Raw genomic sequence first — 222188 nt, 5'->3', positions numbered from 1 at the left:
CGTCGGTGCCCATGACATAAAGCGAGAACTGCGCCGCCGCCGGCTGGCCGGTGGCGGCCACGCCGCGCACGGCGGCGATAGCGGCTTCCTTGCGCGGGCCGAGCGGCCCGGCAGGTCCGCCAAACGCGTCGGAGCGGCAGATCAGATCGTCCGGCTCGCCCGGGCAGCCGCGCGAGATGGCGGCCGAAAGCACGCAATGCTTGCCGCTGCGCGCTGCCGCCACGAACAGGTCGCGCATGGCAGGAAACAGCACCTCGGGCGGTCCGACCAGCAAGGTCGAGATATCGTCGGTCTCGATCCGCAGTCGATCACGATAAGGGTCCAGTGCCCCGAGCGCGCCAAGGATGACGCCGACAAAATCGCTGGACATGGGATATAGGGAAATCTGTGCGCCTGAAAACATCGCCCGCCTCGCTCCGCTGGTATTACCCAGATCAGCTTCTAGGGTCTGTGGGCTTGCCGCCCCCGTCTCAGCCCCGACCGTACGGAGCACCCCTGTGGATGGACGCGTTAAAGCACCAATCGGGCGGCTATGAAAGCTGTTTTTTCAGGACCATCGCCGGAAATGCATTGCGCCAGGCCTGATTTATGGGCGGTTCCGTCGGGCCCGGTCTTGAGGGAAATTTGTCCGGAACCTTAGCCACGACGAGTGGTTGTCCCTATAGTCGCAAACGCGACGAACTTCGTGGAAACGAGCGAAGACTTCACAGAAATGGAGACAAACCATGCTCATGAAAATCCTCGCAGCTTCGGCTCTTACCATTGGTCTCGCGACTTCGGCGATGGCGCAAAGTGCTGGCGGAAACGGCGCCAATAATGGGCCCGGCAGCGGCCAGTCGGTCACGGTCGACCCGAACACGCCGGCATCGCCGAACACGGTGGATCCTGGCACGACCGGCAGCACGACCGTCATGCCCGACGGCATGAATTCGAACGCGGACCGGAACTGTCCGGCCAGCCCACAAGGTGCTCAGCCGGATGCCAGCCACACCGCTCCGGGCACCGCTTCGCCGACCGTCAATGACAAGCATTGCGGCAAGTAGCCATTCGCCGAAACTGCTGGAGAACGCCACGGGGCGTCTGTTCCGTGGCGTTTCCGTCTCTTTATGTTTCACCCTCGCCGAACAGGCAGGCGCCTGAGACGTAAACCGCCATCGGCCTTCGTCTCGGTTCGGGCGCCGTCTACGATACAGCCTTTTCGCGAACCGGCAGCTTCCAGCCCGGCCTGACGAAATGACAGGTGTAGCCGTTCGGGTATTTCTGCAGATAGTCCTGATGCTCGGGTTCGGCTTCCCAGAACGCGCCGGCCGGAGCCACCTCGGTGACCACCTTGCCGGGCCACAGGCCCGAGGCGTCGACGTCGGCGATGGTGTCTTCGGCGACGCGCTTCTGCTCATCGCTGGTGTAGTAGATCGCCGAACGGTAGCTCATCCCCACATCGTTGCCCTGGCGGTTGCGTGTCGTCGGATCATGAATCTGGAAGAAGAACTCCAGCAGCGTACGGTAGCTCACCCTGGCGGGATCGAAATTGATCTCGATGGCTTCGGCATGGGTGCCGTGGTTTCGGTAGGTGGCATCAGGCACGTCGCCGCCGCTGTAGCCGACGCGCGTGGACAGGACGCCCGGGATGCGTCGGATCAGATCCTGCATGCCCCAGAAACAGCCGCCGGCAAGCACCGCGCGTTCGCTTGAAGTCGCCATATCAAATCTCCCCAAAGCAACTCCGGGGAAAGGTTGTAGCCGTTTCCGTCCGGAATTGCGCACGATAAAACTGGAGGCCCGGCGCTATGACAGCCGCTCCAGGATTTCCCATAGATGGGCATTGTCGTCGGCTTCGTCCAGTCGACGGGCGCGTCCTGCTGCCGATCACCACGGACGCGCGGCGTCACTCCCCAGGCCTGAACCTGCGCACCACGACCTCGAATACGATATCCGATATCCACATCGCGCAGACGCCGATGAGGAATGCGGCCGCCAGGGTCGTGGTGTCGTCATTGGCCATCGGCAGGCCCATGGCGCGGGAATACTGGACCACGGGCAGCGTCAGATAGGCGGCGGCTAGCGCGCCGCAGATCGGCGAGGCCACCATCTCGCGCGGTTTGTAGCGGTGGCGCGACAGCGCGCGCAATATGCCGCCGGAAAGGCCGGCGACCACCACCGGCACCTTGATACCGAGCAGGTCGAAAAGATCATGCATCATTTCATTGTCTCGCGATCAGGAAACAGAACGACCGATCCGGCACCGAAGATGAGCGGTCCCCGAGCGGCAGGGCCCGAATCGAGCGGCAACACGATCGTCATGGCTTCCACCCGCACAGTTTCTCGCCCTTGCGGTTGTGCGCCAGCAGCGTCCGGACTTCCGCATCCGACAGTGCTGCGACGGCGGATGCGGACAAGCGCAGCGGGCTCGAGACCGCGCAAAATCCGCCGGTGACGGTGGTGCAGCCGGCTACCGCGACAAGTGCTGCGGCCGCTGCGACAATCAATCCCTTGCCCATGACCTGAGCTCCTTTCGGGCAGTGGCGGCGGGTAGCGCGCCGATGTCGTTGTCAACCTGGTCGGCGACGTCGCGCGCCGCCGCCTCGGCCGCGGCCTGCCGGCTACGTTCGGCGCGCTCGCCGGCAAGCCGCTGGCGAACACCCCAGCCAAACGCAGCGACGATGGCTGCGCCGATGCCGAGAACGGTCGAATTGCTGAGCAGGAAGGAGAGGAGCGCGCTCATTGGTTTGGCGCGTCCTTGACGAGATAGCCGACGGCAAAGACGGCTAGCGGCAGCAGCGTGGCCCATGTCTCGGCATCGTACCAGGATGGCCAGACATTGCGCACGAAGACGCCGGAAATCGAAACGGCGGCGGCGGCGATGGTCGCGGCCGTCAGTTTGTTGGTCGGGCGGATGGTCGGCTGGGTTGTGGTGGCCATGATCAGAACATTCCTTGCAAGGCGGCGGCGATGTGGTGCCAGGCGGCGTAGGCGACGAGCAGGCACGCGACAATGATCCCGCCCGCCTTGGTGGCAGCTGGGATGTTGGCGCCGGCAGGCGCCGCCGCGACCGGTTCGACGGCATCTACGGCAGCAGCGCCGCCCGGCGCCGCCGCAGCAGCGGCCGGTGCAGGATCTGGCCGCGTGGCCGATGCCTCGCCTGCCCCGACAGCCGTCAGCAGCAGCGCCTGTGCGCGGACGGATCCGACCCGCCTCGACCAGCCTTTGCCGAAAGTCGGCCAGGTCGGAAGCCGCTTCAGGAAAGCCAGGCGGGCATCGCAGAGATTGTCGATGACGACGGCGGCCGGTCTGGAACCGACGGCAGCGAGCGTCTCGGGCCCGATGCGGCCGTCCTGGGCGGTGCCGACCACTGCTTGAAGATATTTCGCCGCCCTGCTTGGCCCACTGTTCACGGCATAGTCGAACACCGCGTAATCCACGCCGTCGGGCAACTCGGCGCCAGCCACCGCATCCCAGTAGAAGCGGCGGTACACCGTGGCGAGTTGGGCATCGCTGATCTTCCTGAGATCCGCCTTGGCGGCATCCGCCTTCACGTAGCGGCGGAAATTGGCGAGCGTGACGCCCTTCATGGTGGCGCCGCCCGGATCGGCCGGATTGTCCGACCAGCCGCCTTCGGATTTGAGGACGAGCGCAAGCGCCCGCGTAAAATTGCGGTCCATGATATCCCTTTCGATTTCTTGGTGGATGAGGTGAGTGGGTGATCGCCGGCAGCACAGGGGTGCGGATAGTCGCCGTTGCGCGCGCCTCGGTGCCTACTTGCAGTGCGTCAAAACCGGAGGTCGCCTTGCGCGCCGGCCGGCGCATGGTTAGAAAAAATACAATTTTGGGACGAACAGGTCTGGGATGAGAGACTTTGTTGGCGCCGCGCGGCGCCTGGCCTTCAACAGGCTGTCGGCCGCCATCGATCGCCGCTGGAACGTCGACCCGCTGGGCTCGGCGCCGCGTGCCTCGAAAGAGGAATATCTGAGGCTGTTCGAAGCCACCCGGCGCGTCTCATTCGCTGAGATCGACAGGCTCGAGGCCGAAACCGGCTTTGCCGTCGATCGCGACTGGCTCGACGAACTGGCCCTCCACACCCAGATCACCATCAAGACCAGCGCGCTCGCCTACCCGCACGGGCGGGTGCTCTACAGTCTTCTTCGCCGCCAGCTGGCCGACAGCCCAAGGCCGTTCACCACCGTCGTCGAGACCGGCACCGCGCGTGGTTTCTCCGCGATCTGCATGGCCAAGGCACTCGCCGATGCCGGCGCCTGCGGGCATGTCGTCACGCTCGACGTCCTGCCGCACCATCATCGCTTCTACTGGAATTGCATCGACGACCATGACGGCAGGAAGTCGCGCGCCGAACTGCTTCGGCCTTGGCAGCCGCTGGCCGACCGGATCATTTTCCTGCAAGGCGATTCACTCCTTCAATTGCCCAGGGTCGGCGTGAACCGGATCCACTTCGCCTTCATCGACGCGCAGCACACCAGGAAGAACGTGCTGGCCGAGCATCGCTGCGTTTCGGGCGTTCAGCGCGAGGGCGACATGGTCGTATTCGACGACGTCACGCCAGGGTCCTTCGATGGCGTGGTCGAAGCGGTCGCCGAGATCGAGCGGCAGGGCCGGTACGAGGTGCGCCGTCTGAACGCGTCCAAGCAAAGAACCTATGCCTGGGGCATCAGGCGGTGACGAGACGACAGCCCGGATAAACCATCGGAGGCGAGACCTTGCTCAGAAATATCGCCCGCAGGCTTTATCTCGGCATGCGCCGGAACATCGACACCCCGCCCCATGGCGGCCGATGACTACCTGAAGGTGCAGTACTTCCCGATGGCGACGAAGCATTGCTGATCCTGCGCAAGAAACCGACCTAGCGCGCCACCCAGCGATTGAGCCTGACCGCGCGGCCATGGGTTTCAATCGCCGGCTCGGCTTGGTTTAGGTTGGAAAGCTACCGCTCTGTCCACCAGCGATAATTGTCGATGTGTGTCAAACTTAAGATCGCCTTGCGCGCCTGACCGCACATGGTTAGAAAATTGCAACTCAAGACGAACACTTTGAGAGAAGACTATGCTGGCGCGTCGGGCATGAAATGTGGGTGAACCAATCGTATGCCTCCCAGACTCGTCAGACTATGGGGAAGCTACAAAGACTGACAAAGCCCACGATCGGCGTAGCGGTTGCCCTGTGCATATGGATGGTGAACTGGGTGATGGTCAGAGGAACGCCATTTCCCGATCTGCAGAACTACATCCAGAATTTCGACAAAAGGGCATACTATGTTTCTCCTGATACCGCTTCACTGATCGATTGGTATGCCCAAGAATACCTTTGGCGGAAGGGTATCTACGCTCTCAAAGAGAGCTTCGAACTAGCCAGCATCTTTTCTACCCTGACCTTAATCTCCTTGGTAGTCATCAGCGTCTACGTGGCAGTCAAAGCCTCGTCCCCAGCCTACATCCTTTTGCTAATCCACCCTCAGTTAATCGATCTCGTATTCTCTCAAGTACGGTCGGCTGTCGCCATGGCCGCAATCTATCTGGCCCTCCTATTGCCATGGCGCCTGGTCAAATATGCATTGGTGGGAATTGCACCCTTTATTCATTCTGCGGTTCTGGTCTTTGCCGGCGCGTTCGCAGTGGGCCAAATTATCACGGGCTCCGATATTTGCGGGCGCCGACATGTGCTAATTTCGACATGCTATATAGCGGCCATAGTTGTCGCCGTGACCATCCTCAAAAGCTATCTTCTGGGCTCGATCGGCGACAGGCGAGCGACGATAGAAATTACTACGAGCGGATTCCTGCTGACGATGATGGTAACGGCGTATGCTGTCCCTTTCCTCTTCTTTGATCACCTGTTCAGCAGGAAGTTTGCCGCGTTTGTTGTAGTTCTCGCTTCATCACTCTGCTTCGGGATGTACCTCTACAATCAGAATGGCATCCGGTTCGTCGCTCTTGCGATTCCAGCGCTTGCGGTTGCAATCTCCAGCATTCCCGATCTTCACTGGCGCCGCCTTATACTAATTGCGGCTCTCGCGTCACAGGTTGTTTTCTTCGGCTATTGGGCCAAAGGTATTCTCTAATGAAAACCTTGCGATGGATGGCCCACCAGTATCTTGCCGAAGGAGATCGTTGGCGGATTGCATGTGTCGAGGTGTTCGGCTTAGTCTGGAGGAACGCGTTTTTCCAAGCCTTCTTCTGGTTGATGGTCGCCGGCAACCTCCTGGCTATGTTCTTTGGTGATTCGTTGATCCGTTGATTAGCCTCCGAACTGCCATTTGCGGACCACAACAGTCATCACGCCGCTGCCAGGGTCCTTCGTTACCCCTGTATCGTTTGCAATGATTATGTCGACAATGTCAGCGGTGACGACCCCGGCGTACTTAATCGTGCAGCCCAGCAGGTCGGCGCTAAATCCAATGCCCGTTACCAAGTCACCACGAACGGCACCTGGTACGGCAACCTGCACAGTCAGACTTGTCCCCGTCGGGATGCCTGGCGTCGGATTGAGGAATACCTGTCCAATGGTGCGGAGCTCGCTTTCAGATATGCCGTTGAAGGGCGTGGTGATCGTGCCCAGGCTAAGGTTCATCGCATTGCCCGCGAGCCAGTTCTTGCCGCCATCGGTGACGTTGGCAAAGCGGATGCCGTTGGTGAACGTCACTCCGTTTGTGGCATCGAAGACGTTGTTAGCAATACGACACCCGATAAGCTTGGCATTCTCCACAAGAATGCCGTTGTCGACGGTGAGGCCGGAGCTCGGTGGGAGGAAGCCGCCAAAGACGTTCCCCTCCACAATCAAGCCGCTGAACAGGCGATTGCCTGAAGGTGCCCCGATGCGAATGAAGGACGAGATACCCATGCCTGGGGAGAACGTAAACTGGTTGCCGCGCACCGATCCGCTCACCGGGTCGTTGGCCTGATCGTTGGTGATCTGAATGCCCTGGTTTTTCTGACTAGCCACATAGGTAGACTGAGACATCGCGAACGTATTGTTGTCGCAAGAGAAGCCAGTCGTCCTATGGATGATGATGCCGTTGTGCGGCACATCGTTGAGCATGTAGACTTGGAGCCAGTTTTTATCGACCTTGATGCCAGCCCCGTGGACGACATAAATCTGGCAGTTGCCACCGGCCCCCTTCGTCTTCACCCCTTCGATGATCGTCCCATTGCCAAAGAAAGAGATAATGTTGGCGCAGGGCATCGTCTCTGGAACGGTCAGATTTGTGCCGTCGCCACAGCAGTCCTGCACGTCGCCGTTCTGAATACGAAGTGATGCCGCACGGTAATCGAGAATGCCGAAACGGTCGATCTGGGAGAAGAGCGGGCTGTCGATGAGGCAATTTTGGGTGTAGCCCATGTACATGCCGCCGCCACACCGAAGTATCTCGATGTCACGGAACGTGCAGCCGAGGCCGCCCTTGTTGTTGACACCACAAGCCGCGATGGTGCCCAAGCTGTCGAGCGCCCCCCCCTCTGGCCCAGTGCCACGGAAGCCGTCGATGCAGATGCGCTCCATGACGACGCCCTGCGGCAGTGCAGAGCCGCTTTGAAAACCATCCGTATCCCATAGCGCGAAGGCATGGCCGTTGCCGGCGGTCCCGGTCAATTGATTGCCAAGCGCTTTAAAATCGCGAAATCCGAGCCGCAATGTGTGGCCGACCAGACGGAACAGCGGCGCGCCATTGATCATTGCGCTTGTGATGGTCGAAACGTCGCGGCCGAAGCCTTCAACATCGAATAGTCCGAGAGCGATGTCGATCGTTTGGTTGATCGTGATATTCGTTGGTGGCAGGCGGATTGTGCCGCGATCCTTGCCGTCGACGATCTGGACCGCCGCAATCAGCGCCGCGGTGTCGGCCGCTGCGTTGCCGAACCCACTGCCCAGTTGACGTAAGTCAACGACGCTTTCATTCAACACCCAAAAGCCGCCATTGACCGCATCGGTCGTGCCGTCCGGCATGAAACGGTCGGCGGAGCGGAAATAGGCCAGCGCCGGGTAGCCGCCGGCGGTGATCGCCGCGCGCGACATGCGGGCATAGTTGGCGCCGCCCACCAGGGTTGCCGGGGTCGTGAAGACCGGGGCGTAGAATTGGGTCCTGATGCTCTTGACGCCGGCAGCGATCGTCGAGCCCGATGCTGTCGCCACGGATGCGTAGATCGGCACGTTGACGCCCGAAACCTGCGCGGCGTCGGCGGCATATTGCTGGGCCAGGTCGCGCGCGAGTTCCGCGATGTGGATGACTGCCGCCAGCGCTCCGCCGATATCCCCGAGCGGATCATCCGACAGATAGTAGGAGATCACGATGTCGCTCGTGCCGATCACCGGGTTGAGGGTCTGGAAAGCGTAGACCAAGCCACCCGAAACAACCCCCTCCTGCACGTGAACGGTCGTTCCCTTCTGCATCGTGCGCGCGGTGCGGGCGTCGGCCGCGCGGTACCAGTAGCCCTCGCTCGCCGTATAGATGCCGTTCAGCCGGGCGTCCGACTGGTTCTTGACCAATACCCGGTCGCCGACGGCGGTCAAAACCCCGTCGATCGTCTTCAGGCCCAGGATCCAGGCAACGCCGTCGACGATGACCGTCTCCAGGTTTGCCGTCGTCGCCAGGCGCACGGGTTCGCGCTCGCCAGTCAGAAGACGAACGGCGGCAGTTGCGGGTCGGGCCATGAGGCTTGCTCCATAAAAAAAGCCTCGCGAAAGCAAGGCTTGGAATTCGGGTTAGGTTGGCGGCGTGGCGACGGGTTCGGAGGGGATAAGCGCTGGCCCGTGCGGCCACGGCGCCACGGTCATTCAGGTTCTTCCTTGAGCAGTTTGGTCACGATCGCTCGGCCAGGCGAGAGACAATTCAGCGGTCGGTTTTCTGTCCTTGGGCACGCACTTCCTGAACAAGCAGCAATGCCGGCTTGCTCCCGGACTGGCTGCCGTGTTAACACCCGCGCACTGCGGTGGCTTGCGCTATGGGAGCGTCAATGTCGCAGCGCTTCCACAAGGTGTGATTTCCGATGAAAAAATCCGCGATTGTCGTCGCTGCAAACGACAACCGCACGGCAGAAGAAAGGCCGTTCGCTTCCCGGTACAAATCCGTTGGAGCGGTGGCGGCGCCGGCGGATTCACAGGCAGCAGGCGAAGAGCCGACCGAGGCCCGCACCCTGACGGCATTGCAGATGTTCTGTCGCGTAGCGGGCGTCTAGATCGCCTTTGAGGCTTCATCCAGACGGCAAGGACAGGCTCTAAAGTCCCGACCCGCTGTATCTGGTAGCCTCCTTCCACAATGCGAGCGCAAGGGCGGGTGTCCGCCCCTTCACCGCATAGTCGCGGTCCCGGTAGCTTCCGGCCGCAATCCACACCGTTTTCGAGCGTTGATAGATCGTAATGCCCCGCGCGCTCGCCCGTGCGAACAGTTCTGTGTCATTTCGATACATCGGTTCCAACCCCTGTGGCCCCCTCAAGGGGTAAGGTGCAACGAACATGCCAAAGTTTACGCCTAGCAAATATTATACATCGCAGAGCTGCCAGCTGCGCCATCGAAGTGCACTGGCAGCCCTAATGCCAAGGTGTTCCGTGGGTGTTTCCGCTGTATTGCACCTGAACTGCCCCCAGGTAACAGAATAGACCAATCCGGAAACATTTGCTTAAAATTGTCTTCTTCGGCCATCGGGCGCCGACTGGCCAGAAATTCACCCCACCAGGAATTTGGATGACGGAACTAGCTCTCCTTCAGTTCCGGAAATTCGTCGGGCATTTTGCTCCGCCTCCATGGTGAGGTCTTTGTATCGCGCCGAGCATGCCAACCCACTGGCAAATCTGCCAATTGTGCAACCGTATTATCAAGCTCTACCACTTCGGCCAAACCCACCAAATTAGGTCGCCTTGATCAACTTCAGCTTCATCTCCGTAGAATTGCCACGACTCATCATCGGCATCATGTGAGGCGTAGGCAACCCAGCCGCCACCACCAAATATTTTTCGGGTCGATATGACGGCCAAATTTTCTGGACCTTCGAACTTCCATTTATCCCTATCTTAGGCTCTTCTGCTTGCCGAGACATCATTCTTGAAGCAGCGGCAGAATCTTTTCGTCGAGGAATTTAAGCCGTCCACTCAACATCTCGGCGTTGGCGGGATTCGCCGGGACATTAACGGGAATGAGCTTCGCCACGGACTTCCCTTGCCGCGCAGCTTCAACCCACTCATCCATTGCACCGATATATCCGTCCAGCGCCTCGTACGGGGTCTCCAAATCGTCACCGGGCATGTACGCTGGGGGTACATCACCGACGAGCACCCATATCCATCGTGGCACATCTGGTTTCCCGGGTGAAATCTCGAAGAGAAAAATGTATATTATCCCTTCGGCACCATATCCGAAATACTCGCCTTCGATTCTCCTTACCCAGTCGTATGATTTGATATATTCACGAGCTTCCAGAAGGGCGCTGTCAAGGTCATCATCTGCACCTGGGTCGTCTGCTGGTAGAGGAAGACGGCTTACTTTACCGAGATCCGGGGTAATTTTGCTCACAGTTTCTCTCCACTACTTATCTTAGTCCGCAGCCATCGTCTCCTAGCCCAGCGCTGAAAATCGCCGGCTTCCATGTGGAGCCTTATGTGCTCTTCCCTGGTACGAGGCTTAATATTTGATACGTGATCTAGCCCACCATTGGCGACGATAAGATCTTTTCGTCGAGCCCGGCTGACATTAAACCGAAGGCAGATGTGTGACGCTGCTCAAAATTGGATTTGGCATTGATCGTCATGATTAACTCGACACTTATCCGAGGCGCTTTAACGTTCGTCGGCAACGACGCGGGCGACCCCACTACTTATTGCCGACGTCGAACCGTTGGATGGATGCGGAAGGAAGTCCCAGTTCATCAAGCACATCGAAGGCGCGCTCCGATATCACGAGGTTCAGTTTCTGATTGACGCCGAAGTCGTCGTGACCTGCTCTACCGTCCACCTTGAGCCAAACAAACGGAGGGAGCTCGACATCGGGCTGCAGCTCCAGAAAATTTTCGGATTTGGTCACTTCGGCAGGAGCGAATGTAGCGCCGGAGATGCCAATATCGAGCAATCCGCGCTTGGCTTCTTCCGTCACCAGGAAACAAGGAAAAGTGGTGACAAGCGCGTCGCCGAACCATCCCTCAACCTGATAGTGGAGCTTGCTCACGGCAGGCGGATGGACGCTGGTGTCCATAACAGTGTTCTCACCCAGCCCACCAGCCACGTCAGGCCTAACTTCATAATATCGCATTATTCACCTATCGGTGGGTCGAACAGATGCCCATATTTCTTGTCTAACTCAGTTGCGTAGTCAAGCACTTGCTGCCGGGTTGCCGTGATGTGCGTCTTATAGAATTCATCCCACTCGGCTCGAATCACTTTTAAATGCAAATTTACGTCGAATTCCTTTCGGACACCACGGAGATTTTCGAGTGAATGTATCTCTTCACTTGCAAAAAGCCCTGGGTATCTATCAAGAACGTTTTGCTCGACACTATGATGAACAACATAATCTCCCTCGTTGAGTGCGGGATTCGCTTTAAAGAACGTTTTTCGGTAGTTTTTTGATTTCGTCCACCCAACCTTTGCACCGGCATATTTAATCATGGAGGCGTCCCTAGAAAGCAGAGAAGCCAGCATTGCAGCTTCAAAAGCACTTTCGGATATCTCACCGGATCGCGTTCTACGGCGTCGAGACTGCCGAGAGACCGACCGAGCAATGGCTTGTTGGGATCGAAGGGTTTCGGCGTCGACGCCACGAACAAGTATCTCGCCGCCTTTGGCAAGTTCAGCCGATCGCTTCGAAAATACGGAAGAGCTCTCGACCCAGGGCTTGGCAATACTTTTGGCGCCCTGGAAAACCTCACCCACCAACTTTTCGCCGGGAAAGGTACCTAAGGCGTCGAGCACTGCATCGCTGTAGTTTCCATCCAGGGCGGCATTCAGGGCTTCGTCGAGCGCCAACGAAGCTCCCACGACAGGTGTGAAGTCGGCTACCGAAATACCGTCATTGCCGAGGCCCTCAGAGCCTACAAGCTTTTGCGCGGCGAACCGCCACAGACTTCCCGGTTCACTATCGCCAGCTATTAGGTTCCCTAACCGCTCTCGAGCCGTCAGGTACCGGTTGGTTGCGTACCCAGTTGGTACCGACCATCCCGACTGGACGGTGTTCTGCAAATCGAGCACGCCCATCGGGTCGACGCCTGCTGCCCGAAGCGAGCTGTTCGCGGCATCGTTGTCTGCTTGCGACGCACTGGCCTGCAAAAGATGGCCAAGCACCGCTTCAAGCGCCTCTTGATTCGGCAGAGCGGCAAGCACATTGCGCAGCTCTGTCTGCTGAGATTTGGGCGGGTGAGCTTCGTCTTTAAATTTCCCTACAACGCCTTTTGCCACAGAATTCGGCAACGGCTGGACGGGGTTGAGGCCCAACTGCTGTTGGGCGGCAATCGAGCCAACGATCGCGGTCTGATAGTCCTCCGGCTTCGAAAGATTATTCCAAGCTGCGTCGAGGGCCGCGAATGTCTTGCGTACATAACCGCCCGGATCGCCTCGCCTCGCTTGAAATGTCAGGTCCGCCGCGGCGGCTATTGCATCATAACGCGCCCGATCCTCTTCTGGCGTCGCACTATCGGCCTTGGGCGCAGACTCTTTGACCATGGCCTGCACGGCGTCATTGGACATTGTGCGCATGCCGTGGAACTGGCGACTGACATCAAGCGCTTGATGGAGAGCCTGAAAACGCCTGAACCCTTCCGTCGCCCCATAGAGCCCCACGAACTGTTCTGGCGTGAAGGTCGGGCCCGAATAGCTGCCAGTGTCCCTGATCGCCCTAGGTGCGTTCTGTTCGGCGAGGCCAATACGGGTGCGCATCTCAACTTGCTGAGAAGCGTGAGCCGCCTGCGCCTGTTGGAGCAGCGCCGACCGGTCGTCTTGTGGAATGTCTTCCCCAAATGCTTGTGCCACAATTTCATCCGGCGCGAGCTTGCCAACACGATTGCCTTTCGCTGCCGCCGTATCTGAACTGCCGGCAAGACGGATCCAGCTAACGTCGGAGGCATCGCTGCTGGAAGAGTCTGCCGGCGCCCCGCCCAACATCTCGGCGGCCCGCTTCGGATCCTGGGCGATCATCGCCTGAACCAGTGCCTTGGCCGTGTTGCTGCGCCAGGCCACTTCCGCCGCTTGCCTGATAACCGGGTTTCCGATCTTGGCGATCAGATCGGACCCGTTCTGCCGGATCGCCTCGAAAGCTCCGATGTCGTTCGGGTCGCCTTTTGCGATGGAGCTGGTGGACATGGTGTCGACCTTCGCCCACTCCGCCAGCTCATATTCATCGCGCTGCTCCTGCTGCCGCTGCGCCATGCGCGGCGAGCCGGCCGCGCGCATCGGCTCCTTCTGCCTAGCGAAAGCGGCCCGCCGGCTCTCGGGTATCTCAGGCAGAGTCTCGTCGAACAGCGTGTCGAACAGGCCGCGCTTGACGACCTGCCCGGTGCGCGGATCGACCTCGCCATACATCGCATCGTGCAGGCCGCTGCCGTCGGCCGGCGCATTCGCCGCCACCTCGTCTTCCGCCTGCGCGATGCGGCCGGCGAACCGGCGGCGCGCCAGCTCCGCGTCGAACGCTTCCTGCCGCTCCTTCATCTGCCGGTAGCGCTCGGCGACGGCCGAGAGCTCGTCGCCAAGATCCTGCATCGCCCTGCCGGCCGGCGACCCCTCGGGATAGGAAACGCCATTGCCGGCCTCGAGCCGGCGCTGGGCAAGCTGGAGTGGAATCGTCGCCATCAGTAGAGCCCTCCCGTGAAGGCGCCGCCCGGCGCCGGCGGGAAGGCGCCCTTGCCGAAGGTCACGGCCTTGGTCGGGTCGTAGAGACGGGAGAGACCGGACACGAGGCTGCCGCCGGCCTTGAAGATCGACGCCGCCGCGGCCTGCCTGCCGGAGTAGCGCGCGAGCGCCGCCTGGCTGTCGAGAGTGTTGCGGCGCAGCGCCGAGCCGTACTGGATCGCCTTCAGGTCGAGCTGGCCCTGCCTGGCATTGGCCGCCAGCACCTCGGCCGGCGAGCCCGATAGGCCGACGCCGGAGGCGCCCGCCCGGGCCCGCGCCTGCGAAAGCAGCAGATCCTGCCTGTGGCGCTCCTGGCTCTGTTCGAAGGCGGCACTTTGCGCATCGGCCTGCGCCTGCTGCCCGTAGGCCTTGGCCTGGTAACCGGCCGCCTGGTTTTGCTGCCGGCCTTCGATCAATGCGCCACCCACCGAGATGGCCGTGCCGAGAAGGGCTAATGTGCACATGGTCAGCCTCGCTGGGATGCGGCAATGGGGGTTTTCCTGGCCGGGCGCGCACCGAGCGCCGGTCGCGGGTCGAGCGCGCCGCCGGGGTTGGTGAACGACAGAAGCAGCCTGTCGGCCTGGATCGCCGGGCGGCTGAGGCGCGCCGGCGCCGCCGCGCGCGGCCCGGCCATGGCGGCGCGGCGGGCAACGGCCAGGTTCACCTTCAGGTCAGGCATGCCGGCGGCGTCGAAGAGGCCGTTGGCGGTGGCGAGCGCGCGGGCGAGCGCATCGGCCTCGAACAGTTCCTGGCGCAACAGCTCGACCAGGCGGCGCACCGCGCGCCAGCGCTCGGTCAGCACCTCCGCCTTGGCTTTCGCTTGCCCGCCCAGCGCCTCGACGGCGGCGCGCGCCTCTGCCGCGGCGGCCGCGGCACGGCATTTGTCCGCTGCCGCGATGATCTTCTCCAGCAGCGCGACGACGTCGTTGCAGTCGTCCAGCGCGATGCGCGCGGCGGAGAGATCGCCGTCGCCGAAAACGGCGCGGTCCTCGGCCTGTTCGCAGCCGCGCCGGCGGGCGATCGCATCGTTGAGGTCGGCATCGAGCAAGGCGATGACGGCAGCATATTCGGCAGCCGTCCGCGCCCTGCCGAGCTGTTCGGCATGGGGGGATGTGGTCACGGGATGGGTTCCTTGTGGTGGGCTGGAGGCGGTGGAGCGCCGATCTCCCCCCTTGTGGAGGAGATTGGCAGGACAGAGGGAGGCGCGAAGGATCGCGGCGTTGATTCAGCCTGGGTTCTTCGCCCCACCAAGTGGGGCGAGGTGGCTCGGCGAAGCCGAGACGGAGAGGGGATGGCGCCGACCTGTGCCGGACTCTCCGGCAGAAGCGCCTGCGCCTTACGAAGGCCCCCTCTCCGACCGCTTCGCGCCACCTCTCCCCCGCCTCGCGGGGGCGAGGAACGCCAGCTCGCCCTAAGGCTCGGCGTCGAACACCGGCGTGAACGCCCGTATCGTGCAGGGCGTCGGGTTGACGTGGCGGATCCGCACCCGGCCCTGCCCTTCCCAGCTGTCGTCGATGGGCACCTCGACATTGCCGGTGAACAGGCTCGCCTTGCCGTCGGGCGCGACGAGGGAGGGCATGCGCACGCTTTCCCAGCGGCCGCGGATCAGCGACTGCACCTGAAGCCCTGTCGTGTCGGTCTCGAGCAGGGACAGGATGACACCCGCCACCTTCTTGCGTCGCCCGAGGATCGAGCCGTCCCGGCCGGCGCCGTCGAGCTCCAGCGTGTCGGCCTGCGACTGGAACGCAAGCCCGGCCTGCCATCTGGCCGCGACGGCGCCGCCGGGCAGCGTCACCTGGCCGGAGGCGACCGGCAGCCCGCGATAGACCTTGCCGCCGGCCAGCACGTCGACCTTTTCGCCGTTGAGATGGGCAAGCCCGGACACGGTGTTGACGGCGGCGCCCGAATAGGTCAGGCCGCAATCGACCTGGAAGGCGTCCTCCAGCGCCCCATATTCGAACGGCGCCGTCATGATCTCGATATAGCGCCTGGTCACGCCGCCGATGGTGCGCCTGACGATCAGCCAGATGTCGTCGACGCCATCCTGGCCGGGCGTCACCACAGCGCTTTCGACAGCCGCCCAGCCGGAACCGGCGACGGTACCGCCGAAGCGGTGGCGGTGCATGCCGCGCACCTCCTGCGAGGGCTGGTGGGTGTAGCCGCCGAGCTCGCCATTATCGAGCGGAAACCAGAGCATCGGGTCGGGGTCGGTCTGGAACGCCAGCTCGACCACGCCACGCTTGGCGATATGTTCGGAGATCTGGCCGATATCGTCGGAGGTGAAGCGGCCGGTCGAAGCCTGCGTCAGCTCGGCGATCGAGCGGCGCGAGCGCGTGACATAGAGGAACGACTGGCCGGCATCGACGGGGCGGATGCGGGCACAGCCCGACGTGCGCGAGCGCCGGTTCTTGAACGAGGAGGGCGTCAATGCCTCGTCGATGCCGGAGCCGGAGAGTGCGCGGATGCCGCCGAGCGTCCCGATCAGCAGCGCGCCGTCCGATTCCGCGATCCACGTGATGTCGTTCGCCTGGCCGCCGCCGGCCTGGAGGAATTCCAGCGCGTCGTCATCCTTCTCGCCCAATGCGAAATTGTTGAAATCCCCCGTCGCCGAGGCGTAGACCGAAAACTTGCGGCTGAAGGCCAGGCGCTCCTCGTAGAGCGATCCGCTTTCGACATATTTCCCCGGCACGAGCGTGCCCAGGCGCCAGCGGGATATCGGGCTGAGGTCCGGCAGGGCAAATCCATGCAGTTGGACTTTCACCGCCGTGGCGCTGGTGCGGCTGGTGATCTTGGCCCAGCGCCAGCGGCCATCGGACGCTAGCAGGCGAATGGCCCGGCCGACGTCAGAAGCCTGGAAGCCGGCGCCGCCATTGATGCCGGCGGTCGATGACGCCGTGAGGTCGAACGGGGTCTGGCTGGCCGCCGCCCGGTTGAGGTTCAGTTCGGAAAACGCGCTGTCCGAAGCGCCGTTGATCGCCTTCCACGTAAAGCGGTGATACTCGAACGCCAGCTTGTTCAGGAATTCATAGTAGCGGGTTTCGCCGCCCGACCAGCCGGTCTCGCCGGTGCGGCTGTCGAGCGTCACCCATGTCGCGCCGTCATTCGATCCTTCAAGCACCCAGATTGTCGGCGTGCGGTCGACCGTTCCGCCGGTGCGTGCGGTCAGATAGTAGTTTTCGACGATGGCCTGCGCGCCACCGGCAAGCTGGTAGGTGACCGAGCCGTTGGTGGCACCGGCGATGCCGCTGTCCGTCTCTGTCGCCTTGTCGAAAAGCTGGAAGGCGTCCCCTGCCCCGCCCATGCCTGAGACCGTGCCGGAAGGCGCGGTGTTCGACGTCATCTTCGGCGTCAGCGCCCCATAGTCCGCGGGCGTCAGCGTGGTCGGCGTATCGTTGATGTCGTCATAGGGCCCGTCGTCGATCGCGTAGTCGTCGAGCGCCCATGCCGTATGGGCGGTGCGCGTCAGCACCTTGAGCGGATAATCCCTGTGGGAAATCCACATCTGGTCCGCGGACTGCACATAGTCGAGATCGAACAGGTCGGCTTCAAGATAGGGCGAGGCCACCTCGACCGTGCCGACACGCGCGCCATAGGCGTAGACGCGGATGTAAAGATTGCCGAACTCCAGCATGTAGGCCTGGTCGGCCGAGAAGATGAACGGGATCGCCCGCGTCGCCTTGGCGGACGTCTTGACTTCGCCGACGAAACAGGTGCCGCCGCGCTTGCGGATGCCGCCATGCGGCAGGGTGACGAAGTTTTCGCATTTCGACAGCGCCGCGCGGTAGAGATCAAGCGAGGCGCGCGCATGCAGGCGTGGCGAGATCTCGCCACGGGTGAAGACGTCCTGGACCGGATAGAGCGTCGCCATCAGCGCATGGCCCCCGCATAAAACCGGCTGTCGCCGCGCTGCCGCGCCCAACTCGATGTCGAAAGCCGTCCGCCGCGCTGGATGGCCTGCGCGGTGAAGGCGGCGTCCAGCGCGCGGTCGTAGGCCGAACGGGCAATGTCGATCATGCCGGCCTTGTGCGTCAGCGGATGCGCGATCTTGACGGCGAGTGCCGCCACCAGCACTTCGGTGAACGGCGCGTCCCAGTCGTTGGGGTCGGTGAGGTTCGCGACATAGCGGATGGTGAGCGGTCCCGCCCGGTCGCTGTAGACCAGCCCCGCCTCCTGCCGCCACGAGATCGCGATGCCGTCCGGCTCGCCATTGTGGGTCAGCGGCAGCGGGCGAAGGCAATCGACGGGGAGTTCATAGACCCAGTTCAGCGTGCAATCGCCGGAACCGGTATCGCTGCCGGCCAGGGATGCCGAAAGGATGGCGAACACCCAGGCGTATTTCGTCAACTCGGCCTCGCGGGTCAGGTCGAAATGCATGTTGAGCAAGCGCGCGGCCTTGATGTCCTCGTCAAGGCTGTCGATCGGCGCCTCGTCAAGGACGGCCAGCGCCATATTGGCGATGTCGGTCGGGGTTATGGCCATGGGTAAGGCCTCCGTGGGTTGTGATTGGGGGAAGTGCGTCTTTCTCCCCGTTCACGGGGAGAAATGCCCGGCAGGGCAATGAGGGGCAGCGCCGGCATCGACGGTTGGCGTCAATGTTCAAGCGCCGGCGCTCGCAGGAAGGAGGTGGGCCTGGCCCACCTCCCGGGAGACGAAACCCTATGCCTCGGTCGTCTTCAGAGCGATGAACGTCATGGTCTTGACGCTCGACGCGGTGCGGTCCCAGTTCGCCGCCAGCGCCAGCTCCGCGTCGGTGGCGAATTCGCCGGCGGTGGAGGCGTCGAGGAAGCGGGTGCCGGGAACGTGCGGCACGAAATGCCGGCGGCCGACCATTTCCGTCACCCCGCCGCCATGGCCCTGGCGGGGCTTGCGGTCGAACTCCAGCGGCCCGCCTTCGGTGTTGACGGGCAGCTCGTTCCACAAGATCGCCTTGTCCTTGAACATGAACGCGGTGTAGACGCCCGCCGCCTGCGGGATGTCGTCGTCGACCACGCAGCGCAGCCCCATGTAATAGGGGATGAGCGGCCCGCCCTGCTGCGAGGACGGCACATAGTCGATGAGGTCGGCGAGCTTCAGCGCTTTCATCTGCTTGGAATGAATCCAGAGGGTGCGGAACTTGTCGGCACGGTCGCCCATCAGGTAGGCCGCCTCGATGATGTCGGTGTCGACGATGGAGGCGCCGGTGGCGCGCACCAGGTCGCCGCCGTCATTGGCCAGATTGTCGGCGACGACACCCTTGAGCATGCCGATGAGGGTCAGCTTGTTGGCGCGCTGCCAGTACTCGGTCTGCCGCTTGACGATCAGCTTCTGCGGATCGTCGCCCGCCAGGATGGAGGTCAGGTCGGGAACGCCCCACGCCTGGGCGCGGACATTGCGGGCGGCGACCTCGCGGCGCGAGCCGATCTTCTTCATCTCGATGGAATCGGCCGGGTCGTCATTGACCGGCTCGGACGGATCGTTGCCGAGGTCCTTCCAGCCGGGCATGTCGACGGAACGGCCGCCCATCGACAGTTTCGAGGAGATGGCCGGATCGGAAAACAGGATGCCGGCCTGGTAGATTTCGAGCGACTGGACGTGCTCCTCGAAAGCGTATTGGGCATAAACGGACGGAACGATCGCGTCCGCGATACGGGTATAGGCGTCTGCCATTTTGTCTTTCCTTTGAGAGATTGATCGGCGGCTGATGCGTCGGGATCAGAGCGGGTTGTTCGGCATCCAGAGATCCGGGTTTTCGCCCGCTTCCCTGGCCAGCCGCCGGGCGCGTTGAGGGTCGCTTTTGACAAGGGCTGAAATGGCCGAAACGTTGCGCTCGCCGGCGGCGTTGCGCCGGAAGGGGTTTTGCCCCCGCGGCGCCGCGTCGGCGTCGATCGTGTCTTCGCGGAACATCGCCTCGCCGATCGCCTGGAAGGCCCTGGCGATCTGCGGATCGGTCAGGGCGCCGTCGGGCAGAAGGATGCCCTTCTGCTTGTAGGCATCGACCAGGCCGAGCTTCTTCATCGCCCGGTTGGCCACCTCCAGCTTCTGGCGAAAGCCATCGCTGTCGGCCGGGCCCCAATCCTTGACGAGGTCGTCATGGGTGGCTTCGACCGAGCGGGCGAGCGCTGCCTGCTGGGCCGCCGCCTGCTCGGCCATGTAGCCGACGAACCTGTCATGATAGGCCTGGGCGATCTTCGGCGTGGCGCCGGCTTCGACCGCCCAGGCCTTGGACGCCTGGGCGAGTTCGTCCGAATAGGCGAAGGTTTCCGGCAGGCCGTCGGGCCGCCGGTATTCGACCTTTTCGGGCGATGTCAGCGGACGCATCGCCTCGGGCAGCCGGGCATGGAATTTGTCCCAGTCTTCCTTCGGCGCGTCCCTGGCTGGAACGCGCAGGCTTTCGCCCTGCCGCCGCTCCAGCTCCGCATAGGATGTGAAAACCCGATCGAGGCTTTCAGGCTTGGTCCAGCCCTTGGCTTCAGCAAGCTTGCGGTTGCCTTCGGAAAGACCGTCAAACCAACTTTTGCCGGCAAGCACGGCGGACCCGTTATCCGCGCCTGCCGGTGGCCGTTCCGGGTTGCCCGCCGGCTGCGACGAGGCAACCACGGACCCGGCATCTGCCAGATCTGTCATGTGATGTTCCTTTTGAGGGTTAGGTTGAAAGTGAGCTTGGTGGCGCCGCCAATCGTCCTTGTGTGAGGGTGAGGAGCGGTCTACGCGGCAGGAAGGGCGGCCAGACACGGCCGGGACCGCTCAGGCTGAATCATTTTGACAGGCATCGGCGCTAGCGCCTTGTTCGAAAGAGGTGTTTCGCCTCCCGGTTCATCAACGCCCGAGAAACCATGTCTTATATCGTGACAGCCTGTGCCGCCGTTCCGCCGCAATGCGGCCGCACGGGACGATCGATAGGGATTTCAAATCTTTAAGGGAGACGTCACATGAACCTTCACAAAACAACTGCCGCCGTTTTGATGATCGCCGCGCTGGCGGGCTGCGCGCAGACGGAAGGCCAGCAGCGGGCCGGAACCGGTGCGCTGATCGGCGGCGCCGGCGGCGCCCTCGTCGGCCAGGCCATCGGCGGCAACACCAAGAGCACGGTCATCGGCGCGGCCAGCGGCGCCTTGCTCGGCGCCGTCGTCGGCTCGGCCACCACCCCGCAGCGCCGCGGCGACCAGCTCTGCCGCTACCAGGACCGCTACGGCCGCATCTACACCGCGCCTTGCGACGACCGGTACTACAACGGCAATTATTGAATCACCGGCGGCCAGACCGCCGATCTCCCCCCTTGTGGGGGAGATGTCCGGCAGGACAGAGGGGGGCGCCGTAGAGCGCCGACCTCGGTCGCTGCCGAACTTTGAACATGGCCATATGTTTGTCGTCTAGGGCCCGGCTTGAGCGACCGCTCGTGATTTGATCGCCGTGCGATGAACACGGCAAGGCCGGCGGGACAGCGCCCCCCTCTGCCCTGCCGGGCATCCCCCCGCAAGGGGGGAGATCGGCGCTTCAGCGCCTCACCTCTCCTCCTCCCGTGCCGCCTTTTCCAGCGCCACGAGCTGCGCCTCGTCCAGCGTCAGGAACCCCATAATGTGCTGCACCACTTCGGCGCGCGCGTTGCTGAGCGCGCTGTGCAGCTCGAAGCCATTGGGGGTTCTGGTCCGCGCCATCCACTCGCCGTATGACGGGCGCCTGAAATAGCCGACCGTCGCCGCGAGATCGGCCAGCACCATTTCGCCGTCCTCGCCGGAAAACACGCGCATATACGCCTTGGCCAGCGCCTCGCGCGCTTTGGCGGGGCCGCCGCTTTGCGACGCGTGGGCGAAGCGTTTGCGGCTCATGCGCGCTGTCCGGCCGGCATCGCGCCCTGGGCGCCGGCATCAGGTGCCGGCCCATCGGCGGTGCCGCCCTGCAGCATGCCTTGCAGGCCTTCGAGCAGGCCGCTGTCGCGCGCCTGCACGGCCGCCGGCACGGCATCCTTGGCCACCTTGCCGGCGGTGGCGATCGCCGCCATGCCGGCCTGCGCCTGGCTGGCCTTGGCCCTCGCGTCGCGCAGGCCCGCCACCTCATCCTTGCGGCGGAAGATGCGCTGCGGGCTGCGGCCGGCGCTCTGCACGATCTTGAGCGCCTCGTCGCTGTCGATATTGTCCATCACATCAGGGTCGAACTGCGCCATCTGCATGGCCGTGGTCACCAGCTGGATGGTGTCGCGCGCTTCCGCCGAGCGGCGCAAGACATCCAGCGGACCGGTGAAGGTCGGCCGCACCGCCTTGCCCGCCAGGCTCGCCGGCGGCAGGAATCGGCTGTCCTCGTCATAGAGGCCCTTGTCCTCCAATATGCCGAGCTCGCGGTCGAGATTGGTGGCAAAGCCCGCCTGGATGATCGAGCCCGACGGCCCCAGCAGCGCGCCCTTCTCCTCCTGGCGGATCAGCGCCTCGGTGGCGGTCATCTGCGGGTTCTGCACCAGGGTCTGGAACAGGTTGACGAACATCATGTCGCGGATCTCCTCCGCCCGGCTCGCCGCATAGTCGAAGGCGTAGCTCGGGTTCTGCCCGGTGGTGATCGGCGCGATCAGCGGCCTTCCATTGTCGTCGATGAGGCCAGGATAATTCTCGCCCGGATCGAGCACCGGCACATAGTCGAGCCTGGCCTTCGACGCCGTCGGCGGATCGGTGATCTGTTGCAGCGCGCGCAGGCCCGAGCGGCGGACCGCGTTTTCCTCGCGCACGGTCGTCAAGGCTTCGATGGTCGGCGAGATGCCATAGGCGTCGCCCTCGTAGCGGCGCCAGTTGAAGGCCGACACCGGGAAGGTGCGAAAACCGCTCTCGCGCACGATCTCCTCCTCGTCCTCGATGACATGGTAGGAGGCGAAGGCGGCGTCGAGATAGCGGTAGCTTCCGCCCGATCGGTACATGCGGCGCTCGTCACGCGGCTGGATGCACTGGATGAGCGCGATCTTCTCCTCGCATTTGGCGGGGTCGTCGACCAGCGTCCTGATGCGCGCCGGCAGTTTTTCATAGCCGAGCAGCTGCGCCGCCTGGCGCGCGGTGCGTTCGTAGCGGCGGTGGAAGATGTCGACCTGGCCCCAGCGGTTGCGCGAGAGATAGCCTTCCACCACCGGGATCGAGGCGTAGCGGATCAGCGTCGAACCGAACCCTTCCTCGGCATAGAGATAGGCCGGACCGTAGCGCACGACATTGCGCAGGCAGGCTTGCGTCGCCGGCACGAAATTGGAATTGGCGGAGTAGCGCAGCGAAAACAGGAAGTCGCGCAGGTTTTCCGCCCATTCCTTTTCCTCGTCGGTCTCCTCGTCGTCCATCTCGGCGGTGGTCAGCCCGTGCCATTTCTCCGACTGCGGGATGATCAGGCTTTCCAGCCCGGCGGCCAGCCGGTTGGCGGCCGAGTTGATGGTGTTGGCATAGACGCGGGCGCCGCGCCGCTCCTGCCGCTCGGCCTGGCTGTCGCCGCGGCGGGCACCGCGCCCGGAGCGGATATCGGGCGCATCGGGATCGCAGAACTCCGCCACCGCCTCCCATACGGGCTCGTAGGCGGCGCGCTCGCTCTCGAGTTCGGACTGGCGGGAAAGAATATCGCGGGCGCGGGAATCGGTCATGGCGGTGCTCGCTGGCTGAGGAAGAATTATGAAGGGAGATCGGGGCGCTGAAACTGCCAATCTCCCCACTTGAGGGGGAGATGGCCGGCAGGCCAGAGGGGGGCGCCGTAGAGCGCCAACTTTTGCCTTAAGCTGCTTTCCAGGAATGAAATTGGTGGCTGCGCGATCGTTCGAAGGCCTGCGGGACAGCGACCCCCTCTGTCGCCTCCGGCGACATCTCCCCCTCAAGGGGGGAGATCGGCAGCTTCAGCCGACGATGTCATTCTTTTGCGCGGTTCTTGGTCTAGGAACGTCTCGCGGCGGGGTTTTGCAGGAGGTCGATGTGACGACGACAAGCCTTGCCGCCCTGAAGAACCAGAGCAAACGTACCGTTAAACGGCTCATCGGCTACGATTCCCGCAATTGGCTGCGCATCCGCCAGATCGAGGCCTTCACCACCTTCCTGACGGCCGCCAACCGCAAATCGCGCGACGTGATCGAGATCTCGCCCGGCTGGAATCGCTACTGGAAGGCGATGTGCCCCAACTATCGCTCGGTCGACTTCCCCGATTTCGACATCTGCAAGGATCGCACCGACGAGCAATATTCCATCGTCATCGCCGATCAGGTGCTGGAGCATGTACAGCGGCCGCAGGCGGCGGCGCGGAACATCCACGCCATGACCCGCGAGGGCGGCTGGGCGATGGTGGCGACGCCCTTCCTGTTTCGCGTCCACGCCAGGCCGCACGACTACAACAGGTGGACGCCGGCCGGCCTGAAGCAGTTGATGGTCGATGGCGGCTTCGCCGAGGACAACGTCCAGGCGTTCGGCTGGGGCAACAAGGCCTGCGCCCGCGCCCACATAGGCGGCCCGGTCCGCGCCTACGGCCTGTGGCGGGACCTCAGCAACGACGAGGAATACCCGATGATGGTCTGGGCATTCGCGAAGAAGGGGTGAGCGGTGGAAGCTGCCAATCTCCCCCCTCGTGGGGGAGATTGGCAGCGTTCACCCGCCACGCCGCTTCACCAACCTTGCATGCCGCCTCCAGTACCACCAGTCCAGCACGCGCCGGCGAAAACTGCGCTTCATCGCGGTCATGGTCACATCCCCAAAAGCACGCGGCGCTGGCCGGCGAGGCTGCCGGGCGCCAGATCGGTCTTGATGGTGCTGGCCGTGCCCTGGCGTTGTTCGAGCTCAGCCCGAAGTGCTGCTTCGCGCGCCTGCACGTCCTTATCCCCGGCCGTCGGCACTGCCGGCAGCGGCTTCAGTTCCGGTGGTTTTTGAAACAGACACATGGTTCCAGCCTTCTCTTGTCCAGTCGTAGAGGAAAAAATCTTCGCCGTTCCGGCCATATCCGGGCAGCAGGCAGCGCTGCGTGGCGCCCAGCCGCGCAAGCCAGCGCAGCGCCAGTTCATTGCCGGCCAGCGCCCGCGCCTCGACCCGCCAGGCGCCGCGGGCGGAAACTTGCGGCCCGAGCGCCGCGTGGAAAAATCCGGTGATCCCAGGCACGCAGCGCCTCATGCGGCGCGTGCCCCAGCTCCAGGCGATCCAAAGCCCGCTCCGCTGCTCGGCCGCACCGAACCCCGCCTCCGGATTGCCGTCGAGCTCTGCCACATAGGCAAACCCTTGCAGCGCCATCAGCGCCAGCAGCGCCGGCGACCAGTGGTCGAGCTGGCAGTCGATCTCGGCGCGATCCTCGGGGCGCAAATTGGCGGCGATATAGGAGAGATCGCGCAGGGTCGCGGGGATGATGCGGAGGGTCATGCGGATGCCAGAGCCCGGGGGATAAGGTTCATCTGTGTGAGTGCCGCGTGAAAAATTCACGCCCTTGACCGGTCTCCTCTCCGGTGACCTACTTCGACCATCGAATGCGGGAGCAAAACATCGGTCATCCAATTGAAGGGAGACGGGCGAATGGACATTCGATCGGCGCTGACGCAGATATCTGAGGCCTTCAACGCGCACGATCTCGATCGCATCATGGCGTTCTTTTCCGACGACTGCATCCTGGAGATGCCGAGGGGAGGCAATCCTTGGGGCTCTCGTTTCGAGGGCAAGGAAAACGTACGGCAAGCACTGGCGACACGCTTTGAAGGCTTGCCCGATGTCCACTACGGCAACGCCGAGCATTTTGTGGATTCGACCGCCAATACCGGCATCTCGAAATGGATCCTCACAGGTACCACCCGCGAGGGGGAGAAAAAGGAGGTCAGGGGTTGCGACTTCTACACGTTTCGCGACGGCAAGGTGATCCGCAAGGATTCATATTGGAAAATCGTGGAGTAGGCCCCGCAGGGACATCGCAGTGCGGGCCATCGGGCCAGCGCCGGAGCGCCCGTTCACTTCAGCGAGAATTGCGCCGCCGCGACGCTCCGAAGTCACGGTATGGGATCGTTGCTCGAGGATGACGAAGTGAGGGCACTTCGCCCTACCGAAACGCCCCCAGCGGATCGCTCTGCCCCTTCGCCCGTCTCGCAGTCCTGAACTCCGCCGGATCGACCACCGCTTCCCTGAGCATCATCACGCCATAACGCGTCGCCGCCATCAAATCGTCGCGAAGTTTGACCACCTGGCCGTCCTTGCGATGATAGAGCCGGAACTCCTCGAACCAGGGGACAAGCGTCGAAAATACCTTGAAGCGGCCGGATTGCATGCGGTCGAGCATCTCCATCAGCCCGGCCTCGACCGAGACAGAACCGTCCGCAAATTGCGCGTGGCGCGACAGCATGTTCAGCCCGTGCGCGGCATATTGCTTGGCGAGCGCGGTGCCCGCCCCTTCCAGCGTTTCGCGGCGGCCGTCGCGCGGCCACGCCCAGGGCAGCCATTCGCCCCAGGGTTTCAGGGTCAGCGCCTGCATGGCGGGCGTCTGCTGCGAGGCCCGCACTGCCTTGGCGACATAGACGACGTCGGCCTCTGTATCCCAGGCGAGCTCGACCGCGGCGGAAGGGTGGTCCCAGCCGAAATCGAGCGCCCCGATGCGCGGCCAGTAGCGCGGCAGCCGGAACGGCGCGCAGGCAATCAGCTCCTCCGCCACCGGGAAGATGCGGCCGGAGCCCAGCACCGGAATGCCCCGGGCGCGCGCCTCGCGCTCATGCGCGGGATAGGCGGCAACGATCGCCGCGCGCTCGTCGGCCGAATAATGCTCGGCGTCGTCGATGGTCATGAAGGTGACGTGACGGGACATGGGGGGATCCTGAATCACTTTCGAGATAATCGATGTAGCGTCTTGTGAAGGCTAGGTTTTTCGGACCAACGTCGCGCCGCCCCTCACCTGCCTGCCGGCATCCTCTCCCCGTATAGTGATGGGGAGAGAGGTGCTGTTGTCGACGGTTTCGCCAATCGCGAACGTTCAAGAATCGGCGCCGAGATTGCGGCCAGCTCCCTTCTCCCCGTCATTACGGGGAGAAGGTGGCGGCAGCCGGATGAGGGGCAGCGCCGACGAAGGCGAGCAAGCGCCAAGTGCGATGCTGCTCGTCCCCAATCAGTTTCTTCTCCATCACCCCTTCCCCATCCCCTCCACCTCCGCCGCCGACAAAAACAGCAGCACCACATCGGACATGCCGAGCAGCGGCGTGAAGGTGACGATGGTGATGCCGCCGGTGGCGTTGGTGCGGGTGAGGCCCTCGGAATAGATGTCGAGCGGCGGTTCCTCGTCGAACCAGACGCCGTGCAGCGTTTCGCCCTGCCATTTCTCGCGGCCTTTCTCGAAACTCTTGAACGACAGCACGCTCTCGCCGGCCTGAACATCGCCGCCGCCGCCATGGCGCACCACGACGCTGTCGAGCGCGCCCGGCGCGCCGCGGCCCATCATGGTGTCGACGATGGCATCGGCCGGGATCATGCCGGTGCCCCATTGCGCCTGCTGCTGCGGCGGGCCGACCAGCACGCGCTGCGGATTGTCGCGCGTGCCCTCGCCGGTAACGCCGGCGGCCCACAGCCGCACCGGCGCATCGAAAATCTTGCCTTGCCACCACGCGGGATAGCGGCCCGTCAGGTGCATGGCCCATTCGGCGCCGCCGGCGCGGGTCTTGCCGAGCTGGTTGCCGGCCATGAACAGCCGCTCGCGGTTGGCGGCGCCTGCCGCGTGAAACGCCGCCTGCCTGGCATAGGGCCGGTAGGCGGCAAGCTGGTTGGTACGACGCCTGCGGTCAAGCTCCGCCAGCAGCGCCAGATATTCCGTCCTCGCCGCCACCGGCGATGTCTTCGAGGAACGGTTTGACCGCGGCTTCGAGCGCGCGGATGCGGCTGCGGATCTCTTCATCGCTCAGGGCATCCAGATGGTTGACGGCGACATCGAAATCCTTGGGCAGCACCGAAAGCACGATCTTCAGATACTGGTCAGGCTTGTCGGCCCGCACTTCGGCGATGACGCCGGCGCCATGGGCGCGGAAATCGGCGCGCACGGCGGCGAGAAAGTCGTCGCCCAGCGTTTTCTTCGGGCGTTTGCGGCGGGTCTCCGGCGCGGCCTCCGGGCTTGCGCTCCGGCTGGCGGCCGGCTTGCGCCCTTTGCCGCGCGCCGGCACTGCGGCGGTTTCGTCAGCCATGGCCCGTCACCGCCTCGGCATCGCCGGCCTTGGCCTTCGACGGCACGGACTTGACCGACCGGACCCGCTTCTTCTTCGAGCGGGCGGATTTCTTCCTGGCATTCGTGCCGCCCTTCGGCCGCCCGGCAAGCTTTGCGGCGCCCGGCAGGCCCTTCAGGCCCGCCATTGCGAGGCCGATGGCGCCGCTATGAATCGCTGGCTGCGGGAAAGCGAAGCCGCCGGCCGGGTCCCGCACCATGCCGATCAGCACGCCGGGCGCGACCTGCTCGATCCGGCCGAGCCGCGTCTGCGGCGCCGCACCCTCGAATTCGCCAATGGCGCTGACGACCTCAAGGCCGTCATCCCCGGCGATGATGGTGGCATAGCGTGGCATGGCGGGTTCTCTGGTAAGCAGCGTGGCCGCAAGGAGAGTGCATGTGATGTCGCGTCCCTTCGCGCCCCCCTCTGTCCTGCCGGACATCTCCCCCACGAGGGGGGAGATTTCAGCTTCGGCGCCTCGCTTTTTCTCCAACGTTGGCGATTGGCGAAAGCCGGGACACAGCCGATCTCCCCACCCGTGGGGGAGATGGCCGGCAGGCCAGAGGGGGGCGCCGTAGAGCGCCATCGTTCGAAGAGGAAAGCAAAACCAGAAACACAAAACCCGCCTCGGCGGCGGGTCGTCGGCGCAACTCAGCACCATAGATAAAAACATAGCATAGTTGCCTTCACCCCGTCAACAGCTTTTAGGAAAAAATTCCTCAAAAACTTTCAGCACTGCCCTGCGCAGCGAACGCCGCCGTCACGGCAATGGGCAGACAGGATCAGCCGAACTTACGAACCGGAGCCTCGCTGTGGAAATCGCGAAGCGCCTTGGCAGAGAATTGATCAGAAGACAGGCCTGGAGCACAGCACCCGCCAGAATCAAAAACCCGCCTCGGGGGCGGGTCATCGGCGCAACTCAGCACCATAGGTAAAAACATAGCATAGTTGCCTTCACCCCGTCAACAGCTTTTAAGAAAAAAATCCTATCTCGCCCGTCCCAGCCTGGTTCTCCCCGGGCCTGCCGGCCTTATCAGTTGGGTGCTGGAGCATTGACCGCGAATTGCGCGGCGAACGCCCTGGCATAGGCGGGCCGAGCTTCGCCGCGGGCCACATAGGCAGCAAGGTTTTGATATTCGTCCAGAATGCCCGACATTCTGAGCCGCAGCAGCACAGATACCATCAACAGATCGCCCGCGCTGAACGCACCGTCGAGCCAGTCGGCGGCGCCCAGATGGGCCGAGAGCCTGTCCAGCCGGGCGCGAACGCGGTCCTTCACCAATGGCAGGCGCTCCTCGCTCCAGGGCTTGTCGGCCTCGAATATTTTTGCCGTCGTCAGTTCGAGGATCGGCAGCTCGATGGTGTTGAGCGCGGCAAACATCCAGGTGATGGCGCGGGCGCGGGCATCGCGATCCTCCGGCAGCAGCCCCGGATACCGCTCGGCAAGGTGGAAGACGATCGAGCCGGTCTCGAACAGGCAGAGCGAACCGTCCTCGTAGGTGGGGATCTGGCCGAAGGGCTGGATGGCCAGATGGTCGGGCGCCTTCATCTCGGCATGGGAAACAAGACGAACCTCATAGGGCTGGCCCACTTCCTCGAGCGCCCAGCGAACGCGCGTGTCGCGCGCCAGTCCCTTCCCGCCGTCGGGCGACCGTTTGAATGCCGTAATGGTGATTGTCATTGCATCCGCTTCCTTGCCTGTTTCCGGGCTTCCTGGCGATGACGAACAAGCCTGCGCGGCAGCCCGACATCGGTCTTGAACTATTTTCCTTGCCGGGCGCGGATCGCGAATGGATGTCCGCGCGTTCTGAACGCCTATGCACGCCGCCTCAAAGTGACCTCGGTTTTGGGCGACATGCGTAGGCCGATACCTGCAAGTGCGTCGCACGGGCCCTGTTCAGCGTGACGCGCCTCACCGATGGGAGCAACCGCCATGAACGTCGCCAACCTGCAACTCGAGGGCCTGCTGATGGCCGTCGCATCGATCAACCACGTCCTGGTCAGGAAGGGCGTGCTGACATCAGAGGAGATCGACATCGCCCTGCGCAAGGCCGAAGCCGGCGAAACCAGCGAGGAGCGGTCCGAGGGCATGTCGGCGTCGAGCCGCGACGCCGTCAATTTCCCGATCCGGCTGCTGGAGCTCGCCAACCAGTGCCAGCCCGAAGCTGACATGCCGTCCTTTTCGAAACTGGCGCGCATGGTCGGCCAGATGAAGGAACCCTACAACGACCAGATGTAGCTACGCCCTGCCCGACCATCCCGGATTGAGCGAAAGCACGCGGCCCGGCCCGTGCACGGCAGCGAACAGCAGCCCGGCCAGGAAGGAAAAATGGTCGACGAAGAAGCCGAATTCCGCCTGGTTGCCGGCCCAGTGGCTCGGTCCGTGGAAGGCGAAGCCGAGGAACAGCACGTAAACCGCCGCAACCAGGGCGGCCGGCGTGAAGAAGGCTCCGGTGAGGAAAGCGATCACCAGCAGCACCTCCAGTATCGCCGCGCACCAGGCCAGGAACAGCGGAAACGGAAAGCCGGCGGCCGCGATATAGCCGGCGGTGGCACCCATGCCCATGAACTTGAACGTCACCGCCATCAGGAAGACGGCCGCGAAGATCAGGCGGGCGATGAGCAAGGCGGCGGTCTGCCACGGCGATTGGACGGTTGGCGACGGCATGGTTGTTCTCCCGTTTCGTTTGCTTGTCTTACCCAATTCCGGATGGAAACCGAACTTTCCTGGAATTGCTCCTAGGACGCGCCACGCACCGCGCATCCGACATATCCGCCGAAGTTTTTTCCGGATGTCGCGATCGGCGCAACATGATCGGGCCGCTGTCGCAAAAACCGGAGTCCGCTTTGCCGGATCCTTGATCCTTGATAAAGTGGGCCACATCGGCCCTGACGTATCTCTCCGCCATACGCCTGGAGCCGGCCTGAGGCAGCGGACCCGATATTCCGGTCCGTGATCGCCAAAGCGCGCAAAAGCCGCTATGGAACCAGCGGCGTCAAATGCTGTTATGTATGACCGCAGGGTCGCGCCGCGACGGCGGCGCGCCGGGGGTGGAAAGTGAGGCTCGGCATGGCGGACGACAAATCGAAGATCAAGCAGGATCGCAAGCTGGTTTCGAGCGAGGAAACCTATGAGGTTGCCGCTTTCGCCCGCAAATACGGCATCCCGCAGAGCGAGGCCCAGACCATCATCAAGCGCTACGGGCCCTCGAGGAAGAAGCTCGACAACCACATGGCCGCGCGCGGATAGCTCGGCGCGACCGGCTTTGGAAGCGTTGCCCGGGGCAGGACCCGGGCGCATTGCGGCACCGAATGGTTGGAGGCCACGGCCATGCCCGACACCGCGCGCAGAACCGGCAGTTGCCTTTGCGGCGGCGTGCAGTTCACCGTCAGCGGTCCGCCCCTGCGGGTGGGTCTCTGCCATTGCAAGGATTGCCGCAAGACCAGCGGCTCCGCCTTTGCCGCCTTCGCCATCTGGCCGCGCCAGGCGTTCGAGACATCGGGCATTCTCGGCACCTATGCCGGCCGCGGCTTCTGCCCGACCTGCGGCAGCCGTGTCGCCTCGCTCAGCGACGACGAAGCCGAGGTGATGATCGGCAGCCTGGACGTGGCGCCGACCGATCTCATGCCGGAGTACGAATTGTGGATCGGCCGGCGCGAATCCTGGCTGCATGCCTTGCCCGATACGCGGCAGTTCGAGCACGACCGGCCCGCCGCGCAGGCTCCCGGCCCGCCGCCGCCGAGGCCGCTGTCGGACGCAGCTCCCGGCGGCTGAAAATTAGTCGAAAAGTTTAGCGGCTGCGACGGAACCCCGGAACGGCGGCCGGCGTTATCGGGCGCCTCAGTTTCAATGGAGATCGCCGTGAACGACAAGTTCTTTCCCCGTCCGGTCAGGCTGAAGGTCGGACCGGCCCGCGAGCGCGTGGTGCGCAGCGCCTGGGAAGGCCTGGAATGCCTGCGCGACTGGCCCGGCAAGCACGGCCGGCGCTACCGCGCCGCATGGCGCAGCTGCCGCGATGCCCTCGATGGCTGGACCCCGGCCGAGAAGGCGATGCGGGCCATGATCGATGCCGGGCGCGAGGCGGAATTTCTGCCCGGCAACGGCAAATCCTGAAAGCCTGCCGCCTCAAGGGGCGGTTCGGAACCCGATAGCTGCATCGCGGCAAGCCGCCGGCTACTGTTTCGGCGGCTGCGGCGGCACTTCACCCGGTTTGATCACCGGCGTCTTGCCTTCGTTGGGCGCCGGCGCGGCCATGCCCTGGTCGCCTGTCGGCGGCGGCTTCAGCACGCCGCCGCAATCGTTCAGCGTCTCGGTCAGCGTGTTGTCGGTCGGCTGCTGGTTGCCGTCGGGCTTGGCCCGGCATTTTTCGCTGGGCGCCTGCTTGTCGGGGTTCTGCTGCTCGGCCTGTGCCAGCGCCGCGGCGGGCGCGGCGAGCATCAGGCTGACGGACATGATGGCGAGAAGTCTCATCTCGGCCTCCTTTCCGGGTTGGGCCGCCCTCACCGGCCGCCCAATAGTCGATGGCGTGCCTTCGATGGCTTGCCTCAATAACCGCCGACGATCGGCAGGATTTCGCCGGTGATGTAGCTGGAGCATTGCGGCGAAGCCAGGAACACATAGGCCGGCGCGATTTCCTCCGGCTGGGCGGGCCGCTTCATCGGCGTCTTGGCGCCGAACTGCGACACGTCCTGCGCCTCCTTCTCCGACGGATTGAGCGGCGTCCACACCGGCCCCGGCGCCACCGCGTTGACACGGATGCCCTTGCCGACGAGGTTGCCCGACAGCGCCCGGGTGAAGGCATGGATGCCGCCCTTGGTCATGGAGTAGTCGACCAGGTCCTTCGATCCCTCGATGCCGGTGACCGAACCGGTGTTGATGATGGCCGAACCCGGCTTCATGTGCGCCACCGCCTCCTGCGCCATATGGAAGTAGCCGTAGAGGTTGGTCTTCAGCGTGGTGTCGAAATGCTCTTCGGTCAGGTCGGCGAAATCGGTGGAATGGATCTGGAAGGCGGCGTTGTTGACCAGCACGTCGAGCCGCCCCAGTTCCTTGACGACCCTTGCCACGGCCTTGGCGCAGAAAGCGCGATTGCCGACATCGCCGCGCAAGGCGAGGCAGCGGCGGCCCTCCGCTTCGACCGCTTGCTTGGTCGCCTCCGCGTCACGGTCCTCGCTGAGATAGACGATGGCGATATCGGCACCCTCGCGCGCGAACAGCACGGCCACCGCACGGCCGATCCCAGAATCGCCGCCGGTGATCAACGCCGCCTTGCCTTCCAGCTTTCCCGAACCGCGCCAGAACGGCGCGTCATAGAGCGGCGCCGGCTCGATGGCCCATTCCTCGCCGGGTTTGGGATGATGCTGGGCGGGAAAAGGCGGCGCGGGATATTTTCGCGCGCCGGCCTGCATGGCGCCGTCGCCCTTGGGCTTGGCCTTGGCGCGGTCCTTGGCGTCGACCTTGCGCTGGATGCTGCGCTGCTTGCTGGTTGCTTTCGAACTGTCGCTCTGGGTGTTGGTCGGCATGGTCATCTCCTCTGTGTTTGGACCGGAGACATCCCGAACCTCCTCGCGCAACGCGCGGAACTGTTCGCGATGTCTTCGGTCCAAACGCTCTGCTCGCAGGGACAACGCATGTCGGCGGAAAAAGTTGGCGGCTTTCGCAGGCGCGCATTGCAACCGCTCGCGTCCTGCCGCCGTTTCGCCTGCCGGAGGCAATCATGTTCGAAGGTTTTCAGACCCTCGAGGTCGACTGCGGCGACGCCCGCATCTTCGCCCGGCGCGCCGGCGACGGGCCCGCCGTCCTTCTGCTGCACGGCTTTCCGCAGACGCATCTGATGTGGCGCGACGTGGCGCCACGCCTGGCGGACCGGTTCACCGTCATATGCGCCGACCTGCGCGGCTATGGCGCCAGCTCATGCCCGGCGTCGAGCGCCGATCACGCCCCTTACGCCAAGCGCGCCATGGCCCGCGACATGGTGGCGCTGATGGCCGAGCTCGGCTTTTCCAGCTTCATGGTCGCCGGCCATGATCGCGGCGGGCGTGTCGCCTACCGCCTCGCGCTCGACCATCCCGACCGCGTCGAAAGGCTTGCCGTGCTCGACATCGTGCCCACCGCCGACGCCTGGGACCGGGCCGACGCCAGGCTGGCGCTCGGCTATTGGCCGTGGTCGTTGCTGGCGCAGCCGGAGCCGCTGCCGGAAAAGCTCCTGGCCAGTGCGGCCGACGCGATCGTCGATGATGCCCTGGGCGGCTGGGGCTCGTCGCCAGAGACATTTTCCGCCGGCGTGCGCCAGGCCTATGTGGAGGCCCTGCGCGATCCCGCCCATGCCCATGCGATCTGCGAGGAGTACCGGGCGGCCGCGATGCTCGACCGCGAGCACGACCATGCCGATCGCGCCGGCGGCCGGCGCATAGCCTGCGCGGTGCTGGCGCTGTGGAGCGGGCAAGGCGCGCTCGCCGAATGGTATGCCGGCGAAGGCGGACCGCTGGCTTTGTGGCGCGGCTGGGCCGGCGATCTGCGCGGCCATGCGGTCCAAGACGGGCATTTCTTTCCCGAAGAAGCACCCGCGCAAACGGCCGCCGAATTGAGCGCTTTCTTCGCCGGCCCCGAGACCGCAGCCCGTCCGGCGAATGCCCAGAAGAGTACGTAGGGCTTTCCCGGGAAAGGGACGTGGCGCTTTCCCTGGGGAATCGCGTCGAACTCACGCCTGGAGCGGTTCAGCGGGAACCTTCGCAGCCGGCCGCGACCAGGGGAATTGGAACCACATCCTTGGCTGCGCAGTTGCAGGGGCATCGAATGAACCCGGGAGCAGATCCATGCCACGCGGAGAAAAATCGAAATACACCGACAAGCAGGAGCGCAAGGCAGACCACATCGCCGAGGGCTACGAGCATCGCGGCGTGTCCGAGAAGGAAGCCGAGCGCCGCGCCTGGGCCACCGTCAACAAGGATGATGGCGGCGGCAAGAAGGAGGGCGGCTCCGGCCGCGGCAAGCACACCGGCCATCCCGCCGCGCACAAGGGCGGCGAAAAAGGCGGCAAGGCTTCCGCCTCGCGTTCGGCGGGGAGCCGGTCGGCATCAGCCAGGAAGGCAGCCGCGACCCGCAAGCGCAACGAAGCGCACGCCCATTGATGCGCGGGGCGACCGGATCGCGAAATTCTTATGCGCCTTGCCTGCCCTCGCCCGGGCCGCTCTTGATCAGATCGTCGCCCGGCGGATCATCGAAGTTCGGCTCGGCCGGATTGTCGGACGGCGGTCTTTGCGGACAGTCCTCGTAGCCGTGGTCGCGGCCGCCGCAGAACGAACAGCACATGGCTTCGCGATCCCTGTTCCCGGGCGGCCATCGCGGGGTCTGGTAAGGCTTCCTGCCGAGCATGCCCAGCAATGCGCGAGGCGCGATTTGGTTGCGCGCCCGCGCCGTCCCTCGCAAGCGAACACGCCGGCTGTTGCGCAACCGCCAGACAAAGTGCGAATCTCCCCGGCATGCCGCAACCAAGCTTAATCGCCCGGCGTTGCGGATCATGCCTTGGAGAGACCGCCATGTCCGTTCGAATACTGTTGCCGACCGTGGCTGCCATGCTTGCCGCCACCGGCCTGGCCGAAGCCCGGCCCGACAGCCGCGCCATGCGCTGCGCGCAGATCCGCGCCATGATCCAGAGCCACCGCGCCGTCGTGCTGACCACCGGCCCCAATACCTATGACCGCTATGTCAGGCAGTTCGGCAATGAATGCGATTGGCCCGAAGTGCCGATGTCGGCCTATATCCCGGCCCGCGACGGGCACTGTCCGGTCTACCGCTGCGAGGAGCCGGTCAACAATTTCCCGAATTGACCGGTCGGCCAGGCGCCGGCATCGACGTTCGGGGATTGCCGCATCCCTGCCTGAAACCATTCCGAGGGGGCCGCGTTGACGCGTGGGGTGGCCGCCACAGGAGATGCCCATGACCGTCAACTGCCGCGTATCCATCGACAACCGGCCTCAATCGATCGAGGCCGTTTTCCAGGCCGTGCCCCGGATCGGCGAGAGCGTTTCGCTGTCCGTCGACGGAAACGCCCAGGACCTGCGCGTTTCGCGTGTCGTGCATGTGCCCGACGGCTCGCTCGAAGGAGCTGCGATCATCGTCGAGGTGACGGCCAACATCCTCTAGCCCCCTGAATCCGCAAATGCGGCGCGCCTTGGCCACGGCGGCGGCTTTCAGATGCCTAAGCCGATCGTCTGGCCGGCGTCTTCCATAGGGTGCTGCGGCACGATGATCGACGCCAGCGGCGCGTTCAGCGTCCATCTGAAATAGCCGGGCGAGCGCTCGATCACGGCGGACCCGCCGAGCGACTGCGGCGCCACCCTTTGCAGGACAACGGTGCCGAACCCCTTGCGCGTGGTGTCGTCGCGCTCGTCGCCGCCGCTATAGGGGGGCGACCGCTCCTCCCAGACAAGTTGGAATTCGCGTTCGGCCAGAGCGTCGTCGCTCATGCTCCAGGTCACCTCGACCCGGCCGGAATCGCTGGCGAGCGCTCCATACTTGGACGAATTGGTGCCGAGCTCGTGGAAAGCCATGCCGAGATTCTGCACCGCATTCGACTGCAAGGTCAGCAGCGGTCCCGAAAGCAGTATCTGCTCCTCGCGGCCGAACGGTTTGAGATGTTCCTGGACCAGGTCGAACAGGCTGGCTCCCGCCCAGTTCGAGGTGACCAGCAGATCGTGCGAGCGTGACAGCGCCATGATGCGGGCGCGGATCATCTCCTCGAACTCGCGCGGGTCCTGCGAGCGCTTGCTGGTTTCCCTGACCATCGACAGGATCACCGCAAACTGGTTCTTGACGCGATGGTTGACCTCGCGCATCAGCATCTTGATCCGGCGCTCGTTCTCCCTGCTGGCGCTGATGTCGCGGGCGATCTTCGAGGCGCCGACGATCTCGCCGCTGGCGTTCCTGATCGGCGACACCGTCAGCGAAACGGCAATGAAGGTGCCGTCCTTGCGCTTTCGCGTCGTCTCGTAGCTCGCGAGGCGTTCGCCGCGGCGGACCTTGGCGATGATCTCGGTTTCCTCGTTCTTGAGGTGGTCGGGGATGAGCATCAGGATCGACTGCCCCAACGCTTCCTCCGCGCTGTAGCCGAACATGCGTTCGGCCGCCTGGTTCCAGCTTTTGATGATGCTGTTCAGGTCCTTGCTGATGATGGCGTCGAAGGAGGAATCGACGATCGCCGCCAGCTGCGCATCGGCCGTTGCGTCCTGTTTTTCACCGCTTGCTATGTCAGCCATTGCCCCGCCAGGTGTCAGCCTATAGCCACTAGATAACGCGTGCGCCGGACAAGGCAATCACCTTGAAGCGGCCTGCTGCTTCAACTTCATCGAAATCGCCTCGCCGGCTGGAGTGATCGAGGGGAAGGTCGTTCCGCAGATCAGGGCGGCCGGCATCGGAGACGCCAGCGACCATACAAAATGGTTTTCGAGCACCAGGACAGAGCGGACATTCAAGTCCATGGGCACCGGAAGCGCGGAACCCGTCCTTGCGGGCCGGCATCACCTGAATGTCACCGCGCCTCAGTCAGAATGGCCGTCGCCCACATTGCCGTTGCCGCCCGGGGTGGACAGCAGTCCGAAGTCCTGGGACTTGACGCCCTGCTCCGCCGCCAGGAATCCGTCCGAGGCGAGGCCACGCCGCAAGAGCTCCCTGACCGCGGCCGAGCGGCTCGGCATGCGCTTGTCGAAGCGCCAGTTCTCCAGTGCCGCCAGTTCGTCGGCGGTCAGCATGACCTGCAAGCGTTCAGGACGTTCCAGTTCAGTCACGGCACTTCCTCGCACAACCGAATACGCGAATGAGTATCTGTCTCATTCCACTAATAATTAGGATAGCAATCCTAACACGTCAAGGTCGGCAAATACGCGACCTCCCCATCCTGCTCATGATGACTATAAAGCGTCGGGTGCGCCTTTGCGTAACCATGCTAACTAACTGATATACATCGAGTATTTTCAGATTTCCGCTTGCCACACACCGATGCGAGGCGCATGCTACAAAGGCAAAACCAGTCCAGGAGGTTTCCATGCGGTATGACTACTCGACGCGGTTGCGCGATGACGTTCAATCCGCGGTCACCACGGCTTTCAGGACGTACGGCATCGTCAACATCACCGCGGTGGCCGAACGGATCAGGCTCAGGAACCTCGACGAAAACGTTGCTCTCGAGGACGTCGAGCACCTGGTCCTGGCGGCCGCCCAACTGCTTGGCGCCGCCATCGAATTCGAGGGCCTGACCATGATCGACCGCTTGCCGGACGCTCATGTCAACGGCCGCCCCGGCGGACCGGCCCCTGCCCTGAAGCGCCTCGTCTGAACAGATTTGAGGCGACGCGCTAAGTCATTTCGGGAGACCTGCATCAGGGCTCCGGTGGCCGGGCGAGCCCGCTGGACGCGGCCTACCTGTGGAAATTGAGCGCGCGCGCTATATGGTGTTGAATTCCCCTCCGGAGAACACGCCATGACGCTCGACACACGCAAGCTCGGCAGCCAGGGGCTGCGGGTTTCTGCCATCGGCCTCGGCTGCATGGGCATGAGCCAGTCCTACGGCCCGGCCGACGAAGCCGAATCCATCGCCACGCTGCACCGCGCGATCGAACTCGGCTGCACCTTCCTCGACACCGCCGAGGTGTATGGCCCTTACGCCAATGAGGCGCTGCTCGGCCGCGCCTTGAAGGGCAAGCGCGACCAGGTGACCATCGCCACCAAATTCGGCTTTCGCATCGAAAATGGCCGGCAGGTCGGCACCGAACGCGACAGCAGGCCGCAAACCATCAGGGCGGCGGTTGAAGGGTCGTTGAAGCGGCTCGCCACCGACCATATCGACCTTCTCTACCAGCACCGTGTCGACCCAGCCGTGCCGGCCGAGGATGTCGCCGGCACGGTCGGCGAACTGGTCAAACAGGGCAAGGTCCGCTTCTTCGGCCTGTCGGAGGCGGGAGCCGCGAACATCCAGCGGGCGCACGCCGTGTTTCCGGTCTCGGCGCTGCAGAGCGAGTACTCGCTGTGGGAGCGCAATCTCGAGCCGGAAATCATTCCCCTGCTGCGGCAAACCGGCATCGGCCTGGTGCCGTTCTCACCGCTCGGCCGCGGCTTCCTGACCGGCGGCGCCAAGCGCGCCGAGGACTATCCGGAAGGTGATTACCGCCGCGGCGACCCGCGCTACCAGGGTGCGAACTATGACGCCAATGTCGAGGCCGCCGCAAAGGTCCGCGACATCGCCGCCGCCAAAGGCGTCAAGCCAGGGCAGATCGCGCTGGCCTGGCTCCTGGAGAAGGGCAACGTCTTCGGTGTCGACATCGTGCCGATCCCCGGCACCAAGCGGATCAAATATCTGGAAGAAAATGTCGCCGCTGCGTCGCTGAAACTGGAGGCCGCCGAGATGGCGGCGCTCGACGACGCGCTGGCCCCGGGGAAGGTCTCCGGCCCGCGCTACGGCGACCGCACCATGATGATGATCGACCGATAGGTTCGCACGTCGCCGGTGAATCGGGCCTATTCCACCGGTGCGGGCTTTTGCCGAGGATCGGGCCGCAACCGCTGGTGAAGTTCCCTGCCGGCGTGCAGGGTCCGGTCCGCCAGCGCGGCGAGTGTTCCGCGCAAGGTCCTTGTTCCCAGCACCGAATCCAGCGTCACCGACTGGGTCGCGAAGCGCCGCTTGAAGTCCTCGCCGCCGCACAGGAAGTCGACCATCGTCAGCCCTCTGTCGATCGACCACTGGATGTAGTCCATCATCAGCACCATGCCGGGAGACGCCCGTTCGACATCCGGATCGTAGGTCGTGACGAAGGCCATCATCGTGTTGTGCTGGACGAAATTGATCGAGACCGCCACCACCATCCCGGCGCATTCCAGCACGAAGACATGCAGGAGTCCTTCCCTGGCCAGCACCGCGACCAGCGCGGCCAGGGCCGGCGACCCCTCATCGAACAGGTTGGATTCGTGTCCGCGCGCGGCGAGCCATTTGCGCTTGAACTCGGCGAGCCTGTCGAGGACGGGCTGCATCGGCTCGTCCGGCGACATGAGGCGGAACCGCACTTCGCCGCCTTCCTCGAGGAATTTGCGGCCACGGCGATAATTCTGGCGCATCTTCTTCGTTTGTTCCCCGAACCAGTCCGCGCCCGTACGCCATGGCCCGGCGACCCGGAAGCTGGTTTCGCTGCGGCGGTTCGGGCGCAGCGCCATCTTGGGCGCCGAAGCGGGAGCAAGCAGCGTGCGCATCGCGGCGTCCGGCAGCAGGCGGTTCAGATAGACGAGATCGAAGCCGCCCGCGGCCGAAATTTCCTGCCATAGCGCCGCGACCGCCGCCGGATCGCAGTCCGGCGCGACCAGCACGTCGCCATAGTCGCTGTGGTCCTTGGCAGCCCATTCCAGGACGTTGACGCCCTTGCGCCGCACCGTCGCCAGCGGGATGACGGCGTCGATCCGGTCACCGTTCCAGACGAGGCCGATCCTGAGACCACGCAGCTCCCGGTCCGGGGCCGTCTGCCACCACGCCGTGACCCAGGCGTGGCTTTGAAAGATCAGCCCCTCCGCCCGGCGCCACAGCTCCGTCCAGGCCGGCCCGACCGACGCGAGGCGCTCCTCGGAGGTGACGATCTCCAAAGCGCCGGCCTTCGGGCCCTCGATCGCGGCGTGAGCGTTCATGGCTGCGGGCTCCGTGTCGGCTCGGACGAAGCGCGGCGGCGAAACCGCCGGGCGATGTGCCCCCACATCTTCTTGAGCGGCAGCACGTAAAGCCCCGACAGGGATTGATAGTCGCGCGCGCCGCGTTCCATCAATCCGAACCTGAAATCCTCATCGGGCTTGGGCACGCACAACGTTCCGAATAGCCGGTCCCAGAACGAGAACAGCAAGCCGAAATTCTTGTCGTAGTGCCTTGGATCGACGCTGTGGTGCAGTTGGTGCCAATGCGGGCACAGCACGATGTTGTTGAGCGGCCCGAACGATATCTTGAAATGGGTGTGCCTGACGAAATCCATCATCAGGATATTGCGCATGACGTAGACGTTGACGCCGAAGATCGTCACTTCGACGAGGTTAAGCGACAAAAGGGTCCAGATGCCGAAGCAGATCCCGGGTATGACGCCGTCCCAGGCGCGGTTCATGAGCTCGTCGAGCGGATGAACCCTATCCTTGGTGATCCCGACCATCACCTCCGCCGAGTGATGCACCTTGTGCAGTTCCCACAGGAACGGGAAGCGGTGCTGGGCCACATGGTAGAGGTAATAGGATATGTCGTAGGCGATCAGCATCGTCACCGTGAAGACGACGATCGTCACCGCTCCCGGCGGTCCCGGCAGCAGCGGCGGCTCGATTTGCAGGAGTGCCGCCAGCGTCCGATTCGTCGCGTAACCGACGGCGACGACGAAGGTCACGCCCGCCGGCAGCATCAGGAAGGGCATAATCGCCTTGCGGGTGATCCAGAAAAGCAGGTCCGCCCGCGCCGAGGGATGCGTGACGATCTCGTTGGGAAAGACGAAATCGAAGAATTCCCTGAAGCTCTTGCGCTCCGCCGTCCGCCAATAGGCGATCAGGGCGCTGCCCAGCGCGGTCAGCAGCAAGAGGCCGGCCGCAAGCAGGCTGGAGCCGGACAACTTGTCCAGGATCCTTTCGATGATGCCGGCAATCGACATGGGCCCACTCATTTATGCAACCGAAGCTTGACTTGCAGGAGGCGATTGACCTGACTGGCCGGGCAAGCCGCCACGCCGTCAGGGCTCTCGATCATTTCGCCGTCACCCTAGTCGAGAATCCATAGCGAAAGCTTAAGCTAATTAAAAACAATGAATCCGCTAAAAAGCCCGCTATATATTGCCGAATTCTGAATAAAACTCCTAAAATTGACAGCAAATGACCGGCAGCGCTTGGCGTGGAGATCGCAACTTCGGGGAATCGCCGGGTGATCATGCCGGTCCCGAGCTCGCCGGCCCGCGGCCAGGCTGCCAAACCCCTCCCAGGCTTATTTCCCGGCGCCCGGCTGCTTGTTGAAGATCGTGAGCAGGTCCATCGGCAGCGGAAACACCACCGTCGACGAGCGCTCGCCGGCGATGTCGTGCAGCGCCTCGAAATAGCGCAGTTGCATGGCCTGTGGCTCCTGCGCCAGCATCTTGCCGGCCTCGACCAGCTTTGCCGCCGCCTGCTGCTCGCCATCGGCGTTGATCACCTTCGCGCGCCGCAGCCTTTCAGCCTCGGCCTGCTTGGCGATGGCGCGGACCATGTTCTCGTTGAGGTCGACATGCTTGATCTCGACATTGGACACCTTGATGCCCCATGCATCGGTCCGCTGGTCCAGGATCTCCTGGATGTCGCTGTTCAACTTGTCGCGCTCGGCCAGCATCTCGTCGAGTTCGTGCTTGCCGAGAACCGAGCGCAACGTGGTCTGCGCGAGCTGGTTTGTCGCGGCCATGAAGTCCTCGACCTGGATGACGGCCCGCTCGGCGTCGACGATGCGGAAATACAGCACCGCGTTCACCTTCACCGAGACGTTGTCGCGCGAGATCACGTCCTGCGGCGGCACGTCCTGGACCACCACGCGCAGGTCGACCCGCACCATCTGCTGGACGAAGGGGACGAGGAGGATGAGGCCGGGGCCCTTCACCCCGGTGAAGCGGCCGAGCGTGAAGACCACGCCGCGCTCATATTCCCGCAGGATGCGAATGGCGGCGGACAGGAAGATCAGCACGATGAGGGCGAGCACCAGATAGGCGACGTAACCGATGATCATTGCCTTGCTCCATTGTTCCTGCGCCGGACGGTCAGCACGAGATCCCTGACGTCGGCCACCTCGACGCTGTCGCCGGGGGCGAGCGGTTCATCGGCTTTCGCCCGCCAGCGCTCGCCCTGCGCGAGCACATGGCCTTCGCTACCCGACCAGTCGAGAATCCTGGCCGGCAGCCCGTGCATGGCCTGCGCGCCGACACGCGGCAGGCTCCTGCGCGCCCTCCACAGATAGCTGCCGGCCAGCAGCGCCAGGCCAAGCGTCAGCGCCGCGGCGGTGCCGATGAGCGCCCACGACATCTCGAAGCCCGGGCCCTCGACCTTGAGCAGCATGGCGGCGCCGAGCAGGAAGGCTGCCACGCCTCCAAGCCCGAGCACCACGGTCGGGTTGAAGGCCTCGATGACGAGGAAGGCGATGCCAAGCAGCATCAGGGCGAGGCCGGTATAGCTGATCGGCAGTAGATTGAGGGCATAGAGCCCGAGCAGCAGGCAGGTGGTCCCGATCACGCCGGGCGCCACGGCGCCTGGGCTGGTGAACTCGAAGACGAGGCCGTAGACGCCGGCCAGCATCAGGACGACGGCGATGTTGGGATCGGTGATGACGGCGAGAAGCAGGATCAGCCAGCCGGGATCGAGCGTCTCGACCGCCACGCCCTTGGTCGCCAGCACCTGTTGCTTGCCGGCCACCTCGACCGTGCGGCCGTCGGCAAGCTGGAGCAGTTCGGCGGTGTCGCGGGCGACGAGGTCGACTACATGTGCCTGAAGTGCCGCATTGGCGGAAAGGCTGGCTGCCTCGCGCACCGCCTTTTCGCCCCAGTCGGCATTGCGGCCGCGCAGTTCGGCGAGCGAACGGATCAAGGCGACCGCGTCGTTCGTCACCTTTGTCATCATCGGGTCGCCGGCCGGAGGCCCGGTGGCATTCTTCTGGTCGCCCTTGTCCTTCTCGTCGCCACCGGGAAGGGGCGGCAACCCGCCAAGCTCGACCGGCGTGGCGGCGCCCAGATTGGTGCCGGGCGCCATCGCCGCGACATGGGTGGCATAAAGGATATAGGTTCCGGCACTTGCCGCATGCGCGCCGGCGGGCGCGACATAGCCGATGACGGGAACCGGCGAGGCAAGGATATCGGCGATCATTTCGCGCATCGAGGTGACCAGCCCGCCCGGCGTGTCGATCTCGAGGACAACGGCTTCGGCGTGCCGCTCGGCGGCTTTGGCCAGCGCTTCGTTGAGCTGCCTGGCGCTCGCCGGGCCGATGGCGCCGTCGATCACGACGCGCAACGCGACCTTCTCCGTAGCCTCCGCGGTCACGGAAGAGTGACTGGCGGCCGCGGCGGCCATGAAGGCCGCTGCCAGAACCGCCATCCGCGCGAGGGTCACGCTCAAAACTCCCTGGATTACGCGGGATATGCTGTGCAGGATATGGCGTTCGGTCCGTCGAAATCCATGGCCTGGCCTCAGATTGCAAGCCGGCGACCCTGCCCTTCACAGCCGGCGGCAAACGCAATGGGCAGACGTTCAAAGCCGGAAGGGGCCCCGCTCGCGCGCCGGCCCCGTCCTTGGTCAGCGGTCACGCATGTGCGTGCGGGTGACGGACGTCCCAGACGGCCCAACCCGATACGGCAACCACCAGCACGCCGAGAATGACGTGGGTGGCCATCGCATTCGTGTTCGCCATGAATTTGAGCAGCCAGGGCGACACGATCAGCCAGAGCCCGAGAACGACACCTACCCATTCCTCCCACTCGGCGAAGGCGGCAAGCGCCGCCACGGCCACCGCGCCCAGCACGACGCCGACAATCCAGGCGTTCCATGCGGGAGCGGTTTCAGCAGCGAAGCCGATTATCCAGGGTGAGATGAACAGGCAGACGGCAAGGACCAGATTGAGCCAGTCCTGGCCTTTCTTTCCTTCCATGAGTGTATTTGCCATGACAACCTCCATAGATGAAGCTTGGCCAAAGCGTTGTATTCGCGTGCAAACGCACGCTTAATGGTTGATGTAACTATGCCTCACATGGCCTTCAAGGCCTGCCCCACGGACGGGTCGCCTCCGCGTGGATCGAGCTCCCTCCACCCGATCGGGATCAACGAGACCGGCCACATCAAGGCAAAACCACCCGCCTCTTGTCGGCGCATTCTAGAACGTGATTTTCACCGAGGCGGCACTGCGGTTGGCCGCCCCGTGATGCACCGCTTCGATGTTGTTGCCGTCCGGGTCGAGAAGGAAAGCGGCGTAGTAGCCGGGGTGGTACCGGCGTTCACCCGGCCCGCCATTGTCCCTGCCGCCGCCGTCCAGCCCGGCCTTGTAGAACGCATCGACCATGGCGCGGTCCTTCGCCTGGAATGCCAGGTGATGGCGACCGGTCAACTCTCCCCGAGCCGCGCGGCTGTCGGCGGTTGAAATGAAAAGCTCATCGGCCCAGAAATAATCGGCGGCGCTGCCGCCGATCGGAATATCGAGCACTCGAAATACTGCTTCGTAAAAGCGGCGGCTGGCGGCGATGTCCCTGACCACCAGTTGGATATGATCGATGAGCCGGCCGCGATGCAGTTCTTCCATGCAAGCTCTCCTCTCGCCAAGGGCTCGAATCTAACTAGCTTCGCATGATCCGCCGTCAATGCCGCGCCGCGCGTCAGGACTTTCGCGCCGCATGCCGCGCCAGTGCGTGCTCGATCAGCACGTCGATGACCTTGCCGTAGCCGATGCCGATCGCCGCCAGCGCCTTGGCGTACATCGAAATGTCGGTGAAGCCGGGCAGCGTGTTGACCTCGTTGACCAGCAGCGAGCCGTCGGCGCGCAGGAAGAAGTCGACGCGCGCCATCGCCTCGCAACCGAGCGCCTGGAAAGCCCGCGCGGCCATCTCCCTTGCCTTGTCGGCGACGGCGGCCGGAACATCGGCGGGCACGTTCACCACCGCCCCGTCGGCGTCGAGATATTTGGCCTCATAGGTGTAGAAGCCATGCTTGCCGGCCGGAATGATCTCTCCGGGCAGCGATACGGTCAGCGCTCCGTCGGCTCGCTCCAGCACCGAGCATTCGATCTCGCGGCCGTCGACGAACTCCTCGATCAGGACCTTGCCGTCGTAGCGGAAAGCCGTCTCGACGGCCCGTTCGAAGCCGTCCCGGTCGTTCACCTTGCTGACGCCGAAGGACGAGCCCTGGCGCGCCGGCTTGGCGAAGAAAGGCAGGCCGAGCGCGCCGGCGATCTCCTGGAACGGCCCGACATCGTTTCGATGCACGGTGACGGAACGGGCAACCGGCAGCCCGGCCTCGCGCAGCAGCCGCTTGGCGACATCCTTGTCCATGGCGGCGGCCGAGGCGAGAATGCCGCAGCCGACATAGGCGACGTCGGCGACCTCGGCATAGCCCTGCACCGAGCCGTCCTCGCCGAAAGGACCGTGCAGCACGGGAAAGACGACGTCGACCGGCGGCAGGTCGGGCTGTGCTCCGCCGCCCGGTGCGTCCACCAGCCTGCCTCTGCCACCGGGCAACAATGCGACCTCCACGCCGTCCTCAGACATCGGCGCCCCTGCTCCGTCGTCGCCGGCTTCGGATGAAGATTGCAGCAGCCATCTTCCATCCCTGGAAATGGCGATCGGGACCACCTCGTAGCGCGTCCGGTCGATGGCCTTCAGCACATTGGCGGCCGAAAGGCGCGATACGTCATGCTCGGCCGAACGTCCGCCATAGAGGACGGCGACCCTAATCTTGTTCTTCATTGAAAAGCCTTGTCCTTCATCGAAATCCCACAAGATCAAATGCTGACGGCAATGCCGCGATTGGCAAAGAAGCGATCGAAATCGGCGGCCGACAACACTGCGTTCGCCTGTGTGGCGCCGGTATGGCCGGACGGATTGTGAAAGCGAAAACCTTCATCCGATGCCGACATGACCAGCACCAGATGGCCGCCCTTGGACGGCGGCTCGCGCTCGGGCCAGCGGATCGAACTGCTGACCGAGGCGATGAAGAAGCGCGACTGCCCGAGGATCGCCGGAATATCCGATGTAGCGACACTGGTCATCACCTTCGCTTCCAGGCCGAATTCCGCCTTCACGAAGCTGACAAAGGGGGCGTAGATCAGGCCCTTGATCGATCCCTCGGTGACGACATAGCCGCCATAGCCAGTGCAGCGCCTGGCCAGTTCGATCGTCGGCACGATCTGGCCGCGCGCCGCCAGGATCATCTTGAGGCACGCCATGCCGCAGACATTGGCGGCCCACAGCGCGTATTCGTCGAGTGTGCGCGCGCCCGAGTTCTCCCACAGCGGATCGTGCCGCAGCGCCACCTCGGCGCCCGATATGACTTCGGCCGTCCTTGCCGATGGCGTCTCCCACTGGCTGAAAAACGGCACGGTCCCAGGCGGTGGGCTCATCAATTCCTCAAAACAGATCATTTCAATTTCGTATACAGGGATACGGGAGCGGAGAACAGTGCTTCAAACCTGATCAGGCGATGGTCCGCGCTCGGGTTTTGCCCGCCGGGCGAAGCTTGCCAATGCCCGCCGATCGGCGCACTCTCAGCCCTACGAAGCCGGTCGCCGGGTGTCGGTTCCTCCCCTCGCCCATCGTGTTAGGATTGCGCAATGACCCGCGACCAGATGCTCGCCCACCTCCGCGCCGCCGACGCCGTCGCTCGCGAGGCGGCAGTGCACGGCCATCATCCGTTCGGCTGCGTGCTGGTCGGGCCGGACGATCGCGTGCTTATGCGCCAGGGAAATCTCGACACGGTGCGCCATGCCGAGACGGAGCTCGCCCGGCGCGCCGCGGCTGCCTACGAGCCGGATTTCCTCTGGTCCTGCACGCTGGTCTCGACCGGCGAACCCTGTGCGATGTGCGCCGGAACGCTCTACTGGGCCAATATCGGCCGCCTGGTCTACGGCTTCGAGGAGACGAAGCTCCTGGCGCTCACCGGCGATCACGCCGAGAATCCGACGATGAGCCTGCCCTCGCGCACAGTCCTCGCCTCGGGCCAGAAGAAGATCGAGGTCTTTGGCCCCTTCCCAGAGATCGAGGACGAGCTGATCGCGCCGCATCGCGATTTCTGGACGCGCTGACGCGCCGGTCGAGGCCGCGCGCAAAGCCGCCAGATGGCCACCGGAACGGAATTCAAACGATCTCTTGGAACGTGTTTGCCAACAGCGTCGTCAATGCGCTGGTGGCCCGGGCGACTGCCTGAACCGGTCATGCTTACCGCCCATAGGTGTACGTCACGCTGGTCTCGCCGAGCGCCTGGCTCTTCGCGGCCACTGCCACCATTTCCGGAGAGGGATTCTCCGGCGCGCGCAGCTTCGGCGCGCCGAGCGCATAGAGCGTGAAGACATAGTGATGCGTGCCGCTGCCGGGCGGCGGGCATGGCCCGAAATAGCCTGCGCGGCCGATGCCACCCTTGCCGAGCACCGTACCCTTGGGCAAGCCTTTGCCGCGCTTCGAGCCCGCCCCTTCGGCCAGGCCCTTCGCGCTTGCCGGGATGTTCCAGGCCAGCCAGTGCCAGAAACCCTTGCCGCCGCCGGCGTCGGGGTCGAACATGGTGAGCGCGTAGCTCTTGGTGCCTGCCGGCGGGTCCTTCCATCTCAAGGCGATCGATACGCTTTGCCCGCTGCAGCCGCCGGCCTTGTCGCCGAGATATTTTTCGGCCCATTTGCCGTTGGAAACCGACGGGCTTGAAATCTCGAAAGCCGCCGCCTGATTGGCGAGGCCGAACAGCACCAGCACGGCGAAACCGAGGCGCAAGCTCATGGCTTCCTCCACTTCCAGCCAAGATGCCGACGAGTTTAGCCGAAAAGCGGCCCGAAATTAGGCAATTTGGCGCGAAAATGCTGGTGAGGGCTGCTGGAACCGTCGATCCTCCCGACATGGGCTGCCGACGGCGCTATTCCGCCGCGCTGCATTCTTCGGTCGGCTCAGCCGGACCGATCGCCGAGATCCAGAGCCGGTCGATGTCGGCTAGCTGCGCGCGGTCGATTTCGTCGAGATGGTTCCAGTACATGCCATCCTCGTAGAAATAGCCGAGCTCGCGCTCGATTTGCTCGGCCACTTCGACCCTATGCTGATGGATGCCCGCACGCGCATCCATCTTCATGCCGGCGAGGCGCTCGGGGGACAGTAACCGCAATTCCTCGAAGGACAGCCTTGGGAAGACCAGGCGGCTTTGCGGCAGGTCCGACAGGTTGATGCAGAGCGTGCCGCGTCGCAGCGCATGGATGAGCAGGCGGGCGGATTTGGCCTCGAGGCTCTGCAGCGTGACATCGTCGCGCAGCGGGTCGGCGCGGCCGATGCCGTAGAAATGGGTGTCGCCGGCCGTGGCGTAGATCATGTCGCAGCCGAGGAAGGCGAGCACGTCCGGCCTCTGGCTGTGGATGGCCCAATAGGCCGCTGTCAGCGACATGGTGGCGCCGGCATAGACGAAGCCGCCGAAAGTATTCTGGGCCGGCACGTAATGCGCGGCGCTGAAGATCTCGGCCTGCCGCAGCGGTTCCAGAGGCGGCATCCGGTCGGACGGGAAATCGCCGGCATGCACCAGCACATCCCAGTCGGGGCGCACGCGCCAGGCATTGTTGATGGCAACGATGCTGGCGAAGGTCTCCTTCGGCCAGGCGGCGCAGCGCACGACATCGGGCGCGCTGCCGAGAAGCAGCGTCACTCTGGGCGTTGCGGAGACCATGACATCCTCATTCGACCGGCAAAGGCACGCCCGCATTTACCGCACGCCTTGCCAGGCGCACAAGGTGCAGCCGACAAGCCGGCCTGACGCCCCGGGGCCAGGAATCCGGTCGGTGCTAGTTCCTCAGCAGCTTGGCCAATCTGGGAATGCCCTCGGTCACCGCGCGGCGGTCGGCCAAGGTGAAGGACAGCCGCAGCGTGTTGCGCCCGGTGCCATCCGCGGAGAAGGCGCTGCCGGGCACGAAGGGGGGCGCGCGCTTCCTTTACCGAGCGCGCCAGGAGAGGTTCGTGTTTCAAAGCTGGGCTTCGATGGCGGCCTTGTCGATGATGGACCACACGAGCCGGATCTTCGGGCCGCGAAACTCATAGAAGACGTTCTCGGCGAAGGACACTTTCCTGCCGTCTACGGCAAGCCCGAGGAAATTCCCCCTGGGCGTGCAGTCGAACATCAGCCGGCTCGCGACATGAGGCGGATCGCAGACCAGCAGCCGGATATCGAAACGAAGATCCGGAATGTCGTCGAAATCCTTCTCCAGCATCGCACGGTAGCCGGAGAGACCGATCCGCCTGCCATTGTGGGACACGTCATCGTCGACGAACTGCCCGAGGTTCGGCCAGTCCTGCCGGTTGAGGCAGGCAATGTAGTCGCGGTAGATACCGGAAAGGTCGGTCATGGCGCATGAACCCGCGTTCGTGGACACAAGGCTATTTTGCACCCGCAACAAGTCAGGGCAACCCGGGTTTGTTCGCCGCTGGGGCGATGCACCGTCGTCTGGCCGGCGCCTTAAGCCTTGAGCAGCGCCGCCAGCCGCGAGATACCCTCGCTGACCGCGCGCTGGTCGGCGAGCGTGAAGGACAGCCGCAGCGTGTTGCGCCCGGTGCCGTCCGCATAAAAGGCATTGCCGGGCACGAAGGCGACACGTGCTTCCTTCACCGAGCGCGCCAGGAGCGCGGTGGCGTCGGCGCCTTCCGGCAGCGTCACCCAGACGAACATGCCGCCTTCCGGGCGGCTCCAGGTCACGCCTTCCGGCATGTTGGCCTCGAGGGCGCCGAGCAAGCCGTCGCGGCGTTCGCGATAGGCGCCGATCAGTTTTTCGACCTGGGCCTCGAACACCGCTTCGGCCGCCCGGTGCATCACCATCTGGTTGATCGACGGGCTGTGCAGGTCGGAAGCCTGCTTCATCAGCACCAGCTTGTCCACGACATGGCGCGGCGCGCAGACCCAGCCGACGCGCATGCCCGGCGACAGGATCTTCGAGAACGAGCCGCAATAGAGCGTGCGCGCCTTGTCGATGCCGCCGGAGCGCGCGCAGTCGAGCGCCAGGATCGGCGGCACGCTTTCGCCATCATAGCGCAGCGCCCGGTAGGCGGCGTCCTCGACGATGGCGATGTCGAGCTCGCCGGCAAGGTCGAGCACCGCCGCGCGCTGCTGCCTGTCCAGCGTGTTGCCGGTCGGGTTGGCGAAATCCGGCACCAGATAGGCGAACTTGACCCGGCCGCCATTCGCCGCCGCCGCCGCGCGATAGGCATCCGGCGTCATGTTGCCGCCTTCCGGCCGCAGCCGGTCGTAGCGCGGTTCATAGGCGTTGAAGGCCTGCAGCGCGCCGAGATAGGTCGGCCACGTCACCAGTGCGGTGTCGCCGGGCGACAGCAGCAGCTTGCCGATATAGTCGAGCGCCTGCTGCGAGCCCGAAGTGATGAAGATGTTGGCTTCCTCGCAGGCGACGCCGAGCTTGCCCATCTGCCCGGCGATCCATCGCCGCAGCGGCAGATAGCCCTCGCTCACCTGGTACTGAAGCGCGGCCCCCGCCTCGCCGCCGCCGAGCACGTCGGCATAGGCGTCGCGGATCGCCTCGGCCGGAAACAGCGCCGGATCGGGAATGCCGCCGGCGAAGGAGATGATGTCCGGCTGGTCGAGCAGCTTCAGCAGCTCGCGGATTTCCGAGGCCTTCATGCGCGACGAGCGCGACGCCAACAGGTTCATAAGGGTCAAGCACGCCTCCCCGGACGCATCGAATATAGGTCAACTTAGCTGACCTATATCTGGTCTCGCCGCAAATTGAATAGGGCCTGCTAGCCTTCCCGCATGCGCCAGCCGCCCGCCTTAGCGGAAAGCGACGGCCCCGCCTGCGCTACAAGGTCTTCTTGTAGCCGAGATGGGTGCCGGTGAAGCCGAGGCTTTCATAGAAGCGGTGCGCGTCCGCTCTGGTCTTGTCGGTGGTGAGCTGGACGAGGCCGCAACCGCGCGCCCGGCATTGATCAACAGCCCATTCGATCATCAGCCTGCCTATGCCTTCGGAACGGCGGTGCCCGGCGACCCGCACCGCCTCGATCTGACCGCGCCAGGCGCCCTTCCGCGACAGCCCGGCAAGGAAGCTGATCTGCAAGGTGCCGACCACGTCGGCGCCATCGACCGCCACCGCCAGCAACTGGTTGGGGTCGGCATCGATGGCGTTGAAGGCATCGACATAGCCCTGCGCCAGCGGCAGCGAGGCATCCTCTCTGGCCGCGCCAAGCGGATCGTCCGCCAGCATGGCGACGAGGGCAGGCAGGTCGGAGGCCAGGGCCTTGCGGAAGGTGATCATGAGCACGACTTACGGCGACACGCCGGCGCCGGCAAGGCCCTTGGTTCGGAAGCCCCACCCTATCTTCGTCATCCTAGGGCGAAGCAGGAGCGAAGCTCCGTCGCGGAGACCCTAGGATCCATGCCGTGACATGGGAGCGCCGCTACCGTGCGGAATTTCGATCACCGAGCCCCGCGACATGCCCCGAGTCAACCCGAGGACGAAGTGGCCAATGGCTACCATCCTGTTCCACGAAATAGCTCGAACCATTCAGGATTGGCCTTTTCGATCAGTTCGACCTTCCATTGCCGCCGCCAGCGCTTGAGCGATTTCTCGCGCTGGATGGCGTCTGTGATATCGAAATACTCCTCGTACCAGACCAGTCGCTGCACGCCATATTGGCTGGTGAAGCGCGAACCCTGGCCCGACTTGTGTTCTGGCATACGACGACCGAGATCGTTTGTGACGCCGATGTAAATGGTGCCGCCCTTCTGGCTGGCGGTCATGTAGACATAGCCGGTCATGTGTCGGGGCTATCGGGCCATGCGTTGGGAGAACATCCTGATTCGCTGCATTCTTCGGCAGGTGTCACGGCATGGATCCTAGGGTCTGCGCCGCGTCGCTTCGCTCCTTGCTCCGCCCTAGGATGACGAACCGAGGGAACTTCTTCAACCCCATACCCATCCTGGTCTTACCGCACGGCGCCAGCGCCTCCCCCCAACACATTTGCAGCACCCGCCGGCAGCATATAGGAAAAGCCACAAGATGGCATTGGCGTCGGCGCCGGTCCTGGTTTCGCGGAGAGCGGTGTTGAGAGCGTGTGTTCGTCTGTGCCTGTCGCTGGTCGCGGTGCTCGCCTTGCCGCTTGTCGCCCATGCCCAATGGAAGCCGGTCGAGACGATCGAGCCCTACGCCATCTCGGGCCGGACCGGACAGGAGCTCTACCGGTCGATCGGCGAGAACGGACCGCTGATCCGCGGCGCCAAAACGCGCACCATCGCCTACACCAATTTCAAGCTGACCTGGACCAGGGACTACCAGAACAAGGGCGGCGATTGCGTGCTGGCATCGGCCAGGCCGAAGCTGATCATCACCTATGCCTTGCCGAAGCCGTCAGGCTCCCTGCCGCCGGTCGTGCAGAAGAGCTGGGAGAGCTTCATCGCCGGCGTCGCCGCCCATGAGAAGGTGCATGGCGCCGATATCATCGCCATGGTGCGCAAGATCGAGGCGGCGACCGTCGGCCTCAGGGTTGCCGACGATCCCAAATGCGCCAAGATCCGGACCGAGATGACCAGGCGCCTCTCCGAATTGTCGCGGGCGCAGCGGCAGGCAAGCCGCGATTTCGACCGCGTCGAATTCGGCAATGGCGGCAATTTGCAAAAACTGGTTTTTGGCCTCGTGACCGGTCCCTGAGAGGAAGGCGCCACCCTTACCGCGTCTGCGCGCTCGCCGCGAGCTCCGCCCGCTTCTCGTCCGACACCACGGCCAGATCCAGCACCTTCTGCAGTTCGGCGGCGTGGCGGAAGGACGGTTCGGCCTGCACGCCGGTCCGCACCGCGTCGGCGAAACGCTGGTAGTTGGTGGCCACCGTGCCGGCGTCGAGCTCTTCCCATATCCCGTCGTCGACATTTTCGCCGAGGCAGGCCTTGAGCGACGAGCCGTCGAGATTGTGCACCACTTCGAGACCGCCTCTGTCGCCATAGATGCGCAGGCGCAATTCGTTGAGATGGCCGGTCGCCCAGCGGCTGGCATGCACCACGCCGAAGGCGCCGTTGGAGAAATCCAGCGTCATGGCGAAGCTGTCATTGGCGTCGAGCCCGTAGTCGCCGATGCGGTTGCCGGGCGCCTTGTCGAAGGAACGCAGCCGGCAGAACACATGACCGATGCCGAGGGCCGCGCCATAGCTGGCGAAATCGAGGATGTGGATGCCGACATCGCCAAGCACGCCGTTGGAGCCGTGGCCGCGCGACAGCCGCCAGAGCCATTTCGGGTCGCTGCGCCAGTCGCCCCAGAATTTCGACACTAGCCAGCTCTGCAGATAGGACGCCTCGACATGCCGGACCGTGCCGATCTCACCGGCCTGCACCATCCGGCGGGCCTTCTGCAACGCCGCCACATTGCGGTAGGTGAGGTTCACCATGTTGACGATGCCGGCTTTCTCGGCGGCCTCGGCCATCTCGATCGCCTTGCCGAAATTCTCGGCCAGCGGCTTCTCGCACAGCACCGGCTTGCCGGCGGCGATCAGCTTCATGGTGGTCGGGTGGTGGATGCGGTCCGGCGTGACATTGGCCACGGCGTCGAAAGCGCCCCATTTGAGCGCCTCGTCCAGCGCGGTGAAGCGGTTGGGGATGTTGAAGCCGTCGGCGAACTCGCCGACGCGCGCCGGATCGAGGTCGACGGCCCCGACAATGTCGACGCCATCGATGGCGCTGAATTGCCGTGCATGTTCCTGCGCCATCCAGCCGGTGCCAAGTATCAGAAGCCGCATTTTTCCTCCTTGGTGCGAGATGTCGTCGCGTCAGGCGGGATGCCGGATCGCCTCCGCGACGCCGGTCGGACAGGCCTTCCCTCCCGGACCCGCCTCAAATAGCGCGAATGATCCCGCCGTCGACGCGGATGTTCTGGCCGGTGATGTAGCCGGCGCCGTCCGAAGCCAGGAAGGCGATGGTCGCGGCGATCTCTTCCGACGTGCCGTAGCGCTGCATGGGCACGGAGTCGCGGCGTTCTTCCGTCGCCGGCAGGCTGTCGATCCAGCCTGGCAGCACATTGTTCATGCGCACATTGTCCGCTGCATAAGTGTTGGCGAATATCTTGGTATAGGCGGCAAGGCCGGCGCGGAACACGGCCGAGGTCGGGAACATCGGGCCCGGCTCCACCACCCAGGCGGTCGAGATGTTGATGATGGCGCCGGCCTTCTGCTTGACCATCTGCGGCGCCACGATGCGCACCGGCCGGATGACGTTGAGCAGGTAGACGTCCATGCCGGCGTGCCACTGTTCGTCCGTGATCTCCAGGATCGGCGCGCGCGGCCCGTGGCCGCCGCTGTTGACCAGAACGTCGATGCGGCCATAGTGCTCCAGCGTCAGGTCCGCGAGGCGCCGCAGATCCTCGTTCGACTGGTTGGAACCGGTGACACCGATGCCGCCCAGTTCCTTGGCCAGCGCCTCGCCCTTGCCGGACGAAGACAGGATGGCGACCTTGAACCCGTCCGCCGCCAGCCGCTTGGCCGCTGCCGCCCCCATGCCGCTGCCGCCCGCCACGATGACAGCCACTTTTTCTGAACTCATTGGGTTTTCCTCTCAAGGGGGTTGGCGGGAGTTGCGGTCTCAGCGGTCATATAGGCGGTTTCGTCGGCCGCTTCGAACCAGAAAGGCTGAACCGACCTGCAGAAAAATGCGACGCGCCAACCGCCCTAGCCTTCCACCGTCTCCAGCACGCTGAGCAGCGTGCCTTCCATGTCGGGCTCGTCGCCGGAGCAGACGCACAGCATTTCGGCGTCGCCCTCGCCCACCGAGAGGTAGGCGTGGCCCATGGTGGAATCGATATAGACGCTCTCGCCCTGTTTCAGCCGCACCGGCGCGTACTGGTCGGTGTGCAGTTCGATCTCGCCCTTGAGCACGATCAAAAATTCCTCGCCGGCATGTTTCGTCAGCGGGCCGAACTCTTCGGGCGTGCGGGCGCGCGCATAGGCGTGGATCGGCACCATGCGCTTGCGCACCAGGTCGGTGGCCAGGTACCGGTAGTCGTAATTGCGGGTCAGCTGGCGCAGTGTGTTGGACGGTGAGGTAACGGAGCGGCGGGTGCGCGCCGCCGGCTGCTTGCGGTCACCGCTGAGCAGTTCCGTTACATGGATGCCGAGCCCTTCGCAGATCTGCAGCAGCTTGTCGTAGCTCAGGGACATCTGGTCGTTCTCGACCTTGGACAGCGTCGACACCGCGACCCCGGTGAGCCTGCTCACCTCCTGCAAGGTCCAGCCATGCGTCTTCCTCAAGCCGCGCAGGCAATCACCCAGCTTCGGTTGCTCCGACATATCAGCTCCATGCCGCGGGATCGCGCCGCTCCATCCTACGTAATTGAACTTCCCGCCGTCATCAACAACGCCAACAATTTTCTTATACGCTAAATATTGACTGGATAAGAAATTATTTTTACGACTGAACGATGCAGTCGAATTCACTCCCGAAAATCGTCGTCATCGGCGGCGGCATTGCCGGCCTCTCGCTTGCCGCCGAGGTGGCGGACTGGGCCGACGTCACCCTGATCGAGCGCGAGAGCCAGCCGGGCTATCATGCCAGCGGCCGCTCGGCCGCCCTGTTCACCGAGACTTATGGCAACCGCCTGGTGCGCGCGCTGACGCTGGCGAGCCGCCGGGCGATCTTCGACGGCGGCTTCGTCGCGCATCAACGTGGCGCGCTGCATGTCGGCCGCGCCGATGACGGCGCGGCCGTCGACCGGCTGGCCGGCGAATTGCAGGCCATGGTACCGAGCGTACGCCGCCTCTCCGCCGCTGAGCTGCATGCGCTGGTTCCCGTCATCGATCCGCAAACCACATGCGGCGGTGTCTATGAACCGGGTGCGGTGGACGTCGATACCGGCAAGATGCTTGCGGCCTGCGCTTCGGCACTGAAGGCCAGGGGCGGCATCATGCGCACGGGCGAAGAGGTGCGCGAGGTCGCGCCCGCCGGCAATGGCTTGCGCGTCGCCACCAGTGCCGGCGCCTATCCCGCCGACATCGTCGTCAACGCCGCCGGCGCCTGGGTCGATGTCGTGGCCGGCCTGGCGGGGCTCACCGGCCTCGGCTTCCAGCCCAAGCGGCGCACCGCCTTCCTGTTCGACCCGCCCGCGGGCACCGACATTGCCGGCTGGCCGCTGGTGGTCGATCTGCACGAACAATTCTACTTCAAGCCAGACGCCGGCAGGCTGATCGGCTCGCTGGCCGACGAAACCGATTCCGAGCCTTGCGACGCCTGGCCGGAAGACATCGACGTCGCCATTGCCGTCGACCGCATCGAGCAGGCAACGTCCATGCGCATAGGCCGCCCGTCGACGCCCTGGGCCGGCCTGCGCACCTTCGCGCCCGACCGCACGCCGGTCGCCGGCTTCGACCCGCGCCTGCCCGGCTTCTTCTGGCTCGGCGGCCAGGGCGGCTATGGTTTCCAGGTATCGCTGACATTGGCGCGGCTCGGCTCGGCGCTGATGCGCGGCCAACCCTTGCCCGACGATGTCACCGCGCTTGGCGTCACCGCCGCGGGGCTGGCGCCCGACCGCTTCCTGGCCCCGGCGGCGACGCCATGAATTTCATGCCCTTCCCTCAACCAGAAAAAATGTCATCAGGAGCGTTTGCGATGAAATCCACCGTTCTGCGCACAGTGCTTGGCTCGACCCTTCTGGCCTCGTCCGTCCTTCTCGGCGGGCAGGCTCATGCCAAGACGCTCGTCTATTGCTCGGAGGCCAATCCCGAGACGTTCAACCCGGCGATCGGCATCGCCGACTCCACCATGGACGCCGCCGCCAAGACGATCTTCAACCGGCTGGTCGAGTTCAAGCCGGGCACGACCGAAGTCGGACCGGCGCTGGCCGAGAGCTGGGATGTCTCGCCGGACGGCAAGACCTACACATTCCACCTGCGCCATGGCGTGAAATTCCAGTCGAACGAGCATTTCACGCCGACGCGCGAGTTCAACGCGGACGACGTCCTTTACACGTTCAACCGCCAGCGCGACGCCAACAATCCCTACCACAAGCTCGGCGGCGGCTCTTACGAATACTTCAACGCGCTGGGCATGGGCACGCTGATCGACAAAATAGACAAGGTCGACGATTACACCGTGCGCTTCACGCTAACGGCCCCCAACGTCACCTTCCTGGCCGGGCTGGCGCTCGACTACCTCTCGATCTTGTCGCTGGAGCAGACCGAAAAGATGGTGGCCGCCGGCACGCCGGAGCTGATCGACAGCCAGCCGGTCGGGACCGGCCCGTTCATGCTCGAGGCCTATGTGCCCGACAGCCAGGTGCGCTACGCCGCCAACAAGGATTACTGGCGCGGCGCGCCGAAGATCGACACGCTGGTCTTCGCCGTCACGCCCGAGCCGACCACCCGCGTCGAGCGCCTCAAGGCCAATGAATGCCAGGTGGCGGCCCCGCCTCCGCCCAGTGCCGTCGCCGAATTGCGCGCCGATCCAGACATCACGGTCCTCGACCTCAAGGGCCAGAATATCGGCATCCTCGGCTTCAACGTCGAACATCAGCCGCTGGGCGATGTCCGCGTGCGCACCGCGCTTGCCAAGGCCGTCGACCGCAAGGCAATCGTCGATGCCGTCTATGCCGGCGCCGGCACCGTTGCCGGCAGCGTCGTGCCGCCGGCGCAGCTCGGCGCCGTTACCGATGCCGGCATCGACTACGATCCCGACGGCGCGAAGAAACTGCTGAAGGAAGCAGGCCACGAAAGCGGCCTCAAGATCAGCCTGTGGGCGATGCCGGTGTCGCGCCCCTACAACCCCAATGCCAAGCGCATGGCTGAGATGATCCAGGCCGACTGGGCGAAGGTCGGCGTGCAGTCCGAGATCGTCAGCTTCGAATGGGGCGAATATCTCAAGCGCACCGCCGCGGGCGAGCAGGACGCTTTCCTGCTCGGCGGCAGCAGCGACAATGGCGATCCCGACAACATGCTGAGCTATCTCCTGTCCTGCGACGGCGTGAAGGGTGGCTCCAACCGCTCGCGCTGGTGCGACAAGGATTTCGAGAAGCTGCTGGATGAAGGCCGCGTCGCCGCCGACCCGAAAGAACGCGCCGCGATCTACGGCCGGGCGCAGGCAATCCTGAAGGCCGAGGTGCCGGTGGCGCCGATCGCCCATTCGCTGGTGGCGATCCCGATCCGCAAGAGCGTGCTCAACTACATCCTCGACCCCTTCGGCCGGCAGAATTTCGCCGCGGTCGATGTGGCTGAGTGAGGGCAGGCGCTCCCTGTCCTTCCCCCATATGGGGGAAGGTGGATCGGCGCGCAGCGCCGAGACGGATGAGGGGTGTTCCAGCGGAATGAGACGTTGGTGTTCCCTGGAGCACCCCTCATCCGACCTCGCTTCGCGAGGCCACCTTCTCCCACAGGGGAGAAGGAAAAAAGAAAGAGATATCAATGCCGGAAGACCTGACCTCCCTCCTCAACAGCTACCTCGCCGACGGCGCGGTGGGTGCCTCGCTGGCCTATTCGACAGGCGCCGCGCCAATCGCCCTCACCGCGGGCCTAGCCGATCGCGCACATGGCACATCAGTCACACCGGACCAGTTGTTCAAGATCGGCAGCTGCACCAAGACCTTCGTCGCCGCCGCCCTGGTCGAGCTCGCCGAGACCGGCAAGCTCGAGCTCGGCGCGCCGATCTCCTCCTGGTTCCCGGATCTGCCGGGCGCAGGGAATATTTCGGTGCGCCAGCTGATCAACCATCGCAGCGGCCTGCCGGAATTCGAATATTACATACCGATGGATCCGGGCCGGCAATGGACGCCGCAGCAGCTGGTCGACATCGCCTTCGCCTCCGACAAACAGAAGGCACCGGGCGGACCCGCTGTCTACAACAACACCGGCTATGTGTTGGCCGGCATGGTGATCGAGGCCCTCACCGGCCAGTCGCTCGGCGCCTATGTCAGAAACGCGGTCCTGCGGCCGCTCGCCCTGGAAAACACCTGGTCGCCAGCCACCGAAGCATTCCCGGAAAGGTCGATGGTGCGCGGCTACTACCACCGGCCGCCGCTGGCGCCGGGCGCACCGACAGACATCGCTTCCGGCGGCGAGATGTGGCGCATGGACGGCGTGCTGCCCTACTCCGACGAATTGCAGGATTCTTCCGATTCCTTCCCATTCGGCGCCGCCTATGGCTGCGGCGACATGGTGTCGACGCCGTCCGACATGGTGAGCTTCATGCGCAGCCTGTTCTCCGGCAAGCTCTTGTCGCCGCCTTTCTTCGCCGAGATGTTCGAACGCCGCGTACCGGCGAGCTTCCCGGGCACCCGCATGCGCGAGACCGGCGCCGGCATGTTCCAGAGCGCCTATGCCGACCGCGCCTTCTACGGCCACCAGGGCAGCATTCCGGGCTATGTCGCGGTCATGCTGCATGATCCGGCGACCGGCCTTACCATCGCCATGACCAGCAATGTCGGCTCCGGCAACCGCCTGTCCTTCCAGGCCAGCGGCCTGCATCCCGTGGTGGATCAGGCGATCCGGATCATTCTGGAGCAGCCAAGCCGGGCAGCATCTGGCTGAGCACGCGATCCCGCAGAAGAACGTGGTGGAAGACGGCCGCCGCGGCGTGCAGGCCGGCCAGCCACATGAGGATGTCGCCAAGCGTGCCGTGGATTTCCGCCAGCGAAGCGCCGACGTCCCATGGGGCGAAAAGCGGACCGATCGGACCGAAGCCGTACACCGTGACCGGATGGCCGCCAAACCATGCGCCGAGCATGGCGGTCACCGGCACAGCGAACATCAACGCGTAGAGCGCCCAATGTACCGCCTTCGACCCGACATACATCCAGGCGGGCATGGACGGAGCATCGGGAATGCGATCGAACAGCCGCCAGGCCAGGCGGATCACCAGCAGCCAGAAAACCGCGAAGCCGAGCGATTCATGAAGCAGCAGCATCGAGGCCCTGGGCGCTGAATAAACGCGCGTAGGAGGGCCGCCTGCCGAGACCAGGAAGGCGATGAGCACGAGCAGTGCCGTCAACCAGTGGAATGCCTGGGCAAGGCTTCCGTAGCGAGTTGTGGTACCGGACAGTGACATGCAGGAACTCCGCGGCAGTTGCACAAGGCTCCCCGCGCCAGGCCGAATTTGCCTTTATTTAGCTGCGCCTCGAGTGAGAACGATTTATGGCGGAGCAGGTCGGGTCGGCTTGTCGCACCGGCTGCACAGCCAAGGCGCTTGAGACCCTTCAGGTTTTCGACCAAAACACCGCCGCCGTCGCCGCGACGATCTCCGCATTGTCCAGCGCCACCTTTCCATCGGGAAGCGTCCTGCCGTCTTCCAGTCCGACCCGCGTCGACCAGCGCCTTCGACGCGCGAGCTCCACGAACGGCCAGACCGTGGCATCGGCGCCGTGCAGCAGGATCGGCCGCCGCACCCCGGCGCGGTCCAGCGCGGCGGCGATGCCGTGCGCCTCGGCGAGTGCGGCGGGCAATTCCTGTATGTCGATCTCGATCAGGATGCGCAGCACCCGGCCGTGATCGGCAAGACTGACGAACCGCTGGGCATCTTCCGTTGTGGCAAGGCCGGCCTCGATGCCGACGCCGCGCTGGCGCAAAAGCTCCATCACGGCGGGCGCGTCGGCCTCCGAAAGATTGACCGAAGCATAATCGGGCAGTTCGCGCCAGCCGGCGATCGCGGCGCGGGTGCGCTCGACGTCATTCTCGATCCAGGCGCCTGTCGACACGCCGATCAGCGTGCCGGGACAGGCCCGGCGCACCGCCAGCACGGTCGTGTCCACGGCGGCCAGGCTCTCGCGCCCGTCCACGCCGCGCGGATGGATGTGCAGTTCGGCCGCGCCCGCGGCGATGCAGGCGGCCGCATCGCTCGCCATCGCCTGCGCCGTCAGCGGCAATTTCGGATGAAAATCGCGCGGTCGTGCGCCATTGATGCAGGCCTGGACGATCATGGTTGCCATCCTCGGACAAGGGAGCCAGCACTCTAGCTGCGTGGCAAGGCATGGCAAAGAGTTGGGCGTTGTCTCTCCTGACAACGGCCGGTGAGACTGCCGATCTCCCCCTTGTGGAGGAGATCGGCAGTTCCACTGCCTCGCTCTTCCTTATCGGAATCCCGGCATTTGAATAAAATCCGCCTGTGGATATTTACCCTGTGTTCCGCCAGACCGGCCAAGATATATTAGGGCGAGGTAATGGAGGGATCATTGACCAGCGATTTTTCAGCCGCCCGGGTGCATCTCGAACGCGCCTATCACTATTTGCGCGGCGATGACGAGACAAGCCGCTCGGCATGCGAAGCCCTCGACCTGCTGATCGAAGCGGTCGCGGAGGCGCAGCACAGGCGATCGGAGGCAGAGGTGTTGGAGTTTCCGCGATCGGCACGGTTCGCCGACCGCCAGTGATCGTTCCGCCACGCCCGGCCGACCGCCCGGAGCCGTTCCAGGGGCCGTGCTTAACAGCTCTTCGGGATTGCCTAATACAGCTCTTCGGGATTGCCTAATGGAGTGTTGGAGTGGCTCGGCGATTCTGGCGGGCGGCTTGCCCGCTTCAGGCGCGCCGCCTGTCGGGCGTTCCGGCCGTCGCGCGCGAAACGATCGCCTCCAGCGGCTCGGGACGATGCAGAAAGAAGCCCTGACCGTAGGCGACCCCCATGTCCTGGAGCATGGCCAGCGTATCGTGCCGTTCGATCTTTTCGCCCACCACGGCGAAGTCGAGGCTCCTGGCAATGCCGGTCATCGCCAGCACGATCTCGCGGTCGAAGCGGCTGTCGGTGATATGTTCGATGAACGAGCCGTCGATCTTGATCGCATCGACGGGAAAGCGCCTGAGATACTCGAACGAGCTCATGCCGGCGCCGAAATCGTCGAGGCTGACCCGGCAGCGTCGCTCACGCGCCTTGCGCACGAAGTCCTCCGCGGCATCGAAATTGGTGACGGCCGCGGTTTCGGTGATCTCGAATCCGATGCCGGAATGCGGCGCACCGGTTTCCTCGATGGTGTTGTCGACGAAATCCCACAGCCCCGGATCGCTCAATGTCTGAGCCGACAGGTTGAAGCCCAGCGTCAGCGCCCCGGCACGCAGCGCCGGTCCGTGCCGCAACAGCGCCGTGCGAATGATCCAGCGGTCGAGTTTCGAGGCGATGCCGAAACGCTCGGCCACCGGGATGAATTCGCTCGGCGGCACCAGCCGCCCGTTGCGCGCGGCGAGCCTCGCCAGCACTTCGACGTGCCGGCACTCTTGCCATGGCTTTCCCAGGAGATGGATTTCCTGGCCGAACAGTTTCAGCCGCCCGTCGTCCATGGCATCGACGGTGTCGGCTGCGATGCGCGCCGCATTGAGGCCGGCGGCCCCAGATCGCGCCGCGGCCGAAAACACCGCGAAGCGGTTGCGCCCCGCCGCCTTGGCCGCGTAGCAGGCGTCGTCGGCGCAAGCCAGCGCATCGGCCACGGTGGTCGTGGCATCATCGATGAAGGCGATGCCGATCGAGGCCGCCAGTCGGCGCGATGACGCGGCCGCGCCGAGATCGGCCTCGCGCACTGCCCCAAGCACGGCGCCGGCGATCCGCTCGGCCTGCACCGCGTCGCAATGCGGCACCAGCAGCGCGAACTCGTCGCCGCCCAGGCGCGCCGCATGCGCCGACGGCGGCAGGCAGCCGCGCATGCCCCCCGCGACGCTCTTCAGCGCCAGGTCGCCGGCGGCATGCCCGGCGAAGTCGTTGAGCGCCTTGAAGTAATCGAGATCGACATAGAACACCGCCAGCGGCGCCCCCACCGCGATATGCTCGCCAAGCAGCCTGTCGAAGGCGGCGCGGTTCCACAGGCCGGTCAGCGCGTCGTGGCGGGCGGCATGGGCCAGTTCCTGTTCGCGCAGCTTGTCTTCGGTGATGTCGCGCACCGTGCCGAGGATCTGGCCGGCGGCACCGGCGGCGGCGACGAAACGCACCAGCGATTCGACATGACGGATCTCGCCGTCGCGCCTGATGATGCGGTATTGCGCGGCAATGACGCCGTCGGTTTCCAGCGGCGCCCTGTGGGCGCGTTCGGCCGCCTGCTTGTCGTCGGGATGCAGGTAGCTGTGCCACAGGTCTGCCGTCACCTCGTCGGTAACGGCGACAAGGCCGAATATTTCCCTGGTGCGGGAATCCCAATAGCTTTTGTTGCTGACGATGTCGTAGTGCCAGATGCCGGTGCCGCTGGCCGCGAGCGCCAGGCGGAAGCGGATGTTGACCTGTTCCAGCGCGGCCTCTGCCGCCTTCTGTTTCGAAATATCGGTCTGCACGCCCATCAGCCGGATCGGTTGGCCGTCGCGGTCGCGTTCGACGATGCCGCCGCGGTCGAGCACCCAGACCCAGTGGCCTTGCTTGTGCCGGAGCCTGAGCTCGGTCTCGATGGTGTCGGTCAGGCCGGCGATGTGACGGTCGCCGCTGGCCAGCGCCTGCTCGCGATCGTCGGGATGGGTAAGCCGCAGCCAGAGGTCGCTGCTGTTGGCAAGCTCGCTTTCGTCATAGCCCAGCATCCGCGCCCAGGTGGCGGAATAGAAACACTCGCCTGTCCGAAGGTCCCAGTCCCAGACGCCAAGTTGGGCGCGCTCCAGGGCCTTCTCCCAGAACGTTCCATTACGGCTTTTCTTGTCCTGACCCGCCATCTTCCGTTTCGTCCAACCCCGCCGGGGGCAATCTGCGGCAAAACCAGAGAAGAAAGCGTTACCATGCCGGTGGCTCCGCCGCGTTCCTCGCTTGCGGTCCCGACTTTCGATTGGCGGGCAAGAAGCGGAGTTTGCCCGCCCGCCGATCCTCCTAGTGTTTGCGCGGGGTCGCCGCCCGCCCTGGCGATCTCGTGCAAACACAAGAGGACTTTTCCCATGACCAAACAGGAAGAGAACAAGGCCGTCGTCGTTAGATGGTTCACTGATTTCTGGGGTGAAACCTGCGATCTTTCCGTCGTCGACGCCATCGCCGCGCCCGAAATGCTGCTCAAATATTCGCTGCATGAACCGCGCCGCGGCCGCGAGGACATCAAGGCCTTCATGACCGATTTCCGCGCTGCCTTCCCGGACCTCAACTTCTGGGCCACCGCCGACCTCATCGCCGAAGGCGACTATGTCGTCGGCCAGTGGGAAGGCGGCGGCACCCATGCCGGTCCGGCCTTCAGCGATTTCCTCGTCGGTTCGCTGCCCGCCGCCACCGGCCGCACCATGCGCTTCACCGGCACCACGGTGCTGAAGGTGATCGAGGGCAGGATCGTCGAGGAGATCGGCCTCGACGACGGCGTCGCGGCGTTGACCCAGCTCGGCCTGATCAAGGCGGCTTGAATGAGAGGGACCATCGCCGTCCAGGCAGTGGTCCCTCTCGATTGCACGTGCGTCACGAAAGGCCTCTTGGCAGCAACCCAACACAGGGCCAGCACCGCCATCGACCTCAGCCCGTATTTGAATACAATACTACACTATTGAGTATTATATTGGAAACCAGACACCATTACGGGTGCAACAAGATATTAATACGTTGCCGCCAGAACAATCATAACAAGTTCGAAAGCTGGCGGGACCTCCCTGATGAGTGGGCACACCGGAACACAGGGCGGCGATCTCCGATCGGTTTGCACTGTTGATCTTGGCGTGGCGACAACCAGAAGCAGCTGGCTGCTGACGGGCCTGTGCCTGGTCTGCGTCGCGACGGCGCTTTGCCTGCGGCCTGAGCGATATCTTCTGCTGTCCATAAAGTACTTCGGGACATTCCTCGGCTTGCTGCCGGTGCTGCTGGTGGTTGGCCTCGGGTTAACGGCATTGGTGTATGGCGGGCCCAGGCCGACAAGATTCATGGTGCACATACTCAAGGAACGCGGGCCGGCGGCCGCGCGGGTCGTCTTGCTATTCTTTCTCGGCATCATCGCTTTCACGACATTCAGGATCACCATACCGGAGATCGTGCCTTACTATGCCGATCCCATGCTGGCCGACCTCGATCGTTGGCTGCACGGCGTCGATCCTTGGGTATGGACGCACGGCATCGTTTCAGAGCCCGCCTCCATGCTGGTTTTCAAGGCCTATATGTCCTGGTGGTTCATGCAATGGCTTGGCGTCGTGCTCTTCGTCGCCTTCTGGAACAGTCCCGCCCGGCGCATCCGCTATCTCTGGGCGTTCGCGCTCACCATGATGTTGTGTGGCACCGTTCTTCCAATCATGCTGTCATCCAGTGGGCCGATATTCTACGACCGGTTCTATGGCGGCAGCCGATTTGCCGGGGTGCTCGCAGCGCTGATGGCAGACCCGTATGCCTTCCCGGTGCGGTTCGCCGCCAGCTATCTGCTCGATGCACACGACAGCGGTAGCTCCGCGCTGGGCAGCGGCATCACGGCGATGCCGAGCATGCATGTCGCCATCGTCACGCTCAATGCCTTCTTCCTCACCGGCTTTGGTCGCCGCTGGGCCGTTGCCGGCTGGTCGTTCGCCGCACTCATCCTGTTCGGCTCGGTCTATACCGGCTGGCACTATGCCGTGGACGGCTACCTGTCGATCCTCGTGGTCTCTCTGCTCTGGTACCTGACCGGACGCTTCGTTCTACCGGCATCCGGGCGGCAGGCTTCCGACGTGGCCCAACAGACTTCCGATACGGGATTGGCGGCCCCTAATCCCGCGCCGCGATAACGGCCGGAGCGGACAGCGTCGAGCCAGGCGGCCTGCACCGCCTGGCTTCATTGCTTACTGGCTGGGTGCCGCCGCGTGTTCGCACGACACTTTCGGGTTCATGTCGGCGAAGGTGCCGGTCGGGTTGCCCTTCCAGGCCCAGACATGCAGCTCGTAGAATTCGCCCAGGCCGTAACGGTTGGGCGCACTGTTGAAGTTGAACAATTGGCCGTCCAGCGACGCCGGCCCCTTGGCGGTGATGTATTCGACCGCCACCAGCTTCAGTGTGCCGTCGGCCATCGGCTCGTACATCACGGCCTCGGGACGGGCGATGTCGATCTTGTCGTCCTTCAGGTATTGCCCGTTGACATAGTGAATGCCCATCGCGCCGCCGGTGATGCCGCTGGCGCAGGGAATGGGCGCATAGCCTTCGTCCGTGGCGACCTTGACGTCGAGGAACCGGCCGTTCGCCGCCCGCACCTTACCGGCCAGTGGATTCGCGCCGGATGTAAATGCGACCTCGTCCTGATGGGCCTGGGCGAAAGTGGCGCAGACGGCCAGCATGGCCCCCGCCATGAGAAGCCCGTCGTGGAATTTGCGTATCATGTTCATTCCATTCTTCTTGAAAAGGCCCAGCGCGCCGGCCGCCGGAAATACGGAGGCGCGGCAGGCAAGCGCCGTTATTGTCGTTGCTCGGAGCACCCGCAAGCGATGCGACGGATGGAGGAAAGCTTCATCCCTTCGGCAGATACGGGATCGTCCCCGCCAGGTCGGTGTTGTCGATCATCTGGAAGCGGCTGTCGCTGCCATCCTGGCGGGCCGAGACGAAGGGCGCGTAGGCCGGATCGTTGGCGAAGGCGCGCGCCGCCGCTTCCGACGGGAATGCCATCAGCGCGATCAGAGTGGTGTCGAGCGGCTTGCCTTCAAGCGTCTTCACATTGCCGCTGCGCGACAGATACTTGCCGCCATGCTTGTGGACGAGGTCGTGCACCGATGCGGCGTAGGCCGGCATCCACTGCGGGTTCTTCACCTTGATGTCTGCGATCACGTATGTGGTCATGGTCTTCTCCCTGTTACGGCGCACAGGGGAGATCCCCGCGGCCGGTCAAAGGGCTCGCATGGCAGGGCCGGCGCCGGCCAGTCCGCGATCTGTACCGGGCCGGTACAGTTTCCGTACTGGCCGCTTCCTTCATGAAGGCCTAATGTTCAGCCCAGTTTCGAGGGAGGACGTCGGATCATGGCCCAGCACGGATACAAGCAGTTCTGCCCGCTATCGATGGCCGCCGAGGTGCTGTGCACCCGCTGGACGATGGTGCTGATGCGCGAATTGGTGGCGGGTTCGACCCGTTTCAACGACCTGCGTCGCGGCGTCCCCAAAATGTCGCCCAGCCTTCTGTCGCAACGGCTGAAGGAGCTCGAGCTCGCCGGGATCGTCGAGCGCAAGGAGGTGCCGGGCGAGAAGGGCATCTCCGAATACCGGCTGACGGAGGCCGGCCGGGATTTGCGCCCCGTCGTCGAGGCGATGGGCTTTTGGGGACAGAAATGGGTCGAGTCCCGGCTGTCCCTCAAGAACCTCGATCCGTCGCTGCTGATGTGGGACATGCGGCGCAATCTGAACCCCTCGCCGCTGCCCGACGGGCGCACTGTGATACAATTCCTGTACCAGGAGCTGCCGGCGTCCAAACGGTCGTGGTGGCTGATCGTCGAAAAGCATGGCGAGGTCGATCTGTGCTGGTACGATCCGGGCTTCGATATCGACCTCTACGTCTCGACCGACCTGCACACGATGACGGCGATCTGGATGGGATTGATCACCGTCGAGAAGGCCGGCGCGAAGGTCGCCTTGACCGGAGATCAGCACATCGCAAGGAAGATGCAGACCTGGCTCGGCCTCAGCCCGTTCGCGGTCGAGCCCAAACGGGCGGCGTAGAAACGAGGGCTCGGGGAACAGCGATCGGGCACCGGGAGCGGCGGCTTTCGCCTTTCGCGACAGGTTGAATGTGTGAGTGAATAACCTTCAACGGGATGTGGGTGCTTCGATAGGGTAGTGCTTATCCTCATAAGCGTCGATCAAGGTCGCGAGAACATCAAACCGGTAATCGCCAAGAGAGCCGATTTCCGGCTCGTTCTCGAAATATTGGATGATTTCGGCAATCGCCCGATCGTAATCGGCCTCGGTCTTAAGGGGTCGAATGTTTTCCATCACACCTTCTCCGGATCAATCTTGTCATATCCTTTGTGTGTCCCGACGAATACGCTCGCGTCCACCTCTCAATTGGCAGGAAACGGGTGGCGACGCGGGTCGTCTGCGGCTTCAATGCCGGCCATGTTCATCACCCTTGCCAAGGATCTCAAACCCGCGCCGCTGCCGGTCGCCGACGATCCGCGCTGGACGCAAGTCGTGGCGCGCGACAAATCGGCCGATGGCAGCTTCTGGTATTCGGTGGCGACGACCAGCGTCTATTGCCGGCCCTCCTGCCCGTCGCGGCGCGCCAACCCGAAGAACGTGCAACTCCACGACACGCTGGACGAGGCCAGGGCGACCGGCTTTCGCGCCTGCCGGCGCTGCAATCCCGACGGACCTTCGCTCGAGGCCGGCAACGCCGCGATGGTGGCCGAGGCCTGCCGCAGGATCGAACAGAGCGAGGAGGAACCGTCGCTCGGTGAACTGGCCGCCGCCGCCGGCCGCAGCGCCGGCTATTTCCACCGCACCTTCAAGGCCGTCACCGGCCTGACGCCAAAGGACTACGCGGCCGCCCGGCGCGCCGAAAGGGTGCGCCGGCGCCTGGAAGACGGCGCCAGCGTGACAGCGGCGATCTACGATGCCGGCTTCAATTCGAGCGGACGCTTCTATGAGAAGTCGGCCGGCATGCTCGGCATGACGCCGACGCGCTACCGCGCCGGCGGCGCCAGCGAGGAGATCCGCTTCGCCGTCGGCGAATGCTCGCTCGGCGCCATCCTTGTCGCGTCGAGCAGGAAGGGCGTCGCCGCGATCCTGCTCGGCGACGACCCGGACGCGCTGGTGCGCGACCTGCAGGACCGTTTCCCCAAGGCGCGCCTGATCGGCGCCGACCGCGATTATGAGGCGCTCGTCGCCCGCGTCGTCGGTTTCGTCGAGGCTCCAAGGCTTGGTCTCGACCTGCCGCTCGACCTGCGCGGCACCGCGTTCCGGCAGCGCGTCTGGCAGGCCCTGCGGGACATCCCGGCCGGCCGCACCGTCTCCTATGCCGAGATAGCAGGGCGCATCGGCGCGCCGAAGGCGACCCGCGCCGTTGCCGGCGCCTGCGCCGCCAACGCGCTCGCGGTCGCCATTCCCTGCCACCGCGTGATCCGCAAGGACGGCGCCCTGTCCGGCTACGCCTGGGGCGCGGAGCGCAAGCGCGCGCTGCTCGGCCGCGAGGCCTGAGGAGGAGCGGCAATGGGCGCGATGGCAAGGTCTTCCACCACCGATGCGGACATTGGGATCCCCCATCGCGGCGCCGTCAGACGCGCCAAAGATGCGCGGTCGCTGGTGATGGCTGCGCTCGGGGAGCTTGTCGAGAGCGGCAAGGCCGAGTGGAGCCGTGGCGCGACCGGCGAGATCGAACTGCGGCTGTTATCAGGCGAGGTTTTTTTGCTTGGCGAGGTTGCTGTCATTCGTATCGCATAAATCAGCGCTCTACGGCGCCCCCCTCTGTCCTGCCGGACATCTCCCCCACTTTGGGAGGAGATTGGCTGTCACAACCGCCTTCGCCAATCTACGACGTTGCAGGAATGAGTGGGGCGCCGAAATTGCCAATCTCCCCCCTCGTGGGGGAGATGTCCGGCAGGACAGAGGGGGGGCGCCGTAGGGTACTTACCTCCGCACCGTTCCGGAAATTGAATTTGAAAGCAACCATCGGAGTGAGGAACGGAAGGCACGCAGCTAGGGTTCAGGCACACAGAAGGAGTGAAGCAATGAACCTCATGCAAACCCACACGCCGGCGACAGCCTCCGGCGCCGACACCATCACCTACGCCATCGCCCAATCCGCGATCGGCAAAATCCTCGCCGCGCGCGGTTCCCTCGGCGTCTGCGCCATCCTGATCGGCGACGACGCAGAGGCGCTGGCGCAGGACCTCGCCAGCCGCTTTCCCGGCAAGATGCTGGTCGAGAACGAGACCGCCTTGCATGACGATCTCGCGGCGATAGCATGTTTCATCGAAACGCCCGCCGCCGGCCTGGACCTGCCGCTCGACATCAGCCACGGCACGCCGTTCCAGCAAAAAGTTTGGGGCGAGCTTCGCAGCATCCGCCGCGGCGCAACCATCACCTACGCCGCCCTTGCCCAGCGTCTCGGCCAATCGAACGGCGCCCGCGCCGTGGCGACGGCCTGCGCCGCCAACGCGATCGCGCTCGGCATTCCCTGCCACCGCGTCGTCCGCGCCGACGGCACGCCCTCCGGCTACCGCTGGGGCACTGAGCGCAAGCACGCTTTGCTCGACAAAGAGGCCGCGATATGAACGCCCATGCCAAGGTTGCGGCATCGGTGGTGAAAGCCGCCGAGGAACGGGTTGCCGCTTACGACTGGCCGGCCCTCGCCGCCGAACTCGACGGCTTCGGTTGTGCCGTGATGGAAAAGCTGCTCACGCCGCAGGAGTGTCGGCAACTCGCCGGGCTCTATCCGCATGAAGAACATTTCCGCAGCCATATCCACATGGCCAGGCACGGCTTCGGCAAGGGCGAATACCGCTATTTCCGCTACCCCTTGCCGGACCTGATCGGCGGGCTGCGCACGGCGCTCTATCCCAGGCTCGCCGAGGTCGCCAACCGCTGGAACGAGCGCATGGGCATCGCCACGCGCCATCCCGAAACGCATGCCGCCTTTCTCAAGCAGTGCCACGCCGCCGGCCAGGTCAGGCCGACGCCACTTCTGCTGCAATATGTGCCCGGCGACTTCAACTGCCTGCACCAGGACCTCTATGGCGACCTCGCTTTTCCGGTGCAGGTGGCGGTTCTGCTTTCAGAACCCGGCGAGGATTTCACCGGCGGCGAGTTCGCCCTGACCGAACAGCGGCCGCGCATGCAGAGCCGGGTGGAAGTGGTGCCCTTGCGCCAGGGCGATGCCGTCTCCTTCGCCGTCCACAATCGGCCGGTGCAGGGCACCAAGGGCAATTACCGCGTCAATCTGCGCCACGGCGTCAGCCGCCTGCGCTCGGGCATGCGGCACACGGTGGGCATCATTTTTCATGATGCGAAGTGAATTGGTGAGGCCAAGGTGTTGACCAAGAGTACATCGAGGCGCGTGTTCCCTTCGCCCCTGGGGGCTAAGGCACAACCGCGCTTGGTGCTGCATCGCCGACTGCCATGCCCAAGCTCAACGGCAGGCATGATATCAGTGCAATGCCTTTCGATTAGCCGGCCGGCGCGTAGCGACTCACCACCATGCCGCTCGCATAGGATTTCGAGCCGAGCAGCCGCAGCCTGCCGAACCCGCCTTGGTCGAAGATGCGGCGGCCGGCGCCCAGCACGGCCGGGTTGATGAACAGCTGGAACTCGTCGACCAGCCTGGCCGCGATCAGCGCCGAGGCGAAGCCGGCGCCGCCGAACACCGCGATGTCGCCGCCCTCACCCCTCTTCAGCAAGTCGACCTCCCGCGGCAGGTCGCCGCTGACCACTGTCGTGCCCTCCCATCGCGAGGCCTTGAGCCTGTCGCTCGGCACCACCTTCCTCGCCTCGACGATGCGCTGGGCGAAAGCATAGAACGGGTCGCGCGGATATCTCTTCGCCGCATTGCCCCAATGGGTGAGGTAGCCTTCCTCGGCCATCTTGCGGCTCAAGAGGATGGTATCGATGCCGGCGAAGACGGCGTTGAAGTCCCGCTTCAGCTCCTCGTCCCAGGCGCTGTCGTCGCCCCATTCCCAGAGCTGCCAGCGATGATCCCCGGCGGCGCCGACAAAACCGTCGACCGACATCTGCATCTGGAGGATCAGCTTTTTCATTATGGTTCTCCCAGTCAAGGGCCGAGCGGCTCGTTTTACCCGTCCGGCCGGCACGGTTGCCGATGGTTTACATTTGGAACTATTGACCTGAGATGAAAACGATGTCAATAGTAAAGCGATTTAAAAATGGAACCATACACATGTCGACACAGGACCGGTCTGGCTGCCCCATCAACCTGTCGCTCGAACTGCTCGGCGACCGCTGGACGCTGCTCATCATCCGCGACCTGGTCTTCGCCGGAAAAAAGCACTTTCGCGAATTCCTGCAATCCGATGAGGGCATTTCCTCGCGTACGCTGGCCGAGCGCCTCCAGACATTGCAGGACGAAGGCATCCTCACCCGCAGCGGTGATCCCACACATGGCCTGAAGGCGATCTATCGCCTGACCGAGGCCGGCGTCGACCTTGTGCCCGTGCTGGCCACGCTCGGCGCCTGGGGCAGCAAGCACCGCAAGGCCGACGATGATCTGGCAAGGATCGCCGATAAGCTCGCTGCCGACGGCGAGCCGGCGCTGGAGCGCCTCAGGCAGGCGCTGCGGGCGGAGCATCTCGGTTGATGGATGTCGCCAAGGCGGCCTCGCGGACAACGACCCGCACAGGCAACGCGCCTCAGAAAGCGCGTCACGGCCCTCTGTTCGGAATAGCGCAAAAACAAGCGATTGGAGCGGTTGCGTGATGCATTGCAGCACGCCGGCGGCGAGCTATGGCGTGCGCAATATGTCGGCGCCCGCCTGCTCATCGAACAGCACGGCGCAGCCGCACTGCAGCGCGACTTCACTCAGCGCATTCGCGACCGTTTCGTCGGCCGAGACGAAATCGCCGGTCAGCACCCGCAATTCCTCCACGGCCTTGGCCATCGAAACCAGCCGCCCCGCGGCGCGGTCGGTCGAGCAGGCGTTGACGACGCAAACCAGATCGATCATTTCAAAGTTGCCCATGCCAGCCTCCGCACGCGGCGCCCTTCGGCCGTCAACGCGATTGTGAGCGACAATGTTCCGGCGGATCGCGACCTCGCTTGACAGCGAGCAATGTTTGTTCTCTTTATGTTCCATACTCTACAACGTCGCGAGGAACCGGGGATGGAGCCCACCATCCTGCATGCCGATCTCGACGCTTTCTACGCCTCGGTCGAGCAGCTTCTCGACCCGTCGCTGCGCGGCAAGCCGATCGCGGTCGGCGGCGGCGTCGTGCTCGCCGCCTCCTACGAAGCCCGCGCCTTCGGCGTGCGCGGCGGCATGCCGGGGCGCAAGGCGCGCGAGCTCTGCCCACAGTTGATTTTCGTCGGCGGAAATTTCCGCGACTACCAGCGGCTCGGCGACGCCGCGATGAAGGTGCTCGACGATTTCACGCCGCTGGTCGAGCGCATCTCCATCGACGAGGCCTTCGCCGATGTCGCCGGTTGCACGCATCTGTTCGGCCAGCCGCGGGAGATCGCCTCGACCATTCGCCGCCGCGTGCGAAGCGAACTCGGCCTGCCGATCTCGATCGGCGTGGCGCGCACCAAGCACCTGGCCAAGATCGCCTCGCAGGTGGCCAAGCCCGATGGGCTGGTGGTGGTCGAGCCCGGCACGGAGATCGCCTTCCTGCATGACCTGCCGGTCTCCCTGATGTGGGGCGTCGGCCCGGCGACCAGCGCGCGGCTGGCCGAGATCGGCGTCCAGACAATCGGCGAACTGGCCAGGACGCACAGCGGCGCGCTGGCGCGGCTGCTCGGCCCTGCCGCCGGCGAAAAGCTTGCCGCCTTGTCGTGGAACCGCGATCCGCGCAAATTGGAAACACGTCGCCGCGCCCATTCGGCCGGTGCCCAGTCGGCGCTTGGCCGCAAGCCGGCACTGGAATGCGTCTACATCCCTGTCCTGCTGCATCTGGCCGACCGGGTCGCCAGCCGGCTGCGCGCCAAGGCGCGCCCCGGCCGCACGGTGACGGTGCGCGTGCGCTTCGCCGACCTCAGCGCCGTCACCCGCTCGATCACGCTCGACCAGCCGATCTCGGCGACGGTGATGCTGGCCGAGATCGCGACAGACCTGGTGCGGGGCGTGCTTGCCGATCATCCGCATGACAGGACGATTTCGCTGCTGGCGATCTCGGTCTCGCATCTGGAGGAAAGTGCCGAATTGCAGCTCGAACTGCCGCTCGGCCTCGCCGACGAAAAGCGCCGCCCCGGCACCAGGAAGGGCCTCGCACGCTTCGGCGCCGACCGCGCCATCGACAAGATCCGCGAGCGCTTCGGCAAACAGGCCGTCGACTACGGCACCGTGGCGCTGGAGGCGGCCCGCTCCGTGCCCGACGAGTTCAGGGAATTGGCGCAGAAGGAATTGTAAGCGGGAATGGCTGTCTGCGCTCCTCGAATGGCGCACACCAGTTGGCTTCAGAGCCGCATCGTGCCGAAGACCCGATCCCAGAACAGCGACGTCACGCCGAAATTGACATTTTCGTCGACATGATGATGCAGCGCGTGGCGGCGCTTCAGCGTGTAGAGATAGCTCGGATGAGTGGGATGCCAGTGATGGATCACATGGTGGATGCTGACGTACCATAGGTAGCCCAGCATCAGCCCGCAGCTCGCCGCGCTGGCGACCGCGAAATCCGAGACCATCCATACGGGAAAGAACGCGACAAGCGCATGCACGCCGAGGCTGAGCCAGGTCGGCGTGCCTACCGGACTGCGCTCCTCGACATGATGGCGGGCGTGCAGATCCCTGATCCAGGGAATGTGGTGAAGGACGAAGCGGTGCATGACGTATTCGATCAGCGTCCACAGACACAGGCACGCCAGCGCCGTCGCCAGCCAGCCTGGCGCGCTCTCTTCGCCGGCCTCGATAAGCCCGGCCACAGCCAGCAGGGCGATCGCCAGGGGGTAAACCACGAAGTCGCTGTAGTATCCAATGAGACCGAGTTCCATCGGAGCAAGCCTTCAACGCCGAAGAAGCGACAGATTGCCGAATGCGCGGGCGGGGAGCAACGCGGATGCGCCTGACATAGCGTCGCAATCACCTCGCGCAAGGTCGGCGGCAACGATTTGGAAGCCAGTCAACCGGCTGTTGCCTTCGAAACCAGCCTCGCAACGGGCTTGAAAAATGGCGGAACACAGCGCGGTCCCGAATGGACGGCCAACTCTTGATCGCCGTCAACCGCGCGGTACCGTCGGGCGTGGCCGCGATGTCACATTGGATGGCACACCCTCACCCGAACCTTGCCGCCGTCCACGCCCCGTCAGCCGCGTTCGACTCCACCGCCGCGGCGACGAACTTCACGCCGCGCGCGCCGTCGACCACATCGGGCACCTGCGCCGCCCGGGCCGCATCGACGGCGGCGCCCGAACGATGCGCGCGGATGATGTCGGCGGCGTCGCGGTAGAAATTGGCGAAGGCCTCGATATAGCCTTCGGGATGAGCGGCCGGCATGCGCGACACGCGCCGGCTTTCCTGCGTCGAGCCATGGCCGCCGCGCACGAGCGTGCGGCTTTCCTCGCCATATCTGGAGAAGCGCAGTTCCTCGGGCCGCGTGCCCGACCATTCAAGCCCCGCCTTGTCGCCATAGATGCGCACGGAGAGATCATTATAGTGGCCGGGCGACGTCTGGCTGGCCAGGATCGTGCCGCGTGCCCCGCCCGCCCAGCGCACCAGCACATGCGCGTTATCATCGAGCCGCCGTCCCGGCACGGCGGTGAACAGGTCGGCCGACACCGTCTCGGCCTCGCGGCCGCTGATGAAACTCGCCAGATTGAAGGCATGCACGCCAATATCGGCCACCACCGCCGACTGGCCGGCGCGCGCCGGGTCGGTGCGCCATTCCGCCTGTTTCTGGCCGTCGGCATCGATCGGCCTGGTCAGCCAGTCCTGGATATAGGCCCCGTGCACGGAGACGATGCGGCCGAGTTCGCCCGCCGCCACCATCTCGCGCGCCTGGCGCACCATGGCGTAGCCGGTGTTGTTGAGGGTCACGACGAAGCGGCGATTTTTCTCCCGCGTCAGCGCCACCAGGGCTTGCGCCTCGCCCAGCGTCGTCGACAGCGGCTTGTCGCAGATCACATCGATGCCGGCTTCCAGAAAGGCTGTCGCGACCGGCGCGTGCAGGTGGTTGGGCGTGACGATGACGACCGCCTCGATGCCGTCCGGGCGCGCCGCCTCCGCCTTTGCCATCATGCGGTAATCGGCATAGCTGCGCTCCGGCGCGATGCCGATCTCGGCGGCCGAGGCGGCGGCGTTCCCGGGGTCGGACGACAGCGCTCCGGCCACCAGCGCGATCTGGTCGTCGAGCCGCATGGCGAGGCGATGCGCAGCGCCGATGAAGGCGCCCTGCCCGCCTCCCACCATGCCGACGCGCAAACGCTTGCCCGCCGATCCGTCCGATGTCGCATAGACCATGTTTGTCTCCTCCGATTTAAGGATGTTAAGCCAGCACCCACCGTCGAGTTCTGTAGCGCCCCCCTCTGTCCTGCCGGACATCTCCCCCACAGGTGGGGAGATTGGCAGCGTCGACCGCGACGCCTTTCATGCAACGCTGGCAATTTGGCGAAAGCCGGCGTGACATCCGATCTCCCCCCTTGTGGGGGAGATGTCCGGCAGGACAGAGGGGGGCGCCATAGGGTGCTATGTTGAATGCATCGAACTTCTTCGCTGCAGAACAGCTACCACCCTCGAACAGGATTTCCAATTTTCATATTGTAAAACGATCGTATCGCGCTAGCCTGAAATCATGAGCGGGGCGCGCAAATCATCCGGACCCTCCAGCGCCGACGAGGCGACGACCCGCAAGCGCGGGCGCTCGCTGGCGGCGCTCGGCTATATCAAGCCGCAGACTTACGAGGAGCTGCGCGCGGTGCTGTCGTCGGGCACGGTCCATTTTCCCAAGCGGCTGCGCCAGGTCGCGATCTTCCTGTGGCAGCATCCGAGCGACGTCGCGCTCGGCACCATCGCACAGGTCGCCGCGCAGGCAGGGGTGCAGCCTTCGACGCTGGTGCGCTTCGCCCAGATCTTCGGCTATGCCGGCTTTTCCGATTTCCAGGGCCTGTTCAAGGACCATGTCAAGGCGTCCTGGCCGGAAGGGCGCGGCCAGGAACGCACGCCGCGCGTATCCAATGCCGACCTGCATTTCCTGCGCGGCATGGTCGGCGCCTCGCAGGCCTCGCTCAGCCGCATCGAAACCGGCTTCGATATCGAGAGCTTCGAGAAAATGGTGGCGTTGCTTTCGGCCGCCGAGCTGATCTACGTCATCGGCTCCAAGCGCGCCTTTCCCGTCACCAGCTATCTCTCGCTGACCTTGTCGCAGCAAGGCGTGCGCAATGTGCTGGTCGACAATGTCGGCTCCACCGCGCTCGACCAGGTCGGCTGCATCGGCAGACGCGACGCGGTGCTGGCGGTCTCCTTCAGTCCCTACAATTCGATCACGCCCGACCTCGTCGCGGTCGCCCACGAGCGGCGCGCGCGGATCGTCACCATCACCGACAGCACTTTTTCTCCGCTGGTCAAGTTCTCGGACACCTGGCTGGAAGTTGTGGAACAGGACTTCGCAGGCTTCCGCTCGCTGGCGGCGTCGCTCGCCGTCGGCATGGCTTTGGTCCATGGTGTCGTGGCCCAACGGGCAGAATGATTGCGCGGTTGACTAACGGGAACTGACATTCCATATCTTCAGAAATAGAAACTTTGTTCCGGGAGGAGGAATGGAGCTTCAGCTCGACGGCAAGATGGTGCTGGTCACCGGCGCGACGCAAGGCATCGGCCGGGCAGTCGCCGAAACCTTGGCGCGTGCCGGCGCCGGCGGCCTGCTGGTCACCGGCCGCGACGGGACGCGCGGCGAGGCCGTTGCTGCGGAGCTCTCGCAAGCGGGCACGCCGGCACACTTCATCGCCGCCGAGCTTTCCGACCCGGCAGCCCCTGCCCTCCTTGCGCAAGCCTGCATCGACCGCTTCGGCCGTATCGACGGTCTCGTCAATGCCGCCGGCCTGACCGACCGGGCCTCCTTCCTCGATGCGACCCCCGACGACTGGGCCTCGCTGTTCGCCGTTAATGCCCGCGCCCCTTTCTTCCTCATGCAGGCGGCGATTGCCGACATGCGGAAGCGGGGCCAGGGCGGCGCGATCGTCAACATCCTGTCGATCAATGCCCATTGCGGTTCGCCCGAGCTCGCCGTCTATTCCGCCACCAAGGGCGCGCTGGCGACGCTGACCAGGAACGCAGCCAACGCCCACCGCTTCGACCGCATCCGCGTCAACGGCATCAATGTCGGCTGGACCGATACGCCCGCCGAGCGCGTCATGCAGGCCGAGACGCTCGGCCACGGCGCCGGCTGGCTCGATGCCGCCAACGCCGCGCAGCCCTTCGGCCGGCTGTTCTCGGCGGAGGACGTGGCCAGGCTCGCCGTCTTCCTTCTCTCCGACGCCGCGGGACCGATGACCGGCTCGCTGATCGACCAGGAACAGTGGGTGATCGGAGCCAACCGGTGAGCACAGCCGCGCCCGAGACGCTCGGTCCGGCCTTGCTCGGCCGCCTGCCGGCGACGGTGCAAAGGCCCGGCTATGACCGTGCCTTGCTCCAGGCAGGCATGGCGCACCTCGGCGTCGGTGCCTTCCACCGCTGCCACCAAGCCGAATACACCGACGACCTCCTGGCGCGGAGCTTCGGCCGCTGGGGCGTGGTCGGCATCAACATCCGTCCGCCGGCGCTCGCCGATACGCTCGGCCCTCAGGACGGGCTCTACACCAGGCTCATCCGCCAGGATTCCCATGTCGAGGCCCGCGTCATCGGCAGCATCGTGCGCGTTGTCGATAGCCAGGCGAGCGCTATGCCCGCGCTCGAAGTGCTCTCCTCCCCGGACATCGAATTCGTGACGCTGACCGTTACCGAAAAGGGCTATTGCCATATTCCGGCCAGCGGCGCGCTCGACCTCGACCATCTCGACATCGTCCACGATCTCGCAAACCCGCTGACGCCGCGCAGCGTGCCCGGCATTCTGGCGCGGGCGCTGGAGCAACGCATGGCCACGCACGGCCGGCCGCTGACGCTGCTCTCGTGCGACAACATCCCGGCGAACGGCACCATCCTGGAAAATGTCGTGCGGACTTTTGCCGAACGGCGCGGCAACGGCCTTGCCGGCTGGATCGCGGCCAATGCCGCCTTCCCCAGCGCCATGGTCGACCGCATCGTGCCGGCGAGCACGCAGGCCGATCTCGACGGTGTGGAGCAGCTTTTCGGCTACCGCGATGGAGCCGTCGTTGCCGGCGAGCCGTTCCGGCAATGGGTGATCGAGCAGAAATTCGCCGGCCGCGTGCCGCGCTGGGACCTGGTGGGGGCAACCTTCGTCGACGACGTCACGCCGTTCGAGCATCTCAAGATGCGTGTGCTGAACGGCGCTCAGACGACACTCAGTTATCTCGGCGTGCTGGCCGGCCTCGAACACACTTTCGATGCGATGGCGGACCCGCTGCTGTCGGCCTTCGTGCGCCGCATGCTCGTCGAGGAGACTCTGCCAACGTTGAAGCCGGTGCCCGGCATGGACCCATCAGCCTATGTCGAGCAGAGCCTTGGCCGTCTGCAGAATACCGCGATCCGCCACCGCAACCACCAGATCGCCACCGACGGCTCGCAAAAGATCGTGCAGCGCCTACTCAACCCGATCCGCGATCGGCTGGGCGAGGAAAAAAGCATTGCGCTGCTGTCGGTATCCGTCGCCGGCTGGATGGCCTATCTGATCCAGGCTTCATCCCGGTTCGGCCGGCGCTGGCCGGTGTCGGACCCCTATGCCGTCAAGATCGCTGGCATAGCGGAGGCAAGCGGACGCGACGTCCCGGCACTGGCTGCGGGCATCCTGGCGATCGACGCCATCTTCGATCCCGCCCTCGCCGCCAACGACATGTTCCGCAAGGCCGTCACATCGGCGCTCGACGGGCTGTTGTCGGACGATCCGATGGCATCCGTCAGGCATGCATGCGCGCAACCGGCAGATGAGCGGTTGAAGCAACCGGCACGATCTGCATAGTAGGAATCGGTCGTGAATTCACGACCGGGGGAGGCATTATGAGGCTTGGACTGCTCACCGCACCGTTCGCGGAGACGCCGCTCGACGCGGTCGCCGACTGGGCAAGCTCGGCCGGCTTCGAGGCGCTGGAAATCGCCTGCTGGCCGAAAGCCTCGGGCGCCAGCCGCCGCTATGCCGGCACCAGCCACATCGACGCCGCCGCGACCTCGCCGGCGCAGGCCAGGGATATCGCGGCAAACCTTGCCGGCAAGGGGCTGACCATTTCCGGTCTCGGCTATTATCCCAACCCGCTGCATCCCGATGCCGCCCACCGCAAGACGGTGATCGACCATCTGAAGCAGGTGATCGTGCTGGCCGCGAATATGGGCGTGCCCCTGGTCAACACCTTCTGCGGCGGCGATGCCTCGAAGACCGTCGACGTCAACTGGCAGCACGCGCTCGAAATCTGGCCCGATATCGTCGCCCATGCGCGCGATCACGGCGTCAAGCTCGCTTTCGAGAACTGCCCGATGATCTTCAGCTATGACGAATGGCCGGGCGGCCACAACATCGCCTATTCGCCGCTGGTCTGGCGCCGCATCCTCGAAACCTGGGGCGGCGATGTCGGGATGAATTTCGATCCTTCGCACCTGGTCTGGCAGATGATCGATCAGGCCCGCTTCATCAGGGAATTCGGCCCCTACATGCTGCATGTCCATGCCAAGGACCTGATGATTGATCATGATGGTTTGTACGAGCGCGGAATCCTTTCGTCTGGCATAGGCTGGCAGGTGCCGCGCATGCCGGGGCTGGGCGATGTCGGCTGGAACGGCTTCTTCTCCGGCCTCTATCGTGCCGGCTACGACGGCCCGATCATCATCGAGCACGAGGACCGGTGGTTCGAGGGCAGCGACGATAAGGTCAAGCGCGGTTTCCTGCTTGCCCGCGACGTGCTGCGTCCCTTCGTCAAATGAAGGCGCAAAAACAACATCGAGGCGCCGCCTGAATCTCTTTCTGCGCGGCCCGGTGTAACGACTTGGAATCGAAACGAAAATCAAAGTGGAGGAAATCTGAAATGAAGAAATACCTGACCATGGTGCCGCTCCTTGCCGGCGCTGCCTTGCTGGCCTCGATGGGCGCCTCGTCCGCCGAGGGCAAATACACGATCGGCATCTCCAACACCGTGCAGGGCAATGGCTGGCGCGAGGAGATGGTCTGCGCCATGAAGGCGCAGGCGCTGGCCTCCGGCGAAGTGACCAAGCTCAACATCGCCCACCGCAACACCGACGCCGCCGGGCAGCTCGAGGACATCCGCAACCTGATCAGCGCCAAGGTCGACGCCATCGTCGTCAATCCGGCTGATCCCGCCGGCATCAAGGCGGGGCTGGAGGAAGCCACCAAGGCCGGCATCGTTGTCGTCGCCGTCGACCAGGCGGTCACCGAACCCTCGGCCTACATCATCTCCAACAACCAGGAACAATATGCCTATCTCGGCGCCAAATGGCTGTTCCAGCAGATGGGCGGCAAGGGTGAGGTGTTCTACATGCGCGGCGCCGCCGGCGCCTCGGCCGACTCGGATCGGGACAAGGGCTTCAAGAAGGCGCTGGCCGAATTTCCCGACGTGAAAGTCGCGCAGGAAGTGTTCACCGGCTGGCAGCAGGACCAGGCCAAGCAGCAGATGCTGTCCTTCCTCGCCACCGGCACGCCGTTCAACGGCGTGTGGACCTCGGGCATCGACAACGTCATCGTCGACGCGCTGGTGGAATCGCAGGCGCCGATGGTGCCCGTGGTCGGCGCCGACAATGCCGGTTTCGTCGGCCAGCTGAATTCGGTCAAGGACCTGGTCGGGGCCGCCGTGACCAATCCCGGCTCGATCGGCGGCGCCGGCGTGACGCTCGCGCTCCAGATCCTCGACGGCAAGAAGCCGGCGCAGCAGACCGTTCTGGTCGAGCCGCAGCTCTGGGAAAACGCCACCGAGGAAGGCAAGGCCAAGCTGAAGGCCGCCGCCGATCCGTCGCTCAGCCCGGAATGGCCGGTCTCGATCTCGATCCCGGACTGGACGACCTACACCAAGGACCAGATCGTAGCGTGCAAGGGGCCGGGGGAGTAAGGGCTATTTTGATTGGCTAGCGAGGATGGCGTTTGCCGTCCCCGCCAACCAAAGGTTTGATAGGTTAGCGCTCTACGGCGCCCCCTCTGTCCTGCCGGACATCTCCCCCACTTGGGGGAGATTGGCAGTTTCGGCGCCGGCTCTCGTCTTGCCACGTTGAAAATTGGCGAAAGCCGAAGTTACGGCCGATCTCCCCCCTTGTGGGGGAGATGTCCGGCAGGACAGAGGGGGGCGCCGTAGAGCGCCAGCAATTGAGTTTCTGGTACGGACAGCAATTTGACCACCAAACCCCTCCTTGACGCCTCCGGCGTCGCCAAGAATTACGGCGCGGTTGCCGCGCTGCGCGACGCGTCGCTGTCTGTCCTGCCGGGTGAGGTGCATGCCCTGATGGGCGCCAATGGCGCCGGCAAGTCGACGCTGGTGAAGATCCTGACCGGCGCGGTTCCTGCCTCGGCCGGGCGCGTGCTGATCCGTGGCGAGGCGCGTGACATACGCTCGCCCGCCGCCGCGCGCCGCGCTGGCCTTCTGCCCGTCTACCAGGAACCGTCGCTGATCCCCGATCTCGACATACTGTCCAATCTGCGGCTGACCGGCACGCCCGTCGAGCCGTTCCGCGCCTGGGTGCGCGAACTTGGCATTCCCGACCTCGACCTGCGCGACACCGCGCGCGACATTCCGCTGGCGGTGCTGCGCGTGCTCGACCTGGCGCGGGCGCTCGCCGTCGAGCCCGACGTGCTGCTGCTCGACGAGATGACCGCGGCGCTCCCCGCAAATCTTGCCGAAAAGGTGCTGGAAGTCGTGCGTCGCCAGGGCGACAGCGGCCGCGCCGTGATCTTCATCTCGCACCGCTTCGTCGAGATCTCGGCGCTCTGCGACCGCGCCACCGTGCTGCGCGACGGCGCGACCGTCGGCGTTCTCGACATCGAGCCCGGCGTGGAGGAAAAGATCGTCGAGCTGATGCTCGGCGCCCGCATCGAGAAGACCAAGGTGACCGCCCGCGCCGCCGGCCAGGCCGCCACATCGGCCCCTGCCCGCCCGCGTCTCGCCGTGCGCAATCTGCGCGTCGGCACCAAGCTCAACGACGTCTCCTTCGAGCTCGCCGACGGCGAGGTCGCCGGCGTCGTCGCGCTCGAAGGCCAGGGCCAGGATGAATTGTTCGCCGCCCTTGCCGGCTCGATCAAACCGTCCGGCGGCACGATCGAGGTCGACGCCCAGCCGGCGAAATTCACCCATCCGATCGACGCCATCCGCGCCGGCATCGCCTATGTGCCGGGCGACCGTTCCGAAGCCCTCGCCATGCAGCGCTCGGTGCGCGAGAACATCGCGCTGCCCTTCAGCGCCGCCTTGCGCAACTGGGGGCCGATCGCCATGCGCAAGGAGCGCGCCACGGTGGCGAGCGCCATCGCGCGCCTCCAGATCGACACCCGCGCGCAAGGCGAGGTGCAGCGCCTGTCCGGCGGCAACCAGCAGAAGGTGACCATCGCACGCTGGATCGCGGCGGACGCCCGCACCATCCTGTGCTTCGACCCGACGCGCGGCATCGATGTCGGCACCAAGCAGGAGATCTATAAATTGCTGCGCGAGCTCGCCGGCCACGGCAAGTCGGTGCTGTTCTACACCTCGGAACTCGAAGAGGTGCAGCGCGTCTGCGATCGCGTCATCGTCATCTTCGGCGGCCGCGTCGTCGATATCTTCCCGGTCGAGGAAGCGGACGAGCCGGCACTGATGCGCGCCGCCTACGGCCTGCCGCGCGGCGTCAAGGCCGATATCGGCATTTTGGCGGACCCGACAGCAAATGCCCCGGATGCGCCGGAGGCGACGCCATGAGCCATCTCCTGCGCCGCCAGGGCTGGGTCGCCGGCCTGTTCGCCCTCCTCATCGTGCTGTTCGTCGTCACCAAGCTGATCCAGCCCGGCTACGGCAGCGGCGATTTCGGCTCGCTGGCGCGGGCCGTCTTGCCCTACGCCTTTGCCGTGGCCGCGCAGACCGTCGTCGTCATCGCCGGCGGCATCGATCTGTCGGTCGCCGCCATGATGGCGCTGACCAGCGTCACCGCCGCCTCGATGATGGCCGGCGCCTCGGAAGAATACGCGCTGTTCGTGGTGCCTTTCGTACTGGCCATGGGGTTTGTGCTCGGCGCGCTCAACGGCCTGCTCATTGTCGCCACCCGTGTCCCCGACATCGTGGTGACGCTCGCCATGCTGTTCGTGTTGCAAGGGGCGGCTCTTCTGGTGCTCGGCGCGCCGGGCGGCGCCGCCGCCGAATGGCTGAAGGCGATGATTTCAGGCACGGTCCCGATACCCGGCCTGCCGCAGAACATCGACGCCTGGCTGCCGAAGGCTCTGCTGGTGCTGATCATCTGCCTCTGCATCGTCTGGATACCGCTGCGGCGCTCGCGCCTCGGCCTGTCCATCTACGCCATCGGCTCGAGCGAGCTGGCGGCGTTCCGCAGCGGCGTGCCGGTCAAGCGCACCCGCATCATCGCCTATGCGCTGTCGGGCCTGTTCGCGGCCATGGGCGGCCTGGCGCTGACCATGAGCACCGGCATCGGCGCTCCTATTCCCGGCCCCTATCTGCTCGCCAGCGTCGCGGCCGTGGTGCTGGGCGGCGTGGCGCTGGGCGGCGGCAAGGGCGGCCTGCTCGGCCCCATCGTCGCCGTCTTCGTGCTGCGCCTGGTGCGCACCGATCTCACCCTGCTCGCCATTGATCCCAACGTCACCGCCATCATCGAGGGCCTCATCATGGTCGCCGTGGTGATGTTCGGGGCTTTCATTACGATGCGGGGTCGGCAATGATGAGGGAGAATGAATTGGCGCATAGCGCTCTACGGCGCCCCCCTCTGTCCTGCCGGACATCTCCCCCTCAAGGGGGGAGATTGGGAGCTTCGGCGGCTCGCTCATTCTTGCAACGCCGACAATTTGCGAAAGCCGTCACCCCGTCCGATCTCCCCCCTAGAGGGGGAGATGTCCGGCAGGACAGAGGGGGCCGCCGTAGGGCGCTACATTTGCAGACAAGAGCCACCCCATGAGCACCACCGCAATCACGCCCCAACCCGTCCCCTTCGGCCGCCGTGTCAAACGCTTCATGGCCGACCGGCCGCTGATTCCGCTGGTCATCCTGCTGGTCATCCTGGTTGTGATTTTGCAGATCCTGCGCCCCGGCATCGTCAACGAGCGCTGGATCGCCAACACCATCAAATTCGCCATTCCCTTGGCGATCCTTGCCGGCTGCCAGACCATGACCATGCTGACCGGCGGCATCGATCTCTCTGTCGGCACGGTGGCGACGATGAGCGCCTTCATCATGGCTACGCAAGCCGTCAACCAGGACCCGGCCGTGGCCTTCCTCCTGGCGATGATGCCGGCGGTAATGATCGGCCTCGTCAACGGCATCGGCGTCGGCGTCTTCCGCGTCCATCCGCTGATCATGACGCTGGGCACCAGCCTGATCGGCACCGGCTTCCTGCAGGTCTATCAACGCACGGTGATCGCCTCGGGCGCCAAGATCCCCGATTTCCTCGCCTGGCTCGGCACCGGCGTGACCGCAGGGTTTCCCAACGCGCTGCTTCTGTTCGTCCCCGTCGCGGTGCTGATCGTCTTCGGCCTCAACCGCACCGGTTTCGGCCGCCTGCTCTACGCCGTCGGCGACAATGAGCGCGCGACCCGCCTTTCCGGCGTGCGCTACTGGCAGGTCATCACCGCGCTCTACGTCCTCTCCAGCCTGCTCGCCGGCATCACCGGCTTGCTCTATATCGGCTTGATCAAGGCCCCTTCCCTGTCCCTCGCCGAACCGCTGGTGCTGCCCTCCGTGGCCGCCGCCGTCATCGGCGGCACCTCCATCTTCGGCGGCCGCGGCGGCTATACCGGCACCATCATCGGTGCCTTGATCCTGACCGTGCTGACGACGCTGCTGACGATTTTGCAGATGCCGGAGGGGGCAAGAAGGATCCTGTTCGGCCTGATCGTGCTGTTCGTGACGGCGGCCTATCTGCGGATCGTGGAGGAGCGGTAGGGAGGGGCCGCCGGCTCATCCCTGGAAACACCGACGCAGTGATCGCCCTCACTTCACCGTGATGCTCATGCCGCTGAGATCGGCGTTGACTTGCAGCCCTACCTGCCTGCCCGTGAGCTCGAGCTGGGCGCCCTTGTCGTTGGTCATGACGATCACCTGGGCGCCCTTGCCGAGCGCGCCGCCGCCGCCCGCCGCGCCGTACACACCCGTCACGTCCCGGGCGCGCTTGATATGGCGCACGGTGCCCCGGAAATAGGTCTTGGAGGCACCGAAGGCGAGGCCGCCCGAAATGCCGCCGACCGAGATCGGATACCGGCGGCCATGGAAGGTCAGCGTGCCCTCGCCTCCGGCGCCGCCGATGAAGAAGGCCGCCTTGTAGATGGAGAAGCGGATCGTTCCGGTGTCGGCGTGCGCGACACTGGCAAAGCCAACGCCCGCGGCAGTGATGACGGCGATGGCGACTGAACGAAATCTGGACGAAATCTTCATGACAAGGGGCTCCTCAAGGTCGCTGCTCACCCGACCGGGCCGGGACGTCGGCGTCGCATCGAAGTTCATGGCTAAACAGTCTCGCCCATCATTGGTTCCAAGCACACGGTCTCGTTCCGGCTGCGAGGAGACCGTCGCTAAACGGGCCCGCCGGCTGGCGAATTGTCCAGCGGCGGCTGGCGGCATCGCGGGTCGAGCAGGGGAGCACGGGGAGACCCATGGCGCCGTCTGGAGCGGGCCTGGTGAAACTTTTTGATTTTTAGGCCGTTGTCGCCGTTACATCCGAGGCTGAACTCATGCCGAAAACGGTCGACGGCGCCAGGCGGCGCAAGGCAGAGAAGTCGCACCAGGAGAAGGCCTCGACAGTCGAAGTTGCGTCCGAGGTCGTGGGCGAGGCTGCGCCGCCGCCCGGGGCCATCGAACCCGGTCCGGAGCTGACGCCGCAGGAGGCCGAGCAGGCGCGCAAGCGATACCTGCTGAGGCGCTTCTGGATCAGCGCGCGCGGCTACTGGAGCACGCGCGGCGACAAGCTGGCCTGGCCGTTCACGATCGGGCTGTTGATGCTGATATGCATCAATGTCGGCTTCCAGTATGGGATCAACATCTGGAACCGCTCGATCTTCGACGCCATCGAGCAGCGCAACGCCCACACCGTCTATGTGCTCAGCGCCGTGTTCCCGCCGCTCGTGGTTGGAAGCGCAAGCCTTGTCGTCGCGCAAGTCTACCTTCGCATGACGATCCAGCGCCGCTGGCGTTCCTGGTCGACCACCGCCATCATCGCGCGCTGGCTCGCAAGCGGCCGCTACTATCAGCTGAACCTCGTGGGCGGCGACCACACGAACCCCGAGGCACGCATCGCGGAGGATTTGCGGATCGCCACGGAATCGCCCGTCGATTTCATCTCCGGCGTGATCAACGCGTTTTTGTCGGCCTCCACTTTCATCGTGGTGCTGTGGACGATCGGCGGGGCGCTGACTTTGCCGATCGGAAGCTGGAGCGTCACCATTCCCGGCTTCCTGGTCGTGACCGCGGTGATCTACGCCGCCATCACCTCCACTTCGATGGTGGTCATCGGCCGCCATTTCGTGCGGCTCTCCGAGCAGAAGAACCAAGCGGAAGCCGATTTCCGCTACACGCTGACGCGCGTGCGCGAAAACGGCGAGAGCATCGCCTTGCTCGGCGGCGAGGAGGAGGAGCGCAGCGGCATCGACAAGACGTTCGGCACGGTGCTCCGGCAATGGGCGCTGCTGACAGGCCAGCACATGCGCACAGCGCTGGTGTCGCAGGGGTCGAGCCTGTTTGCGCCGGTCGTGCCGATCTTGCTTTGCGCGCCAAAATTTCTCGAAGGCAGCATGACCCTTGGACAGATCATGCAGGCTGCCTCAGCCTTCGCCATCGTGCAGGCCGCGTTCGGATGGCTGGTCGACAACTATCCCCGCCTCGCCGACTGGAACGCCTCGGCACGGCGTATTGCCTCGCTGATGATGTCGCTTGACGGGCTGGAGCGCGCCGAACGCAGCGACGCGCTGGGCCGCATCAGGCACGGCGAAACCGAAGACGGTGCGATGCTCAGCCTGGACAATCTCTCGGTATCGCTCGACGACGGCACCGGCGTGGTCAAGGAAACCGAGGTCGAGATCGAGCCTGGCGAGCGGGTGCTGGTGGCCGGCGAATCCGGTTCGGGCAAGAGCACGCTGGTGCGGGCCGTCGCGGGCCTTTGGCCGTGGGGTGGCGGCAGCGTCGACTTCCACCCCGGCAGGCGGCTGTTCATGCTGCCGCAACGTCCCTACATCCCCTCCGGGACGCTGCGCCGCGCGGTCGCCTATCCGGCCGCCGCCGAGAACTGGACGCTGGAGAAGATCAACGCCGCCCTCGACAAGGTGGGGCTCGATTATCTCAAGGACCGGATCGAGGAAGACGCGCCCTGGGACCAGACCCTGTCGGGTGGCGAAAAGCAGCGGCTCGCCTTCGCGCGCCTCCTGCTGCACCATCCCGATATCGTCGTTCTGGACGAAGCGACCTCGGCGCTCGATGAGAAGAGCCAGGACAAGATGATGGAGACGGTCATCCATGAATTGCCGAAGGTGACCATCATAAGTGTGGCGCATCGCGCCGAGCTGGAAGCCTTCCACAGCCGTAAGATCACATTGGAGCGGCGCGAGGGCGGCGCAAAGCTTGTCAGCGATATTAATCTTGTCCCGCGCAAGGGCGGACGGAACCTGCTCAGGCGCGCCTTGTGGGGCTCCGGCGCTGCGGCCCAAAGGCCGCGCGAGCTGGAGTAGGCGGCCTGAAAGAAGACCTACATCCAATTGCCGACTTACTACCACCTTTTGCCTTTTGATAAGATCCGCTTATGGAGGCACAGCCATGCGTGTTGCAACGCTGCTTTTGGTCGGCATCGCACTCTCGACGGTCAATTCTCACGCCGAGGATTACGAGACAGCTTCTGCGGCTTGCGATCGACTCGCCGCTCACCCAGACGAACCTGGATATGAGGGCAAAGGCGTCGAATTTGATAAGATTGATATCGCTGAAGCGAAAAAGCACTGCCAAGCCGCGATGGTCCAGGATAAGGTAAAGAGTAGCGACATCTATCATCTCGCCAGAGTCTATCAGGCGGAGGGCAACAAAGAGGCTGCTAGTGTTGGGCTGAACCTTGCAATCCAAAAAGGCTACGTCTTCGCGGAATATATGTATGCGGCCGCACTCGCGGATGAAAAAGACTACACGTCCGCGCGAGCTTGGTTGAAGGAAGCACAGTCACTGCCTGCGGCAATGGCCGAGCTGGGCTACCTGGAATGGAACGGCTTGGGAGGTCCTGTGGATCAAGCGGCGGCCATCGAACATTCGAGGCAAGCCGCTGAACTCGGTAACAAGATCGGCGCCAGTAATCTAGAAACGTATCTTGAAGAGCTTGCCAACGCGCAGGAGCCAGTCGATGCCAATGGGCAAACTCGTGACGAGGCTGTGATGGAGATCCAGCGCGAAGAGGAAGAAAGACGGCAAGACGTCGAACGGCAGAACTGCCAATACAATCGCTCTTTCGGAGATGCCGCAGCGGCGTGGTCTGGCTGCAACTAATCGCCCCAGCTAAAGCTTCGTCCCGCCTCAGCGCCCGCTCAGCGCCGCGACGCGGTCGAGGGCGGCGCCGAGGCCTTTCAGGGAGACGGGGAAGTTGAGCTTGGTCTCGGCGTCGGTGACGACGTTGAGCGTCAATACGCCGCCCGCCTTCAGCTTCTGCGCCAGCGCCCGGTCGATCGGAAACTGCGCCACGCATCCGTTCGGCAGGCAGGTGCGGAACCGCAACTGGCCGAGGGGCGGCTGGTCGTCGACCTGGATCGTCACGCCTGGGTCGAACAGGATGCCGAAAGGCAGAAGCAGGGTTCCGGTCAATCCACCCTTCGGCCCCGCGCGCAACTCCACGGCCAGCAGCCTCTGGCCGTTCTTCTGCGTCTGGTCCTGCGAAACCGAGCAGGCGCGTGCATTGTCCTGGATGGTGCAGGCCAGGCTCCAGTCCTGATAGGTCTCCTGGAGCGACGACGCGCCGTTTGGAAGCGTGGCCGCCTGCTGTTGTTGCGCACAGGCACTCGATGCAGCCAGGGCCACCGCGCAGATTGCGGCCGCCTTCAGAAGAACAAATCTGTCAAACAACGATGGCGACTTTCTCTTTCGGGGTTCACGCGCATGGCCCCGAAAACCGGATGGGATTTTCGGGGCCGTGGGCATGGTCATCTGCCTCACGCAGGGTGCAAAAGCAATTCCAAAGCGCGTCGCGTGAGCGCGGTGCGCTTCAGGTACAGACCCACTCGCGGATCTTGCATTCGGTTCCCGCCGCCTCGCAGGCTTGCAGAGCGAGGTCTTCCGCGTCCTTGCGGGTCTCGGCCGAGTTCGCCCCCCAGGGCGTCAGCCGGTCGCTCTGCTTCTCCCTGGCCACGGCCAGGGCGCCGCAGTGCTTATAGGGAAAGCCCGTCTCGTCGTCGTCTGTCCAATGGCGGTGATTGCGGAACACGGTGACAACAGTGCAGCCCTTGCCGCCGGCGTTCTCGCAATATTTCATCGCGGCGTCCTTCGCCTCCTGGCGCTTGTCGGCGCCCCAGAAGAAGCCGTGCTTGGTATCGATGTTGGAATAGGCGATCGCCCCCCAGATGCCTTTTTCCTCCTTCGGCTCCGGCTCCGGCGGCGCCACAAGGTCGGCCGAGACAACCTGCCCGCTCCACAGCAGGGCCATGCACAAAACTGCCAGACGTCGCGATTTCATGGTCTGCAATCCTTTCCAGGAGCCCTCGCCCATTCGCCTATCCCGTTGTATCACTTCGACGCCGACGCGATGGAAATCACCACGCAGCTATTGCCGGTCGGCAGCAGAAGCGCTTCGCCCGAATTGCCGCCCAGCTCGTACACTTCGACCTGGCCGAGATGATCGGTGATCTTGCTGCCTTGCGGAAGAACGGACGGGATCTCCGAACACGGGCTGGCGAACGGTGCCACCCGCACCATCGCGCCTTCGCAGCCGGAAGCGGTGGGCGATGCGAAAACCACTCCGGCGGCCGGTCCGCTGTATTTTTCCGTTGAATAGTCCATGCCGACGAGGGCCTGCACGGCGTGCTTGTCGGCGGCCTGGTCGTTCCACAAGGATTTGACGCTGTATTTCGAGCCCGTCGTCAGAACCTGTCCGAGCACGGGAAAGATCGTCGAGCAGGCCTGCACGCCGGCCTGTTTGACATGTTCGAGGAAAGGCGAGTCCGGCAATGCGGGCGGCGCCGTCCGGGCCTGCGCCGCCGTCGGGGTGCCGACGAGACCGGCGATCGCGGCATAGTTGGCGGCAGCGAAGCCGATGCCGATCATGGCCAGCCCCAGCAGCGAGAAGGCTAGGACGCGCGGCCACCGCCGCTGCGGCTCGGCGCCCCTCTTGCGATCGGGCTCGACGATCCTCTTGCGGTCCGGCTCCACGCTCGGGCCGCGCGCTGGGGAGATGAACGGGTCTTGCTGGCTCACGGTGCTGCCTCGGTTATTTGATTGGCGCAAGGGCCTCGGACAGCCCCTTGAGCGTTGCGGTCACGGTAATCGTCTGGCCGTCGACGGTCGGGTAGGAGATGGCCGGCGTCGCTTTCTGCACTATCTGCTGGCGGATGACGGGCCCCACCGGCAGCATGCCGACGCAGACCACTTCGTTGCAGCCGTTCAAGTGGACGTCGATCGGGTCGCGCCCGTCGAACTTCAGCGACACCAGGCCGTCGCTTTTGGCGTTCGGCGCGGTGCGCAGGATCATGTAGGGCTTGCCGTCCTGCGTGGCCGCGAGCGACCAGCTGAAGGCCATCCTGCCGGCCCCGTCCTCGATCACCTGCGAGACATTGCAGACCTTCTTGCGCGCCTTGAGGTTCTCGTCGCAGATCAGCGTCCAGTTCTCGAAGGGCCGGATGGTGCGCTGGTATTGGCCCAGCTTCACATCCGGCGGCACCGCCACGTCGGATGGCTTGATCCTGTAGGGCGCGGTCGCTTGCGCGGCGGCTGGCCCGGCGGCCAAGGACAGGCCGCCGGCAAGCGCCAGGCAGGTCAGGAGGAAAAGCCGGGCATGACGGCTGGTTGCCCCGTTCATTCCCGCCTCAGTTTAACGTGAAGCTCAGGCCGGCGCCGACACCGACATTTCCGCCCGCCGCCGTGCCCGAGACATTGCCGCGGATGCGGCCGTCCTCGCTGGTGTAGCCCGCGCCGAAGGCAAAGGCGCTGGCATCCCGCCAGAAGCCGCCGCCCGCCGCGACGCTCAGCTTTCCGGGACGGTCGTCGTAGCGCAGCGAGGCGGCGGCGAGGCCGATTGCCGCCGCTTGCCGGGCTTCGTCGCGGATGCCGCTGATGTCCGAATTCAGCTGGCCGAGTTTCTGGTCGGTATAGTCGTTGGCCTGTTGCAGGGTCGTGGCCGCCACCTTGTCGGTATAGCTGTTGGATGTGCTGATGGCGGTGTCCAGGCCCTTGGTCAGCTGGTTGACATTGACCGCGTCGGTGCCGGCGACGCCAGGTCCGACGTTGGAGATGACGACCGGCGCGTTGACGTCTCCGCCTTGCAGCGTGATGGTGTTCGTCTTGGCGCCGCCCTGCGTGTCATAGGTCACCGCATTCTGGTTGAGATTTCCGACGCCGGTTTGCAGGGCCTCGATCGCCTGGTTGGAGGCGAAGAGCTGTGAACCATTGATCGCGTCGGTGCTGTCGGCGGCGATCCGTCCGGCTGCGACATTGGTGATCGTCCTCTCCGCACCGGCATCGCCGACGCTGACTGTTCCGGTCGGCGTCGTGCCGGCAAAGGCGTAGGTCTTGCCGTTGATGACGGTGCTGGAGGTGCCGACGGCGGTCTGCGTCACCGAGCCGGAGCCGAGCGCCACATCGTTGGCGTTGTTGGCCTGCGCGCCCTGGCCGAGCGCGACGGCGCCCGCCCCGGTAGCCGTCGAGCCATGGCCGGCGGCCAGGCTGTCGTTGCCGCTCGCCACGCTTTCGGGTCCGATCGCCACGGCCTCGGTGCCGCCGGCGATACTGTCGGCCAGCGACGAATTGGCGTGGAAGTACTTGATGCCGCCGCCATTGCTGATGGTGGTCAAGGCATTGTCGACCGCCGTGAGCCCGTCATAGACGGTCGTGTAGGTGTTGCCCTGGACGGTGTAGGTCGGCCCGGTGATCGAACCGTCGGGGTTGAGCGTGGTGTTGCCGCCGAACAGGTTGGTCACGTTTTGCGACACGCCGCGCAGCTGCGAGACGTTGACGCCGTCGGTGTCGGCCGAGCCCGCCGCGACATTGGTGAGCTTGCGTTCAGCTCCGGCGTCGCCGATCGACACCTCGCCCACCGAGGTCTGCGGGGCGGTCAGGGCAAAGGCCGCGTAGCCGGCCTGCGCGCCGACCGAGGTGATGGACTGCGCGCCCAGCGCCACGCTGTTGATGAAGGTGCTTTGCGCGCCGGCGCCGAGCGCCACCGACTGGATGCCGGAGGCGAGCGAATTGGTGCCGAAGGCCAGGCCGTCCGCCAGCATCACATGGGCGTTCTGGCCGATGGCGGTTCCGCCGGGCGCCGTCTGGTCGACGATGGCGCCGTTACCGATGCCGATGCCGTTATCGCCGTTGACGACCGTGGTCGGACCGACCGCGACCGATTCCGCGCCGACCGCCAGCGAGTCGGCCGCCACCGAATTGGCATGGAAATACTTGGTCGAGGTGGCCGACACGGCGGCGATGGCGCCCGCGAGCTGGCGCACCGTCACCGCGTCCTGGTCCTGCGTGCCGTCGGCGACATTGGTGATCTGCCGGTAGGAGGTGGCGTTGCCGACCGAAACGGCGCCGAGCAGCGCCTTGTCGGTGGTGTTGTACTGGATGAAGTTGGATGGGCCGGCGGGCAGTTGCCCGGTAGCCGGAGCGATCGGGCGATCGGAGAGCGAACCCGAGCCGAGGGCCACGCCGCCGTCGATGCTGGCATTGCTGTCGCGGCCGAGCGCCAGCGCGCTGACGCCGGTGGCGGTCGCATTGTAGCCGACCGCTGTGGAGCCGACGCCCTGGGCGAAGGAATCGGTCTGCGCCAGCCCGAACTCATTGGTGCGGGCATAGCGGATGCCTTCGCCATTGGCGTCGGTGAAGACGGTCGACGTGTCGCCGGTGATGTTGTTGATCGTGTTGCCGAGATTGGTCACGCCTGCGCCGATATTGGAAATGGCGGTGGTGTTGGCCGTCACCTGCTGATTGGTGGCGAAGAGCTGCGAGCCGTTGACCGCGTCGGTCGAACCGCCGTTCAACTGTCCGGCGGCGACGTTCTGGATCTGGCGCTCGGCGCCGGCCGAGCCGACCGAGAAGGCGCCCGCCGGCGTGCCGCCGGCGAAGGTATAGTTGACGCCGCCGATCGTCGTGCCGCCGACATTGGTCGTGGCGCCCGACGTCGAATTCAGGCCGATCGCGACATCGCCGGCATTGTTGGCGACCGCATTCGGGCCGACAGCGACGGAATCGGCTCCCAGCGCCTGCGAATCCGCCAGCGTCGAGTTGGCATGGAAATACTTGATGCCGCCGCCAACATTGATGTTGTTGACGACGGCGCCGATGGCATCGACCGCCTGGTTGGTGGCGAAGAGCTGCGAGCCGTTGATGGCGTCGGTCGAGAGCGCGCTGATCCGCCCAGCCGCCAGGTTGGTGATGGTGCGTTCCGCGCCGGCCGCGCCGATGCTGACCGTCGAGGTCGGGTTGGTGCCCTGGAAGGCGTAGGTGGTGCCGTTGACCACCCCGCTGGCCGTGCCGACCGCCGTGGTGGTCACCGAGCCCGAACCGAGCGCCACGTCGCCGGAGCTTGCCGCCGCCGTCGCGCCATCGCCAATCGCGACATTGCCCGCAAGACCGGCGGCGCCCGCCGTCGAGCCGTTGCCCAGCGCCACGGAACCTTGCCCGATCGCCTTGTTGCTGTTGCCGATCGCGACGGCGCCGTTGGCCATGTTGGCCGCGGTGGCGGTCGCCGTGCCGTCGCTGTTGGCGATGTTGTTGGCGCCGCCGGTGAAGGCGCCGGTGCCGCTGGCATAGCTCGGGTCGCCGATCGAGACCGCGCCGTCGCCAAAGGCGGTGTTGCCGGAGCCGATGGAGACGGCCTTGCCGCCGGTCGCTACCGCATTGGTGCCCATGGCGACCGCTTCGGCGGAATCCGCCTTGGCGCTGGCGCCCAAGGCGATGGTGTTAGCCGCCGTCGCGTTGGTCGAGGGGCCGATGGCGATGGAATTGGCTCCGCTCGCGGTACTGGTGGCGCCTACCACAATGGAGTAGGCACCGGACGCAGTGGAGCCTGCGCTGCCCACCACGGTGGCGCCGGCGCCAGTGGCGTTGACGGAAACGCCAAGCGCCACGGCCTGCGTGGCTGTCGCGTTGGTAGAGGAGCCCATGGCGATGGCACCGTCCTCCGTGGCATTGGCCAGCGTGCCGAGCGCCATCGCGTTGTTCTTATTCGCAAGCGCGCTGGTGCCGATGGCGATGCTGTTGGGCACGGCCGTGTCGGCCTGCACGCCTGCCTGCGCGCCCACACCGAATGCAATGGACTGGTTGCCCCAGGCGCTGGCGTTCTTACCCATCGCCGTGGCGCCCGTTCCCGTTGCCTTGCTTTGGCGTCCGATTGCGGTGGTGTCGACCTGAGACGCCGTCACGTCCGTACCGATAGCAATGGCGCTCTGGGCCAAGGCTCCCGTCCCGGCAGCGGTGCGCGAGCCGAGATAGACGGCGTTTATCGCGGTTGCGGTCGACTGGAAGCCGACGGCGACGGCATTTTGGCTGTTCGCAACGGTGCTGGTGCCTTGTGCAACAGCGTCCAGCCCGGACGCCCCTGCGAACTGCCCAATCGCAGTGCTGCGCAGCCCGCTGGCTACGGATCCGTAGCCAGCGGCGAACGCATAGTTGTTGCTGGCCGTGGCGCTGACACCGACTGCGGTGGAGTTCCCTCCCGAAGCTTGGGCGTTGGTGCCCAGCGCGCTGGCCCCGGCCCCAGTGGCACCCGCGGCGACGCCGATCGCTACCGTGTTGATATTGTTTGAAATCGTACCGGAGCCGATCGCCACTGCGCCGCCGGTGCCCGTGGCCGACGCGGTGCGACCAATGGCGACGCCGTATTGCGCCGTCGATTGGGCCTGGAAACCGAGCGCTATGGCCCAGTTAAGGCTGGCGTTTGAGCCGTTTCCGACCGCGATGGCCTCGGGAGCGGTCGCCGACCCGCCGCCGGCCTGATATTGCGCCTGAGCCGGCGTCGCGGCCATGCCGATCGCGAAGGCGCCCAGCGTCACGGCGGTCCCGAGCGCCCCGCCGACGCCCAGCGTTCCCAGCCCCAAGCGCTTGCGCCCCATGCCCAGCGCACGATGCGCCATGCGCAGGACCGCCATCAAGCGGCGCCGGGCCGAGCGGGACCGAGGATCGCCATTCGCGATCCAGTGACTGGCGAAATGCGCCGCACGGCGCTGAACAAGGAGCGAGCCGCCCGAAATATGGCCGCCCGAAATATGATTGTCGGTCATGGTTCCCTCTCCGCTGGCCGGCACGAAATGTCTGACACTTCCACTCCACAGCAGGAAGACATGATTCCCCTTCGCGGTATTTCACGAAATTGCTGTCTTGTGAGAAAAGATACGAGCATATACGCGGAGGTTAACGGCTCGTTACCTTAGCAACTGCTTTAAAATCAAGTAATCAAATAGTGACGAGAGCGCGGCTTCATCTAATCTTTGCGTTAAACTTGGCCGCCCGTGCCTGCATCGGCGTCATCTGCCGGTATTTCTTCATCATGGTGGTGAAGTGGCTCTGGCTCGAAAACCCGCTCAGATGGGCGATGTCGGCGATGGTCATGCGGCTGTCGGCAAGAAGTCTTTCCGCGAAGTCCAGCCTGAGATCGAGAACATATTGATGCGGCGGCATGCCGAACGTCCTGGAGAAGGCGCGCACGAAGTGGTACGATGAAAATCCGCAGACGGCGGCCATTTCGGCAAGCGCCAGCTTGCGCGAGAAGTTCTCGTTCAGGAACTCCTGCACCTTGCGCGCACTGCGGACGGAAAGCCCGCCCTTCACGTTGAGCAGCGGCTGCCGGGCCGGATTGGCTCCGGAAACCGATCCGGGGGGACCATCAGCGCCCGGCATTTTTCGGCCTCCCGATATTTCCAAGATGAACTTCAACCCGAGGCCTCCCTCCCCGTTCCCCCGAAAAACAATTCGTGATTGATCGAAGCGGGCCCGCATCGCCAACCCCGCTCATGTGATCGACCCGGCCGGATGGCAAGCAATGCGCGAACTGAATGGCATTCCAAATGACTCCAGCAAAGCTTGGGGCACAGGTGGTGACGGACGTATTTTGAAAAACTCCGGAAGCCTTGTAGGAAATTCCGGTCTTGGATCGCTGGCCGGCAGCTGTTGCTACTTTGCCATGGCCGGGCTTTCAATTCCTGCGGAAAGCGTCACCAGCCCGCCTGGCGTCCTTCCCCTGTATCTCTTCATGGTCGCGGCCAGGTGGCTCTGATCCGAAAATCCGGCAAGGTAGGCGACTTCGGCAATCGGCAACTCTCCGCCGGCCAGCAGCTTTTCCGCGAGATCGAGGCGCAGGTTGATCAGATACCGATGCGGCGGCATGCCGAATGTCCCGGCGAACCTTGCTATGAAATGATTTGGTGACACCCCCGCGACCGACGCGAGCTCGGCGACCATGACTTTCCGCACGAAGTTCTGGTCGAGATACTCTCGCACGCGTCGGGCGCCAACGGCGGAGAGCCCGCCTTTGGGCGACGCGGCCTGCCTCTTGCGACCCGTATAACCGCGCAGCAGATGCACCCCGAACACCGTCAGCAGCGAGTCCAGATAGAGCTCGTTCGGCGGCAGCCTGTCGGTCAGTTCGGCAGTGATCATCTGGGCTATGTTGAGCGCCCTCAGGTCAACCGTGCCGAACGCGGGCGGCTCGAGCTTGACGTCCGGGAGGTCGAACTCATGGGCCGCCAGCTCGGACAGCGCTTCGGGAGAGATCGAAACGACGGCGTTCTCCCTGGTCTGCGACCAGGCCAGCGTGCTGTCGACGCCCGCCGGATTGACGACGAGACAGCCGACCGGCGCATCGTACTGCGTGATCCTGTCACTGCCGAGCGAGGCTCTCAGCTTGCGTGCCGGCCTCAGCACAATCCCCGTGGAATGCTCCCTGGCCAGGAATTTCTGCGATCCCGGACTGCGGACGGAATAGATGACGCTTCCGCGGGCGGTGGCTCTTCTGGGACCAGCACTTTCCGGAATGATATCCAGGACGTATCGAGCTGTCCGCTCTTGATCGACGCCCTGGGAATCGCCGCTTTCCCGAGCCCCGCCCGCATGTTTCATACGTGTTGCCTCAGCCGGCTTACCGCCGCTTGGTATCCCCTTCCCCTGACCCGGAATCAACGTAACGCACACGCCTCGAATTGAAAAGAACTTCCACGCGCAAAGAAAATTCTTTATTCGAGATAAGAAAGAAGAACTGACCGTCGAAGGAAGTTCAGCAGCATTTCTGTCAATAGCGAAGAGCCTTGACGGATCTTCGCTTCCGGATTCGTCGGCCCGGGCGTAAGCCGGCAACGCATCGGTCACGAAGGAGGAGTTCACATGCGAGGCTGTGTCGGCCCTGTGGTTCGACAGCGTTGTTCGGCATCAGTGGCACGCAACGGCGCGGCGCGGAGCCAGTCGTTCACGGCCGTCTATTGCGGGTCCCCGCGACCTTTTTCGTAAAGATCCCACGCGAGTTCCACAAAAGCCAGAAGCACATCATCCTTGTCCCAGCCGGCCGCGACAGCCGCCTCGACGATTTCGCCCACGAGAGGCAACAATTGGCGCTGGCAGGCGAGCGGGATGTCAGCCTCGGATTCATCCACTGGAGGTCCATCGAAGTTGAACTTCATCGTTTGGCGCTCCCCTCGCCATCAAACGAAATGCTACTCGTTCCCAACAAACGAAGTGCTATTCGCCAGACCTTATTCCTATACAATAACTCCAACATTAAACATAGCAGGCTAGGCCGCCAACGGAGCGCAACACCGGATAATCCGTGTATCGACCGGCTGTCCTAGTGACGCTGGGGAAGCGTTATTACATCACTGTCCAAGGCAAGCTGCCGAATGGACGCCCGTCGGCCGCGCCGTCATGAAGCACGAGGAGTTGGCCGGGTTCGGAGACGAACCAGGCGAACGAGCCCCAGGCAAGCTGCGCGACGGTCTTCTTGAAGCCGGCGGACTGGCGATCCTGATAGGCGGTCAGGAACGCGATCTGTTTTCGGTCGAAACCGGCCGCGTCCGTGACAGCATGGAGGGCATCGCGCCGGCGATCCGTGATCGCGCCATCGGTCGCCACCACTTCCACGAACAGGATCAACGGCTCCTTGCGGCCGAGATCGGCGAGGATGATGTCGGGCAAGTTCCTGTCGGCCTCGATCTTGAGGCCGATCGCACTGGCGATGGCGTCGTCGCGCAGGACCACCTTGTTGCCGCTCTCGCTCAGCCACAACATGGCAGGGGCGGCGAGAAACCGTTTGGCGAACACCTCGATGACGGCTTGCGCGATGACCGAACTCGGTCCCGGCGCCAAAAGCCTGGTGTCGCCGTTCGGAAACGTGACGCGGATGCCGGCGGTGTTGGCGACAGCGCCGGCGCGCATGATGGTCACGCGGGCCAGCGCGCCCTTGCTGAGATGCGTTTCCTGGAAGTCCGCGATGGCGGTTTCCAGCGCCTCGCCTTCCAGCGCCGGGTCGAACAGGGCTGCAAATGCCGCCCTCAGCGCATAGCGGGGCTGGCCTGAAGTCGTCGGCAGATCCTCGCGACGCAGCACCGAGCCGATCGCCACCAGCCCGTCCCGCAGCGTCTCGTCGCGGATGGGCTCGCGCGTATTGTCCGCGTACCAGCGTGATCCCGCGACGGCGCCGTTCTTGCGCAGGACGGTTGCGGCGTAGGCATCCCGATCTGCATCGTCCGCCAGCGCCGCCTGCTCGCGGGTCATGCGATAAACATGGACAGGGCCCAGGAATCGCCCCGAACCCTCGACGGCGCCGATGTAGAGAGCGGCGAACACGGTGCTGGCGGCAAGTTCGCGGATGCAATAGATGCGGTTCGGCGTGCCTTCCGGAAAGATCAGCGGCAGGCGCCCGGCGACAAGATCGCGCGTCGCATAGGGCGGCCGTGCCGTCATGCAGGCTCACCGTAGAGGCGGCTGCATTCCGCCTCGATCCTGTCGCGCGGTGCACCGGCGGTGACCAGCCTTTCCAATGCCTGGATGCTCCTGGGCGGCGGCAGCGGCAGCGCTTCGAGCTCGAAGGCGGAAACGGCGACGCTGCCGCTGATGCAGCGGAAAAGATCGTCGACGACACGGCTGTTCAATAGCGCCGCCACGACCGCCGCCGGCACCTTCGTGCTGCCGGTCGCGCGGACCATGTTGAGATGGTTTTCGACGACGACGCCGCCATGCGCATCGATGAATTCCTGGCGAAGTTCGGCGGCGATCAGGCGGCGGGCCTGTTCCTTGGCGGTGGTGCGCTGGACGAGGATGCAGGGCTCCTCGACAAGCAGCCAGCCATCGCCGGCCTCCAGCTTGAAGTAAGGGGCGTGGTTCTTCTTGCGCGCGCGATAGGCGAACTGGCCGTCGGAGGTCACGGCTTCGGCCCAGATCAACGGATGCACCCCCTTGCCGCCGGCGCGATCGCGCAATTGACCCTTGAAGCGGTTCCAGACCAGCGGGCCGGTCGAAACCCCATAGCCCCAGTCGACGAGGCGATGCGTCATCGTCTCGGCCCGGGCGATGAGCCGGCTGTGCTCCGGCGTGCGCGGCGCAAGCCAAGGCATGGCGCGGTCGGATGGCAAGCCTATCGTGCCGTTGCGGGCAATCCCGGCCTCGGTCTCGGAGGCGACGGTCACGTAGTGGATCTGCGCGCGCCGCGGCTGCGCGCCGTTGACATAGACGGCAAGCAGCGTCTCCTGCAGCACGTCCTCGAAAACGCCGCGCCGCGCATGCACGAAGTCGATCGCGACGGGCGGCGCCTCGTTGGCCAGAAGGCTGCGCAGCGCCGAGTAGTATTGGCCGCCGAGAAAGCTTGTCGGCGTCAGGAAGGCGATGAGGCCGCCAGGCTTGGTCCAGCGCAGCGCGGCGTCGGTGAAAACGCCGTAGAGATTGGCGTGCCCGTAGAGGCCGCGCGCATAGCGCTCGCGCAATCGCGACGGCAGCGAGACCCGCCCATAGGGCGGATTGCCGACGACGAGATCGAAGACGGGTTCCGGATCGGCTTCAAGCGTGTTGCAGGCCGTCACGATGGCGGGGGCGGCGCGCCCGGCCCTGGTCGCGATATCGGCGAGCGCGATCTCCAGGGCGCCTTGCGCCAGCCGCGCCGCGAGGGGATCGAGCTCGAAACCGGCAAGCCTGGTGCCGACATGGCTGAGCGCGAAGGCTGGCTCGCAATCGCCGAGCGCGGCGATCATGCGGTGCGCGGCATGAAACAGAAACGTCCCACCGCCGGCGGCGGGATCGAGAACCCGTGCGCTGCGCCAGTCCAGGCCCTCTTCCTCGGCCTGGTCGAGCAGGCGATTGACCAGCGCCGGCGGCGTGTAGAAGGCACCGCGCTCACCGCGCTCCCTGGTCGGCAGCAGGACCGGATAGAGGCTGGTGACGAGATGCAGCGCTTCGAGGATCGGCAGCCGCGCGGCGGTCTCCCCGATGCTGTGCGCAAGCGCGGAAGCCGGCTCGTCCAGCGCCTCCGTATCGAAGGCGAGCGAGGGGCAGATCGCCGGGGAAATGCCGAGGGCCGCCGACAAGGCCTCCAGCGCGCGCCGGGTCAGCGAAACCGCATAGGTTTCGCGGTCGCATTCATCGATCGTCTCGCACCATGCGCGCGCCAGCAGGCGAGCCTTCGACAGCTCCGCGCGCGCCACTCGCAATGCATCAGCCACCGAGCGCAAGACGGCAGGCAATTTCGACCCGCGAATCTGTGAAACTTTTCCCATCGCCCTCGACCGTACCGCGCAAGACTCACCGATGCGATAGAGTATCACATGTTCTCGTTATGTTCCAGTGGAAAACCGCAACCGTGCCGCGCGCATGCATTGATCACAGCGCCAGGCTGCCCTGCTTCGTCTCCTCGGTATTGGGATCGCCCGGCGCCGCGTTGCGGTCGCCCGGCGCCGCATTTGGGTCGCCCGGCGCCGTCGCCCAGGCGAGTTCCACCAGCGTGACGGTGCGCCGGCCGGTACCGTCGAGCTGGCACACGATCAGGCCCTGCTCTTCGATATAGGTGAGCAGGCGCCGGGCGCGGCGCATGGAGTGCGAGCCATAGGCGCGGGCGATCGCGGCGTCGCTCGGGCAGGGCCAGCCTTCCTTTGCCGCGCGGGCGACCATCATGAACACGCCCTGCATGTCCTCGGGCAGCAGCGAGGCGCGCACGGAGACGTCGCGCCACGCATCGTCCTCGGCCATATCGGAACCCACGCCGGCGCGGGCTCGCGTCAGCATGCGGCGGAACTCCTGCAGATCGGGCACGACCGACGCCAGCCCCTCGATGCGGCAGCGCACCACGAACTCCTGGTAGAGCACGCCGATGACGCGGAAGCCCGCGTCGGGCTCGGCCAATATGGCGCGCAGGATGCGGTCCATCCGCTCGCGCCGCTCCGCCAGGTCCTCGGCGCTGGGCGCCGGCTCGGCCGGTTCGGGGCGGATCTCCAGCGCCGCGGACTTCGCCGCCATCAGCTGGTTGAGCAGGTCCGGCGATGTCACCCGCCGCTGCGGCCGCACGGCCTCCGGCGGCGGTGCCGCCAGGATGATCGCGCGGGCATCCTCCAACGCCGCTTCCGGCAACGGCATCAGCCGCGGCGTACCGTTGCGCGGGCTCGTATCCGTCGGCCCGATGCGCAGGCCGAGCGGACGGCGCGACAGCGCCGGGCCCAGCGCCATGAAGTGTCCGCGTTCCAGGTCGCGAAAGGCCTCCGCCTGCCGCCGCTCCATGCCAAGCAGATCGGCCGCGCGCGCCATGTCGATGTCGAGGAAGGTGCGCCCCATCAGGAAATTGGAGGCTTCCGCCGCGACATTCTTGGCGAGCTTGGCCAGGCGCTGCGTGGCGATGATGCCGGCCAGCCCGCGCTTGCGGCCGCGGCACATCAGATTGGTCATGGCGCCGAGCGAGAGTTTGCGTGCCTCGTCGGAGACCTCGCCGGCCACCGCCGGCGCGAACAGCTGCGCCTCGTCCACCACCACCAGCATCGGGTACCAATGGTCGCGCGCGACCTCGAACAGTCCGCCGAGGAAGGCCGCCGCCCGCCGCATCTGGTTCTCGGCGTCGAGCCCTTCGAGGTTGAGCACAGTGGATACGCGGTGGATGCGCGCCCGCTCGCCGGCGCTCTGCAACCCGCGCTCGGTATGCTCCTCGGCGTCGATCACCAGGTGGCCGTAGCGCTCGCCCAGCGACACGAAGTCGCCTTCGGGGTCGATGATGGTCTGCTGCACCCAGGGCGCGCTCTGCTCGAGCAGCCGGCGCAGGAGATGCGACTTGCCGGAGCCCGAATTGCCCTGCACCAGAAGGCGGGTCGCCAGCAGTTCCTCAAGATCCAGCGCCGCCGGCGCGCCGGCGGTCGTCTGTCCCATCTCGATCGCAACGGTCATATCAGACTCAGCCGCTCCTTCGCAGAGGGACTTATCAACCCGATTGCAAAGCGTCGAGCGCCGATGGCCGCCGGTTGGGCGTTGCGCACAGTTGTGCGAAATGCTGCCTGCCTGATGCGAACATCCGGCGGGCTGAACGATCGCATGACAAGCGCGCAATCGTTTTCGGATGGACGTGAAAACAAGCAGTTGAAGCGGAATCGCGATTCAAGCCCTGAAGCCTGGTCGACCGCTCCCGCGTCGTCTCACGCGGGCATCACCGTCCGGGGACCGGTGCCAATGCGGGCGCGTCCAGCCCCTGGAACGGATCGCGCCAGGCCTCGATCTCTTCGAGCCGGCGATACCAGCGCTCGATTTGGGGATAGTCGCCGAGCGGCAAGCGGGCGGCGTCGTTGAAGGGTAGGAACGTCGCCATGCGGAAATCGGCATAGGAGACCGAAGTCCCGGCCAGCCATGGCCGCCGGCCAAGTGCCGCCTCGAGGATCAGCGCTGTCCTGTGGAACTGTTCCAGTCCCTCCGCGACCTTTTCCGCGTCGATCGGACCGATGCCATAGCGCTGCTTGGTGCCGCGCTCGAAATGCACGATGTCACAGGCCCTGACGAACTCTTCCTTGCCCCAGCTCAGCCAACGGATCATCTCGGGTTCGTCGTCGCCCGCGCGCCAGAAATCCGAACCCATGTCGCGCGAAAGCCGGCAGGCTATGGCGTCCGCTTCCCAGAGGCTCCCTCCAGGCCAGGCCAGCAAGGGCAGGGAAAGATTGGGATTGAGCGGACGGAACCGCTCCGCCTGCCCCGGCGCCATGGGCGAAGCGAATTCGAACGCGACCTTCGCCCCGAGGTGACGGGCCACCGCGACTCCCAGGCGCGGATTGGGGTTGCGGCTGAAGAACAGTTTCATCTCCGCGTCCGCCCCGTGCGGTTTCGGCCCCGACCTTGTCACTCGCCATCGCCTCGCTCCTTGTTGCGGCATGCACGACAAGGACGGATAGCGCCGATCGAATCCGACAATGAGGTCGCGACCGCAAGGACCGGTTTTGCGAAAAGTCCGGGTTGACCGCTTCCGGACGCGAGGCGACTATCCCTCTCGAAGCATGGCAATGGATCCCGAGGAGGATGAGCGATGGATGAGCCCGACCGCTGGCGCCACATGTCAAGCGCGCCCAAGGACGGCAGCCGGATCCTCGTCACGGTCCGGCCGTCCGAGCAGGGGCCGGCGGAAGTCGACCTCGCCTATTGGTCGGATGGCGACCAGTTCGGCGAAGAAGGCTGGCGCGCGTCGGACTCCTCGCCCGGCCGCATCGTCGAATATGCCGAGCCCGAGCTGAAATGCTGGATGCCGATGCCCTCGGCCAACCTCGCCCGCGCCTCCATGCCCTCGCCCTGGGAAGGCGACGACGCCCAGCAGCTCGACGGCTCGGGGATTTGAGGCACTGAAGCTGCTGATCTCCTGAGACGCCGGCGGGACAGCCCCCCTCTGCCCTGCCGGGCATCTCCCCCACAAGGGGGGAGATCGGCTGTCGCGAATGCTTTCGCCAATCTTCAACGTTGAAGAATGTAGCGCCGGAGCCAAAGCTGCCAATCTCCCCCCTTGTGGGGGAGATGTCCGGCAGGACAGAGGGGGGCGCCGTAGAGTAAAAACGTTGGTGGCCTCAAAACAAGAACGCCGCCGTCGCAGGGTTCGGCCCGACGCGGCCATCGGCTGAATCCATGCCGCGGATGGCCTTCAGGTCCTGCGCGTCCAGTTCGAAATCGAAGACGTCGAAATTGGCCGATATGCGGTCCTGGTGGACCGATTTCGGGATGACGATCAGCCCTTCCTGGAGGTGCCAGCGGATCATCGTCTGCGCCGCGGACTTGCCGTGCTTTGCGGCGATGCCTGCTATGGTCGGGTCGCCGAGCAGCCTGCCGCTACCGAGGGGGCTCCAGCTTTCGGTGTGGATGTTGTGCCGGGCATGGAACTCCCTGATCTCGCGCTGCTGGAAACGCGGATGCAGCTCGATCTGGTTGACGGCTGGCGTGACGCCGGTTTCGCCGATGATGCGCTCCAGGTGATCCCGGTTGAAATTCGACACGCCGACCGATTTGATCCGGCCGGCTTTCTGCAGCTCGATCAATGTCTGCCAGGCCTCGACATATTTGTCCTGGCTGGGCACCGGCCAGTGGATGAGGAACAGGTCGATCTGTTCGATACCGAGCTTGTCCATCGTATCCTCGAAGGCGCGCAATGCGGCATCGCGCTGGTGCGCGCCGTTGCGCAGCTTCGAGGTGATGAACAGCTCGCCTCTCGGCACGCCCGCGCTCCGGATCGCCTCCCCGACGCCCTTCTCGTTCTGGTAGCCTTCGGCGGTGTCGATCAGCCTGTAGCCGGCCTTGATCCCCCAGCCCACCACCTTGGCGGTGATAGCGGGATCGACTTGCCACACGCCAAGGCCGAGCCGGGGAATGGTCGAGCCGTCGTTCAACGAAATCTGTTCAGGCATGGTCTGGTCCTCTGCGAAGATGGTCCAGCCTATCTAGGCCCGGCATCGGGCAACGGCCAGCCGGCGGCGGACAAATTGCCGAATCTGTGATCGACACAGACGATGCTCTTGTCGCTTGTCCGCAGGCGTCGGCACGTGAGCTCACCGCAAAGATCAGCCCTCATTTCGGTCGGCGCACGGTCCTCACCACGCCGCCCGGGCCGCCGCCGCAGAAGAAGCGGTCGCCGCCGTCGGATTCGAGCCCCGACACGCCCTTGCCGGGCGGCATGTCGAGCCGTTCCAGCACGTCTCCGGTCTTCGGGTCGACGCGCCGCACGTCGCTCTGGTCGCCTTCCCAGGTGCCGTGCCACAGCTCGCCATCGACCCAGGTCACGCCGGTGACGAAGCGGTTGGATTCGATGGTGCGCAGGACCGCCCCGGTCTCGGGATCGATCTGGTGGATCTTGCGCTGGCGGTTCTGCCCCACCCACAACGTGCCCTCGGCCCAGGTGAGGCCGGAATCGCCGCCACCGCCGGGCGCCGGAATGGTGGACAGCACCGCGCCGGTGCCGGGATCGATCTTCTGGATCCGGTCCTTGGCGAGCTGGTAGAGGTACTGGCCGTCATAGGCCGTCCCGGCATGCGCGGCGACATCGATCGAGCGCACCGCCTGCCCGCTCTCAGGGTCGAAGGCGGTGAGCCCCTTGCCCGAGGCAAACCAGACGTTCTGCCCGTCGAAGCTCACGCCATGCACGCTGTCCACGCCCGCAAAGGGGCCGTATTCGCGCAGGATCTCGGCCGCTGCATGTTTCATGTCCTTCATCCTCGCCTTTGATCGAATGATCCATTCCTAGCCGTTCGGCAAGGGCGCCGGGAGTAACAAGGTGGTCGTGAAACCCGCCACCGGCGGCGTCATCCAGCGGCGCGCCCGGCCGCGGCCGAACCATTGCACCTTGCCGGTCTCGGCAAGCTGCTCCAGCGCGCGCTGCACGCTGCGCTGGCTGGATGCGAGCGCCAGCGCCAGTGCCGAGCTCGACCAGGCTTCGCCGTCGGCGAGGAAGGCGAGCACTGCCGCATGCCGCTCCTCGAGAGGCCGCGCCAGCACCACCACTTCGCCGCCCCGTTTCGGCGCCAGCGAAAAACCGCGCTTCGTCGCCTGGATGTCGGCCAGCCCGCGCAGCTCGGCGCGCAGCCGGCCGATCTCGACCCGCAGCCGGGCGCGATGCGATTCATCGGCGTGCCTGCCGCCGAAGGCCCTGGCGATGAGCGCCGCACGCGGCATGTCGCCGGGCCAGGCCTCGGCCAACGCGCGCGCCAGCGCAAACAGCACCGGGCGCGTCGCCAGAGAGGCCCGCGCCTCCTGTCTGCGCACGGCATAACGAAGACCGTCGACCACCAGCGCTTCCGATGCCTGCAAGGTCTCGACTTCCTCGAGCAGCAGCGGATGCTCCTGGCCGTTCGCGATCAGCCGCGCCGCCGGCGTTGCCAGCACCCGGAACGCGCTGTCGACCTCGGCCATCAGTCCGGGAATGCCGGCCCGCCATGCGGCGTGGCGGGCCCGCTCGAGTGCCGCGCGCGCGGTCTTCGTCCTGAGGCGCCGCATGGCGATGCCGGCGACGACCAGCTCGTGCGCGGCCCGCGAAGCCGGCGGAAACGGCGTCGCATCGAGCCCGGCCAGCACCTGCTCGGCCTCGTCGAGACGGCCGATCAGCAACAGGAATCGCACTTCCAGGTGCCGCGCATGCGCGGCGTTCAGCCGGTCGCCTTGCTTTTCCAGCGTCGCCCGCGCCGCGTCGAGCGCCTTGGCCGGCCAGCCGAGGTCGCGCGAAACCAGCGCGATCTCGGCTTCGGCGATGACGCATCTGGCGCGCGCCACCGCTTCCCTCGGCCCGAAGGTGCGCCCCGCCCGCCGCAGCAGAGCCCTGGCCCGGTCGAGATCGCCGAGCTGCGCCATGGCGATGCCGCGCAGCGCCAGCGCCGGCGCGTCCTCGCGCAACGCCACGCGGTCGAGCGCGCCGAGCGGATCACCCGCCGCCAGCAACAGCCCCGCGGCCGTGATCAGCGAATCCATCAAAATCCCGCCACGGCGAATCCCGCCATACTTGTAACTCTCACCATCCCGCTGTCCGGCGCTATGTCAGTCCCGTCACATCAAACCGGAACAGCGAGGCAAAAGCCATGACCAAGCAAATGCACACACCGCCGATCGTTTCCCAGCAAGCATGGGAGGCGGCGCGCCAGCAGTTGCTCGTAAAGGAGAAGGCGACGCTCCGCGCCAAGGATGCGTTGGCCGCCGAGCGCCGCCGCATGCCGTGGATGGCCGTCGAGAAGGACTACACGTTCGAAGGACCCAACGGAAAGGCGAGCCTGCTTGACCTGTTCGAGGGCCGCCGCCAGTTGATCGTCTACCGCGCCTTCTTCGAGCCCGGTGTGTATGGCTGGCCCGATCACGCCTGCCGCGGCTGCTCGCTGGGCGCCGACCAGGTCTCTAACCTCGCCCATCTCAACGCCCGCGACACCACGCTGGCCTACGCTTCGCGCGCGCCGCAGGCCGACATTGCGCGGCTGAAGAAGCGGATGGGCTGGGCAATGCCCTGGTACACCATCACCGACAGCTTCGACAAAGACTTCGGCGTCGACGAATGGCACGGCCACAACATCTTCATCCGCGACAAGGACCGCATCTTCCGCACCTATCTGATCAACAACCGCGGCGACGAGGCGATGGGCACCGTCTGGAGTTACCTTGATGCCACGCCGCTCGGCCGCCAGGAGGTCTGGGAGGACTCGCCCGAAGGCTATCCGCAGACCCCGACCTACAAATGGTGGAACTGGAGCGACAACTACGACGCCGACACCGCGCCGGACAGGAAATGGGACGAAGTGTCTGCTGCCGGCGAGGCGGCGTTCCGCAACAAGGACGCCCAGTAGAGCCTGGCTAGAGCGCCGGCTCCACGCAAGCGCGGCCGGACGCTCTTCGCAAGGCGGCAGCTTTCCCAGAACCGCTGCAGCTTTCCGGGGTGGCGCCAATGCGCAACCGAGGAGAAAGACATGAGCGACCTCCATACAGGCGCCCGCCCCGGTCCCGATCAGGACGCGGCCCGCCTCGGCATCGCCGACTGGCTGGGCCTCGCCGCCGCGCCGACCTTCGCCCTGATGGCGCTGCTGGCCGGCATCTTCGGCGGCGATGCGGCGATGCTGTGCATGGGCACCTCTTCGCCGCTCACCGGCATGCCGGCCATGTACCTGCTGATGAGCGCCTTCCATCTGGCGCCTTGGCTGCGCGTGATTTCCAACAGGCAGGCGGGCCGGAAGAAAGCAAAGCGCTTGGAGAAAACTCTGCAAAAACAGAGCATTGCGCAAACCAGTTTGAATCGCCGATGCAACCCATCAAGGAGAAGAACCATGACACGGACGAGTGAGACGCACGGTCCCGACACACGGGAGCCGATCGAGGCGGAGCCGACACGGCGCGGCGACGAGCCGTCGCAACCCGCCAAGGGCTGCCCCTGGTGCACGCCCGAAAAGACCTGACGCTTCGACGGCGGCGCCGACGCGCCGCCCGGGGCGAAACACATCGCCAATGACGCCCGGGCGGTTCGCGCTTATCGCCGTAAGGCACTGGCCTTACGTCGCGATGTCGTTGACAGGCAGCAATGGCGCGGGAAGGTCGATCTCGCCGAGCCCGGTCCGCATTTCGATCTCTATATCGCGGCAGATCTGCGAGATCGGCACATCGTTGGCGTTGCCCTCGAAAGGGTTGGCGCTGCTCTCGCCGACCTGGTCGAGCGACATGTATGCCCAGCCCAGCAGCGTGCTGAACGGGATCGTCAGCCAGATCGCGATCGAGCCCAGCGCGCCGCCGAATTTGCCCATCTCGGCGAAGACCGGAACGACGCCGAACGGCAACAGCGTGCAGAAGATCATGACGAACATGGAACTGACGATGGCGTATTGGCGGGGATAGGGATTGTTCTTGATGCGGTCGCAGCGCGCCTGCTGGTCGTGGAAGTCGCGGATGAGTTTTGTCAGTTCGCCATAGATCTGCGGAGGAATCTTGGCATCCTTGAACAAGCCGTTGACCTGCACCGATTGCATTTCGAGCAAGGCGATCGCCGGGCGGGGCGATTTCAGGACGCCCTCGGTCTGCTCGGCCAGCAACGGCCGCAATTCGTCGGCAATCGAGCCCGTATCCTCCTGGACATGGTAACGCCGCCGGTATTCGATATTGGCGGCCCGCGCCATGGATTCCCATGGCATCGGCCGCCGCAGCGCGAAACGCAGCGCCGTCATCCAGGCGATGTGGCGATAGATGAGTTGCTTCGCTGTCGGGGCGTCGGTGAAGTCCCTGCAGAAATTGGACCACAACCGGCTGCTGGCCGTGATTTGCGCAAACGCCTGCAGCGCTTCACCGCTGCGGGTAAACACCTGCGAATTCTTGAAGCCGGCCACCAGTGACACCGTGGTGCCGAGCACCAGCACGACAGACCACGGCACCGAGAACCCGGCAAGTCCGGGAAAACGGTAGGCGGCCACCGCCAGTCCGCTCACCACCACCATGTAGATGACGCTGCGCCGCGACCAGAGCGCGAAATCCATCACCTTGTAGGAACGGCCCACATACATAGATGCCCCCAAATCGCGGACGTGCCCGCTAGCCGCAGGCCAGTCTCCAGTCGCCCTCACCTAGCCTTGGCGGCGCCGAACCGCAATCCGTCCATCAGCAGCCGGACCAGCCGGCGCGAGCGATCGCGCCAATCCGGGGTGTCGGGCGCCGAATAGATGCCGCCCAGCGCGTGCAGCACGTCGGACGCGTCGACATCGCCACGGATGGTGCCGTCGGCCACCGCCGCCTCGACCAATTGCCGCAACGCCGCCGAGACCCGACCCGACGTGTCGGAATAGAGATTGGCATTCGCCGTCAACAGGATGCGCAGGCTGGTCGCAAGCCCTCGCTTGGTGGCGATATAGTCGACGAAGCGCCGCATCCATTCTTCCAGCGCGACGTCGGACGGATGCTTTGTCGCCAGTTCGTCGGCGGCCGCGCACAGCCCTTCCACCTCGCGCCGGTAGACCACCTCGACCAGGTGCTCGCGCGTCGGGAAATGGCGGTAGAGCGTGCCGATGCCGACGCCCGCGCGGCGCGCGATCTCCTCCAGCGAGGCATCGATCCCGCGCTCGGCGAAGACCGAGGCCGCCACCTCGGCCAGCCGGTCGCGGTTGCGCTGCGCGTCGGCGCGCAACGGCTTGGCCTCTGCGGTCTTCTGGTCGGGGATGGCGGACGGCTCTGCGGCCAATTTTTTCTCCACTGTCGAAATATGGGGCTTGAACCCCATCGGGTCAGCCCCCACGTAATAAACGGAGGCGCCTCCGCTTTAGTGGAGCACCTTTATCATATAATCAGGGGAACCGGTATGTCACGTGCTGAAAGCTTGCAAGCCAAAGCCGATTTCCGCTGGAGAGTGACCGTGACCGCAAAGCTGCCAATCTCACCTCTTGCGAGGGAGATCGCTGTCTCGGCCGCTCCGCCTCCTCGATTGGCCTTGCCCTTCCCCGCCCCGACACCACTTCATTTCCCTCAGCGTCAAGCAACTGGAGCCAGACGCCCATGACGAACACCACAATCCCCGTCCATCTCGATATCAACGGCCAGCCGCATACGCTGGACCTCGAACCGCGCGTCACGCTGCTCGACGCCTTGCGCGACCGCCTCGGCCTGACAGGCACCAAGAAGGGCTGCGACCACGGTCAGTGCGGCGCCTGCACGGTGCATGTCGACGGCGAGCGCGTGCTGGCTTGCCTGACGCTGGCGGCACAGGCCGAAGGCCGCACCGTCACCACCATAGAGGGGCTTGCACGGGAGGGCGAACTGCATCCCGTGCAGGCTGCCTTCCTCGATCAGGACGCCTTCCAGTGCGGCTATTGCACATCTGGCCAGATCATGTCGGCGGTCGCCTGCATCCGCGAAGGCCATGCCGGCTCCGATGACGAGATCCGCGAATACATGGCCGGCAATCTCTGCCGCTGCGGCGCCTATCCGCACATCATCGCCGCCGTGCGCCAGGCAGCGCTGGAGGCCGCGTCATGAGGGATTTTTCCTATCTTCGCGCCGCCTCGGTCGACGCCGCACGCCAAGCGGCCGCCCTGCCCGGCGCCATGCTGCTGGCCGGCGGCACGACGCTGATCGACCTCGCCAAATGCGGCGTCGCCGAGCCCGATAGCCTGGTCGACATCAGCCATCTCAAGGGGCTCGATATCATCGAGATCGACGAGCGCGGCGCCGTCATCGGCGCGCTCGCCAGGATGAGCCATGTCGCCGACCACGCCGGCATCAAGGGCGGCTTTCCCGCCGTCTCGGAGGCGCTGTGGCAGGCGGCTTCGGCGCAGCTCCGCAACATGGCGACCGTCGGCGGCAATCTGATGCAGCGCACACGCTGCCCCTATTTCCGCGATCCCTCGAATTTTGCCGCCTGCAACAAGCGCGAGCCCGGCAGCGGCTGTTCGGCGATCGGCGGCGTCACCAGGGGCCATGCGGTGCTCGGCACCAGCGAGGCCTGCATCGCCACGTATCCCGGCGATCTCGCCACCGCGCTGGTCGCCTTCGATGCGGTGGTCCATCTCGGAGAACGCCGCGTCTTGGTCGACGACTTTTTCCTGCTGCCCGGCACCACGCCTCAGAAGGAACACGCGATCGAACCGGGCGAGATGATCACCGCCATCGAAATCCCGGGATCCGCCGCCGCCCGCCGCTCGAGCTACGTGAAGGTCCGCGACCGGCAGTCTTACGAGTTCGCCGCCGCCAGTGCCGCCGTCGGCCTCGAACTCGAGGCCGACGGGCGCACCGTCCGCGACCTGCGCGTCGCGCTCGGCGGCGTTGCCACGAAGCCCTGGCGGGCGCGCGCCGTGGAAGAGGCGCTGAAAGGCAAGGTGCTGGAGCCTGAGGCTGTCCGCGCGGCCAGCCTGCTCGCCGTCGAGGGCGCCGTCGACCATGGCGCCAACCACTACAAGATCGAGCTCGCGCCGCGCGTCGTGGCCAGAGCGATCCTCAAACTGGGAGAAGCGGCATGACCGTTCACATCGCAAGACATGGCGACGCCTCCGACGGCGTGCTGGCACAAGCCGTCGGAGGCCGGCTGTCGCGCGTCGACGGCCCGGCCAAGATCACCGGCGCGGCCAAATACGCCGTCGAACAGCAGCTCGAAGACTTGGCCTATGCCGTGCTGGTCGACAGCACGATCGCGTCCGGCAAGGTGCGCGCCATCGATACGGCGCAGGCTGAGGCGGCGCCCGGCGTGCTGCAAGTGCTGACGCCGGACACCATCATGGCCCTGAAAACCGCGTCGGACTGGTTCGGCACGCCCCCGCCCGACAAGCCTTATTGCCCGCTGGCGCGCGACATCAGCTTTTCGGGCCAGCATGTCGCCGCCGTGGTCGCGGAAACCTTCGAGCAGGCGGTTGCGGCAGCGGCCCTGGTCAAGGTCGACTATGACGAGACGCCGGCCATCGTCGACCTCAACGATGCCAAAGCCGGCGACGGCATTCCGATCGAGGCCATGACCAAGGAATGGGGCGACGCGCAGGCTGCCTTTGCGTCCGCCCCGGTCCGGATCTGCGCCGCCTACAACACGCCGCGCGAATACCAGGCGCCGATGGAGCCGCACGGCCTGATCGCCCGCTGGGAGGGCGACCGGCTCACCGTGTGGGAGCCGAGCCAATGGCTCGATGGCATGGCGCGCACCTATGCCGAGTGGTTCGATGTGCCGTTCGAGAATGTGCGGCTGGTCTCGCCCTATATTGGCGGCGGCTTCGGCTCCAAGGCGCTGGCGCTCGGCCACGGCGCGGTTGCCGCGAGTGCAGCCAAAATGCTCGGCCGGCCGGTGCGCCTGGTGATGACGCGCCCGCAGACCTTCACCGGCTATGGCGGCCGCGCCGCGACGCGCCAGACGGTGGCGCTCGGCGCGGATGCGGAAGGAAAAATCCAGTCGATCGTGCATCGCGGCGTCAATGAAACGTCGATCGATGGCATGTGGGTGGAGCCATTGGCCTCGGTTACCTCGATAATGTACGCGACGCCGAACTTTTCGTCCCGGCAGAACGTCGTGCGGGTGAATTCCGTGGTGCCGGGCGCCATGCGCGCGCCGGGCGAGAACCCTTCGGCCTTCGGCATCGAAAGCGCCATCGACGAGCTCGCCTATGAGGTTGGCATCGACCCGCTGGAGATCCGGCTGCGGAACTATGCCGAGCAGGACCCGGAAGTGAAAAAAGCCTGGTCCACCAGGCAGTTGCGCGAGGCTTTTGCCACGGGCGCCGAGCGCTTCGGCTGGGCCAGGCGCTCACCGGAGCCGCGTTCGATGCGCGACGGCAACCAGCTGATCGGCTGGGGCGTAGCCGCCGGTACCTATCCGGTGCGGCGCGCCTATGGCGAGGCGATCGTGCGCATCCTGGCCGACGGCTCGGTGGAGGTCGAAAGCTCCTCGATCGACATGGGCCAGGGCACCTACACCATCCTGGCGCAGACGGCGGCCGAGACGGTGGGCGTGCCGGCCGACGACGTCGTGGTGAAGCTGGGCGATTCCCGCTTTCCCCGCGCCGGCGTCGCAGGCGGCTCGCGCCTGGCCGGCGTCATGACCGGTGCCGTCTACAAGGCCGCGACCTCGGCGCTCGACCAGTTGGTCGGGTTGGCGATCAGCGACCCGCGCTCGCCCTTCCATGCGCTGCAGGCCAACACGCTGGTCGTCGCCAATGGCCGCATCACCGCACCGCGTGGCGACGGCCCCGATGTGTCGATCGCCGAGCTCCTCAAAAGCGTCGGCCGCGATCGCATCGAGGCGACAGGCGATACCATGCCGGCCAATTCGAGTGCCGAGGACCGCTACAGGAACTACACCACCATCGCCATGGCGCTGCCGCACACCGAAGGCGACTATTCCCGCCACTCCTGGTGCGCGCATTTCATCGAGGTCCGGGTCGACGAGGATTTCGGCACCGTGCGGGTCTCGCGCGTCGTGTCGGCGCTGGATTCGGGACGGCTCTACAATCCGAAGCTGGCGGAAAGCCAGTGGAAGGGCGGCATCATCATGGGCATCGGCCAGGCGTTGCTGGAAGAAGGCATCATCGACCGCCGCCACGGCCGCATCGTCAACAACAACCTCGCCGACTATCTGGTGCCGACCAATGCCGACATTCCCGACATCGAGGTGATTTCGGTCGGCATCCCCGACCCGCACTCCTCTGTGCTCGGCGGCAAGGGCGTCGGCGAACTGCCCATCGTCGGCGTGGCGCCGGCGATCGCCAACGCGGTGTTCCACGCGACGGGGAAAAGGGTGCGCGACTTGCCGATCACGCTGGAGAAGCTGATCTGAGCGGTGGAAGCGAGTAATCTCCCCCCCTTGAGGGGGAGATGGCCGGCAGGCCAGAGGGGGGCGGCCAGGCGCGATCCCGGCGAGCGAGCGCTTCGCGCCGGAGCCGCTCTGGAGGCGGTGAGCCGATCTCGCGCTGCGGACTACGCCTTCAGCCTCAATGCGCTGCCAGGGGCGTGCCTATGTCCGAGACGAGCTTGACGAGGTCGGCTTGGCGTCTCGTCCCGGTTTTGGCGAAGATACGATTGAGGTGTGTCTTCAAGGTGTTTTCGCCGATGCCGAGCGACAAAGCGCTCTTCGACGCCGACAATCCGCTGCCGATCCGCAGCAGGACCCGCGCCTCCGCGGGCGTAAGGTCGAACAGCGTGGTCAGGACGGCCTCCGGGAGAGGAGAAGCCGACGTTGTGGTCGATATGAAGACAGCCGCGCATGCCGGCCGGAAAGCCGCGCGCGCGGTTCCTTCGGTCAGCGGCAGCACATAGGCGACAGCGGCCGGCCGGCCTGGGGCCGAGACCGGCAGTCCTATGCCCCGGGCGCCAAGCGAAGCATCTGCGTTCGCGGCGCTGGCGATCGCTTCCAGCAGGGCGCGGGCGACCGCCGGATTCTGCGCCTGGAGCAGGCCGTTCCTGGAAAGAATCGGACCTTGCGCCGACAACATCCGTTCGGCAGCGCCATTGGCATGGAGGATGGCCCCGTTGGCGCCGGCAAGCACGACAGGCACTGCGAGATTGTCGAGCGCCTGGCGGTAAAGGCTGGCGGTAACGCGAGCCTGGTCGAGCAGGTCTCCGATCAGGGAAGCACGGCGCAGATGCGGCGAGAGCAACGCCAGGAAATGTTGGTCCTCGGCTGATATGATCCCCCTGTCGGCCCATGTGGTGCAACCCATGAGCCCGATCCGGTCCGATGTGTGGACGAATTTGGTGATGCAGGCTTCGCGCAATCCCTGCGGTTTGGCCCAATTCTGAAAAAATGCCGTCTGCCCGAGTTCGGCTTCGCTCATCAGCGACAGCGTCGCGACGGGCGTGTCGACGTCGCCGATGACCGCCGTCTTCAGACCGGGAATTGCATCAAAGTCATAGTCCTGGAGCACGCGCATTTGCACGGGATCCCAGGGCGATTGAGCGGCGAAGCGGCCATGATTGTCGGCGGTGCTGGCGAGCGCGATGGTTGTATAGGCCGCGTCCATGGCCGTCGTGATCCGAGTCATGACCCCGGCCCAGCCTTCCGGGTTCAAAACGCAATCGTAGATATCGCCGATAATGGAACCAAGGACTTCGCTGCTCAGCCTCTCCACCACGCCTCCAGACACACTGCGATCTCGCCTCGGAGAATTTTGTGGCGTCATACTTTTGGATGACGCCACTCCTGGCCGATCTCGATTAGGATTCAACTCGATTGCTTGACGCCAGCCGCCACTGTTGCCGGTTATTCTGCCGATTGAAAGTATGGCGATCGGTATTTTTTAAGCACGGATACTTTATCGAGGTTTTCCATTGTCGCGAAAGACGGTGTTTTCATCGGCTCAGTTGCCGCCGCATCTTGGCGAACGCGAGCGATTTTCCCTGTGGCAGGACATCCACGTCGCGGAAATCTGGTCGGTGGAATACGGCATATCGGAAAACCTGCCCTTCGAGGCCTCGATCGAAGCCACGGCTGTCGGTTCACTGGTTCTCGGTCAGATGTCCGGAACGATCAAGCAGGCGACAAGGAAGGCGAGCAACATCGCCGAGGACGACAATGACGGCTATTTGCTGTTGATCAACAAGGCCGACACCCTCTTGTCGGGCGTGCAGGTCGGCCGCGAATATGCCGTCGGTCGGGGAGAAGCGGTCCTCGTCACGGCCTCGGAGGCGCTGAAAATGACCGGTGCCGACAGCAATATCTGGACCAATGTGGTGGTCCCACGCGCGGTCCTCATGCGCGCCTTCCCGCAGATCGACGACCGGCTGGGGTTGAAGATCGGCGCCGACAACGAAGCCCTCGATCTTCTCAAGCGCTATTGCCAGCTTCTTGAAAGCGGCAGCCCGCTCGCCTCGGCCGATCTCATAACCCATGCGACGGACACGATCGTGGACCTGATCGGCCTGGTGACCGGGGCGAAAGGCCGGGCTGCCGAATTGGTCGGCCTTCGCGGCCTGCGCGCCGCCAGGCTGGAGGCGATCCTGGCAACGATTGCCGAGGATTTTGCCGATCCTGGCATCTCCGCCCAAGGTGTCGCGCAACAGCTCGGCCTGTCGGCGCGCTACGTCCATGATCTCCTTCAGGAAACCGGAGTGAGCTTCTCCGAGCGCGTTCTCGAACTGCGGTTGCAGAGCGCCCATAGGATGCTCTCTCAGAGACACAGCGACATGCGGGTCAGCGATATCGCGATGACGAGCGGGTTCAGCGATGTATCGTATTTCAATCGCTGCTTCCGTCGCCGTTTCGGCTATACGCCGACCAGCGCCAGATAGGGTTGCGGCATTTTCTGTGGCCGGCCCTGGCGCGGCGTCCGATTCTCTCTTTGAGAGGCCGGTGGAGCGGCACCTGCGCGATCGTGGCGCAGAACTGCCACAGTGCGCGCAAAAGGCTCGGCTTTTCGCTCCAGTCCAATTCCAGTGCGGCCCTGCCCAAGACAAGCCCGAGCTCCAATGACATGTCAGCCTCAGGGTGAAATGACTAACATGTCAGGGGTTTGGATGCCGCAGAATGGTTTTGGTGGCCGCAGGGCTAACGCATGGAAATATCTGGCGCTGACGTCGACCGCGCTGGTCGGACTCGGCCAGCCGATCGCCGCGACGGCGGCCGATGCCTGGACCGGCACCACCTCCACGGATTGGTTTACCACCGGAAACTGGAACGCTGGGTCAGTGCCGACGGCGGCCGATATTGTATATATCAGCAATTCGACACCGAATCCGACTGTTATCAACGCTGGCAACGCTTTTGCCGACGATATTTACCTTGGCTTTGTAGCTTCTTCGGACGGCAGCCTTGTCATTTCGAACGGCACGTTGACGACCGACCGAGCATTCTTATCCTGGGGGGATAACTCCACTTCTGATGTCACCGTAACAGGTGCGGGTTCCTCGTGGACCAGCAGCAGTTTGGTGGTTGGTAGTTTCGGGCTGGCTACGCTCTATATCCTCAATGGCGGTGTCGTGACGGATGCTGTGGGTATTGTTGCGGGCGGCAGCAACGTTCAAGGCGTCGTAAAGATCGATGGCGCCGGCTCAACGTGGCTTAACACTGATAGCCTCACGGTCGGCAGTTCCGGCGTTGGTGCGGTAACGGTTTCCAACGGCGGCAACGTCATCAGCGACAGCGCCTATATTGGCCAATATTCAGATTCGATCGGCTCGGCGACGATCGATGATGCCACCTGGACAAACAATGGAACGCTCTATGTCGGCCATGATGGCGACGGCGCGTTGATAATCACCAACGGCGGTGTGGTTAGCAATGCTGATGCCATGGTGGGCTACAGCACCGATTCAGCCGGTAAGGTGATGGTCGATGGCATCGGCTCAACCTGGCTCAACAGCGGGAACTTGTCCGTCGGCGTCGACGGGACAGGTACGTTGATGGTCTCGAACAGCGGAAAGGTCAGCAATACTTCAGGTTATATTGGCGCCTCCGCGGGTTCGACCGGCAAGGTGTTCGTCGACAACTCGACCTGGACAAACAGCGGATCGCTGAGTGTCGGCGATTTCGGCACCGGCATTCTGGCGATCAGCCATGGCGGCGACGTCAGCTCCAATGGGGGGACTATTGGCGCGAATGCCGGCTCGACCGGCAGCGTGTTCATCGAAAATGCCGGCTCGACCTGGACTAACAGTTCCGACCTGGCTGTCGGCGATTTCGGCACCGGCACGCTAGCGATCAGCAACGGCGGCGCTGTCAGCAATAACAAGGCCTATGTTGGCAAGTCGGCGGGCTCGACCGGCATCGTGATAGTCGTCGACTCAACCTGGACAAACAGCGGGTCGCTGATCGTCGGCGATTTCGGCAAGGGCGCTCTGCAGATCACGCAAGGCGGCGCGGTCAGCAACAGTTGGGCAACTGTTGGCGCGAAGGCGGGCTCGACCGGCATCGTATTCGTCGACGGTGCCGGCTCGACCTGGACAAACAGTTCGGACCTGATCGTTGGCGATCAGGGCACAGGTACGCTGACGGTTTCGAACAAGGGCACGGTCAGCAATCAGAACGGCATTTTGGCAAATGTTGCGGGCTCCACCGGCACGGCGACGGTCGAGGGTGCAGGCTCGACCTGGGCCAGCGTAGCCCTTTTCGTCGGTTTCGCCGGCACGGGCGAACTGAACATCCTCAACGGCGGCGCGGTCAACAGTGGCCTGGGCTTCGTTGGTTTCGGTTCGGGTTCCGCCGGCACAGTGACCGTCGACGGCGGGGGATCGACCTGGACAAACAGTTCCAACCTGTTCGTCGGCGATCAGGGTACCGGCACGCTGAATATCTCGAACGGCGGCAAGGTTAGCGATACCACAGGCTATGTGGGCGCATTCTCTGGCTCGACCGGCACGGTGACGGTCGACGGCGGGGGTTCGGCCTGGAACAACAGCTCGGACCTGTTCGTAGGCGGTTTCAGCACGGGTACTCTGACGATCTCGAACAGCGGCACGGTCAGCAATGGCTGGGGCTATATCGGCTACGTTGCCGGTTCGACCGGCATGGCGGCGGTTGACGGCGCGGGATCGAAGTGGACGAACAGCGGGGACCTCTATGTCGGAGGCTTTGGCACGGGCACGGTGACGGTTTCGAAAGGCGGCGTGGTCAGCAATGGCTTGGGCTTGGTTGGCTACGCCGCAGGTTCGGTCGGCACGGTAGCGGTCGACGGCGCCGGCTCGACATGGGCCAGCAGCGGAGATCTCGATGTCGGCGTTAGTGGAACAGGCACGCTGACGATTGCCAATGGCGGCGCGGTGTCGAGCGGCGGCGTGGTCAACATCGCCGCCATGGCGGGCTCCGTCGGCACGCTCAACATCGGTGCGGCGAGCGGATCGCCAGCGGCGGCCGCGGGCACGCTCAATGCGGCGAGCGTCCAGTTCGGGCCGGGCGCGGGTGCGATCAACTTCAACCACACCGATACGAACTACGCCTTCGCGTCGGCGATCGGTGGCGCAGGCACGATCAACCAGATCGCCGGCGCGACGAACCTTACCGCCGATTCGAGCGGCTTCACCGGTGCCACCAATGTGGATGGCGGGCGGCTGGCCGTAAATGGTTCGCTGGCCAATTCGCTGGTGACGATCTTCGGTGGCACGCTGGGCGGCAACGGCACGGTGGGCGGTGTCATGGCGCGGTCGGGCGGCATCATCGCACCCGGCAATTCGATCGGCACGCTCAACGTCGCGGGCAATCTCGACCAGGCGGCGGGCTCGATCTATCAGGTCGAGCTGACCTCGACCGGCCAGTCCGATCTCATCCACGCGACGGGCACGGCGACGATCGCCGCCGGTGCGGTCCTCGACGTGATCAAGACCGACGCAGCACCTTACGTGGCGGGCACGCATTACACCGTGCTGCAGGCAGACATGGGCGTCACCGGCACCTACACGCTCAGCGGCCTAGGCCCGTTCACCGGCCTTTTCGCGAGTTACGACCCGACGCATGTCTATCTCGACGCGACGCAGGCAAAATCCTTCGCCGAGGTCGGCCTGACGCCAAACCAGATCGCCACCGGCGGTGGTGCCGAAAGTCTTGGCAGCGGCAATCCGCTGTTCGATGCGATATTTGCTTTGCCGAGCGAAGCAGCCGCCCAGGACGCCTTCGACCAGCTTTCCGGGGAAATCCACGCCTCGGCCAAGAGCATGCTGCTTGAAGACAGCCGCTTCGTCCGCGACGTGGCCAGCAATCGCATTGCTGCTGCCTTTGGCGATGGCGGCGCGGCGGCGCTGCCGGTCATGGCCTATGGCGAAGGTGGACCGGAAATGGTGGCGGCCGATACCGACCGCTTCGCCGTCTGGGGCCAGGTGTTCGGTTCGTGGAGCAACACCGACAGCGACGGCAATGCCGCCGCCTTCGATCGCTCGACCGGCGGCCTGCTGGCCGGCGCCGACACTTTGGTCGGCGGCTGGCGTGTCGGCGTGCTCGGCGGCTACGGCCATTCCTCCTTCGATGCCGACGACCGCGATTCGTCAGGCAAGAGCGACAGCTACCATCTCGGTCTCTATGGCGGCACGAACTGGGGCGCCATCGCCTTCCGCAGCGGTGCAGCCTATAGCTGGAGCAGCATCTCGACCAGGCGCTCGGCTACTTTCAACGGCTTTGCCGATCAACTGTCGGCGGACTACGACGCCGGCACCGCGCAAGTGTTCGGCGAACTCGCTTACAAGGCTGATGCCAGCGGCTTCCATTTCGAACCCTTCGCCAACCTCGCCTATGTCAGCGTGCACACCGACGGCTTCACCGAAACGGGTGGTGCCGCGGCGTTGACCAGCGCCAGCACAAACAACGACGCCACCTTCACCACGCTCGGCCTTCGCGGGGCGACCGACTTCGCGCTTGGCGGCATCGATGCCACCGCTCGCGGCATGCTCGGCTGGCGTCACGCCTTCGGCGATGTCACGCCGACCTCCGCTTTCGCCTTCGCCGGCCGCGATCAATTCACCATCGCCGGCGTGCCGATCGCCAGGGATGCCGCGGTGATCGAGGCCGGCCTCGATCTCAACATGTCGGCCAATGCGACGCTCGGCCTGTCCTATACCGGCCAGTTCGGCAGTGGCACGGTCGACCAGGGCGCGAAGGTCGATCTGGGCGTGAAGTTCTGAACGACGGTGACGAAACGGCTTTGCAGCACGAACCTGCACGCTGATCCGCCCTACTCCGGCGACGGCACCGGCGGCTTCGAGGTCAGTGCGGTGCCGGCGGCCGCGACGATGACGGCGGCGATGCCGGCCAGTTGCGGCGCGGTCAGGCTCTCATGCAGGAACAGGAAGCCGGCCAGCGCGCCGAGCCCTGGCTCCAGGCAGGTCAGCGTGCCGTAGATGCGGGCCGGCATCCGGGTCAGCGCCACCATCTCCAGAAAGAACGGCAGCGCGCTCGAGAACAGGCCGACGAGCAAGGCACTGACCAGGATCGACGGCGCGAGCAGGCCCGCTCCCGCCTGCGCCACGCCGAAAGGCAGCACCAGCACGGCGGCAATCGCCATGCCGTAGGCGGTGGTGCGGGTGCCGAGCTCGGCGCCCGCCTTCTGCGCCAGCACGATGTAGAGCGCCCAGAAACCGCCGGCCGCCAGCGCCAGCATCACCCCAATCGGATCGAGCGGCTGGAGCGAACGGATGAAGGGTGACAACAGCACGATGCCGGCGACCGCCAACGCGATCCAGGCAAAGTCGCCCGCCCGCCGCGAGGTCAGCGTCGCCACCAGCAGCGGTCCCGAAAACTCCAGCGCCACCGCGACGCCGAGCGGAATCGTGGCGAGCGCGGCGTAGAACAGGAGGTTGAGCGCGCACAGCGTCACGCCATAGGCGACCAGCCACGGCATGGTGGCGCGCGAAGGTCGTATCTGCCAAGGCCGTAGCACGGCGATCAGCATCAGCGCGCCGACGACCAGCCTCAGCGTCGTCGTGCCCTGCGCGCCGATCACCGGAAACAGGCTCTTGGCGAAAGTGGCGCCGATCTGGATCGACACCATGGCGCCCAACAGCGCCATCACGGGCAAAGGCGCCGCTTCGCGACCGGCAACCGGCGTCGATGTCACTTGATCCCGTCCTCCGTGCGCCATCAGGCAAACGCTGCGTCATGGGAGATAGGGCGAACCGGCCCGCTCGTCGTGAGGCAGGGCCGGCATGTCGATGGGGCAAGAAAGGGCCGGACGAGCCGGCCGCCCTCAGACGCGGCCGTTGCGCGCGTTCGGCAGTCTCGTGATCGCTGTCAGGACCAACAGCGCGGTGCCGCCCAGAAACGCCATGGCCCCCAGCGACCAGGCAATGCCGACATTGACGATGGCAAAGGCCAGCGCAAAGGGCGCGACGGCCGAAACGAGCAGCCGGGCCGATGTGACGCGCCCCTGCAGACGGCCATAGTCCGCACTGCCGAACAATGTCAGCGGCAGGGCGCCGATGACGATGCTGAAAAGCCCGTTGCCCATGCCGAAGACAACGGCGAAAACCATCGCGCCTACGACGGAAGGCGCCGTGCAGTTCAGCACGACGACCCCGCTCGTCATCAGGCCGGCCGAGATGATGGCCAGCGTCAATGGCGGCAGGTTGATGCCGAAGATCATGTTGATGAAGCGGCTCAACACTTGTGACGGCCCGAACAGCGTTCCGACGACGGCGGCGGTCGCCCCGAGGCCAAGTCCGGAAAGCAGCGGCACCATATGCACCAGGACAGCGGCGCCAAGCAGGTTCTGCAGCGAAAAGGCGATGACCATCAACGCGAAGCCGAGCGGCCGCGCCGAGGCCGGAAGCGATCCCTGGACATGCCGTGGCGGCTCGGTCGCCGAGCGCCTGCTCTTGGCCAGCCCGTGGGAGAGCCAGGCGTGCAGCGGCAGGCAGACGAGCAGGTTCAGCCCCGCGAAGACGAGATAGACGGTTCGCCATGACATCTGCGCGTGCAGGGCCGAGGTGATCGGCCAGAACACGGTCGATGCGAAGCCGGCGATGAGGGTGAGATAGGTGATGCTACGTTGCGCCGCGCGCGGCCTTATCTGCACAAGCAGCGCGAAAGCGGCGCCGTACTGGACCAGGTTCGATGCCACTTCCAGCACGATCAGCGCCGCCACAAAGGCCCCGGCCGCCGGCGCGTAGGCACAGGCGGCGAGCGCAGCCGCGGCAAGGATCGAGCCGGCGGTCATGATCTTGCCGGCGCCGAAGCGGTCGATCCAGTTTCCGAGCCAGGGCGCCGTCAGGCCGCCAACCAGCAGAGCCGCCGAGAGCGCGCCGAAAATCCATTCGGTCGGCCAGTCCAGATCCCTGGCCATATCGGCGGCGAGAATGCTGAAACTGTAGTACAGCGTGCCGTAGCCGATGATCTGGGTGACGCCGAGGGCGGCAATGGCGGTCAGCGGCGAGCGCTCCGGGAATTCGAGATCGGAAAGGCTTCGATCACTTGATGCCACGGTCATGGTTCACTACCTCGCCATCTTCCTTGGTGAAGCGGACCACCGGATGGTCGAGCAGATCGAGCACGAGCTCGGACGGACGGCACAGCCGCGTCCCCTTGGGCGTCTCGACGATCGGCCGGTTGATCAGGATCGGATGCCTCAGCATGGCGTCGATCAGCTGTTCATCGGTCCATTTGGCGTCACCCAGGCCGAGTTCGGCATAGGGCGTACCCTTTTCGCGCAGCAAGGCGCGCGCGGGAATTCCCATGGCGGCGACCAGCTGGCGCAAGCGGTCCCGGCTGGGCGGATGTTTCAGATACTCGATGATGTCAGGCTTCTCGCCGCTCGCCTGGATCATGGCAAGCGTGTTGCGCGAGGTGCCGCAGTCGGGATTGTGGAAGATCGTAGCGGTCATGGCTTGGCCTCGACGGCAAGAGGTTGGATTTCGGATTGCTGATGCGGCGCGGTCGGGACGATCGCCCGGGCTGTCGGCGCGACGATCACTGAACCGGTCCCTTCACATCGGCGGCGCAGCAGTCTGGAGCCAACGCCGAAGCGCGGATCTCCAGCCGGCCGGAGCAGCAATCCTCCATCAGGAAACGGATGAGGCCGCTCAACGCGTCATATTCGGCGCTGTAGACCATGGAGCGCGAATCGCGCCGCACGCTGATCAGCCCTGCCCGCTCGAGCTCCTTCAGGTGGAAGCTTACATTCGAGGCCGAGACCTCGACTTTTTCGGCGATGGTGCCGGCGGCAATTCCGTCGGGACCGGCAATCACCAGATGCCGCAGGATGCGCAGGCGCGTTTCTTGCGAAAGAGCCGCAAAGGCGGAAAGGGCTTGACGTTCATCCATATTTCAACAATCCTAAAAACGTTGAAACAAGGATTACCGCACATGCTCGTTTCTGACAATCGGGAATTTGAACCCGCTGACGTCGTTGATCCCGACGACATCACCATCGCTGGCCTGCTGGAGTTTCTGGCGGGCTACAAGGACCGGCCGCTGGTGTTCTTCTATGACGGCCGGCCGGTGCGACCTGGCTACCACGTCACCGAAGTGAAGGCCGGCCAGTTCGCTGCGCTGGACTGCGGTGCAAACCCGGAATCCTGGGCCGAGATCTTCGTGCAGCTCTGGGACGTCGAGGAGGACCGCACGCATATGCCGGCCGGGAAATTCTCGGCGATCATCCGCAAGGTGACGGAGCATGTCGGGCTCGACCATTCCGCCAAGCTCACTTTCGAAGTCAGCGACGGCGTGCGCCCGATGCAGCTCTACCGCGCCGCGCTCCCCCGGCTCGCGGGTGATGCGGTGCATGTCGAGCTTTCGCCGCGGCCGGCAAGCTGCAAGCCGCGCGACCGCTGGCTGGAGGAGGAAAGGAAAGCCAAGGCCTGCTGCGGACCTTCGGCCGGACCCCAACCTTGCTGCGGCTAACGCTTCGCAGCCGAGCAGATGGCTTGGCGCCGTCTTGACGGCCAAGACAGCCTTCCGCTCGCTCAGTTCAGCGATATGCGCCGCGGCGGCGGCGTGCGATCGCGTTGAGGCAGCGGGCGCGGAACGCTGCCCCGCAGCGGGACCTGCGGCCATGCCGGCGAAATGAGCTACGGCGTGGCGCGGAGGTTCCTGCGGATGCGCCGCCTGCCCGTTCCACGGGCTTTCTCCGCCACAACGGCGGCGATGTCGACCACGTCGGCCTCGCGCGATCTGCCGTTGGTGGCCTTGTGAAGCCGCTCGTAAGGCAGCAATTCCTTGATCCGCGCGTTGAGCGACGCGATTTCAGCTTTGAGGTCCTCGCATTCCTGCCTCTGGACATCCAGCTGTATCTGTTCCGATGCTTGTTGCAGCGCAAGCTGCGAAAGATTGGCGTTCGCTTTCGAAAGGCTCGTCTTGTCGTTTTCGTTCTCGTCGGTGAGCGAGGACAACCTTTGATCGGCGATTTTCTTTTCGGCCAGCGTGTCGTTCAAGTCGGTCTTGAGCCTGGCGATCTCGGCTGTGGCCTCGCTGTTCTCGTGCGAGGCCCGCTCCAGCCGTGATTGCAGGTCCTGGATCTCGGAACGCAATCCGCGCATTTCCGTCTGGCTGCGGGCGAGTTCAGCTTGCCTGTCGCCTTCCATCATGCTGGCCGCTTCGGTCATTTCCGACAGCTTCGCCTGCGCGGTCTCGAGTGACTTCTGGAGCCGCATCTCCTCCTTCTCGCTCTTGCCGAGCGCGGTCAGCAGTTCGGCAAGCCGCGCTGCTTCGCTGGCATGGATCGTCGAGAGCTCGTCGAGCCTGTGGCGCGTCTGGGTTTCCCGCTTCAGCGCCTTGTCGAGCTCGATCGACAGGCTGACATGTTTTTCCCGCAGCATCTTGCTCTCGCGCAGGCGCCTGTTGGCCTCGACCGCCCTGGCCGTCAGCCGCTTGGCGATGTCGCCGAACTCCGCGTCGCGTTTTGCGCTCGCATTGGCCGTCTCGGCAAGTTCCAGCCTGGCCGCTGCGAGCGCTGCGCGAAGCGCCTCCCTGTCCTGGACCAGGCTTGTCTCGCGCTGTTGCAGCAATTCGCAGGCGCTTTCACGCTCGCGCAGCTTTCTTGCCGTGTCGTGCAGCTTTTCCGACAGCGTTCTTTGTTCCGCGATCAGGTCGCCATTTGCGAGCTCCAGCTCGTTGGCGCGAAGAATATCGGTGTGGAGGATGTTGAGGAACTCGCGCGTCAAATGGTGTGAGGTAGCGATCTCCGACAATTTGCCGTTGATCTCGTCCATATAGTTCCTGGCGTCGTGGAACATCCCTTCGAAGGCACTCAATGCCGCCATCCGGGTCTGCGTATGGGGCGTCAGTCGTGGCGCGGTTTCGGTGGCGTCGGCGTTGCCCGCGCCGTGCGGATTATCCGCACCATCCGCATCTGCCGCATTGGCCTCGGGTGCCGAGGCCTCGGCTCCTGGCGCGGAATCTGGGATATAGCCGCTGTCTGGCGGCGCGTCGTATTCGGTATCGAGGCTGGCATCCAGAGCGTCCGCCAGATCGGCCTGCAGCTCCTGGAGTGCATCATCTACGTCTTCGGCGCGCTTGATCAGACCCTTGAAATTCATAACGAATGCCCTTTACGCATACCCCATTCAGTATTTAATAATTGGCTAATATGTATGCTTACATCCACTGATTGCGCAGGGGAAGCCCCCCATTAGGGGGAGCGTAAAGTTGGACATTTGGGGTTGGGATGCGGCGGGCGACCAGTGCCGCGGCCGTCTTTTTGCAGAATTGACGCACCCAATTTCTGGGTGGAATCTGAATGCGGGAAATCCTGGCTCCTACTTCCCTCGTTGGAAGGTAGGACTGAGGGCGCTGGCGCTGGAGGATGCTCGTCCTGTAGCGCCGCGCCAACTCCGCTCGCTGCTTGCAGCGACCCTCCCCACAAGGGGAGGTAAAAGTCAGCCCGCCATGGCCAGCGGCACGGCGCTTTTGTTGGGGATCTGGATGTCGATTTCCAGCGTCGACATGGTCTCGCCGCGGTCCATCGAGATTTGCAGATAGTCCTGGTCGATCTGCACGTGCTTGGCGATGACGGCCATGATCTCCTCGCGCAGCACGGAGACGAGATCGGGCTGGCCACGGCTGCGCCGTTCGTAGGCGAGCAGCACCTGCAGCCGCTCACGCGCCACGGGCGCGCTGGAGCGCCGCTTGAAGAGGTCGAGAATGTTCATGCCGCCCTCCTTCCGAGCAGCCTGTCGAGGAAGCCCTTGCGCTCGAAGGGAACCACGACCGGCAGGTCTTCGCCTTCCAGCCGCCGCGCCGCTTCGATATAGGCCTTGGCGGCGGCGTTCAGCGGATCGCTCAGCGTCACCGGCGAACCGAGATTGGAGGCCCTGAGCACATCCTGGCTCTCCGGGATGATGCCAAGCAGCGGCACCGACAGGATTTCCAGCACGTCGTCGATGGACAGCATCTCGCCGCGAGCCGCGCGGCCGGCATCGTAACGCGTCACCAGCACGTGCTTGGCGATTTGCTCGCCCTGTTCGGCTCGCATGGTGCGGGCGTCGAGCAGGCCGATGATGCGGTCGGAATCGCGCACCGACGACACTTCCGGATTGGTGACGATGACCGCCTCGTCGGCGAAGCGCATGGCGAGCTGCGCGCCGCGCTCGATGCCGGCCGGGCTGTCGCAGAACACATAGTCGAACACCGAGCGCAGCTTCTCGATCACCTCGCCGACGCCTTCTTCGGTCAGCGCGTCCTTGTCGCGCGTCTGCGAGGCCGGCAGCAGGAACAGCGTATCGACGCGCTTGTCGCGGATCAGCGCCTGCGACAGCTTGGCCGTGCCCTGGATGACATTGACGAGGTCGAACACCACGCGCCGTTCGGCGCCCATGATCAGGTCGAGATTGCGCAGGCCGACGTCGAAATCGACCAGCGCCACTTTCTTGCCGGTCCTGGCGACCGCGGCCCCCAATGCGGCCGTCGAGGTCGTCTTGCCGACACCTCCCTTGCCTGAGGTGACCACCACTACCTTGCCCATGAAAAAAGCCTCCGTCGCCTGATGTTGTCGTTTGTTATTGCTCCGTGCATCGCACGGCTATTGTTGGAACCTGCCATCATCCCACGCGAAACCGGTCCCAACCTTGCGGACCTGAACGTCCTGTTCGCGATCGAGCAAGACAAGAACTGGTCCGGCGTTTTCATCCCGGCGCCCTAGTTCAGTGGCACGACGCGCAGCACGCCGTCTTCGAGGAAGGCCTGCACCGGCTTGCCGCGCGAGGCGCCTTCCATGTCCTCCGCCGTGGTGTACCAGCCGTCGATGGCGAGCAGTTCGGCCTCGTTCCTGCGGCAGAAGATGCGCGCCGAAATATTGCCTTCCGAGCCAGCGATGGCGCGGCCGCGCAGCGTGCCGTAGACATGGATCGAGCCCGCCGCGATGATCTCGGAACCGGAAGCGACCGATCCAAGCACGATGACATCCCCATGCGGATGAAAGATCGACTGGCCCGAGCGGAGGGGCGACTTGACCATCAGCGTTCCGGCCGACACCGGCTCCGCCGCGCCGGCTTGCTGTTCTGCCTTGGCCGCCTTGACCTTTCCAGCCTCGGCCTTGCCCTCGTCGGGCTCGCCCGTCTCCTTGCCGCGTTCCGAAGACACCGCTTCCGTTTTGGGGGCCTCCTCCGCCACGCCTGCCTTGCCGCGGCCGGGCTGCGCCAGCAGGCTATCTGAAGTGGCCTCCTTGGCGCCGGCCAGCAGCGGCGGCAGCTCGGGCCCGAGCGAGGCCCCTTCGAGCTCGATGGCATAGACCCGGATGCCACGCGTGCCGAGCGAAGCGACCAGCGCCGCGATCTCGTCGGCCGCAGGCTTCAGCGCATTGAGATCGAGCACCACCGGCCGCCCTGAGAAATAGCCCGGCGAATTGCCGATCCAATGATCCAGCCCCTCCAACCAAGCACCGATCGGCGCCTCCGGCGTCAGCGTGAAAGCGACGAACGAACGGGCGCGAAAGCGAATGGATTTGGTCTCCAGGGGAGCGGCAAAGGTCACGGCTGGCGAATCCTTACTCAATGGTTAAAGGGTGCCGGCCGAATGGTTAACAAATGGTTAATAAAGACGGCTGGCACCTTGGAAGCCGCCAGAAATTGGAGGTCGGCTAACCGCCAGTTGCGGATGCCGGCTGACAACACGCGGAATGTGTTGATAGCGCCGCGTCAGCAAGCGGATTACCGCCGTTCAATCGACAAGCTAGATCTCAAAATGCGCCATGACGGCAACAGCGGGGGAGCCACCGCCAGCGACGACCGATCCTCTCCGAAAGGCGCGCGCAGGTTGACAATCCTTGGGTTGATGCAACATCCTGCCGATCTTTGACCGGGAGGTAGTATGACTGTTTCGATCAACCGTCGCGTCTTTTCCGTCGGCGCGGGCACTTTGGCGCTGGCCGCGGCAGGGTTTTCGCCTGCGCGCGCGCAGCAGGCTTTTTTCCGTATCGGCACCGGCGGCACGTCCGGCACCTACTATCCGGTGGGCGGGCTGATCGCCAACGCGATCTCGGCGACGGGGCCGGCCGGCGTCGAGGGCCTGGTTGCCAGCGCCACGTCCTCCAACGGTTCGGTGGCCAACATCAGCGCCATCCAGTCGGGCGCTTCCGAATCGGGCTTCACGCAATCCGATGTCGCCTACTGGGCGCATTCGGGCACCGGCCTCTACGAGGGCAAGCCCAAGGTAGAGGATCTGCGCCTCATTGCGACGCTCTATCCTGAAACCATCCATCTGGTCGCGCGCGCCGACGCCGGCATCAAGACGGTGGCGGATCTGAAGGGCAAGCGCGTCTCCCTCGACGAGCCGGGTTCCGGCACCATCGTTGATGCGCGCCTGGTGCTCGGCGCCTACGGTCTAACGGAGAAGGACGTAAAGCCCGAATATCTCAAGCCCGGCCCGGCCGGCGAGCGCCTGCAAGACGGCGCCATGGACGCCTATTTCTTCGTTGGCGGCTATCCGACCGGTGCCATCGTCGAGCTTGCCAGCACCAACAACATCACGCTGGTGCCGATCACCGGCCCCGAGGCCGACAAGCTCCTGTCCGAACAGAAGTTCTTCTCGACCGACATCGTGCCCGCGGGCACCTACAAGAATGTCGGCGAGACCAAGACTATTTCGGTCGCCGCGCAATGGGTGACCAGCGCCAAGCAGACCGATGACCTCATCTACAAGATCGTCAAGTCGCTCTACAGCGACGAGACCCAGAAGGCGCTGCAGGCTGGTCATGCCAAGGGCAAGCTGATCACGCTCCAGAACGCGGTCACCAGCGCCGGCATTCCGTTCCATCCGGGCGCGGAGAAATTCTACAAGGAAGTCGGCGCCCTGAAATAAGAGGCCATCAACAGACTGGCGACAACGAGGCGGAAGGCGTGCTTTCCGCCTCGTTTGTCTGGGGATTCAGGATACGGAACCGACTATGAGCGACGACGACAAAATCAGGCTTTCCGGCATGGAGTTCGACGAGGAAAAGGCTCGCGAACTGGAGGAGAAATTCGACTCCGAGATCCGGTTCCGGCCGCTGACCCGGGCCGCCGGCTGGCTGGTCGGCTTCCTCTTGGTGGCCTTGTCGCTGTTTCACTATTACACGGCTGGATTCGGCTTGCTGCAGGAGATGCTGCACCGGGGCATCCACCTGTCGATGGTGCTGTCGCTGATCTTCCTCGTCTTCCCTCTGGTGAAGAAGGGCTACGACCAGCCCGCCCAATCCAGCTTTCTGCGGCCGCTCGGCATACCGGTTTTCGACTGGTTGCTGGCGCTTGCCGCGGTGATAGCGGTCCTGCACGTGCCGATGATCCCGCTCGACGATCTTGCCTTCCGCGTCGGCAACCCCACGACGACCGACGTGGTGCTCGGGCTGACCCTCATTTTGCTCCTGCTGGAAGCGACGCGCCGGTCCGTCGGCATCCCGCTGCCCATCATCGCCATCCTCTTCATGGCTTATGCGCTGTTCGGCCCCTATATGCCGAGCATCCTGGTGCATCCCGGCGCGTCCGTCTCCCAGCTCGTCGACCACCTCTACCTCACGACGCAAGGCATTTATGGCATCGCGCTCGGTGTCGTCGCCACCTACGTTTTCCACTTCGTCCTGTTTGGCGTCTTCGCTACCCGCATCGGTCTCGGCCAGCTCTTTCTCGACTGCGCGGCATGGGTCGCCGGCCGCTACGCCGGCGGTCCGGCCAAGGTATCGATCTTCGGCTCGGCCCTGTTTGGCATGATCTCTGGCTCGTCGGTCGCCAACACCGTCACCGTCGGCTCGCTTACCATCCCGGCGATGATCCGGCTCGGCTACAAGAAGCATTTCGCCGCCGCGGTGGAGGCGGCTTCCTCCACCGGCGGGCAGGTGACGCCGCCGATCATGGGAGCCGCCGCCTTCCTGATGATCGAGTTCCTCGAACTGCCCTACACGACCATCATCCTGGCAGCGATAGTGCCGGCCTTCATGCACTTCTTCGGCGTGTTCATGCAGGTGCATTTCGAGGCCAAGCGCACCGGCTTGCGCGGCCTGCGGCCGGACGAGATGCCCGACGTGGTCGAGGCATTGAAACGGGACTGGCCGACCATCATCCCACTCGTCGTCCTGATCGGCGTGCTTCTTGCGGGTTATACGCCCTACATGGCTGCCTTCTGGGGCATTACCCTGTGCATCCTGGTCGGCCTGTTTAACCCGCGCCGGCGCATGTCTGTCGCCGACATCGTGGTGTGCCTGCGCGACGGCGCCAAGTATGCGCTCGCCGTCGGCGCTGCCGCCGCCACGGTCGGCATCGTCGTCGGCGTTGTCACCCTGACCGGCGTCGGCTTCAAGCTGTCCTACATCGTCACTTCGACGGCAGGCCATCTGTCGCTGCTGTTCGGCACCTTTATCCCCGAAGCGATCTTCTCAACGCACGGGCTGACCCTTTTGTTCACGCTGATCATGACCGGCGTGGTCTGCATCCTGATGGGTTGCGGCATCCCGACGACAGCGAACTACATCATCATGGTGACGATTGCCGCGCCGGCACTGGTGATGCTCGGCACCGAGCCGATCGTCGCCCACTTCTTCGTTTTCTACTATGGCCTGCTGGCCGACATCACGCCGCCGGTTGCGCTGGCTGCCTACGCTGCCGCCGGCATGGCGGGAGCTGATCCATTCAAGACCGGCAACACTGCCTTTCGGCTCGGGCTCGGCAAGGCGCTGGTGCCTTTTGTCTTTGTCTTCTCGCCGTCGCTTCTGCTGGTGACGAAAGATTTCACCTGGCCGAACTTCTTCCTGGCTTTCTTTGGCTGCGTGCTCGGCATCACCTGCCTGGGGGCCGCCCTCTCGCGCTACCTGCTCGTGCGCACCCGGCCATGGGAAAACGTGTTGCTGGTCTTGGCCGCCCTGCTTCTGGTGGCGCCCGAACTCTATTCGTCCCTACTCGGCCTGGTTCTGACCATTCCCGTCATCTGGCGCCATTGGAGCGCGCGCAACGTCGAAGAGGCGCGACCGGCTTGATCAGCGCCGCCCCAACGATCCCTCCCCGAGAACTCAAAGGGGCAGGAAACGTTTTGGGGACTTCAGGAAGTCAGCGTGCTCTCAACCTGAATCTGACGCGAACCGCCAGGATCGGTTCCGCGGGGGAAAAGTTCCCCGAGAGCTGACAGACAGCCTTCGACATCAGAAAGCGACAGCCGGAGTTTCAAGTCACTGAGGGTCAGTGACGAAAGGCATGATGTCCACGCCGTCTCCCGGGAAGACGGTGAAATGCGGATGGCTTTCGAACAGGCGGGCGGCGGCATCGATTGTATCGGCCTCGACGACAATGTAGCCGCAGAAAGGGTTCACGGCGTCTGCGACCCCATCCTTGGTAACGCGCGTCGTCCTCCCGACCATGCCGCCGCGATCGGGGAAAGATGCGGCATTTCTCTCCTCCCAGTCCGTCCACTGCTGTAGGCCGACGCTATCAATCGCATCTTGCTCGGGCTTGGGCAGGCTGCGAAAGCGGGCAAGGTCTTCAGGCTTCATGGTGTAGACGGCAAGAAAGCGGGGCATGTGACGGTCTTCGCGCTGACAGAACCGATGCCAGCCTAGACTCTCGGTTGGCCGAAGTCACTAAGCACTACCACCCTCAGGCACGGCGAATTGCCCTTGTCCGGGCACTTTCGGATCATCTCACTCTCCTTTCGAAAAGGGCCACGGTCGGGCCCTTCAGTCGCGGTGCTCCGGCACTCCTTTCAGCTGGTCCTTGGTCCATTGGGTCACGGCGTGGCGCCGTCCTCGTCGCGCATGAAGTCGAGCTCGGTGACGGCCACCGGGCTCGGCGAAGGGCGAGCAACGCCAGCCGTTCAAGTTTTCTCCGCGTCCGCGCAGGTCACTAAACACCGCTCTCGGCGCTGCGATGGAGTCGTCATCGCATCGTCTCTGGCCAGCTTCAGGCCGGCGCCTGGTCGGATGTGGGTGACCCCATGCCAAAGACATGGGGGCACATCGCTCTCAGACACTTTGATACGACTGCCCGCCAGTCAGTGAATGTTGATACGTCGCGTCACCTGACCGTTGCTTTCCCAATAGGTATGCTTCTTGGCAATGATGGGATCGTCCATTGCGGGTTGGACCTGCCCTCCCGTATCAACCGCGCGCGAGGTGACGGCGTGCTCTCCGGCGGAAGGCTTGGGCCAGTCGACGGACCATAGTTTCCAGGCAAAGTCCGCCTTGTCGGTTTCGTCGATGGCCGCCGGCATCCATGGCCCGTCATCGATCTTCACCTCGACCCGGTCGACCGGTGCGCCCCAGGCGGCCCCGACGATCCGGTAGTCATCGCCGATATGAGTGACCCGGGCCGGTGCCGATTTCAGCCTCGCCCGCCCGACCGAAGTTTCCACCCATACTGTCTCGCCGTTGTGGTATTCCTCGCGCAGCGTGACATAATCGCGTCCCATGAACCGGTTCTCGAAGCGCTGATCGTTCACGTCTATGCGCTTGATCCATTTGACGTTCGCGATCCCGTACCATCCCGGCGCAATCAGCCGCAGCGGGAAGCCGTTGTCAGGAGGCAAGGGGGACCCATTCATCTCGTAGCAAAGGATGTTTTTGGGATCCATGGCGTCGGCAAGTGACATGCTGCGCGCAAAATTCTGCGTGAACTTGACGTCGTCGGCCCGCTTGATTTCCCCTTTATCGGTGCCCCAGAAGACGACCTCGATACCAGTGTCGAGGACTCCGGCCTCCGTGAGGATCGGCGCGAGCGGCGTGCCCGCCCAGCGCGCATTGCCAATGCCGCCATTGAAAAACGGCAGACCGGTATTGCCCGAACATTCGACCGTGAAGGTGACTTCCTGGCGCGGTCGAGCCTTGATGTCGGCGAGCGTCAGGGTTGTCGGCTTTTTAACGGAGCCGCCGATTTCGAGTTTCCAGGTGCTTTCGTCGATCACCGGCCGGTCGAAATGCGCGATTGAAAAGAACTTGTCGTTGGGCGTCACCCAGGAATCGAGATCCTCCCACACCAGCTGATTTTTGATGACTTCCGGAACCGGGTTCGGCGGCAGCTGATCCAACCATTTGATGACTTCCTCGCCGGCCCGGCTTGGAAAGGCAGAGGCAATCCGCGATTGAAAGGACGCCAACGCTGCGAGGGCTGCCCCGCCTTGAACGATGAATTCACGTCTGGGAAGGTAATGCATGACGACTTCTCCTCCAGTGAAAAGCTCAGTTCTCCTTCAGTGATAGATGCAATAGCGACCGGGATCGCGCAAAGCAGAGGCCGGCCGCGGCGGGCAATTATGAGAGCGTGTGAAACAACCCGAATTAGAAGCGCGCCGTAGTTAAAGCGACGTCTCCGCTCTCAATCGCCAGCTTGTCAGGTCCGAGCCGGCGATCTTCAACTATATGCCCTATATGTCCTCGTGGCGAGGGCAAGGGCCGCATCTTCGCATCACGATTGGCATCTGCCTCGTGTTCCAAAATCCAATGCAGCCTACAATTGGTGGGTCGGATTTTGTGAGCGGCAGGGACAACGCCGAGAATAAAGGACCAACGAGTCGATTTCCTCAATGGCGCTTGAAATACTGCACCTCGCGCTCATGCTTCTCCGCCGCCTCGCGGCTATCGAAAGTCCCCAGGTTCCGTCGCTTGCCCGTCTTCTCATCCTTCTTGCGCGAATAGAGCCGGTATTTTCCGTCCTTGAGTTTGCGGATCATTTGGCCTCTCCCTGACCGGGATTTCGCCGCCGCTTGCCCTTCAGCCCGAGTGCTGCCTGTTCGATCGCGGCGCGGTCGTTGCCCAGCCTGTCGATCAGGTCCTGTGCCTGCTTGCCTGATATGCCGGTGCGCATGGCCAGCTCCTCGACCGTAAGCACGTCGGTGCTGGCAATCTCGCGCGGCGGCGCGTTGCCCGCCGCCATCGACAGCTCCCTGTCGATCTCGGCCTCCGCGCGATGCCAGTGCTGCTCGGGGTCGCCGCCGCCTTCGCGCTCCCAGATCCGATAGGCGCGCTCCTGGATTTTCCCATGCCGTTGGTCGTCGCCCATTTCTCAAATCCTCCATTGGGTAGCATCTGAACGCCGCCCGCCTCCGAACGATCCAAAGAATTTGCGTGATCGCCGGGCCGGGTCGTTGGAGATTGGGATGACACGAGGCGCGCCGGGCAGAGCCCGGTCATGGAGCGAAATGATCCAGGCGGCGGGTCCCCCCGCCGCCTGGATGCCGGCCATGGCGGCCGGCTTTGTTGTCAGCGTCCCCAGATGCCCTGACCATAGCCCTGTGCAGGCATGTCGGAGTTCGAGTTTGCCCCCATTGCGCTGTCAGCGATGCTGTTTGTGACGCTCGGGACAGCCGTCTTGGCACCGCCCGACATCATCGCATGGGTGGTTGGATAGCTGCTTGCGGCAGGGATGAAGTCGGAGCCAAAGTGGTCGCTGCCGGCAAAAGCCATGCCGGAGGCGAACAACAACGAGGCAACGGTCAATACGATCTTCTTCATTTCGGTTTCCATCTTTTGAAGTTGACATTTGGCCCCGACGCGCCGCCCGCCCGCGTTCATGGGACCGTGTTTGTTGTTTCAGGCGAAACCGGCCAACCGCGATCCCACTGGATCTTGCAGTGACAGGTCGTTCAGCGCACGACCGTCTCGGTCCGTTGTTGCGCTGTTGGCGGCTTGATAAGGGCGTGGTGTTTGTGTGGGCGTGGTAGGCAGCGTGGTAGAAACCCTTGCCGGAGTGGAATTTTGCGTGGAATGCAGCCGGAAAGCGCAGCGCCCGCTATTGGCATTGCCGCCTCGGCCCGCCGGAATAGGGCTGGTAGCTGTTGTCTTCCGGGCGGTAGGAGCGGTAGCGGCTGAAGCAGGAGGCGACATGGTCATCATCGCCAGCGGCCGCATAGGCGCCCGGCCCAGTGCCGTTGTCCTCGACGTAGCTGGCCTCGGCGGCGGGCGGCGCGGCACGGTCGGCGTCGAGATAGGGCGAGATGCAGGGGCGCTGCTGCCCGCTATAGGACATGTAGCTGTTGTCCTGCGGCCGGTAGGAGCGGTAGCGGCTCGCGCACCAGGCGACATGCGGCTGCGGCAGTTCGGCCGTGGCGGGCGCGATGGCGCCGGTGGCGGTGGGATCGGTCTCCCCGGCCTGGCGCTTGGGCTCGATATTGGCGGGCGCGGGCTGCTCGGCCGGCAGGCGCTCGAGATTCTGCGCCGTTCTGTCCACCGGCCGCGCCGTTTTGGTCCAAAGCTCCGCCATACTGACGGTGGCCGGTGCCTGGCGCGGTGGGTTCGCGGTGATTAGCCAGACGGCGAAGGCCAGACCGCTACCGAACACCGCAAGGGTCAAAACGAAACCGCAGACCAGTCCCAACAATGCTTTCACGCCGCGCTCCTTGAGCCCCTGCTAAAGCAATGCGGGGGGTCAAGGCTGGTTCCAGCAAAGCGCGGGAAATAGGCGCGGCGCTCCGCTGGGCGAATGCGAAGGCGGCGCCGTTCAAACCAGCTGCTTCACGTCCACTGGCAATTGGGTCTCCGCTGTGGGCAACGCGGCCGGCATGTCCTCGCCGCGCTGGCGCTGCCGCAGATGGAGCGCCAACAGCCGGTCCAGCGAGACCCTGCCGGCCCCGGCAACGGCCAGCACGAACATGCCGCCCGATATCGCCAGGTCCTTTTCGAAATGCAGCAGTTCGTTCTGGCTGCCGAAATTGGTGTGGAACAGCATGGCCGTTGCCAAACAGAACAGGCCGAGCGCGATGGCGCCAAGCCGCGTCAGCAGGCCTGACGCGAGGGAGAGCCCTGCCCCCAGTTGCAACGCTACGGTGGCGACAAACAGCGGCAGGTTGACACCAAGCGCTGCCATGGCCCTGGCGGCGGCATTGAAATGGGCGGCCAGCGTGGCGCCCTCATGCAAAAAGATGAGAGACAGAAGCAGGCGGCCGGCAAGCAGGCCCACGTCCCCGAGATGGTATTTAGCGGCAAGATCCTGCAGCTTCGCGGAGCGTTCGGTCAATGTCATGGTCAGCCTCCGATCTTTTTGGCACGGGCAGGCGCCAAGCGCCTGATGTTGAAAAGGCCGGAGCCGGCGCGAGGGAGAGGATGCCGGCTCCGGCAAAGCGCGCCAGCCACGAGCGCCCAGCCGTGGTGGACGAAGGGGCGAGCTCGGGGCCAACGCCCCTTCCGTCTCGGCTTCGCCGTGGAGGGGGAGGAAAGGTCTTACTTCGTCACCCTGGTGTCGATGGCCTGCCGCAGATCGGAAAGCTCGTCGCACCCGGCCGGGCACAGCTTCTCCAGGGAGGCCAGCTGCTCCTTGGCCTTGTCCGTGTCGCCGGTCTCGACATAGAGCTCGCCCAGATATTCGCGGGCGGCCCTGTGGTCGGGCTTCAGCTCCAGCGCCTTGGTGTAGTAGGTAAGCGCGGTCTTGAAGTCGCCGGTCTTGCGCAGCGTGAAGCCGAGCAGGTTGTAGACGTCCGCCTGCTGCGTGTCCTGCGCCAGATCGCGCAGCTCGGCCAATGCGCCGGAATAGTCCTTGGCATCGATCTTGGCCTTGACGGCGGTGAGATCCGGCGCGTCGGCGCCTTCTATGTCGTCGACGGCATAGGCCGGCATGATTGTCGCGACCGGAAGCACCGTGAGCACGGCAATGGCGCCGAGCAGGCCGAACAGGGCATGTCTGCCCGACAGGGCGTTTCTGCTCAAAAGGGATCGTTTCATTGTCTTTCTCGCTTGCGTTGGAAGCTCGTGCTCAGATCTGGACCGGAGTAAATCCGTACGCCTTGCCGTCCTTGACGAAGGTGCCGGTGCCCGGGAACGGGAAGTGCGACCCGGAAATGCGGATATTGTCCGATATCACCCGGTCGATGATCTTGTGGCGCGTGACGATTGCCGTCGGCCCGTCCTGGTCGTAAGCGCCCTGCCACTCTGGATGCGGCGCCAGCAGCGCTGGCACATACATGGTGTCGGCCGAGATCATGATCTGCTCCTTGCCGGAGTTGGCCAGGTAGACAGAATGGCCTGGTGTGTGGCCGGGCGCGGCGATGATCTGGATGCCGGGCGTGACCTCGGCGCCGTCCTCGACCAGCTTCCAGTTCTTCCATTTCGGAAAGTTCTCGGCGATGCGCTTGCCCGCCGGCTTGCGTCCCTCGGGCAGCTTGGCCAGCCGGCTTGGGTCGGTCCACCACTTGTATTCGGTGGCGTTGACGATGAGCTCGGCATTGGGGAACACCGGCGCGTTGGTGCCCTTTTCCATCAGGCCCCAGACATGGTCGGGGTGGAAATGCGAGATCATGACGGTGTCGATCGCCTTGTAGTCGATGCCGGCCGCGGCCATGTTGGCCGGCAGATGCGTGGCATTGGCCTGCCACTGGCCGACACCCGAGCCGGCATCCATCATGATCAGCCTACCGCCCATCTTGAGCACGACGACAGTGAGCGGGATGGGCATGAAGTCGGTGGTCAGCCCCGCTTTGGCGAGTGCTGCCTTGGTGTCCTCGACTGAGACATCCTTGATGAAGGCCGGATCGTGCGGCTTGCGCCAGATGCCGTCATAGATGGCGGTGATCTCGATATCGCCTACCTTGTATCTGTAGAAGCCGACGGTGGGCTCGACCGGAGCTTGCGCGAAGGCCGGACGGATGAATTCAAGCTTGCCGGCAAGGCCGAAGGCAGCAGCAGCGGCGGCGGTGCCAAGCACTGTGCGGCGTGTCATGGTGAACATGGTGATCTCCTGTTCGAGGTGGTGGCTAAAAGTCGCGTATGGCCAAAGTCCTGGAAGGAATGACGAAGAGAGGCCGGTACCCGTCGGGAGCCGGCCCGGCCCATGAATTCAGCGACCCCAGAGGCTGTCGTTGTTGTGCCTGGTGATCATGTCCTGCACCGACCCCTGGCTCGGCCCCGTCTTTATCTTGGTGTCGGCGCCATTGGGGCGTGCGGTGTAGGCGATCGAGCCGGTGGCATTGGTGTCGACCGGAGCGACCGGCTGGTTGGCGTTGTTGGCGCCATGATCGCTGCCGGCGAAGGCAGCGCTCGAGGCAAGCATCATGGCAGCCACGCTGAGAGCGAGCTTGGTCATTTTGGCTAGGTCCTTGTTTCGTTTCCTCGGCGCGGGCCGTCAGATTGGCCCGCTACAGTGAAGACCCTGCAGCCCCGCGCTTTATTCCCGGGCGCGATGAGATTCTTTTGAAGGAGAAAAATCAGGGGCTCGGCGGCCAGGACTGAAGTCCTCGCCCACGAATATTAGCGAGAGGAACCAGGCTGGGAATGCCGCCGCCTTCCGGCACGCGCGTGCACGCACGAAAGGCGCCGGCGCAGCGCGCCGGCGCCTTTGATGATACGCCGAGTCCGTTCTGGTTACGGACAGGTCTTCTTGCCGCAGACCGCGATGCAGATCGCCGGGTTCGAACAGGTGTAGGTTTTTCTCGAGCTGGTCCCGGACGAAGACCCGCTGCTGGAAGCGGCGATCTGCCCGGACGCGCCTTTGGACAGGTCCAGCGCCTTCATGTCGGGATCGCGCGCGGCGATCTTGCCGCATGTTTCGCTGCCGCAGACCGCCCTGCAGATTGCCGGGTTCATGCATTTGTAGGCCGCGAAGACCTCGGTCGGAAGAATTGCGCAGAAAACCGTAATGCCCAGTATCAAGCTTCTCGCCGCACGCATTTTTATCTCCAGGGCCAGCTTTCCGATGTCACGGAGGCCTGGCCGCTCGCCCCCGCTCCCGCGCATGCCGTTGCACCCGCGTCCGCCGGCGCGACCATGCCCGCACCGGGGATAAAGGCGTGTCGCACTGCCGGCACAGGCAAGTGGCACTGACGGAACAGGTGACCGGGTTTGCCATGCGTGAGCGGCCGCATGCGTCTCACGGCGCGCGGCCGGCGCGCACCTCCGATGGGGTCATGCCATAGCGGGACCGGAACTGCCGGTAGAAGGTCGAGGGTTCGACCAGCCCCGCCTCGAAAGCGAGGTCGGCGATCGGCCTTGCTGAAAAAAGCGGGCTGGCGAGCTGCCGGTGGACCCGCTCCAGCCGTCTTTGCATGACATAGTCGGAAAACCCCTGCCCCTCTTCGGCGAAAAGGCGCCTGATGTAGCGCGGGCTGAGCCCCAGCCCCCGGCCCGCCGTCTCTGCCGAGAGGCGCGCTCGGTGCAGGTTCTCCTCGATATAACGCTTGATGGCATGCATGCGGGCGGTACGAACGCCGCGGCCGGCGACCACCTGGTCAACCTCGCGGTTGGCGCCGACCGCCGCGGCGAACAGATCGGCAATGTGCTGGGCGGCCAGCGGCGCCAGACCGGGGCCGATCGCCCCACCCGCCACCGCCTCGACATAGGCCAGCAGAAGCCGCGCTTCAGGCGTGCCGGGATTGATGGCATCCGGCCTGAGATCGCCGACATGGCGAAGGAGAGGAGTGAGCGTCGATCGGGCAAATCGCGCGCAGATCGTCCAATCGCCGTTCTGCGCCCTCGCTCGCCAGCTCCGGTCCATCGGCATGATGCAGGGCGCACCGGGCGAGGTCTCAACCGCCTCGTGCCGTGCCGTATCGAAACGCCACCCGCCCGCGATCCAGGACACCACCAGGTCGTCATTGGCGTCCTGCCGGAGCGCGGCCGTGCGTTCCCAGGCCATGGGCGCGACCTGCCCGTGGGCCACGCTCACCCCTGGCAGGATGGTGGTGGAGGCGCTCAGCCGCAACTCGCCGCGTTCGAGGGGTGCAAGGTCCAGCCGCATGCAGATGCGGCCATAGAACTCGCGCACGGCAGCTTCGCGCTCTCGGGCCGCGATCGCGTCCGTGGACAGAACTATGATGGTGTCCTGGTCGGCCACCTGCATTCTATCCCTGCTCAGAACCTCACGGGGTGCCGCCGATGGCGGGCGCCGTTTGCTGCCTCTCCGCCCTGGACAGTGTCGAAAGCCATGAACCCCTCCAGTGCCCTCGACGCGGTGTGAGCCTTCGGCCGCTTTTCGCGCGGGCTGCGGCAGAATTTCAAGACCTATGTGAGGGCTCCGCGCAAATGTGGCATGAGGCGCAGGGAATGTGGCCGCTGGTGCAACCGATTGGGGAAATCGCCTCGGAAAGCACGGGAAGGCTCTTCACATACCGGCTGATCGGACACCGCTTGTCCATTGATTCATTTGTCTTTCGGCTGGCACGCCGCCTCTATCGCAGTTCGCGGATCCAGTGCCACATGGTGCGGTTCTCGCCATGGCCGAGGGACTGGCTGCGCCCATGGGCGGCATGTGCCCGCATCTCCCGCGGGGTCATGTCGAAAGAGCGGCGGAAGGCGCGCACGAAGCTCTTGCGGTGACCGAAACCATAGCGATCGGCGATCTCGGCAATGCTTTCGTGCCGGCGGCCGGGATCGGCGAGTTCGGCGCGGCAGCGGCGCAGCCTCTCCTCCTGGATATATCTGGAAAGACCGCCATGAGGCTCGAAGAGGTAATAGAGCTTGCGCATGGAAATGCCGAACATGGCGGCGATGGCCTCGGCGGTGAGGTGCCGGCTGCGAATATGCGCGTCGATGTGGCGACGGATCTCGCTGGTCAGCGCCAGGTGGACCGAGGCGGCGTTTTCCTCCGCCACGGCCGAATTCACGGCCGCGGCGGCGAGTTCCAGCGTCGGCCCGATCACCGCCTCGGCGTCCTGACGGCTCATTGCGGGCGCGGCCCCGTAGAGGCCCACAAGATGCCCACGCAACAGCGCCGCCAACGGCGCGTTGCCGGAAATGACGCGCATATTGTGCTCGTCCGGCGCCTTCAAGAATGGCGCCAGCAGGCGGCGCGGCATGGTCAGGTTGAGGCTGTCGAAATCGGACGTACCCGTCGACTGGGCCTGTGCCAGGTCGGCCACGATCAGGTCCCCCGACGAGGCCTTTTCATCCGATGCGCCATCGCGCCGTCCATGGCTTCCGCGCAGGCAGACCTGCACAGTGATGTGATCGAGGCCGTCGCGGCTGATCCGGGCGCGCGAGCGGTCGAAGCTTTGCGCGATGCATCCATACGAGGTGAGGACGATCTCGCCGAAGTGAAAGGCATCGGCGTGGAAATGAAACCGGTCATCGCCGGCGTTGCGCAGGCGAACGTCGTAGAGCAGGCCGATATTCTCCTGCCACAACGCAAGGGCTTGCCGAGGCGCCAGGCCTGCCGTGTCCAGCACGCAGTGCTGAACCCCGGTGTCGACGAATTGCCGTTGGGACACAACGCCTTGACTGCTGCCTGCCGCTGCCACCGCCCATGCTCCGCAACCGCGAACCGCTCACAATATGCATTTATGCCGGGGCGCGACAACGCCTGATCGCACGGACGCCGCCGGGAATGTGGACTCAGAGCTGGCTCACCACTTCTGTATATTCCCTCACCTTTCCATCCTGCCCACGAATGCGCCAGTTGCCGCCGTCGCGGTCTTCCACGTAACCCGGCCCGATCGGCACCTTGCCGCCACCGTCGGGCAGGTCGAGCACGTAGATGGGATTGCAGATGCCGGACAGGCGCGCGCGCAGCGCGGCCACCAGCGCCTGGCCTTCGGCGATCGTGGTGCGGCGGTGCGCCATGCCGCGCGCGAGGTCGCCATGGTGGAGGTAGTAGGGCTTTACCCCCAGGCGGTACATCAGCTCGCGGCAGAGTTCCTCCTGCACCTCGACAGTGTCGTTGACGCCCTTGAGCAGGACGCTCTGGTTGAGCAGCACGAATCCCGCCTGCCGCAAGCCGCGGCAGGCCGCCTCGGTCGCATCGGTGATCTCGCGCGGATGGTTGAAATGGGTGACGACCGTGATCATCAGCCGGCCTTGCAAGGCAGCGATCAGCCCTGGCGTGATGCGTGAAGGCAGCGCGACCGGCACGCGGGTGTGGATGCGCATCAGCCGCAGATGCGCGATCGCCTCGATGCGGGCGCGGATTTCGTTGAGCGCCTTGTCGGGCAGCGAGAGCGGGTCGCCGCCGGTCAGGATCACCTCGCGGATCTCGGGGTGGGAAGCGATATAGGCGAGCGCCGGCTCCAGGGCTTCGCGCGTATAGCCACGTCCGATCGAGGTCAGGGACTCCTTGCGGAAGCAGAAGCGGCAATAGACCGCGCATTGATAGGTGGGAAACAGCAGCACCCGGTCGGCATGGCGATGCGTCAGCCTGGGCACCGGACTGAAGGCGTGGTCGCCGATCGGGTCGTCGAGCTCGCCTTCGCCGGTCACCAGCTCGTCGGGAGACGGGATGACTTGCGCCCGGATAGGATCGGCGGGGTCTTCCCAGTCGATCAGGTCGAGATAGGATTTGGGGATGCGCACCTTGTGGCGGGAGGCTGCTTCCTGGGCCGCCGCGCGTTCGCCCGGCGACAGCGGCAGCAGGGCCAGGTCGCGCACATGGCGCACGCCGGCGCGGATGTCGTCCTGCCAGGCGTCGGCATCGGAAACGGGCTCAGCTGCGGCCGTCGTCGCATCGTGGAGCTGTGTGGTCATGGGGTTCTCGAGGTTTTTAGCGGACCTATCGGCCGGATGGCCTGCCGGGTCAACCGCCTTGCGCCGGCCTTCCCCGTGTAGCAAGGAGGGTCTGTGCTCTCGAAAATGCCGCGGAGAAGACCCGGGATGAGACTTGTGGTGTTGGTGGTGCTAGCCACGGTGGCAACTGGATGTGTGAGCTCTCCGGTGGATTATGGGGCCTCGCTTTCGACGCAAGACCCGAAATGGATATCGCCGGAATGCCAACAGGCCCGGGTCGAGGCCTCGAACTATGATGCGCGTGAAAAAGAGCATCCCGGTTGGGGGACCGGTGTCTTCCTTGGCCCTTACGGATTGGGTCTCGCGGCAGCCATCAAGGAGCACGAGCAAAGGGAGCGCAAGATGTTCGCCCGCAGGATACATTTGCAGTGCTCGAGTTTGCCGCTGCCGAACGAACTCGCGGGCGAGCCGAGCCCCCCGGCCACGACAAAATATCCATAGATGATATGCTTTGATGCTTCTGAAGGCAGGCCAGCGTTTGATGGGATCGCAGAAGCGGAAGCAGGACTGAACTTGGGAACGCCGCCCATGACGACCATTTACGAATTCGCGGTTGTCGAGGGCCAGGAATGGGTGCTTCCGGTCGACGAGGCCTACTACGAGGTCTTCTTCTCCCTTGACGGAACACCCCTCGAGAACTGGGACCCACCGGTCATGCGCCGCGTGTCGGAGGGCGACCCCCTCTATTCGGACTTCCCTTGGCTTGGCGAGCATGCGCCGCTTTTGCGCAAGCCTGCCGTCGACGCGCTGAAGGCATATCTGCTGCCCTATGGCCAGCTGATCCCGTTGCGCGGGGAAGAGGTCTGGCTTTTCAACGTGACCACCGTGATCGATGCGCTGGACGAGGAGCGGTCTGGAATCGTCTATTTTGATGACGGCGCCATTCTCGCGATCGAGCGATACGAATTCGATGCGGACAAGATCGGCACCGCCGAAATTTTCAAGCTGCCGATGCGCGCGTCCCCGGTGTTCGTCAACGACGCATTCGTCAATCGCGTGCGCGACGCCGGACTGCGGACGGTATCGTTCAAACCCAGGTGGCGTCGCATCGAAGCGTGACGTTTGACGACCCTGCGATGCCAACTAGATCAGGTTCTGTCCGCCATCGATGCGGATCGTCTCGCCGGTCGTGAATTCGCTTTCCATGAGGTAGAGATAGGCAGGGGCGACGTCGGCGGGCGTAGCGACCTTTCTCGCGGGCAGGCGGGCGGCCATGCCGGCGAAAAAACCGGATTTGGCCTCACCGACGAGTTCGTCCCACATCGGCGTGTCGACCCATCCCGGCGACACGATATTGACGCGCGTCGGGGCCAGCTCCAGCGCCAGCGCCCGGGCGAAATAGCTGAATGAACCGGCGATCGCGGAAACAACCGAGCCTCCGGGAACCGGCGGGCGGTCCTTGTTGATGCCTGATGTGAAGGTCATCGACCCTCCGGCTTTCAGCGTGCGCACGCCATGTTTGGCGAGCATCACGGCGCCGATCAGCTTGTTGTCGACGAAGCGCCGCACGTAGTCCATGTCGGTCTGGCCGATCGGGTCGTTGGGCGGCGGCGTTCCAGCCGTCGAGACGAGGTGGTCGAAGGCACCGGTTTCGTCGAACATCCGGGCAATATCCGCCTCTTTTGTCATATCAGCGGAAAGGCTTCGCACGCGACCGCCCGGGCCGAGCGTCCGTTCCGCGGCCTTGAGCTTTTCGCCCGAGCGGCCGACGATCACCAGCTCCGCGCCGCGCTCCAGCGCGGCTGCCGCTACGCCGAGCCCTATGCCGGAACTGCCTCCGACGACAATAATTCTCTTGCCCTTGAGCGATGCCATGGGAACCTCCGTCTTCAGGATGGACTGCTGGATTACGCCTTGCCGGCGTGGGCCGCGTCGATGTCGGCGACAATGATCTTGCTCATCTTGTACATCGCCTGCCGCGCCCGGCCCGCCTTGTCGCGGTCCGGGTCGTTCATCAGGCGCAGGGCCGCTTCGGGGATCACCTGCCAGTAGACGCCGAATTTGTCCCTCAGCCAACCGCAAGGCTTTTCTGCGCCGCCGCCCGTCAGCGCGTTCCAGTAATAATCTGTCTCGGCCTGGTCCTTGGTCTCGATGTAGAGCGAGATCCGCTCGTTGAACGGCGGCATTGAGCCGGCATTGAGCGCGGTGAAGCGCTGGCCCTCGAGCTCGAAGTCGAAAATCGCGTGCGGCACCGTTTTGTTCGTGCCGCCGACGAAATCGGTGAATTCGATCGCCTCAAGCGCCCGGCCATTCTTGAATACAGACAGATAGAAGTCGCGCGCCTCTTCAGTGTTGAGATTGAACCAGAGGAAGGGGTGAACGGTAGCCATGCTGCTCTCGTGAGGTTTGATCACAAATCCTGCGAGCATTCTGTCCAGCATGTGCTGGACAGGCAATCCAAAGTTTGGCAAGGATTTGTGATCAAATCTCACAGATTGGGCATGATCCGCAGACTTCCCCCACTCAACGCGCTGCCGGCCTTCGAGGCCGCCGCGCGGCATTTGAATTTCTCCAGGGCAGCCGACGAGCTCAACGTCACGCACGGCGCCGTCAGCCGGGCGATCAAGCACCTTGAGGAACAGCTCGGCGTGCTTCTGTTCGAGCGCGCGACGCGCTCGGTGCGCCTCACCGCCGTGGGCGAGCCCTATGCGAGGGCGGTCCACGAGATGCTCGACCAGCTCGCGGCCGCCACCCAATCGGCGACGGCCGCCCATTCGGGCTCGACATTGAACGTCTCCACCTCCGACGGCTTCGCGGGAAAATGGCTGGTGCCGCGGCTCTATCGCTTTCATCGCGCGCATGGCGACATCGACGTCAGGATTTCGACGACGGGCAGGTTGACCAATTTCCTTGGCGACGGCATCGACGTCGCCATCCGCTATGGCGCCGGAAACTATCCGGGTCTCACATCGGAATTCCTCACTGGCGAGGAGGTGTTTCCAGTGTGTAGCCCGAGGCTCATGCAGGGCGCCTGGCCGCTGGAGAAGCCCGACGATCTCAGGCACCACACGCTGATCCATGATGGTTTCCCGATCGGCTGGGCGGCCTGGCTGTCCAGCGCGGGAGTGGAAGGCGTGGATCCGCGGAGCGGGATTACCTTCGATTCCGCCACTTTCGCCGTCGAATCGGCCGTGCAAGGTGAAGGCGTGGTACTTGGCCGGACCATGCTCGTGGCGGCCGACCTCGCCACCGGAAGGCTTGTCCGCCCTTTCGGCCACGCGCTGAAATCGGTTTCCAGCTTCTACCTGGTCTACCCTCCGGACGCGGTCCGCCGGCGCAAGGTGAAGGCTTTTCGCGATTGGCTCTTTTCGGAAATGACGGCGTAGCGTTCCACGGCCGCTTCCGGAGAGTAGCCTCTGTGCTTATCCCCTCAGCCCCGGTGCCTCCTGCCCGGTGCGCTCGACATATTCGGTGTAGCCGCCGCCATAGGTGTGGATGCCATCCGGCGTCAGTTCCAGCACGCGATTGGACAGCGCCGCGAGGAAATGGCGGTCGTGCGAGACGAACAACATGGTGCCCTCATACTGCGACAGCGCCTCGATCAGCATCTGCTTGGTGACGATGTCGAGATGGTTGGTCGGCTCGTCCAGCACCAGGAGGTTGGGCGGGTCGAACAGCATCAGCGCCATCACCAGCCGCGCCTTTTCGCCGCCCGAAAGCACCCGGCACTTCTTCTCGATCTCGTCGCCGGAAAAACCGAAGCAGCCGGCAAGCGCCCGAAGCGGCGCCTGGCCGGCCTGCGGAAAATTGTCCTCCAGCGTCTGGAACACGGTGCGCTCGCCGTCGAGCAGCTCCATGGCATGCTGGGCGAAATAGCCCATCTTGACGCTCGGACCACGCGCCACCGAGCCCTGGTCGGGATTGGACGCGCCGGCCACCAATTTCAACAGCGTCGACTTGCCCGCGCCATTGACGCCCATGATGCACCAGCGCTCGCGGCGGCGGACCTGGAAGTCGAGCCCTTCGTAGATCGAACGGCTGCCATAGGCCTTGTGGACGTTCTTCAATGTCACGACGTCCTCGCCGCAGCGCGGCGCCGGCTGGAACTCGAAATTCACCGTTTGGCGGCGCTTCGGCGGCTCGACGCGATCGATCTTGTCGAGCTTCTTCACCCGGCTCTGCACCTGGGCCGCATGCGACGCGCGCGCCTTGAACCGTTCGATAAAGGCGATCTCCTTGGCCAGCATCGCCTGCTGGCGCTCGAACTGCGCCTGCTGCTGCTTGTCCGCGATCGCGCGCTGCTGCTGGTAGAATTCGTAATTGCCGGAATAGGCGGTGAGCGAACCGCCATCGATCTCCACCACCTTGTTGACGATGCGGTTCATGAACTCGCGGTCATGCGAGGTCATCAGGAGCGCGCCGTCATAATTCTTCAGGAACTGCTCGAGCCAGATCAGGCTTTCCAGGTCGAGATGGTTGCTCGGCTCGTCGAGCAGCATGGCGTCGGGCCGCATCAGCAGAATGCGTGCCAGCGCCACGCGCATCTTCCAGCCGCCGGAGAGTTTTCCGACGTCGCCGTCCATCATCTCCTGCGAGAAACCGAGACCGTCGAGCACTTCCCGCGCCCGGCCGTCGAGCGCATAGCCGTCGAGTTCCTCGAAGCGGTGCTGCGCCTCGCCATAGCGTTCGATGATCTCGTCCATCCGGTCCGCCTGGTCGGGATCAGCCATAGCCGCCTCCAGCGCCGCCATCTCGGCCGCCACTTCGCTCACCGGCCCGGCGCCGTTCATCACTTCGGCCACCGCGCTACGGCCGTCCATATCGCCGACATCCTGGCTGAAATAGCCGATCGTGACGCCGCGATCGACCTGCACCTGGCCCTCGTCGGGCTGTTCCTGCCCGGTGATCATGCGAAACAGTGTTGTCTTGCCGGCGCCGTTGGGGCCGACGAGCCCGACCTTTTCGCCTTTCTGCAAGGCGGCCGACGCCTCGATGAAGACAAGCTGACGGCCGTTCTGCTTGCCGATGTTTTCAAGTCTGATCATGAGTGGTCCGGGAGGCTGATGTGAGGGTGCGGGAGTTGCCCCGGCCCATACGCGAATGACAGCGGCGGGGAAAGAGGCAGAAGCGCCGCAGCGGGCGCAGCGCTCTTACGTCTTCCCACAGCGGAGGAGGGAGAAGCGCCCTCCAGACACACTTCAGAAACAAGATTCAACCTAGGGGAAAAACTGGAGAAAAGCGGTGCTGCGATAACCACCCCCGCGGCGGCCGGAACCGGTCGCGGCGCAACGCAAAGGGATGGTCCCGAAAATGAAACCACGTTCGACCGGATGGATGGGTGCCCTGCTTGGCATTTCGTTTGCCATCAATGCGGTCGCACCGTCGGGTGCGGAAGCGGCGGTTACCCGCAGCGAGTCCTGCAGCCGGCTCGGTCTTCAACTCGACGGAGCCATCGAGACGAAAAACGACCTCGGTGCCAGTGCGATCCATCTGGCCGAGGCAACCGCGCTCCAGAACAAGGCCAGCCGTTTTTGTGCCGAACGCAAGGAGGCGCAGGGCATCCGTACCTTCGCCAACGCCTTGAAACTTCTGGGCGTGACACCGGTCGATCTGAACCAGTGACGTCCACCATCTATCTCTGAAACAAGGAAGCCTTTCATGAACAAGCCTCTCCTCTCCGCGCTCGGCCTGGCCATTGCACTCGGTCTCGCAATGCCGGTTCTCGGCGCCAGCACCGCCAACGCGGCCGCCACCACCGCGGCAGCCTCGACCGCGGCTCCGCTCGCTGCCGCTGCCGTGAAGAAGCCGGTCAAGGCGGCCGCGCACAAGCATGTCAAGCATCGCAAGCACGCCAGCAGGCATGTGAAGAAGCCTGTACGCAAGCACAGCCACAAGCACGCCGTCAGGAAGCACAAGGCCGCGGCTTGATCTTCTCAAGCTCGAACAAGGAGATAGAACGGTATCTTGAATCCCTTGATCGTTTTTTCCTGACGTCGTCCCAGGGAAAAGCCGCCCTCGCGCAAGCGACGGCGGCTTTTCTTTTCGGACTGGGCTGAAGGCTTTCCTTCTCTGCTGCCGAGAAGGTAACGCGCTCACTGCAACTGCGGCTTCTTCAGGAAACTGTCGCGATCGGCGGATTTGACGCGCAGCCAGGTTTCACGGCCGTCGCGCAGGACCCGCATCGGGATCTCGGCCCCGGCCGAACCGCTCTCCCATAGTTTGCGATAGAAATCGGCCAGCCCGTCGACCGCGCCGTCTCGTATGTCGGAGATGACGTCGCCCTCGCGCAGGCCCGCCTTGGCGGCCGGACCGCCTTCGGTCACGCTCATCACCACCACCCGGCCGTCGCTTTCGGCCGAAAGGGCGCCGAGCCATGGCCGTGGCGGCCGCGCCACCTGGCCGCGCGTCAGGAGATCGTCGAGGATGGGCGGCAACAGGTCGATCGGCACCACCATGTTGATATCGGCGACCTCGCCGTTGCGGCTCATCTGCAGGCGCAGCGACCCGACGCCGAGCAGCGCGCCCTTTGCATCGAACAGCGCCGCGCCGCCCCAGGAAGGATGCGCCGGCGCAATGAAGATCGCTTCCTCGAGCAGGTATTCCCAATAGCCGGCGAATTCCTGCTTGGTGACGATCCTGGCCTGAACCGACTGGCCGATGCCGTCGGCGAGCACCACGTTGTCCCCGATTTTGGCTCTGCCGGCGTCGCCCAGCGCCACCGCCGGCAGGCCAAGCGGCGCCAGCGCCTGAACCAGGCCAAAGCCCGATTCCTGGTCGTAGGCCAGCGCATGCGCCGGCACGACGCGGCCGTCATGGGTCGTAAGCCACACCTCTTCCGCCTCGGTAATGAGATAGCCGATGGTCAGCACCAACCCATTGTCGCGGATAACGACGCCGCTGCCTTCGCGCAGCGTGCCTAATGCCCCGGCAGTAAAGGCATCGTCTGGAATGGTGGCGCGCACCGCCACGACGGAGCGTCTGTTGGGATTGATGGGCATGCTCTTGTCCTGGACGGGCTTGGGGGTCACGTTCCTATAGGTATGGCACGCGAACCAAGGCGCAAGGGGGGGCATCCCCTCCATCCTTTCGAAGCCCGAAGGGAAGATGAGAGGGATGGTCATTGACAATAGTTCAACGCAAGTTGAACTTTCCCGTTTGCAGCCCTAGCTGTAGGTGCAACTGCCAGTCCCGCTTCCAACCTGTCTCTCCCCACAATACGAGGCCCTGCGATGACCGAATACACTCCGCCGAAAGTATGGACCTGGAATAAGCCGAGCGGCGGCGCCTTCGCCAGCATCAACCGCCCGATCGCCGGCCCGACGCATGACAAGGTGCTGCCGGTGGGCAAGCACCCGTTGCAGCTCTATTCGCTGGCGACGCCGAACGGCGTCAAGGTGACGATCATGCTGGAGGAACTGCTGGCGCTTGGCCACAAGGGCGCCGAATACGACGCCTGGCTGATCAGGATCAACGATGGCGACCAGTTCGGCAGCGGCTTCGTCGAGGTCAATCCGAACTCCAAGATCCCCGCACTGATGGACCGCAGCGGCGCCACGCTCATCCGCGTCTTCGAGTCCGGTTCGATCCTCACCTATCTCGCCGAAAAGTTCGGCGAGTTCCTGCCGACCGACCAGCCGGCGCGCGCCGAGACCCTGTCCTGGCTGTTCTGGCAGATGGGCTCTGCCCCTTATCTCGGCGGCGGCTTCGGTCATTTCTATGCGTACGCGCCGACCAAGATCGAATACGCCATCGACCGCTTTGCCATGGAAACCAAGCGCCAGCTCGACGTGCTCGACCGCCGCCTGGCCGAAACCGAATATCTTTCCGGCGCCGGCTACTCGATCGCCGACATGGCGGTCTGGCCCTGGTATGGCGGACTGGCGCTCGGCCGCATGTACAATGATTCCGGCGAGTTCCTTTCGGTGCAGGATTACAAGAACGTGCAGCGCTGGGCGAAGGCGATCGACGAGCGCCCCGCGGTCAAGCGCGGACGCATGGTAAACCGCGCCTTCGGCGAACCCGCGATGCAGCTGCACGAACGTCACGACGCCAGCGATTTCGACACGAACACGCAGGACAAGCTCGCGGCTGAGTGAGCTGCGAGGGCGGGCAGCGGCGCTGCCCGCCCTCCGTTTGATTTTGCGAAAGCGTCGATGACGGCAACGTCTCACCTGGAGGCGTGGACATCACGCCGATCCGCTCCGCGCCGTTCAAGACGGCAATGCGTCTTCTTCTATCATCGTCCGACGTCAACAGCGGTCCTCTCACACAGGCCCCATAGAAATCTGTTGCGCAAATGCCGTCCGGGGCGCAACGTGTTGCCAGAAGATCGATGCAAGGGAGCAAATCGATCCTGCGGCGCGGCGTCCTTGTCGCGCAGGGCATGCCTAGGGTTGCCGCGGCGTCCTTTTTTGGCGCGAGCACGCGGCCTTGGTTTGGTCGGGGGAACAAATGACGCTCACGCTGATCGGGGCCGGCTTCGGGCGCACCGGTACATGGTCGACCTTCGTCGCGCTGAACAGGCTCGGCCTGCCCTGCTACCACATGCAGGAAGTGATCCTGAACAAGGCCAACAAGGGCCATCTCGATTTCTGGCGCAAGGTGGCCAACAGCCCGCCCGGCACGCAGCAGGACTGGAGCCGGGTATTCGGCAATTACAAGGCGACGGTCGACAATCCAGGCTGCTGCGTGTGGCGCGAACTGATGGCCGCCTATCCCGACGCCAAGGTGCTGCTCACCTTGCACCCGCGCGGCGCGGAAGCCTGGTACGAGAGCACCATCGACACGATCTACTTCACCGAGAATGTCTGGCAGTTCAAGATCCTGGAATGGCTGACGCCGTTCGGCCGGAAATTCGGCGACATGTCACGCAGGCTGATCTGGGGCCGCACGCTAGCCGGCGTCATGGGCAACCGCGCCAAGGCCGTGGAGCGCTACAACGCATATGTCGAGGAAGTGAAGGCGGCGGTGCCGCCGGAAAAGCTGCTGGTGTTCAAGGTCAGCGAAGGCTGGGCCCCGCTCTGCCACTTCCTCGACGTGGCGCAACCGAACGAGCCCTTCCCCAATCTCAACGACCGCGAGGCCATCAAGAAGATCATCGCCGACATCATCAAGGGCTCCTACATCATGCTGGCGCTAAGCGTGGCGGCCGTTATCGCGGTGATCGCGGCGCTATGGTGGTGGCTGGGGTAGTTGGGCGCCGTTCGTCGATCCCTCGGTGCAGCGGGAGCGAAGCGACGAAGGCTTTGCGATCCAGGCCACGCGATTGCGAAAAAGCGCTGCGGTCAAAACAAGGATACCGCCAAGCAGGCTGAATCGCGCGATCACCGCGTTAATTGGTGCCGCCGTCCGAGGACCGTCGTACCCGAATCTCGATACGCCGGCGTTCCCGAACATCGCCAACGTGGCTGCCGTCGGCGATAATGTCTCCCGGCATTACGAGCTGTGCCGCTGACAACGGAATGATCTTCACACTGCCCAGCCGTCCCGTCTGGATCAGCGCGTTCGCTACCGCGATAGCGCGCGAGAGCCCCAGCCCCGCATTGTCGGCCGGGGTCAAATCGCTGATAGCGCTGGCTCCGTTCATCGCCGAGATCGCAACCGCATCGAGGTTGGACGGCTTGGCCGGATTGATTTTCTGCTCATCCGTGTGACCGACGATCTCGACGACATCGACTTTGTAGCGTGTCAGCAAAGACAGAACGTCGTCCGTGACCTTGGTCTGCAAACGAGCCCGGAACGCGTCGGTGAGAGCAGCGCTGCCACGTTCAAATGTATAGCCGTCGTCGCTCAACGTTATCATCGGCGGCCACTGCATCGACGATTCAGCGTCCGCGCTCCTGTCGTTGGAGGCCGAGAGCGTCTTTTCAAGTCGGTCCAGCAGACGGGGGTCGGCGGCTTTGGCTTCGCTGATTTCGAGCAGCAATTTCCGCAGCGTCGGATCTGACGTCGGCGCGGCATCGATGCCCTTTTCCGTAAGCCCGTCGATCACCGCTTTGGCCGCAACGAGCTCGGTCCAGTTGGCTGGCGGCAAAGGAAGCGCCGCTTTTGGAAACAGCGCCTGCAGGCGCGCCAGTTCGGCACGCATGTCGGCAAGCTGGCCCACCGTGATGTCCAGGTTCGCGGAGGCCTGCAGCTCGGCGATCCTCTCATCTTTTCGCTGTGCGATGCTGGCCGAGACCAGAAGGAGGCAGAAAAGCAGAAGGAGGAGAAGCTCGGCCATTGTGAGCCCAAGCACCACGCCTCGGCGATGGCCGCGTTCCCCTTCGGCGATAAGCGAGGAAGGCATCTTCATCGACATCGTCCCACACTGACCATGCAACGCGCTTTAGCCGCCACGCCAGAGCCGTCTGAATAGACCCTGCCGCGTCGGCGCTCGATCATAACCCTCAAATGTCGCCGCAAGTTTGTCGAGCACATCGCTGGCCCGAAGCGCTTCCGCCGTGGACTGTTCCAGCCCGCGCCGAAGCTCCGCCACATCGCCAAGACGGGAAGAGAAATCGCTCATGGCGGTTTCGATCGCCCGCTGCAAACCGGCCACGACCGGCTCCAGCCGAACCTCGATGACCTTGTCGGGTGTCGACATGCCAGCGAGCTTGTCGGCCATCATCTGTGTCGCGGTCGCAATCTGCGTGCTGGCGCTGGTCAGGATGGCGTTGATATCGTGAACTGCCTTGGCTGTCTGGTCGATGCCGCCCCGCAGCTCCTTGGTGTCTATTCCGCTCTGCATCGCCAGCGAGGATGCCCTGATGTGCTCGGAAGCTTCCTTGGCGAGCAGGTCCAGAGACTGGACCAGGGATTTCGCCGAGGTTTCCACTTGCGTTCGTATCTCGTGATAGCCCTCTTGCAGCATCTGCTGGTTGGAGCGTTGGAAATGGTTCATCTCGCTCAGGATGCCATCGAGTTCCCGGCGCACCTTGCGGGATGCTTCTGCGAGCTCGAGACGTGACACGCGTTCCACTTCCATGGGGTCGCGTCGGAGCTGATTGAAGACGATGCGAAATGCAATGCCGGCGATGGTGGAGGCAACCGCGATGCCGAAATTGCGCACGATCTCGTCGACTGCGCCACCGCCTCCATACTGGTAAAGCGAAACGGCGAGGCTGGTGAGCGTGAAGATGAAGCCCATATAGTAGAAGTTGTCCCCGGTTTGGTCGTCGCGCAGCCGGAGCCCGCGCGCGATCATGATCATCGCCGCGTAGCCCATCATCAGCGCGATCGGCACGAAGGTAACGACGAATGCCGACACGGAAAGCGATTTGGCCACGACTATGTAGGCGGCGCCCAGGCCGGTAAAAACGATAAAGACCAGTGGCGCCGCAGCGTCCAACTGCCGGCTGGCCACGCGCGGCCGCCTCACCCTTCAACTCCTTGCAACGACTTGGCAGAGCTGAAAACGCCGTGATTGTAATCAATCCACTGCTGCCAGAATGCCATCAACGCGACGCTGTCGACGGGCGACTTCGCCCGGCGTATGAGCCAGATCGACACATCGCTGCCAGCGAGATCCGTAGCGAAGCGGTTTGCCGCGGGCGACTTTTTGAAGGCATCGAAGTCTGTGGCGCCGCGGTAGTGAGAGAAGAATTCGGTATTCTCGAACATGTCCGAAACGACAATCAGCCGCGAGGGGACCGCACGCGTTTTCTGGGCGACCAGATGGCTGACGGCTATCGACTGAATGCCGGCCATGATCGGCGAGCTGTCGGCCTTGTTTGCCTCGACCGCTTTTTCAAGCGCAACCAGCAGCGGCTGGCCGAATCCCGCTTGCCAACGCTCTCGCGCCAGCGCCGCATTGCCGGTGAAAGCACTGAGGTCGCCGCCATTGCCGGGGTTGCACAGCGAGAAGAGTTCTTTCGTATAGGGTACCGCTGATGTAAGGGCCCTGATCTCGAGCAAGCCACCGCGCTGGATGCCGGAGGCGGTATCGCGCAGCAGGGTCTGGATGTTCAGTTTGGTGACGTCAGCGATTGCATCCGTGGTATCGATCAGGATGATGGTTTGCGACGCAGCTCCGACGACCGGGCAAAGCCGATCGTCAAGTTCGACGAGTTGCGAGCGCGCCGAGACATAGACGTAGGTAAAGCCTATCGCGGCGGCAATGAGGCCGAGCGCGAATAGAATAATCCAGCCCCAGTTGACAAGGTTGGAAGGCGAGCGCCGGGACCGTCGACCGCTCATTGGGCTTCAGGCACCAGCACATCCAGTTCGCGATACTGCTTCAACGCAGCCTCGAACTGTTCACCCAAGGCGACCAGCATCTTGTCGAGGTCGCCTTGCGCATCCTTGATGGAAGCTTGCAATTCGTCGCTGTTCCATTCCCCGTCGCGGAAATACTGGACGCCGATGCGGCCGAGTTGGTATGGCCGCGAAAAGCGCTCCGGCGCGGGTGTCGTGCGTACAGCGATATTGGCGTCCCTGTAGATTCGGAACAGGCTGTTTGCCGCACGTTCAAGCTGAGCTTGGTGGGCGTCGAACAGCCCAACCAACCGAGAGCGATGGGCCACGATCGCATCGTGTTCTGTCCGCTGCTTGCTGAGGTCGGCGCGCGCATCGGCGAGTTCGTCCTCATAACCACTGCGAACATCGGAAAGCTCGCCGATCAGGCCTTGCCGCTTGTTTCGATAATTTGCCCGCGCCTCGTCAAGCCGGTGATCAACCGTGGCGTAGCCTGGATAAGTGTCACGCATGCTGAGCCCATCGATCAGGGCAAAGAGTGAAAACATCACACCGAGGAAGAAGAGTATCCAGGAGCGAAATTCGTTCAGCGCGAATGGCGCGCTTAGCAAGCGTCGCATCACCTCGTCGCCATTGGTCGCGATCGTTCCGGCAACCTCGCGGTAATGCGCCAGACCAAGATTGATGGCAATCGCTGCGCCGATATAGGCCGCGATGGCGAGAATGCCGACAAACTTACGGAAAATCGAGCGATGCGCGATCTCGCGCACGCCATAGAGGGCGAACATCAGCGCGACGCCGACATTGAGAATCGCGAAGATCAGCGCCTCGACGATGCCGCCGACCAGCCCGAGCTCGTTTCGCTTTGCAAGCAGTTCGCCATTGATGACGAGCTCTGCCATCACCAGCGCCACCACAAAGAGCCATTTCAACGTCGTACCGATGGCGGTGGTCTTCTTGCAGGGCCGGCGAAGCCCGTTCTGATCCTTGAAATCACGATGCCAGGACTCTGCCTCCTTCAGATCGCGACGCAGCCCATGCAGATCATCGATTCCCATCTGCAATTCGGCTTTCAAGTCGGAGAGACCAGCCGTGGATGCCGCTTTTATATTGGCAAAGCGCGATTCAAAGTCGAGGTCGATGAGACGCTGCCTGAACCCCGCAAGTTGGTTCTCCAGATGATCGTGGGATTGTTTCTGGGCGGCTCCGACCAATTCGATGATATCGTTTTCAACGGCATCGTAAGGTAGGTCATCGCTTTGAGGCAGATTCTCCCTGCCCCGCTTCTCGCCTTTCTCCGCAAGCCGCATATCCGTTGCAATGCGCTGGACGTCAATGTCGGGGAATGACTCTGTCGTCGGCCTATAGGCATGCGGCGGCCGCAACAGCCGTTGCTTGAGCTTTTCCAGTGACCCGAACATTCCACCCCACGTACACTCTTCCGACCACCCGGATCGAGGCTAGCGGTAAGCTCCGGATTCTTCAACGAGTTTCGCCCAATCGAAAGTGGAGCTTTTGCGGACGCAAAAGCACGGCAATTCCATCAGAATGACTGTCTACTGCTAGGGAGCCGTATTTTACTCTGCGCCGTATACTGTATGGTCGCTGTCGCCGAAGGGCGGAGAAAAAGAGAGCGGGCATTCTGCTTCGCCAAACGCCGCCCCTCACCGCAACTCCACCCACACCGGCGCGTGGTCGCTGGCGCCGTCCTCACCGCGCACGTCGCGGTCGATGCCGGCAGCCTTGAGCTTGCGGGCGAGCTTCTTCGACAGGAGGATATGGTCGAGCCGCAAGCCCGCATCGCGCGGCCAGCGGTTCCGCCGGTAATCCCAGAAGGTGTAGAGCGTCTCTTTGGGGTACACCTTGCGCAGTGCGTCCGTCCAGCCTTGCTCGATGAGCGCCGCAAAGGCTGCCCGGCTTTCCGGCTGTACCAGCGCGTTATCGTCATAGGAGCGTGTGGCATAGATATCGCGCGGCTCGGGCACGATGTTGTAGTCGCCCGCCAGCACCACCGGCAGGCCGGTGTCGAGCAGTTGTGCCGCATGCGCGGCGAACCTGTCATGCCAGGCGAGCTTGTACTGAAATTTCGGCCCCGGCTGCGGGTTGCCGTTCGGCGCGTACAGGCAGCCGATGACGATTCCGTTCACCGCCGCCTCGATGTAGCGGCTCTGCCTGTCGGCATCGTCGCCGGGCAGCACATCGCGCGTCAGCACCGGCTCGGCGCCCCGCGCCAGTATGGCGACGCCGTTCCAGGTCGGCTCCCCCTTCCACACCGCGCCGTAGCCGGCATCGGCCAGGGCAGTGCGCGGAAACTGCATATCGCGCGCCTTCAACTCCTGCAGGCAGACGACATCGGGTCTTGCCGCCGCCAGCCAGGTCAGCAGATTCTTCAGCCGGCTGTTGACGTTATTGATATTGAAGGAGGCGATTTTCATCGGCGGGTCAAGAGACGAGCTTGCCCGTCCAAGCCTTCACCGTTTCGGCCAGCGTCTTCAGATGATCGGCGGTCGAAAACCCCGAGATGCTCTTGCGCGGCTTCAGATCGTGATCGCCATCCTCCAACCATACGATCTCGATGCTGTCGGAGAGCCCATAGCCGGCAACCTCGTCGGGCGTGCCGAACTCGTCGCGCGTGCCCTGGAAGATCAGCGTCGGTATCGTCAACCCGGCCAGATGCTTGGTCCGCAACTGCTCGGGCTTGCCGGGCGGGTGGAAGGGATAGCCGAGGCAAAGCAGGCCCGAGATTTCGCCCCTGGCAAACATCTCGTCCGCCACCATCGAGGCGACGCGACCGCCCATCGATTTGCCGCCGATGATCAACGTCCCGGTCACGCCCCTCGCCCTGAGGTCGGCGATCGCCTTGATGTATTCCGGGTTCACTGTCTCGGCGCGCGGCGGCGGCTTGCGGTGGCCATAGCGGCGGGACGCCATATAGTGGAACTCGAACCGCGCGACCTGAAAGCCTACTGCCGCCAGCGCCTTGGCGGTGGCGGTCATCGAAGGGAAATCCATCGACGCGCCGGCGCCATGCGCGAGCAGGATGGTGACGGGAGCTGTGTCGTCGCCGTCGAAGAGGAAGGTGGTCATGGAATAGGGCTCCCGTGGCTCGGCGTTGGTGACCCCTTCTCCCCTTGTGGGACCCGAAGGGCGGGCGAGACCGTTGGCTCGCCCCGGGGGTGGTCTCGCGAAGCTCGGCCGGATCACGGGTGTTCCAGGAAACGCAAACGCCTCATTCCGACACGCACCCCTCAACCGTCTCGGCGCTGCGCGCCGATCCACCTTCTCCCAAAACGGGAGAAGGAAAGAGCTTTACCCCGCCGATTTCGCCAGCTGCATGTCCACGAACTGCACGCCCTTGGCCGCAACTCCAGCCCACTCCGACTCCGCGTCGAGCTCCAGATACCGTGCCCACAGCCGCCGCGCTTCCAGCAAATTGCCGGCGTCGAATTCGAGCCGGGCGAGATTGAAAACCGGATCGGCGTAATTGCCGTCGAGCGCGATCGCCTTCCACAAGTGCCTTCGCGCCGACGCCGTCTTGCCCTCCTCGCTCATCAGCCCGGCGAGATTGAACCAGGCCTCGACGAAAGCCGGATCGAGCTTGATCGCGCGGGCATAGTCATGGGCCGCTTCCGCCGGGTGGCCGCCGGCGCGCAGGCAGTTGGCGCGGTTGAAGGCGGCGATCGCGTCGCCTGGATCGATTGCAAGGCAGCGCCGGTAGAGCGCGGCGGCACCATCATGGTCGCCGCCCTCCTCCGCCGCTTCGGCCTCGGCGAACAGCTCTTCCAGCGGATCGTCGTCGGAGGCGCCGAGATCGAACAGCAATTGCCCGTCGAGCTCGCTCTCGCCGCCGTCCAGATAGATCGCATCGGGCCGCCCGGATGCCGAGCCGACCGCGAGCGACTTGGCGGTGAGCGAAGCCACCGGGCCGGAACGATGCACCGAGCGCGCGATGGCGCCCCATGTCGCGCCACCGGCGACCAGCCCGGCATATTTGCGCGCCAGGATCAGGTCGCGGAAGGAATAGGGTTCCGAGTCATATTCGAAGGCATCGAACAGCGACAGGAGATCGAGGTCGGCGCCGGATAGCCGCGACTGATCGATCAGCGATTGCCGCGACAGCGAGGAGGCCTCAGGCGCCTTCATCAGTCCGAGCAGGCGCAGAAAACCGTTCTCGCTGAGCAATGTGCGCCCGGCGCCGCGCTCGGCGGCGACGCGGCGTTCGATGTCGGCATCGCCGGTCTTCGTGAGCCCGGCTTTGACCAGACCGGCCTTGACCAGCAGACCGCGACCGAACACGACATGCGTGGTGCGCCGGATGACACCGCGCCTGAGTTCGCCATGCTGGCGCGCGACCTCGCGCGCCGCCAGCCTGAGCGGAAACGCCGCCAGCGCGCCGATCGTGCCGAATATGGCGCCGGCTGGTGCCGTCACTTCTTGCTCTTGCCGACCGCCTTCAGCAGGTTGGCTTTCAGCGGATTCTCAGCAGCGCCGCCCGCGGCCGCCTTGGCCTTGGCGGCGGGCTTCTCGTCGGCCTTGCTCTTCGACTTGGCCGGCGGCTTCGACTGCGACTGCGACAGGCTCGCCTTCAGCGCATCCATCAAATTGATGACGTTGCCGCGCTCGGGTGCCGCCGCGATGATAGGCTTGTGGCCCTTCAGCTTCTCGCGGATCATGGCCATCAGCGCGATCTCGTAGCGGTCCTCGTAGTTCTTCGGATCGAAGGTGGTTTCCTTCTGCTTGATCAGCGCTTCGGCCAGTTGCAGCATTTCAGGATCCGGGTTGCCCGCAGGGATGTTGCCGAAATATTCAGCCGTGCCGCGCACTTCGTTCGGGTTCCTCAACGTACACACGAACATGCCGTTTTCGCGCGCGCCGATCGTCACCACGCGCTCGCGGCTGGACAGGACCAGCCGGGCGATCGCCAGCTTGCCGGATTTGCGCATGGCTTCGCGCAGCACGGCGAAAGTCTCCTCCGCCATCGCGCCGTCCGGCGCCATGTAATAGGGCGCGTCCTGGTAGATGACGTCGACCTCGTCCTCGTCGACGAAGGCCTCGATGTTCATCGTGTGGTTGGATTCGATGCGCACCGCGTCGAGGTCGCTATCTTCGATGATGATGTACTGCTTGTCCTCGTACTCGTAGCCCTTGACCAGGTCCGAACGCTCGACCAGTCCGAGTTCCGGATCGACCGGCTTCATGTTGATGCGGTTGTGGGTCTTCTTGTGCAACTGGTTGAACGAGATGCGCTCGCTGGCGCTGGTGGCGGGGTATAGCCGCACCGGACAGCTCACCAGACTGAGCTTGAGGTAACCTTTCCAACTTGCCCTGGGCGCCATGATGAACTCCTACGCGGCCATGCACTGCAACTATCGCAGCGCTTTCGTCCGAAGGACGAACAAGGCTGCGTAAATCCTACACCGACCCCGCACCTTACCGGCAAATCCTGACGAAATGTTTTAGGACGCCGGAAGGGCCGCGAGTAGAGAATAATTCAAATTGTCAAAAGCGTCGATGGACTTGGGTTTCCTCGCCCCCGCGAAGCGGGGAGGAAACCAATCTATTTGAACGTAGGCAAATCCCGAGCAAACTCGTCGATCTCAGCCCACGGATCGCCCGACGTTTCCAAGAGTCCCGGCAGCGACGCATAGTTCAGGTCCTGCGGCGCGTCGATTGTCTCCAGATCCGCCCAGCTCACCGGTGTGGAGGCCGGCAGGTTGGTGCGGGCGCGCAGCGAATAGGGTGCGGCGGAGGTGTGGCCGCGCGCGTTGCGGTGATAGTCGATGAAAATGCGCTTCTTGCGGTTGTCCTTGCCCATTGTGGTGGTGAAGGTGTCCGGCGCGCTTGCCGCCAGATGCGTGGAAATAGCGCTGGTCGCCTGGTGCAGCGTCTTCCAGTTCTGCCTGGCCGTCACCGGCACGGTGATATGGATGCCCTTGCCGCCCGAGGTTTTGGCAAAGGGCACCAGCCCCAGTTCCTCCAGTTCGCCCTTGATGTGCACGGCGGCCTCCACCACTTCGCGCCAGGAGATCCCTTCGCCCGGATCGAGATCGAAGACAATCTGGTCGGGCCTGTCGAGGCTGGTGCGATGCGTGCCCCAGGTGTGGAACTCGACCACGCCGAACTGCGCCAGCGCCAGATAGCCCTTCGCGCCCTCGACCGAGAGGTAGGATTTGGTCTCACCCTCGGAATTGGTCGCCTCGAAGGTGGCAACCGAAGGCGGCATGCCGGTGAAGGCATGGCGCTGGAAGAAGCAGTCCTTCGGCAGGCCGGTCGGGCAGCGCACCAGCGACACTGGACGCCCTAGAATATGCGGCAGCATGAAATCCCCGACCAGCGCGTAGTAGACGGCGATGTCGAGCTTGGTGGGCCCGGTCTTGCCGAACAGGCGCCTGGTCGGGTTGGTTACCCAGATCGTGGCGAGGTCAGCCTCCGCGATCAGCCGCTTGCGCTTGGCCGAAACCGGCGTCGAGAGGCCGACATCCCTGAGGCCGCGAAACACCGCATGGCGCAGAGCATTGTCCGCCGTGCGGTTGGCGTAATGGATATGGGCTGAAAACAGCGGCTTCACCCAATGCATCTCGCGCATGATTTCGCGCGGCGCGCCTTCGGGCGCCATGGCGCCTGATGTGAGCGGCTCCAGCCGGGCCAGAAGATCGGCCGCGGTCTCAGCGTCGAAGCCGGTGCCGACCTTGCCGCGATAGTGAAGCTCGCCGTCCTCGAATTCGGCAAGGCCAAGCGCCGCCAGCCCCTCGGCTGCATCCGAAACCGTGTAGCCGGCGATGACGAAATCGCCGGTTTGCAGCGCCTTGGTCTTGGTCCAGCTCTTCGTGCGGCCGCTCTGGTAGGCCGCGGTTGCGCGCTTGGAGACGACGCCTTCCAGGCCAAGCTCCGAGGCCTGGTCGTAAAGCCCCTGCCCGTCGCCGCCCACGTGATCGCTGTACTGGATCGCGGAGTTGGCGCGCAGGCCGGCGAGCAGTTCGGCCAGCAGCGCCTTGCGCCTTTCCAGCGGCGCCTTGCGCAAATCCCAGCCGTCGAGATGCAGGAGATCGAAGGCGTAGAAATGCAGCTTGCTGCCGGCGCCCTCCGCCAGCGCGTCCTGCAGAAGCGCGAAGCGGGAAATGCCCTTGCCGTCGAGCACGACGATCTCGCCGTCGATGATGGCCTCCCGGCACGGCAGCTTGGCGAAGGCATGCGGCAGATCGCCATAACGCTTGGTCCAGTCGATGCCGCCGCGGGTGATCAGCCTGACCTCGCCACCTGTCAGATGCGCCATGGTGCGGTAGCCGTCGAACTTGATCTCGTGCAGCCAGGACTCGCCGGTGCGGTCGCCAGGATCGTCACCGCCCGGCGGTTTCGGCACCTGTGTCGCCAGTTGCGGCTCTATACGGGCGGCGGGCGAGGTCTTGACCGCGCCGGGCAAGGCGCCGGGCTTCAGCGTACCGGGCCTTGGCGCAGCCTTGGCCGGCGGCGGCGCCACCAGCTCCTCGATACGGCGGCCGGATTTCACGCTCTCCGGCCGCTCTTCGAGGATGTCGAGCGTGGGATTGGAAGCGAGATCGCGCTCCTTGAACAGAAGCCAATTCTTCTTGCCCTCCTCTTCGCCGGGCTTCGGCTTCAGCCTGGTCAACATCCAGCCGCCATTGAGCTTTTTCCCGGCCAGCCGGAACTTGAAGGCGCCGGTGCGCAAGCTCTTCTCGACATCGTCCATCGGCGCCCAGCTGCCCGTGTCCCAGACGATCATCGGCCCGCCGCCATACTCGCCTTCGGGAATGACGCCCTCGAAGTCGATATATTCGAGCGGATGGTCCTCGGTCTCGACCGCCAGCCTTTTGTCGGCCGGATTGAGCGAGGGTCCGCGCGGCACCGCCCAGCTCTTCAGCACGCCGCCGACCTCCAGGCGCAGATCGTAGTGGTCCGCCGTGGCATGGTGCTTGTGGACGACGAAGCGGTTGCCCTCCTCGGCGATCAACCCACCCGCCGGTTCCGGCGTCTTCGAGAATTCGCGCTTGGCGCGGTAAGGTTTGAGCTTGGAGGGCGTCGTCATGGCATCGACCGTCGCAAGCCAGCCAATTGCAACAACAGAGCGCCATGCCTGCTCGAACGGTCCGATGCGGCATGTATCAGCGTGACTAGCCGAAACGTCGCTGCCAACCAGTCACCACGCTCAATCGTCGGCCGCCGGCGTCAGTTCGAGCTCAGCGGGCGACAGGCCCTGCCGCAGCTGGCTCAAGCGGAATTCGTCGACCCAGTAGGCCTCGCCATCGACCAGCACGCGCGCCCTATAGGTGCCGCCTGAAAAACTCTGCGCGGTGATGTGGACCTTGTGGCGGTCGAGCGCCTTGCGCACCGCGGCACGCTTGGAGTTCTGGCTGTTCACGGCACTGGACATGCGCTTCGCCCTCGGTCGCCCTGACACGGAACTCGACCGCTCTTCGCGGTCCGGCGACTGGCCCCAAGGATGGCGGAGAGCGGCGCGGGTGTCAATTTCCTCGCCGCGGCGGCTTCCCTGCAAGACGCAAGCATAGCCGACGGCATCGGCTCGATTATGTCCGCGAACCTGTGGGCTGGAACAATATGACATCTTGTTTGGCATATGCGCCGAGGCGGCTCGGCGCTTCTGCTTTCCGCATTGTTAACCTCGGCGCGCCTAGGAATAGGGCGGGCTCCGGCCGCGGCGCCAATGCGTCAGAGCGGCGCGGGGATGGCGCGGCCATCCAGGAGAACAAGGTTCATGACCGCTTCCGTGCGAAGCAATGACTGTGAAGTGGCTGTTGTCGGCGCCGGACCTTTCGGACTTGGCGTCGCCACGGCGCTCAGGGCAGCTGATGTAGACGTGCTTGCCTTTGGCAGCCCGATGGGCTTTTGGCGCGAGAACATGCCTCGGGGCATGCGGCTTCGCTCGCCCTGGCGCGCAACCTTTATCGGCAACCCGAACGGCCCGCTCTCCCTCGATTCCTACGCCAGCGGCCAGCGCGTCCAATTGCGCGAGCCATTACTGCGGCAAGATTTCGTCGACTATGGAATGTGGGTTCAGGCTCAGGCGGTTCCGGATCTCGACACGCGCATGGTGAGCCGTGTCGAACGGACCAATGCGGGATTCCGGCTGATCCTTGCCGACGGCGATGCGGTTCGCGCCGGCCGCGTCGTCGTCGCCATGGGCCTGAAGAACCAGGAACTGGTGCCCGCCGCCTTCACCGGCCTGCCCTCCGAACTGGTCAGCCACACCAGCGCGCACATTGGATTCGAAGCCTTTGCCGGCAAGCATGTCGCCGTTGTCGGACGCGGACAGAGCGCCTGCGAATCCGCCGTCCTGCTGAGAAAGGCGGGAGCCGACGTCGAACTCGTCTGCCGGGGCGACATCCATTGGCTGGGCGCGCCGTCCAGCAGCCGGGGCCGCAATGTGCTCGGCGCCGCCGAGGAACTCCTGGCGTCGCCCTCGCGCGTCGGCCCGTTCCCGCTGTCCTGGCTGATCGAGGCGCCGGGTCTCGTGCATGGTTTGCCGGCGGCGGCGCGACGCTGGGTCAATGCGCGTGGCCTCAGGGCCGGCGCGTCGGGCTGGCTGCTGCCGGACTTCGGCGGCATCAAGGTCAAGGCCGGCCGCGTGATCGTCGGCGCCTCCGCCAGCAACTCCGGACTAGACTTGCGGTTCGAGAACGGCTCGACCGCTTACGATCACGTCCTTCTCGCGACCGGCTATCGCATAGACATCGGCAAGCTCGGGCTCTTCGCCCCCGATTTCCTCGATGCGATAGCCTGCCGTGACGGATCGCCTGTCCTTTCCACGGGACTGGAATCGAACATTCCCGGCCTGCATTTTGTCGGCGCCAGCGCGGTCGCGAGTTTTGGCCCGTTGATGCGTTTCACCGCCGCCACCCCGTATGCGGCGCAGGCCGTCACCCGTTTCATACGCACTGCCAGAAGCAAGGGGCAGAACGCACGGCGCTCCACCATGAGACTGGGCGAAGCCTCGGTTCCCGCCGGCCCGAAGCCGCGTTGAGCGTCGCCGGCCCCGCCATGTATCAGCGCGATCAGGCGGGGCTCTCGCCTGTCAAAGCGGAAGAGCTGGGCAACCGGCCGTGCCGGACAGCATGTGAGGATGTAGGCTTGGCGACGTCAGGCGCAGTGTTTCTTGGGGGCGCGCACGGCACGCTTGCCCTGGCGCGCAGCCTCGGCGCGCAAAAAGTGCCCCTCACCTACATCACCAATGATTCGCCGCTGCCGGGCTGGTCGCGATTTGTCGGAGCCACCATCCGCTGGCCCGGCCCAAACGATGAGCGGGCGCTGCCGTTTCTGCTGGAAGCGGCGCGTAAACACCGGCTGGAGGGATGCCTCATGATCCCGGCCGCCGATCCAGAGGTTCGCCTGGTCTCGGAAAACCTCGCCGCCCTGTCGGCGATCTATAAGATCTTGCTGCCTTCCTGGGATGCGTTGCAGTGGGTCTGCGACAAGCCGTTCCTCTACAGGCGGGCAACCGAGTTGCGGCTGTCCATTCCAAGGACCTATGATATCGCATCCATGGCGCAGGCCTCATCCCTGGACATGGTTTTTCCGGTCGTTCTCAAGCCTCACATGGGCGGCGGCAACACCCGCATCGCCAGGGCCAAGGTCGTCCAGGCCGACGACAGGGCCTCGTTTCTTGCCGCCTATCGCGGCGCGGCCGAACAGATCGGCGGCCAAAACGTCGTCGTGCAGGAGCGCGTGCCGGGCGGGGGAGAAAGCCAATTCTCTTACGCCGCGCTCTGGAACGAGGGCAAGCCGATCGCGGAGTTCACCGCGCGCCGCTCGCGGCAGTATCCGGTCGACTTCGGCTATACCAGCACCTTCGTCGAGATCGTCGACGAGCCCCGCGCCGTCGCTGCCGCGCGCACATTGCTGTCGTCGATCGGCCATAGCGGCCTGGTCGAGGTCGAATTCAAGCACGATTGTCGCGACGGCACGCTCAAGCTTCTCGACGTTAATCCGCGCCCTTGGTCCTGGTTCGGACTTTGCGCGCCCGCCGGCGTCGACCTGGGCGCGATGCTGTGGGAAACAGTGAACGGCCGGGCCACCGCAGCCGCTACCGCTCGCCCGGGAACGGCATGGATGTATCTGGCCCGCGACGTTGTTTCATCCGTGACGCTGATGTGGCGCGGCAGCCTCGGCATCGCGGCCTATCTCAACTCGTTCGCGACGGTTCGATCCTGGGCGGCGTTCGCCTCAAACGATCTGCTGCCGGGGCTGATCGAACTGCCGCTGACGGCATGGCGGGTGCTGACGAGACGGCTGCTGAACCCGGCCGGCCGCCGGCGCTGACAAGATCGCCCTTTATGATGGCCGGTAGTCGAAGATCGCGTAATCGATGGTCCGCACCGCGTCGAGGAAACGCGGCATGGGCGGCGTCACGCGTTGCTGGAAAGACCCGGCATCGTGGATGGCGGGCTTCGCCCATTCGATGGCCCTGTGGCTCGAACTGCCGTAAACGACGAGGCAGGGCCGCGGGTGCCTTTCCAGCGACGACATGAGATTGCCCAGCACGATTTCGAACACGTCCCTGGAAAAGGGATTGTAGAAATAGACCAGCAGCGGCGTCGGCGGGAACTCATACGTCGCGGCATCCGCTTCGATGACTGCAATCTCGCGGCATTTCTGGGTCGGGCTCTTGTATCGCTCGATGTTGCGCCGGGCGATTGCGACGAGCTCCCGCGCGAACTCCACACCGACAATCGCGGCGAACGGGTAGTGCGACGCCAACAGGAGCGTGCGCGACTTGCCCGAACCGATATCGATGAAGGTGTAGTCTGCGAGATCGTCCGTCAGCCTGTCCATGATGAAGGCGAAGGATCTAGGCGACGTGCAGACGCATTCATTGCCCTGGTCCCGGTGCGGTCCGACGACATCGAGCGCGTCGAGCCGGATCGAACCCGCCGTATCGACGCCATTGTCGCGATCCCACCGGCGCGCCAGCCGGTCGGCAACGAGATGGCGGATGTTGCGTGCGACGAAGCGGCCGCTGTCACCAAGGCCATGCCGCCGCACGAGCAGGAACGGTTCGAGAATTCCTCGCTGCCGGACGAACCGCAGCGCCCTTGCGATGCGTCCCCTCGAGCGGTCCTGCAAATTGATGCTGTGCGTTTCACGGTTCATTGCGGATCGGCTCGGTTGCCTGTCAGCGCAAGCGGCGCAGGCCGCGCACCAGGCCTTGGCCGGCCTTGAGCAGCCGCGGTTTGGAGCGAATGAAAAGCTCGATCCGGCAGCGCAGCGAAATATAGGCGGTGGCGCCCCATCCCCGCAGCGTCATCGACTGGCACAGTTCGGCCAGGACCGAACTGGTGGCGCCGATATGCTCCTTATAGCCCTGGCTGCCAACCGAAAGGTCGAAATAGTCGAACCCTTGCCCGCGCCCCCACATCATCAGCTTGCCAAATGTAGTCAGTCCCGGCGGGGCAACGGCATTCTGGTCGATCCCGAGCAACAGGGTATGGAGCGTGCCTTTCCTGACCAGTACATAGATGACGGCGAGCCAGGCTTCCCCTCCGCGTAGTCCGAAGATGCGCACCGAGCCGTCGGCCAGGCCATGCAGCGCGGCATCTCGGTAGAAGTCGACGACGGGTTCCTGCGTCAAAAGGTCGAAACGGCCGAGCTCGCGAAACCGCTTCAGTCGCAGTTCAAGGAGCGTGTCAAAGAGCGTTTCCGTAAGCGCCGGCGTGTCGGCCTCGACCAGGCTCAGGCCACCGAGCTTTTCGAGGCGGCGGCAATGCTTGTGAAAGCTCTTGGCGAAGGAGGGCCTGCAGATGCGCTTGATGAGCGTTTCCGGTTCGCCGTGCAGGACAAGGCCGGAGGTGATCTGGAGGGAATCGTGCGCCGCCGAAAGCAGCGCCAAAGGATTGGCGACTCGTTGGATCTGTTGCGGGATTCCCAAGATATGGATGCGATCCGCCGGTGGCAGCACGGCGCGGACTGCCGCCCATGCGGCGTCGGCGCCTTGCCTGGTCCATGCCCTGTCATCCGCCAGCAGCGGTGCCGAATAATCGCAGACGCCGCAGCTCAGCCATTCGATCACGGAGTGGCCCAGCGCCCGGCGCCGCATCAGCGGCAAAAGCATGACCGGCGCGCCCGTGGCGGCGTCGTTGACCTCGACGACAAGCAGTTCCGCGCCTTTGGGCATCAGCCGTTTGGCGATCCCCTCGACCCAAGCATAATGCTGATGCGCGGTGCACACGCCATCGGCCTGAAATCGCAGCCAGAGCGGCTTTACAGCGTCGAGGCTGGTGTGCAGCCGGGCTTTGAAGCACGCGGCTGTACCGGCGCTGGCGGCAGTCGGGGACAATAGCCCGTCGGATAGATCCGTGTTGGGAGCCGTTCCCGTGGCTTGCCACATGCTTCTCCTGTCCTCCCGGCCGGCCATAAACATCGTCCACGCAAGCAGTGTAAATCCCGCCAACTCAGGACCGCCTCGGGCAGCCGTGCGTTGGAGCGCACGAAAGCCATGGTTGCGGACCAATGGCAGCGCTTGCGATACCCCCCGCATCGTAAACCACGGCAAAGTTCGGTCAGGACCAGACCTTTGGCGCCCATTATGTTCGTTGCTTTCGCCTACCGGCCGATGGCCGAACTAGTCGAACCTTTGCCCGCGTGCCCAGCTCGTCGACCTGCCATGAGGCCCGGTGAGACGTTGGGCACTTGCGCTCAGGTCGATCGCTAGCATCAAAGCATGAACGGTGCGTTGATGGACACTCAGAAATTGCACCGATCGGTCGTGCCACGTCGGGGCCATTCGTGAGACCACGCCGACGACAAACGGGGCCTTCCCGCCGCGTGCGTCCGTTACACCCTCACTGCCTCGCCTGCCACCGGTCTCTGCTACCGTTTTACCGGGGCGAACGGGGCCGACCGCCGCCACCCGCCCAACCAGCTGTCGCGCTGCTGGTCCGGGTGCTCGATGTTCCATATGCGGTGACGTGCGAAATACCATGACGCCGCAAGGACGAAGATTTCGGAGACCGCGGAACCCAACAGCGACCACGGCGGAGGCGCGATTGCCAGCAGGATTGCGATCAGCGTCAGCCCGATTATTGCGCCACCGGTCGTGATGAACGCGACGGTCCGGAAATCACCGAGGACCTCAAGGATGATGCGAGGCATGACATAAAGCATGACCGGAATGAAATTCGCGATCACGAAAAGTCCGATGAATCCGACCGAGGCATCCTGGAGGGCCTGGGATTTTATCATCGGCAGGACGAATAGGATGGCACATCCATAGACGAGGCCACCGATCCCCATGACCAGCGACCAGATCTTCGCTTGCGCCCAGACACGGCTTGTTTCGTTGTTACGCATCAGCTTCGCCAGCTCCGGCTGCGTCATGTTGAAGAGAGCAAGGCTGATGATGCGCAGTGGAGCAAACAGCACGAGGACCGCCGCCAGCGGCGCGTAAGCGGCGGGTCCGGCAATGCCCGCGACCAGCAGGGCCAGGCATTGACCCTGGATGTTTGTGGTGGTCGCGCTGAACGCCGACCAGCGCAGCTGCGGCCAGAGCCTTGTATAGCGGCGGCGCGTCGGCATGCGGAAGCTGATGCGAGGTGTGCGGCGCGCCAGCCGAACCAGGACGACGATGCCGAGCAGATTTGCGGCCGCAAGCGCATAAAACACGGTTTGCAGCGCGTCCTTCGCCAACCACATGGTCAGTCCGGTCAGGATGATGCCGGTAATCGTGAAAGCGGCGTCGCTGATGGAGACGATCACCTGCTGGCGCCGAGCGAACAGTGCCGTGCGCATGTGGCTGCGCAGCGACCATGCGCCGACGAAGCAGCCGGCGGCGATGCCGCTCGGATCGCCCAGGAGATGCATCAGGATCGCCGTGCTGCCCGCCATCAGCAGCGACACCACAAGCGCCGCTGTTCCGAAGGCCACGTCATGGGCATCGACGCCGGCGCTGTTGGTGCTCTTGCCCATCCATATCGAGGCGGGGACGGCGGTGAGCGATCGGATGTACGACAGGCCGACGCCGCCCATCACCATGCCGATGGCGAAGAGACCGTAACCTTGCGCCGACAGCATGTGCAGCAGCGCGATGTTGAGGGCAAAGTGAAAGCCGCTCTGCATCGCCTCGCCGCCGACCATCAGCACGAGGCGTCGCACCAGATGGACCGGGAATTTCACGGCCGGGTCTCGGCCTGGCGGGCGGTTGCCGGCCTGCCCGGCCTCGCCATCGTCACTTTCAGCTTGTCGGCGGCGATCGCCGCGATCGCGGCCGCTGCGACCGGTTCGCTGAAGACTGTCTCGTAGCGCGCGCGGCCGGCAGCAACAAAACCGCGCCAGGCCTCGGGCCGCAGGATGATGGCCTGCAATTTCGCGGCAAGGGCGGCGGCGTTGTTCGGCGGAACATGCCAGCCGGTCTCCCCGTCGCTGACCACCTCGACCAGCCCGCCGATCGCCGATACCAGTGGCGGCCGACCATAGGCCATCGCCTCGATAGCGACGCGGCCCAGCGATTCCGGGCGCCGCGACGGAACGGTGACGATGTCGGCCCAGTGGTAGTGTTGCGAGGGGTCCGGTATGAACGGCAGCACGCTGACGCGATCGGCCAATCCCATGGTGTTCACCAGCTCGGCCAAGGCCAGTTCGCGCTCGGTGCTTTCGAAAGCGCCGCCCACCAGCCGCACTTCGATGCGCGAGCGCAATTCCGGCGGCATCGAGGCGACCGCCTCGAGCAGCACCTCCTGGCCCTTGATCCTGTTGATGCGGCCGAGCAGCAGCACCCGCAACGGCCGGCTGCCGTCATAGTGCATCGGCTCGACCGCAGGCGGGCCGGCAACGCCATTATAGACCACATGCGTGCGTGAACGTCCGGCAATGCCGAAAGCGGCGCGCGTGGCGCGTGAATTGAAGATCAGGTCGGCATGGCTCCAGCGCATCAAGGCGACCAGGATCGTGCGCATGAAACCTTCGGGGATCTCGTGGATATGCAGGACAGCCTTGTGAGGCAGCAGGCGGGCGGCCAGCGCATAGTCGGCCACGATCGAGGTGTTGACATAGACCAGATCGCATTGCCTCAGACGTCGCCATGCCCGCCATAGGGCCAGCGGCAGGCGCGCCATCTCGACGGTCGCGAGGCGCAGGATGGCTTGGCGCCGCAACACCCAGAGCGGCTCGAAGACGATCCGGCTGGCATGCGGTTCGAGGATCTGCACGATCGGCCCGCTGCGCGGTAGCACGACTTCGATGTCGGCGGACGGAAACGCGGCGCGCAGGGCTGCGACGCTTTCCGCGAAGCTTCGGTCGGAGCCATAGAGTTCGTAGCCCTGATGAACGCAGGCAATCCGCATCTTAATATCCCGCCAGGTTCATACCCCATCCAGCATCGCGCGAGGCGGATGGCTGCCGAAGTCCAGGAGCAAGAATCATGCCCGGTCCGCTTTCCCAGGCCGTTTGGCCGAGGAAACCCCGGCAACGCCTCGTTCCGGTACAGATACGCCCGGAAAGTTGACCGATAATGAAACAACTCCGGCGTTTGGTAAGAATTTTTTACGACGTTCTGCGACAGTTGCTCCCACTCTTGCCCGGCTGGAAGTCGCAGGGTGGGTTCTGGTGCAATGAACATTCCGGAAAGTCCCGTCGGCCATGACATCAAAGCCCTCCATCCTGATCCTGGGAACGCGCGGCATACCCGCGGCCCATGGCGGTTTTGAAACCTTCGCCGAGAAGCTGGCGCTTTTCCTCGCCGGACGCGGCTGGAGGGTCGGCGTTTACTGCCAGGACGAAGTCGAGCGTGTCGAGCACAGGGCGCGCAGCGAAACCTGGCGCGGCATCGAACTCATCCACATCCAGGTCGCCTCGAAAGGTCCGCGCGCGACGCTGGAATTCGACTGGCAATGCGTGCGCGATGCCGTGCGGCGGCCCGGCGTGTGCCTCGTGCTGGGTTACAATGGCGCGCTTTTCCTGACCTGGCTCAGGCTGATGCGGCGCAAGATCATGACCAACATGGACGGCATCGAATGGCGCCGCCCCAAATGGGGCCTGGCGGCGCGAAGCTGGTTCTGGCTCAACGAATGGATCGGCGCCTGGACCTCGCATCGCCTCGTCGCCGATCATCCTGTCATCGCCGATCATTTGGCGACACGCCGGCCGCGCAGCGCGATCGTCACCATCCCCTATGGCGGCGATCCGGTGACGACGGCGCCGGAGGCACCGGTCAGGGCGCTCGGGCTCGAACCTGGAAAGTACCTGATCTCGATCGCACGCATCGAGCCCGACAACAACATCCTGCCGATCGTCGAGGCCTTTTGCAGCAAAAAGCGCGACATGAAGCTGGTGGTGCTTGGAACGCTCTCGGATGAAATCCCCTATCACGCCGCCATCCGCAAGGCCGCGAACGGCTCGGTGGTCCTGCCCGGGGCCATCTATGACCAGGCGACCGTGAAGGCGCTGCGGTACCACGCGCGCGCCTATACGCATGGCCACACGGTCGGCGGCACCAACCCGTCATTGGTCGAGGCGCTGGCGGCCGGCAACATGGTGATCGCCCACGACAATCCCTACAACAGGTGGACCGCGGGCGCCGCCGCCCTCTATTTCACCGATACCGGCACTTGCGCCGGCCGGATCGATCGGGCCATCGAAGACGACGCCCTGGTCGAGAGTTGCGGTGAGGCCGCCAGGGCGCGCGCCCGCGAAGCCTTCCGCTGGGAAGACGTGCTGCTGGCCTATGAGAATGAAGCCTTCCGGCTGCTCGGCGTCGTCGCCGGCGAGGCCGTTCCGGTCGACCATCCCTCGCACGCATGACGACGTGGTCGCGCCGGCGGGTTCTCGGAGCGGCGCTGTCCACGGCGGCGTTGTTCGCGCCGCTTTCTCCCGTGTCGTCCAGCCTGGCCGCCACCGGCGAATGGCGCTTCCGGCGCGGCGTCAACGCCTTCCCCTGGTTTTCGCTGACGCGCGAATTCCCCGCACCCCGTACCGACTACGACTGGCCTCCATTCCAGCAGCGGCCGGTCCCGACGGCGGCCGATCTGCGCAGGCTGCGCGCGACGGGTCTCGATTTCATCCGCCTGCCGGTCGATCCCGGCCCGTTCCTGGCCGGCGATGCCGGCACGCGCGGCCGTTTGCTGGCGATGCTCGATCGGGCCGTCACCGCCGCCCTCGACGCCGACCTCGGCATCATCGTCAACGTGCAGGCCAATAGCGCGACCCACTATTGGAATCCGGACCGCATGGTCTCCAGCACTGCCGCGCCCGCCTTCGATCTCTATCGGACGCTGATCGGCGAGCTTGCCGGCCGGCTGGCGCGGTTTCCATCGGGCAAGGTCGCGCTGGAGCCGGTCAACGAGCCGCAGCAATCCTGCGAGTCCAACGTCTGGTCGCAGGTCCAGTTCGCGCTCCTGACCGAAGCCAGGGCATCGTCCGTTACCCTGCCGCTGGTCGTGACCGGTGGCTGCGGCTCCATGGTGAGCGGGCTGACCGCGCTCGATCCGGCGCCGCTCTCGCCCTTCGAACCGATCCTGTTCACCTTCCACTTCTACGAGCCCTACCTGTTCAGCCACCAGGGCGCGCCGTGGATGAGCGAACCCGTCTACCGTTCGCTCAACAACGTGCCGTGGCCCGCCTCGGCCGGTTCGCTCGAGGCGACGCTGACTTCGGTGCGGGCGCGCATGGCCGAGGACGCCGAAATCTCCGAAGCGGACAAGAAAGCCGCCTACGCGGAAACCGAGCGCGTGCTGAAGGTCTATTTTGACGCCCAGCCCGGCCGCTGGTTCATCGACAAATACCTTAGCCAGGCGCGCGATTGGGCGGATAGCCATGACATCGCGCCCGAACGCATCATCATGGGCGAGTTCGGCGCGCTGCGCACCGACGCCCGCTATGTCGCCGCGCCCGATCCCGACCGCGCCCGCTACATCGCCGACGTCAGGCAAAGCGCAGAGTCGTTCGGCTTTGCCTGGGCCTTCTGGGCCCTCTTCGACGGCATGGGCATGATGGACGACACCACGCGCGCCCTGGACCCGGCGATGATCGAGGCGCTTGGGCTGGAGATGCCGGGCTAGACGGCCTATCCCCGTTGCTTGTCCTTGCTTCCGTCAAGCGGAGGCAGCGATCGCCGAGGCGAAGTCGCGATATGGGCGCAGTGGGCGTCCGAGCAAGGCAGTCAGGCGCTCGACGTCGCCGGCCTCAGGCAGCATCCCGTTGGTCAAGAACCGCTCGCCCATCAGGCGCATGTCGTAGGCCATCCAGGCGGGCAAGAGTTGCTTGAGATTTTGCTCGAAGCCTTCGGTATTGTCGCCGCCGTAGTTGATCGGGCGGCCAAGCACCTCTGACCAGATTGCGGCGATATCCGTCCCGGTCAGTGTCTCCGGGCCGACGAGGTTGATCCGGTCGAGCACAAGCGGCTCCGCAGACTGTTCGCGGCGCAGCAGCTCGAGGGCGGCGATCTCGGCGATATCACGCACGTCGATCATGGCGAGCCCTTTGGCGCCGATCGGCATTGGGTAGGTGCCGTAGCCGGTGATGACGTCTTCGATCATCAGATCGTTCTGGATGAAGTAGGCCGGGCGCAAGATCGTAGCCTTGAAGTCCATCTCCTCGATCATCCGCTCGACGCCGAACTTGCCCGCGAAATGGGGTACGTTCACATAGACGTCAGCGTGGACCACAGACAGATAGACGATCCGCTCGATGCCGGCAGATCGGGCGACGTTGAGCGCGACCAAAGCTTGGGTGAATTCGTCCGGTACCACGGCGTTCAAGAGGAACAGAGTGGAGATTCCGGACATGGCTTTCCGCAGCGAATCGACATCGAGAAAATCGCCTTGCACGACGGAGACACCTGCCGGGAAGTTGGCTTTCGACGGATCGCGGACGAGAGCACGCACATCGGCGTCGCGCTTGACGAGATGTTCGACGACTTGGCGCCCAATATTGCCCGTGGCGCCGGTAACGAGAATGGTCATGAAATTTCTCCTGTTGGATTGCTTGACAGCTCCAATATGTGTGGCTCACTAATAGCCCAACAGGCGGAAATTTTAGACACGTCGTCTCGCTGGTGGAACACACATGGACCTCCTTGCCCTCGCCGATTTCAATCTCGTTGCCCGTCATGGCGGCTTCGGCAAAGCGGCAAGGGCCACCGGCCGGCCCAAGGCAACCCTGTCCCGGCGCGTTGGCGAACTGGAAAGCAGTCTTGATCTGCGCCTGTTTGAACGGGGCGCGCGTAACCTCAAGCTCACCGAAGAAGGACGGGCGCTCTTCGAGCGGACGGGAGCGTTGCTCGCCGAACTCGACGAGACCGCTTCGGCGATTGCCTCGGGCGGTCAGAGACCGAAGGGGAAGCTGCGGATCAGCGCGCCTTTGCATTTTTCTCAGACCGCGATGGGAAGGATCGCTGCGGGTTTCGCCCTCAAATATCCGGAGGTGAGGCTGGAGGTCACGACCGAGGACCGGGCCGTGGACATGATCGAGGAAGGCTATGACCTTGTGATCCGGGTCAATCCGGATCCCGACGAAAGCCTGGTCGGACGGGCGTTTCTGCGCGATCGCCTGGTCGTGGTGGCTCGCCCCGACCTTCCTCGCCCGACCGGTGGACTCGCCGCTCCTGGCGTTGCGCGCGGGGCAGGCGATCTGCAGACATTGCACGTGAAGACACAAGGCGGCCGGTCAACGATCAGGATCGAGCCGGTCGTCGCCTTGTCGACGCTCATCATGGTCCGGGACGCGGTGCGGGCCGGCGTCGGTGCGGCACATCTTCCCATTTCGTTGGTCAGCCACGACCTGGCTGACGGCACACTGGTAAGTTGGGGGGAGATCGACGGCCCCGAGATCGCTCTATGGACGCTCTACCCCTCTCGACGGCTGCTCAGCGCGCGAGTGTCGGCGTTCATGGACTTTCTAAAACAGGCCTTCCCAAACGGGACGCCCGACGAACTGGCTGCCTATATTGGCAGGTGACGACCGTGCCCGCTTTCGGGCGTGGAAAGTCCTAAGAAGCGCTTTCCCGGCGTCATGGCTGAGCCCCATGTCACATGCGATCCGTCTTTGCGAAACACAGGGGATCAGCCGCTAACGGCGGAGAGGCTGCGCTCTTCGCCGGTCGTCTCCAATTGCGCGCACTGCTTGCGCCTCTTGCCGCGCCACGGCCCGCGCCGGCCGGTACAGCACCAGCGCCAGCACCACGAATTTGGTCAACAGCGTCGTCTTGGAGGCGAGGGTCTCGGAGGTGTTGAGCAGGATCAGCCAGCCCAGCATGGGCAGCCAGATGCCGGGATGGCAGCGGCGTGCCACCTCATGCATGAACAGCACGAAGCCGAACAGCATCAGCAGGGTAAAGAAAGCGCCCTGATAGAGCACCATGCGTATGATCGGGTTCTCGATGCCTTGTTCCAGGCCGTTGATGCGGCGCATGCTTTCGATCAGATCGATATCAGGCCCCACGATCAGGTCGCCCAGCCCCAGATTCTTGAAGAGGTCGAACATTTCGACGCGGGCATTGGCGCTGCCGCTGTCGGACACGAAGCGTTCCAGCAGCGCGTCGAAGAAGCCGTAGGAAAAGAGAAGGGCGACCGCCACCGGCAGCAGCGTGGCGAGCAGGACCGCAAGGGCCGCGCCCAGCAGGCTGACGCGTCCATGCCGCAGATAGGCCACGCCCCTGAAAAGCAGATAGATGCCGCCGAGCGCGAGCGTGATCACCATCGCCGAACGTCCGCCGAACGCGACCAGCGCCGCGGTTTGCAGGCCGATCAGCGAAAGCCGCAGCGGCATCGACAGCGACCGTGAGCCGGAGAGCAGCGCCAGCACATAGACCGCGGTGATCGTGGCATTGGCCAGCGGATGGCCCTGAAGCGCGGTCGAGCGCAGGTCCGTGAACACCTCGCCGTCGAGCCGGTAGGGAAACACCAGCGTCTTGGTCGCGAACTCGAACAGCGCCAGCACCGCATTCGCCGACATCACCGCGTGAACGACCGTCTGCAGCCGCGCGAAGGTCCGGTCGTCGTCCTCGGCCAGCATCAGCACCAGCAGCGCCGCCGTCACGAACGTATCGACCATGCCCGCCATGCCCGGGCGATGCCTGACGACGACCACCACCAGGAGCACGACCGAGATGACCGCCATCAGCGCGCTGGCCGGCCGCCGGTCGGCAACGGCAGCCATATAGCCGACCGGATTGCCGAACGTGCATGAACGCCAGGCAAACACCAGCACCAGGAGATAGGTCGACGGATGGATCTTGGTGGCCGGACTGCCGAGCAGGCCGTCGTAATTGTAGCCCACCAGCCATAGCATGCCGCCGGAAACGGCGAACAGCACCGCCACCGTGACGACCAGGCCGAAGCGGGTCACCCAGTCGATGGAATTGCCGGCGCGGGATGCGGCGGCGGCTTGACCCGGCGCGGCCCAGCCGGCTGCCGGGCTGGCGGGCCGGACGGCGGCCATGTCAGGCCGCCTCGTCGACCAGCAAGGCGCCGGTCGGCAACCGCCCCATGACGGAAATGGCCTGCGAGGCCGCCGCGACATCGCGCATCGGCGTCGAGTTCAGCGTGGCGACGAGCAGGATTTCGTCGGCCATCGCTACCAGCGGCGAGGCATTGAGGTTGTCGGCCAGCGCGCCGCCATCGATGACGACGAGTTCGAAGTTGCGGCCCGCCTGGGCCAACATCTGCTGGGCAAAATAGACGCCCTGCGCTTCCTGGAAGACGGCCTTTGACCGGCCCCTGCCCAAAAGCGCGACATTGCTGCCGGGCGTATACTGGCTCAACGCCTCGATGCCGTATTCGCCGCGCAGCACGTCGAGTACGCCCGGCTGCTGATCTTTCTGGCCGCCGCCGGCATTGGTATCGATGAACAGGATACGGCCGCCCCGGGCGGCCGCGGCATTGGCCAGCAAGCGCGCCACCCTGCCGCGATGCGCGGCGTCCTCGGGCGGCGACGTCACCAGTATGGACGGCACCAGCGGCCAGTCCGGCGGGCGCCGGCCCGACGAGAACATGCGCCTCAGCGCCAGCCCCACAACCGCGTCCGTCTTCTGGCTCGCCGCGGCGGCCGTGCCGCCGAAAGGCCACCAGCGACGGGTGTTGCCCGATTTTGCCGGCACCACGCCAAGCACCGGCGCGTCGATGGCCGATTGCATCTGCGCGCTGGAAAGCACCGTGGGCGAGGAATATTCCGCGATCAGCGCCAGGCCGGTGCCGAGCCCCAGGCCGCCGAAGAGCGCGCCCAGGACAAGCAGCGACAGCGGCGGCCAGCTCTTCTTCAGGGCCGGCATGGCGCTGGAGATGATCCGCGCATTGGTGCTGTCGACGTTGATCTGCTCGCGCGTCTCCTGCACACGCTGCAGATAGTTGGCATAGACGGAGCGAACGGCCTCGAGATCGCGCTGCAACTCGCGCAGCTTGACCGAAGCCTGGTCCGTATCGAGCGACTTGGTCTTCATGCCGGCGACCTTGGCCTCCAGCGCCTGCTGGTTGGCCAGCGCTCGCTCGTAGTCGGTCTCGGCAGCCGCTCCGATGCGGCCGAGCTCTCGCCCGATCAGCGCACGCGTGTCGCGCAGCTGCTGCTGCGCCGCGATCATCGAGGGATGGCGTGGCCCAAGTTCCGTGCCGAACTGCGATACCTTGTCGACAAGCGTCGCCTCCTGCGCCCTGAGGCTCGAAATCACCGAGGAGCGCATCGCTTCCGAGGTCGCGTCCGGCGCCCCGCCCGACCTGCGCAACTGGTCGACCTGCGCCTTCAGCGCCGCGGTACGGCTTTGCGCTGCCGAAAGCTGCGTATTCAGCTCGGTCAGTTCCTGGTCGCTGACCAGATTGCCCGCCGCCATCACCATGTTGTTGGCGGACCTGTAGGCCTCGACGGCATTCTCGGCCTGCTGGACGCGCTTGCGTTGCTCATCCAGCCGCGCGGCGATGGCGTCCGAAGCGTCCTTGGCCATCCGCGCGCGTGAGCTCGCCTGATCCGCCAGATAGGCCTGCGCGATCGCATTGGCCAGCATCGCCGACTTCTCGGCATTCTTCGTGGTGATGATCACCTCGATGACCAGCACCTTGTCCGCTCGCCGCACCGCCAGGCGTGCGCGCAACGCATCGAGCGTCTTGGCCGTCTTGTCGGCTTCGCCTGACCCCGAACCCAGCAATCCGCCGAGTAAACGTCCCAGCATGCCCTGCCCGTTGAATTCAGGATCCTCGGTCAGGTTGGTCGCCTTGATGGCCCTGAGCAGCACCCCCGTCGACTGGACGACGCTGACCTGGCTTTCCACACGGGTTATGCCGCCGTCGGGCGGCACCTGGCTCGGATTGACGTCGTTGCTGACCACCTGCAGGTCTTGCGGGTCGATGATGATTTCCGCCGCCGAGCTGTAGAGCGCCGGCGTCATAAGCCCATAGAGCAATGCGCCGAGGGTCAGCAGCGCGGTGATGGCAAAGATGAGGAAACGGCGGCGCACCAGTATGCGCTTCACGTCGCCCAGCTCGACGGTCGAGGCCGGGTAGGAGGGCGCCGACGGCACCGCTCCGGGCGCGTATTGCATCGCCTCCGGAGCGTATTGTTGCGGCAACGAGAGCAGGGATGATTGCAAGGGTCGCTCCGACAACACTCCATGCGCCTGCAAAGATAAAATTGCGGCTTTGTCTTAGCTATGCTTCCAACTGTTAAAACACTGTTAATTATATTGAGAGCTCTTGTGATTTTTGGCACGGAGTTTGCCTAGAGAGGCACGGGTGTTGGAACGGCGCGGGCAACGGGGAAACGACATCGAATGGGGCAAAGCTTCATCCGTCCGGCCGTTTCCCGCGTCCAAACACCGGCCCAATACCGAACATCACAACGATGAGGATGCGACATGCAGGTGAGCCTGCGCCTGGACAGCGAATGCCCGCGTGCCTTTCACCTGACGCTGCTGGAGCGCCTGGCGGCGCTGGCGCATGTCGAGGTCTCTGTCGATCTCAGGCCGGCCGAGGGCGGCATACCACCCAGCGCCGCGGCGCTGTTTCAGCTGGAAACGGCCATCCATGGCCTGTCCGCGAACGGACTGGCGAAACGCCTGCCGCTTTCGGCGCTGGCGCCCTATCAAGCGCGGCCGCCGGCAGCGCCCGATCTGGTGATCGACCTCTGCGGCGACGTGCAGCGCGAAGGAACCCGCGTCTGGCGCGTGACCTATGATGGCGCCGCGGGCGAAGCAGCCCTGCTGGCGCTGATCCTCGATGGGCGAACGCCGATTGGCCGTATAGAGGAAAACGGTACGTACCTCGCCGAAGGCCGCTTGGGCACCGAATATGGCGGCATCGCGCTTGCCTCGTTCCAGGATATGCTGGCGCGCACCGCGAGCCTGATCCTGGCGGCGATGACCGGCGCCGCGCGGCACGCTCTCCCCGTCCTGCCGGAGCCGGCGCACGGCAATGCCGCGCCCGCCATGCCGTCCGCCGCCAAGCTTGGCGTCAGGGCCGGCAAGGCGCTGGCGCGGCGCGTCGTCCAGAAGATCTACCATCTCTGCTACAACGCCCCGCACTGGAAGGTCGGCTGGCGGCAAACGCAGGGGCAGGACCTGCTCGACCTGCGGGCGCATCCGGCAACGGGCTGGCAGGTGCTTCCCGACGACGGCAGCCGCTTCTACGCCGACCCATTCCCGATCCTGTATCAGGGCAAGGTGACCCTGTTCGTCGAGGACTATATCCACTGTTTGGGCCGGGCCATCATCTCCGCCGTGCCGTTCGGCCCGTCGGGGCCGATCGGCCGCCCGGAACCGGTGCTCGACCTGCCCTATCACCTGTCCTATCCGTTCGTCTTCGAGCGCGACGGCGAAGTCTGGATGGTGCCGGAGAGCTGCGCCAACCGCACGGTCGACCTCTACCGCGCCACCGCCTTCCCTGGCGGCTGGGTCAAGGAAGCGACGCTGCTGTCAGACATCGTCGCCAGCGACGCCACCCTGGTCGAGCATGGCGGACGATGGTGGCTGTTCGCCACCGTCAGGGACGGCGGAGGCGCCTTTTCCGACGCGCTGCATCTGTGGTCGGCGCCGGACTTTCGCGGACCGTGGACGCCGCACCCCAAAAGCCCCGTCCTGATCGACATCGCCTCGGCGCGACCGGCGGGCCGCATGGTAGAACGGGAGGGCCAATTGCTGCGCCCCGTGCAGGACTGCCGCAGGAGCTATGGCGCGGCGCTCGGCATCGCACGCATTGTTCACCTCGATTTGGACGGCATGAGCCAGGTTGTCGAGACCATCTTGACGCCTGGCGCGCTATGGAGCGGGCGCAAGCTGCACACGCTAAACGAGGCGGGCGGCCTTGAATTCATCGACGGTTCCGCGATCGCGCCGCGCTGGAAGCAAAGGAGCGGCAGGCGCTGACGACGGCCTGCGCATAAGGTCGATCCGGCCCTCCGGCAAAAAGCCCCCGCCAGTCATGGCCGGCGGGGTGAGGCTCTGGAGTAAGCCGGAATCGGTCCGGCATGGATCAACGTATGGAGCGGTGGTTGGTTGCGGCGCCAGAAGCGCATTCCCTTTCCCTTTTTTGGGCCCTTGTTGAAGAACGGCCCCTCGCCCCAGCCGCAATCCCGCCTTTCTTGTCGCGAAATTTTCCTCCTCTGTATGCAGTTGTAAGTCGTTTAATCCGGGATAGATTGCGTGCAGAAGGGCGCCAGACGATCGCGCCGGGAGGAATTCGCCATGTCCGACAGCGCCCTGCCGCTGGTCATCAGCGCGCCCGAACCGCGCACGCTCGACCTCATCTTCACGCCGCCACAGCTGGCGCGCTTCAAGGAGAAATATCGCATCGTCGAGACGACGCCGGACGGCGTGGCGAAACTGCCGGCCGATGTGCTGGCCGAGGCCCGCTACATCGTCGGCCAGCCGCCGATCGCGGCCGAGACGCTGGAGAAGATGAAGGCGCTGCGCTGCGTCTTCAATGTCGAGAGCAACCTCATCGACAACATGCCCTATGAAACGCTGTTCGCGCGCGGCATCCATGTCGTCACAACGGGCCTGGTCTTCGCCGAGCCGGTGGCCGAGCTCGGCCTTGCCATGGCGCTCAACCTCGCCCGCGGCATCGTCGATGCCGACCTTGCCTTCCGCAAGGGCGAGGAATTGTGGGGCGGCGACGGCAACCGGACGGCGCGGCTGTTGTCAGGCGCCGATGTCGGCATCATCGGCTTCGGCGATCTCGGCCGCGCGCTGAACCGGCTGCTGTCGGGTTTCCGCACCAGGACAAAAGTCTTCGATCCCTGGCTGCCGCCGTCGATCCTGATCGACAATGGCGTCGAGCCGGCCTCGATGGACGAGGTGCTATCCGCCAGCGACTTCGTCTTCGTCGTCGCCTCGGTGACCAGCGAGAACCAGGGCTTCCTCGGCGCCGACGCCTTCGCCAGGATGCGCAAAGGCGCGGCCTTCATCTTGCTCAGCCGCGCAGGCGTGGTCGACTTCCCCGCTTTGATGGCGGCGGTGAAGGGCGGCCACATCCTCGCCGCCAGCGACGTCTTCCCCGAGGAGCCGCTGGCGCGGGACCACCCGGTGCGCGCCTTGCCCGGCTTCCTGCGCTCGGCCCACCGCGCCGGCGCGCTCGACATCGCCTTCAAGCGCATGGGCGACATGGTGCTGGAGGACATGGACCTGATCGACCGCGGCCTGCCGCCGCTGCGCTCCAAGCGCGCCGAGCGCGAAACGGTCTCGCGCATGCGCTCAAAGCCGGTGGACAGGAACTGACAGGGCGGCGACGTCCCTCGCGTCGCTTGACAAAAGCATGGCCAGCGACGACCCTCGCCCGGCCCATCTGGGGGCTCGGCAAGCTGCAGGGACCGTCGGCGGTAATGGCGCAGCTGGCGGGCTCAAGGCCAATCGGTCCGGCCGGCCAAGCGGTCCGGTTCTCTTTTTTCGCCATGGCAAGGCGGCAAGAGCGGCCCTCGCCATGAGGCTGTCGAAAACGCGACGGAGCGCGATGCTCAACACGATCGATTATGGCGGCAAGGAAGCCGATATCGTCCACGCGCTGGAGGAAGACATCATCTTCGGCAGGCTGGCGCCCGGCGCGCGCCTGGTCGAGGACGTGCTGCTCGCCCGCTTCCCGGTGTCGCGCCATACCATTCGACAGGCGCTCTATCAGCTCGAAAGGCTAGGCGTCGTCACGCGCGAGCGCAACAAGGGCGCCATGGTGCGGCGGCTGTCGCCCGACGAGGTGCGGCAGATCTACGAGGTGCGCGAGATGCTGCAGCGCCAGGCGGCGCTGATGATCCGCCTGCCGGCGAGCGACGCACTGATCGAAGAGCTGACGCAGATCCTCCGCAACTATAACGGCCACGTCGAGAGCGGCTACCTGCGCGGCATCCACGAGGCCAATGATCGTTTCCATCTCACCATGTTCTCGGCCTGCGGCAATGCCTATCTGGTGGCCTCGATCGAGCATTACATGCGCCTCAGCCTGCCGGTGCGGGCTAACTCGCTGGCCGACAGGGAAAAGCTCGACATCTCGCGCCAGCACCACGCGATGATGATCGAGGCGCTGAAGCGCCGGGACAATTGGGTGCTGGCGCAGCTCTGCGTCGACCATTTGCAGCCCAGCAAGGCGTTCTATCTCCAGGAGATCGAGAGCGGCTGAGACCGCCCTGGCTAAAAGGCGCAAGACTGACAACAGGCCGAGCGGCGCCGGCGCCTTCTATCTCACCTTCACGACCACCTTGCCCTTGGCGCGCCCCGTCTCGACATAGGCCAGCGCCTCGTTGGTCTTTTCGAATGGGAATACCTGATCCATGACAGGGCGTATGACGCCGGATTGGATGAGCGACGTGATCCTGCTCAGTTGATCGCCCTGCGCCCACATGAACAGGAACGAATATCCGACCCCGGCGCGTCTGGCCTTGCGGCGTATGCCGCGGCTCAGCAGGCGCAGGACCAGTTTCAGGACAATGTTGAGGCCTTTGTCCCTGGCAAATTCGGGATCCGGTGGACCGGAGATGGAGATGAGCTTTCCGCCCGGCTTCAGCACATGCAGGGATTTCTCGAGCGTCTTGGGGTCCTGGCTGTTCAGGACGACGTCGTAGCCATGCAGGACCTTCTCGAAGTCCTCCTTCTTGTAGTCGATGACGACATCGGCTCCGAGACGTCTCACCAGATCGGCGCTCGCGGCGCTGGCCGTCGTCGCAACCGTGGCGCCGAGATGTTTTGCCAGTTGGATGGCGAATGTCCCCACACCGCCGGAGCCGGCCTGGATGAACACCTTCTGCCCTTTCTTCAGCCCTGCCCTGTCGACGAGCACCTGCCAAGCGGTCAGGCCGACCAGCGGAATGGAGGCCGCCTCCTCCATGCTGAGACTGTCGGGCTTCAAGGCCACGTCGGCTTCTTCGACGGCGATGAATTCGGCGAATGTCCCGATCCGTCCGTCGCGCGCCCGCGCATAGACTTCGTCGCCGGTCTTGAATTTGCGTACTTTCGACCCGACGCGAATGACGATGCCAGCCACGTCATGGCCAAGGATGAATGGCGGGCGGTAAGGCAATATGAGTTTGAACTCCCCGTCCCGGAGTTTGGAATCGAGAAGGTTTACGCCAGCGGCGTGGACCTCGATCAGGACATCGTTGTCGCGCGGTTCCGGCTCAGGCATCTCTGCAAGCCGCAGGGCGCCCTTCTTCTGATATCTGTCGACGACAAAGGCTTTCATCACATTCGCTTTCTTGAAATGAATCCCGATATCGGACAGGCTGGGCTTTCGGCGCAGCGAAACTGCTTGTGCGGGCACCGACTTGGCACGTTCCGTTCAGGCAGGCAGGCGGAACTGCTTGCGCAAGGTCTTGTCGAACGTCGCGGCGGGCGCGAACCGCCGCAGCGTGCTGACCAGGCGGGCTGTCTTGCCGGCGGTGTAGCGTCGGCGCTGACGCTTCTCGGTGGCGGCCCTGAGTACCACATTCGCCACCGCTTCCGGAGGGTCTGCTTTCGGCATCACGTCGCGAAGCAATGCGTCGATACCGGCGCGGGCCTGATCGTATTCCTTCATGACGGAATCGGGCTCGAGCCCGTTCTGGTCGAACACGGTGCGCACGAAGGCAGGTTCGATGACCGAAACCCGGATGTTGAAAGCGCGAACCTCGTGGTCGAGCGATTCCGAATAGCCTTCGAGCGCGTGCTTGACGGCGGAATAGTGGGCCGAGTACGGCGCGGGGACCAATCCCAGGATCGAGCCGATATTGACGATGCGCCCCCCGCCGCGCCGCCGCATCGACGGCAGCACCGCGTTGATCATCCGCATGACGCCGAACAGATTGACATCGAACAGGGCCTTGGACTGGGAAACCGAGGATTCCTCCGCGCCTCCCAGCAGCCCGACGCCGGCATTGTTGACCAGAAGGTCTATCCGGCCGGTCCTGGCGAGGACATCTGAAACCAGAGCTGCGACCGACGCGTCATCGGTCACGTCACAAACCAGCATCGATATCCCGTCCGAGCCCTGGCCTGATATTTTGCGGCTGGTGCCGAAGACGGTGAAACCCGCCCGCGCCAAAGCCTCCGCGCTGGCGCGGCCGATGCCGGAGGAGGCGCCGGTCACGATCGCCGTCTTTCCTGAATTCCGGTTCATCTGGTGACTCCGAACTCGAGAGGTCTTGCCTCTCGGCGATGATTGAATTATGATCGTAATATCACATTACGGGTGTAATGCAATAGGGAAGCGGAAGGAGCGCCATGCGCTACGAAAAAGGCCGGAAGGACGCATCACGCAGCCGGATCATGGAGGTCGCCGCCGAACGGTTTCGCAGTGACGGCATCGCCGCGTCCGGGCTGGCAAGCATCATGAGCGACGCCGGCATGACGAACGGCGCCTTCTATCCACACTTTCAATCCAAGGCCGAACTCGTCCGCGAGAGCATGGTCGCGGCACTGGAGGCTCAGTCGCAGCAATTGCAGGGGGCGTTGGCCTCGGGAGGGCTGGAGTTGGCCCTGGGGATGTATCTGTCGCCCGAGCACCGGGATCATCCGGAGACCGGCTGTGCTTCGGCGGCGCTGTTGCCCGAAATCGCGCGTCAGCCATCCGAGACCCGCGCGCTCTACACCGAACGATTAATGACTCTGGTGCGCCAGCTATCGGCGCAGTTGCCGCCTGGAATCCCTGATCCGGAGGGCGTTGCATTGGGCGTTTTCGCGGCGCTCATCGGCGCCCTTCAACTGTCCCGCGCGGTGGAGGGAACTGAATTGTCCGATCGCATGCTGACGGCGGGAGCGGAGGCGGCGCGGACTCTGGTCCAGCCGCGCTAGGGAGAACAGGAAGGCGCTATCCCGTGCGATGTGCCCCCGCTGCAAATCTAACGATGCAGCCAAACGAAGAAAAAAGCGGAAAGTTTCGCCGCCGTTGAACAATATATTTGTTCAGACCGGGCCTCAGCTGACATGGCGAACCGGAACTTTCCTCCAAACCTTCCGTTTCTTTGAAGATCGTTGCTTCGACGGTCGAAGAGCAACAGGGAAGGATCCTATCATGAACATCAAGATGATCTGCGTCGGCGCGATGACGCTTTCGATGCTCGCGGGCTCGGCCCTCGCCGCCGCGAACAAGGGCACGTCGGCACTCGACGACCCGGCCAAGATGCAGCCCTTCTACACCGACTCCAGCATGAAGAAGATGCGCAGCAGCGACGAGTTCACGAAAGCGTGGAAAGCGCTCACTCCGGAAGACCAGAAGATGATGATGACGGCCTGCGACGATGAGGCCAAGGACGCCAACGCCGCCAACAGCCATCCGGAGTTCTGCAGCAGCGTCAAGGCGAATGGCGGCAGCAAATAGACCGGCCAAGAGCAGGCTTTGTAGCCCGCACCCTGAAGACAGCCCCGTCTCGCGGGGCTGTTGTCATTCGCCGACGCGCCGGCCGGTTTCGGCGTCGAACAGATGCGCGCAGGCGCGGTCGACCTCGATGCGCACCGGCTGGCCCTGCTTGAGCGCCAGCCGCTCGCGGAAAAGGCAGTCTATCTCCTCGCCGCCGCAGTCGACCTTGGCGAAGATCTCCGAACCGGTGGCTTCCAGCAGCGTGACGCCGCCGGGTATGCCTTGGCTGCTGGCGCGGATGTGTTCGGGGCGGATGCCGTAGACCAGCTCTCCGCCCGGGACCTGTGCCGGATGAAGCGGCGCCGGCAGCGGCAAGGTCAGCCCGCCTGCGCTGCGGAAGACGCCTTCCTGGATGCGGCCGCGAATGAAATTCATGGCGGGCGAACCGATGAAGCCGGCGACGAAGAGATTGGCCGGCTGGTCGTAGAGGTCGAGCGGCGCGCCGACCTGCTCGACCAGGCCGTCATGCAGCACCACGATCTTGTCGGCCATGGTCATGGCCTCGATCTGGTCATGCGTGACATAGATGGTGGTGGTGCCCAGCCGCTGGTGCAGCGCCTTGATCTCGCCTCGCATCTGCACGCGCAGCTTGGCGTCCAGGTTGGAGAGCGGTTCGTCGAACAGGAAGACTTGCGGGTCGCGCACGATGGCGCGCCCCATGGCGACACGCTGGCGCTGGCCGCCCGAAAGCTGGCGCGGGAAGCGGTCGAGCAGCTTTTCCAGGCCGAGGATACTCGCCGCCCTGTTGACGCGGCCGGCGGTATCGGCCGGATCGGCTTTCTTGATCTTGAGCGCGAAACCCATATTGTCGGCCACCGTCATATGCGGGTAGAGCGCGTAGTTCTGGAACACCATGGCGATGTTGCGGTCTCGCGCCCTGAGATCGTTGACGACCCGCTCGCCGATGGCGATCCTGCCGGCCGAGATCGTCTCCAGCCCCGCGATCATGCGCAGCAGCGTCGACTTTCCGCAGCCCGAAGGTCCGACCAGGATCACGAACTCGCCATCGGCGATGTCGACGCTGACGTCGTGAATGATCCTGGTCGCTCCGAATGCCTTCTGCACATTGTGGATGGTCACCGCTGCCATTTCATGTCCTCACCTGGAAAGAGTGTCGTCGGCTTCAGCCGCCCTTGACCGCGCCGGCGGTCAGCCCGGCGACGATCTGCCTTTGCGCGAACATGGTCAGCACCAGCACCGGCAGCGTCACCACCAGTGCGGCGGCGGCCAGCGGCCCCCAGCTCACCTGCTCGTAGGAGAGCATGTTGTAGACCGCGACCGGCAAGGTCCGCGTCTCGCGGCTGGCCAGCACCACGCCAAAGACGAAATTGTTCCAGGAGAAGATGATGGACAGGATGAAGGCCACCACGATGCCTGGCCTGGCGATGGGCAACGCGACCAGCCGGAACACCTGCCATGAGGAGGCGCCGTCCATGCTGGCGGCCTCCTCCAGCTCCATCGGCGTGGTTTCGAAATAGCCGATCATTACCCAGACCACGATCGGCACCGTGACCACGAGATGGATGATGATCTGCGGCCACAGCGTGCCCAATATGCCGGCCCACTGGAACAGCAGGAACAGCGGGATGAGGTAGGACAGCCCCGGCGTCATACGCGCGATCATGATGACGACCGCCGACCGTTCGGCCTTGAGCCGCGCTATGCCGTAGCCGGCAGGCACGCCGATCAGCAGCGCCAAGAGCGTCGCCGTGCCGGTCACCAGCACCGAGTTCCAGAAGTAGAGCAGGAAATTGTTCTCCTCGAACACCTTGGCATAGTTCGACCAGGCCACGTGCTCGGGGATGAAGACCGGCGGCGAGGCGCCGTTGTCGATCTCGAATTTCAGGGACAGCGAGATCATCCAGAGGAAGAACAGGATCGCCGGCGAGACGAAGACCAGGGCGGCGAAGAACAGGCCGATCCGGTTGAGCAGTCGCGAACGCATCTATTTGCCCTCCGCGTCGGTCCAGCGGCTGCGCTGGCGCAGCATCAGCAGGACGAAGGACAGCGCTACGATAAGAACGAAGAACACCACCGCCATGGCGGAGCCGTAGCCGACGTCGTAATAGGAGAAGGCGATGTTGTAGAGATAGATGTTGATGGTCTCGGAGGCCGTGCCCGGTCCACCCTGGGTCATCGCATAGATGATGTCGAAGCTCTTCAGCGCGTCGATCGTGCGGATGATCACCGCGATCATCAGGAACGGCGCGATCATCGGCAAGGTCAGGTACCGGAACTGCTGCCAAGCATTGGCGCCGTCGATCTCGGCGCTCTCGAAGGGTTCGCGCGGCACCGAGGCCAGCCCGCCCAGCACGATCAGCATCACCAGCGGCGTCCACTGCCAGGTCTCGACAGCGACCAGCGAGGGGATGACCGTCCTGGCGTTGAATATCCATTCCTGCGCCGGAATGCCGACCAGCGACAGAAGGTAGTTGAGCACGCCGAGTTGCGGATGGAACATCATCGTCCAGACCAGCGCCACGGCGACGGGCGTGGCCATCATCGGCATCACGAAAATACCGCGCAGCACGCCGCGCAGCGGGAACCGGGCATCGAAGATCAGCGCCGCGACCGTGCCGAGCAGCATCGGCGCGGCCACCGAAAGGAAAGTGTAGGACAAAGTGTGCGCGAGCGATTCCCAGAACCGCCCATCGCCGACCAGTCGCAGATAGTTCTCCATCCCCGCGAAGCTTCGCGACTGGCCAAGCGTCCAGCGGTTGACGCTCATCCACAGCGTGAAGGCCCAGGGAAAGACGATGACGGCGCCGACGACGACCAGCGCGGGGACGACGAAGGGCCAGTAGCTGGGAGCCAGCTTGACGGGCCGGCCCCCCTCGCTTGCCTGTTTCGTCACCCCGGTACGATCGGTCGTCGCCCCGGCGCGATCCGTCGTCGCCCCGGCGCGACTCGTCGTCGCCTCGGCGCGCTCTGGGGCAGTTGCGGACATCAGCCTTGCTCGCTCCTGTCGAGGACCGGCTGGAACTGTTCCGTCGCCTTCTTCAGTTCCTCCGCCGGGTCGGCCCCGGCGAGCAGGTTGCTGAGCGCCACGCCATAGATGTCGCGGAATTCGGTGACCGGGATGATGACCGGCAGCGCCAGCCGGCTGACATTGCCGGAGCCGACCACGGCATCGAGCCAACTCGCCGGCATGGTCACGCCTTCGCGCACCTTTGGGTCTTCCAGCACCGATTTGCGGAACGGCACGCCGGCACCCGCCTGCAGCAGCCGCGCGCCCATGCCGGCCGACACCGCCCATTGGCAAAAGAGATAGGCGGCTTCCTTCTTCTCGCTGGCCGCTGTCACGCCGAGCCCGTCGCCGAACGTACCCGAGGCATGCGCCTTGGGGCCCTTGGGCATGACGCCGTAGCCGACCTTGCCGACCACCCTCGACTTCTCCGGATTTTCCATCGGCGGCGCGAAACCGACGCCGTCGAACCACATGCCTATCTTGCCTTGCAGGAAGGCGGATTGCGCTTCGGCCCAGTTGAAGCCGGTGACGCCGGGCGGCGCGGATTTGGTCATCAGCCGCTGGTAGAGGGCGGCGGCCTCTACCGCCTCGGGCGCGGTGGTGCGCAGCTTGCCCTTGTCGTCGAGCGGCGTCATGTCGTAGCCGAGCATCAGCGAGGTCCAGACCGGCGTGTTGGCATTCTTGAGGCCGCGCGCGACGAAACCGTAGGTGTTGGTCGACGGGTCTGTCAGCGCCTCCGCGGCCGCAACGAGCTGATCGAAGGTTTCGGGGTATTTGAGGCCCTTGGCCTCGAACAGCTCCTTGTTCCAGTAGATTATCCAATAGTCGACCGAGAACGGCAGCGAGCGCAGCACGCCCTGGCCGTCCTTGGCGAACAGCATGCCGGCATCGGCAAAGTCCTTTTCTACAAGGCTCGGATCGGTCAGCGTCGGGTCGGCAAGGTAGCCCGATATGTCGGCCAGCCAGCCGCCCTTCTCGAACTGCCGCTTCTGCACATGGTAGCTCAGATGCACGACGTCGAAGCTGGGTTTGCCGGAGCTGAGCTCGATCACCGTCTTCTGGCGCTGCTGCTGCTCGGGCGTCGCCTCGGCATTGATCTTGATGCCCGTCAGTTCCTCGAACTCGGCGAGATATTTGATCAGCGTGTCGCTGCGCGGGCTTTTCACCAGATTGACGTCGAGCGTCGTGCCCGCGAAGCGCTTCCAGTCGACGCCGGCGGCAAGGCTCGGGCGGATACCGGCAAGGCCGGCGCCGGCGAGCATGGCGGCGCCCGCAAGGAGCTGTCTTCTGGTTGGGTTGAATGGATTGGACGGCATTTCTTCCTCCCGGTTGCTGTCGTTGTCGATTGCGCCGCGACAGGCACGGCGCGGCCTGCTTCCTCAGATATGGAGCGCCAGCCGGCGCGCATTGTCGATATGCTGGCTGATCGCCTCGACCGCCTTTTGTGGATTGCGGCTTTCGAGGGCTTCGATCACGCTCAGATGCTCGCGCATCACCGGCACCACGCGCCCGTCGATGCGGAACCGTTCCTGGTGGATCAGGCGGATCTTCACCGAATTGACCAGATAGGCCTTGGCAATGATCTCGTTGCCGAGCGCATCGATGAAAGTATCGTGCATGGCCCAGTCGATGGTCTGAGCCCTGGCCTCCATCTCCGGCGTCGGGGTCTGCGCCAGCGCCTGCGCAAGCATGTCCTCATGCTCGCGGCGCAAGCGCGCGAGTTCGTCGTCGGAGGCGCTGACGGTGAACAGCGCCACCGCCTCGCGCTCCATGAACAGGCGGAACTGGAAGGCCTCGCGGATCAGGCTGATGTCGATATGCGCAATCTGCATGCCGCGCTGCGGGATCGTCGTCAGCAGCCCCTCGGCTTCCAGGCGCGGCACGATCTCGCGGATGGCGCCGAGCGGCAGGCCGGTGAAGGCGACGAGTTCGCGCTGCGACACGAACTGGCCCGGCTTGAGGTCGCGTGCCAGCAAATGCCGCGTGAAGCTGGCATAGGCCTGCTCCCGCAGATTTGTCTGGTCGCCGCCATTGGCCATTTCAGCGCTTCCCTTCCCCGTCAGGCCGCCGCGGCCGCGAAAAGAGTGTCGTAGGCAGCGCCAAGCTGCTGGCGCCCCGGCGCCGCGATCGGCTCGAGCGGCGGCCGCACCGCCAGCCAGCGCTCGTCGCCGGTTTTGCGCGCCACCATCACCTTGACCGCCGGAATGACCGGGTGCTTGAGCAGCTCGAGCACGAAACGCTCGACCCGCGCATCGTCCTGCCCCGTCTGCGCCATGGCGAGGACCTCGCCGGCGGCGAAATTGGCCATGCCCGAAATCGCGCCCTGGCCACCGATCCTGACCGCCCGCGCCAGATGCCGCTCGTCACCGATCAGGATCACCAGATCGCCATGGGCGCCGAGCAGCGCCTCGCTATAGGCCCAGTCGCCGCCGGAATCCTTGACGCCGGCGACCACGTCCGGAAACGCCTGGCGCAGCCGGCCGATCAGCCCCAGCGAAAGCTGCACCGTGGTGACCGAGGGGATGTTGTAGAGCAGCACGCCGCGGGCCAGCGGACCGAGAGCGGCAAAGACAGCGGAAAACCAGCCGAAAAGGCCATCGTCGCCGATATTCTTGAAATAGCTGGGAGGGGCAAGGAGGATGTTGCGGGCGCCGCGCTGCAAGGCATGGCGAGCCTGCTCGGCTGCATCCTCGGCCGCATCGACCAGCACGCCTGCGACAAGCTGATGCGGCGCGATGCCGGCCGCCAGCATCGCCTCGGTGACGGCCCGCCGCTCCCCGGTGCCGACCGAAGCGCCCTCCCCGGTGGTGCCGAAAAGCGTCACGCTGGTGCAGCCCTGTGCCAGGCAGCTCCGGGCCAACGTCACCATGGGTGGAATGAGGATTTGCCCCGACGCATCGAAAGGCGTGGCCAGGGCAACCGAAAGACCAAAACGCGATGTCACCAGCGAGTCTCCCAAAGAGCAGTGCGCAGGTAGTGCTATCACGCTAACATGTTAGTCGTAAATAGGGCGGATGCAAATTTACGGAAACGCAAGTTGTGATGGTTCCGGTGCAGGCGCTATCCATGCCCAGGCCCGTTTGTGCCGTTTTTCCTTTTTCCTGCCATGTTGCGTTGCGAAAGATTTGTTGCATTGCGATACGATCCGCCCCGGCCGACAATGGCCGCGGGTTGGGCTTGCACGAAGGATTTGTCGTGGCAGCATCGTTCCGACCCGATATCGAGGGAATGCGCGCACTGGCGGTAGCCGGTGTCGTCGCCTATCATTTCGGCCTCACAGCCCTGCCCGGCGGCTTTGCCGGCGTCGACATCTTCTTCGTCATCTCCGGCTATCTCATCACAAGACACCTTTTGCAGGAGATCGGCGAGAGCGGCCGGCTGAACCTGTGGCGCTTCTATGCCCGCCGCGCCCGGCGGTTGCTGCCGGCCTCGCTGTTCGTCATCCTGGCCACGCTGCTGGCCGGCGCCTTCATCCTGTCGCCGGAGGAACAGGCGCTCTATTCGAAGGGGGCGATGTTTGCCTCGGCCTATATGATCAACCTGTGGCTGATCCGCTGGTCGTTCGACTATTTCGCTTCAGACGCCGCCAACAACCCGTTCATCCATTTCTGGTCGCTATCGGTGGAGGAGCAGTTCTACCTCGCATGGCCGGCGCTGCTTGTTCTCGCCGCATGGCTGCGGCCGGGACGGCGCGCGGCCATCGTGGTCATCGGTGTCACCGGCCTGGTGTCGTTCGTGGCCTGCGCCTGGCTGACCAGCGTTTCGCCGCCCTGGGCTTTCTATTTCTCGCCGCTGAGGGCCTGGGAGTTCGCCGCCGGCGGGCTTGCCACGATGGTGCCGGCAAGTTTTCTCCGGTGCCACCCGCGGCTGCGCGCCGCGCAAGGCTGGCTCGGCCTGGCGCTGATCGTGCCCGCCTATCTGCTGCTGGACGAGGCGCTGCCCTTCCCCGGCCTGCTGGCGCTGCTGCCGGTCGTCGGCACGGTGCTGCTGCTGGTCAGCGGGGCAGGCGAGCGCCAAGCGGATGGCAAGCTGGCCGGCGGCCCCGCGGCTCTCCTGTCGCTGCCGCCCATGCAATGGATCGGCAAGCTCTCCTACTCGCTCTATCTCTGGCACTGGCCGGTCATCGTCTATGCGGGAATGGTCACCGCGGAGCTTTCCGGGCTGGACAGGTTTGCCTGCCTGGCACTGACGCTGATGCTCTCCATCTTCACCTATCACGTCATCGAAAACCCCGTGCGCCGCAACGGCTGGCTGATGGCAAGCGCCGCCCGCGCGCTCGTGCCCGCGGCGCTGCTGACCGGCGCCGGCGTGGTCGCGGCCTACGCCAATGCCAAGTTTGCCGTTCACGAACTCGATCCGGAGCAGCGCGTCATCGCCCAAAGTGCGGCGCGTCCATCCACCGCGCGCGCCAGGGGCGGCTGCGTGCTCGACTACGAGACCATCACCCCGAAGCCCTGCGTGTTTGGCGCCAAGAATGTGAAAGGCACGATCGCCTTGTTTGGCGATTCACATGCCGACCACTGGTCGACGCCGCTGATCCAGGCGGCCGAAAAGCGCGATTACCGGGTGGTTACCTGGCTCAAATCCTCGTGCCGGGCGTCCCGGCTGTCGACATGGTCGAGCAAGCTGAAGCGCGACTACGCCGAATGCGACCAGTGGCGCGAGCAGTCGATCAAGGAGATCCTGGCGCTGAGGCCGGCCCTGGTGGTGATCTCGGAAATCGCCCTGACCAGTTCGCGCAAGATGGCCGCCGGCAAGGATGAGCCCGACAGTCAGGACGCGGAGTGGAAGGCTGGCCTGCGTTCGACGCTGGAGACGTTCAGCAAGGCCGGGCTGAAAGTCGCCTTCATCCGCGACGTGCCCTTCAACGACGAGCAGGTCGACACCTGCGTGGCGCGTGCGCTGTGGCGCGGCGACACGCCCTCGCTCTGTGATCAGACGCGCGCCTATGCCGCCAACGACGCCATGGCCGCGGTGGAGCGCGACGTCGTGCGCAGCATTCCGAACGCCCGCTATGTCGATATGACCGACCAGTTCTGCAACCAGACCACCTGCCATGTCTTCATCGGCGGCAAGATCGCCTTCCGCGACCGCCACCATCTGGCGACCGCTTTCGCCGAGACGCTGGAGAAGCCGCTGGAGAAGGCGCTGTTTTAGAAGGGGTTAACGTCCCTTCTTCAAAGGCGCGCTGCCAAGGCGCCGCCCCCTCACAGCGCGCGCGGGCACGAAACATTGGTTTACCGGCTTTATGGGAACAGGGCCGCGAGGGCAGCGTTTATTAGATGAGCCTTAAAGAGGAGGTTGCCATGAAGAAACTCTTGCTCGCATCCGTGATTGCCGTCGCTTCGGCGGTGGCCGTGATCGCCCCGGCAAATGCCGCCAGCATCACGCTTGGCATCGGCAACGGCTATGACGACGATTATTATGTTCCCAGATATCGTCACCACTATCGCGATTATTCCGACGATGACGGCTACTATCGCCGCTACAGCATGTATGACGAGAGCTACCGTCCGCGTTACTACGGTCATCGTCGCTGCCACACCGAGGTGATCAAGCACTGGCGTCATCACCATCGGGTCATCGAGAGAGTCCGCGTCTGCAGGCGTTGACCTGACAACCAATCCGGCCGGCATCGCGCCGGCCGGATGTCATGCACAGCGCCATGCCCTGGAGCGGAGCACTTGTCGTGCGCGCCGCAACTCCTCGGGGCCCAACCTTATCTTCGCATCATCATCCCGTAATGCATCGCCAGCAGATCGAGCCCGATTCTCAACAGCTTTGCCGCCACGTCCCTGCCCTCGCTCATCTCTCCCGCCACGCCTCTGACCGACTGCTCCAGGCACACGATCTTCCGGACCACGTCGACCACCTCCCAATGGCCGAGCGCGCGGGTCGCGGCGGCGTGCGACCGTCCGGCATTGAGCACGCTGTCGGTGATGCCGCCGCTTGTCCTGTCGCCGTCGACGCGTTCGCTCCAGCGCATCGGCTTGATATCAGCCTGCTGGCTGGCGCGGAAATCCTCGCGGTAGCGCAGACCGGCTTCGCGCTGCTGGCGCGACAGCGAGGTGATGCCCAGCAGCGGATCGATGCTGCGCACCCGCACGATACCACCGGTGGAGGTATGGCCGTCATTGGACACCTCATAGACGCGCCGCGCCTCCGATGTCCCGGTTGCGAGCCGCTTGCGGCCGAACTCATCGTCCCGCAACGCGAAATCATGGCCGACCTCGCGGCGGATGCGCACCTGCTCGGCCTCGCCCTTCGGCAGCTTCGGCGTCTGCGGTTTGGCTGATCTGGCGGCTTTCTTGCTCATGGCTGCGTCCTTGTGGGGAGTGGATTGAGGTGCTGGCTGGCGGGGCAGCAATCCCTGGCGAAATTGGCTGCGTGCGCCGGAACCAGCGGCGAGGCTGGGCGTTGTGCCGCACCAAACCAACAGGAGGTATGCCCATGACCGCCTTCATGCCGGTGACCTTGCGCTTCTGCGACAACAAGACCATGCTGGTGGGCTCCATCGCCCAGGCGGCGACCGCGCTTCGCCGGCAATGGCCTGACAAGACGGCCACCGCCTATCTGGATGCGGCAAGGCTGGTCAGGCTCGCCATCGACGGGAGCTGCCGCCAGCGCGTCGCCTTCGAGGCTTTCACCAAGGCGGCCGGGCAGCAGGGGCTGCTGGTGGCAAAGCCGCGTAGCCGCGCCCATGAATGGCTCGACGCCGCCGCGGGCCCGTGAGGCGGCTGAAAACGTGATGCAACCGCGCCGCCGCCTTGCACGTTGATAGGGGCTGGCTTCCGAGCCGCGCGCAACGCCAAGGTAACCGCCGTGGGTACCATGAAAACAGGATCTCCGCTCAAAGTATGCCTGGACGGGCATGTCGAGGTGATCGACAGCGTCGTTGAGGCAGCCGACTTCCTGCAGCGCTGGCCGGTTGAACGGCGTGGTCACGTCTACCGCAGTGCGCTCAACGCGTGCAGTGCGGCCATCGCGGCGCAGATTTCGCACGCCGACGCGATGAAAGCGTTCACCGGCTTCGCGCGGGTTACCCGCATATTGGCCGGCGATGACGGCCGGCCAGCGATGCCTGATGCAATGAGCGTGCGGATGCCAAAGCAGGGCCACGATCTGCCAAAATAAAAGCGTTGCGTGGCCGCCGTTCTCGCCAGATCGCCAACACTGCAAAAGAAAAGCCAGCGTTGCAGCAAGCTTCTTTCTCCCCGTCTTATGGAGAGAAATGCTTAGCAGGCCAATGAGAGGCGCCAACGCTTCGATACCTTGCATCTGAACCAATCTCCCAAGCTCTCGGATGTGTTCCCAATCCTGACCGGCGTTGCCTCCTGCCGGCATCGTCTCCCGAGAACCGGGGAAGGTAGCTCACCCCGCCTCGCAGACACGCCGGTGGAAGCGCGCCTGGTGATAGGTGCAGTAGCTTTTCATCGCCCTTGTGCGCATGCCGCAGCACAGCATGTGGACGCCCGGCCGGCCTCCGGGAGCATCGTTTTCCGGATTTTGCTCCAGCGCCAGGTCGAGCGGAGCGCGGCAGCGGCCGAACAGGCAGTCGACGAAGCGCATTGCCACGCCATGCGGCTGGCGGCCGATCGGGCTTCGATGCGGCACCGGTACCTCGAGGCGGTAGGCTTGCCCGTCCGCGATCAGCACGCCGGCCTCGCGCGCTGCGAGGCGTTCCGCACCTTCACCCTTCGGCACGCGCTTGTGTCCGGCCTTGGCGGCGCGGTCGGCGGCTTTGTCATTCGCCCTCTCGGCTGCCGCGATCCGCTTGCTGTTGGCAAAGCCGATAGAACTCAGCATGGCGTTGCGGTGAACGATGCCAATGATGGCGTCGCGCGACACCGGGCTGCCTCGCGACGCGCTGAACCGAGCCGCGATGCGCGAGGCGGAAAGTCCGTCCGTCAGCCAGCCGGCGATCGCCTGCAATTCCTTGTCGCCGTAAAGTGCCATGTCCTGGTCTCCGTCCATTGCGCGGCCGCGGCAGCGCGCGACGCGGCCGGCGAGTGTCGGCCCGCCGCAGGCGGTGGGCATTGTCGGGTTCGATCCGGCCTGTCGGCCGTTGGATTGGCGGCCTCAGCCCGGCCGGCCGTCCAGCGCGGCGAGGCGCGCCAGCCGCGTCTCTGCCGTCACCCGGTCGGGTGCGGAAACCGCCCTGCCCGTCAGCCTGTCAAGCAGGATCACGGTGCCGTCCTCGGTGCGGATCAGGGAGCGGATCCGCACCGCGCTGAATTGGGGGCCGGAGCCGCGGGGAGCGGCGGCTCCGGCCGTTCCGGCCGCCGGTGACGGGCGGACCGGACGTGCGGCTGATGCATCGGGGCAATCAGCCTCGCGCTTCGCCCTGGCCGGGGAGGAGGACAGCCGGGGCGAAAGGGAATGAGCGCTGGCCGGCTCGCGTGAAGCTGGCCTGAGGGCGCTTTCGACTCGGAAGGGGTTGAGCTTTTGCATGAACGGATATAAGCATAACTCAAAAGCTTATGCAAGCCATTCTTTCATGGACGAAAGCAGCGCTTGTTGGTCACATGGGCGCCATGGTGAAAACGCAACTGTCGATCAAGGTCGGGGCGGCAATCCGCCAGGCGCGCAAGCAGCGCGGCCTGGTCATGCGCCACATCGCCGAGCACAACGACACCGACGTCGCCGCCGTCGGCAATTGGGAAACCGGTCGCAACCTGCCCAAGACGGAAAACCTCCTGAAGACTGCCGCCTTTCTGCGTGTCGACCCGGTGGCGCTCGGCAAGGGCGAGGTGGTTTTCCTCGACGATGCCGGACCGGTCAACGACGCCGAGATCGTCACCGACGCCGGGCCGCCCCCCGCCGGGCCGATGGACATCCAGGTGCTGGGCGCCGCCGTTGGCGGCGACGACGGCGATTTCACCTTCAACGGCGAGCCCGCCGGCTACGTCCAGCGCCCACCCGGCATCCGCAACCTGGCCAAGGTGTTCGCGCTGCATGTGCTCTCGGATTCCATGGTACCCCGTTACGAGCCCGGAGACCTGATCTATTGCGGCGGCCGCGATGCCGTCCCGGGCGATCACGTGGTGATCGAAACCTTCCCGGAAGAGAACGAACGCAACGGCAAGGCCTTCATCAAGAAATTGGTCAAGCGCACCGCCGCCGAACTGGTGGTCGAACAGTACAATCCGCCGAAGACGTTGACCTTCAACCGCTACGCCATCAAGCAGGTCTGGCGGGTCATTCCGTTGAAGGAATTGCTGGGCTATTGAGGGCGACGGGGCAATTCTTCCTCCCACAAGGAGAGCAGGCAAAACCCAGCGTCGATGCCACCCTCACGCCCGCCCCGATCCCTCCAGCGACATCTCGCGCTCGCTCAGCATCAGCGCCTCGCTGCGCACGCGCTGGCGCTCGTCGATAAACGCCGCCCGGATCTGGATCGCCGTGCCCGGCAGCCCGTCGGCGCGGCAGGCCGAGCAGACCAGCCGGCCCGAAAGCGCTGCCAGCGGCGTATTGCCAGTCACGCCGAAGCGCCGCAGCTGATCGGGCTTCCACCACCTGTTGCGGCCGCAATCGGCGCATTCGACCGATATCGAAACGACATCCGCAATCACTGATCCCTTGCCCGTCAATGCCATCGCGGCTCGCCTCTTTGTTCCTTGTTTGTTCGCATATTCCTGTGTTTTGAAACGAGAGTCGAGTCGCATCTTTCAGGGCTCCGCAAAAGTTTCTCTTTCGCCAATTTTTGAGTTATGCTTCTATATCGCTTGCAAAGCCGAGTCGGCGCGCGTGCAGCACCCCGGGAGAGACGATGGACGCCCTTGCCGCCGATTTCGCTCATGCCTGCGGCTATGGCGGCGACAGTCACGCTCTCATCGAGGCCTTCGCGAGAATCCGCGAACACGGCATCCGCCAGGCGCGCCTCGGCCATTTCAGGCGCAAGGTGGTCGTCGACGCGCTGAAACAATCGGAAGCGCTTTTCCTGGCGGCGATCGGCCCGGCGCTATCGGCACAAGAAGCCATCGAGGACGCCGCCCGCTTCATCTCCTTCTGCCGCAACATGCCGCGCTGGCGCCAGGAACGGCGCCTGGCGGACCTCGCCAGGGCGAGGCAACAACGCCTGCTGGCGCGCTTCTTTCGCCGCTACGGCCACCGCATTTGGGCCTTGCAGGCGGCATAGGCGGGCTCGCTAAGCCGTCGGCGACCACACTGCGCCACGAGAGAGACGCAGCCACGAGAAGGACTGGGCAATGCCGCCATTTGCGGGTTCCCATCCGCGCGTTTTCTTCCTAGATTGCCTGCGGGTGGCTGATCGTTCGACGTGCATATCAGGGAATGTTCAAGACTGCCCGTTCAAGAGTCCAGGCCTGGATGACGGCAGGCGCGGGAACCATCGCCGCGCTGTTGGCGGCCGGCCTCATGGGCGCCTTTGGCGCCCTGCCCGCTCACCCTCCGCCGCAACTGCCGTCCGATGCCGCCATCGATGCCGGCCGCTGGCGCATCAAACCGGTGCGTGCCTATGTCAGCCATGCCGACATCCATGGCGTGCCGCTGAAACCGGGCCAGAAGGCACTGGTGCTGGAGGCCGACATGACCAACCGCACGGCCGAATCCAACAAGGCCTACTTCGCTGTCTTCAAGCCGGAGGGAATCACCCTGCCGGACTCGATGCCGATGATCGCCCTGATACGCGATTCGACCCTGGCGCCGGAACTGCACCCCGGCATGACCGAGCGCCTGGCCTATGTCTGGCCGCTGGCCGGCGACGCCGCCGTGCCGCCGACGCTCGCCTTCGGCGTCACCGCGGAGATCTTCAAGCCGCGCGACAATCTCTACGGCACGCCCGGCTGGTACAATCCCTACCGTCTCGGCACCGTGACCTTGCCGCTCGCCGATATGCCGGCAACGGACACGCCGGGAGCCGGCTCATGAGGATGCGGGTCCTCGGCAATCTCGCGATTCTCGCCGCCACCGTGGCGCTGAGCTACGGTATGCAGCTTTCCAAGCCGCATTATGCCGACCTCACCGCGCCCATCCCGGTCGACGGCGCCATGCACGACACGGTGCGGGCACGCAGCTTCGACGTGCGGCTTGACGAGGTTGTCTTTGCCCGCGCGCTGAAGACCAACCAGTTCGGGCAGCAAAAGCTTTTGACGACGAGCGGCGTGTGGGCGGTGGTGACGACCAGCCTCACCGCGACCGACGCCTCCATCACGGTCGCGGACGGCATCTGGCAAGGTCCGACCGGTCTGCGCTACCGCCAGACGGAGCGGCTGGGCTATCGCCAGGACATGCCGCCGCACGGCGTCGATCCCGGCTTGCAAAAACGCGGCCTGTTCGTCTTCGAAGTACCGCCCGACCAGATCGGCGGCGCCAGGCTGCTGGTCTCGGAACGCCAATTTGGCGCGCTCGACGCGCAGGCCCGCATCAGCTTCGACGGGTTGTCTGCCGGCGCCGATGGACAACCGGCCGGCATCCTGCCGCAATACGATCTGGATGCACCACCGGGCCAGACTTCTCCGGGCCAGACACCGCAGGGCAAGCCATGAGCGCCGTCGCGACCGACATGGGGCCGGCCGCCGAGCGGCAGGTCGAGAAAAAATGGCGCAGGCGCAGCCTGGCGGCGCTTGTCATCCTGCTGCCGCTGGCGCTGGCAGAAACCAGCCATGACAGCTTGCGCGAATGGCTGGGCGGCGAAGACCTCATCGCCAGGGATGTCGAGTTTGGCCAGTCCGCGCACTTCGGCGGCAGCGACTGGAAGCTGGCGGACCTGCGCGGCGGCAAGGCCGGCCGCTTGCCCGATCAGGCCTTCGCCGTCATCGCCACCTTCTCCGTCACCGTCGGCGATCCCGACTTGCAGAAGCAATGGCTGGGCTGCAGGCTGATGCTGACCGATGCCGCCGGCCGCCGCTGGCTCCCCGACATGATTTCGGGCGTCAGACTGCCGGACGGCGTGATGAACTGCACCTCGGCGATCTTCTCCGGCGCCAAGACAGGCGACGTCATCACCATCGGCGACACCTTCATCGTGCCGGAGGATGCCATCAAGACCATCCGTCCCGCCATTGGGCTGGGAAGCGGGCGGCCGTGGTACCTGCGGTTTCAACGGCCGCCGAAGTAGCGACAGCGCCGGCAGTCCGGAGTCACGGCACGGCGATCAACAGGACGTAGGCAACAAAGACGACGAGGTGAGCAAGTCCGGTGAGAACCGTCGTGCGTCCGGTACTGAAACTTACGACACTCACCGCAAGGGCCAGAACCAGCAAAATCACGTCGCTCGGACCGAGACCGAGGTTGAGCGACTTTCCGGTGATGAGGCTGGCCGCCGCCACTGCCGGGATCGTCAGTCCGATGGTCGCGCACGCCGAGCCCAAAGCGACGTTCAATGCGCGCTGGAGCTCATTCCCCCACGATGCCTTGATGGCGGAGATCGCCTCGGGGAGCAGCACGACAAACGCAATCATCGCGCCGACGATCGCATCCGATTGCGGGATCTGCAGATAGGTAAGGCCATCTTCAACGCCAGCCGCGACCCGTTCGGTCAGCAGGACGATCCCGACCAGTCCCAGAAGCAGGAAGACGAAATGCGTTGGCACGCCGTGGACCTGCGGAGAATGGCTTTCCGGAGCGCTCTCACGCACCTGCACCTCCAGGAAGTCCTCTTTCTGGCTGTAGCTCTGGGCGAAAACGAAACTGCCGTAGAGCAAGAGCGACAGCAGCGCGACGAAGGCCAGTTGCGTGGGAGAAAATGTCCCGGGGCTGGTGGCAAGCGTATAATTCGGGAGCACCATCGTCAGCACCGTGATCGCGGTCAGCACCGAAAGAAAGGAACTTGTGCCTTGCCTTCGGATGTCCTGGTGGCGGTGCCGCCACCCGCCAAGTGTCAGGCACAGCCCCACGATGCCGGTGCAAACGATCATGACCGTGGAGAACACGGATTCTCGCGCCAGGGTCGGATTGTTGGCGCCATGTCGCATCATCGAGACGATGATCGACACTTCGATCGTCGTTACGGCCAAGGTAAGGACCAGGGTGCCGTACGGCTGTCCAACACGTCGGGCTATCGCCTCCGCATGTCGCACCACGGCAAAGACGGTTGCCAAGGTAAGGATGATCGATATGCCGGCAACGATCACCACAATCGCCGTCCGATCTTCGATCGGCTCTATGTTCGATTGCAATATCAACGCCAGCGCGCAGCAGACCACAGGCAGGCCGAAGGTCATTGCCTCACTTCGACGGCGGAAGAAGTAAGTCATGCCATTCTCTTCGATCTTGCGAGTGCAAACAGGCGGTCTGTTTACGAGACCAGGAAAGATCGCACTTTCGCCCCATCGCACGTACATGGCAAGGCGCGGCAAGGATACGCTACGGTCGTTCCCGTCGCTACCGGGAACGACCGCCCCCCTTCGAAAGCGAGAACGCCGTCTCCAGCACCGCGGCGAGGAAGCAGATGCGCAGCGGCTCGACCAGGATGCCGGTGGAGGAATCCTGGAACGGGCTGCCGAACAACAGCGTCACGCCATGCGACAGGATCTGCCAGACGTCGAGCTCGTGCGGGCCGATCAGCCGCGTCGCGCCGAGCCACAGCCAGGCCGCGCCCCAGTCGAGCAGGCGATAGCCGACGATCAGCGTACACAGCAATACGAGGCTGGAACTCACCGTCAGCCGCACGCCATTGGCGATCGGCAGATAGCGCGAGCGGTAGCCGGCGACGAAATGCTCGACGAAATCGCGCAGGAATCTCGGCAGGCCGGCATAGCGCTTGCCGACGCGTTCCAGCCGGCCGTGCACGCGCATCAGTGCCGTATCGTCGCGCACATCATAGCCATAGATCAGCGCCGCCATCACCAGCCAGATCAGCGGCAACAGCATGTAGAAGAACAGGTTGACGGCGATCGTCGAGGGCGCGATCGAGGTGATCTCGACCGGCACCATCGGCGCGGCCGTCGCCGCTGGCACCGGTCTCGCCAGCCCGTCGGCCGACGCCTGCAGAACCGACCAGAAATTGCGGCTCATCAGCCATTGCAGCGCGCTGTCCTTCCAGCGGCTGATGACGTAGAGGCCGACGAAGATCCAGTTGGTCTCGCAGATCACCACCACGATCTGCCAGAACGAGGCGGCGCCCGTTTTCGCCTGCATGAACTTGGCCAGCCGGCGCACCAGCCAGGACACCGCCACCGAGGCCAGCAGCCAGCGCGAATCCAGCACGTCCAGAACATTGGCGCTCTGGCCGAAGCCGGCCTGGTCGAGCGTTTCGCGCGAATATTGCCGCACGATGTCGCCGAGGAACCCCCAGGCCGCGTAATAGGCGAAGAAGGGCAACAGCGCGATGGTGATCATGCGCACCAGCCGCGAACCGCGCCGGTCCGCGGTTCCCTGCCCCTCGGCGACCGTGGCCTTTTCCGCGCCACGCTGCGCGGCCAGCACATGGGGCAAGCCGGGACGCAGCACATGGAACATCGCCACCGTCACCACCAGTTGCGCCAGCGCCACTAGCGTCAGCATGGCGAGCCCGGCGAAATGGTTTGCGAGCGCCACCTTGGCCGCCAGTTGCAGCAAGAGATCGCCGGCCAGAACACCGGCCAGCACCAGCACGACGAGCTGCGGCCAGAACCGCCGCAGCAGCGAAAAACTCAAGCTGATCGGTCTGATGATATCGGCAAACATGGGGTTCTCTCAGAATGCCACCCGCCCGAAATCCTTCTAGCAAAGGGGGGTTGTTTTGCAAGAAAGGTGGCGAGCTCTCCTGCCAGAGCGGCGATTTCCCCTTCTCCGACAACAAGGGAGAAAGAATTAGCGCCTCACCCGCGACTTCAGCCAGCGATCGAACGCCACCGCCAGGATCAGGATTAGGCCGATGACGATGCTTTGCGTGTAGGACGAGACGTTGTTGAACTGGAGCCCGTTCTGCAGCACGCCGATCAGGGCGGCGCCCACCACGGTGCCGCCCACCGAGCCGATGCCGCCGAACAGCGAGGTACCGCCGATGACGACGGCCGAAATGACCGTCAGCTCGTAGCCGATGCCGGCCACCGCTTCGGACGAATTCAGCCTGGCCGACAGCACGAAGGCGGCGAGCCCGGCGAAGAAGCCGACGATGACATAGACCGAGACCAGGATGCGGTCGACGCGCAAGCCCGACAGCCGTGCGGCCTCGGCATTGCCGCCGACGGCGTAGACGGCGCGTCCATAGCGCGTGTAGCGTAGCACGATGTGGCACAGGATGGCGGCCGCCGCGAAGATGATCGCCGGCACCGGCACGGGGCCGATCAGCCCGGTGCCGAACCAGCGCATAGAAGCGTCGAAGCCTGAGATCGGGCCGCCATTGGAGATGGTCAGCGTCAGGCCGCGAAACACGGTGAGCCCGCCAAGCGTGACGACGAAGGGCGGCACTTTCAGCCTGGTGATGGCAAAGCCCTGAACACCGCCGGCCACCGCCCCCACCACCACGGCAGCGAGCAGCGCCGCGAACCAGCCATAGCCCTGCGTTCCCGACGTCGACAGCGACAGTGTGTTGGCGGTGCCGCCCTTGGCGACCACGGCCGCCACCATGCCGCAGAAGGCGAGCAGCGAGCCGACCGAAAGATCGATGCCGGCGGTGAGGATGACGAAGGTCATGCCGAGCGCGATCAGCCCGGTGATCGATATCTGGCGGGTGATGTTGAACAGATTGATCGGATCGATGAAGCTCGGCTTCAGCACGGTGAAGACGACCACCAGCGCCGCCAGGAATAGCAGCGGCCCGAAATTCATCAAGAGCCGCGCAATGCTGATGCCGCCACGCCGGCTCTGCTCCTCGGCCACGCTCATCGTGCCTCCTCCTCAACCGCTCCCGGCTGGTCGAGCGCCATCAGTTCCATCAGTTTTTCCTCGCTTGCCTCGATGCCCGGCATCTGCCCGGTGATGCGCCCCTTGCGCATGGTCACGATCCGGTCCGACACAGCCAGCACTTCGGGCAGCTCGGACGAAATCATCATCACCGCTATGCCGCGCGCTGCCAATTGCACCAGGATCTGGTGCACCTCGGCCTTGGCGCCGACATCAACGCCGCGCGTCGGCTCGTCGACGATCAGCACCTTGGGGTCGCGCGCCAGCCAGCGCGCCAGGATCACCTTCTGCTGGTTGCCGCCTGACAGGCCCTCGATCGCCTGCTCGGCCGACGCCATGCGGATCGATAGCATTTTCCGGAACCCCGCCAGCGCATCGCGCTCGCGCCGCTCGGCCATGAAGCCGAAGCCATTGCTGAACCGCCCGAGCGAGGCGACGGAGAAATTCGGCAGGATGCCGAGCGCGGCGAAGATCGCCTGATGCTTGCGATCCTCAGGCACAAGGCCGATGCCGAGCGCTATGGCATCCGCCGGCGAGGCCGGCGCGATGGGCCTGCCGTCGAGCGTGATCGTGCCGCCCGCGATCCGGTCGGCGCCGAAGATGGCGCGCGCCAGCTCCGTGCGACCCGAGCCGACGAGGCCGGCGACACCCAGGATCTCGCCGGCCTTCAGGTCGATATCGACGCCGTCGAGCACGATGGCGTGCGGCGCTTCGGGGTCGCGCACGGTGCGCAACCCGCGCACCGACAGCACGACGTCGCCGGCCACCGTGCGCTGCGCCGGCCGCGCATAGAGCTCGGACGCCGCGCGGCCGACCATTTTCTCGATGATGCGCGGCAATCGGATCGGCCCGCCTTCGCGGTCGAGATTGCCGGCCAACCTGCCGTCCCGGAGCACCGTCATGCGGTCGCAGATGGCGGCGGCCTCCTCCAGCCGATGGGTGACGAACATGATGGCGACATGGTCCTTGCGCAGCCTGTCCATGATCGACAGCAGCCGCTGCACCTCTGTCTCGGTCAGCGCTGATGTCGGCTCGTCCATGATGATCAGCCGGCTCTTCAGCGACAGCGCCCGTGCAATCTCGACGAGCTGCTGCTCGGCCACCGAAAGCGCCGAGACCGGCGTCATCGGATCGATCGTGAGGCCGACGCGGGCGATGATGGTGCGGGAGTCCTGCTCCATCTTGCGCCAGGAGACGAGGCCGAGCGGACCGGTCGGGGCGCGGCCGATGAAGATGTTCTCCGCCACCGTCAGCGTCGGGATCAGGCTGAGCTCCTGGTAGATGGTGACGATACCTAGCCGCTTGGCATCCTGCGGGCTCGACGGCCGGTAGTCGGCCCCGTCGAAAATGACATGGCCGCTGGAAGGCGGCATGACGCCCGACAGGATTTTCAGCAGCGTCGATTTTCCGGCGCCGTTTTCGCCGAGCAGGCCGAGGATTTCGCCAGGCCTGACGTCGAGCGAGACATCGTTCAGCGCGGTGACGCCGGCGAAATGCTTGGTGACGCCTTCGATGGAGAGCAGGGCGGGTGCGGCTTCAGCCAATGATTGCTTCCTCGATGCGGTTCATGCTGGCTCCGTCGGCGCTCGAACGCCCCCCTCTGGCCTACCGGCCATCTCCCCCTCAAGGGGGAGATTGGCGGTATCACCGGCCGCGCTTTTCCTCGAACGTTGAAGAATTAGCGAAAGCAGAACAAACAGCCAATCTCCCCCCTTGAGGGGGAGATCGCCGGCAGGCCAGAGGGGGGTGCTGCCCCGCCGACCTCTCCATGCGAGCTCACTTCGTCTCGTTCAACCTCTCGGCCTTGTCGAGATTGTCCTTGCCGATGACGATCGGCGTCAATAGCACCAGCTTCTCCTTCGGCTCCGTCTTGTCCCTGGCGTAGGCGACGGCGATCTGCACGGCGGTGCGCGACTGCTGGCCGGGGAACTGTTCGACCGTGCCGGCGAGCTTGCCGTCGCGGACCGCGACCAGCGCTTCCGGCAGCGCATCGAAGCCGTAGATCTTGACGTCGGTGAAGTTGCGCGCCGCGCAGGCTTCGAGCGCGCCCAGCGCCATGTCGTCATTGGCACAGACGATCGCGTCCGGCTTGCCGTTGGCGGCAAGGCCGGCTTCCGTCACCGACAGCGCCTCGGCGCGGGCGAAATTGGCGGTCTGCTCGAAGACGATCTGGTACTTGTCCTTCAAGGGATCGAGCACATTGTGCACGCCCTTGTTGCGGTCGATCGCCGGCCCGGCGCCGGGTTGGCCCTGGAGGTGGAACAGTTTCGCGCCGTTGGGGAACGCCGCCACCACGGCCTGCGCTTCCGCCTCGCCGCCCTTGACGTTGTCGGCGCCGACATGGGCGAGGATGCCCTCGACGCCGTCGACGCGGCGGTCGATCGTCACCACGGGAACGCCGGCCTTGACCGCTTCCTCGATGGCCGGCGCCAGCGCGTTGACGTCGAGCGGCGAGATCACGATGGCGTTGACCTTCTGCACCAGGGCCGCCTCGATGTCGGCGGTCTGCTTGGTGGCCGAGTTCTGGCCATCGCTCTCGGTCAGGTTGACGCCTTGCGTGGCGGCTTCCGCCTTGATCTCGTTCAGCATGTGCACGAAGAACGGAAAGCCGAGACTGGGCACCGAGCCGAGAATGGTGAGCTTGTCCTGCGCAAATACCGAGGGCGCGGCAAGCACCATCGCGCCCGCGGCCACGGACGTCATCAGGAATTCACGTCTGTTCATGGGATCCTCCTCCACAAGAACGCACGGCCCCGGAAACCGGGACGGTTTCAGGAAGGATCATGCGTCGGTTCAAAGTGTTGGAGCATCCTCCTTGCGTTTGCTAACGCATGCCGCTCCAGCTGATCGCCGTTGCAAAAACTGCCTCCCGTCGGCACCAGCAAACGGATGCTAGCCCAGGCTCAACCATTTGTGCAACATCGATATAACAGGCCCAGTCGGCAATGGTCGGAATTTGGATGAGCCGGGTGCCCAGCTTCCATTCTCCGGCGCTGGCCCTAGTTTGAACCGCGCCTGAGCCCATTCCCTGGAGACACCCGCATGAAACCGCACATCATCTGCCATATGATCGCGTCGCTGGACGGCAGTCTCCACCCGAGCCGCTACACGGCCAGCCCGGACGGAACCCGGGCCGAATGGTCGAGCCTCTACGAGTATATCCATAATGATTTTGCGGGCGACGGCTGGATCGTCGGCCGCGTCACCATGGCCGAGATGAGCAAGGCCGGCGCGCACCCGCCGGCCGATGCGGGCAAGGTCGACCGACCCTATCATGTCGCGCAAACCGGTACGGGAAGCTACGCGGTGGCGCTCGATCCATCGGGCAAGCTCCACTTTTCCAAACCCGACATTGGCGGCGACCATGTCGTGGTGCTGCTTGGGCACGATGTCGCCGACAGCCACCTGGCCGAGCTCGCTGCCGACGGCGTGTCCTATATCGTGGCGGAAACGGCTGACATGGATCTCGGCCGGATGCTCGAAGTTCTCAACCGCGAATTCGCCATTCGCCGGCTGCTGCTCGAGGGCGGCGCCGGCATCAACGGCTCCTTCTTCGCGGCCGGCCTTGTCGATGAGCTCAGCCTTCTCGTCGCTCCCGCTCTTGATGGGCGGGCGGCGAACCAGGGTTTCGTCGAATTCGGCGAAACCGGCCTCGCGGGCAAGATGCAACTGTCGCTCAAAAGCTGCGAAGCCCTCGCCCACGGGCTCGTCCATTTGCGCTACGCCGTCGGCTGACGACGCTTTATCGGCGCATCATACGTCGTACCGCATGGCCTCGAGATCGGCGATCAGCGTCGGACCGGTCGGATACCAGCCGAGCCGCGCCTGGGTCAGCGCGCTGGAGGCCGGTAGATCCATCGGGGCGAACATTGCCATCCAGCCGAAATGCTCCGCCGCCTGTTCCGGAGCGATCGAAACCACCGGTACGTTGAGGCCCCGCCCGATCACCTCGGCGATCGCGCGCACTTCGACGCCTTCCTCGCCGACCGCGTTATAGCGCGCGCCGGGCTGCCGCTTTTCCACCGCCAGCCGGTAGAGGCGCGCCGCGTCCAGGAGATGGCCCGCCGCATAGCGGTTGCGGCCCTCGCCGACATAGGCCGAAACGCCTTTCTGGCGCACGATTTCGATGAGCGGCGTGATGAGCCCTTGCTTGACCGGGTTGTGAACCTGCGGCAGCCGCACCACCGAGACGTTGACGCCGGCTTCCAGCAAGGCATTGCCGGCGAGCTCCGAGGCGATGCGCGGATTGGGATGGCTGGCGTTGAAGACGTCCTCGCTGGCAAGCTCGCCATGTCCGGGGCTGCCCACGCCGACGCCGGAAGTGATCACCAGCGGCCGGTCGGATCCGGCCAATGCCTGGCCGAGTGCCGCGATGACCCGGCTATCCTTCTCGCAATTCTCGGCAAACCGCGAAAAATCATGGTCGAACGCCGTGTGGATCACCGCTTCCGCCTTTGCCGCGCCGTCGCGCAGGCCCTCGGGATCCTCGAGCGTTCCCCGATGCACTTCGGCGCCCGCCGCCGTCAGCGCTTCGGCCCCCGCTTCGGAGCGGGTGACGCCGACCACCTGATGGCCCGCCTTGATGAGCTCAGCCACGAGCGCCGAGCCGATGAAACCGGTCGCGCCGGTCAAAAAGATACGCATGCGATTCTCCTGCACGATTGCCTGCGCAGTATCGCCGGTCTATTATTCCATTAAAGTAGTGATCTTATCGTGGTATAATGGCTAACAGGATGCCCACCAATTCCGCCGGTTCGCTCGCGGCGTTTCTGAGAGACCGGCGCACCCGGCTCGATCCGGCCTCGTTCGGATTTTCAGGGCGCCGGCGCACGCCGGGGCTGCGCCGGGAGGAGGTGGCCCAGCGCGCCAACATCAGCCCGACCTGGTACACATGGCTGGAGCAGGGTCGTGGCGGCGCGCCTTCGGCCGATGTGCTGAACCGCATCGCCAAGGGGCTGATGCTGACCGAGGCCGAGCGCGAGCACCTTTTCATGCTCGGGCTCGGACGCCCGCCCGAGGTCCGCTATATCGGCGCGGAAGGCATCAGCCCCCGGCTGCAGCGCCTCCTCGACACGCTTGAAGCGAGCCCCGCCTTGGTCAGGACCGCCACCTGGGATGTCGTTGCCTGGAACCGCGCCGCCCAGGTCGTGCTGACCGATTACAGCGCCCTGCCCGCCGACCAGCGCAACATTTTGCGCTTCATGTTCCGCAGCCCGGCCATCCGCGAAAAGCAGCACGACTGGGAAAGCCTCGCCCGTTTCGTGGTGGGCGCCTTCCGCGCCGACGCGGCGCGTGCCGGCGCGGTGTCCGAGGTACGCGAACTCGTCGACGAACTGTGCAGCGCCAGCCCCGAATTCGCCGCCCTGTGGCGCGAGAACGACGTGCTCAGCCACGGCGACGGAACCAAGCGGCTGAAGCACCCGGTGCTCGGCGACATCGAGCTGGAATATTCGGGATTCGCGGTCGACGGCCGCCCGGATCTGAGCCTGACCGTCTACAATCCGGTCGACAGCGCGGTCGCGGAGCGGATTCGCGAACTGGCCCGGCACTCCAAAGCGCAGGTGTCATCGGAGCCGGTGCGATGATCCCTGCTCCTTCCTGGAACATTCCAGAAATGCGCAGCCGGTTGCGTCCGACGATGCGTCCTTGAAACCGTTATCGCGGCGCCTCACCACCGCATCCCGCCGACAAAGTCGATGAATGCCCGTAGCGGCGCCGGGATGAGGCGGCGGCCGGGATAATAGAGGAACGGGCCGGAAAATTCCTGCCACCAGGGCTCCAGTACCGGCTCGAGCCGGCCATCGTCGAAATAGGGGCGCAGCCAGTCCTCGAACAGCGAGACGATGCCGCCGCCGGCAACCGCCACATCGAGCGCAAGCGCCATAGCCGTGCCGGTGCTGACCAGCAGCGGCCCGGTCGGCTCGACGCTCACTATCTCGCCGTCGCGCTCGAACTCCCAGGGCGGCGTCAGGCCGCTGGCGAAGCGGCCGCGCAGGCATGCGTGATCGAGGAGGTCGCGCGGATGGTCGGGCCGGCCACGCCGGTCGAGATAGACCGTTGCGGCAGCGGTGGCGAAGCGCTGCCGGCGCGGGCCGATCGGTACGGCGATCATGTCCTGCTCCAGCCGCTCGTCATAGCGGATGCCGGCATCGCAGCCGCTCGCCAGTATGTCGACGAAACTGTCCTCGGCGGTCACCTCCAGCCTTATGTCGGGATAGGCGGCAAGGAAGGGCGGCAGAAGGCGCGGCAGCACCAGTTTCGCCGCCACGACAGGCACGTTGAGCCGCAGCGTGCCGGCCGGGCGGCCGCGAAAGCCGTTGACGACATCGAGTGCTGCCTCGACCTCGCCGAGCGCGGGGCCCAGCCGCTCCAGCAGGCGTGCGCCGGCCTCGGTCGGTGCGACGCTGCGCGTGGTGCGGTTGAGGAGCCGCACGCCGAGCCCCGCCTCCAGCCGCCGCACCGTTTCGCTGAGGCTGGAGGCGCTGACGCCGCTGACCCTGGCCGCCTCGCGAAAGCCGCCGGCGCGCGCCACCGCCATGAATGCCTGGAGGTCGCCCAGATCCGTCATTGTACGCCTTTCCGCACAGCCTGTGCCGATTGCGCCATATTATCGCGCAGGCGTGCATTGTCTATATCTGGCCGATGCAAAGGAGATCGAGACCATGACTGACATCAGCAAGGCCGGAACCTTCAAGCTCGGCGACCGCACCGTGAAGCGCATGGGCTACGGCGCCATGCAATTGGCTGGACCCGGCGTGTTCGGCCCGCCGAAAGACCATGACGGTGCACTCGCCGTGCTGCGCGAGGCGGTGGCGAGCGGTATCGACCATATCGACACCAGCGATTTCTACGGTCCGCACGTCACCAACCTGATCATCCGCGAGGCGCTGCACCCCTATCCCGCCAATCTCACGATTGTCACCAAGGTCAGTGCCCGGCGCGGCGCCGATGCATCGTGGATCCCCGCAATGTCGCCGCAGGAACTGACGCAAGCCGTGCACGACAATCTCCGCAATCTGGGACTAGACACGATCGAGGTCGTCAATCTGCGCTCCATGCACGGCATACACGGCCCCGCCGAAGGCTCGCTCGAACCCCAACTGAATACGCTCGCCGAACTGCAGCGTCAGGGTCTGGTGCGCCATATCGGCTTGAGCAATGTCACATCAACCCAGATCGCGCAGGGGCGCGGCATCGTCGACATCGTCTGCGTGCAGAACCAGTACAACATCGCGCATCGCGAGGATGACGCACTGATCGACGAGCTTGCCGCGGCCGGCATCGCCTATGTGCCGTTCTTCCCGCTCGGCGGCTTCACGCCGCTGCAATCCAGCACGCTGGCCGATGTCGCGCAAAGACTCGGCGCCACGCCCATGCAGGTGGCGCTCGCCTGGCTCCTGCGTCGCGCGCCCAACATCCTGCTCATCCCCGGCACCTCGTCCATTGCGCATCTCAGGCAAAACATCGCGGCGGCGGAGCTGGAGCTGCCAGCCGACGCGCTTTCCGTGCTGAACGGGATCGCGGACGAGACCGAGCAAGCGGCCTGAGCCGGCGCGACTAGCGCTTGCCGGGCGGCACCGCTGTCCGGCAAGGTCCCGACCTCGGCGGCGGCTTGCGCAACCGTCGCCGGCCATGGCATCTGGTCCGGTACAACGGATCGATCCGAAGCGGCATGACTCCACGACCACCACGACCCGGCGTCAGCCTCAACCGCGCGCTGTCGAAGCTCGGCCTGTGCTCGCGCACGCAGGCCGAGCGGCTGATCGCCGAGGGCCGCGTGCGCGTCGGTGGCAAGGTCGCGCGCGATGCTTCCCTGCGCGTCGATATGAAGCGCGACCGTATCGTCGTCGACGGCGAAGACATCGTTGCCGAGCGCAAGGTCTATCTCATGCTCAACAAGCCGCGCGGGCTGGTCACGACCCGCGACGACCCGCTCGAGCGCGACACCGTCTATGCCTGCCTCGAAGGGCTCGACCTGCCTTTCGTCTCCCCCGTCGGCCGGCTCGACAAGGCGAGCGAGGGCCTGCTGCTGATGACCAACGACACGCGCTTTGCCAACCGGCTGATGGACCCGGCCTCGCACCTGCCCAAGACCTACCATGTCCAGATCGGCACGGTGCCCGACGCGGCGGAGCTGGAAGCGCTGCGCGCCGGCGCTACCGTCGAGGGTGAAATGCTGACTGCGAACTCGATCGGGCTGCTGCGCAGCGGCGGCCGCACCGCCTGGCTGGAGATCGTGCTCGACGAGGGCCGCAATCGCCACATCCGGCGCCTGCTCGCCGCCCACGGCATTGAGGTCAAGCGCCTGATCCGCGTGGCCATTGGCCGCTTGCCGCTCGGCGACCTCGCCAAGGGTACGACAAGGCATTTGACGCCCGATGAATTGGCGCTGCTGGCGGGGTGAATAGGCGCAGGGTTGGCACTGTCGTTCGGCATATCTGAAAATCGCGCCGGCACTTCCGTCTCCTGACGGAAAGCTGTCAGGAGCCCCGGCCTATAGAAGGCCGGGAGCCCAGCCGCGGCTTCGACGATCAAGGAGCCAATGCGATGAATTTCGTCTCTGTCCGCATCATCACGTCCGATGTCCAGCGCCTCGTGCGCTTCTATGGCGAGATCACCGGCATGCCGGTGACGATGTACACGGAGGACTTCGCCGAACTGGCGACGCCGGCCTGCACGTTGGCGATCGGCAGCACGCGCACCCTGATGCTGTTCGGCAGCGACATCGCCCGCCCAGCCGACAACCGCACGGCCATAATCGAATTCCGAGTCGGCGACGTCGATGCAGAATTTGCCAGGCTGGCGGAAACCATCAAGGGCGCAATTGTCCAGGAGCCTGCCACCATGCCTTGGGGCAACCGCTCGCTGCTGTTCCGCGACCCGGACTGCAATCTGGTGAATTTCTTCACGCCTGTAACCGCCGAGGCGATCCGGAAGTTCGACAGCTAGGCCGTCCTACTTCCCGTTCCATTTGCGCACCACCGGCTCGCCGAGGTCATGCTCGTAGCCGAGCACGCTGATGCTGGCCGTATCAAGCACGAACAGCGCGCCGTCCTGCGGCGGCAAGCCGAGCCAGCGGGCGGTGAGCACGCGCAGGAAGTGCGCGCTGGAAAAGATCAGCGTGTCGGCGTTGGCCTCGCGCAGGCGATCGATGATCCTGTCGGCGCGGGCGCCCACATCGGCCGCCGTTTCGCCTTGCGGGCAGCCATCGCGAAAGACGTTCCAGCCCGGCCGTTCGGCCAGGATTTCCCTGGTGGTACGCCCCTCATAGGCGCCGTAGTCCCATTCCTGCAGGTCGTCTATCTTGACGCTTTGCGCCCCGAAGCCGGCAAGCACGCTGGTGTTGTAGGCGCGTTGCGAAGGGCTCGACCACACGGCCGAAAACGGCAGGCCTTTCAGCCGATCCGCCACACCCCGCGCGGCGGCCTCGCCGGCCGCCGTCAGCGGCATGTCGGTGCGGCCGGTGTGCTGGCCCGAAAGGCTCCACGCCGTCTCGCCATGCCGGACCAGATGGATTTGAGGAAACGCGCTGCTCATGATGGGCCTTTCGAAGCTGCCGCACCTTAGAGGACGATGCGGCGAAGGGGAATCCGGCTGGCGCGAAAGTCCGGGGGTGGAACGCTCGTTTGGGTGCGGTCCACGCGATGCCCACCACATTCCCTGGCCCTGATCCCCGCCGCATTGGCACAATGACTGGGCGCCGGGCATAACTATGTGTGGTCCATAGTTCACCAAGCACGATAGGTCACGATCATCATGTACAAACATCTGCTCATCGCCACCGACGGGTCGGAACTGGCCGACAAGGGCGTTGCCCACGGCCTCGGGCTGGCAAAGGGCCTCGGCGCCGCCGTGACCTTCGTCACCGTCTCGGAACAATTCCCGATCTTCGCCTGGGGCGGCGCCATGGCCGGCTACGCCGCGGGCGATGGGCTGGCCGCCTATCAGGAAGAAGCCCGCAAATACGGCAAGGAGGTGCTCGACAAATGCAAGGCTTCCGCCGAGGGGCTGGGCGTGTCGGCCAAGGTCGTGCACATCGAGGACAGAAGGCCCGCCGAGGCGATCCTGGAGCTGTCGCAGACCGAACGCTGCGACCTGATCGTCATGGCCTCGCACGGCCGCCGCGGATTGGGCAGGCTGCTTCTGGGAAGCCAAACAGCGGAAGTCGTTTCCTACAGCGAAATCCCGGTCCTGGTGGTGCGGTAGGCCGGTCCGGCCAGTCGGCGTTCGGCAAGCGGTGCTCAAAACGCCGCTTCGGCCACCAGATAAAATCCCAGCGCCAAGAGCCCGGCGAAGAACACTTTGCGAAAAGTCTCGACGCCCATGCGCTGGCGCAGCGCCTGGCCGACAGCCATGCCGGCGAGCGCGGGCGCCAGCACCGCGACCGAACCCGCCAGCCCGGCCGTCGGCGAGGCCAGGGCGCCGGCCCTGAACAGCCCGATGGCCAGCGCCGCCGTCGACACGGTGAAGGACAGGCCGAGCGCCTGGATCAGCTCTTCCCTGCCCAGCCGCAGCGATTGCAGGTAGGGCACCGCCGGAATGACGAAGACGCCGGTGGCGCCGGTGACCAGGCCAGTTGCCACCCCGACCAGCGGCGATAGCAAGGCCTCGTGGCGTGGCGGCGTTGAGAAGCCGGCCTTGGCGAGGCCGAGAACGGCATAGAGCATCAGTGCCACGCCGAGCGCGCCGGACGCGGCCACCGTATGCGCGCCGGTGAGCAGGCCGGCGCCGGCAACGGTGCCGATCACCACGCCGGCCATCATCGTCCATAGCCGCCTGACGAGCCCGCCGAACGAAGGACCGGTGAATAATTGCCACAGGTTGGTAGCCAGCGACGGGATCAGCAGAAGCGTGGCCGCCTCGGCCGGCGCGATGGTCACCGCCAGCAGGCCCATCGCCACCGTCGGCAGGCCCATCCCTACCACGCCCTTGACGAAGCCGGCGGCAAGGAAGACGGCGCAGATCCAGGCGACGGCGGCGGCGCTCAGCATGATGGCGTGTCCGGCAGCGGCTCAATCATGGAGCAGCATGTCGGCAGCCTCGATCCCCGCTGCCGGCCCCGCCGGTCCGGCGGCGGCGCTGCTGACAGAGGCGGATGTCATGGCGCATCCTGGCATGCCGGAATCCGAGCGCGCCACGGCCAGAAGGGCGACGGCAACCGCCAGCAGCATCGCCGCGCTTTCAGCAATGCCGAGCCCTTGCCGGTTCGATGCTGGTTTTCTCATCATGGACCTCCACCGAAACTGTTTGACGAAATTCGCCGTCACCCACAATGTGGAATTTACGGCCCCAGCCTTCGCCCGAGGCGAAGGCTGGGGCCGGAAGCGGTCGGCCGGATGCGCCGTCGATCGCGTGCGCCCGGGCTGTCTTGCGGGAGGAAAAAATGCGCTTCGACCTCGTCGATCTCCGGCTGTTCCTGCTGGTTGCCGAGCGCGGCAGCATCACCCATGGCGCCGAGCTCGCGGGCCTCGCGCTGGCCTCGGCCAGCGCCCGCATCAAGGGCATGGAGGACAGGCTCGGCGCGCCGCTGCTGGAGCGCCGCCGGCGCGGCGTGGTGCCGACCGCCGCCGGCCAGGCACTGCTGCACCACGCGCGCGCGGTGCAGAACCAGATCGAGGCGATGGCCGGCGAGCTCGGCGCCTATGCCACCGGACTGCGCGCGCGGGTCCGCCTGCTCGCCAACACGGCCGCCACCAGCGAGCTTCTGCGCGACAAGCTGCCGGCCTTTCTGGTCGCGCATCCCGGCATCGACATAGAGCTCGATGAGCGCCCCAGCCACGAGATCGCCGAGGCGGTGGCGAGCGGCGCCGCCGATCTTGGCATTGCCGCGACCTGGGCCGGCCTTTCCCATCTCGAACAGAAACCGTTCTTCGTTGACCGGCTGGTGGTGATCGCCGCGCGCAACCGCCCCGGCCTCGAAGGCCGCGCGACCGGCCTCGCCGACATTCTCGGTGAAACCTTTGTCGGCCTGAGCGCCGGCCATCCCTTGCAGGAGCACATCTCCCGCCAAGCCGCGCGCCTGGGCGGTCATCTGCATTTTCGCATCCGCGTGCCCGGCCTCGACAATGTCTGCAGGCTGGTGGCGCAGGGCGCGGGCGTCGCCATCGTGCCGGAAAGCACGGTGCGCCGCTCGGCGCCCAGCCTGCGCAGCCTGCGGCTGACGGACGACTGGGGAACCCGCCAGCTCAATCTCTGCGCCCGCCGCTTCGACACGTTGACGCCGCAGGCCAAGCTGTTGGTGACCGCGCTGGTGTGAAGCCGCCGCCACATGCTGAATTCGCGTGGAATCATGCCTTGCCTTTGAGGAATCCATGAAATAGCTTGTTTGCACATAGGCAAAAAAATCGCCTAGCTTTTTTCGTTTTATGAAAGACGGGGGACTTGCGGGAACATCTCGATCTGACCGATCGGCGGCTGGTCAAACAGCTGTCGCAGGACGCGCAGCCGGGCATCAACCGCCTTGCCGAGATTCTGGCGATCTCGGTGCCGACGGTGCGCACGCGGCTGCGCAACCTGCTCGACCGCAACCTGCTCAAGATCGTCGGGCTCCTGAACCTGACGGAGCGGCCCGAACTGATCTCGGCCATCGTCGGCATCAACGCGCAAGGGCGCGGCCGCGCCCGCGAGCTGGCGCAGCGCATTTCCGAACTGCCCTTCGTCAACTCGGCCTCGGTCGTCACCGGGCGCTTCGACATCATCGTCGACGTGACGGTGGCCGGCGACGTCGCCGATCTCTACCGCGTCACCAGCGAGTTGATCCCGGGCGCCGGCGAGCCGGGCGAGGTCGTGCGCAGCGAGACCTTCGTCGTCATGGCGTCCTGCAACAAATGGGTCAGCCTGCCGGAAGGCTGCTGGTCCGACGACAGCATTCGCAAGGAGCCGGCATGAGGATAGCGGTTCTCGGGGGCCTCGGCCTGCTCAACCCGCTGCTGCATGTGCCGGACGCGCCTTTCTTCGGCGCGTTGCCCAGGCGCGGCATCGCGGTCGCCGAAACGGCGGCCCGGCACTGAGGAGACGGATTTTCGAACGGTGGCCGCCGCTGGCAAAGGCGCCGCCGCTCAAAAAGCACCCTGTAGGGTAGACAACAAGACGACAAAAGGAGGAATGCCCAATGAAACCAATGAAGATTGCCAAGCTTTTCATCGCCGGCCTCGCACTGGCCGGTCTCACCGCCGCCGCCAGCGCCGGATCGCTCGACGACATCACCAAGCGCGGCGAACTGCGTGTCGCCGTGCAGACGCAGGGACCGCCCTTCTCGCTGGTCGGCGCCAATGGCGAACGCACCGGCAGTTCCGTGGAACTGGCCGAACTGATGGCCAAGGAAATGGGCGTCAAGATCACCTTCCTCGACTTCGACTGGGACGGCCTGATCCCGGCGCTGCTTTCGGGCAAGGCCGACCTTCTGGTCGCCGACATGACGCCGACGCTGGCACGCGGCATGAAGGTCGCCTTCACCACGCCTTACATGTATACGGGCAGCACCGTCTTCACCAAGGCCGACGGCAAGTTCAAGACCGCCGACGACTGCAAGGCCAAGGGCACCAAGATCGCCGTGCTGCTCGGCGCCACCGGCGAGAAGGAAGCCAAGGCAGCCTTCCCCGATGCCGACATCAAGAGCTACAAGGGCGGCGGTCCGCTGCTGCTCGACGCCGTCAACAACGGCCAGGCCGATTGCGGCGTCAACGACGTCTCGGCGGTCAAGGGCCAGTCGACGGCTTATCCGGCCGGGACCTTCACAATCATGCCGGACCTCCTCTCGAAGGAGCCGCTTGCCTTCGCCACCCGCTATGACGAGCCGGATCTCCTGATCTGGATGAACCTGTTCCTCAACCAGGTCACCATCGACGGCCGCCTGCAGAAGAACCTCGACTACTGGGTCAATTCGGAAGACTGGAAGAAAGATCACTGATTAGGGATTAGGGAATTAGGGATTAGTGAGTAGCGAATTAGTGAGTAGTGAATAGGGAATTCCGGATCCGCCTCACTACTCACTGCTCACTACTCACTACTCCCTAATCACCATTCACGCCCATGCTCGAGAATTTCAGCTTCCGCACCATCGTCGAATACCTGCCCCTGTTCGGGCAGGGCCTGGTCACGACAGTGTGGCTGTCGGCGCTGTCCTTTTTCGGCGCGCTCGCGGTCGGCATCCTGCTGTGCGCGATGAACCTGCAGCGCGGCTGGCTGTTTCGGGTGCCGGCCAAGGCCTATATCGACGCCGTACGCGCCACGCCCCTGCTGGCGCAGCTCTATTTTCTCTATTTCGGCCTGCCGCGCCTCGGTTTCGTGCTGCCCGAACTCGTCGTCGGCATCCTCGCGTTGTCACTGAACAGCGGCGCCTATGTCGCTGAAATCATTCGCGCCGGCATCCTGTCGATCCCGCGCGGCCAGGTTGAGGCCAGTGTTGCTTCGGGCATGACCTATGTCCAGCGCATGCGCCTGGTGGTCTTGCCGCAGGCGTTCA

At 64.7% G+C, this 222188-nt stretch carries 231 protein-coding genes, 4 pseudogenes and 1 riboswitch (2 of these 236 cut by a window edge); of the genes and pseudogenes, 90 read left to right on the top strand and 145 right to left on the bottom strand.

Going from position 1 to position 222188, the window contains the following annotated elements; genetic code table 11:
* Positions 1-403, bottom strand: partial view of a YkoF family thiamine/hydroxymethylpyrimidine-binding protein gene (locus FJ953_RS02500; RefSeq protein ID WP_140515909.1) — the 5' portion only. The gene continues 206 nt to the left of window position 1, outside the view; the window shows 403 of its 609 coding nt (coding positions 1-403); its start codon is at positions 401-403; the stop codon falls past the left edge of the window.
* Positions 394-507: riboswitch (TPP riboswitch) on the bottom strand. (Overlaps the previous gene by 10 nt.)
* Positions 508-725: 218 nt before the next feature.
* On the opposite strand from FJ953_RS02500, the gene FJ953_RS02495 reads away from it, so the two are divergent.
* Positions 726-1043: a hypothetical protein gene (locus FJ953_RS02495; protein WP_140515911.1), complete on the top strand. Its 318-nt coding sequence runs from the start codon at positions 726-728 to the stop codon at positions 1041-1043.
* Between the two features lie 139 nt (positions 1044-1182).
* On the opposite strand, the gene msrA is transcribed toward FJ953_RS02495, so the two are convergent.
* The 6 genes from msrA to FJ953_RS02465 all read right to left on the bottom strand — a co-directional run bounded on the left by msrA (position 1183) and on the right by FJ953_RS02465 (position 3659).
* Positions 1183-1701 carry a peptide-methionine (S)-S-oxide reductase MsrA gene (gene msrA, locus FJ953_RS02490; protein WP_140567593.1) on the bottom strand — a complete coding sequence of 173 codons (519 nt, stop codon included), beginning with the start codon at positions 1699-1701 and terminating at the stop codon, positions 1183-1185.
* A 184-nt stretch (positions 1702-1885) separates the two neighbouring features.
* The gene (locus FJ953_RS02485; RefSeq protein ID WP_140500166.1) at positions 1886-2197 is read right to left on the bottom strand and encodes a hypothetical protein; all 312 of its coding nucleotides are present in this window, start codon (positions 2195-2197) and stop codon (positions 1886-1888) included.
* Between the two features lie 100 nt (positions 2198-2297).
* Positions 2298-2498: a hypothetical protein gene (locus FJ953_RS02480; protein WP_140499930.1), complete on the bottom strand. Its 201-nt coding sequence runs from the start codon at positions 2496-2498 to the stop codon at positions 2298-2300.
* On the bottom strand, positions 2483-2722 hold the full coding sequence (locus FJ953_RS02475; RefSeq protein ID WP_140499931.1) for an ABC transporter permease: 240 nt from the start codon (positions 2720-2722) through the stop codon (positions 2483-2485). The genes FJ953_RS02480 and FJ953_RS02475 overlap by 16 nt, the downstream gene beginning before the upstream one ends.
* A complete protein-coding gene (locus tag FJ953_RS02470) occupies positions 2719-2919 on the bottom strand; it encodes a hypothetical protein (RefSeq protein ID WP_140499933.1) in 201 nt (66 codons plus the stop codon). The genes FJ953_RS02475 and FJ953_RS02470 overlap by 4 nt, the downstream gene beginning before the upstream one ends.
* Before the next feature lie 2 nt (positions 2920-2921).
* On the bottom strand, positions 2922-3659 hold the full coding sequence (locus FJ953_RS02465; protein WP_140499935.1) for a glycosyl hydrolase 108 family protein: 738 nt from the start codon (positions 3657-3659) through the stop codon (positions 2922-2924).
* Positions 3660-3843: 184 nt separating this feature from the next.
* On the opposite strand from FJ953_RS02465, the gene FJ953_RS02460 reads away from it, so the two are divergent.
* Both FJ953_RS02460 and FJ953_RS02455 read left to right on the top strand, forming a co-directional pair.
* Entirely contained in the window at positions 3844-4671 is an 828-nt protein-coding gene (locus tag FJ953_RS02460; protein ID WP_140567596.1) for a class I SAM-dependent methyltransferase, read from the top strand.
* A 409-nt stretch (positions 4672-5080) separates the two neighbouring features.
* Complete coding sequence (locus FJ953_RS02455) at positions 5081-6067, top strand: hypothetical protein (protein ID WP_140672461.1); 987 nt, start codon at positions 5081-5083, stop codon at positions 6065-6067.
* Positions 6068-6243: 176 nt separating this feature from the next.
* On the opposite strand, the gene FJ953_RS02450 is transcribed toward FJ953_RS02455, so the two are convergent.
* Positions 6244-8652 (bottom strand): hypothetical protein, encoded by a 2409-nt coding sequence (locus FJ953_RS02450; RefSeq protein WP_140623038.1) that lies wholly within the window; start codon positions 8650-8652, stop codon positions 6244-6246.
* A gap of 335 nt (positions 8653-8987) precedes the next feature.
* Here FJ953_RS02450 and FJ953_RS02445 point away from each other — a divergent pair, with 335 nt between their 5' ends.
* Entirely contained in the window at positions 8988-9176 is a 189-nt protein-coding gene (locus FJ953_RS02445) for a hypothetical protein (RefSeq protein WP_140623036.1), read from the top strand.
* A gap of 857 nt (positions 9177-10033) precedes the next feature.
* On the opposite strand, the gene FJ953_RS02440 is transcribed toward FJ953_RS02445, so the two are convergent.
* The 9 genes from FJ953_RS02440 to FJ953_RS02400 form a co-directional block, all read right to left on the bottom strand.
* Positions 10034-10507: a hypothetical protein gene (locus FJ953_RS02440; protein WP_140499943.1), complete on the bottom strand. Its 474-nt coding sequence runs from the start codon at positions 10505-10507 to the stop codon at positions 10034-10036.
* A 297-nt stretch (positions 10508-10804) separates the two neighbouring features.
* The gene (locus FJ953_RS02435; RefSeq protein WP_224519111.1) at positions 10805-11182 is read right to left on the bottom strand and encodes a hypothetical protein; all 378 of its coding nucleotides are present in this window, start codon (positions 11180-11182) and stop codon (positions 10805-10807) included.
* Between the two features lie 56 nt (positions 11183-11238).
* Positions 11239-13767 (bottom strand): hypothetical protein, encoded by a 2529-nt coding sequence (locus tag FJ953_RS30365; protein ID WP_181171674.1) that lies wholly within the window; start codon positions 13765-13767, stop codon positions 11239-11241.
* Entirely contained in the window at positions 13767-14270 is a 504-nt protein-coding gene (locus FJ953_RS02425; RefSeq protein WP_140547579.1) for a hypothetical protein, read from the bottom strand. The genes FJ953_RS30365 and FJ953_RS02425 overlap by 1 nt, the downstream gene beginning before the upstream one ends.
* 2 nt (positions 14271-14272) lie before the next feature.
* Positions 14273-14926: a hypothetical protein gene (locus FJ953_RS02420; protein ID WP_140623034.1), complete on the bottom strand. Its 654-nt coding sequence runs from the start codon at positions 14924-14926 to the stop codon at positions 14273-14275.
* A 291-nt stretch (positions 14927-15217) separates the two neighbouring features.
* Positions 15218-17674 carry a hypothetical protein gene (locus tag FJ953_RS02415; protein ID WP_140623032.1) on the bottom strand — a complete coding sequence of 819 codons (2457 nt, stop codon included), beginning with the start codon at positions 17672-17674 and terminating at the stop codon, positions 15218-15220.
* A complete protein-coding gene (locus tag FJ953_RS02410) occupies positions 17674-18285 on the bottom strand; it encodes a hypothetical protein (RefSeq protein ID WP_140561078.1) in 612 nt (203 codons plus the stop codon). Before FJ953_RS02410 ends, FJ953_RS02415 begins: the two co-directional genes overlap by 1 nt.
* 177 nt (positions 18286-18462) lie before the next feature.
* A complete protein-coding gene (locus tag FJ953_RS02405; protein ID WP_140515933.1) occupies positions 18463-19452 on the bottom strand; it encodes a Coat protein in 990 nt (329 codons plus the stop codon).
* Between the two features lie 45 nt (positions 19453-19497).
* Positions 19498-20409 (bottom strand): hypothetical protein, encoded by a 912-nt coding sequence (locus FJ953_RS02400; protein ID WP_140623030.1) that lies wholly within the window; start codon positions 20407-20409, stop codon positions 19498-19500.
* Between the two features lie 305 nt (positions 20410-20714).
* On the opposite strand from FJ953_RS02400, the gene FJ953_RS02395 reads away from it, so the two are divergent.
* A complete protein-coding gene (locus FJ953_RS02395; RefSeq protein ID WP_140521524.1) occupies positions 20715-21029 on the top strand; it encodes a YMGG-like glycine zipper-containing protein in 315 nt (104 codons plus the stop codon).
* Positions 21030-21287: 258 nt separating this feature from the next.
* On the opposite strand, the gene FJ953_RS02390 is transcribed toward FJ953_RS02395, so the two are convergent.
* Together FJ953_RS02390 and FJ953_RS02385 are read right to left on the bottom strand one after the other, a co-directional pair.
* Positions 21288-21611 (bottom strand): hypothetical protein, encoded by a 324-nt coding sequence (locus tag FJ953_RS02390; RefSeq protein WP_140623028.1) that lies wholly within the window; start codon positions 21609-21611, stop codon positions 21288-21290.
* Positions 21608-23383, bottom strand: coding sequence for a portal protein (locus FJ953_RS02385; RefSeq protein WP_140623027.1), 1776 nt, complete (start codon positions 23381-23383; stop codon positions 21608-21610). Before FJ953_RS02385 ends, FJ953_RS02390 begins: the two co-directional genes overlap by 4 nt.
* 322 nt (positions 23384-23705) lie before the next feature.
* Here FJ953_RS02385 and FJ953_RS02380 point away from each other — a divergent pair, with 322 nt between their 5' ends.
* The gene (locus FJ953_RS02380; RefSeq protein ID WP_224519113.1) at positions 23706-24320 is read left to right on the top strand and encodes a methyltransferase domain-containing protein; all 615 of its coding nucleotides are present in this window, start codon (positions 23706-23708) and stop codon (positions 24318-24320) included.
* A 143-nt stretch (positions 24321-24463) separates the two neighbouring features.
* Here the strand turns inward: FJ953_RS02380 and FJ953_RS31075 are convergent, their stop codons facing one another.
* Both FJ953_RS31075 and FJ953_RS02375 read right to left on the bottom strand, forming a co-directional pair.
* A complete protein-coding gene (locus tag FJ953_RS31075) occupies positions 24464-24589 on the bottom strand; it encodes a hypothetical protein (protein ID WP_263483546.1) in 126 nt (41 codons plus the stop codon).
* A 4-nt stretch (positions 24590-24593) separates the two neighbouring features.
* The gene (locus FJ953_RS02375) at positions 24594-25127 is read right to left on the bottom strand and encodes a hypothetical protein (protein WP_140623025.1); all 534 of its coding nucleotides are present in this window, start codon (positions 25125-25127) and stop codon (positions 24594-24596) included.
* Between the two features lie 150 nt (positions 25128-25277).
* On the opposite strand from FJ953_RS02375, the gene FJ953_RS02370 reads away from it, so the two are divergent.
* Positions 25278-25649: a nuclear transport factor 2 family protein gene (locus FJ953_RS02370; protein ID WP_140521521.1), complete on the top strand. Its 372-nt coding sequence runs from the start codon at positions 25278-25280 to the stop codon at positions 25647-25649.
* Positions 25650-25791: 142 nt separating this feature from the next.
* Here FJ953_RS02370 and FJ953_RS02365 read toward each other — a convergent pair whose 3' ends face one another.
* The 5 genes and pseudogenes from FJ953_RS02365 to FJ953_RS02340 form a co-directional block, all read right to left on the bottom strand.
* The gene (locus FJ953_RS02365; RefSeq protein ID WP_140623023.1) at positions 25792-26547 is read right to left on the bottom strand and encodes a terminase family protein; all 756 of its coding nucleotides are present in this window, start codon (positions 26545-26547) and stop codon (positions 25792-25794) included.
* 348 nt (positions 26548-26895) lie between these two features.
* Positions 26896-27555: pseudogene (locus FJ953_RS02360) on the bottom strand (terminase family protein); the annotation flags it as partial.
* On the bottom strand, positions 27512-27907 hold the full coding sequence (locus FJ953_RS02355; RefSeq protein WP_140521519.1) for a hypothetical protein: 396 nt from the start codon (positions 27905-27907) through the stop codon (positions 27512-27514). The gene FJ953_RS02355 and the pseudogene FJ953_RS02360, both read right to left, overlap by 44 nt.
* Positions 27900-28280 carry a hypothetical protein gene (locus tag FJ953_RS02350; protein ID WP_140623021.1) on the bottom strand — a complete coding sequence of 127 codons (381 nt, stop codon included), beginning with the start codon at positions 28278-28280 and terminating at the stop codon, positions 27900-27902. Before FJ953_RS02350 ends, FJ953_RS02355 begins: the two co-directional genes overlap by 8 nt.
* 678 nt (positions 28281-28958) lie before the next feature.
* Positions 28959-29606 (bottom strand): glutathione S-transferase family protein, encoded by a 648-nt coding sequence (locus FJ953_RS02340; protein WP_140623019.1) that lies wholly within the window; start codon positions 29604-29606, stop codon positions 28959-28961.
* A gap of 252 nt (positions 29607-29858) precedes the next feature.
* Here FJ953_RS02340 and FJ953_RS02335 point away from each other — a divergent pair, with 252 nt between their 5' ends.
* On the top strand, positions 29859-30164 hold the full coding sequence (locus FJ953_RS02335) for a hypothetical protein (protein ID WP_140499979.1): 306 nt from the start codon (positions 29859-29861) through the stop codon (positions 30162-30164).
* On the opposite strand, the gene FJ953_RS02330 is transcribed toward FJ953_RS02335, so the two are convergent.
* Positions 30165-30593, bottom strand: a complete 429-nt coding sequence (locus FJ953_RS02330; protein ID WP_140623018.1) for a DoxX family protein — start codon at positions 30591-30593, stop codon at positions 30165-30167.
* A 402-nt stretch (positions 30594-30995) separates the two neighbouring features.
* Here FJ953_RS02330 and FJ953_RS02325 point away from each other — a divergent pair, with 402 nt between their 5' ends.
* The 3 genes from FJ953_RS02325 (at position 30996) to FJ953_RS02315 (ending at position 32039) form a co-directional block, all read left to right on the top strand.
* Entirely contained in the window at positions 30996-31175 is a 180-nt protein-coding gene (locus FJ953_RS02325) for a DUF3606 domain-containing protein (RefSeq protein WP_115144153.1), read from the top strand.
* Between the two features lie 81 nt (positions 31176-31256).
* On the top strand, positions 31257-31700 hold the full coding sequence (locus tag FJ953_RS02320) for a GFA family protein (RefSeq protein WP_140582355.1): 444 nt from the start codon (positions 31257-31259) through the stop codon (positions 31698-31700).
* An 87-nt stretch (positions 31701-31787) separates the two neighbouring features.
* Positions 31788-32039 (top strand): DUF982 domain-containing protein, encoded by a 252-nt coding sequence (locus FJ953_RS02315; protein WP_140499984.1) that lies wholly within the window; start codon positions 31788-31790, stop codon positions 32037-32039.
* Between the two features lie 60 nt (positions 32040-32099).
* On the opposite strand, the gene FJ953_RS02310 is transcribed toward FJ953_RS02315, so the two are convergent.
* Positions 32100-32396 (bottom strand): hypothetical protein, encoded by a 297-nt coding sequence (locus FJ953_RS02310; RefSeq protein WP_140499986.1) that lies wholly within the window; start codon positions 32394-32396, stop codon positions 32100-32102.
* A gap of 74 nt (positions 32397-32470) precedes the next feature.
* On the bottom strand, positions 32471-33448 hold the full coding sequence (locus tag FJ953_RS02305) for an SDR family oxidoreductase (protein WP_140557876.1): 978 nt from the start codon (positions 33446-33448) through the stop codon (positions 32471-32473).
* 194 nt (positions 33449-33642) lie between these two features.
* On the opposite strand from FJ953_RS02305, the gene FJ953_RS02300 reads away from it, so the two are divergent.
* Both FJ953_RS02300 and FJ953_RS02295 read left to right on the top strand, forming a co-directional pair.
* On the top strand, positions 33643-34575 hold the full coding sequence (locus tag FJ953_RS02300; RefSeq protein ID WP_140623016.1) for an alpha/beta hydrolase: 933 nt from the start codon (positions 33643-33645) through the stop codon (positions 34573-34575).
* Positions 34576-34741: 166 nt separating this feature from the next.
* Positions 34742-35056 (top strand): plasmid stabilization protein, encoded by a 315-nt coding sequence (locus tag FJ953_RS02295; protein ID WP_140499991.1) that lies wholly within the window; start codon positions 34742-34744, stop codon positions 35054-35056.
* A 28-nt stretch (positions 35057-35084) separates the two neighbouring features.
* Here FJ953_RS02295 and FJ953_RS30360 read toward each other — a convergent pair whose 3' ends face one another.
* The gene (locus FJ953_RS30360; RefSeq protein ID WP_181167215.1) at positions 35085-35237 is read right to left on the bottom strand and encodes a hypothetical protein; all 153 of its coding nucleotides are present in this window, start codon (positions 35235-35237) and stop codon (positions 35085-35087) included.
* Between the two features lie 227 nt (positions 35238-35464).
* Between FJ953_RS30360 and FJ953_RS02290 the strand changes: the two genes are divergently transcribed.
* The gene (locus FJ953_RS02290; protein WP_140499993.1) at positions 35465-35755 is read left to right on the top strand and encodes a hypothetical protein; all 291 of its coding nucleotides are present in this window, start codon (positions 35465-35467) and stop codon (positions 35753-35755) included.
* Between the two features lie 109 nt (positions 35756-35864).
* Complete coding sequence (locus tag FJ953_RS02285; RefSeq protein ID WP_140499995.1) at positions 35865-36071, top strand: hypothetical protein; 207 nt, start codon at positions 35865-35867, stop codon at positions 36069-36071.
* 47 nt (positions 36072-36118) lie between these two features.
* On the opposite strand, the gene FJ953_RS02280 is transcribed toward FJ953_RS02285, so the two are convergent.
* Together FJ953_RS02280 and FJ953_RS02275 are read right to left on the bottom strand one after the other, a co-directional pair.
* Positions 36119-37183, bottom strand: a complete 1065-nt coding sequence (locus FJ953_RS02280; RefSeq protein WP_140499996.1) for a PAS domain S-box protein — start codon at positions 37181-37183, stop codon at positions 36119-36121.
* A gap of 282 nt (positions 37184-37465) precedes the next feature.
* The gene (locus FJ953_RS02275) at positions 37466-37711 is read right to left on the bottom strand and encodes a hypothetical protein (protein ID WP_140499998.1); all 246 of its coding nucleotides are present in this window, start codon (positions 37709-37711) and stop codon (positions 37466-37468) included.
* 257 nt (positions 37712-37968) lie between these two features.
* Between FJ953_RS02275 and FJ953_RS02270 the strand changes: the two genes are divergently transcribed.
* Positions 37969-38259, top strand: coding sequence for a hypothetical protein (locus FJ953_RS02270; RefSeq protein WP_224519116.1), 291 nt, complete (start codon positions 37969-37971; stop codon positions 38257-38259).
* A 144-nt stretch (positions 38260-38403) separates the two neighbouring features.
* Positions 38404-39411 carry an aldo/keto reductase gene (locus tag FJ953_RS02265; protein ID WP_140500000.1) on the top strand — a complete coding sequence of 336 codons (1008 nt, stop codon included), beginning with the start codon at positions 38404-38406 and terminating at the stop codon, positions 39409-39411.
* 26 nt (positions 39412-39437) lie between these two features.
* Here the strand turns inward: FJ953_RS02265 and FJ953_RS02260 are convergent, their stop codons facing one another.
* The 8 genes from FJ953_RS02260 to FJ953_RS02225 all read right to left on the bottom strand — a co-directional run bounded on the left by FJ953_RS02260 (position 39438) and on the right by FJ953_RS02225 (position 47031).
* Positions 39438-40589, bottom strand: coding sequence for a GNAT family N-acetyltransferase (locus FJ953_RS02260; protein WP_140500002.1), 1152 nt, complete (start codon positions 40587-40589; stop codon positions 39438-39440).
* A complete protein-coding gene (locus FJ953_RS02255; protein ID WP_140515985.1) occupies positions 40586-41578 on the bottom strand; it encodes a sterol desaturase family protein in 993 nt (330 codons plus the stop codon). The genes FJ953_RS02260 and FJ953_RS02255 overlap by 4 nt, the downstream gene beginning before the upstream one ends.
* A gap of 326 nt (positions 41579-41904) precedes the next feature.
* Positions 41905-42669 carry a slipin family protein gene (locus tag FJ953_RS02250; RefSeq protein ID WP_140623014.1) on the bottom strand — a complete coding sequence of 255 codons (765 nt, stop codon included), beginning with the start codon at positions 42667-42669 and terminating at the stop codon, positions 41905-41907.
* A complete protein-coding gene (locus tag FJ953_RS02245; RefSeq protein WP_140623012.1) occupies positions 42666-44039 on the bottom strand; it encodes a nodulation protein NfeD in 1374 nt (457 codons plus the stop codon). Before FJ953_RS02245 ends, FJ953_RS02250 begins: the two co-directional genes overlap by 4 nt.
* 190 nt (positions 44040-44229) lie before the next feature.
* Positions 44230-44589 (bottom strand): SPW repeat protein, encoded by a 360-nt coding sequence (locus tag FJ953_RS02240; protein ID WP_140500009.1) that lies wholly within the window; start codon positions 44587-44589, stop codon positions 44230-44232.
* Positions 44590-44796: 207 nt separating this feature from the next.
* The gene (locus FJ953_RS02235) at positions 44797-45219 is read right to left on the bottom strand and encodes a VOC family protein (RefSeq protein WP_140500011.1); all 423 of its coding nucleotides are present in this window, start codon (positions 45217-45219) and stop codon (positions 44797-44799) included.
* A 73-nt stretch (positions 45220-45292) separates the two neighbouring features.
* Positions 45293-46378, bottom strand: a complete 1086-nt coding sequence (locus FJ953_RS02230; RefSeq protein ID WP_140623010.1) for a D-alanine--D-alanine ligase family protein — start codon at positions 46376-46378, stop codon at positions 45293-45295.
* Positions 46379-46413: 35 nt separating this feature from the next.
* Positions 46414-47031: a C39 family peptidase gene (locus tag FJ953_RS02225; RefSeq protein WP_140623481.1), complete on the bottom strand. Its 618-nt coding sequence runs from the start codon at positions 47029-47031 to the stop codon at positions 46414-46416.
* A gap of 210 nt (positions 47032-47241) precedes the next feature.
* On the opposite strand from FJ953_RS02225, the gene FJ953_RS02220 reads away from it, so the two are divergent.
* Positions 47242-47712, top strand: coding sequence for a nucleoside deaminase (locus FJ953_RS02220; protein WP_140515996.1), 471 nt, complete (start codon positions 47242-47244; stop codon positions 47710-47712).
* Between the two features lie 133 nt (positions 47713-47845).
* Here FJ953_RS02220 and FJ953_RS02215 read toward each other — a convergent pair whose 3' ends face one another.
* The 7 genes and pseudogenes from FJ953_RS02215 to FJ953_RS02185 form a co-directional block, all read right to left on the bottom strand.
* The gene (locus FJ953_RS02215) at positions 47846-48394 is read right to left on the bottom strand and encodes a YbhB/YbcL family Raf kinase inhibitor-like protein (protein ID WP_140500017.1); all 549 of its coding nucleotides are present in this window, start codon (positions 48392-48394) and stop codon (positions 47846-47848) included.
* A gap of 133 nt (positions 48395-48527) precedes the next feature.
* The gene (locus FJ953_RS02210) at positions 48528-49319 is read right to left on the bottom strand and encodes a hypothetical protein (RefSeq protein ID WP_140623008.1); all 792 of its coding nucleotides are present in this window, start codon (positions 49317-49319) and stop codon (positions 48528-48530) included.
* Positions 49320-49434: 115 nt separating this feature from the next.
* A pseudogene (locus FJ953_RS02205) lies at positions 49435-49563 on the bottom strand (PLP-dependent aminotransferase family protein); the annotation flags it as partial.
* A gap of 48 nt (positions 49564-49611) precedes the next feature.
* Entirely contained in the window at positions 49612-49992 is a 381-nt protein-coding gene (locus tag FJ953_RS02200) for an ester cyclase (RefSeq protein ID WP_140623006.1), read from the bottom strand.
* 110 nt (positions 49993-50102) lie between these two features.
* A complete protein-coding gene (locus tag FJ953_RS02195) occupies positions 50103-51302 on the bottom strand; it encodes a PLP-dependent aminotransferase family protein (RefSeq protein ID WP_181175003.1) in 1200 nt (399 codons plus the stop codon).
* A gap of 148 nt (positions 51303-51450) precedes the next feature.
* Positions 51451-51903: a GNAT family N-acetyltransferase gene (locus FJ953_RS02190; RefSeq protein ID WP_140500024.1), complete on the bottom strand. Its 453-nt coding sequence runs from the start codon at positions 51901-51903 to the stop codon at positions 51451-51453.
* Positions 51904-52118: 215 nt separating this feature from the next.
* The gene (locus FJ953_RS02185) at positions 52119-52406 is read right to left on the bottom strand and encodes a GIY-YIG nuclease family protein (protein WP_140623002.1); all 288 of its coding nucleotides are present in this window, start codon (positions 52404-52406) and stop codon (positions 52119-52121) included.
* Between the two features lie 241 nt (positions 52407-52647).
* On the opposite strand from FJ953_RS02185, the gene FJ953_RS02180 reads away from it, so the two are divergent.
* Entirely contained in the window at positions 52648-53295 is a 648-nt protein-coding gene (locus FJ953_RS02180; RefSeq protein WP_140623000.1) for a DUF922 domain-containing protein, read from the top strand.
* A gap of 16 nt (positions 53296-53311) precedes the next feature.
* On the opposite strand, the gene FJ953_RS02175 is transcribed toward FJ953_RS02180, so the two are convergent.
* The 3 genes from FJ953_RS02175 to FJ953_RS02165 form a co-directional block, all read right to left on the bottom strand.
* The gene (locus tag FJ953_RS02175; RefSeq protein WP_140622998.1) at positions 53312-54370 is read right to left on the bottom strand and encodes a Gfo/Idh/MocA family oxidoreductase; all 1059 of its coding nucleotides are present in this window, start codon (positions 54368-54370) and stop codon (positions 53312-53314) included.
* 94 nt (positions 54371-54464) lie between these two features.
* Positions 54465-55169 (bottom strand): SDR family oxidoreductase, encoded by a 705-nt coding sequence (locus FJ953_RS02170; RefSeq protein WP_140622996.1) that lies wholly within the window; start codon positions 55167-55169, stop codon positions 54465-54467.
* Between the two features lie 125 nt (positions 55170-55294).
* The gene (locus tag FJ953_RS02165; protein WP_140500031.1) at positions 55295-55912 is read right to left on the bottom strand and encodes an XRE family transcriptional regulator; all 618 of its coding nucleotides are present in this window, start codon (positions 55910-55912) and stop codon (positions 55295-55297) included.
* 131 nt (positions 55913-56043) lie between these two features.
* Here FJ953_RS02165 and FJ953_RS02160 point away from each other — a divergent pair, with 131 nt between their 5' ends.
* The 3 genes from FJ953_RS02160 (at position 56044) to FJ953_RS02150 (ending at position 60136) form a co-directional block, all read left to right on the top strand.
* Entirely contained in the window at positions 56044-57177 is a 1134-nt protein-coding gene (locus FJ953_RS02160; RefSeq protein WP_140521502.1) for an FAD-binding oxidoreductase, read from the top strand.
* A 50-nt stretch (positions 57178-57227) separates the two neighbouring features.
* Positions 57228-58832 (top strand): ABC transporter substrate-binding protein, encoded by a 1605-nt coding sequence (locus tag FJ953_RS02155; protein WP_140622994.1) that lies wholly within the window; start codon positions 57228-57230, stop codon positions 58830-58832.
* Positions 58833-59014: 182 nt separating this feature from the next.
* Positions 59015-60136 carry a serine hydrolase domain-containing protein gene (locus FJ953_RS02150; protein WP_140622992.1) on the top strand — a complete coding sequence of 374 codons (1122 nt, stop codon included), beginning with the start codon at positions 59015-59017 and terminating at the stop codon, positions 60134-60136.
* Here the strand turns inward: FJ953_RS02150 and FJ953_RS02145 are convergent.
* The gene (locus FJ953_RS02145) at positions 60099-60653 is read right to left on the bottom strand and encodes a cytochrome b (protein WP_140500038.1); all 555 of its coding nucleotides are present in this window, start codon (positions 60651-60653) and stop codon (positions 60099-60101) included. The genes FJ953_RS02150 and FJ953_RS02145 overlap by 38 nt on opposite strands.
* Positions 60654-60801: 148 nt before the next feature.
* The gene (locus tag FJ953_RS02140) at positions 60802-61521 is read right to left on the bottom strand and encodes a 3-keto-5-aminohexanoate cleavage protein (protein WP_140622990.1); all 720 of its coding nucleotides are present in this window, start codon (positions 61519-61521) and stop codon (positions 60802-60804) included.
* Between the two features lie 252 nt (positions 61522-61773).
* Between FJ953_RS02140 and FJ953_RS02135 the strand changes: the two genes are divergently transcribed.
* The gene (locus FJ953_RS02135; RefSeq protein WP_181165267.1) at positions 61774-61971 is read left to right on the top strand and encodes a hypothetical protein; all 198 of its coding nucleotides are present in this window, start codon (positions 61774-61776) and stop codon (positions 61969-61971) included.
* 145 nt (positions 61972-62116) lie between these two features.
* On the opposite strand, the gene FJ953_RS02130 is transcribed toward FJ953_RS02135, so the two are convergent.
* Positions 62117-64213 (bottom strand): EAL domain-containing protein, encoded by a 2097-nt coding sequence (locus tag FJ953_RS02130; RefSeq protein ID WP_140622988.1) that lies wholly within the window; start codon positions 64211-64213, stop codon positions 62117-62119.
* A gap of 216 nt (positions 64214-64429) precedes the next feature.
* On the opposite strand from FJ953_RS02130, the gene FJ953_RS02125 reads away from it, so the two are divergent.
* The gene (locus tag FJ953_RS02125; protein ID WP_140622986.1) at positions 64430-64879 is read left to right on the top strand and encodes an ester cyclase; all 450 of its coding nucleotides are present in this window, start codon (positions 64430-64432) and stop codon (positions 64877-64879) included.
* A 306-nt stretch (positions 64880-65185) separates the two neighbouring features.
* Positions 65186-66214 carry a phosphatase PAP2 family protein gene (locus FJ953_RS02120; RefSeq protein ID WP_246674695.1) on the top strand — a complete coding sequence of 343 codons (1029 nt, stop codon included), beginning with the start codon at positions 65186-65188 and terminating at the stop codon, positions 66212-66214.
* 54 nt (positions 66215-66268) lie between these two features.
* Here FJ953_RS02120 and FJ953_RS02115 read toward each other — a convergent pair whose 3' ends face one another.
* Together FJ953_RS02115 and FJ953_RS02110 are read right to left on the bottom strand one after the other, a co-directional pair.
* Entirely contained in the window at positions 66269-66805 is a 537-nt protein-coding gene (locus tag FJ953_RS02115) for a hypothetical protein (RefSeq protein WP_181174997.1), read from the bottom strand.
* 121 nt (positions 66806-66926) lie between these two features.
* On the bottom strand, positions 66927-67253 hold the full coding sequence (locus FJ953_RS02110) for a DUF1330 domain-containing protein (RefSeq protein WP_140500048.1): 327 nt from the start codon (positions 67251-67253) through the stop codon (positions 66927-66929).
* A gap of 177 nt (positions 67254-67430) precedes the next feature.
* On the opposite strand from FJ953_RS02110, the gene FJ953_RS02105 reads away from it, so the two are divergent.
* Entirely contained in the window at positions 67431-68123 is a 693-nt protein-coding gene (locus FJ953_RS02105) for a helix-turn-helix domain-containing protein (RefSeq protein WP_140500050.1), read from the top strand.
* Positions 68124-68210: 87 nt separating this feature from the next.
* On the opposite strand, the gene FJ953_RS02100 is transcribed toward FJ953_RS02105, so the two are convergent.
* Positions 68211-68396 carry a transcriptional regulator gene (locus FJ953_RS02100; protein ID WP_140500052.1) on the bottom strand — a complete coding sequence of 62 codons (186 nt, stop codon included), beginning with the start codon at positions 68394-68396 and terminating at the stop codon, positions 68211-68213.
* Between the two features lie 123 nt (positions 68397-68519).
* On the opposite strand from FJ953_RS02100, the gene ada reads away from it, so the two are divergent.
* The 4 genes from ada to FJ953_RS02080 all read left to right on the top strand — a co-directional run bounded on the left by ada (position 68520) and on the right by FJ953_RS02080 (position 71415).
* Entirely contained in the window at positions 68520-69599 is a 1080-nt protein-coding gene (gene ada / locus FJ953_RS02095; RefSeq protein ID WP_181174996.1) for a bifunctional DNA-binding transcriptional regulator/O6-methylguanine-DNA methyltransferase Ada, read from the top strand.
* 12 nt (positions 69600-69611) lie between these two features.
* On the top strand, positions 69612-69842 hold the full coding sequence (locus FJ953_RS02090; RefSeq protein ID WP_140500055.1) for a hypothetical protein: 231 nt from the start codon (positions 69612-69614) through the stop codon (positions 69840-69842).
* 287 nt (positions 69843-70129) lie between these two features.
* Positions 70130-70675 (top strand): methylated-DNA--[protein]-cysteine S-methyltransferase, encoded by a 546-nt coding sequence (locus FJ953_RS02085; RefSeq protein WP_140557843.1) that lies wholly within the window; start codon positions 70130-70132, stop codon positions 70673-70675.
* A complete protein-coding gene (locus FJ953_RS02080) occupies positions 70672-71415 on the top strand; it encodes a 2OG-Fe(II) oxygenase (protein ID WP_140622980.1) in 744 nt (247 codons plus the stop codon). Before FJ953_RS02085 ends, FJ953_RS02080 begins: the two co-directional genes overlap by 4 nt.
* 151 nt (positions 71416-71566) lie before the next feature.
* Here FJ953_RS02080 and FJ953_RS02075 read toward each other — a convergent pair whose 3' ends face one another.
* Positions 71567-72154 carry a dihydrofolate reductase family protein gene (locus tag FJ953_RS02075; protein ID WP_140516033.1) on the bottom strand — a complete coding sequence of 196 codons (588 nt, stop codon included), beginning with the start codon at positions 72152-72154 and terminating at the stop codon, positions 71567-71569.
* Between the two features lie 140 nt (positions 72155-72294).
* Between FJ953_RS02075 and FJ953_RS02070 the strand changes: the two genes are divergently transcribed.
* A complete protein-coding gene (locus FJ953_RS02070; RefSeq protein WP_140622978.1) occupies positions 72295-72711 on the top strand; it encodes a helix-turn-helix domain-containing protein in 417 nt (138 codons plus the stop codon).
* Between the two features lie 144 nt (positions 72712-72855).
* Here the strand turns inward: FJ953_RS02070 and FJ953_RS02065 are convergent, their stop codons facing one another.
* Positions 72856-73092 carry a hypothetical protein gene (locus FJ953_RS02065; protein ID WP_140500063.1) on the bottom strand — a complete coding sequence of 79 codons (237 nt, stop codon included), beginning with the start codon at positions 73090-73092 and terminating at the stop codon, positions 72856-72858.
* Positions 73093-73233: 141 nt separating this feature from the next.
* On the opposite strand from FJ953_RS02065, the gene dinB reads away from it, so the two are divergent.
* Positions 73234-74475 (top strand): DNA polymerase IV, encoded by a 1242-nt coding sequence (gene dinB / locus FJ953_RS02060; RefSeq protein ID WP_140622976.1) that lies wholly within the window; start codon positions 73234-73236, stop codon positions 74473-74475.
* A 47-nt stretch (positions 74476-74522) separates the two neighbouring features.
* On the opposite strand, the gene FJ953_RS02055 is transcribed toward dinB, so the two are convergent.
* On the bottom strand, positions 74523-75056 hold the full coding sequence (locus tag FJ953_RS02055) for a sterol desaturase family protein (protein WP_140500066.1): 534 nt from the start codon (positions 75054-75056) through the stop codon (positions 74523-74525).
* 280 nt (positions 75057-75336) lie between these two features.
* A complete protein-coding gene (locus tag FJ953_RS02050; RefSeq protein ID WP_140622974.1) occupies positions 75337-76521 on the bottom strand; it encodes a Gfo/Idh/MocA family oxidoreductase in 1185 nt (394 codons plus the stop codon).
* Between the two features lie 331 nt (positions 76522-76852).
* Between FJ953_RS02050 and FJ953_RS02045 the strand changes: the two genes are divergently transcribed.
* The 8 genes from FJ953_RS02045 (at position 76853) to FJ953_RS02000 (ending at position 86231) form a co-directional block, all read left to right on the top strand.
* Positions 76853-77746, top strand: coding sequence for a MurR/RpiR family transcriptional regulator (locus FJ953_RS02045; protein WP_140622972.1), 894 nt, complete (start codon positions 76853-76855; stop codon positions 77744-77746).
* A gap of 70 nt (positions 77747-77816) precedes the next feature.
* Positions 77817-78599, top strand: coding sequence for an SDR family oxidoreductase (locus tag FJ953_RS02040; protein WP_140500072.1), 783 nt, complete (start codon positions 77817-77819; stop codon positions 78597-78599).
* Positions 78596-80131: a mannitol dehydrogenase family protein gene (locus tag FJ953_RS02035; RefSeq protein ID WP_140622970.1), complete on the top strand. Its 1536-nt coding sequence runs from the start codon at positions 78596-78598 to the stop codon at positions 80129-80131. The genes FJ953_RS02040 and FJ953_RS02035 overlap by 4 nt, the downstream gene beginning before the upstream one ends.
* A 38-nt stretch (positions 80132-80169) precedes the next feature.
* Positions 80170-81084 carry a sugar phosphate isomerase/epimerase gene (locus tag FJ953_RS02030; RefSeq protein ID WP_140622968.1) on the top strand — a complete coding sequence of 305 codons (915 nt, stop codon included), beginning with the start codon at positions 80170-80172 and terminating at the stop codon, positions 81082-81084.
* 101 nt (positions 81085-81185) lie between these two features.
* Positions 81186-82220, top strand: coding sequence for an ABC transporter substrate-binding protein (locus tag FJ953_RS02025; protein ID WP_140582418.1), 1035 nt, complete (start codon positions 81186-81188; stop codon positions 82218-82220).
* A 276-nt stretch (positions 82221-82496) separates the two neighbouring features.
* Positions 82497-84047 (top strand): sugar ABC transporter ATP-binding protein, encoded by a 1551-nt coding sequence (locus FJ953_RS02015; protein WP_140521485.1) that lies wholly within the window; start codon positions 82497-82499, stop codon positions 84045-84047.
* The gene (locus FJ953_RS02010; RefSeq protein WP_140521484.1) at positions 84044-85015 is read left to right on the top strand and encodes an ABC transporter permease; all 972 of its coding nucleotides are present in this window, start codon (positions 84044-84046) and stop codon (positions 85013-85015) included. Before FJ953_RS02015 ends, FJ953_RS02010 begins: the two co-directional genes overlap by 4 nt.
* Positions 85016-85244: 229 nt before the next feature.
* Positions 85245-86231, top strand: coding sequence for an ABC transporter permease (locus FJ953_RS02000; protein ID WP_140521483.1), 987 nt, complete (start codon positions 85245-85247; stop codon positions 86229-86231).
* A gap of 48 nt (positions 86232-86279) precedes the next feature.
* Here FJ953_RS02000 and FJ953_RS01995 read toward each other — a convergent pair whose 3' ends face one another.
* A complete protein-coding gene (locus FJ953_RS01995) occupies positions 86280-86720 on the bottom strand; it encodes a hypothetical protein (RefSeq protein WP_140500175.1) in 441 nt (146 codons plus the stop codon).
* A gap of 296 nt (positions 86721-87016) precedes the next feature.
* Between FJ953_RS01995 and FJ953_RS01990 the strand changes: the two genes are divergently transcribed.
* Both FJ953_RS01990 and FJ953_RS01985 read left to right on the top strand, forming a co-directional pair.
* Positions 87017-89002, top strand: coding sequence for an ABC transporter ATP-binding protein/permease (locus FJ953_RS01990; RefSeq protein ID WP_140622966.1), 1986 nt, complete (start codon positions 87017-87019; stop codon positions 89000-89002).
* A gap of 85 nt (positions 89003-89087) precedes the next feature.
* Positions 89088-89801 carry an SEL1-like repeat protein gene (locus tag FJ953_RS01985; protein WP_140521481.1) on the top strand — a complete coding sequence of 238 codons (714 nt, stop codon included), beginning with the start codon at positions 89088-89090 and terminating at the stop codon, positions 89799-89801.
* A 27-nt stretch (positions 89802-89828) separates the two neighbouring features.
* On the opposite strand, the gene FJ953_RS01980 is transcribed toward FJ953_RS01985, so the two are convergent.
* The 12 genes from FJ953_RS01980 to FJ953_RS01925 form a co-directional block, all read right to left on the bottom strand.
* On the bottom strand, positions 89829-90446 hold the full coding sequence (locus FJ953_RS01980; RefSeq protein WP_140521480.1) for an invasion associated locus B family protein: 618 nt from the start codon (positions 90444-90446) through the stop codon (positions 89829-89831).
* A 64-nt stretch (positions 90447-90510) separates the two neighbouring features.
* Entirely contained in the window at positions 90511-90978 is a 468-nt protein-coding gene (locus tag FJ953_RS01975) for a DUF4189 domain-containing protein (RefSeq protein ID WP_140521479.1), read from the bottom strand.
* A gap of 50 nt (positions 90979-91028) precedes the next feature.
* The gene (locus FJ953_RS01970) at positions 91029-91715 is read right to left on the bottom strand and encodes a hypothetical protein (protein ID WP_140521478.1); all 687 of its coding nucleotides are present in this window, start codon (positions 91713-91715) and stop codon (positions 91029-91031) included.
* Between the two features lie 13 nt (positions 91716-91728).
* Positions 91729-92316, bottom strand: coding sequence for an invasion associated locus B family protein (locus FJ953_RS01965; RefSeq protein ID WP_140521477.1), 588 nt, complete (start codon positions 92314-92316; stop codon positions 91729-91731).
* Positions 92317-92323: 7 nt separating this feature from the next.
* Complete coding sequence (locus FJ953_RS01960) at positions 92324-96727, bottom strand: YadA-like family protein (protein ID WP_140622964.1); 4404 nt, start codon at positions 96725-96727, stop codon at positions 92324-92326.
* 196 nt (positions 96728-96923) lie between these two features.
* Positions 96924-97442 (bottom strand): AraC family transcriptional regulator, encoded by a 519-nt coding sequence (locus FJ953_RS01955; protein WP_140622962.1) that lies wholly within the window; start codon positions 97440-97442, stop codon positions 96924-96926.
* 174 nt (positions 97443-97616) lie between these two features.
* Positions 97617-98807 carry an AraC family transcriptional regulator gene (locus FJ953_RS01950; protein WP_246674693.1) on the bottom strand — a complete coding sequence of 397 codons (1191 nt, stop codon included), beginning with the start codon at positions 98805-98807 and terminating at the stop codon, positions 97617-97619.
* Positions 98808-98914: 107 nt separating this feature from the next.
* Positions 98915-99115 (bottom strand): hypothetical protein, encoded by a 201-nt coding sequence (locus FJ953_RS01945; RefSeq protein ID WP_140500096.1) that lies wholly within the window; start codon positions 99113-99115, stop codon positions 98915-98917.
* A 187-nt stretch (positions 99116-99302) separates the two neighbouring features.
* Positions 99303-100394 carry a BsuBI/PstI family type II restriction endonuclease gene (locus tag FJ953_RS01940; RefSeq protein WP_140622960.1) on the bottom strand — a complete coding sequence of 364 codons (1092 nt, stop codon included), beginning with the start codon at positions 100392-100394 and terminating at the stop codon, positions 99303-99305.
* Positions 100391-102163, bottom strand: a complete 1773-nt coding sequence (locus FJ953_RS01935) for an N-6 DNA methylase (RefSeq protein ID WP_224655997.1) — start codon at positions 102161-102163, stop codon at positions 100391-100393. The genes FJ953_RS01940 and FJ953_RS01935 overlap by 4 nt, the downstream gene beginning before the upstream one ends.
* A gap of 136 nt (positions 102164-102299) precedes the next feature.
* Entirely contained in the window at positions 102300-103844 is a 1545-nt protein-coding gene (locus FJ953_RS01930) for an ATP-binding protein (protein ID WP_246674690.1), read from the bottom strand.
* 256 nt (positions 103845-104100) lie between these two features.
* Positions 104101-104742 (bottom strand): glutathione S-transferase family protein, encoded by a 642-nt coding sequence (locus tag FJ953_RS01925; RefSeq protein WP_140622956.1) that lies wholly within the window; start codon positions 104740-104742, stop codon positions 104101-104103.
* Positions 104743-104964: 222 nt separating this feature from the next.
* Here FJ953_RS01925 and FJ953_RS01920 point away from each other — a divergent pair, with 222 nt between their 5' ends.
* Positions 104965-105270, top strand: coding sequence for a hypothetical protein (locus tag FJ953_RS01920; protein WP_140500102.1), 306 nt, complete (start codon positions 104965-104967; stop codon positions 105268-105270).
* Between the two features lie 223 nt (positions 105271-105493).
* On the opposite strand, the gene FJ953_RS01915 is transcribed toward FJ953_RS01920, so the two are convergent.
* From FJ953_RS01915 to FJ953_RS01905, 3 genes are all read right to left on the bottom strand, one after another.
* Complete coding sequence (locus FJ953_RS01915) at positions 105494-106324, bottom strand: aldo/keto reductase (RefSeq protein ID WP_140622954.1); 831 nt, start codon at positions 106322-106324, stop codon at positions 105494-105496.
* Between the two features lie 160 nt (positions 106325-106484).
* On the bottom strand, positions 106485-107117 hold the full coding sequence (locus FJ953_RS01910) for a PQQ-binding-like beta-propeller repeat protein (RefSeq protein WP_140622952.1): 633 nt from the start codon (positions 107115-107117) through the stop codon (positions 106485-106487).
* Between the two features lie 36 nt (positions 107118-107153).
* Entirely contained in the window at positions 107154-108374 is a 1221-nt protein-coding gene (locus tag FJ953_RS01905; RefSeq protein ID WP_140622950.1) for a helix-turn-helix domain-containing protein, read from the bottom strand.
* 107 nt (positions 108375-108481) lie between these two features.
* Between FJ953_RS01905 and FJ953_RS01900 the strand changes: the two genes are divergently transcribed.
* The gene (locus FJ953_RS01900; protein ID WP_140516075.1) at positions 108482-109234 is read left to right on the top strand and encodes a DUF899 domain-containing protein; all 753 of its coding nucleotides are present in this window, start codon (positions 108482-108484) and stop codon (positions 109232-109234) included.
* Positions 109235-109354: 120 nt separating this feature from the next.
* A pseudogene (locus FJ953_RS01895) lies at positions 109355-109609 on the top strand (hypothetical protein); the annotation flags it as partial.
* A 321-nt stretch (positions 109610-109930) separates the two neighbouring features.
* On the opposite strand, the gene FJ953_RS01890 reads toward FJ953_RS01895, so the two are convergent.
* Entirely contained in the window at positions 109931-110929 is a 999-nt protein-coding gene (locus FJ953_RS01890) for a bestrophin family ion channel (protein WP_140622948.1), read from the bottom strand.
* Positions 110930-110985: 56 nt separating this feature from the next.
* Positions 110986-111600 carry a TetR/AcrR family transcriptional regulator gene (locus tag FJ953_RS01885; RefSeq protein WP_140622946.1) on the bottom strand — a complete coding sequence of 205 codons (615 nt, stop codon included), beginning with the start codon at positions 111598-111600 and terminating at the stop codon, positions 110986-110988.
* Positions 111601-111911: 311 nt separating this feature from the next.
* Here FJ953_RS01885 and FJ953_RS01880 point away from each other — a divergent pair, with 311 nt between their 5' ends.
* From FJ953_RS01880 to FJ953_RS01870, 3 genes are read left to right on the top strand one after another with little or no spacing between them, the layout of a single operon-like run.
* On the top strand, positions 111912-112391 hold the full coding sequence (locus FJ953_RS01880; RefSeq protein WP_140516079.1) for a (2Fe-2S)-binding protein: 480 nt from the start codon (positions 111912-111914) through the stop codon (positions 112389-112391).
* Positions 112388-113371: a xanthine dehydrogenase family protein subunit M gene (locus FJ953_RS01875; protein WP_140622944.1), complete on the top strand. Its 984-nt coding sequence runs from the start codon at positions 112388-112390 to the stop codon at positions 113369-113371. The genes FJ953_RS01880 and FJ953_RS01875 overlap by 4 nt, the downstream gene beginning before the upstream one ends.
* Entirely contained in the window at positions 113368-115665 is a 2298-nt protein-coding gene (locus tag FJ953_RS01870; protein WP_140622943.1) for a xanthine dehydrogenase family protein molybdopterin-binding subunit, read from the top strand. The genes FJ953_RS01875 and FJ953_RS01870 overlap by 4 nt, the downstream gene beginning before the upstream one ends.
* 154 nt (positions 115666-115819) lie before the next feature.
* On the opposite strand, the gene FJ953_RS01865 is transcribed toward FJ953_RS01870, so the two are convergent.
* Positions 115820-116869 carry a helix-turn-helix transcriptional regulator gene (locus FJ953_RS01865; RefSeq protein WP_246674686.1) on the bottom strand — a complete coding sequence of 350 codons (1050 nt, stop codon included), beginning with the start codon at positions 116867-116869 and terminating at the stop codon, positions 115820-115822.
* A 286-nt stretch (positions 116870-117155) separates the two neighbouring features.
* On the opposite strand from FJ953_RS01865, the gene FJ953_RS01860 reads away from it, so the two are divergent.
* Positions 117156-118115 carry an AraC family transcriptional regulator gene (locus FJ953_RS01860; protein ID WP_140622939.1) on the top strand — a complete coding sequence of 320 codons (960 nt, stop codon included), beginning with the start codon at positions 117156-117158 and terminating at the stop codon, positions 118113-118115.
* A 177-nt stretch (positions 118116-118292) separates the two neighbouring features.
* A complete protein-coding gene (locus FJ953_RS01855; protein ID WP_348641801.1) occupies positions 118293-122429 on the top strand; it encodes an autotransporter domain-containing protein in 4137 nt (1378 codons plus the stop codon).
* 50 nt (positions 122430-122479) lie between these two features.
* On the opposite strand, the gene FJ953_RS01850 is transcribed toward FJ953_RS01855, so the two are convergent.
* The 4 genes from FJ953_RS01850 to FJ953_RS01835 all read right to left on the bottom strand — a co-directional run bounded on the left by FJ953_RS01850 (position 122480) and on the right by FJ953_RS01835 (position 125562).
* Positions 122480-123361, bottom strand: coding sequence for a DMT family transporter (locus FJ953_RS01850; protein WP_140622938.1), 882 nt, complete (start codon positions 123359-123361; stop codon positions 122480-122482).
* Between the two features lie 129 nt (positions 123362-123490).
* Positions 123491-124729, bottom strand: coding sequence for an arsenite efflux MFS transporter ArsK (gene arsK / locus FJ953_RS01845; protein WP_140622937.1), 1239 nt, complete (start codon positions 124727-124729; stop codon positions 123491-123493).
* Positions 124710-125123: an arsenate reductase (glutaredoxin) gene (gene arsC, locus FJ953_RS01840; RefSeq protein WP_140622936.1), complete on the bottom strand. Its 414-nt coding sequence runs from the start codon at positions 125121-125123 to the stop codon at positions 124710-124712. The genes arsK and arsC overlap by 20 nt, the downstream gene beginning before the upstream one ends.
* Before the next feature lie 85 nt (positions 125124-125208).
* Complete coding sequence (locus FJ953_RS01835; RefSeq protein WP_140622935.1) at positions 125209-125562, bottom strand: metalloregulator ArsR/SmtB family transcription factor; 354 nt, start codon at positions 125560-125562, stop codon at positions 125209-125211.
* 42 nt (positions 125563-125604) lie between these two features.
* Here FJ953_RS01835 and FJ953_RS01830 point away from each other — a divergent pair, with 42 nt between their 5' ends.
* Complete coding sequence (locus FJ953_RS01830) at positions 125605-126141, top strand: DUF6428 family protein (protein WP_140582464.1); 537 nt, start codon at positions 125605-125607, stop codon at positions 126139-126141.
* Between the two features lie 167 nt (positions 126142-126308).
* Here FJ953_RS01830 and FJ953_RS01825 read toward each other — a convergent pair whose 3' ends face one another.
* The 4 genes from FJ953_RS01825 to minC all read right to left on the bottom strand — a co-directional run bounded on the left by FJ953_RS01825 (position 126309) and on the right by minC (position 130206).
* Positions 126309-127775, bottom strand: coding sequence for a hypothetical protein (locus FJ953_RS01825; protein WP_140622934.1), 1467 nt, complete (start codon positions 127773-127775; stop codon positions 126309-126311).
* Positions 127776-128114: 339 nt separating this feature from the next.
* On the bottom strand, positions 128115-128387 hold the full coding sequence (gene minE, locus FJ953_RS01820; RefSeq protein WP_140500137.1) for a cell division topological specificity factor MinE: 273 nt from the start codon (positions 128385-128387) through the stop codon (positions 128115-128117).
* Entirely contained in the window at positions 128384-129199 is an 816-nt protein-coding gene (gene minD / locus FJ953_RS01815) for a septum site-determining protein MinD (protein WP_140500139.1), read from the bottom strand. Before minD ends, minE begins: the two co-directional genes overlap by 4 nt.
* Positions 129200-129372: 173 nt before the next feature.
* Positions 129373-130206, bottom strand: a complete 834-nt coding sequence (gene minC / locus FJ953_RS01810; RefSeq protein ID WP_140622933.1) for a septum site-determining protein MinC — start codon at positions 130204-130206, stop codon at positions 129373-129375.
* 336 nt (positions 130207-130542) lie between these two features.
* On the opposite strand from minC, the gene FJ953_RS01805 reads away from it, so the two are divergent.
* Together FJ953_RS01805 and FJ953_RS01800 are read left to right on the top strand one after the other, a co-directional pair.
* A complete protein-coding gene (locus FJ953_RS01805) occupies positions 130543-131532 on the top strand; it encodes a TAXI family TRAP transporter solute-binding subunit (RefSeq protein WP_140500143.1) in 990 nt (329 codons plus the stop codon).
* A gap of 85 nt (positions 131533-131617) precedes the next feature.
* Positions 131618-133675, top strand: a complete 2058-nt coding sequence (locus tag FJ953_RS01800; RefSeq protein WP_140521456.1) for a TRAP transporter permease — start codon at positions 131618-131620, stop codon at positions 133673-133675.
* Positions 133676-133864: 189 nt separating this feature from the next.
* Here the strand turns inward: FJ953_RS01800 and FJ953_RS01795 are convergent, their stop codons facing one another.
* The 15 genes and pseudogenes from FJ953_RS01795 to FJ953_RS01725 all read right to left on the bottom strand — a co-directional run bounded on the left by FJ953_RS01795 (position 133865) and on the right by FJ953_RS01725 (position 145063).
* A complete protein-coding gene (locus tag FJ953_RS01795; RefSeq protein ID WP_140500147.1) occupies positions 133865-134212 on the bottom strand; it encodes a hypothetical protein in 348 nt (115 codons plus the stop codon).
* A gap of 156 nt (positions 134213-134368) precedes the next feature.
* Positions 134369-134472, bottom strand: a pseudogene (locus tag FJ953_RS30740) (PRC-barrel domain containing protein); the annotation flags it as partial.
* 210 nt (positions 134473-134682) lie between these two features.
* Positions 134683-135840: a sulfite oxidase gene (locus tag FJ953_RS01785; protein ID WP_140622932.1), complete on the bottom strand. Its 1158-nt coding sequence runs from the start codon at positions 135838-135840 to the stop codon at positions 134683-134685.
* Between the two features lie 366 nt (positions 135841-136206).
* Positions 136207-136356, bottom strand: coding sequence for a hypothetical protein (locus FJ953_RS01780; RefSeq protein ID WP_127204769.1), 150 nt, complete (start codon positions 136354-136356; stop codon positions 136207-136209).
* Positions 136353-136685, bottom strand: a complete 333-nt coding sequence (locus tag FJ953_RS01775; RefSeq protein ID WP_140552283.1) for a DUF2934 domain-containing protein — start codon at positions 136683-136685, stop codon at positions 136353-136355. The genes FJ953_RS01780 and FJ953_RS01775 overlap by 4 nt, the downstream gene beginning before the upstream one ends.
* A gap of 200 nt (positions 136686-136885) precedes the next feature.
* A complete protein-coding gene (locus FJ953_RS01770) occupies positions 136886-137137 on the bottom strand; it encodes a hypothetical protein (protein ID WP_140499001.1) in 252 nt (83 codons plus the stop codon).
* Between the two features lie 277 nt (positions 137138-137414).
* Positions 137415-138011, bottom strand: coding sequence for a BA14K family protein (locus FJ953_RS01765; RefSeq protein ID WP_140521453.1), 597 nt, complete (start codon positions 138009-138011; stop codon positions 137415-137417).
* A 111-nt stretch (positions 138012-138122) separates the two neighbouring features.
* Entirely contained in the window at positions 138123-138644 is a 522-nt protein-coding gene (locus FJ953_RS01760; protein WP_140622931.1) for a DoxX family protein, read from the bottom strand.
* 197 nt (positions 138645-138841) lie between these two features.
* Positions 138842-139339, bottom strand: coding sequence for a tetratricopeptide repeat protein (locus FJ953_RS01755; RefSeq protein WP_140622930.1), 498 nt, complete (start codon positions 139337-139339; stop codon positions 138842-138844).
* Positions 139340-139370: 31 nt separating this feature from the next.
* The gene (locus tag FJ953_RS01750) at positions 139371-140342 is read right to left on the bottom strand and encodes an MBL fold metallo-hydrolase (protein WP_140622929.1); all 972 of its coding nucleotides are present in this window, start codon (positions 140340-140342) and stop codon (positions 139371-139373) included.
* Positions 140343-140450: 108 nt separating this feature from the next.
* Positions 140451-140696: a DUF680 domain-containing protein gene (locus FJ953_RS01745; protein WP_140622928.1), complete on the bottom strand. Its 246-nt coding sequence runs from the start codon at positions 140694-140696 to the stop codon at positions 140451-140453.
* Positions 140697-140974: 278 nt separating this feature from the next.
* A complete protein-coding gene (locus FJ953_RS01740; protein WP_140499015.1) occupies positions 140975-141280 on the bottom strand; it encodes a hypothetical protein in 306 nt (101 codons plus the stop codon).
* Between the two features lie 199 nt (positions 141281-141479).
* Positions 141480-142442 carry an AraC family transcriptional regulator gene (locus FJ953_RS01735; RefSeq protein WP_181171587.1) on the bottom strand — a complete coding sequence of 321 codons (963 nt, stop codon included), beginning with the start codon at positions 142440-142442 and terminating at the stop codon, positions 141480-141482.
* 334 nt (positions 142443-142776) lie between these two features.
* A complete protein-coding gene (locus tag FJ953_RS01730) occupies positions 142777-143814 on the bottom strand; it encodes a helix-turn-helix domain-containing protein (protein ID WP_181167667.1) in 1038 nt (345 codons plus the stop codon).
* 124 nt (positions 143815-143938) lie between these two features.
* Positions 143939-145063, bottom strand: a complete 1125-nt coding sequence (locus FJ953_RS01725) for a KamA family radical SAM protein (protein ID WP_140622926.1) — start codon at positions 145061-145063, stop codon at positions 143939-143941.
* A 126-nt stretch (positions 145064-145189) separates the two neighbouring features.
* Between FJ953_RS01725 and FJ953_RS01720 the strand changes: the two genes are divergently transcribed.
* On the top strand, positions 145190-145543 hold the full coding sequence (locus FJ953_RS01720) for a hypothetical protein (RefSeq protein WP_140622925.1): 354 nt from the start codon (positions 145190-145192) through the stop codon (positions 145541-145543).
* A gap of 87 nt (positions 145544-145630) precedes the next feature.
* A complete protein-coding gene (locus tag FJ953_RS01715; RefSeq protein WP_140622923.1) occupies positions 145631-146161 on the top strand; it encodes a DUF1629 domain-containing protein in 531 nt (176 codons plus the stop codon).
* Positions 146162-146185: 24 nt separating this feature from the next.
* On the opposite strand, the gene FJ953_RS01710 is transcribed toward FJ953_RS01715, so the two are convergent.
* Positions 146186-146917, bottom strand: a complete 732-nt coding sequence (locus FJ953_RS01710; protein WP_140622921.1) for an SDR family oxidoreductase — start codon at positions 146915-146917, stop codon at positions 146186-146188.
* Positions 146918-146949: 32 nt separating this feature from the next.
* The gene (locus FJ953_RS01705; protein ID WP_140622919.1) at positions 146950-147432 is read right to left on the bottom strand and encodes a VOC family protein; all 483 of its coding nucleotides are present in this window, start codon (positions 147430-147432) and stop codon (positions 146950-146952) included.
* A gap of 111 nt (positions 147433-147543) precedes the next feature.
* Here FJ953_RS01705 and gcvA point away from each other — a divergent pair, with 111 nt between their 5' ends.
* A complete protein-coding gene (gcvA, locus tag FJ953_RS01700; protein WP_140499030.1) occupies positions 147544-148428 on the top strand; it encodes a transcriptional regulator GcvA in 885 nt (294 codons plus the stop codon).
* A gap of 36 nt (positions 148429-148464) precedes the next feature.
* Here the strand turns inward: gcvA and FJ953_RS01695 are convergent, their stop codons facing one another.
* A complete protein-coding gene (locus FJ953_RS01695) occupies positions 148465-150087 on the bottom strand; it encodes an ABC-F family ATP-binding cassette domain-containing protein (protein ID WP_140559823.1) in 1623 nt (540 codons plus the stop codon).
* Between the two features lie 265 nt (positions 150088-150352).
* Here FJ953_RS01695 and FJ953_RS01690 point away from each other — a divergent pair, with 265 nt between their 5' ends.
* Positions 150353-150664, top strand: a complete 312-nt coding sequence (locus FJ953_RS01690; protein WP_246672659.1) for a hypothetical protein — start codon at positions 150353-150355, stop codon at positions 150662-150664.
* 36 nt (positions 150665-150700) lie between these two features.
* Positions 150701-150970: a hypothetical protein gene (locus tag FJ953_RS01685; RefSeq protein ID WP_140556396.1), complete on the top strand. Its 270-nt coding sequence runs from the start codon at positions 150701-150703 to the stop codon at positions 150968-150970.
* Positions 150971-151134: 164 nt separating this feature from the next.
* On the opposite strand, the gene FJ953_RS01680 is transcribed toward FJ953_RS01685, so the two are convergent.
* Complete coding sequence (locus FJ953_RS01680; RefSeq protein ID WP_140622917.1) at positions 151135-152040, bottom strand: S1C family serine protease; 906 nt, start codon at positions 152038-152040, stop codon at positions 151135-151137.
* Positions 152041-152271: 231 nt separating this feature from the next.
* Between FJ953_RS01680 and yghU the strand changes: the two genes are divergently transcribed.
* Positions 152272-153138, top strand: coding sequence for a glutathione-dependent disulfide-bond oxidoreductase (yghU, locus tag FJ953_RS01675; RefSeq protein WP_140622915.1), 867 nt, complete (start codon positions 152272-152274; stop codon positions 153136-153138).
* A gap of 355 nt (positions 153139-153493) precedes the next feature.
* A complete protein-coding gene (locus FJ953_RS01670; RefSeq protein WP_140499042.1) occupies positions 153494-154234 on the top strand; it encodes a sulfotransferase family protein in 741 nt (246 codons plus the stop codon).
* Positions 154235-154373: 139 nt separating this feature from the next.
* On the opposite strand, the gene FJ953_RS01665 is transcribed toward FJ953_RS01670, so the two are convergent.
* The 10 genes from FJ953_RS01665 to FJ953_RS01620 form a co-directional block, all read right to left on the bottom strand.
* Positions 154374-155336 carry a hypothetical protein gene (locus tag FJ953_RS01665; protein WP_181167220.1) on the bottom strand — a complete coding sequence of 321 codons (963 nt, stop codon included), beginning with the start codon at positions 155334-155336 and terminating at the stop codon, positions 154374-154376.
* A 33-nt stretch (positions 155337-155369) separates the two neighbouring features.
* The gene (locus FJ953_RS01660; protein ID WP_140499046.1) at positions 155370-156401 is read right to left on the bottom strand and encodes a hypothetical protein; all 1032 of its coding nucleotides are present in this window, start codon (positions 156399-156401) and stop codon (positions 155370-155372) included.
* The gene (locus FJ953_RS01655) at positions 156398-157219 is read right to left on the bottom strand and encodes a hypothetical protein (RefSeq protein ID WP_140499048.1); all 822 of its coding nucleotides are present in this window, start codon (positions 157217-157219) and stop codon (positions 156398-156400) included. The genes FJ953_RS01660 and FJ953_RS01655 overlap by 4 nt, the downstream gene beginning before the upstream one ends.
* A complete protein-coding gene (locus FJ953_RS01650; protein ID WP_140499050.1) occupies positions 157216-158637 on the bottom strand; it encodes a hypothetical protein in 1422 nt (473 codons plus the stop codon). Before FJ953_RS01650 ends, FJ953_RS01655 begins: the two co-directional genes overlap by 4 nt.
* Before the next feature lie 243 nt (positions 158638-158880).
* The gene (locus FJ953_RS01645; protein ID WP_140622913.1) at positions 158881-159651 is read right to left on the bottom strand and encodes an exodeoxyribonuclease III; all 771 of its coding nucleotides are present in this window, start codon (positions 159649-159651) and stop codon (positions 158881-158883) included.
* Positions 159652-159658: 7 nt separating this feature from the next.
* The gene (locus tag FJ953_RS01640; RefSeq protein WP_140622912.1) at positions 159659-160303 is read right to left on the bottom strand and encodes an alpha/beta family hydrolase; all 645 of its coding nucleotides are present in this window, start codon (positions 160301-160303) and stop codon (positions 159659-159661) included.
* Between the two features lie 222 nt (positions 160304-160525).
* Entirely contained in the window at positions 160526-161647 is a 1122-nt protein-coding gene (locus FJ953_RS01635) for a tetratricopeptide repeat protein (RefSeq protein ID WP_140622910.1), read from the bottom strand.
* Positions 161644-162552 (bottom strand): Ku protein, encoded by a 909-nt coding sequence (locus FJ953_RS01630; RefSeq protein WP_140622908.1) that lies wholly within the window; start codon positions 162550-162552, stop codon positions 161644-161646. Before FJ953_RS01630 ends, FJ953_RS01635 begins: the two co-directional genes overlap by 4 nt.
* A 221-nt stretch (positions 162553-162773) precedes the next feature.
* Positions 162774-165260 carry a DNA ligase D gene (gene ligD / locus FJ953_RS01625; RefSeq protein ID WP_140622906.1) on the bottom strand — a complete coding sequence of 829 codons (2487 nt, stop codon included), beginning with the start codon at positions 165258-165260 and terminating at the stop codon, positions 162774-162776.
* A 120-nt stretch (positions 165261-165380) separates the two neighbouring features.
* Complete coding sequence (locus tag FJ953_RS01620) at positions 165381-165605, bottom strand: hypothetical protein (RefSeq protein WP_140622904.1); 225 nt, start codon at positions 165603-165605, stop codon at positions 165381-165383.
* A gap of 342 nt (positions 165606-165947) precedes the next feature.
* On the opposite strand from FJ953_RS01620, the gene FJ953_RS01615 reads away from it, so the two are divergent.
* Together FJ953_RS01615 and FJ953_RS01610 are read left to right on the top strand one after the other, a co-directional pair.
* On the top strand, positions 165948-167213 hold the full coding sequence (locus FJ953_RS01615) for an NAD(P)/FAD-dependent oxidoreductase (RefSeq protein WP_140622902.1): 1266 nt from the start codon (positions 165948-165950) through the stop codon (positions 167211-167213).
* 107 nt (positions 167214-167320) lie between these two features.
* Entirely contained in the window at positions 167321-168508 is a 1188-nt protein-coding gene (locus FJ953_RS01610) for an ATP-grasp domain-containing protein (RefSeq protein WP_140622900.1), read from the top strand.
* A gap of 12 nt (positions 168509-168520) precedes the next feature.
* Here FJ953_RS01610 and FJ953_RS01605 read toward each other — a convergent pair whose 3' ends face one another.
* The 4 genes from FJ953_RS01605 to FJ953_RS01590 all read right to left on the bottom strand — a co-directional run bounded on the left by FJ953_RS01605 (position 168521) and on the right by FJ953_RS01590 (position 173523).
* Positions 168521-169339 carry a class I SAM-dependent methyltransferase gene (locus tag FJ953_RS01605; RefSeq protein ID WP_140622898.1) on the bottom strand — a complete coding sequence of 273 codons (819 nt, stop codon included), beginning with the start codon at positions 169337-169339 and terminating at the stop codon, positions 168521-168523.
* A 22-nt stretch (positions 169340-169361) separates the two neighbouring features.
* Positions 169362-170573, bottom strand: coding sequence for a GNAT family N-acetyltransferase (locus FJ953_RS01600; RefSeq protein WP_140622896.1), 1212 nt, complete (start codon positions 170571-170573; stop codon positions 169362-169364).
* Between the two features lie 482 nt (positions 170574-171055).
* A complete protein-coding gene (locus FJ953_RS01595; RefSeq protein WP_181174995.1) occupies positions 171056-172357 on the bottom strand; it encodes a hypothetical protein in 1302 nt (433 codons plus the stop codon).
* A complete protein-coding gene (locus FJ953_RS01590; protein WP_140622894.1) occupies positions 172354-173523 on the bottom strand; it encodes a glycosyltransferase family 4 protein in 1170 nt (389 codons plus the stop codon). Before FJ953_RS01590 ends, FJ953_RS01595 begins: the two co-directional genes overlap by 4 nt.
* A 295-nt stretch (positions 173524-173818) precedes the next feature.
* On the opposite strand from FJ953_RS01590, the gene FJ953_RS01585 reads away from it, so the two are divergent.
* Positions 173819-174979, top strand: a complete 1161-nt coding sequence (locus FJ953_RS01585) for a DUF1972 domain-containing protein (RefSeq protein ID WP_140622892.1) — start codon at positions 173819-173821, stop codon at positions 174977-174979.
* Positions 174976-176235, top strand: a complete 1260-nt coding sequence (locus FJ953_RS01580; protein ID WP_140622890.1) for a cellulase family glycosylhydrolase — start codon at positions 174976-174978, stop codon at positions 176233-176235. Before FJ953_RS01585 ends, FJ953_RS01580 begins: the two co-directional genes overlap by 4 nt.
* A gap of 33 nt (positions 176236-176268) precedes the next feature.
* Here the strand turns inward: FJ953_RS01580 and FJ953_RS01575 are convergent, their stop codons facing one another.
* Positions 176269-177138, bottom strand: coding sequence for an NmrA/HSCARG family protein (locus FJ953_RS01575; protein ID WP_140565377.1), 870 nt, complete (start codon positions 177136-177138; stop codon positions 176269-176271).
* 103 nt (positions 177139-177241) lie between these two features.
* Here FJ953_RS01575 and FJ953_RS01570 point away from each other — a divergent pair, with 103 nt between their 5' ends.
* Positions 177242-178132, top strand: coding sequence for a LysR family transcriptional regulator (locus tag FJ953_RS01570; RefSeq protein ID WP_140565381.1), 891 nt, complete (start codon positions 177242-177244; stop codon positions 178130-178132).
* A 111-nt stretch (positions 178133-178243) separates the two neighbouring features.
* Here the strand turns inward: FJ953_RS01570 and FJ953_RS01565 are convergent, their stop codons facing one another.
* Both FJ953_RS01565 and FJ953_RS01560 read right to left on the bottom strand, forming a co-directional pair.
* A complete protein-coding gene (locus FJ953_RS01565; RefSeq protein ID WP_210239746.1) occupies positions 178244-179614 on the bottom strand; it encodes a VpsF family polysaccharide biosynthesis protein in 1371 nt (456 codons plus the stop codon).
* A 1-nt stretch (position 179615) separates the two neighbouring features.
* Entirely contained in the window at positions 179616-181748 is a 2133-nt protein-coding gene (locus FJ953_RS01560; RefSeq protein ID WP_140559834.1) for an exopolysaccharide transport family protein, read from the bottom strand.
* 264 nt (positions 181749-182012) lie between these two features.
* Between FJ953_RS01560 and FJ953_RS01555 the strand changes: the two genes are divergently transcribed.
* The 3 genes from FJ953_RS01555 to FJ953_RS01545 all read left to right on the top strand — a co-directional run bounded on the left by FJ953_RS01555 (position 182013) and on the right by FJ953_RS01545 (position 185757).
* Complete coding sequence (locus FJ953_RS01555; protein WP_140622888.1) at positions 182013-183518, top strand: formyl transferase; 1506 nt, start codon at positions 182013-182015, stop codon at positions 183516-183518.
* A 318-nt stretch (positions 183519-183836) separates the two neighbouring features.
* Positions 183837-184868: a hydroxyacid dehydrogenase gene (locus tag FJ953_RS01550; RefSeq protein ID WP_140622886.1), complete on the top strand. Its 1032-nt coding sequence runs from the start codon at positions 183837-183839 to the stop codon at positions 184866-184868.
* A gap of 232 nt (positions 184869-185100) precedes the next feature.
* Positions 185101-185757 carry a GntR family transcriptional regulator gene (locus FJ953_RS01545; protein WP_140559837.1) on the top strand — a complete coding sequence of 219 codons (657 nt, stop codon included), beginning with the start codon at positions 185101-185103 and terminating at the stop codon, positions 185755-185757.
* A 57-nt stretch (positions 185758-185814) separates the two neighbouring features.
* On the opposite strand, the gene FJ953_RS01540 is transcribed toward FJ953_RS01545, so the two are convergent.
* Both FJ953_RS01540 and FJ953_RS01535 read right to left on the bottom strand, forming a co-directional pair.
* The gene (locus FJ953_RS01540) at positions 185815-186816 is read right to left on the bottom strand and encodes an NADP-dependent oxidoreductase (RefSeq protein ID WP_140499092.1); all 1002 of its coding nucleotides are present in this window, start codon (positions 186814-186816) and stop codon (positions 185815-185817) included.
* Between the two features lie 96 nt (positions 186817-186912).
* Positions 186913-187728: an oxidoreductase gene (locus tag FJ953_RS01535; protein ID WP_140499093.1), complete on the bottom strand. Its 816-nt coding sequence runs from the start codon at positions 187726-187728 to the stop codon at positions 186913-186915.
* A gap of 104 nt (positions 187729-187832) precedes the next feature.
* On the opposite strand from FJ953_RS01535, the gene FJ953_RS01530 reads away from it, so the two are divergent.
* Together FJ953_RS01530 and FJ953_RS01525 are read left to right on the top strand one after the other, a co-directional pair.
* Positions 187833-188402: a TetR/AcrR family transcriptional regulator gene (locus tag FJ953_RS01530; protein WP_140499095.1), complete on the top strand. Its 570-nt coding sequence runs from the start codon at positions 187833-187835 to the stop codon at positions 188400-188402.
* Between the two features lie 220 nt (positions 188403-188622).
* Positions 188623-188928 carry a hypothetical protein gene (locus tag FJ953_RS01525; RefSeq protein ID WP_140499097.1) on the top strand — a complete coding sequence of 102 codons (306 nt, stop codon included), beginning with the start codon at positions 188623-188625 and terminating at the stop codon, positions 188926-188928.
* A 63-nt stretch (positions 188929-188991) separates the two neighbouring features.
* On the opposite strand, the gene ugpC is transcribed toward FJ953_RS01525, so the two are convergent.
* From ugpC to FJ953_RS01495, 6 genes are all read right to left on the bottom strand, one after another.
* Complete coding sequence (ugpC, locus tag FJ953_RS01520) at positions 188992-190056, bottom strand: sn-glycerol-3-phosphate ABC transporter ATP-binding protein UgpC (protein WP_140622884.1); 1065 nt, start codon at positions 190054-190056, stop codon at positions 188992-188994.
* 34 nt (positions 190057-190090) lie between these two features.
* Complete coding sequence (locus FJ953_RS01515; protein ID WP_140499101.1) at positions 190091-190912, bottom strand: carbohydrate ABC transporter permease; 822 nt, start codon at positions 190910-190912, stop codon at positions 190091-190093.
* Positions 190913-191914, bottom strand: coding sequence for a sugar ABC transporter permease (locus tag FJ953_RS01510; RefSeq protein WP_224519032.1), 1002 nt, complete (start codon positions 191912-191914; stop codon positions 190913-190915).
* Entirely contained in the window at positions 191914-193251 is a 1338-nt protein-coding gene (locus FJ953_RS01505) for a sugar ABC transporter substrate-binding protein (protein WP_140622882.1), read from the bottom strand. Before FJ953_RS01505 ends, FJ953_RS01510 begins: the two co-directional genes overlap by 1 nt.
* Positions 193252-193314: 63 nt before the next feature.
* A complete protein-coding gene (locus tag FJ953_RS01500; RefSeq protein ID WP_140499104.1) occupies positions 193315-193974 on the bottom strand; it encodes a GntR family transcriptional regulator in 660 nt (219 codons plus the stop codon).
* Between the two features lie 20 nt (positions 193975-193994).
* A complete protein-coding gene (locus tag FJ953_RS01495) occupies positions 193995-194879 on the bottom strand; it encodes a dihydrodipicolinate synthase family protein (protein WP_140622880.1) in 885 nt (294 codons plus the stop codon).
* A gap of 251 nt (positions 194880-195130) precedes the next feature.
* On the opposite strand from FJ953_RS01495, the gene FJ953_RS01490 reads away from it, so the two are divergent.
* A complete protein-coding gene (locus tag FJ953_RS01490) occupies positions 195131-197092 on the top strand; it encodes an acyltransferase family protein (RefSeq protein ID WP_140559841.1) in 1962 nt (653 codons plus the stop codon).
* Positions 197093-197241: 149 nt separating this feature from the next.
* The gene (locus FJ953_RS01485) at positions 197242-197547 is read left to right on the top strand and encodes a hypothetical protein (protein WP_140499110.1); all 306 of its coding nucleotides are present in this window, start codon (positions 197242-197244) and stop codon (positions 197545-197547) included.
* 107 nt (positions 197548-197654) lie between these two features.
* Here FJ953_RS01485 and FJ953_RS01480 read toward each other — a convergent pair whose 3' ends face one another.
* On the bottom strand, positions 197655-198251 hold the full coding sequence (locus FJ953_RS01480; RefSeq protein WP_140521422.1) for a DUF6456 domain-containing protein: 597 nt from the start codon (positions 198249-198251) through the stop codon (positions 197655-197657).
* 134 nt (positions 198252-198385) lie between these two features.
* Here FJ953_RS01480 and FJ953_RS01475 point away from each other — a divergent pair, with 134 nt between their 5' ends.
* Both FJ953_RS01475 and FJ953_RS01470 read left to right on the top strand, forming a co-directional pair.
* Positions 198386-198667, top strand: coding sequence for a DUF982 domain-containing protein (locus tag FJ953_RS01475; RefSeq protein ID WP_140499114.1), 282 nt, complete (start codon positions 198386-198388; stop codon positions 198665-198667).
* A gap of 99 nt (positions 198668-198766) precedes the next feature.
* The gene (locus FJ953_RS01470; RefSeq protein WP_181167247.1) at positions 198767-199069 is read left to right on the top strand and encodes a DUF982 domain-containing protein; all 303 of its coding nucleotides are present in this window, start codon (positions 198767-198769) and stop codon (positions 199067-199069) included.
* A gap of 237 nt (positions 199070-199306) precedes the next feature.
* Here the strand turns inward: FJ953_RS01470 and FJ953_RS01465 are convergent, their stop codons facing one another.
* Both FJ953_RS01465 and FJ953_RS30735 read right to left on the bottom strand, forming a co-directional pair.
* Entirely contained in the window at positions 199307-199972 is a 666-nt protein-coding gene (locus FJ953_RS01465; protein ID WP_348640079.1) for a GcrA cell cycle regulator, read from the bottom strand.
* Between the two features lie 42 nt (positions 199973-200014).
* The gene (locus tag FJ953_RS30735) at positions 200015-200161 is read right to left on the bottom strand and encodes a hypothetical protein (RefSeq protein WP_246671744.1); all 147 of its coding nucleotides are present in this window, start codon (positions 200159-200161) and stop codon (positions 200015-200017) included.
* Positions 200162-200460: 299 nt separating this feature from the next.
* Here FJ953_RS30735 and FJ953_RS01455 point away from each other — a divergent pair, with 299 nt between their 5' ends.
* Positions 200461-201165 (top strand): helix-turn-helix transcriptional regulator, encoded by a 705-nt coding sequence (locus FJ953_RS01455; protein WP_140499435.1) that lies wholly within the window; start codon positions 200461-200463, stop codon positions 201163-201165.
* A 63-nt stretch (positions 201166-201228) separates the two neighbouring features.
* On the opposite strand, the gene FJ953_RS01450 is transcribed toward FJ953_RS01455, so the two are convergent.
* The gene (locus FJ953_RS01450; RefSeq protein WP_140622878.1) at positions 201229-201531 is read right to left on the bottom strand and encodes a hypothetical protein; all 303 of its coding nucleotides are present in this window, start codon (positions 201529-201531) and stop codon (positions 201229-201231) included.
* A gap of 173 nt (positions 201532-201704) precedes the next feature.
* On the opposite strand from FJ953_RS01450, the gene FJ953_RS01445 reads away from it, so the two are divergent.
* From FJ953_RS01445 to FJ953_RS01430, 4 genes are all read left to right on the top strand, one after another.
* Positions 201705-202073 (top strand): hypothetical protein, encoded by a 369-nt coding sequence (locus FJ953_RS01445; RefSeq protein WP_140622876.1) that lies wholly within the window; start codon positions 201705-201707, stop codon positions 202071-202073.
* A gap of 191 nt (positions 202074-202264) precedes the next feature.
* Positions 202265-202825, top strand: a complete 561-nt coding sequence (locus FJ953_RS01440; protein WP_224519033.1) for a hypothetical protein — start codon at positions 202265-202267, stop codon at positions 202823-202825.
* Between the two features lie 2 nt (positions 202826-202827).
* The gene (locus FJ953_RS01435) at positions 202828-203442 is read left to right on the top strand and encodes a hypothetical protein (protein WP_246674681.1); all 615 of its coding nucleotides are present in this window, start codon (positions 202828-202830) and stop codon (positions 203440-203442) included.
* Positions 203439-204014, top strand: coding sequence for a hypothetical protein (locus FJ953_RS01430; protein ID WP_140516193.1), 576 nt, complete (start codon positions 203439-203441; stop codon positions 204012-204014). Before FJ953_RS01435 ends, FJ953_RS01430 begins: the two co-directional genes overlap by 4 nt.
* 22 nt (positions 204015-204036) lie before the next feature.
* Here the strand turns inward: FJ953_RS01430 and FJ953_RS01425 are convergent, their stop codons facing one another.
* From FJ953_RS01425 to FJ953_RS01400, 5 genes are all read right to left on the bottom strand, one after another.
* A complete protein-coding gene (locus FJ953_RS01425) occupies positions 204037-205119 on the bottom strand; it encodes an ionic transporter (RefSeq protein ID WP_246674679.1) in 1083 nt (360 codons plus the stop codon).
* 160 nt (positions 205120-205279) lie between these two features.
* Entirely contained in the window at positions 205280-206563 is a 1284-nt protein-coding gene (locus FJ953_RS01420) for a hypothetical protein (protein WP_140622875.1), read from the bottom strand.
* 126 nt (positions 206564-206689) lie between these two features.
* A complete protein-coding gene (locus tag FJ953_RS01415) occupies positions 206690-207706 on the bottom strand; it encodes an ABC transporter permease (protein WP_140516199.1) in 1017 nt (338 codons plus the stop codon).
* Positions 207703-209268, bottom strand: a complete 1566-nt coding sequence (locus FJ953_RS01410; RefSeq protein WP_140622873.1) for a sugar ABC transporter ATP-binding protein — start codon at positions 209266-209268, stop codon at positions 207703-207705. Before FJ953_RS01410 ends, FJ953_RS01415 begins: the two co-directional genes overlap by 4 nt.
* A gap of 232 nt (positions 209269-209500) precedes the next feature.
* The gene (locus FJ953_RS01400) at positions 209501-210448 is read right to left on the bottom strand and encodes a substrate-binding domain-containing protein (RefSeq protein ID WP_140499137.1); all 948 of its coding nucleotides are present in this window, start codon (positions 210446-210448) and stop codon (positions 209501-209503) included.
* Between the two features lie 318 nt (positions 210449-210766).
* Here FJ953_RS01400 and FJ953_RS01395 point away from each other — a divergent pair, with 318 nt between their 5' ends.
* A complete protein-coding gene (locus FJ953_RS01395) occupies positions 210767-211459 on the top strand; it encodes a RibD family protein (RefSeq protein ID WP_140499138.1) in 693 nt (230 codons plus the stop codon).
* An 18-nt stretch (positions 211460-211477) separates the two neighbouring features.
* Here FJ953_RS01395 and FJ953_RS01390 read toward each other — a convergent pair whose 3' ends face one another.
* On the bottom strand, positions 211478-212368 hold the full coding sequence (locus FJ953_RS01390; protein ID WP_140622871.1) for an SDR family oxidoreductase: 891 nt from the start codon (positions 212366-212368) through the stop codon (positions 211478-211480).
* Between the two features lie 89 nt (positions 212369-212457).
* On the opposite strand from FJ953_RS01390, the gene FJ953_RS01385 reads away from it, so the two are divergent.
* On the top strand, positions 212458-213309 hold the full coding sequence (locus tag FJ953_RS01385) for a helix-turn-helix transcriptional regulator (protein ID WP_181171589.1): 852 nt from the start codon (positions 212458-212460) through the stop codon (positions 213307-213309).
* Positions 213310-213392: 83 nt separating this feature from the next.
* Here the strand turns inward: FJ953_RS01385 and FJ953_RS01380 are convergent, their stop codons facing one another.
* Entirely contained in the window at positions 213393-214292 is a 900-nt protein-coding gene (locus FJ953_RS01380) for a LysR family transcriptional regulator (protein WP_140622867.1), read from the bottom strand.
* A gap of 94 nt (positions 214293-214386) precedes the next feature.
* Between FJ953_RS01380 and FJ953_RS01375 the strand changes: the two genes are divergently transcribed.
* The 3 genes from FJ953_RS01375 to FJ953_RS01365 all read left to right on the top strand — a co-directional run bounded on the left by FJ953_RS01375 (position 214387) and on the right by FJ953_RS01365 (position 216673).
* Positions 214387-215271, top strand: coding sequence for an aldo/keto reductase family oxidoreductase (locus FJ953_RS01375; protein WP_140622866.1), 885 nt, complete (start codon positions 214387-214389; stop codon positions 215269-215271).
* A 125-nt stretch (positions 215272-215396) separates the two neighbouring features.
* A complete protein-coding gene (locus FJ953_RS01370; protein ID WP_140622864.1) occupies positions 215397-216128 on the top strand; it encodes a pseudouridine synthase in 732 nt (243 codons plus the stop codon).
* A 143-nt stretch (positions 216129-216271) separates the two neighbouring features.
* A complete protein-coding gene (locus FJ953_RS01365) occupies positions 216272-216673 on the top strand; it encodes a VOC family protein (RefSeq protein WP_140622862.1) in 402 nt (133 codons plus the stop codon).
* A gap of 6 nt (positions 216674-216679) precedes the next feature.
* On the opposite strand, the gene FJ953_RS01360 is transcribed toward FJ953_RS01365, so the two are convergent.
* On the bottom strand, positions 216680-217261 hold the full coding sequence (locus FJ953_RS01360) for a histidine phosphatase family protein (RefSeq protein ID WP_140622860.1): 582 nt from the start codon (positions 217259-217261) through the stop codon (positions 216680-216682).
* A 219-nt stretch (positions 217262-217480) separates the two neighbouring features.
* On the opposite strand from FJ953_RS01360, the gene FJ953_RS01355 reads away from it, so the two are divergent.
* A complete protein-coding gene (locus FJ953_RS01355; RefSeq protein WP_140622858.1) occupies positions 217481-217930 on the top strand; it encodes a universal stress protein in 450 nt (149 codons plus the stop codon).
* A 35-nt stretch (positions 217931-217965) separates the two neighbouring features.
* Here the strand turns inward: FJ953_RS01355 and FJ953_RS01350 are convergent, their stop codons facing one another.
* Together FJ953_RS01350 and FJ953_RS01345 are read right to left on the bottom strand one after the other, a co-directional pair.
* The gene (locus tag FJ953_RS01350; RefSeq protein WP_140622856.1) at positions 217966-218715 is read right to left on the bottom strand and encodes a sulfite exporter TauE/SafE family protein; all 750 of its coding nucleotides are present in this window, start codon (positions 218713-218715) and stop codon (positions 217966-217968) included.
* 21 nt (positions 218716-218736) lie between these two features.
* Complete coding sequence (locus tag FJ953_RS01345; RefSeq protein WP_140622855.1) at positions 218737-218949, bottom strand: hypothetical protein; 213 nt, start codon at positions 218947-218949, stop codon at positions 218737-218739.
* Between the two features lie 158 nt (positions 218950-219107).
* On the opposite strand from FJ953_RS01345, the gene FJ953_RS01340 reads away from it, so the two are divergent.
* The 5 genes from FJ953_RS01340 to FJ953_RS01325 form a co-directional block, all read left to right on the top strand.
* On the top strand, positions 219108-219980 hold the full coding sequence (locus tag FJ953_RS01340; protein WP_140622853.1) for a LysR substrate-binding domain-containing protein: 873 nt from the start codon (positions 219108-219110) through the stop codon (positions 219978-219980).
* A gap of 125 nt (positions 219981-220105) precedes the next feature.
* Positions 220106-220612 carry an Lrp/AsnC family transcriptional regulator gene (locus FJ953_RS01335; protein ID WP_140499160.1) on the top strand — a complete coding sequence of 169 codons (507 nt, stop codon included), beginning with the start codon at positions 220106-220108 and terminating at the stop codon, positions 220610-220612.
* A complete protein-coding gene (locus tag FJ953_RS31070; protein WP_263483102.1) occupies positions 220609-220734 on the top strand; it encodes a hypothetical protein in 126 nt (41 codons plus the stop codon). The genes FJ953_RS01335 and FJ953_RS31070 overlap by 4 nt, the downstream gene beginning before the upstream one ends.
* A gap of 110 nt (positions 220735-220844) precedes the next feature.
* Positions 220845-221633: an ABC transporter substrate-binding protein gene (locus FJ953_RS01330; RefSeq protein ID WP_140623470.1), complete on the top strand. Its 789-nt coding sequence runs from the start codon at positions 220845-220847 to the stop codon at positions 221631-221633.
* Positions 221634-221755: 122 nt separating this feature from the next.
* Positions 221756-222188, top strand: partial view of an amino acid ABC transporter permease gene (locus FJ953_RS01325; RefSeq protein WP_140521400.1) — the 5' portion only. 239 nt of this gene lie beyond the right edge of the window; the window shows 433 of its 672 coding nt (coding positions 1-433); the start codon lies at positions 221756-221758; its stop codon lies off the right edge, out of view.

The sequence above is a fragment of the Mesorhizobium sp. B2-3-6 genome, assembly GCF_006442305.1.
Classification (GTDB): domain Bacteria; phylum Pseudomonadota; class Alphaproteobacteria; order Rhizobiales; family Rhizobiaceae; genus Mesorhizobium.
The sequence above is the reverse complement of the archived record's forward strand: the minus strand, read 5'-3'. Positions and strand labels throughout refer to the sequence as shown.

Coding starts and splice junctions, on each gene's coding strand:
- FJ953_RS02140 (WP_140622990.1), bottom strand. CDS start 61,521: ATGATCGTCCAGGCCTGCATCAATGGCGCACGACCGCGCGATTTTCAT.
- FJ953_RS02450 (WP_140623038.1), bottom strand. CDS start 8,652: ATGGCCCGACCCGCAACTGCCGCCGTTCGTCTTCTGACTGGCGAGCGC.
- FJ953_RS02280 (WP_140499996.1), bottom strand. CDS start 37,183: ATGGCTGACATAGCAAGCGGTGAAAAACAGGACGCAACGGCCGATGCG.
- FJ953_RS01480 (WP_140521422.1), bottom strand. CDS start 198,251: ATGAGCAAGAAAGCCGCCAGATCAGCCAAACCGCAGACGCCGAAGCTG.
- FJ953_RS01690 (WP_246672659.1), top strand. CDS start 150,353: ATGAAACCACGTTCGACCGGATGGATGGGTGCCCTGCTTGGCATTTCG.
- FJ953_RS02115 (WP_181174997.1), bottom strand. CDS start 66,805: ATGAACATGATACGCAAATTCCACGACGGGCTTCTCATGGCGGGGGCC.
- FJ953_RS01620 (WP_140622904.1), bottom strand. CDS start 165,605: ATGTCCAGTGCCGTGAACAGCCAGAACTCCAAGCGTGCCGCGGTGCGC.
- FJ953_RS02495 (WP_140515911.1), top strand. CDS start 726: ATGCTCATGAAAATCCTCGCAGCTTCGGCTCTTACCATTGGTCTCGCG.
- FJ953_RS01925 (WP_140622956.1), bottom strand. CDS start 104,742: ATGAAACTGTTCTTCAGCCGCAACCCCAATCCGCGCCTGGGAGTCGCG.
- FJ953_RS01900 (WP_140516075.1), top strand. CDS start 108,482: ATGACCAAGCAAATGCACACACCGCCGATCGTTTCCCAGCAAGCATGG.
- FJ953_RS01990 (WP_140622966.1), top strand. CDS start 87,017: ATGCCGAAAACGGTCGACGGCGCCAGGCGGCGCAAGGCAGAGAAGTCG.
- FJ953_RS01995 (WP_140500175.1), bottom strand. CDS start 86,720: ATGAAGATTTCGTCCAGATTTCGTTCAGTCGCCATCGCCGTCATCACT.
- FJ953_RS02175 (WP_140622998.1), bottom strand. CDS start 54,370: ATGCGGCTTCTGATACTTGGCACCGGCTGGATGGCGCAGGAACATGCA.
- FJ953_RS01945 (WP_140500096.1), bottom strand. CDS start 99,115: ATGAAGTTCAACTTCGATGGACCTCCAGTGGATGAATCCGAGGCTGAC.
- FJ953_RS01585 (WP_140622892.1), top strand. CDS start 173,819: ATGACATCAAAGCCCTCCATCCTGATCCTGGGAACGCGCGGCATACCC.
- FJ953_RS02460 (WP_140567596.1), top strand. CDS start 3,844: ATGAGAGACTTTGTTGGCGCCGCGCGGCGCCTGGCCTTCAACAGGCTG.
- FJ953_RS02370 (WP_140521521.1), top strand. CDS start 25,278: ATGGACATTCGATCGGCGCTGACGCAGATATCTGAGGCCTTCAACGCG.
- FJ953_RS02215 (WP_140500017.1), bottom strand. CDS start 48,394: ATGAGCTTGCGCCTCGGTTTCGCCGTGCTGGTGCTGTTCGGCCTCGCC.
- FJ953_RS01940 (WP_140622960.1), bottom strand. CDS start 100,394: ATGACGGCACGGCCGCCCTATGCGACGCGCGATCTTGTCGCCGGGCGC.
- FJ953_RS01605 (WP_140622898.1), bottom strand. CDS start 169,339: ATGAACCGTGAAACGCACAGCATCAATTTGCAGGACCGCTCGAGGGGA.
- FJ953_RS01380 (WP_140622867.1), bottom strand. CDS start 214,292: ATGACGGATCTGGGCGACCTCCAGGCATTCATGGCGGTGGCGCGCGCC.
- FJ953_RS02110 (WP_140500048.1), bottom strand. CDS start 67,253: ATGACCACATACGTGATCGCAGACATCAAGGTGAAGAACCCGCAGTGG.
- FJ953_RS02305 (WP_140557876.1), bottom strand. CDS start 33,448: ATGCCGACCAACACCCAGAGCGACAGTTCGAAAGCAACCAGCAAGCAG.
- FJ953_RS02470 (WP_140499933.1), bottom strand. CDS start 2,919: ATGGCCACCACAACCCAGCCGACCATCCGCCCGACCAACAAACTGACG.
- FJ953_RS02185 (WP_140623002.1), bottom strand. CDS start 52,406: ATGACCGGCTATGTCTACATGACCGCCAGCCAGAAGGGCGGCACCATT.
- FJ953_RS02010 (WP_140521484.1), top strand. CDS start 84,044: ATGAGCCATCTCCTGCGCCGCCAGGGCTGGGTCGCCGGCCTGTTCGCC.
- FJ953_RS01795 (WP_140500147.1), bottom strand. CDS start 134,212: ATGCCCCGCTTTCTTGCCGTCTACACCATGAAGCCTGAAGACCTTGCC.
- FJ953_RS02465 (WP_140499935.1), bottom strand. CDS start 3,659: ATGGACCGCAATTTTACGCGGGCGCTTGCGCTCGTCCTCAAATCCGAA.
- FJ953_RS01830 (WP_140582464.1), top strand. CDS start 125,605: ATGCTCGTTTCTGACAATCGGGAATTTGAACCCGCTGACGTCGTTGAT.
- FJ953_RS02090 (WP_140500055.1), top strand. CDS start 69,612: ATGGGCGCGATGGCAAGGTCTTCCACCACCGATGCGGACATTGGGATC.
- FJ953_RS31070 (WP_263483102.1), top strand. CDS start 220,609: ATGAGGATAGCGGTTCTCGGGGGCCTCGGCCTGCTCAACCCGCTGCTG.
- FJ953_RS02415 (WP_140623032.1), bottom strand. CDS start 17,674: ATGGCGACGCTCTATCCGGTCCAGGACGTCTTCACCCGTGGCGAGATC.
- FJ953_RS01465 (WP_348640079.1), bottom strand. CDS start 199,972: ATGCCCACCGCCTGCGGCGGGCCGACACTCGCCGGCCGCGTCGCGCGC.
- FJ953_RS02195 (WP_181175003.1), bottom strand. CDS start 51,302: ATGAACCTGTTGGCGTCGCGCTCGTCGCGCATGAAGGCCTCGGAAATC.
- FJ953_RS01715 (WP_140622923.1), top strand. CDS start 145,631: ATGACGACCATTTACGAATTCGCGGTTGTCGAGGGCCAGGAATGGGTG.
- FJ953_RS02300 (WP_140623016.1), top strand. CDS start 33,643: ATGTTCGAAGGTTTTCAGACCCTCGAGGTCGACTGCGGCGACGCCCGC.
- FJ953_RS02055 (WP_140500066.1), bottom strand. CDS start 75,056: ATGGAACTCGGTCTCATTGGATACTACAGCGACTTCGTGGTTTACCCC.
- FJ953_RS01680 (WP_140622917.1), bottom strand. CDS start 152,040: ATGCCCATCAATCCCAACAGACGCTCCGTCGTGGCGGTGCGCGCCACC.
- FJ953_RS01340 (WP_140622853.1), top strand. CDS start 219,108: ATGCGCTTCGACCTCGTCGATCTCCGGCTGTTCCTGCTGGTTGCCGAG.
- FJ953_RS01880 (WP_140516079.1), top strand. CDS start 111,912: ATGACGAACACCACAATCCCCGTCCATCTCGATATCAACGGCCAGCCG.
- FJ953_RS02350 (WP_140623021.1), bottom strand. CDS start 28,280: ATGCCACGCTATGCCACCATCATCGCCGGGGATGACGGCCTTGAGGTC.
- FJ953_RS01540 (WP_140499092.1), bottom strand. CDS start 186,816: ATGAAAGCCTTTGTCGTCGACAGATATCAGAAGAAGGGCGCCCTGCGG.
- FJ953_RS01755 (WP_140622930.1), bottom strand. CDS start 139,339: ATGAAACGATCCCTTTTGAGCAGAAACGCCCTGTCGGGCAGACATGCC.
- FJ953_RS01835 (WP_140622935.1), bottom strand. CDS start 125,562: ATGGATGAACGTCAAGCCCTTTCCGCCTTTGCGGCTCTTTCGCAAGAA.
- FJ953_RS01930 (WP_246674690.1), bottom strand. CDS start 103,844: ATGACCGTTGCGATCGAGATGGGACAGACGACCGCCGGCGCGCCGGCG.
- FJ953_RS01770 (WP_140499001.1), bottom strand. CDS start 137,137: ATGAAGAAGATCGTATTGACCGTTGCCTCGTTGTTGTTCGCCTCCGGC.
- FJ953_RS01725 (WP_140622926.1), bottom strand. CDS start 145,063: ATGACCACACAGCTCCACGATGCGACGACGGCCGCAGCTGAGCCCGTT.
- FJ953_RS02475 (WP_140499931.1), bottom strand. CDS start 2,722: ATGAGCGCGCTCCTCTCCTTCCTGCTCAGCAATTCGACCGTTCTCGGC.
- FJ953_RS02150 (WP_140622992.1), top strand. CDS start 59,015: ATGCCGGAAGACCTGACCTCCCTCCTCAACAGCTACCTCGCCGACGGC.
- FJ953_RS01350 (WP_140622856.1), bottom strand. CDS start 218,715: ATGCTGAGCGCCGCCGCCGTCGCCTGGATCTGCGCCGTCTTCCTTGCC.
- FJ953_RS02100 (WP_140500052.1), bottom strand. CDS start 68,396: ATGGAAAACATTCGACCCCTTAAGACCGAGGCCGATTACGATCGGGCG.
- FJ953_RS02295 (WP_140499991.1), top strand. CDS start 34,742: ATGCCACGCGGAGAAAAATCGAAATACACCGACAAGCAGGAGCGCAAG.
- FJ953_RS02145 (WP_140500038.1), bottom strand. CDS start 60,653: ATGTCACTGTCCGGTACCACAACTCGCTACGGAAGCCTTGCCCAGGCA.
- FJ953_RS01630 (WP_140622908.1), bottom strand. CDS start 162,552: ATGGCGCCCAGGGCAAGTTGGAAAGGTTACCTCAAGCTCAGTCTGGTG.
- arsK (WP_140622937.1), bottom strand. CDS start 124,729: ATGACCGTGGCATCAAGTGATCGAAGCCTTTCCGATCTCGAATTCCCG.
- FJ953_RS01565 (WP_210239746.1), bottom strand. CDS start 179,614: ATGGCCGCCGTCCGGCCCGCCAGCCCGGCAGCCGGCTGGGCCGCGCCG.
- FJ953_RS01740 (WP_140499015.1), bottom strand. CDS start 141,280: ATGCGTGCGGCGAGAAGCTTGATACTGGGCATTACGGTTTTCTGCGCA.
- FJ953_RS01600 (WP_140622896.1), bottom strand. CDS start 170,573: ATGTGGCAAGCCACGGGAACGGCTCCCAACACGGATCTATCCGACGGG.
- FJ953_RS01420 (WP_140622875.1), bottom strand. CDS start 206,563: ATGTTTGCCGATATCATCAGACCGATCAGCTTGAGTTTTTCGCTGCTG.
- FJ953_RS01955 (WP_140622962.1), bottom strand. CDS start 97,442: ATGCGGGCCCGCTTCGATCAATCACGAATTGTTTTTCGGGGGAACGGG.
- FJ953_RS02260 (WP_140500002.1), bottom strand. CDS start 40,589: ATGAACGCTCACGCCGCGATCGAGGGCCCGAAGGCCGGCGCTTTGGAG.
- FJ953_RS30365 (WP_181171674.1), bottom strand. CDS start 13,767: ATGGCGACGATTCCACTCCAGCTTGCCCAGCGCCGGCTCGAGGCCGGC.
- FJ953_RS01685 (WP_140556396.1), top strand. CDS start 150,701: ATGAACAAGCCTCTCCTCTCCGCGCTCGGCCTGGCCATTGCACTCGGT.
- FJ953_RS01695 (WP_140559823.1), bottom strand. CDS start 150,087: ATGATCAGACTTGAAAACATCGGCAAGCAGAACGGCCGTCAGCTTGTC.
- FJ953_RS01390 (WP_140622871.1), bottom strand. CDS start 212,368: ATGCGTATCTTTTTGACCGGCGCGACCGGTTTCATCGGCTCGGCGCTC.
- FJ953_RS02050 (WP_140622974.1), bottom strand. CDS start 76,521: ATGGTCTATGCGACATCGGACGGATCGGCGGGCAAGCGTTTGCGCGTC.
- FJ953_RS02410 (WP_140561078.1), bottom strand. CDS start 18,285: ATGGCCATAACCCCGACCGACATCGCCAATATGGCGCTGGCCGTCCTT.
- FJ953_RS01965 (WP_140521477.1), bottom strand. CDS start 92,316: ATGAACGGGGCAACCAGCCGTCATGCCCGGCTTTTCCTCCTGACCTGC.
- FJ953_RS02180 (WP_140623000.1), top strand. CDS start 52,648: ATGGCATTGGCGTCGGCGCCGGTCCTGGTTTCGCGGAGAGCGGTGTTG.
- FJ953_RS01365 (WP_140622862.1), top strand. CDS start 216,272: ATGAATTTCGTCTCTGTCCGCATCATCACGTCCGATGTCCAGCGCCTC.
- FJ953_RS01525 (WP_140499097.1), top strand. CDS start 188,623: ATGAACATCAAGATGATCTGCGTCGGCGCGATGACGCTTTCGATGCTC.
- FJ953_RS01785 (WP_140622932.1), bottom strand. CDS start 135,840: ATGCATTACCTTCCCAGACGTGAATTCATCGTTCAAGGCGGGGCAGCC.
- FJ953_RS01960 (WP_140622964.1), bottom strand. CDS start 96,727: ATGACCGACAATCATATTTCGGGCGGCCATATTTCGGGCGGCTCGCTC.
- FJ953_RS01825 (WP_140622934.1), bottom strand. CDS start 127,775: ATGAATTTCAAGGGTCTGATCAAGCGCGCCGAAGACGTAGATGATGCA.
- FJ953_RS01510 (WP_224519032.1), bottom strand. CDS start 191,914: ATGTCCGCAACTGCCCCAGAGCGCGCCGAGGCGACGACGAGTCGCGCC.
- FJ953_RS01505 (WP_140622882.1), bottom strand. CDS start 193,251: ATGCCGTCCAATCCATTCAACCCAACCAGAAGACAGCTCCTTGCGGGC.
- FJ953_RS01655 (WP_140499048.1), bottom strand. CDS start 157,219: ATGAGCGGTCGACGGTCCCGGCGCTCGCCTTCCAACCTTGTCAACTGG.
- msrA (WP_140567593.1), bottom strand. CDS start 1,701: ATGGCGACTTCAAGCGAACGCGCGGTGCTTGCCGGCGGCTGTTTCTGG.
- FJ953_RS02290 (WP_140499993.1), top strand. CDS start 35,465: ATGTCCGTTCGAATACTGTTGCCGACCGTGGCTGCCATGCTTGCCGCC.
- FJ953_RS01870 (WP_140622943.1), top strand. CDS start 113,368: ATGACCGTTCACATCGCAAGACATGGCGACGCCTCCGACGGCGTGCTG.
- FJ953_RS01395 (WP_140499138.1), top strand. CDS start 210,767: ATGAAACCGCACATCATCTGCCATATGATCGCGTCGCTGGACGGCAGT.
- FJ953_RS01430 (WP_140516193.1), top strand. CDS start 203,439: ATGAGCGCCGTCGCGACCGACATGGGGCCGGCCGCCGAGCGGCAGGTC.
- FJ953_RS02405 (WP_140515933.1), bottom strand. CDS start 19,452: ATGGCAGACGCCTATACCCGTATCGCGGACGCGATCGTTCCGTCCGTT.
- FJ953_RS01800 (WP_140521456.1), top strand. CDS start 131,618: ATGAGCGACGACGACAAAATCAGGCTTTCCGGCATGGAGTTCGACGAG.
- FJ953_RS02230 (WP_140623010.1), bottom strand. CDS start 46,378: ATGAAGAACAAGATTAGGGTCGCCGTCCTCTATGGCGGACGTTCGGCC.
- FJ953_RS02235 (WP_140500011.1), bottom strand. CDS start 45,219: ATGGAAGAACTGCATCGCGGCCGGCTCATCGATCATATCCAACTGGTG.
- FJ953_RS02435 (WP_224519111.1), bottom strand. CDS start 11,182: ATGGACACCAGCGTCCATCCGCCTGCCGTGAGCAAGCTCCACTATCAG.
- FJ953_RS02045 (WP_140622972.1), top strand. CDS start 76,853: ATGAGCGGGGCGCGCAAATCATCCGGACCCTCCAGCGCCGACGAGGCG.
- FJ953_RS02025 (WP_140582418.1), top strand. CDS start 81,186: ATGAAGAAATACCTGACCATGGTGCCGCTCCTTGCCGGCGCTGCCTTG.
- FJ953_RS01760 (WP_140622931.1), bottom strand. CDS start 138,644: ATGACATTGACCGAACGCTCCGCGAAGCTGCAGGATCTTGCCGCTAAA.
- ada (WP_181174996.1), top strand. CDS start 68,520: ATGTTCATCACCCTTGCCAAGGATCTCAAACCCGCGCCGCTGCCGGTC.
- yghU (WP_140622915.1), top strand. CDS start 152,272: ATGACCGAATACACTCCGCCGAAAGTATGGACCTGGAATAAGCCGAGC.
- FJ953_RS01450 (WP_140622878.1), bottom strand. CDS start 201,531: ATGGCATTGACGGGCAAGGGATCAGTGATTGCGGATGTCGTTTCGATA.
- FJ953_RS01615 (WP_140622902.1), top strand. CDS start 165,948: ATGACCGCTTCCGTGCGAAGCAATGACTGTGAAGTGGCTGTTGTCGGC.
- FJ953_RS01915 (WP_140622954.1), bottom strand. CDS start 106,324: ATGCCTGAACAGATTTCGTTGAACGACGGCTCGACCATTCCCCGGCTC.
- ugpC (WP_140622884.1), bottom strand. CDS start 190,056: ATGGCAGCGGTGACCATCCACAATGTGCAGAAGGCATTCGGAGCGACC.
- FJ953_RS02355 (WP_140521519.1), bottom strand. CDS start 27,907: ATGGCTGACGAAACCGCCGCAGTGCCGGCGCGCGGCAAAGGGCGCAAG.
- FJ953_RS02085 (WP_140557843.1), top strand. CDS start 70,130: ATGAACCTCATGCAAACCCACACGCCGGCGACAGCCTCCGGCGCCGAC.
- FJ953_RS02240 (WP_140500009.1), bottom strand. CDS start 44,589: ATGGCAAATACACTCATGGAAGGAAAGAAAGGCCAGGACTGGCTCAAT.
- FJ953_RS01535 (WP_140499093.1), bottom strand. CDS start 187,728: ATGAACCGGAATTCAGGAAAGACGGCGATCGTGACCGGCGCCTCCTCC.
- FJ953_RS30360 (WP_181167215.1), bottom strand. CDS start 35,237: ATGTGCTGTTCGTTCTGCGGCGGCCGCGACCACGGCTACGAGGACTGT.
- FJ953_RS01745 (WP_140622928.1), bottom strand. CDS start 140,696: ATGACCAAGCTCGCTCTCAGCGTGGCTGCCATGATGCTTGCCTCGAGC.
- FJ953_RS02080 (WP_140622980.1), top strand. CDS start 70,672: ATGAACGCCCATGCCAAGGTTGCGGCATCGGTGGTGAAAGCCGCCGAG.
- FJ953_RS01545 (WP_140559837.1), top strand. CDS start 185,101: ATGCTCAACACGATCGATTATGGCGGCAAGGAAGCCGATATCGTCCAC.
- FJ953_RS02105 (WP_140500050.1), top strand. CDS start 67,431: ATGGCCCAGCACGGATACAAGCAGTTCTGCCCGCTATCGATGGCCGCC.
- FJ953_RS01780 (WP_127204769.1), bottom strand. CDS start 136,356: ATGATCCGCAAACTCAAGGACGGAAAATACCGGCTCTATTCGCGCAAG.
- FJ953_RS02075 (WP_140516033.1), bottom strand. CDS start 72,154: ATGAAAAAGCTGATCCTCCAGATGCAGATGTCGGTCGACGGTTTTGTC.
- FJ953_RS01425 (WP_246674679.1), bottom strand. CDS start 205,119: ATGACCTTCGGCCTGCCTGTGGTCTGCTGCGCGCTGGCGTTGATATTG.
- FJ953_RS01875 (WP_140622944.1), top strand. CDS start 112,388: ATGAGGGATTTTTCCTATCTTCGCGCCGCCTCGGTCGACGCCGCACGC.
- FJ953_RS01385 (WP_181171589.1), top strand. CDS start 212,458: ATGCCCACCAATTCCGCCGGTTCGCTCGCGGCGTTTCTGAGAGACCGG.
- FJ953_RS01645 (WP_140622913.1), bottom strand. CDS start 159,651: ATGAAAATCGCCTCCTTCAATATCAATAACGTCAACAGCCGGCTGAAG.
- FJ953_RS01355 (WP_140622858.1), top strand. CDS start 217,481: ATGTACAAACATCTGCTCATCGCCACCGACGGGTCGGAACTGGCCGAC.
- FJ953_RS01550 (WP_140622886.1), top strand. CDS start 183,837: ATGTCCGACAGCGCCCTGCCGCTGGTCATCAGCGCGCCCGAACCGCGC.
- FJ953_RS02065 (WP_140500063.1), bottom strand. CDS start 73,092: ATGGGCAACTTTGAAATGATCGATCTGGTTTGCGTCGTCAACGCCTGC.
- FJ953_RS02170 (WP_140622996.1), bottom strand. CDS start 55,169: ATGAGTTCAGAAAAAGTGGCTGTCATCGTGGCGGGCGGCAGCGGCATG.
- FJ953_RS01890 (WP_140622948.1), bottom strand. CDS start 110,929: ATGTATGTGGGCCGTTCCTACAAGGTGATGGATTTCGCGCTCTGGTCG.
- FJ953_RS02310 (WP_140499986.1), bottom strand. CDS start 32,396: ATGAGACTTCTCGCCATCATGTCCGTCAGCCTGATGCTCGCCGCGCCC.
- FJ953_RS02445 (WP_140623036.1), top strand. CDS start 8,988: ATGAAAAAATCCGCGATTGTCGTCGCTGCAAACGACAACCGCACGGCA.
- FJ953_RS01975 (WP_140521479.1), bottom strand. CDS start 90,978: ATGAAATCGCGACGTCTGGCAGTTTTGTGCATGGCCCTGCTGTGGAGC.
- FJ953_RS02225 (WP_140623481.1), bottom strand. CDS start 47,031: ATGAGCCCACCGCCTGGGACCGTGCCGTTTTTCAGCCAGTGGGAGACG.
- arsC (WP_140622936.1), bottom strand. CDS start 125,123: ATGACCGCTACGATCTTCCACAATCCCGACTGCGGCACCTCGCGCAAC.
- FJ953_RS01435 (WP_246674681.1), top strand. CDS start 202,828: ATGCGGGTCCTCGGCAATCTCGCGATTCTCGCCGCCACCGTGGCGCTG.
- ligD (WP_140622906.1), bottom strand. CDS start 165,260: ATGACGACGCCCTCCAAGCTCAAACCTTACCGCGCCAAGCGCGAATTC.
- FJ953_RS01500 (WP_140499104.1), bottom strand. CDS start 193,974: ATGGCCAATGGCGGCGACCAGACAAATCTGCGGGAGCAGGCCTATGCC.
- FJ953_RS01345 (WP_140622855.1), bottom strand. CDS start 218,949: ATGAGAAAACCAGCATCGAACCGGCAAGGGCTCGGCATTGCTGAAAGC.
- FJ953_RS01670 (WP_140499042.1), top strand. CDS start 153,494: ATGACGCTCACGCTGATCGGGGCCGGCTTCGGGCGCACCGGTACATGG.
- FJ953_RS01985 (WP_140521481.1), top strand. CDS start 89,088: ATGCGTGTTGCAACGCTGCTTTTGGTCGGCATCGCACTCTCGACGGTC.
- FJ953_RS02125 (WP_140622986.1), top strand. CDS start 64,430: ATGACCAAACAGGAAGAGAACAAGGCCGTCGTCGTTAGATGGTTCACT.
- minE (WP_140500137.1), bottom strand. CDS start 128,387: ATGAACATTCTCGACCTCTTCAAGCGGCGCTCCAGCGCGCCCGTGGCG.
- FJ953_RS01910 (WP_140622952.1), bottom strand. CDS start 107,117: ATGAAACATGCAGCGGCCGAGATCCTGCGCGAATACGGCCCCTTTGCG.
- FJ953_RS01710 (WP_140622921.1), bottom strand. CDS start 146,917: ATGGCATCGCTCAAGGGCAAGAGAATTATTGTCGTCGGAGGCAGTTCC.
- FJ953_RS01375 (WP_140622866.1), top strand. CDS start 214,387: ATGACTGACATCAGCAAGGCCGGAACCTTCAAGCTCGGCGACCGCACC.
- FJ953_RS01865 (WP_246674686.1), bottom strand. CDS start 116,869: ATGACTCGGATCACGACGGCCATGGACGCGGCCTATACAACCATCGCG.
- FJ953_RS01370 (WP_140622864.1), top strand. CDS start 215,397: ATGACTCCACGACCACCACGACCCGGCGTCAGCCTCAACCGCGCGCTG.
- FJ953_RS01650 (WP_140499050.1), bottom strand. CDS start 158,637: ATGTTCGGGTCACTGGAAAAGCTCAAGCAACGGCTGTTGCGGCCGCCG.
- FJ953_RS02340 (WP_140623019.1), bottom strand. CDS start 29,606: ATGACAATCACCATTACGGCATTCAAACGGTCGCCCGACGGCGGGAAG.
- FJ953_RS02155 (WP_140622994.1), top strand. CDS start 57,228: ATGAAATCCACCGTTCTGCGCACAGTGCTTGGCTCGACCCTTCTGGCC.
- FJ953_RS01920 (WP_140500102.1), top strand. CDS start 104,965: ATGGATGAGCCCGACCGCTGGCGCCACATGTCAAGCGCGCCCAAGGAC.
- FJ953_RS01570 (WP_140565381.1), top strand. CDS start 177,242: ATGGACCTCCTTGCCCTCGCCGATTTCAATCTCGTTGCCCGTCATGGC.
- FJ953_RS01485 (WP_140499110.1), top strand. CDS start 197,242: ATGAAGAAACTCTTGCTCGCATCCGTGATTGCCGTCGCTTCGGCGGTG.
- FJ953_RS01750 (WP_140622929.1), bottom strand. CDS start 140,342: ATGTTCACCATGACACGCCGCACAGTGCTTGGCACCGCCGCCGCTGCT.
- FJ953_RS01530 (WP_140499095.1), top strand. CDS start 187,833: ATGCGCTACGAAAAAGGCCGGAAGGACGCATCACGCAGCCGGATCATG.
- FJ953_RS02395 (WP_140521524.1), top strand. CDS start 20,715: ATGAACCTTCACAAAACAACTGCCGCCGTTTTGATGATCGCCGCGCTG.
- FJ953_RS02400 (WP_140623030.1), bottom strand. CDS start 20,409: ATGACAGATCTGGCAGATGCCGGGTCCGTGGTTGCCTCGTCGCAGCCG.
- FJ953_RS01590 (WP_140622894.1), bottom strand. CDS start 173,523: ATGCGGATTGCCTGCGTTCATCAGGGCTACGAACTCTATGGCTCCGAC.
- FJ953_RS02165 (WP_140500031.1), bottom strand. CDS start 55,912: ATGTCGGAGCAACCGAAGCTGGGTGATTGCCTGCGCGGCTTGAGGAAG.
- FJ953_RS02390 (WP_140623028.1), bottom strand. CDS start 21,611: ATGAGCCGCAAACGCTTCGCCCACGCGTCGCAAAGCGGCGGCCCCGCC.
- FJ953_RS01980 (WP_140521480.1), bottom strand. CDS start 90,446: ATGCCCACGGCCCCGAAAATCCCATCCGGTTTTCGGGGCCATGCGCGT.
- FJ953_RS02425 (WP_140547579.1), bottom strand. CDS start 14,270: ATGTGCACATTAGCCCTTCTCGGCACGGCCATCTCGGTGGGTGGCGCA.
- FJ953_RS01640 (WP_140622912.1), bottom strand. CDS start 160,303: ATGACCACCTTCCTCTTCGACGGCGACGACACAGCTCCCGTCACCATC.
- FJ953_RS01330 (WP_140623470.1), top strand. CDS start 220,845: ATGAAGATTGCCAAGCTTTTCATCGCCGGCCTCGCACTGGCCGGTCTC.
- dinB (WP_140622976.1), top strand. CDS start 73,234: ATGGAGCCCACCATCCTGCATGCCGATCTCGACGCTTTCTACGCCTCG.
- FJ953_RS01805 (WP_140500143.1), top strand. CDS start 130,543: ATGACTGTTTCGATCAACCGTCGCGTCTTTTCCGTCGGCGCGGGCACT.
- FJ953_RS01475 (WP_140499114.1), top strand. CDS start 198,386: ATGACCGCCTTCATGCCGGTGACCTTGCGCTTCTGCGACAACAAGACC.
- FJ953_RS02270 (WP_224519116.1), top strand. CDS start 37,969: ATGCGGTATGACTACTCGACGCGGTTGCGCGATGACGTTCAATCCGCG.
- FJ953_RS01445 (WP_140622876.1), top strand. CDS start 201,705: ATGGACGCCCTTGCCGCCGATTTCGCTCATGCCTGCGGCTATGGCGGC.
- FJ953_RS01580 (WP_140622890.1), top strand. CDS start 174,976: ATGACGACGTGGTCGCGCCGGCGGGTTCTCGGAGCGGCGCTGTCCACG.
- FJ953_RS02365 (WP_140623023.1), bottom strand. CDS start 26,547: ATGTCCCGTCACGTCACCTTCATGACCATCGACGACGCCGAGCATTAT.
- FJ953_RS02250 (WP_140623014.1), bottom strand. CDS start 42,669: ATGATCATCGGTTACGTCGCCTATCTGGTGCTCGCCCTCATCGTGCTG.
- FJ953_RS02255 (WP_140515985.1), bottom strand. CDS start 41,578: ATGTCGATTGCCGGCATCATCGAAAGGATCCTGGACAAGTTGTCCGGC.
- FJ953_RS01415 (WP_140516199.1), bottom strand. CDS start 207,706: ATGAGCGTGGCCGAGGAGCAGAGCCGGCGTGGCGGCATCAGCATTGCG.
- FJ953_RS01665 (WP_181167220.1), bottom strand. CDS start 155,336: ATGAAGATGCCTTCCTCGCTTATCGCCGAAGGGGAACGCGGCCATCGC.
- FJ953_RS01555 (WP_140622888.1), top strand. CDS start 182,013: ATGCAGGTGAGCCTGCGCCTGGACAGCGAATGCCCGCGTGCCTTTCAC.
- FJ953_RS02265 (WP_140500000.1), top strand. CDS start 38,404: ATGACGCTCGACACACGCAAGCTCGGCAGCCAGGGGCTGCGGGTTTCT.
- FJ953_RS02130 (WP_140622988.1), bottom strand. CDS start 64,213: ATGGCGGGTCAGGACAAGAAAAGCCGTAATGGAACGTTCTGGGAGAAG.
- FJ953_RS01855 (WP_348641801.1), top strand. CDS start 118,293: ATGACATGTCAGCCTCAGGGTGAAATGACTAACATGTCAGGGGTTTGG.
- FJ953_RS02325 (WP_115144153.1), top strand. CDS start 30,996: ATGGCGGACGACAAATCGAAGATCAAGCAGGATCGCAAGCTGGTTTCG.
- FJ953_RS02190 (WP_140500024.1), bottom strand. CDS start 51,903: ATGATCACCTTCCGCAAGGCCCTGGCCTCCGACCTGCCTGCCCTCGTC.
- FJ953_RS02040 (WP_140500072.1), top strand. CDS start 77,817: ATGGAGCTTCAGCTCGACGGCAAGATGGTGCTGGTCACCGGCGCGACG.
- FJ953_RS01775 (WP_140552283.1), bottom strand. CDS start 136,685: ATGGGCGACGACCAACGGCATGGGAAAATCCAGGAGCGCGCCTATCGG.
- FJ953_RS02375 (WP_140623025.1), bottom strand. CDS start 25,127: ATGACCCTCCGCATCATCCCCGCGACCCTGCGCGATCTCTCCTATATC.
- FJ953_RS01360 (WP_140622860.1), bottom strand. CDS start 217,261: ATGAGCAGCGCGTTTCCTCAAATCCATCTGGTCCGGCATGGCGAGACG.
- FJ953_RS02335 (WP_140499979.1), top strand. CDS start 29,859: ATGAACGTCGCCAACCTGCAACTCGAGGGCCTGCTGATGGCCGTCGCA.
- gcvA (WP_140499030.1), top strand. CDS start 147,544: ATGATCCGCAGACTTCCCCCACTCAACGCGCTGCCGGCCTTCGAGGCC.
- FJ953_RS01470 (WP_181167247.1), top strand. CDS start 198,767: ATGAAAACAGGATCTCCGCTCAAAGTATGCCTGGACGGGCATGTCGAG.
- FJ953_RS02285 (WP_140499995.1), top strand. CDS start 35,865: ATGACCGTCAACTGCCGCGTATCCATCGACAACCGGCCTCAATCGATC.
- FJ953_RS01400 (WP_140499137.1), bottom strand. CDS start 210,448: ATGAACAGACGTGAATTCCTGATGACGTCCGTGGCCGCGGGCGCGATG.
- FJ953_RS02210 (WP_140623008.1), bottom strand. CDS start 49,319: ATGGTCTCCGCAACGCCCAGAGTGACGCTGCTTCTCGGCAGCGCGCCC.
- FJ953_RS02030 (WP_140622968.1), top strand. CDS start 80,170: ATGAGGCTTGGACTGCTCACCGCACCGTTCGCGGAGACGCCGCTCGAC.
- minD (WP_140500139.1), bottom strand. CDS start 129,199: ATGGGCAAGGTAGTGGTGGTCACCTCAGGCAAGGGAGGTGTCGGCAAG.
- FJ953_RS02320 (WP_140582355.1), top strand. CDS start 31,257: ATGCCCGACACCGCGCGCAGAACCGGCAGTTGCCTTTGCGGCGGCGTG.
- FJ953_RS02200 (WP_140623006.1), bottom strand. CDS start 49,992: ATGACCGACCTTTCCGGTATCTACCGCGACTACATTGCCTGCCTCAAC.
- FJ953_RS02385 (WP_140623027.1), bottom strand. CDS start 23,383: ATGACCGATTCCCGCGCCCGCGATATTCTTTCCCGCCAGTCCGAACTC.
- FJ953_RS02070 (WP_140622978.1), top strand. CDS start 72,295: ATGTCGACACAGGACCGGTCTGGCTGCCCCATCAACCTGTCGCTCGAA.
- FJ953_RS01905 (WP_140622950.1), bottom strand. CDS start 108,374: ATGGATTCGCTGATCACGGCCGCGGGGCTGTTGCTGGCGGCGGGTGAT.
- FJ953_RS02160 (WP_140521502.1), top strand. CDS start 56,044: ATGCAGTCGAATTCACTCCCGAAAATCGTCGTCATCGGCGGCGGCATT.
- FJ953_RS01720 (WP_140622925.1), top strand. CDS start 145,190: ATGAGACTTGTGGTGTTGGTGGTGCTAGCCACGGTGGCAACTGGATGT.
- FJ953_RS02330 (WP_140623018.1), bottom strand. CDS start 30,593: ATGCCGTCGCCAACCGTCCAATCGCCGTGGCAGACCGCCGCCTTGCTC.
- FJ953_RS01440 (WP_224519033.1), top strand. CDS start 202,265: ATGACGGCAGGCGCGGGAACCATCGCCGCGCTGTTGGCGGCCGGCCTC.
- FJ953_RS02485 (WP_140500166.1), bottom strand. CDS start 2,197: ATGCATGATCTTTTCGACCTGCTCGGTATCAAGGTGCCGGTGGTGGTC.
- FJ953_RS02480 (WP_140499930.1), bottom strand. CDS start 2,498: ATGGGCAAGGGATTGATTGTCGCAGCGGCCGCAGCACTTGTCGCGGTA.
- FJ953_RS02000 (WP_140521483.1), top strand. CDS start 85,245: ATGAGCACCACCGCAATCACGCCCCAACCCGTCCCCTTCGGCCGCCGT.
- FJ953_RS02220 (WP_140515996.1), top strand. CDS start 47,242: ATGACCCGCGACCAGATGCTCGCCCACCTCCGCGCCGCCGACGCCGTC.
- FJ953_RS01705 (WP_140622919.1), bottom strand. CDS start 147,432: ATGGCTACCGTTCACCCCTTCCTCTGGTTCAATCTCAACACTGAAGAG.
- FJ953_RS01455 (WP_140499435.1), top strand. CDS start 200,461: ATGGGCGCCATGGTGAAAACGCAACTGTCGATCAAGGTCGGGGCGGCA.
- FJ953_RS01575 (WP_140565377.1), bottom strand. CDS start 177,138: ATGACCATTCTCGTTACCGGCGCCACGGGCAATATTGGGCGCCAAGTC.
- FJ953_RS01515 (WP_140499101.1), bottom strand. CDS start 190,912: ATGCGTTCGCGACTGCTCAACCGGATCGGCCTGTTCTTCGCCGCCCTG.